The sequence below is a fragment of the Streptomyces sp. NBC_01017 genome (assembly GCF_045162795.1).
Lineage (GTDB): Bacteria > Actinomycetota > Actinomycetes > Streptomycetales > Streptomycetaceae > Streptomyces > Streptomyces machairae.
In genome coordinates this window covers 3,906,320-4,137,005 of the sequence record NZ_CP108683.1, presented here as the reverse complement: position 1 = coordinate 4,137,005, position 230,686 = coordinate 3,906,320, and the positions used below count along the sequence as shown (strand labels likewise).

Genomic DNA, 230,686 nt, shown 5'->3' with positions numbered 1-230,686 from the left:
GAGGACCCGGACGAGGGCACCAACGGGGTCGGCAAGCTGCCGGCCGCCGAGATCCAGCGCAAGACCCGTACGGCCGCCGACTCCGCCGACGCGGTCCGCCTGTCCGGGAGCGTGGTGACCAGCGGGCGCACCTACAGGCTCGACATGCAGCTCAAGGCCGACGGCGGGACGGGGTCGGTCACCGCGCAGGGGGCCACCTTTCAGCTGCTGCGGATCGGTGAGCAGCTGTACCTGAAGGCCGACGCCGGATTCTGGAGCGATGCGGACGGCGCGAAGACCGACGCGGCGGCGGACAAGCTGAACGGCAAGTACGTGAGGGTGCCGGAGGGTGATCCGTCGTACAAGAAGTTCAGCGGTTTCACGGACAAGGGTGTCCTGCTCGACGGTCTGTTGACGCTCCACGGCGCTCTCGCCGCCGACGGGCACCACGAGCAGGAGGGCACCCGCACCATCCGCATCACCGGCGACAAGGGCGCCGGCGGCACCCTGGACGTCTCCCTGGAGGGGACCCCGTACCCGCTCCGCCTCACCCGCGCGGGCGGCGGGGGCACGTTGACCTTCTCGGCCTGGGGCAAGGACTTCCCGCTGGAGAAGCCGGACAAGGGCGAGACGGTGGACTACGGCAAGCAGCTGCCGACGTCGTGACGGGCCGGCGAGGTGACCGGCCCGCGCTCCGACCGGCTAGCGGCGCCGCTTCTTCTTCAGCAGCAGCCGCGGCAGCCCCGCGGGGATCGGCTCACGTGTCGTCGCCGGGGACGGCAGGGGCGCCTCGGCCAGTGAGCCGTCCGGCAGCGGGGCGGTGGTGCCCGTCGGCTCCAGGCGCAGTACCCGGCACTCGCGGGCCCAGCGGGACGGCATGGCCTCGCCGTCGGGTGCGTTGAGGCGCTTGCCCTTCAGCTCGGCGACCGTCGCCTCCCACTGCTCGGAGCCCGGCGCCAGTTCCACGACCTTCGCCGACCAGGAGACCAGCCGGCCGCCCTTGTCCTTGCTGCGGACCGTCACCTCGGCCGTGGCCCCGTCGACCAGCCCCGGCAGCGGCTGCTCGCCCGGCCCGTCGCCGACGACGCACGCCGCCCCCTCGTGCCACGCGTGCCACAGCGCCCGGGCCGGGACGCCGGGTCCGCTGACCCAGACGAGGCCGGACTTCTTCGTGGCCTCCTCGACGAGGGCCTGGTCGAGCAGCTCGCTTGTCATGGCCCAAGCCTATCCAGCCGCCCGCGGCCCGGTCGGAGCCGCCGGACGGGCCGCTGAGGCTCAGAGCCAGCCGTTCCGCTTCAGCGTGCGGTGGATGCCCAGGCAGATGGCCACCGTGACGCTCATGATCACGGGGTAGCCGTACTTCCAGTGCGTCTCCGGCATGTAGTCGAAGTTCATGCCGTACACCCCGCACACCATCGTCGGTACGGCGATGATCGCGGCCCACGACGTGATCTTCCGCATGTCCTCGTTCTGCGCCACGGACGCCTGCGCGAGGTTGGCCTGGAGGATCGAGTTGAGGAGCTCGTCGAAGCCGATGACCTGCTCGTGCACGCGCGCGACGTGGTCGGCGACGTCCCGGAAGTACTTCTGGATGTCCGGGTCGATGAGCCGCATCGGCCGCTCGCTCAGCAGCTGCATGGGCCGCAGCAGCGGCGACACCGCGCGCTTGAACTCGAGGACCTCGCGCTTGAGTTGGTAGATCCGTCCCGCGTCCGTGCCGCGCGGGGAGCCCTTGCGCCCGGGCGAGAAGACCTCGGTCTCCACCTCGTCGATGTCGTCCTGCACGGCGTCGGCGACGGCGATGTACCCGTCGACGACATGGTCGGCGATCGCGTGCAGCACGGCCGACGGGCCCTTGGCGAGCAGCTCGGGGTCGTCCTGCAGCCGGTGCCGCAGCGCCCGCAGCGAGCCCTGCCCGCCGTGCCGGACGGTGATGAAGAAGTCCCGGCCGGTGAAGCACATGACCTCGCCGGTCTCGACGACCTCGCTGTTCGCGGTGAGTTCGTCGTGCTCGACGTAGTGGATGGTCTTGAAGACGGTGAACAGGGAGTCGTCGTAGCGCTCCAGCTTGGGCCGCTGGTGCGCCTGCACCGCGTCCTCGACGGCCAGCGGGTGCAGCCCGAACTCACTGGCGATACCGGCGAATTCGGCCTCGGTCGGCTCGTGCAGCCCGATCCACACGAACCCTCCGTCCCGCCGCACCCGGCGCATCGCCTCGTGCGGGGTCAGCGGCTGCGGGGTCTCGACGCGGGCGCCGTTGCGGTAGACGGCGCAGTCGACGACGGCGGAGGGCGTCGCCGGGTCGCGGGTGGTGTCGTACGCGCCACTGTCCTTGCGCAGCGAAACGCGGGACGGGCGGACCACGGCACGCAGGTCGCGGATCATCGACATGAGCAAGCTCCTTCGCAACGGGCAACGAAGCGTGGAGAACCGCGGCACGGTTGGAACTGCCCGGAATGGGGACGTCCTGACTTCAGGATGTTTGGCACGTCCACAAAGCGGGGAGCACCGCACCGTCGCGGTGATGGGCTTCGTTGCTGATTCAGATCAGACAGATCAGGCAAAGCGAAACGAAGTGCTCTTCCGCGTGAGGACGCGAGCATGAAAGGCGGCGGTCAGCCGGAGGCGGAACAGCCGAATCAGCTACATCAGCGGCGGGAAGAGCGAGTGGTACTGCACGGTCGACTTCGATCCATGACAGCCCCACCTCCTCCGGCCGGTCCCTCGTGAGGGACGATCCATACCCCGTTCGGGGTTCCCCGTAGGGGAGTCTCTATTCGGTGTCAGGACTCGATCGCGAAGCTTCTGCATGCCGTCCCGAACACCGGGCAAGAGTATCAGCCGACTGAAGTGTCAAGGCGCTCCTTTGCCCGGTACTGACGAGTTCTATGCTCGGCGCATGGCTGATGTTCTCCCTCTGGTCGAGGCCCGGTTGCGCTCCGCGCTGGGCGAACCGGACGCACGCGCGGCGGTCACCTTCCTCGGTACGGACCGCATGGAGGTGCTCCGTTTCCAGGAGGGAGACCTCGTGCGCTACGTCACCCTCGGCATGTCCGCGCACCCCATGAACGACCCCACCGCCACGGTCGCCGACCCGGTCAAGGGCCCCCGCGCCGAACTGGCGCTCTCGGTCCGCTCCGGGCTCGCCGACACCGACAAGGTGCTCCGCCCGCTGGCCGTGCTCGCCGCGTCCCCGCAGGTGGAGGGCGTGATCGTGGCCCCGGGTGCCTCGCTGGACGTCGGTGAACCGCTGTGGCCCGGAGCCCCGTTCACCTCGGTCCTGGTGGCCGAGCCCGGCGGCCTGATCGAGGACCTGGAACTCGACGAGCCGGCCGACCCCGTGCACTTCCTGCCGCTGCTCCCCATGACCCCGAACGAGGCCGCGTGGAAGCGCGTGCACGGCGCGCAGGCCCTCCAGGAGCGCTGGCTGACGAACGGGACGGACCTCCGGGATCCCGCCCGGACATCCGTCCCGCTGGACTGACGCCGCGTGAGCAACCTCACCAACCGGTGGCCGAAAAGCGTCAGTTGGCGAACACGGTCACGCTGTCCTCGGTGGCGTGCGCCGGCGCCTGCTCCTCGGCTTCGTGTGCCAGTGACTTGCGCCGTACGACGACCACGAGCGAGCCCAGTACGGCTGTGACGGCCGCCACCACGAACGGGATGCGGAGGCTGCCGGTCCACTCCTCGATCCTGGGCGCGAAGTAGGGCGCGGCAGCTGCCGCGAACCACCGCACGAAGTTGTAGCCCGCGCTCGCCACGGGGCGCGGGGCGTCGGAGACGCCGAGTGCCAGCTCCGTGTAGACGGTGTTGTTCACGCCGATGAACGCGCCGGACAGGATCGTGCAGACGACGGCGGTGGTGTGGTCGCCGTAGCCGAGGACGAGCACGTCCACGGCCAGCAGCACCAGTGAGCCGCCGAGGACCTTCAGCGAGCCGAACCGCTTCTGCAGGCGCGGTGCCACGATCACCGAGAACACGGCGAGCAGCAGACCCCAGGCGAAGAACACCGCGCCCGACCGGTAGGGGCTCATGTTCAGCACGAACGGTGTGAAGGCCAGCACGGTGAAGAACGTGTAGTTGTAGAAGAACGCCGAGACCGCCGCGGAGGCGAGGCCGCCGTGGCCGAGGGCCCTGATCGGGTCCAGCAGTGAGGTCTTGCGGGCCGGCTTCGGCTGCTCCTTCAGGAACGCCGCGATGCACAGGAAGCCCACCGCCATCAGCGCGGCCGTACCGAAGAACGGGTAGCGCCAGCTGGCGTCCCCGAGCAGCGCGCCCAGCAGCGGCCCGCACGCCATGCCGAGGCCGAGGGCGGACTCGTAGAGCAGGATCGCCGCAGCGCTGCCGCCGGCTGCCGCGCCCACGATGACGGCGAGGGCCGTGGAGACGAAGAGCGCGTTGCCGAGCCCCCAGCCCGCCCGGAATCCGACCAGCTCGCCGACCGATCCGGACGTGCCCGCGAGCCCGGCGAAGACGATCACTAGCGCGAGGCCGAGCAGCAGGGTCTTGCGTCCGCCGATGCGGCTGGAGACGAATCCGGTGACCAGCATCGCCATGGCGGTGATGAGGAAGTACGAGGTGAAGAGCAGGGAGACCTGGCCGGCCGTCGCGTGCAGCCCGCCGGCGATGGACGGCAGGATCGGGTCGACGAGCCCGATGCCCATGAAGGCCACGACGGAGGCGCCGGCGGTCGCCCACACGGCCCTCGGCTGCCGCAGGATGCTGCCCGCTCCCGCGTCGAAGGGGTCCATTGCGTTCTCCAATCCGGAACTGAGGTAGGTGGCCGATGCACAGAGTATGTTAGCTAAGCTAATTAATGCAAGTTACATCTATATTCGGCTCGTGCCGGTTCCGCCCGGACGGGTGATCGTCCTTGACGTGGCGCAGAAGGGGTAGGACCGTGGGGGCCTATGAGGGGCGAACCCAGTTGCCCGAAGTGTGGTGGCCGGGTCAGGGCTCCCGGACTCTTCGCCGACACCTGGCAGTGCGATGTGCACGGCACCGTGCACCCGGTGCAGCCCGTGATCCCGCCCAGCGTCGATGCCCTCGGCGTGGTCGTGCATCGCACCCATGTGCCGGTGTGGATGCCGTGGCCGCTGCCGATCGGCTGGCTGTTCACCGGCGTCGCCAGCGCGGGCGACGACCGCAGTGGCGGCCGCGCGACCGCCGTGGCCTGCTCCGGCCCCGGTCCGCTCGGCGGCATGGGTGAACTGATCCTGGTCGCCGAGGAGCTGAACGTCGGTCTCGGTGCGCGCTACGCGGGCATCGACGGCCCGGACCCGGGGCCGTACATCAATGTCGAGAAGCCACCCCAGGCCAAGGTCCTCGCCGCCGGCCGCCCGACCCCGCTGTGGCACGTCTCCGGCGCCCCCGAGGACCGTGCCGTCTTCGCCGGCGAGGCCCTCGGGATGTGGCTGTGGGCCGTCGTGTGGCCCGAGCAGTCGGGGTTGCTGATGTACGACGAGCTGGTGCTCACGGATCTGCGGGATGCCGGGGCCGAGTTGGACCTGGTGCCTTGCGGGGCGTTGTCGCCGCGCTTGCTTGAGCCGTAGCGGCCTGCCGGGGGGTGTGCGTGTAGGGGGTGCTTGCGGCGGGCGGGTGTGACAGGGGTCGTTGAAAGTGCGGTTATCCTTGAGCGTCCCCTTCCGTGCCGTCAGTGACTGGAGTTCGCGTCGTGCGCATCGATCTGCACACCCACTCCACCGCTTCCGACGGCACCGACACCCCCGCCGAGCTGGTGCTGGGCGCCGCCGCGGCCGGACTGGACGTCGTAGCGCTCACCGACCACGACACCACCCGCGGATACGCCGAGGCCATCGCCGCGCTGCCGGAGGGGCTCACCCTCGTCACCGGCGCCGAGCTGTCCTGCCGTATCGACGGGATCAGCATGCACATGCTGGCCTACCTCTTCGACCCCGAGGAGCCCGCGCTGCTCGCCGAGCGCGAGCTGGTGCGCGACGACCGGGTGCCCCGGGCCCAGGGCATGGTCGCCAAGCTCAACGAGCTCGGCGTGCCCGTCACCTGGGAGCAGGTGCTGCGGATCGCCGGTGAGGGCTCGGTCGGGCGGCCGCACGTCGCCTCCGCGCTGGTCGAGCTCGGAGTCGTACCGACCGTCGGCGACGCCTTCACCGAGGACTGGCTGGCCGACGGCGGCCGGGCCTTCGTGGAGAAGCACGAGACCGACCCGTTCGAGGCGATCCGGCTGATCAAGGCCGCCGGCGGCGTCGCCGTCTTCGCGCACCCCGCCGCGAGCAAGCGGGGCCGTACGGTCCCGGAGTCCGCCATCGCGGACCTGGCCGCGGCCGGGCTCGACGGCATCGAGGTCGACCACATGGACCACGACCCCGACACGCGTGCGCGGCTGCGCGGGCTCGCCAAGGAGCTCGGGCTGCTGACGACCGGGTCCAGCGACTACCACGGCAGCCGCAAGACGTGCGTGCTCGGCGAGTACACGACGGACCCCGAGGTGTACGGCGAGATCACGCGGCGGGCCACCGGGGCGTTTCCCGTGCCGGGGACCGGCGGGGTCTGAGCTTCTCACCCACAGGTCCGTTTCTCTTCACCCGGCGCTGCAGGCTGTGCCCACCCGTTCCGCCCTGCGGAACGACTGCCCACAGCGGTAGCCCCCCTTCGCAAGGCTCACGCATGTTCGATCTCGCCGTCTTCGGCTCCCTCTTCCTGACCCTCTTCGTCATCATGGATCCCCCAGGGATCACCCCGATCTTCCTCGCGCTCACCGCCGGCCGGCCGGCCAAGGTGCAGAAGCGGATGGCCTTCCAGGCCGTCTGTGTGGCGGGCGGTGTGATCACGGTCTTCGGTCTCCTCGGCCACCAGATCCTCAACTACCTGCACGTCTCCGTCCCCGCGCTGATGATCGCGGGCGGGCTGCTGCTCCTGCTGATCGCGCTCGACCTGCTCACCGGCAAGACGGACGAGCCCAAGCAGACCAAGGACGTGAACGTCGCCCTCGTCCCCCTGGGCATGCCGCTGCTCGCCGGGCCGGGTGCCATCGTCTCGGTCATCCTCGCCGTGCAGAAGGCCGACAGCGTCGCCATGCAGGCGTCGGTGTGGGCCGCAATCCTCGCCATCCACGTCGTGCTGTGGCTGGTGATGCGGTACTCGCTGCTGATCATCCGGGTCATCAAGGACGGCGGCGTGGTCCTCGTGACGCGGCTCGCGGGCATGATGCTGTCGGCGATCGCGGTGCAGCAGATCATCAACGGCGTCACCCAGGTGATCCAGGGCGCCTGAGCCCTGGGAGGCGCCCCTCGAAGCCTCCCCGGATGCGCGAAGCCCCCGCACGGCGTCAGTGCCGTGCGGGGGCTTCGAAGCTGCTGCGGTGATCCGCGTCTGTTATGAGGCCGTGGTGTCGGCCGGTCGGATCCACAGCCGCTGTCCGGTGGCGGCAGCCTGCTGAACGATCCGGTTGACGGAGGCGGCGTCCACGACGGTGCTGTCCACGGGCGTACCGTCGAACTCGTCGAGTCGCATGATTTCGAAGCGCAAGGGCTTCTCCCTTCGTCTGGTCATCCTCCTGCGGAGAACTGAGGAGAACTACTTGGTTACACACGTATGCAACGTGCTTCGTGTTACAAACATTCCCTACGCTAAAGAAATTTTTCGAACGTCTAACTACTGACCGGTAAGGGATCGTCCGGAGATCAAGGCGGGACTGACCGGGACCGGTTGTGTTCGCAGCGTGACCGCCGGGACAATGATGGCGATGAACGACGACCTCGCGGCGCTAGGCGCCCGCATCGACCACACCAACGAGCTGCTGCAACGCATGCTCGCCGAGGTGGCGAAGACGCCCTCTACCCATGCGATCTTCGTCGACGCGGGCTATCTCTACGCGGCCGCGGGACGGCTGGTCGCCGGGACGGAGGACCGCAGGGCCTTCGATCTGGACGCCGAGGGGCTGATCGAGGCGCTCATCGACCGGGCGCGCACGATCTTCGCGGACAGCAGGCTGCTGCGGGTCTACTGGTACGACGGCGCCCGGCGCCGCATCCATACGGCGGAACAGCAGTCGATCGCCGAGCTCCCCGACGTGAAGGTCCGCCTGGGAAACCTCAACGCCAACAACCAGCAGAAGGGCGTCGACTCACTGATCAGGACCGACCTGGAGTCCCTCGCCAGGCACCGCGCCATCAGCGATGCGGCCCTGCTCGGCGGTGACGAGGACCTGGTGTCGGCGGTCGAGGCCGCGCAGGGGTACGGGGCGCGGGTGCACCTGTGGGGCATCGAGGCGCCGGAAGGCCGTAATCAGGCCGAGCCCCTGCTCTGGGAGGTCGACAGCCAGCGCACCCTCGACCTCGACTTCTTCAAGCCCTACGTCTCCCGGCGCACGGCCGCCGCGTACGAGGCCGCGGGGGCCCGGCCGACGCGGGAGGACGTCCGCTTCGTCGGCGCCCAGATCGCGGCGAAGTGGCTCGCGGCGCGGGGGCGGGAGTCACTCGTGGAGTTGCTGCCGGGGCATCCGTATCTGCCCGGGTCCGTCGACCAGGACCTGCTGGTGGAGGCCGAGGGGCTGCTGCAGTACTCCCTGCGCGGTCAGGCGGATCTGCGGCGGGCGCTGCGGGACGGGTTCTGGGAACACCTGCAGGCGCAGTACTAGGTCAGGCGCAGTACTAGGTCAGGCGCAGTACTAGGTAAGGCGCAGTACTAGGCCAGGCCCAGGACTAGACCTCGGTGGCGGTCCCGTCGACGGTGTCCCAGAAGTCGGCGACGGCCTCGGCGGTGCGCAGGGGCTGGTCGGCGTTGGGCGAGTGCTCGGCGCCGGGGATGACGGTGCGGCGGGCGTTCAGCCGCGCGGCCATGTCGTCGAGGAGCGGGACCGGCCAGGTGTCGTCGCTCGCGCCCGACAGGACGTGGAACGGGAGCGGGAGGGCCGCGAGTTCGTCGACGCGGTCCGGCTCCGTGGTCAACTGGCGCCCCGTGGCGAGGAGTTGAGCGGGCTTCGTGCCGAGCCAACGGCGGCGCAGCAGGTCCGGGCCGCCGATCCCGCGCGCCGGCCCGCCGACCTCCTCGGGCGGCCCCATCGCGCGGATCGCCTCCCAGGTCTCGGCCATGGTCATCACCGCGAGCGCGTCCCGCAGCAGCTTCACGCGCTGCTGCTGGGAGTCGGAGATCTGGGCCGGGCCCGACGCCATGAGGGTGAGCGAGCTGAACGGGGCGTGGTCGAGGAGGACGGCCGCGCGGGCGATCTGGCCGCCGAGGGAGTGGCCGAAGAGGTGGAGCGGGGCGTCCAGAGTGCCGAGGGCTGCCACCTGGGCGAGGACGTCCCGGGCCAACTCGCCTCGCTCGTACGGCGCTTCGTCGCGCTCCGGACCGTCCGACTCGTGCTGTCCCCGCCCGTCGACGGCGATCGTACGGTAGCCGCGCGCCGCGAGCGGCTCGTGCATCAGCGTGAAGTCCTCCTTGCTGCCCGTGAACCCGGGAAGCAGCAGGGCGACACCTCGGACCTCGACGCCGGGAGCGGCGGGGGAGTCGACGACGGCGAAGGTGCCGCGGGAGGTGTGGAGGGGGTAGGCGCGGACGTTCGGGGGCGGCGTGAAGGCGGGTTGGGTGGTCACGGGGGGAGGGTAGCGGGTGGGCCGTAGGACCCCCATCGGTCGGTCCGGGAAAGCCGACGGCCCGGCCCCGCGCAATGCGGGACCGGGCCCTCGTACGGGAGATCAGCTCTCCGCGGGCTCCGTGGCGACCGTGGCCTTACGGGCACGGCGCACCTTGGGCTTGGCCTCGGCCGCGCCGTCGGCGGCCTCCACGGTCGCCGCCGCCTTGCGGGTACGGCGACGCGGCGCGGGCGCCTCGGTGGCCTTCGGCTCCGCAGTGGCCGTCGGCTCCTGCGTGGCCTGGGCCGGGATCTCGGCGGCCGGGGCGGCCGACGCCGCGGTCTTGCGGGTGCGGCGTGCCTTGGGCTTGGCCTCGGCGGCCTCGGCCGTGTCGACGGCGGCTTCCGCGGCGACCGCTGCCTTGCGGGTCCGACGGGGCTTGGCCTCGGCGGCTTCCGGCTCGGTGACGGTCGCGGCAGCCTTGCGCGTACGGCGCGGCTTCGCCTCCGTGCCCTCGGCCGTGTCAACGGCGGCCTCGGCGGTGGCGGTGGCCTTGCGCGTACGGCGGGCCTTGGGCTTGGCCTCGACGGCCTCCGCCGTGTCGACGGCGGCCTCGGCCGCGGCGGCCGTCTTGCGGGTACGGCGCGGCTTGGCCTCGGCGGCCTCCGGCTCCTGGGCGGTCTGGGCCGGGATCTCGGCGGCCGGGGCGGCCGACGCCGCGGTCTTGCGGGTGCGGCGCGCCTTCGGCTTGGCCTCGGCGGCCTCGGCCGTGTCGACGACGGCTTCGGCCGCAGCCGTGGCCTTACGGGTCCGGCGGCGCGGCTTGGTCTCCGTCGCCTCCGGGGTCTGAGGCGCGGCCTCGACGGTGCCCTCGGCCGTGTCCACGGCGGTCTCTGCCGTCGTCGCCTTGCGGGTGCGGCGGCGCGGCTTGGTGGCGGGGGCGGCCTCGTCGGCCACCACGACCTGGTCGGCCGCGGGAGCCGCAGCGGGCTCGGACGCCTGCACGGCCTCCGCGACCTGCGTGCCCGTCGCCTCCGGCGTCGTCACGGCCTGAGCCGAAGTCGCCTGCGGCTCCGCCGACTTGCGGGAACGGCGGCGGCGCGGCTTCGCCGGGGTCTCCTCGGCGGTGCCCAGGGACGGGCCCTCCGCCGTCGTGACGGCCGCCTCTGCGGCGTCCGCGGGCTCGAGGGCCGAGGACGTGGCCGTCACGGCCTGCTCCGTCGACGCACCGTTGCGGGTGCGGCGACGGCGGCGCGGGGTGCGGGGCTCGGTGACGGACTCCGCCGTGGTGGCCCCGGCGGTCTGCTCCGGAGCTCCGGAACCGACGGCGGGCGCCGACGTCTCGTCCAGCGTGGCTCCGCCGCGCGTACGGCGGCGGCGACGCGGCGTGCGCGCCGGGCGCTCACGGTCCGGCGAGGACGAGCGGGACTCGTCCCGGCCGCCTCGGCCACCGCGGCCGCGCGCACCGCGGCCGCCGGTCTCGCCGAGGTCCTCCAGCTCCTCCGCCTCCAGCCCGGCGCGCGTGCGCTCCGAGCGGGGCAGGACGCCCTTGGTGCCCGCGGGGATGCTCAGTTCCTCGAAGAGGTGCGGGGACGTGGAGTACGTCTCCGGCGGGTCGTTGAACTTCAGCTCCAGCGCCTTGTTGATCAGCTGCCAGCGCGGGATGTCGTCCCAGTCGACGAGGGTGATCGCGATGCCCTTGGCGCCCGCGCGGCCGGTGCGGCCGATGCGGTGCAGGTACGTCTTCTCCTCTTCCGGCGACTGGTAGTTGATGACGTGCGTCACGCCCTCGACGTCGATACCGCGCGCGGCGACGTCGGTGCAGACGAGGACGTCCACCTTGCCGTTGCGGAAGGCGCGCAGGGCCTGCTCACGGGCGCCCTGGCCGAGGTCGCCGTGGACCGCGCCGGCCGCGAAGCCGCGCTGCTTGAGCTGGTCGGCGAGGTCGGCCGCGGTGCGCTTCGTACGGCAGAAGACCATGGCCAGTCCCCGGCCGTCGGCCTGCAGTATGCGCGCGACCATCTCGGGCTTGTCCATGTTGTGCGCGCGGTACACGTGCTGCGAGGTGTTCGCGACGGTGGCGCCCGCGTCGTCCGGCGCGGTGGCGCGGATGTGGGTGGGCTGCGACATGTAGCGGCGCGCGAGGCCGATGACCGCGCCCGGCATGGTCGCCGAGAACAGCATGGTCTGGCGCCTGGCCGGCAGCATGTTGATGATCTTCTCGACGTCGGGCAGGAAGCCCAGGTCGAGCATCTCGTCGGCCTCGTCGAGGACGAGCGCCTTGATGTGCTTGAGGTTGAGCTTCTTCTGGCCCGCGAGGTCCAGCAGTCGGCCCGGGGTGCCGACGATCACGTCGACGCCCTTCTTCAGGGCCTCGACCTGGGGCTCGTAGGCCCGGCCGCCGTAGATCGCGAGGACGCGGACGTTACGCACCTTGCCCGCGGTGAGCAGGTCGTTGGTGACCTGGGTGCACAGCTCGCGGGTGGGGACGACCACGAGCGCCTGCGGGGCGTCGGTGAGGGCGTCGGGCTCCGCGCGCCCGGCCTCCACGTCGGCGGGAACGGTGACGCGCTCGAGGAGCGGGAGGCCGAAGCCGAGCGTCTTGCCGGTGCCGGTCTTGGCCTGGCCGATGACGTCCGTGCCGGAGAGGGCGACGGGGAGGGTCATCTCCTGGATGGGGAAGGGGTTGATGATGCCGACGGCCTCAAGGGCCTCGGCGGTCTCGGGAAGGATTCCGAGCTCTCGGAAAGTCGTAGTCAGGGTGCTGCCTCTTCTGTGTACGCGGTGCGAGGCGAGCGCGGGGGTCTTGACGGACCGTGCCGGGGACGTCGGCTGCCATACGGTCGGGCCGTAGGACACGGGACCACTGCCGACGCTCTAGCGCTCGTACCGCTGAGGGTGTCCCTCCGGTCGTCGTACGCATCTGTGCCGTACGGCCAGGGAGGGCTGTCGGGTCGGAGCCGATCGGGCCACCGACCGGGCATCCTCATAACGTGCGGCCCGTCGAATACATCAGGGTACTCAGCGGGCGCATTACCACCATACCCCGGAATCGCGCACATGCGATGGCCGAATTGGTCACGTAGTCGGCGTCACACTGATTGACCAGGGACTTCCGTGACGTGGAGAGCGGGCTATTGTGCGCTTCATGACGACGCCTGACAACACGCCCGACGCCTCCGACACCGCTGACTCCGCCGTCGAGACCGGCGGCACCGTCGCACACACCGGGGTGGCCGCCCAGGACTGGGCGCAGGCCTCCGCCGATCCGCAGTACCGGGCCGCCGTCGTGGACCTGCTCGGCGCGCTGGCCTACGGGGAACTGGCGGCGTTCGAGCGGCTGGCGGAGGACGCCAAGCTGGCGCCGACGCTGGGGGACAAGGCGGAGCTGGCGAAGATGGCGTCGGCCGAGTTCCACCACTACGAGAAGCTGCGGGACCGGCTCACCGAGATCGGTGCCGAGCCCACGCAGGCGATGGAGCCGTTCGTCGCCGCGCTGGACGGCTTCCACAAGCAGACGGCGCCCTCGGACTGGCTGGAGGGGCTGGTCAAGGCGTACGTCGGTGACTCGATCGCCAGTGACTTCTACCGGGAGGTCGCCGCGCGGCTCGACTCGGACTCGCGGGGGCTGGTGCTGGCCGTGCTCGACGACACCGGGCACGCGTCGTTCGCCGTGGAGAAGGTGCGGGCCGCCATCGACGCCGACCCGCGTGTGGGCGGGCGGCTCGCGCTGTGGGCCCGGCGCTTGATGGGGGAGGCGCTGTCGCAGTCCCAGCGGGTCGTTGCCGACCGGGATGCGCTGTCCACGATGCTCGTGGGCGGGGTCGCGGACGGGTTCGATCTTGCCGAGGTCGGGAAGATGTTCTCGCGGATCACCGAGGCGCACACCAAGCGGATGGCTGCGCTGGGGCTGGCGGCTTAAACGCCGCCCCGCTTTCTGGGGGCCGGCCGGCCCCCCGGACCCCCGCTTCGGCCCTGGACGGGCCTCGTCCTCAAACGCCGGACGGGCTGATATGCCCGGACCCGCCCACGAGAAGCGGCCGTCGGCCTTCGGGCGGCGTCAGGAAGTCGGCGGCCGGTCGTCCTCGGAATCTACGCGGTCGCCGAGTGGCGGCTCAGTCTTCCCGCGGGGCGTACCAGCAGGGAGAGAGAGGCGGCGGAGACGACTGCCGCGCCGATGAGGATCACGAAGAGGTTGCCGAAGTCCAGCGCGGTGTGCGTGATGAACGCGCCGAAGAGGGCGCCGGCGACGCCCGTCGGCAGGACCAGGGAACTCGTCGGCAGACGGTGCGGCAGGCGGCGGGTGGCAGCCCACGCCAGGGCCAGGCCTAGGATCGCGGAGCTGAGCGCTTCCAAGAGCATGCTGGGGTCCCTCCCACATGGCCGACCTGCTCGAACCCGGTCGTAGCCCGTCATACCCCTGACCTGCGGAATGCAATCCTCCTGTGTGATCGACCCGTGCTCCGAACGTGGAGAGACGGGAGAGGCCCGGCGACCGTGGTCGCCGGGCCCCTCCCATTACGCCTGTTCGGTCGGCGCCTTCCCGCTTACAGCGCGCCGAAGCCCACCTTGCGCGGGGCCGGCTCGCCGAGCTCCACGTACGCAAGACGCTCTGCCGGGACCAGGACCTTGCGGCCGTGCTCGTCCACGAGGGTCAGCAGCTGTGACTTTCCGGCCAGCGCCTCGGACACCGCCCGCTCGACCTCCTCGGCACTCTGACCGCTCTCCAGAACGATCTCGCGGGGCGCGTGCTGCACGCCGATCTTGACCTCCACGGCTATGTCCCTCCGACGGTCAGTGAAGTGCGCGACCTTGCGCGCCGTACCCAGCACACATTAGCCCGGTGAGGGGACCTGCATGCTCCGCCCAAGAACGCCAGGAGCGAACAGGGGGCGGGAACAAACGCCCGATACGCTCAGTGGTGCTCGGTGCCGTGCAGCGGGAAGCCGGCGATGCCACGCCAGGCCAGGGACGTCAGCAGTTGCACCGCCTGGTCGCGCGGCACGCTGCGGTCGCTGTGCAGCCAGGAGCGGGCCACGACCTGGGCCAGACCGCCGAGGCCTGAGGCGAGCAGCATCGACTCCGCGCGCGAGAGGCCGGTGTCCTCGGCGATGACCTCGCAGATCGCCTCGGCGCACTCGTTCGTGACCTTGTCGACGCGCTCGCGCACGGCCGGCTCGTTGGTCAGGTCCGACTCGAAGACCAGGCGGAACGCGCCGCCGTCGTCCTCGACGTACGCGAAGTACGCGTCCATCGTCGCCCGTACACGCTGCTTGTTGTCGGTCGTCGACGCGAGCGCGTGCCGTACGGACTGGATCAGGGACTCACAGTGCTGGTCCAGCAGCGCGAGGTACAGGTCGAGCTTGCCCGGGAAGTGCTGGTAGAGCACCGGCTTGCTGACGCCGGCGCGCTCGGCGATGTCGTCCATCGCTGCAGCGTGGTAGCCCTGCGCGACGAACACCTCCTGGGCGGCGCCCAGCAGCTGGTTCCGTCGGGCACGGCGCGGCAGGCGAGTGCCCCGCGGGCGTGCCGCCTCTGTCTGCTCGATGGCTGTCACGCCGCCTCCCAATGTCGTCCACATGCGGTGTGCGCCGCGCCGCCATCGTACTTTTCGGTAACCCTGGTGTGCGCGGTGCGAGCGCAGAATTTCACGGACCGGACGGTGGCGAAAGTCGCACAGAAGGTTTGAAACCCGGCCGGAACGGGCAGCAAATGGTCTCTTTGCTGTTCAACGGCACTCTCTTCCGTGCCCACCTGTACCTTCATTCACCTTCGTTTCGTGCAGCCGATGACAGGCGTCACCGATAGTCGTCCTCGTCGATGGAGACGACGCGCGCCTGTTCGATGAGATCGGCCTCGTTGGCCCGGTCCTGGTCGGCGTCGGTCGGCCGGTCGTCGCGGTCGCGCCGGACCTCGGCGTGCTGCTCGGCCGCGTCGGCGGCGGGTGCCTCGACGTCGTACTCCTCGTCCTGCTCGGTGTCGTCGTCCGCGAAGGTCTCGGGGTCGGTGGGATCGACGGCCATGGCGGGCTCCCTTTCTAGAACGTCCCCGTGGGGCACAACGTCCCTGGGTGAAGCAGGGGTCCACTTCCGGGTGCCCTGCGTACGAGCCTAGGAGACACAGGTTCCGGACGCTATGCGATCTGCGGGGGATCTGCGGGCAATTCGGGCGTGCTCCGGGTGGCTTCCGTGAGCGGGATGCGTCTGGCGGGTTTCCCGGCCGGGAAACTGCCATGTACGTGTCGACTTGTGACGGCGAACACATGAACCACTGCGTGATCGTCTCGTAACATTGCCGCATGTCTTCGACCGAGCTCCCGTCAGCGCCGGCCGCCAATGTGCTCCCCAAGGTGGCGACCGTCAGGGTCGCCGAGGGGGAGCGGCTGCGGTCGGTCGGGCTGCCCGGGATCACGCTGACGGTGCGGTCGAGGCCGCCCGCGCGCGAGGGGCTGCCGCCCGCGCTGTACGTCCATGGACTCGGCGGTTCCTCGCAGAACTGGTCGGCGCTGATGGAACTGCTCGAAGGCGAGGTCGACTGTGAGGCCGTCGACCTGCCGGGCTTCGGCGACTCGCCACCGCCGGACGACGGCGACTACTCGATCACCGCGCACGCACGCGCGGTGATTCGCTATCTCGACGCCTCCGGCCGCGGACCCGTACACCTCTTCGGCAACTCGCTCGGCGGCGCGGTCACCACGCGCGTCGCCGCCGTACGCCCGGACCTGGTCCGTACGCTCACGCTCGTGTCGCCCGCCCTGCCGGAGATCCGCGTCCAGCGCAGCGCCGTGCCCACCGCACTGCTCTCGGTGCCCGGAGTGACCTCGCTGTTCACCCGGCTCACCAAGCAGTGGACGGCGGAGCAGCGGGTCCGTGGCGTGCTGCACCTCTGCTACGGCGACCCCGGCCGGGTGACACCGGAAGGCTTCAGCAATGCCGTCCAGGAGATGAACCGGCGGCTGCAACTGCCGTACTTCTGGGACGCGATGACGCGTTCCGCGCGCGGGCTGGTCAACGCCTACACGCTGAGCGGCCAGCACGCGCTGTGGCGCCAGGCCGAGCGGGTACTGGCTCCGACGCTGCTCATCTACGGCGGCCGGGACCAGCTCGTCGGCTACCGCATGCGCAGCAAGGCCGCGCGTGCCTTCCGCGACTCCCGCCTGCTGAGCCTGCCGGATGCCGGGCACGTGGCGATGATGGAATACCCGGAGGTGGTCGCCCGCGCGTTCGGTGAACTGCTTGCGGAGACGGCGGAGACGGGGGAGTCGGAGGCCGCTCGGGGCGCCGGGGCCGCGAGACGGAGTGCGGGTGGAGCCGGGGCCGCCGCGAACGGCGAGGGCACCATGACCGAGATCTCGGGGAGCTGAGGCGCGACGTGGGACGCCACAGCAGGCGCGGGTCCGCCGCCAAGCCCAACCGCGACACCGCGGACACAACCGCACGACAGGACTCCCGGGGGGCACAGCCGGAGCCGGGCACGGCCCAGCGGGGGACGTCCGTGCCGGGTCCGGGGCCCGGTCGGGCTCCGGGTGCCCGACCGCCGGGTCCGGCACCGGGCGCGGGCCCGAGCGGCCCGCCACAGTCCGGCGGACCCGGCGGCGGTCGTCGGGTGCCTGGGCCGCCGCCCGGCCGGCAGGGGATGCCCGCGGGTGGAGGTCCGGCCTACGGAGGCCGCGGCTTCCCCGACGGCACGCCCGCGCAGGGGGTCCCGAGGCTGCCCGACGGCACGCCTGCTCACGGCTCTCCGAGGTTCCCCGACGGCACGCCCGCACATGGTTTCCCGAGGTTCCCCGACGGCACCCCGGCCCACGGCGTGCCCCGTTTCGCCGACGGTACGCCCGCCCATGGCACCCCCCAGGCCCGTGCCGGCCACCCCGAGCAGCGTGAATCCGGCGGTGGCTGGGGCGAGTTGAGGGGGCGTGCCGGCGTTGCGTACGGCGCTCCCGCGGCGGCCGGCGCCCCGCCCGTGACCGGTGTTCCCGTGCCGCGGCCCCGGCGGGCAGCGCCGTCCGAAGGGCCCCGGCAGGACTACCTGGAGGCCTTCGAGGGTGACGGGGACGTCGACGTCTTCGCGCCGCATACGACCGGGACCGCGCACGCCTCCGACCCGTACGCCTCCGACCCGTACGCCTCCGTCACCGAATGGGACACCAGGACCGGCGCCGGTGCCGCCGACGACACCGGGACACAGGCCGGCACCGACGTCGACGACGATGCCCCGCCGACCGGTGAGCCCGTGGCGGCGAAGGGCTCCAAGGGCCGGGCCTTCTCCGGCATCGCCGCTGCGGCCGTCGTCACCGTGCTGGCCGTTGTCGTCGCCGGTCAGGTCGCGAAGGGGCGGGAGGACGGCGACGTACAGTCTCAGTCCGCCACCGATCAGGAGCGGGACGCCCGCGACTCGGCCTCGCGCGGCGACGGGCGGCCGACGCCGGACGGTCCGCCGAATGTGCCGGCGCCGCTGACGTACGAGCAGAAGATGGGCGAGACGTACGCGCTCAGCGCCAAGCTCAAGGGCGCGGGCAGGTTCGACGCGGTCCCGGGGATCGCCAAGGCGCCCGGCAAGGGGCAGAAGTACACCTACCGCGTGGACGTGGAGCAGGGGCTCGGGCTCGACGGCGAACTCTTCGCCGAGGCCGTGCAGAAGACGCTCAACGACGACCGGAGCTGGGCGCACGACGGCGCCCGTACCTTCGAGCGCATCTACTCCGGCAAGCCGGATTTCGTGATCACGCTGGCCAGCCCCGGTACGACGGCCGACTGGTGTGCCAAGTCCGGTCTGGACACCACCGTCGACAATGTGTCGTGCGACTCCGCCTCCACCGAGCGCGTCATGATCAATGCGTACAGATGGGCGCAAGGGTCGGAGACATACGGTGATCGCATCCACGAGTACCGGCAGATGCTGATCAACCACGAGGTCGGTCACCGGCTCGGCTACTCCCATGTGACCTGCGACAAGGACGGCGAGCTCGCCCCGGTCATGCAGCAGCAGACCAAGTTCCTCGACCACGACGGGATCCGCTGCCGGGCCAACGCCTGGATGTATCCCGGGAGTTGACGGGTGACTCATACGTCACATTGACATGTGCAGCGAGTTCGTACATATTTCTGCACATGTCGACCCGTCACACCCCCACTCGCGCCGCCATCGAGCTGGCGCTGATCGGTGTGACCGCCCTGTGCGTGGCCGACATCGACTGTCGCTGACGCCCGCCCCCTGGCGTTCGCGTCGCGATCTTCTTCTCTTCACTCCTGTGAGCCGCTGACGGGTTTCGGACCCGTGGCGCGTTCCTGGGCTGCCGACGACCCGACGCCGGGGCAGACGTCTGTGCACTCCCGTCTCACTCCGCGTCATTTCGTCTCGATATCCGAGACTCATCATTCCGAGAGGTCGTCTCCGATGCGTCAATCGTCCGCCATAGCGCGCCGCGTGGCCGCGGCATCCGTCAGCCTGGTCGTGGCAGCGGGCGCCGCCGCCTGCGGGCCTGAGGACAACGATGCCAAGAGTGCCGGCGGCGACTCCACGCCCCACAAGGGCGGCACGCTCACGGTCCTGAACTCCAATCCCCAGCAGGACTTCGACCCGGCCCGTCTGTACACCTCCGGCGGCGGAAACGTCCCCTCTCTCGTCTTCCGTACGCTCACCACCCGCAACCGCGAGAACGGTGAGGCCGGCGCCGAGGTCGTCCCCGACCTCGCCACCGACACCGGGCGCCCGAACAAGGATGCGACCGTGTGGACGTACACCCTCAAGGAGGGCCTCAAGTACGAGGACGGCACCCCGATCGCCTCGGCCGACATCAAGTACGGCATCGAGCGCTCCTTCGCTCCCGAACTGTCCGGCGGTGCCCCGTACTTGAGGGACTGGCTGGTCGGCGCGGCCGACTACCAGGGGCCGTACAAGGACAAGAAGGGTCTCTCGGCGATCGAGACGCCGGACGAGCGGACCATCGTCTTCCGTCTCAACAAGCCCGAGGGCGAGTTCCCGTACCTGGCGACGCAGACGCAGTTCACGCCGGTGCCGAAGGACAAGGACACCGGAACGAAGTACGAGGAGCACCCGGTCTCGTCCGGCCCGTACAAGGTCGTGAAGAACGAGAACGACGGTGAGCGGCTCACCCTGGAGCGCAACACCCACTGGTCCGCCTCGACGGACGCCGAGCGCAAGGCCTACCCCGACAAGATCGACGTACGGTCCGGGCTCGACTCGTCGGTGATCAACCAGCGGCTGTCCGCGTCCCAGGGTGCGGACGCCGCCGCGGTCACCACGGACACCAACCTCGGCCCGGCCGAGCTGGCCAAGGTGACCGGCGACAAGGAACTGGCCGCGCGCGTCGGTACCGGGCACTTCGGCTACACCAACTACATCGCGTTCAACCCGAAGACCAAGCCGTTCGACAACGCCAAGGTGCGGCAGGCGATCTCGTACGCCCTCGACCGGTCGTCCGTGGTGAACGCGGCGGGCGGGTCCGCGCTCGCCGAGCCCGCGACCACCTTCCTGCCCAACCAGAAGTCCTTCGGCTACACACCGTACGACCACTTCCCGGCGGGTGCGGCCGGTGACCCGGCGAAGGCCAAGGAGCTGCTGAAGGAGGCCGGTTACGCGAACGGGCTGACCGTCACCCTGACCCACTCCAACGCCAAGGACTTCGAGACCAGCCCCGAGATCGCGACCGCGATCCAGGACGCGCTCAAGAAGGCGGGCATCACGGTCAAGCTTCAGGGTCTGGAGGAGAACGACTACTCCGACAAGATCCACAACGTGAAGACCGAGCCCGGCTTCTTCCTCGCCCACTGGGGTGCCGACTGGCCCTCCGGCGGGCCCTTCCTCGCCCCGATCTTCGACGGCCGGCAGATCGTCAAGGACGGCGCGAACTTCAACACCGGCCTGCTCGACGACACGTCCGTCAACACCGAGATCGACGCGATCAACAAGCTGACCGACCTTGACGCCGCCGCCGAGCGGTGGGGTGCGCTGGACAAGAAGATCGGCGAACAGGCGCTGACGGTGCCGCTGTTCCACCCCGTCTACAAGCGGCTGTACGGCGAGGCCGTCAAGAACGTCGTGATCAGCGACTGGACCGGCGTGCTGGACATCTCCCAGGTCGCGGTGAAGTAGCGCCGTGAGCGAGGCAGTCATTGCCGTCGAGGCTCCCGGGGTGCCTGCTCCGGGGGCCTCGGGGGCCCGTCAGTTCTGGCGGCGGCTACGTACGCAGCGCGCCGCCCTGGTCGCGGCGGCCGTCGTCGCGCTGCTCGTCCTGGTCGCGCTCGCCGCGCCGCTGCTCACCGCGGTCGAGGGCCAGGACCCGACCACCTACCACCCGTCCCTCGTGGACTCCGCGCGCGGGGGCGTGCCCATCGGGTCGTTCGGCGGAGTGAGCGCCGACCACTGGCTCGGAGTCGAACCGCAGACCGGGCGGGACCTGTTCGCGCGGCTCGTCCACGGCGCCCGGGTCTCCCTCGGAGTCGCGCTGGCCGCGACCGTCGTCCAGGTGACCATCGGCGTCGTGGTGGGCGTCGCCGCCGCGCTCGGCAGCCGCTGGGTCGACCAGCTGCTGAGCCGCTTCACCGACGTCATCGTGGCGATGCCGCTGATGATCATGGCGTTGGCGCTGCTCGCGATCGTGCCGTCGAGCTTCCCGCGGCCCGTGCTGGTCGCCCTCGTCATCGGCCTGATCGCCTGGGGCAACATCGCGAAGATCGTGCGCGCCCAGACGCTCACCCTGAAGGGGCTCGACTACGTCGCAGCCGCCCGGCTCAGCGGTTGGGGCACGTGGCGGATCGCCCGCCGGGAACTGCTGCCCGGCATCGCCGCCCCGGTCATCACGTACGCGGCCCTGCTGGTCCCGGTCAACATCTCCGTGGAGGCGGCCCTGTCCTTCCTCGGCGTCGGGGTGAAGCCGCCGACGCCGTCCTGGGGACAGATGCTCACCGCCGCCGACGTCTGGTACCAGGCCGCCCCGCAGTACCTGCTGCTGCCCGCCGGCGCGCTCTTCGTGACCGTCCTCGCCCTCACCGTCCTCGGCGACGGCGTGCGTACGGCGCTCGACCCGCGCGCGGCGTCCCGGCTGCGGGTCGGCACGGGCCGCAAGAGGGAGGCCAAGGCATGAGCGGCCTCACCGGTCTCACCAGTCTCATGAATCTCACCAGTCTCAGGAGCCTCGGAGGCTTCGTCCTGCGCCGGACCGTCGGCGTCGTCATCACCCTGTTCGCCATCTCGGTGATCGTCTACGTCGTCTTCTACGTCACCCCCGGCAACGTCGCCCAGATCACCTGCGGCCCGCGATGCTCGCCCGCCCAGGTGCAGCAGGTCGCCGAGCAACTGCACCTGAACGACCCGCTGTACACGCGCTACTGGCATTTCCTGGAGGGTCTCGTCGCCGGCCAGGACTACTCGACGGGCGCGTCCGTGCAGCACTGCTCGGCGCCCTGCCTCGGATTGTCGTACCAGAGCCACCAGCAGGTCACCCAGCTGATCCTGGCGAAGCTGCCGGTCAGCCTGTCGCTCGTGTTCGGTGCGATGGTGCTGTGGCTGATCCTGGGCGTCGGCACGGGCGTCCTGTCCGCATGGCGACGCGGCCGTCTCACCGAGCGGCTGCTGACCGGCGTCACGCTCGCCGGCGTGGCCACGCCGGTCTTCGTGATCGGTCTGGTCCTGATGATCGTCGTCTGCGGGCAGCTCCAACTGCTGCCGTTCCCGCAGTACGTCGCCTTCACCGACGATCCCGAACAGTGGGCGTGGAACCTGCTGCTGCCTTGGCTTTCCCTGGCCCTCATCGAGGCCGCCGCGTTCGCCCGTCTCACGCGCGCGGCCATGCTGGAGACGCTGGCCGAGGACCACATCCGCACCTTCCGGGCGTACGGCGTCGGCGAGCGGTCGGTCATCGGACGGCACGCGCTGCGCGGGGCCCTCGCGCCGGTCATCGCGCTGAACGCCAACAACTTCGGCGGTGCGGTCGGCGGCGCGGTGCTCACCGAGACGCTCTTCGGACTGCCCGGCATCGGACAGGAACTGGTCCACGCGGTCAACGTCGTCGACCTTCCGGTCGTCGTCGGCATGGTCCTGGTCATCGGCTTCTTCGTGGTCGTCGCCAACGCCGTCGCGGACGTGCTGTACGCGGTGGCCGACCGACGGGTGGTGCTGGCATGAGCCTCGTGGACGTCATCGACCTGACGGTCGAGTTCGGGTCCCTGCGGGCCGTCGACGGCCTGTCCTTCCGGCTGGAGCAGGGTGCCGCCCTCGCCCTCGTCGGCGAATCAGGCTCCGGGAAGTCCACGGTCGCCTCGGCGTTGCTGGGGCTGCACCGCGGCACGGGCGCACGGGTCGGCGGGTCGGTCGAGGTCGCCGGCGTCGACGTACGGCAGGCCTCGGACGAGGAACTGCGGCGACTGCGCGGCGGGAAGGCGGCCATGGTCTTCCAGGACCCGCTGTCCTCGCTCGACCCGTACTACGCGATCGGCGACCAGATCGCCGAGGTGTACCGCACACACACGCGTGTCTCGCGACGAGCGGCACGCGCGCGTGCGGTCGAGGTGCTGGACCGGGTTGGAATTCCGGACGCACTACGGCGATCCCGTTCCCGCCCGCACGAGTTCAGCGGCGGCATGCGCCAGCGTGCCCTCATCGCCATGGCACTGGCCTGCGCGCCCGACCTGCTGATCGCCGACGAGCCGACGACCGCGCTCGACGTGACCGTCCAGGCCCAGATCCTCGACCTGCTGCACAGGCTGCGCGAGGAGACCGGGATGGGTCTCCTGCTCGTCACCCACGACGTCGGCGTCGCCGCCGAGAGCGTCGACGAGGTGCTGGTGATGCGGCACGGACGGGCGGTGGAACGCGGCCCGGTCGCCGACGTCCTGGGAGCTCCGGAGCAGCCGTACACGCGCGAACTGCTGCACGCGGTCCCGCGCGTGGACACGCCGCGCGTCATCCGTGAGGGCGCCAAGGAGCCGGAGGGGGCGACGACCGCCTCGGCGGACGGCGCCTCGGCAGACGTTGCGTCGGTGGACCTGGCCTCGGCGGACGTCGTCCTGGAGGCGACCGGCCTGCGGCGTGAATTCGGCCGCGGAAAGCGGGCGTTCACGGCGGTGGACGACGTGTCGTTGACGATCCGCCGCGGTGAGACCCTGGGCGTCGTGGGGGAGAGCGGCAGCGGCAAGACGACCCTCGGGCGCATGCTGGTCGGCCTCCTGGAGCCGACGGCGGGCGAGGTCCGTTACGACGGCCACACGCGCGCGGGCGTGAATCCCGCGGTGCAGATGGTCTTCCAGGACCCTGTCTCCTCCCTCAACCCCCGCCGCACCGTGGGCGAGTCGATCGCCGACCCGCTCCGCGCGCGGGGCGAGGACGACGAGGGGCGTATCCGGGGGCGCGTACGGGAACTGCTGGAGCGCGTAGGGCTCGAAGCGGCGCACTACGACCGCTACCCCCACGAGTTCAGCGGCGGTCAGCGCCAGCGCGTGGGCATCGCGCGGGCGCTCGCCGCCGACCCGCGCGTCATCGTCTGCGACGAGCCCGTCTCCGCGCTCGACGTCACCACGCAGGCCCAGGTCGTGGCCCTGCTGGGCGAGTTGCAGCGTGAGCTGGGACTCGCGCTCGTCTTCGTCGCGCACGACCTCGCCGTCGTACGCCAGGTCAGCGACCGGGTCGCGGTGATGCGGGGCGGGCGGATCGTCGAGGAGGGCCTCGCCGACGAGGTGTACGACAACCCGCAGGACCCGTACACCAAGCAGCTCCTGGCCGCGGTACCCGCGCTCGACCCGCGGATCGCGGCCCAGCGGCGGGCGGCGCGACGGGAGTTGGCCGCGGTGTGACCGTCCGAGCCGTTCAGGTGTGACGATGCGTGCGCGTTTACTCTCTTAGCGCGACGGAACGCGACCCGCACGGGAAAGTTACGACCGTTCACCCCTTTTGGTGGCGCGATGGACAACCGTCCGTCGCGCCACCGCCTTGTCCGCATACGTTCGTCCCGCTGTGAGCCGCCGGGGGAACGGCGGCTCTCCTAAGGGAGATCGGGGGTGTGCTCGTGCGCATCGGACTGATTGCGGAGGGTGGCTATCCGTATGTGAGCGGTGACGCCAGGCTCTGGTGCGACCGGCTCGTGCGCGGGCTCGGACAGCACGAGTTCGACATCTACGCGCTCAGCCGCAGTGAGTGCCAGGAGGACGAGGGCTGGATCCCGCTGCCACCCCAGGTCACCCGCGTGCGCACGGCGCCGCTGTGGGCGGCCGAGGACGACGGGGTGGTGTACGGGCGCCGCGCGCGCCGGCGGTTCGCCGACTGCTACGGCGAGTTGGTGACCGTGCTCTGCGCAGGTGCCACCACAGACGCGTCCGGCACCCCCGAAGACGCGTCGGCCACCGAGGCGGACCGTTTCGGCAACGCGCTGTACGGCCTCGCCGAACTCGCCTGCGAAGCAGGCGGGTTGGTGGGAGCGCTCCGCTCCGAGTCCGCCGTACGCATCCTCGAGCGCGCCTGCCGAGCGCGGGGCGCCCTGCGCACGGCGCGCGAGGCGCGCGTCCCTGATCTGCTGGCCGTCGCCGCGCATCTCGAACGCACCCTGCGCCCCCTCTCGCTCGACTGGTACGAGGACGACGGCCTGGGCTCGGTCGACCTGTGCCACGCCACGTCCGGCGGCGCCGCGGCCCTGCCTGCCCTGCTCGCCCGCCACTTCCACGGCGTACCGCTGCTGCTGACCGAGTACGGCGTCCGGCTGCGCACTCACTATCTGGCCGAGACCGACGCCTCGCCCGCCGTGCGCTCCCTGCTCGCCGCCCTGCACGGCAGGCTCGCCGCCGAGTCCTACGCCCGTGCCGCGCTCATCACGCCGGGCAACGGTCACGCCCGCCGCTGGCAGGAGCGCTGCGGCGCCGAGCGCGCGAAGCTCCGCACGGTCTACCCCGGCATGGACGCCGACCGCTTCGCCGAGGTCGGCGAGGGCCCGGACCGCGCGGACCCGGACACCCTTGTCTGGGTCGGCCGCGTCGAACCGGCCAAGGACCTGGTGTCGTTGCTGCACGCCTTCGCCGAGGTCCGCAAGGAGGAACCGAAGACCCGCCTGCGGATCGTCGGCACCGCCTCGGGCGCCGAGGGTGCCGCCTATCTCGGCCACTGCAAGGTGCTGGCCGCGCAGCTCTTCCCCGACGAGGCCGAGGGTCCGCACACAGTCGGCCACAACCCGGTCTCCTTCGAGGAGATCGGCGGCCCTGAGGTCCCGGCCCTCGCCTACGCCTACGCCTCGGGCGCCGTGGCCGTCCTGTCCAGCGTCGTGGAGGGCTTCCCGATCGGCCTGGTCGAGGCCATGTTCTGCGGCCGCGCGACGGTGTCCACCGACGTCGGCGCGGTGGTGGAGGTCATCGGCGGCACCGGTCTCGTCGTACCGCCGCGCAATCCCCGCGCGCTCGCGGAGGCCTGCGTGGCGCTGTTGCGCGACCCCGAGCGCCGCGAGCGCCTGGGCGCGGCGGGACGCACGCGTGCGCTCGAACTGTTCACCGTCGAGCAGAACGTCGCAGCATTTCACGGCATTTACCTGGAGATCGTCTCGCGCACACCGGTCCGCCGAGTCGTCCTCGACGATTCCGGCGCCCCCCTGCCCTTCGCCGTCCCCGCCGAGGCCCACGTCCCCGGCCGCTGGCCCGACCGCACCACACGCCTGGTCGCCCGCGGCGGCCCACCCCGGCCGCCGGGAGCCCCCGTACGCGCCACCGCCCTGCCCGCGACGGAGGGAGCGCGATGAACGGCCTGGGAGGACTGGACCGCCCCGGGGCCCCCACCAGCCCCGGTGCATGGGACGAACGCTCGGAGGAGTGGCTCACGCCGGACGCCTACGCGGGGGAGGACGCGGCGGCAGGGGCGGACGTAGGGGTGGACGCGGTGGCAGGGATGGACGTACGGGCAGGCGGGGCCGCCGGGGTTGACGTACGGACACGCGCGGCCGCTGGGACGGACGTACGGACACGCGCGGCCGCTGGGACGGAGGCAAGGGAAGGTGCGGCCGCTAGGACGGACGTAAGGGAAGGCACGGCCGACGGACCGCCCCTCACCGCCGCCGACGCACGAACCGCCACCGCCACCCCCACGCGCACCACCGGCACCCCCACGCGCACCACCGGCACCCGATCAACCCCCACGGACCCCCGCACCACCTCCGCCGGCCGCATGGGCGCCGACCCCGTGAAGGCGCTGATGTACCGTCACCGAGGCCTGTGCGAACGCGCGGTGGACCCCTTGGACATCGCGGCCGGCCTGGAAGCCCACGGCATCACCGACCGCACCGCCTCCCGCTTCCTGCACCGGGACGTCTTCTCGCTCGCGGAGGAGATGTACGCCCGAGTGCCCCGCGACGCCGAGTCACGCCCAGGCGCCACGGCCCTCACCACCCCCCGCGCCCGAGCGGACTGGATTCTCCTCGCCCTCCTCCCCGGAGCCATCTGCGCGGCGTCTGTGACCGCCCTGCACCTCACCCACGGCCAGTCCCGCCTGATCGCGGCCGTCGCAGGAACCCTCGCCGTGGCCCTCGCCGTGCGCGCCGCCCTGGCCCGGGGCCCCCTCGCCGGCAAGGACCGTGCACACCCCACCATCACGCGGATCACCTGGCTCCTCGCCTACGCCCTCCTCGGCGACGGCCTCCTCCAGGCAGCCGCCACCGGGGGCCCGGACGCCCTCCCCACCGGCACCGCCGAAGGCCCTTGGCCCCTCACCACAGCCCCCGTACTGGCCCTCACCCTCTCCTGCGCCCCGGCGGCGTGGTGCGCCCACCTCTTCGCCGTACGGGCCCGTCGCAAACTCTCGGCCAGCCGAGCCCTGGAGGAGTTCGCCACCTCGGCAAAGCCCTTGCTCCTGGGCACGTTCGCTCTCTACCTCTGCGCCCTGACGGCTCTGCTGACCCTCACGACGACCACCCTGAACGAGCCCCCCGCCTACCTCCAGACCCTCACCCTGGGCGCCCTCCTGCTCCTCGCCCGCCTCCTCACCACCCACGGCTTCACCCACGCCCCCGCACTCGTCCTCACCGCCGCAGCCTCAGCCGAGGCAACGGCCCTGGCCGCCCTCTTCGCCGCCCGCCTCCCCGGCTGCGCCTTGCTGGCGACCCCCGTGCAGACCCTCATCGACACATGGGGCCCGGCCGCCATCCCCACCATCGCCTGCGGCGCAGGCGCCCTGACCCTCCTTCTGCACACATTGCGCACCGTGACGAGGGCATCGGCACACGCGAGGGCGGACGACACATGCTGACGGATCAGCAACCACGTCGTGCCCGCACCCGCGTACGGCGGCAAGGGGCCGTGCCGGGGGGTGTCCGCCCGCAGCGGCGGGCGTCAAGAGACAGCCCCTCTGGCCCGACAGCAACCGCCCGACCGAGGACGGACACCCCCCGGCGCGGCCCCGACCCACAACGCACTCGCAGGCGCGACGCGAACCCCCACCCAGCGGCACAGGCCGCCGCAGGCATACGCCCCCACAGCCCCGCCGAACGCCCCCTGCCCGAAACTTCCCTCCCGCCCGAAACCCCTCCCTCGCCCGAAACCCCTGTCTCGCCCGAAAGCCCCTCCGCCTGAAGTCCTCGAAGGAGAACCCCAAATGATCACCTCCCGACCCGACCACACCTCGGCCCCGGGAGCCGCCCGATGAGAGTCCTGCTGATCGGAGCCAACGGCTACCTCGGCCGCTTCGTAGCCGACCGCCTCCTCGCCGACCCCGCCGTCCAACTCACCGCGCTGGGCCGCGGCGACGACGCCGACGTCCGCTTCGACCTCGCATCAGGCAGCCCCGGCGCCCTCACCCGCTTCCTCGACGCGGTCCACCCCGGCGTAGTCATCAACTGCGCGGGCGCCACCAGAGGCGGCGCCCGCGAACTCACCCGCCACAACACCGTCGCCGTCGCCACCGTCTGCGAGGCCCTGCGCCGCAGCGGCTGCGGCGCCCGCCTCGTCCAGATCGGCTGCGGCGCCGAGTACGGCCCGAGCCAGCCCGGCTCCTCCACGGCCGAGGACGCCGTCCCCCGCCCCGGCGGCCCGTACGGCGTCAGCAAACTCGCCGCCACCGAACTGGTCCTGGGCTCCGGTCTGGACGCCGTGGTCCTCCGGGTCTTCTCGCCCGCAGGCCCGGGCACCCCCGCCGGCTCCCCCCTCGGCCGCCTCGCCGAGGCCATGCGCCGCGCCATGCAGTCGGGCGACGGAGAGCTCAAACTCACCGGCCTCGGCGCCCAACGCGACTTCATCGACGTCCGCGACGTGGCCCGCGCAGTCCACGCCGCCTCGCTGTCCGCCGCGCAGGGCGTCATCAACATCGGCTCGGGCCGCGCAGTCCGCCTCCGCGACGCCGCAGCCGTGCTCGCCCGCGTGGCGGGGTATGGCGGCGCCCTCCACGAACTCGACGGCCCGCCCGGCCCGTTGCGGGCATCCATCGGCCACCCGCGCCCCGATTCGGACCACTTGTCCCACGCCGGCCACACCGCCCACGCCGCCCACACCGCTCACGCGACCCACGTGGCGCACGCGGCCCACGCCGCCCAGGCGGGCCAGGTCTCCCCGGCCGCCTACCCGTACCCGGACGGCTGCGGCAGCTGGCAGCAGGCCGACGTACGCACCGCCCGCGACCGGCTCGGCTGGCGCCCCCGTATCAACCTCGAAGAGTCCCTGGGCGATATCTGGATGGAGGCGGCATGCCGTATCTGACCGGCGCCACGCCGCCCACAGCGAGCACCGACCTCCGTACCGGCCTCGGCATCCCCGGCTATGCGCATCCCCTGCTCGCCCCGACCGAGTGGGGCGAACTCACCCGCCCCGGAACCCCCCTGGACTGGGTCGTCCTCAACGTCGCCGACGGCCCCGGCGCCCGACCCGACCCCCACTGCCTGGAGGCCGCCGGCAGACTCCGCAACGCCGGAGTCCGCGTCCTCGGCCACCTCGACGCGGCCCACCTCGACCCGGCCCACGCCGGCACGACCCGCCTCAACCGGGCCCACGCCGGCACGGCCCGCTACGACAGGGCTCACCGCGGCACGACCCACCTCGCCGGGAACCACTGCGGTGCGTCCCACGGCGGCGCGTCCCACGGCGCCCGCCCCTTCGACGAGGTGATCTCCGAGGCCCAGCGCTACCTCGACTGGTACCTCGTCGACGGCTTCTTCCTCGATCGCTGCCCGACCGAACGCGCCGCCCTGCCCGAGGTCCGCCGCACGGTCAGCACGCTCCGCGCCCTGCGTGACGAGGCCCACATCGTCCTCGGCCACGGCACCCACCCGCACCCGGGCTACGCCGAGTGTGCCGACCAACTGGTCACCTTCCGCGGCTCGTGGAGCGACTACCGCTGGTCGCAGGTTGCCGAGTGGACGGCCGACTATCCGCCCGACCGCTTCTGCCACTTCGTCCACGGGGTGCCCCTCGGGCACCTCGACGAGGCACTGCGCATAGCCCGCTGGCAGGGCGCCGCCACGATCTGGTTCACCGACCGCACGGACCGCGGCGGGCGCACCGACCCCTGGGAGACCATGCCCGGCTACTGGGACGAAATCGTCTCGCGGATCGGAACAGGTGTCTCGGAATGAAAAAGGCCATGGCACTGTTACGGGGAGAACAACCGTAGTGATAGACCGACCAACGGAGTCCCCGTGTCGCTGCCACCCCTGGTCGAGCCGGCCGCCGAGCTCACCGTAGACGAGGTTCGCAGGTACTCCCGCCACCTGATCATCCCCGATGTCGGGATGGACGGGCAGAAGCGGCTGAAGAACGCCAAGGTGCTGTGTGTGGGCGCCGGCGGCCTGGGCTCGCCGGCGCTGATGTACCTGGCCGCCGCAGGCGTCGGCACGCTCGGCATCGTGGAGTTCGACGAGGTCGACGAGTCGAACCTGCAGCGCCAGATCATCCACAGCCAGGCCGACATCGGCCGCTCCAAGGCCGAGTCCGCGCGCGACTCCGTCCTCGGCATCAACCCGTACGTGAACGTGATCCTTCACGAGGAGCGGCTCGAGGCCGACAACGTGATGGACATCTTCAGCCAGTACGACCTGATCGTCGACGGCACGGACAACTTCGCGACCCGCTACCTGGTCAACGACGCCTGCGTGCTGCTGAACAAGCCGTACGTCTGGGGCTCGATCTACCGCTTCGACGGCCAGGCCTCCGTCTTCTGGTCCGAGCACGGTCCCTGCTACCGCTGCCTCTACCCGGAGCCCCCGCCCCCCGGCATGGTCCCCTCCTGCGCCGAGGGCGGCGTGCTCGGCGTGCTGTGCGCGTCCATCGGCTCCATCCAGGTCAACGAGGCCATCAAGCTGCTCGCGGGCATCGGTGAGCCGCTGGTCGGCCGCCTGATGATCTACGACGCCCTGGAGATGCAGTACCGCCAGGTCAAGGTCCGCAAGGACCCGGGCTGCGCGGTCTGCGGCGAGAACCCGACCGTCACCGAGCTCATCGACTACGAGGCCTTCTGCGGCGTCGTCTCCGAGGAGGCCCAGGAGGCCGCCGCGGGCTCGACGATCACTCCGAAGCAGCTCAAGGAGTGGATCGACGACGGCGAGAACATCGACATCATCGATGTCCGTGAGATCAACGAGTACGAGATCGTCTCGATCCCCGGCGCCCGTCTGATCCCGAAGAACGAGTTCCTCATGGGCACCGCCCTGGAGAGCCTCCCGCAGGACAAGAAGATCGTCTTGCACTGCAAGACGGGTGTCCGCAGTGCGGAAGTCCTCGCGGTCCTGAAGTCCGCGGGCTTCTCCGACGCCGTACACGTCGGCGGCGGTGTGATCGGCTGGGTCAACCAGATCGAACCGGACAAGCCGGTCTACTGAGCGAACGGCTCCGCCCTCAGGGCGGGACCGGCTCCGGTGGCGGAGGCTTCGAGCACCACGCGTGGTCGAAGCCCCCGCCACCGTCATGAGCAGACCTTGCCGTCCTTGGGCACCGTCCCCTGAAGCAGGTACGCGTTGATCGCCGAGTCGACGCAGTCGCTGCCCTTCCCGTACGCGGCGTGGCCCTCGCCCTTCCACGTCAGCGTCACACCGACGCCCTTGCCGAGCTCGTCGGCCATCTTCCGGGTGCCCTCGTAGGGCGTCGCCGGATCGCCGGTGTTGCCGACCAGCAGGATCGGCGCCGCACCCGGCGCGCTCACCTCGGGGGTGTCGTACTGCCCGGCCACCGGCCAGTCGTGACACCAGCCGGCCGTGTCCCAGCCCAGCATGGGTCCGAACACGGGTGAGACCTTCTCGAACCGCGGCAGCAGCTTCCTCGCCTCCTCGGCGGTGGGGCGCTGCTTGTCGTCCAGGCACGATATGACCCGTTGCGAGTGGCCCCCCGTGACGTAGTGCCCCGACGGGTCGCGATCGTTGTACTCGTCGGCGAGGGCCAGGAGTTCCGAGCCGTCTCCCTGCTCGGCCGCATCGAGCGCGCTGGTGAGGGTCGGCCAACTCGCCTCGCTGTACAGCGGCCTGAGGAGACCGGTGAGCGCGAGTGCCTCCGTGAGCTTTCGCTCGGATCCGGTCGGGAGCGGGCTCTCATCGATCCGCTTCAGCAGGTCCACGATCTTCTGCGAGCCCTCCTCGGCGTCCTGCCCGGTGGACTTGAGGTAGTTGTTCAACGCGCGCTGGAAGCCCCTGGCCTGGTTCTCGACATGCCCCGCCGCGTCGGCACTCGGGTCGGCGACCGCGTCCAGGATCAGTCGCCCGACGTTTTTCGGGAACAAGTGGGCGTAGACACCGCCGAGTTCGGTGCCGTACGAGATGCCGAAGTAGTGCATCTTCGGATCGCCGAGGACCTGGCGCATCAGGTCCATGTCTCGGGCAGTGTCCGTGGTCGACACATGTGCCATCAGCTTCCCCGTGGACTTCTGGCAGCCCTTGCCGAAGGAGGCGGCGTCCCGGAAGTACGCCGTCGCCTCGGCCGGGGTGTCCGGCGTGATGTCCACCGACTCGGCGGCCTGGATCTCCTTGTCGCTGCGGCAGCGGACGCCCTCGCTGGCGCCCACCCCGCGCGGATCCCAGCTCACCAGGTCGTACCGCTCGCCCAGTTCGGACGCATTGGAGGCGTACCACGGCAGTGTGGACACCCCTGAGCTGCCGGGGCCGCCGAAGTTGAACAGGAGCGAGCCGATGCGGTCGCCGCCGCCCGCCTTGGCGCGGATCAGGGCGAGGTCGATCGTCCTGCCGTCCGGTTTCGTCCAGTCCAACGGTGCCTTGAGCGTCGCGCACTGCCACTCGTCGCCCGGCGCGGGGGCGTCCCCGGTGGCCTTGCAGCGCCCCCAGTCGAGTTTCTGCGAGGTGAGCGAGGCCGGCAGCGTGGTCGCCGAGCCCGTGGAAGCGCCTGATGAACTCGCGCCGCTCGTCTCCCCACCGGCCTCCGCGCCGTCCGAGGACGAGCCGCCGCTGCAGCCCGTCACCAACAGCGCGGCGGCGGCCGTCAGAGCCGTCCACCGTACGAAACGCGCCATGCCCATCCCCCCTCGCAGGCCGTCCGCACCGTGCCGCGGATGGCGGTCAGGCCATAGTAGGCGGATCACGAAAATGCCGCCGGGGCCTGTGGATAACTCTCTGACCTGCTGTTTTCTGGACTCTCGGTGAGGTCTCAGGAGCAGACGGTCCCGGCCGCCGGCACCTTCCCGTCCAGCAGATATCCGTTCACCGAGTCCTGCACGCACTTGCTCTTGCTGTTGTACGCCCCATGGCCCTGCCCCTTGTACGTCAGCTCGACGCCCACCCCGTCGCCCAGCGCCTCCACCATCCGCCGCGCGCCTTCATACGGCGTGGCCGGGTCGCCCGTGTTGCCCACGACCAGGATCGGCGCGGAGCCGGGCGCGCTCACGTCCGGATGGTCGGCGGCGCCCGCCACGGCCCAGTCGGTGCAGCTGAGCATCGACCAGGCGAAGGCGTCACCGAACAAAGGCGAGGCGGCCCGGAATTCGGGCAGTTTCCGCTCCACGTCAGCCGGCGTGTACCGCGGCTTGTCGTCGGCGCAGTTGATCGAGATGTTGGCGGCGGTGATGTTGCTGTACTCGCCGTTCTCGCTGCGCCCGTTCAACGAGTCGGACAGCAGCATCAGAATCCGGCCGTCACCGTCGTACGCCTGCTCCAGCCCCTCGGTGAGGTACTGCCAGAGGTCCTGCGAGTACAGCGCCTGCGCGATGCCGTTGGTCGCAGCGCTCTGGGTCAGCTCGCGCGGGAACACGCCCTGGATCGGCTTGCTGTCGAGGTCCTTCAGCAGCTTCGCCATGCGGTTCTTGACGTCCTGTGCGGTGTCGCCGATCGGGCAGTCCTCGGTCTTCGAGGTGCAGTCCTCCGCGAAGTTGTCGAGCGCCAGCTGAAAGCCCTTGACCTGCCCGAGTGAGCCCTCCTCGGAGTTCTGTGTCGGGTCGACCACCGCGTCGAAGACCGCGCGTCCCACGTTCTTGGGGAACAAGTGGGCGTAGACACCGCCGAGTTCGGTGCCGTAAGAGATGCCGAAGTAGTGCAGTTTGTCGTCGCCGAGCACCTGGCGCATCAGGTCCATGTCGCGGGCCGCGTCGGTGGTGCGCACATGCGGCAGCATCTCGTCGGAGTTCTCCTCGCAGGCGTCGTTGAACTCCGTGGTGCTGTCCACCAGTTCGGTCCGCTCTGCGGCGTCGTCCGGCGTCGTGTCCTGCTGGAAGTAGGCGTCGAGCTGCTGGTCGTCCTCGCACAGTACGGGCGCGCTGCGGCCGACCCCGCGCGGGTCGAAGCTCACCAGGTCGTAGCGGGTGCGCAGCTTCTCGTACCCGTCGCCGAAGGCGGGCAGCGTGGTGACGCCCGACGCACCCGGCCCGCCGAAGTTGAAGATCAGCGAGCCGATGCGCCGGTTCGGGTCGCCGCTGGACTGCGCCCGGATCAGGTCGATGTCGATCGTGTCGCCCTTGGGGTCGTCCCAGTCACGGGGTGCCTTCATGGTGGCGCACTGCCATGAGTCGCCGTCCGGCAGCGGTGACGGGCTGCCCGCGCCGCCCTGTGCCTGGGAGGGGGTCGGGCAGTCCTTCCAGCTCAGCTTCTGGGCCGTGAGGTCCTCGTCCCCGGAGTCGCCGTCGCTGCAGCCGGCCAGCAAGGAGGACAGCAGCAGGGCGGCGGCGGTCAGGGCAGCGGCGCGCTTCCGGGGAGGGTTCGGCATGGTCCCATCCTGCGGTCGTACGTGGTGGGGCGCTCGGGGCGCGGTCCGTACGAGGTACGGCTACGCCCCACCCGCTTACGTGCCCTTACAACGTACGACGCCCTGCTCCTCGTAGGACAAGTCCGCGGTCCTCGCAGGACGAGTCCGCGCGTGTTACAGCGCGCCCTTGCGGGTCAGGTGGTTGAAGGCCAGCCAGCCCGGCAGCACCGGCAGCCACAGTGTCAGCAGCCGGAAAAGCAGCACCGACGGCGCGGCGACCTCGCTGGGCAGGCCCACGGCGATCAGACCGACGGTCAGGGTCGCCTCCACAGCGCCGACGCCGCCCGGGGTCGGGGCCGCGGAGCCGAGGGCGTTGCCCGCGAGGAAGACGACAGCCACGCTGGCGATGCTGATCGAGGTCCCCTCGCTGCCGAACGCCCTGATCGACGCGTCCAGGCACATCACGAAGCAGGCGGTCAGCAGCAGCATGCCGCCGATGCCGGTGACCAGCTTCTTGGGCCGCTGCAGCACGTCGAGCATGCGCGGCACGACACCCGCGAACAACGACCTCACGCGCGTGACGACGAATTTCCGCAGGAACGGCACCGACGTCACCACGAGGACCAGTACGGCCACCGTCAGCAGACCCGCGATGACGGTCCGGGACGGCGACAGCGACGGCGTCTTCTCGGTGCCGGTCAGGTAGCCGAAGGACAGCAGCATCAGGATGTGGCAGCCGAGCCCGAACAACTGCGAGGCGCCGACGCTCGCCACCGCGAGTCCCGGCCGCACTCCCGCGCGCTGCAGGAACCGCGTGTTGAGGGCGACGCCGCCGACCGCGGCCGGTGCGACGATCTTCACGAAGGAACCGGCGACCTGCGCCGACACGGTCCGCCGGAACGGCACCCGCTCGGGCACGAACCCCAGCAGCGCCATCGCCGCCGCGAAGTAACTGGCCGCCGAGAACAGCACGGCCGCGGCCACCCAGCCCCACTGGGCGTTGGCGATGAGCGGGCCGAACTCGATGTGCGTGAGCTGCGTGAGCAGGAAGTACGCGCCGATGGCACCGGCGATGAAGCTGATCAGCGTGCGCGGCCGCACCCGCTCCAGTCGGGCGGGTTCGACGGGTGCCTGCGGCCTGATGAGCAGCACCTCGTGGCGGATCTGCGTGAGCAGATCCTCCTCGCGAGCCTCGTCCAGGGCCTCGTCGATGGCCCGCTTCTCGGCCCGCGCCTGCGCCCGTACGGTCTTCTTGTCTTGCTTCTCCGGCTTGTCGAGCTTCTTTTCGAGCTCCTGGTCCGGCTTGTCGAGTACCGGCCCGGCGTCCTCGCTGCGCGCGGCCTTGGCGTGCCGGGAGGCCTCCAGCACCGCCTCACGCTCGCGCTCGGCCCGCTCGCGGGCGAGTCGGCGAAGCGTCGCGCGCGTGGAGCGGCTCAGGGCGATGGGCTGCAGCATCGGCAGACAATCGGCCACGGCGTCGGGGCCGAGTACGCCCACCGCCGAGGCCACCGCGCGCTCGGCGCCGACGCGCAGGCCGAGCGTCACCAGCAGCTGGGAGATGTCCATGCGCAGCAGCAGATTGTTCGCCGCGATCTCGCCGATCCGCAGATCGGTGATGATCACCTTGCCGGAACGATCCACCAGGATCGCGTCCCCCACGAGCCTGCGGTGGGCGATGCGGCGGGACTGCAGCGCCTTCACCTGGAGCCAGGTGTCGCGCAGCAGGTCGTCGGTGATCTCTTCGTCCGGCAGCGAGTCCAGGGTGTGCCCGCCGGTGTGCTCGTAGACCAGCATCACGGCGTCCGGGCCGAGCTCCGAGGTGGCGATCAGCTTGGGCGCGTTGGCGCCGGCCGCGATCGCCGCGTAGGCGAGCAGCGCCTCCTGCTCCAGGGCCTGGCGCAGTGACTGGAGGCTGCTGCGGGTGGCAAAGCCGCGCAGCGTCAGATTGCGCCACGCGCGGTAGAAGAAGCCCTGGGCCTGCTGCTCCCGGTCCACCACCGTGACGTCGAGCGGGGGACCATCCTCAAGGGTGACGAAGTACCGCCGGCCACGGTCGCCGGACTCCTCCGACACCTCCTCGCGGGCCGCGCTCACCGGGCGGAAGCCGACGTGCCTGAGGCCCGCCATCAGGGTCCGCCCCGTGGGCCGGACGTTGGGCGAGCCGACCGCGTACAGCGTGCCGTAGGCGACGGTCCAGCCGATCAGAAGCGTCAGGAGGATCGAGAACGGCGTGGTGTAGCCGGTGACCAGCATCGAGAAGGCGTACAGGACCAGGACCGCCCACAGGACCGCACGCCAGCGGGGTCTGCGGGACATGCCCACGGCCGTCATGTACGCGATGACCGGGGCGAGGTAGCCGTGCACCGGGTCGGTGAGGGAGCCGATGTCGCCGGGGGAGGGCTGGGTGAGCGCGTCCCGGATGGAGTCCGGGGCGGCCCGTGCGACCCACAGGTCTGTGGCGAGCGTCACGCCGTGCGCGAGGACCGCGGCGAGGACGCCGTCGGCGATCCGTAGCCCGTCCCGCTTGATCAGGCGCTCGATCGCGAAGGCGACGGGCACCAGGAGGATCGCGATGCTGGACACGAGCCCGGCGATCTTGCTGAACAAGTCGGGCGCCTGCCCGGTGCCCTTGTTGATGTCCTGCTCGAGACCCGAGGTGGTGCCGTGCGCGAACGCGGCGATCGCGAGCAGCAGGGCGATGCCCAGCACGCCCACGAGGAGCCGCATGAGGTCGGACGGGCGGTGCACGCGCGCGGGGAGCAGCGGTTCGTCGCCCTCGACCTCGTCGGCGTGCACCTCTTCGAGGTCGTACGCGGCCTTCCCCTCGACGGCCTTGCGGCCGGCGTCGCTCGTGCCGCCACCCTTGCCGGGCGCGTCCTTCTTGCCGCCGCTGTCGCCGGTGTCCTTCTTGTCGGCGTTCACGGTGTCCGGGCGCGACGAAGCGTCAGAGGTGCTTTCCGCGCCCTCCGGGTGCACACCCTGCTGCTTCATCGTCTCTTCTTGATCTCGTATCACCAGTCACCGCCCGCACGATGGTGGCATGCCCCACCGACACACGGGGGCATCAGGGTGCAAATGCGGGGGCGCACAGTCTGCCCGAAGCTGCGCCTCGGGGCGAGGCATACGCACAGTGGCGAGCGCGTCACATTGTCGGTGGGGTGCGGCAGGATGGGCCGGATGAGCGAGGAGAGCCTTCCGGACGCCACCCGCCCGGAGTACGACCGGGGCCACCCGGAGCACGCTGACGCGCTGCCGGAGTACGCCGAGCGCGTGCTGGAGGTCGCCGACGTGATTCCGCCGGGGCGCGTCATGACGTACGGGGACGTCGCGGAGTGGCTTGAGGAGGGCGGTCCCCGGCAGGTCGGTCGTGTGATGGCCCTGTACGGGGGCGCCGTTCCGTGGTGGCGGGTGGTCCGCGCGGACGGGGTCCTGCTGCCGGGCCACGAGCTGCGGGCGCTGGAGCACTACCGCGCGGAAGGCACACCGCTGAAGGAGGCGAGCAGGGCCGCCGAGGGCCACCTGCCGCGCCTCGACATGAGACGGGCGCGCTGGGACGGCGGCGGACGCGCACAGGGTCACACCTGACAGCTTCCGCCATCGGACGGCCCGCTGTGTGACCTGTGATCCGTACGGGGGAAAGAGGGCACGTCCGTGGCATGACGTACGTTCGTGAGTCGAGGGACGCACGTGACACGAGTGCCCAGAGGGATGAATCGGAAGCCCTGCTTCCGCACTACCCCTCGGCGTAGCGTCGGCTGCACGCGTCGCCCTCACCTCCCAGCCACCGCCCTCCACGCGCGAGGGGCGACCCACCAGCACACCCACCAGGACCGGCGAACCACGTGAGCTCCTCTTTCTCCACCAGGCGCCTGTCGCACCCCCAGGTGCGACAGGGGGCCAGTGGCGCTTACCGGCTGGTGCGTACCCCTCCGGTCCGAGTGGCTCCCCCTCGTCTTGACGCCGCACAGCGCGCCGTGGTTGACCATGCCGCCGGTCCCCTTCTTGTTCTCGCAGGTCCGGGCACCGGTAAGACCACCACGCTCGTCGAGTCGGTGGCTGAGCGCATCGCCCGCGGCTCGGACCCCGAGCGCATCCTGGTGCTGACTTTCAGCCGCAAGGCCGCCGTGGCGCTGCGCGACCGCATGGCGCTGCGCATAGGGGCGGCGCGTGCGCCCCAGGCGACCACGTTCCACTCGTTCTGCTACGCACTGGTCCGCGCCCACCAGGACAGCGATCTGTTCGTGGAGCCGCTGCGGCTGCTGTCCGGCCCGGAGCAGGACGTGGCCGTGCGGGAGCTGCTCGCGGGCCAGCCGGACCTGGAGCGGCTCGGCCTCGCACATGTGCGCTGGCCGGACGAGCTGCGCGCCTGCCTGACCACCCGCGGCTTCGCCGACGAGGTCCGCGCGGTCCTCGCCCGCAGCCGCGAACTGGGCCTCGGCCCGGACGCCCTGGACGCCTTCGCCCACCGCATCGGCCGCCCCGACTGGCGCGCCGCGGCGTCCTTCCTCGCCGAGTACCTCGACGTGCTCGACATGCAGGGCGTGCTCGACTACGCCGAACTCGTCCACCGCGCGGTGCTCCTCGCCCACCGCCCCGAGGCCGCCGAGCGGTTCGCCGCGCAGTACGACGCCGTCTTCGTCGACGAGTACCAGGACACCGATCCGGCCCAGGTGCGGCTGCTGCACGCCCTGGCCGGCGGCGGGCGGACCCTCGTGGCCTTCGGCGACCCGGATCAGTCGATCTACGCCTTCAGGGGCGCCGACGTGAACGGCATCCTGGAGTTCCCGCACGCCTTCCCGCGCGCGGACGGCCGGCCCGCGCGCGTGGAGGTCCTGCGCACCTCCCGCCGTTCCGGCGCCGGCCTGCTGGCCGCGACTCGGCTCCTGACCCAGCGGATGCCGCTGACCCGCCTTCCGGCGGAGAAGGTACGCGCCCACCGCGAGCCGGCGCCGGTCCGCGACGGCGGCCGCGTGGAGGTCTTCACGTACCCGACACCCGGCACCGAGCTGGACAACGTCGCCGACATCCTGCGCAGGGCGCATCTGGAGGACGGCGTCCCGTGGGGCGAGATGGCCGTACTGGTGCGTGCCGGATCGCGCACGATCCCGACCGTGCGCCGAGCGCTCACGGCGGCCGGGGTGCCCCTGGACATCGACGGTGACGACCTGCCCCTGAGGCATGAGCCGGCGGTGGCGCCCCTGCTGACCGCACTGCGGGCGGTGGCCACGGCCGAGGCGGCCCCGGCGGCCGAGCCGACCGACGGGGGCGTGCAGCGTGAACCCGAGGGGCACGACGTACGGCCGCAGGACGGCGACCCCGTCGGCGACGACTCCGCGGACGAGCCCGCCACCTCCTGGCTCGACACCGAGACCGCCCTGAGCCTGCTCGCTTCGCCCCTCGCCGGCATGGACGCCGCCGACCTGCGCCGCCTCGGGCGCGCCCTGCGCGACGAGGAGCGGGCCGCGGGAAACCCCCTGCCGCCGCCCTCGGACGACCTGCTCGCGCGGGCGCTCGCCGAGCCGGAGCGCCTGGCCGTGCACGACCCCACGTACGCGCGTGGCGCCCAGCGCCTCGGCGCACTGCTGCGCAAGGCCCGTGAGCGCCTCGCGGGCGGCGGTACGGCCGAGGAGGCGCTGTGGGACCTGTGGGAGGGCACGCCGTGGCCCACTCGCCTGGAGCGGACCGCCCGCCGCGGCGGCGCGGCCGGCCGCAACGCCGACCGTGACCTCGACGCCGTATGCGCGCTGTTCGCGACAGCGACCCGCGCGGAGGAGCGCACCGGCGGCCGGGGCGCCCTGAACTTCCTGGAGGAGGTCGAGGCCGAGGACATCGCCGCCGACACCCTCACGCGGCGTGCCGTAGGCCCCGACGCCGTGCGCCTGATGACCGCGCACCGCTCCAAGGGCCTCGAGTGGCGCCTGGTCGTCGTCGCGGGCGTCCAGGAGGGCCTGTGGCCGGACCTGCGCCGTCGCGGCTCCCTCCTGGAGGCCGACCGCATCGGGCGCGACGGACTCGCCGAACCGCTCACCCCGGGCGCGCTGTTGGCGGAGGAGCGCCGCCTGTTCTACGTCGCCGCCACCCGCGCGCGTGAACGCCTCGTCGTCACCGCGGTGAAGGCCCCCGCGGACGACGGCGACCAGCCCTCCCGCTTCCTGACCGAACTCGGTGTGGAACCCAGGGACGTGACGGGCCGCCCGCGCCGCCCGCTGTCCGTCGCCGCGCTCGTGGCCGAACTCCGGGCGACGACGGTCGACCCGCGCGCGTCGGACACCCTCAGGGAGGCCGCCGCCCGCCGCCTGGCCCGGCTCGCCGCGCTCGCCGACGAGGACGGCCGCCCGCTGGTCCCGGCCGCGCACCCCTACCGCTGGTGGGGCATGTTCGAGCCGACCGAGTCCAAGGTGCCGCTGCGCAACCGCGACCAGCCCGTGGTGCTCTCCGGGAGCGCCCTCGACCAACTTGCCAACACCTGCGCCCTGCAGTGGTTCCTGGGCCGTGAGGTGAAGGCCGACGCGCCCGCGACGGTCGCCCAGGGCTTCGGCAACGTCGTGCACGTCCTCGCCGACGAGGTCGCTTCCGGGCACACCCCGGCCGACCTCGCCGTCCTCATGGAGCGCCTCGACTCTGTGTGGAACGCGCTGGCCTTCGACGCGCCGTGGAAGTCGGCGCAGGAGAAGGACAACGCGCGCGTGGCGCTCGAACGCTTCCTCAAGTGGCACGTGATGGACCGCGCGGGGCGAACTCCGGTGGCGAGCGAGCACGACTTCGACGTCACCCTCGGGGCGGGCGACTTCGAGGTGCGCATCCGTGGCCAGATGGACCGCGTCGAGGCAGACGGCGAAGGGCGTGCCTACGTCGTCGACTTCAAGACCGGCAAGCAGGCGCCCAGCGCGGCCGAGGTGGCCCGCCACCCGCAGCTCGCCGTCTATCAGCTCGCCGTCAACGAGGGCGCCGTCGACGAGGCCTTCGACGGCGTACGCCCCGAGCCGGGCGGCGCCGAACTCGTCCAGCTGCGCCAGGGCGCCGCCAAGCGCGACGGCGGCGAGACGCTTCCCAAGGTGCAGGGTCAGGAGCCCCTGGAGGGCGCCGAGGGCGAGTGGGTCGGCGACCTGCTGGCCACGGCGGCCGGCAAGGTCCTGGACGAGCGGTTCGCGCCCACAGCGGGCCAGCACTGCACCCACTGCGCGTTCCGGGCGTCGTGCAGCGCGCGGCCCGAAGGACGGCACGTGATCGAGTAACGCATCGTCAGTAACCGGAGTGACCGATCGCACCACCCGTGCTGACCTGCGGCTCTTCCGGCCCGAAGGGTGATCCGGCATCGACTGTCAGTGCCCGCCGCTAGCCTCTCTGAAGTGTCCGCCCATATCTCCGATCCCGAGCAGCTCAAGGAGCTCCTCGGCATCCCGTTCACTCCGGAGCAGACGGCCTGCATCACCGCGCCGCCCGCCCCGCAGGTCATCGTGGCCGGAGCCGGATCGGGCAAGACGACGGTGATGGCGGCACGCGTGGTGTGGCTGGTCGGCACCGGCCAGGTCGCCCCCGAACAGGTCCTCGGCCTGACCTTCACCAACAAGGCCGCCGGAGAACTCGCCGAACGTGTCCGCAAGGCGCTCATCAGGGCCGGCGTCACCGACCCCGACGTCATCGACCCGGACAACCCGCCGGGCGAGCCGGTGATCTCGACGTACCACGCCTTCGCCGGCCGCCTGCTGACCGACCACGGCCTGCGCATCGGCCTCGAACCGACGTCCCGCCTGCTCGCCGACGCCACCCGCTACCAACTCGCCGCGCGCGTGCTGCGCGAAGCCCCGGGCCCCTACCCAGCATTGACCCGCTCCTTCGCCGACCTGGTCAGCGACCTCCTCACCCTCGACGCCGAACTCGCCGAGCACCTCGTACAACCCGAGGCCCTGCGCGCATACGACGCCGGGCTGCTGCTCACCCTGCAAGGCGCCAAGCTCACCAACGCCGAACTGCGCAAGGTCCCCGAGGCGGCTGCGGCCCGCAGGGAACTCGCCGACCTCGTGCGCCGCTACCGCGCGGCCAAGCGGGAGCGGGACCTGCTCGACTTCGGCGACCAGATCGCCCTGTCGGCACAGCTCGCCGGGATCCCCGAGGTGGGCCCCATCCTGCGCGACGAGTTCCGTGTGGTCCTCCTGGACGAGTACCAGGACACGTCCGTCGCCCAACGCGTCCTCCTGGCAGGCCTGTTCGGAGGCGGTACCGGCCACCCGGTGACCGCTGTCGGAGACCCCTGCCAGGCGATCTACGGCTGGCGCGGCGCCTCCGTAGCCAACCTCGACGACTTTCCCGAGCACTTCGCGCAGGCCGACGGACGCCCCGCCGCCCGCCAGGCGCTCAGCGAGAACCGCCGCAGCGGGGGCCGCCTCCTGGACCTCGCCAACGGCCTCGCCGATCCCCTGCGCGCCATGCACGCGGGCGTGGAGGCCCTCCGCCCGGCCCCGGGTGCCGAGCACGACGGCACGGTCCGCTGTGCCCTCCTGCCCACCCATGCCGAGGAGATCGACTGGATCGCCGACTCCGTGGCGCATCTCGTCCGCACCGGCAAGGAACCCGGCGAGATCGCCGTCCTGTGCCGCACGGCGACCGACTTCGCCGCGATCCAGGCCGCGCTCGTCGCCCAGGACATCCCCGTCGAGGTGGTCGGCCTGTCCGGGCTGCTCCATCTGCCCGAGATCGCCGACCTGGTCGCCGTCTGCGAGGTCCTCCAGGACCCCGGAGCCAACGCCGCCCTGGTCCGCCTCCTCACCGGCCCGCGCTGGCGCATCGGCCCGCGCGACCTCGCCCTCCTGGGGCGCCGCGCACGGCGGCTGGTGTCGTACGCGCGCGTGGACGGCGACGACGACCCGGACCGCCGCCTCGCCGAGGCCGTCGAAGGGGTCGACCCCGCCGAGGTCATCTCGCTCGCGGACGCCCTCGACACCTTCCTCGAGACACCGATCGACGGCGACGGTGACGACGACGGGCTGCCCTTCTCGCCGGACGCGCGCGTGCGGTTCGCGCGCCTGGCCACCGAACTGCGCGACCTGCGCCGCTCCCTGTCCGACCCGCTGATGGACGTCCTCCACCGCGTCCTCGCCGTCACCGGCCTGGAAGTGGAGCTGTCGGCGTCCCCGCACGCGCTGGCCGCCCGCCGCCGCGAGACCCTGTCCAACTTCCTCGACGTCGCCGCGTCCTTCGCGGCCGGCGACAACGAGGCGTCCCTGCTCGCCTTCCTGGGCTTCCTGCGCACCGCCGCCCAGTACGAGAAGGGGCTCGACAACGCCCTTCCGGGCGGCGAGAACACCGTCAAGGTGCTCACCGCGCACAAGTCCAAGGGCCTGGAGTGGGACGTCGTCGTCGTCCCCGGCCTGGTCACGGGCACTTTCCCCAGCACCCAGGGCCGCGAGAAGTGGACCGCGCAGGGCAAGGTCCTCCCGCACGAGCTGCGCGGCGACACCGACACGCTCCCGGACGTCGCCTCCTGGGACTCCCGCGGCCTGAAGGCCTTCCACGAGGCCATGAAGGATCACCAGCACACCGAGGAACTCCGCCTCGGCTACGTCACCTTCACCCGCCCCCGCTCCCTGCTCCTCGGCTCCGGCCACTGGTGGGGCCCCACCCAGAAGAAACCCCGCGGACCCTCCGACTTCCTGCAGGCCCTGTACGACCACTGCGCGGCCGGGTACGGCGAGATCGAGGCGTGGGCCGACGAGCCGGCCGAGGACGAGGAGAACCCGGCCCTGCACCGGGAGAACGCCGACCAGCTGTGGCCCCTGCCCCTCGACGGGGCGGCCCTGGCCCGACGCCGGGCCGCCGCCGAGACGGTCCTGGCCCACCTGGAGACCCTCACCTCCCACGAGGACGGTCGGCCCGCCGCCGCACACGACCCGGACACGTACGACGATCCGGACTGGCCTCCGCCGCCGGACGACGACGAAGCGTTCGTGGACGATCTGCCTGACGAGGATGATCCCTTCGCCGACGAATCCTTCGGCGACGAATCCTTTGCCGACGATTCCTTTGCCGACGCAGGGATCGCCGAGGAGTCCTTCGGGGACGGCCCCCGCCGAGACGGCCCCTTCGCGGACGGCTCCCCTCGGGACAGGCCCTTCGTGTCCGACCCCGACGAGTCCTTCGCCGGCGACCGGTCGTCCCAGGCGGACCCCGGCGACCGGGATGTCCGGCCCACCGGCCGCCTGGCCATCCCGCACCAGGCGACGGCCCCGGAGCCCCCCACCGGACCAAGCGCACGCCCTCATCCCACGGAACCGGAACCCCTCACCCCCGAGGAGACCCGCACCCTCGCCTCCTGGGACCGCGACCTCGATGCCCTCACCGGAGAGCTCCTGCGCGCCCGCGCGAGCGTCACCGACGTGACCCTGCCCGCGTCGCTGACCGCGTCCCAGCTGATGCGGCTGGCCGCCGACCCGGACGGGTTCGCGCAGGAGCTCGCGCGCCCCATGCCGCGCCCTCCACAACCTGCCGCGCGCCGCGGCACCCGATTCCACGCCTGGGTCGAGGCCCGCTTCGAAGAGCTCACGCTTCCCATGCTGGAGCCGGACGACCTGCCCGGCAGCGAGGCCGAGATCGCCGACGAGCGCGACCTGGAGGCCCTCAAGGACGCCTTCGAGCGCACCGAGTACGCGCACCGCACGCCTTACCGGGTCGAGGCCCCCTTCCAGCTCGCGATCGCGGGCCGCGTCGTGAGGGGCCGTATCGACGCCGTCTACAAGGAGGGCGACGGCGACGGGGCGACGTACGAGATCGTCGACTGGAAGACCAACCGGACCCGCACCGCCGACCCGCTCCAGCTCGCCCTGTACCGGCTCGCCTGGGCCGAGCAGGAGGGCGTGCCGCTGGGATCGGTCAACGCCTCGTTCCTTTACGTCCGCAGCGGTGAGGTCGTACGACCGGACGACCTGCCGGACCGGACGGCACTGGAGCGGCTGCTGACCGAGGACCCGGTCGCGGAGGCGGAGTGTGAGGAACCGCCCACCGAGGATGTCGGTGCGGGCCGATAGGCTCGTGACCATGAGCCAGACCCCGGACAGCGCTGTCCGTACGTACATCGAGCAGCACCGCGCCGCCTTCCTCGACGACCTCGTCGAGTGGCTGCGCATCCCGTCCGTGTCGGCCCAGCCCGACCACGCGCCCGACGTACGCCGCAGCGCCGACTGGCTCGCCGCCAAGCTCAAGGAGACCGGCTTCCCGACCGCCGAGGTCTGGCCGACCGCGGGCGCGCCCGCCGTCTTCGCCGAGTGGCCCTCCGACGACCCGAAGGCGCCCACGGTCCTCGTCTACGGCCACCATGACGTGCAGCCCGCCGCCCGTGAGGACGGCTGGGACAGCGAGCCCTTCGAGCCTGTCATCCGCGAAGGGCGTCTCCACGCGCGCGGGGCGGCCGACGACAAGGGCCAGGTGTTCTTCCACACACTCGGCGTCCGCGCCCACCTCGCGACCACCGGCCGCAGCACGCCGGCCGTGCACCTCAAGCTGCTGATCGAGGGCGAGGAGGAGTCCGGCTCCCCGCACTTCCGCGCTCTCGTCGAGGAGCACGCCGAGCGGCTCGAGGCCGACGCCGTGATCGTGTCCGACACCGGCATGTGGTCCGAGGACACCCCCACCGTGTGCACCGGGATGCGTGGCCTGGCCGAGTGCGAGATCCGGCTGTACGGCCCCGACCAGGACATCCACTCCGGCTCCTTCGGCGGCGCCGTCCCCAACCCGGCGACCGCGGCCGCCCGCCTGGTCGCCGCCCTGCACGACGAGCACGCGCGCGTGGCGATCCCCGGCTTCTACGACGGCATCGTCGAACTGACCGACAGCGAGCGCGAGCTCTTCGCCGAATTGCCCTTCGACGAGCAGCAGTGGCTGCGCACCGCCAAGTCGTACGCCACCCAGGGCGAGGCCGGGCACACGACCCTGGAGCGTGTCTGGGCCCGCCCCACCGCCGAGGTCAACGGCATCGGCGGCGGCTACCAGGGCCCCGGCAGTAAGACGATCATCCCGTCCTCCGCCATGGTGAAGCTCTCCTTCCGGCTGGTCGCGGGACAGGAGCCCGACCACATCGAGAAGGCCGTCCGCGCGTGGGCCGACGCTCAGGTGCCCGCCGGGATCCGCTGCGAGATCACGTTCAGCGGGGCCACGCGCCCGTGCCTGACGCCGCTGGATCACCCCGCCCTGCAGTCCGTCGTACGCGCCATGGGCCGCGCCTTCGAGGGCCCGGTCCGCTTCACCCGCGAAGGCGGCTCGGGCCCCGCCGCCGACCTCCAGGACGTCCTCGGCGCACCCGTGCTCTTCCTGGGCATCTCCGTCCCCTCCGACGGCTGGCACGCCCCGAACGAGAAGGTCGAGCTCGACCTGCTGCTCAAAGGCGTCGAGACCACCGCCTACCTGTGGGGCGACCTGGCCGCGAGCTGGCGTCATGCGCCCTGACCCACCTGGGCCGTCCGGACGGGCAGCGCGCGCGGGGCACACTGAAACGGCCGTCCCGCACCGCCGAGCCCCGATGGACCCGGTCGCCTCCCGTCGCACGTCCCGCCGATCCACCCGCCGAAGCACACCGTTCCACTGGGGGAGTTGGAAGCACCCGTGACCACTTCGACCGACCACACCGCCGACCGCCCCATCTCGCTCACCGCACCGAGCGGCATCGACCGCGCCGCCCACCACCGGCTCGACGAGGCCTGGCTCGCGGCGGCATGGAGCCACCCCACGACCCGCTGCTTCGTGGTCTCCGGCGCTCAGGTCCTCGTCGACGAGACGGCGGACGGGCGCACCGAACTCGTCATGACCCCCTCCTTCGAGGCCCCTCTCACCGAGGCGCACCGCTACTTCCTCGGCATCGACGAGGACGGCGTCAGCTACTTCGCCCTCCAGAAGGACGCGCTGCCCGGCCGCATCGACCAGTCCGCGCGCCCGGCCGGCCTGCGCGAGGCCGGCCTGCTGCTGTCGCCGCGCGACGCCGGCCTGATGGTGCACGCCGTGGGCCTGGAGAACTGGCAGCGCACCCACCGCTTCTGCTCCCGCTGCGGCGAGCGCACCGTGATCGCCGCGGCCGGCCACATCCGCCGCTGCCAGGCCTGCGGCGCCGAGCATTACCCGCGCACCGACCCCGCCGTGATCATGGCTGTCACCGACGAGGACGACCGCATCCTGCTCGGCCGCCAGGTCCACTGGCCCGAGGGCCGCTTCTCGACGCTCGCCGGTTTCGTCGAGCCCGGCGAGTCCATCGAGCAGGCAGTGCGCCGGGAGGTCTACGAGGAGGCCGGTGTCAGCGTCGGCCAGGTCGAGTACGTCGCCAGCCAGCCCTGGCCCTTCCCGTCCAGCCTCATGCTGGGCTTCATGGCCCGCGCCACCTCCACCGAGGTCAACGTCGACGGCGACGAGATCCACGAGGCCCGCTGGTTCTCCCGCGAGGAACTGCGCGCCGCCTTCGACTCCGGCGAGGTCATGCCCCCGTACGGCATCTCGATCGCGGCCCGTCTGATCGAGCTCTGGTACGGCAAGCCGCTGCCGACCCGCAGCGTCTGAGCGCAAAGAGAGGGTGGCCGCCCCGGCTCGGGGCGGCCACCCTCTCTTTGCGCTTGGATGCGCTTCGGTCACACGCCGATCTTCTGCTTCACCTGAGCCAGCGACGGGTTCGTCAGCGTCGAACCATCCCCGAACAGCACGGTAGGTACCGTCTGATTCCCGCCATTCGCCTTCTCGACGAACACCGCGGACTCGGGGTCCTGCTCGATGTTGATCTCGGTGTACGCGATGCCCTCGCGGTCCAGCTGCTTCTTCAGCCGCTGGCAGTAGCCGCACCACGTGGTGCTGTACATCGTCACAGTGCCCTGCATGTCTCGCGCGCTCCTCTGATGGCTCGGGGAAACAGGTCGTCCGGTGAGGGAACGTACGCGACCGCGGAGCCATTCCCACCCGGGGTATGCCCGGGTACGTGACGCCTGCCGCATTAGTACGACTAACAATGTCCGCCTGTGGACAACCGGCACAGCCGTCTCCGGCGACCTGGCAGCATGGCCGTGTGACAGCAGCAACGCACTCCACCCTCTTCCCACAGGTACCGGACTCTGCCGACGCGGTGCTCGAAGGGCTCGACCCCGAGCAGCGCGAGGTGGCCACCGCCCTGCAAGGCCCGGTGTGCGTGCTCGCGGGCGCCGGTACGGGCAAGACCCGGGCGATCACCCACCGCATCGCCTACGGGGTGCGCGCCGGCATCCTCCAGCCCTCCAGCGTGCTCGCCGTCACCTTCACCAACCGGGCTGCCGGGGAGATGCGTGGCCGGCTCCGCCAGCTCGGCGCCGCCGGGGTCCAGGCACGTACGTTCCACTCGGCCGCTCTGCGTCAGCTCCAGTACTTCTGGCCGAAAGCGGTCGGCGGCTCCATGCCCCGGCTCGTCGACCGCAAGATCCAGCTCGTCGCCGACGCGGCCGCCGCCTGCCGCATCCGCCTCGACCGGAACGAGCTGCGGGACGTCACCGCCGAGATCGAGTGGTCCAAGGTCACCCGGACCGTCCCCGCCGACTATCCGCCCGCCGTCGCCAAGGCGGGCCGCGACGCCCCCCGCGACCCGGCCGAGATCGCCCAGATCTACAACGTCTACGAGGACCTCAAGCGGGACCGCGCGGTCATCGACTTCGAGGACGTCCTGCTGCTCACCGTCGGCATCCTCCAGGACCGGCACGACATCGCCGATCAGGTCCGCTCCCAGTACCAGCACTTCGTGGTCGACGAGTACCAGGACGTCAGCCCGCTCCAGCAGCGCCTGCTGGAGCTGTGGCTCGGCGACCGGGACAACCTGTGCGTGGTCGGCGATGCCAGCCAGACGATCTACTCGTTCACGGGAGCAACTCCCGACCATCTGCTCGACTTTCGCACCCGTCACCCAGGCGCGACCGTCGTCAAGCTGGTCCGCGACTACCGCTCCACCCCCCAGGTCGTCCGCCTCGCCAACGGCGTGCTCGCCCAGGCCCGGGGCCGCGCCGCCGACCACCGCCTGGAACTGGTCTCCCAGCGCGACCCGGGTCCCGACCCCGTGTACACGGAGTACACCGACGAGCCCGCCGAGGCCGAGGGCGCCGCTCGCCGGATCCGGGAACTCATGGCCTCCGGAGTTGCGGCCGGCGAGATCGCCATCCTGTTCCGCACGAACTCCCAGTCCGAGACCTACGAACAGGCCCTCGCCGACGCGGGCGTCCCCTACCAGCTGCGGGGTGCCGAGCGGTTCTTCGACCGTCCCGAGGTGCGCAAGGCGGGCATCGCGCTGCGCGGCGCGGCCCGCTTCGGGGGCAACGACTCACTCCTCGACGACGCCGTCGACCTGCCCTCGCAGGTGCGGGCCGTGCTGTCGGGCGAGGGCTGGACGACCGAGCCCCCGGCCGGCTCCGGCGCCGTCAGAGAACGCTGGGAGTCGCTGGCCGCCCTGGTGAACCTCGCCCAGGACTTCGCCGCCGCCAAACCGGGCGCCTCCCTCGCCGACCTCGTCGCGGAGCTCGACGAGCGGGCGAACGCCCAGCACGCCCCGACCGTCCAGGGCGTCACCCTCGCCTCTCTTCATTCGGCCAAGGGCCTGGAGTGGGACGTCGTCTTCCTGGTCGGCGTCGCCGAGGGCATGATGCCGATCACCTACGCAAAGACGGACGAGCAGATCGAGGAGGAACGCCGGCTCCTCTATGTAGGTGTCACCCGCGCCAGGCTGCACCTCCATGTCTCCTGGGCGCTCACCCGAGCACCCGGCGGCCGCCCGAATCGCCGCCCGAGCCGCTTCCTCGACGGACTGCGCCCCGGCTCGGCCGCCACCGCAGGGCGCGCCGCCGCTGTCGGTTCCGGCGGTGTCGAGCGCGGCTTCACGAGCAGGCCGGACGCAGCCCCGAGACGCACCCAGCGCGCCCCGGCCCGCTGCCGTGTCTGCGGGCGCACCCTCACCGACGCGGGCGAGATGAAGCTGATGCGCTGCGAGGGCTGCCCCTCCGACATGGACGAGGGCCTCTACGAACGACTCCGCGAGTGGCGTGCGGTTCAGGCCCGGCTCAGCGGGCAGCCGGACTTCTGCGTCTTCACGGACCGGACCCTGATGGCCATCGCAGAGGCGGAGCCGACCAGTCCGGTTGAGCTGTCCCGCATCTCCGGCGTCCTCAAGCGGAAGCTGGAGCGCTACGGAGCCGATGTGCTGGCCATCTGTGCAGGCCAGGAGGTTGGGGAGGGCTCCAACGGGGAATGACACGAACTCGTCGAAAAAATAGTTTGCGCATGCCCCAGCAATCCCCATAGGTTCTTAGCCACGGGAACGGAGGCCTTCTCGGAGGCCCCAATTCCGTGTTCTACTTGCATACCCGACGGACTGGTTCACCCCAGTCCCCTTAGACGCCGAGAGGAGGCGAGTCCAGTGATCAGCATCAACACCAGCTCCATCAGCACCGTGAAAATGACCGATCGCTCGGTCGTCGCCTCCCTGTGCATGCTCGGCGCCTCGAACCAGGGCACCGGTCTGTCCGGCATCCGTGCCGCGCGTCCGGCGTCCGCCCTGTCTCTCGCGGGTCTTCCTGTCCGCGAGGGCAATGAGCGACCGACCAAGGCACTGGAAGCGGCAGTAGTGGCACGGGCCAAGGCCTATGCCTCTACGGCGACCGGTGCCGGATTCCGGAAGCAGACGAAGCAGCACCACCTGATGTGGGCCTTCCGTGGGCCAGAACCCTGGAGTGATCCAGCCTGATCGTCGATCAGGCCGGCGCCTTCAGGGCCGCGGAACCCCATCCGGGATCCGCGGCCCTTCTGTTTGTCCCCGAACAGGGATGACGGAGCGAAGGGGCCTCGGGACAAGAAAGACCCGGTACCAGCCGCCACCCGGCCCAACAGGGCCGGAACGACCAGACGAGGAAGACGAACCGTGCAACTCGAAGCGCACGCCCCGTCCGTACCGCCCGCAGACGTGATCCCCAAGCCCGGCCTCACGGAGGACTCCACCTTGACCCCGCTCACTGCGCTCACCGCGCTCGACGACGCCATCGAGAACCTCGGCGTGCCCGTCCCCTGCCGTTCCTACGACCCGGAAGTCTTCTTCGCCGAGTCGCCGGCGGACGTCGAGTACGCCAAGTCCCTCTGCCGCACCTGCCCGCTGATCGAGGCCTGCCTCGCCGGCGCCAAGGAGCGGCGTGAGCCCTGGGGCGTCTGGGGTGGCGAGCTGTTCGTCCAGGGTGTCGTCGTCGCCCGGAAGCGGCCGCGTGGTCGCCCGCGCAAGAACCCGGTCACGGCATGAACACCACCGGAACGATCGACCGTCCCTTCACGCACGACCCCCAGAAGCAGGCCCCGATGAAGCCGTCCACCCACGAGCTCGCAGGCTCCGCGCCTGAAGACTTCACCACCAGTGGCGCGAACGACTCGCGTCAGAACAGGAACCGAGAGATGCAACTCATCCAAGAAGCCCTGGCACGTGCGCATATGCACGAGCGCCGGTACGTGGCCGAGCAGGAACGCCGGGCCGTGCGCCTGGCGACCGCTCGCCGCATGCAGCGTCGGGCCGAGCGGGCCTCGCTGCGTGCCCGCCGCGCGCTCGCCATGGCGGTCATGCAGTAATCGAGCTCGCCGCCGGACGGCGGCGGTGGCCTCTCGACCCGGGAGGCAGTAGCTCCCCGCGGGGGCCGGTTCCGTACGAACGGGACTGGCCCCCGCAGTGCGTTGTGACCGCCGATCAGGTAGCGGCGGCGTTATCGTCGCTGAGTGACGAGTCTTCCCGGAGGCAGTGACAACAGTGGTTCCGACACGGAGCCCCAGTCCCTCGTGTGCGCTCGCTGCGGCACCAGGGCCAAGGCCCCGCAGCCCACCTGGACCTGCTCAGTGGAGAACGGCACCCGCCACTACGTCTGCGACACCTGCTCCAGGGAGAACCTCAGAGCGATCGAGGGACGGCTGGACTCGGCCTGGTGGTAGGGCCGCTCACGCCTCCGCCGCCGACTCCTCCTCGTCAGTCAGCTCCTCCGGCCCGAAGCCGGGCAGCCAGTCCTCCAACTCCTCGCGCAGTCGCACCGTCGCGCCCAGCTGGCACAGCACACCGATGGTGCTCAACGTCACCCGGTGGATGAGGAGATAAGCCGGGGGCAGGTTGAGCTGCTTGGCCAGCTGGTAGGCGGGCGAGCGGGGGTCGGCCACACGCCCGGCCTGACTGCGCATCCAGCCGCGGGTGAAGGTGAACTCCTCCACCTGAGCCGGTTCGATGATCGGCAGCAGATAGTCGAGGACGGCGTTCGGGTCCAGGTCGATCGACTCCTTGACGAAGCCCTCGGCGCAGAGCAGTTCGTAGACCGCCTCCGCCTCGCCGTCCAGCGTCATGCGCAGGGAGTCGCCGATGGGGGTCGGCAGACCACCCGGGAGCCGGTCGACCGTGCCGAAGTCCAGGACACCCAGCCGCCAGTCGTCCTCTCCCTCCGGGCCGCCCGGCAGGAGACGGAAGTTCCCCGGGTGGGGGTCTGCGTGCAGCAGCCCGGTGCGGGCCGGGCCGGAGAAGAGGAAGCGGGCCAGAAGCTGGCCGGCACGGTTGCGCTGCTCCTCGGTGCCGGCGGAGATCACCTCCGAGAGCGGGACGCCGTCGATCCACTCCGTGACCAGGACCTGCTCGCACTGGTGGACCACCGCAGGGACAACGACGTCCGGATCGTCGGCGAACTCCTCCGCGTGGGCCTGCTGGGCCTGCGCCTCCAGGCCGTAGTCCAGTTCCTCGGAGACCCGGTCCTTCAGCTCCGCGATCAGCGGCTTGATGTCCATGCCCGGAATCAGCGGACCCAAGAGCCGGGCAAAGCGACTCAGTTGGTTCAGATCGGACAGCAGGGCCTCGCCGGCTCCCGGGTACTGCACCTTGACGGCCACCTCACGGCCGTCATGCCACACCCCCCGGTGCACCTGCCCGATCGAGGCGGCAGCGGCGGGCTTGTCCTCGAACTCCAGGAACAGCCCCTGCCAGTCCTCGCCGAGCCGCTCCGCCAGCACCGAGTGCACGGTGCGCGTCGGCATCGGGGGTGCGGCCTCCTGCAGCTTGGTGAGCGCGGCGCGGTAGGGGCCGGCGATCTCCTCGGGCAGGGCCGACTCGAAGACGGACAGGGCCTGTCCGAACTTCATCGCACCGCCCTTGAGCTCGCCGAGCACCTTGAACATCTGCTCGGCGGTGCGCTGCTGCAGCTCGCGGCCGACGATCTCCGCGGACTCGCCGACGATCCGCTTGCCCAGTCCCCAGGTCGCCCGTCCGGCGAAGCCGAGCGGGAGCGCGGCGAGCTTGGCGGTACGGGTGACCGCCTTGCGGGGAAGATCAGACATGCGCCCTCCAGGTACCAGCCGACCGCTCCGAGTCTGCCGCACGGCGTGACTCCTTCGGCGGCCGTTGCTCCGCCATTGTCTCGCGCTACTGCTCGTCCTCGGAGGGGTGTTCTCCCTCACCTTTCTCCGTGGCGCCGCACGCGCATGCGTGGTGCGCCCACACCGGCCGCGCGTGCCAGCTCAGACCGGGTAAGGACACCTCCCAGCGTGCACCGGCGCTCGACGGGATCCGTCCATCCAGAAAGGCTAGGGCGTGTGCGGCCGTCAGACCTGCGACCGTGGTGGCCAGTGCGAGATCACAGGGGCGTACGTCGCGTGTCCGTCCGGTGCCGGAGCGCCACTGCGCGACCAGGCGGGGCCAGGCCGGGTCCCGGTCGGTGCGTCCCTCGTGGAGGCAGCCCGCACAGGCCGTCTCACCGGGCAGGACCAGCGGGCCGACCACGCCGGTGCCCTCCACGACGCCGGCGTACAGATGCGGCGTACCCGAAGCGATCAGGGGTTCGGCGGCGGACGGGGAGGGTGCGTGCACCGCGACGTCGTCCCGGGGCGCGAGGATCACCAGGGAGTGGCCGCCGCCGTCCTGCCCGGGAGGTGACTGGGCGCTCCGGCGTGGTGGGCGGTCCGGTGCGCAGCGGCGTGCGGCCCGCCGGGCGGCCTCGTCCCTGCGGTCACCGACCGCCTCCGCGGGCAGCCCGCCGGGTGCCACGTCCCACGGCTCGACACGGCCGACGTCGCGCACGTCGACCTCCCCCACCCCCGCGCCCGACAGCAGCGAGGCCACCATCGCGCCCACCCGGCCGGCGCCCCTCACTTGTACGCGCAGTGAACGGCGGGCGGCCAGGCGGCCCATCGCCTCGCCCGGTTCGGACGTGGTCAGGGACAGCGAGGCCAGGTCGGGGCGCAGCCGGTCCAGAACATCCTTCTTGCGCCGCATGGCGTCGCCGGCCGGGCCGCCTCCCTTCGCGTCGTCGAGGAGCCCCGCCCGTGCCAGCCGTCGCACCAACCCGTCGACATGACCGTCCGGCAGGTCCACCCGGCGGCCCTCTGCACGCAGCAGCTCCAGTCCGCGAGTGCCGTTGAGCAGATCGAGGAAACTGCCCGTCGCCGTGTCCATCGGACCCAGCGTCAGAGCGTGTGCCGGAGTCATCCCGAACTGCACCGTGTTGAGATCCCGCCAGCCACGCCTGAGCGCGGGCTTCAGTAAGGGAGTCAGCGGAGCCAATGGAGTCGGCGGAGCCGGTGAAGTCGGCGTGGTCGATGTAGCCGATGGAGTCGACGGAACCGTCGAATCTCCTGAAGCAGTCGAAACCGTCGCTTGCATGAACAGGCCCCCGTAGCCGTCGTGGAACGTCCCCGTGTGCCGGTGGAGCTCGGTCGCAGCCCCGCCGGTGACAGCCAGCATGCCCCGACAGGGAACCCGGCGCCGAAAGTTGTCCACAGGCGGTGGATATTCGTCGTACAAATCAAACGCACGGTGGGGGATCGGCATGGAACCGTCCCGGAGTCGGGACTTCCCCCATGCGCAGCGGGTAACGTCGGGGCGTGTCCGCCGACCCACTGCACCGCGCCGGAACGCCACAGCGCAGTACGACGAGCCCGCCGTCGAGCGGCTCGGGGGCGAGCGCGATCGAGGTCCGCAGAAGCGCCCGGCGCCGCCGGACGGTCTCGGCGTACCGCGAGGGCGATCGCACCGTCGTGCTCATCCCCGCCCGGATGTCCGAGGCCGAGGAGCAGCGCTGGGTGAGCGTCATGCTCGACAAGCTGGCCGCCCAGGAGAGCAAGCGGGTCCTCGGTGACACCGAACTGGCCGAGCGTGCGGAGCGGCTGTCGGCGCAGTACTTCGACGGCCGCGCGCGGCCGAACTCGGTCCGCTGGGTCACCAACCAGAACACACGCTGGGGTTCGTGCACCCCGGCCGAGGGCAGCATCCGGCTCTCGCACCGCCTGCAGGGCATGCCCGAGTACGTCGTCGACTACGTCCTCCTTCACGAACTCGCACATCTCCTGGTGCCCGGACACGGGCCCCGCTTCTGGCGGCTGCTGGAGGACTATCCCCGCACCGAGCGGGCGAAGGGCTATCTGGAAGGCGTGGTCGCCGCCGAACGGTTGCCCCATCTGCCCGGCGCCCGCGGCGAATGACCGCTCCCTGAGGACTCCCGGAGGCGGGACTTCCGGTTCGGTCGGGCGAGGGTTGTGTACCGGGTCTGTACCGGCTTCGCTCGATGTCCGAGTTTGCCGTTAGCCTGGCGCGACGCAATCACATTCGGGATGGGGGACGGTCGTTACGCATGGCCAGGGAATTCCAACGCGGCCACAAGGCCAGGATCAGTGACCTCACCTCGGGCACCGATCTGTACGTAGGGGTACAGATCGCCGCTCCGGGGCTGTCGTTCGACATCAGCTGCTTCGGTCTCGACGCCGACGAACAGCTCTCGGACGACCGCTACTTCGTCTTCTTCAACCAGCCGAAGTCACCCGAGGAGTCCATCCAGCTCCTCGGCGCCCAGGCGGGCGACACGGAGTCCTTCCGCGTCACGCTCGACAAGATCCCCCCGCAGATCCAGAAGCTGTCCTTCACGGCGACGATCGACGGCGACGGACAGATGTCGCAGGTCGGCCCCGGGTACGTCCGCATCGTCGCCGGCGGCGAGGAGGTGGCCCGGTATGCCTTCAGCGGTTCGGAGTTCACCACCGAACGCGCCGTGATGCTGGGCGACTTCTACCTCAAGGACGTCTGGCGGTTCGCCGCCGTCGGACAGGGCTTCGACGGTGGCCTCGATGCGCTGCTGAGGAACTTCGGCGGCGAGGTCGCCGAGGAGGAGACGCCGGAAGCCCCGCAGCAGGCCCAGCAGCCGCAGGCCGGTGCGGCCCCTGGCTTCGCGCCGCCCGCCTTCGGTGCCCCGGCCCCCGCGCCCGCTCCGGCCCCGGCTCCCGCGCCGCAGCCCGCCGCGCAGGGCTTCGCGCCCCCGCAGGGGTCCACGCCGCCGCCTCCGGCCCCGGCGCCCTCGGTGCATGCCCAGCCCACGATCGTCGCGCCGATCACGCCGCCGGGTGGCGCCCCGCCGCCCCCTGCTCCGGCCCCCGCGCCCTACGGCCAGCCGGGTCAGCAGCAGCCGTACGGCCAGCCCGGACAGCAGCCGCCGTACGGCCAGGCGCCCGCCCCGAGCGCCCCGCCGCCGCCCGGTTACGCCCAGCCCCAGGCGCCGCAGGCACCGGCCCCGCCCCCCGGTTACGGTCAGCCGACCCCGCCGCCTGGCTACGGTCAGCCGACCCCGCCTCCGGGCTATGGCCAGCAGCCCCCCTACGGGCAGGTCCCGGGCCAGCAGGCGCCTTATGGAGCCCCGCAGGGTGCACCTCAGGGCCCCGGTGTGGCCGCGGCGCTCCAGCAGTTCAAGGAGACGCCCACCGGTCAGCGCTGGACGCAGCAGAACAAGAAGATGGTCCGGGTCGACCTCGGCATCGGCGGGCAGCCCGTGCTGGCCCGGCAGGGCAGCATGGTGCTCTACCAGGGCAAGGTCGACTTCAGCTACAAGGGCGCCGGATTCTCCGGCCGGATCGTGGGCAACGCGACCGGCCAGGAGATGCAGCTGATGCGCTGTACCGGCCAGGGCCAGGTGTTCCTCGCCGAGAACTCCACGATGCTGCACCCCATCGAGCTCCAGGGCGACGGCATCTGCGTTTCCGCCGAGAACGTCCTCGCCTTCGACGAGACCCTCCAGTACGAGGTCCGCCGTATCGAGGGCCACGGCATCCCCGGCGGCGCGCTGTTCACGATGCAGTTCACGGGCACCGGCACGATCGTCGTCAAGACGCACGGCACGCCCGTGGTGCTGCCGGTCACGCCCACGACGTTCGCCGACGCCAACGCCGTGGTCGCCTGGTCGTCCGCAGCCCAGGTGATCGTCTCCAGCCAGGTACGGATGCGTCGCAACGCCTACCCCGGCGACACCGGAGAGAGCGTCAACCTCCAGTTCCGGGCCGCTCCCGGCAACTTCATCGTCGTCCAGCCGTACGAGATCTGAGGGAGCCCGTCATGAACCAGCCACTCGCGGGCTTCGCCCCCGCACCCGTCTCCGCTCGCATGGAGAACCACGGCAACCACATGGCGAAGATCGCCATGCAGACCGGGAACGACCTCTTCGCGCGCGTGGGGTCGATGGTCGCCTACGAAGGCTTCGTCCAGTACGAGCCCAATCCGCCGGCCGTGCGCCAGATCGCCAAGGACTGGATGACCGGCGAGGGCGCACCCCTGATGAAGTGCTCCGGCGACGGACTGCTCTACCTCGCCGACTACGGCGCCAACGTCGTCATCATCAACCTCAACGGCGACGGCATCTCCGTCAACGCCACCAACCTGCTCGCCTTCGACGCGCATCTGACGTGGGGCGTCGAGCGGGTGAAGGGCCTGGCGAAGTTCGCCGGACAGGGCCTGTGGAACACCAAGATCTCCGGGCAGGGCTGGGTCGCGCTGACCTCCCGGGGCAAGCCGATCGTCGTCGACTGCGGCGGCGGCGAGGACGAGACGTACGTCGACCCGGACGCGCTCGTCGCCTGGTCCCCGAACCTCAAGGTGAAGGGCAAGCGCAGCTTCAAGGCGCAGTCGCTCATCGGCCGGGGCAGCGGTGAGGCCTACCAGATGGCCTTCTCCGGCCAGGGCATCGTCGTCGTCCAGCCCAGCGAGGACAGCACCGACCGTCTCCGGGTCCGGGGCTGAGGGGGAGCAAGAACGCCATGCAGAGTCCGCTTTTCGCCTACAACGACCAGCAGACCCAGGAGCGCTGGAGCCTGCAGAACAAGCAGATGCTCCGCGTCGGCCTGGAGGGCCACGACGACATCCTCGCCCGCAAGGGGACCATGGTCGCCTATCAGGGCCTGGTCGAGTTCGACGCCGAATTCCAGAGCAACCAGCAGGGACGCGCGCGTGCGCACACCGGCGAGGGCCTCGACCTGATGCGCTGCCACGGGCAGGGCACGGTCTACCTCGCCAACCTCAAGCAGCACGTGCACATGGTGGACGTGGAGCAGGACGGCCTGACCGTCGACAGCAGCTACGTGCTGGCGATGGACTCGTCGCTGCACCACGAGGTCATCGCCGTCGACAGCCTCTACGGCATCTCCGGCTCCGGGAAGTACCAGCTCAACATCACCGGCCGCGGCAAGGTCGCTCTGATGACCTCGGGCATGCCGCTGATGATGCAGGTGACGCCCGACAAGTACGTCAACTGCGACGCCGACGCGATCGTCGCCTGGTCGACCGGGCTGCGCGTCCAGATGCAGGCCCAGACGCACTCCTCCGGAGTGTGGCGGCGCCGCGGCAGCACCGGTGAGGGCTGGGAGCTCAGCTTCATGGGCAGCGGTTACGCGATCGTCCAGCCCAGCGAGCTGCTGCCGCCGCAGAACGCCCAGGTCGGATCGGGCCTTGCCGCGCAGTACGGCATGGGCCAGCAGGGAGCGCGAGGCCAGAACCAGGGCAACGTCTGGAGCTGATCGCTCCGCCGATTGGGCCGAGCGAGGGGCTTCGGGGGCCGTGGGCTGCTTCCGGCCGCTGGCCGTATGTGGCCGCGGGCCGTATGCGGCTGGTCGCGCAGTTCCCCGCGCCCCTTACTGGGGCGCGGCCCACCGCCCGGAAGCAGACGTGAGGGGCGACCGCCAGCGCGGTCGCCCCTCACCCAAATCTCAGGCCGCGAGCCTCGCCCGTGTCGCCTCCAGCAGGCGTACGACCGAGTCGTCGGCCACCTCCGCCACCTCGTCGTAGGCGAACCAGCGCAGGTCGAGGGACTCGTCACTGATGGCCTCCACGGCTCCGGCCGGAGCCAGTGCCGCGTACTGGACGTCGAGGTGCCACGTGCACGGGGTGTGGTGCCGGTCCAGGCGGACGGGGCCGCCGGGCAGCAGGGTCAGCCCCGCGATGCCCGACTCCTCGGTCGCTTCGCGCAGGGCGGCCGCGGCCAGCGTGCCGTCGGCCGACTCGCAGTGGCCGCCCATCTGCAACCACATGCGCAATTTCTTGTGCAGGGTGAGCAGCACACGCCCGTGCGACGGGTCGATCACCAGCGCGCTCGCGGTGATGTGCCCGTCACCGCAGGCTTTCCACATGCCGTCCGGGTGTGCCTCCAGATGCTCCAGGTAGGTCTGGCGCAGCTCCGGCTGGTCCTCGTAGCCCTTCAGCACGAGGACCGCGTCGTCGTACAGGCTCACTCGGTGTCGTCGCCCTTGGAGTCGCCCGGGGCGTCGCCCTTGCTGTCGTCGTCCTTGGCGTCGTCGTCCTTCTTCAGGTTCGGCTTCCCGGTGGATCCGCCCGCGGCCTCGCCGAGCATCTTGTCCAGCTCGGAGAAGTCGATCTGCTCGCGGTGCACGAAGCCGTCCGGGTCGTCCAGGTCGGAGGCCGTCGGCAGCATGTCCGGGTGGGCCCACAGGGCGTCACGGCCGTCGACACCGTGTGCGTCCGTGAGAGAGGCCCACAGACGGGAGGCATCACGCAGACGGCGCGGGCGCAGTTCCAGGCCGATCAGCGTGGCGAAGGTCTGCTCCGCCGGGCCGCCCGAGGCGCGCCGGCGCCGCAGCGTCTCACGCAGGGCGTCAGCGGACGACAGACGGGGCTTCGCGGCCGCATGGACCACCGCGTCGACCCAGCCCTCGACGAGCGCCAGAGCCGTCTCCAGACGGGCCAGAGCCGCCTTCTGCTCCGGCGTGTCCTCCGGCTGGAACATGCCCTGCTGGAGGGCGTCCTGCAGCTGCTCCGGGTTCTGTGGATCGAACTGCCCGACCACGTCCTCAAGCTTGGCCGTGTCGACCTTGATCCCGCGCGCGTAGCCGTCGACTGCGCCGAACAGGTGCGAGCGCAGCCACGGCACGTGCGCGAACAGGCGCTGGTGGGCCGCCTCGCGCAGGGCGATGTACAGCCGCACCTCCTCCTTGGGCACGCCCAGGTCCTTGCCGAACGTCTCGATGTTGATCGGCAGCAGCGCGGCCTTGCCCACGGGGCCGAGCGGCAGACCGATGTCGGTGGAGCCGACGACCTCGCCCGCGAGCACGCCGACGGCCTGCCCGATCTGCGTGCCGAACATGGCGCCGCCCATCGAACGCATCATGCCGATGAGCGGGCCGGCCATGGCCTGCATCTCCTCCGGCAGGACGTCACCCATGGCGGTGCCGACGCGCTCGGCCACCGGGTCGACGAGCTCCTGCCACGCGGGCAGGGTCGCCTCGACCCACTCCGCGCGGGACCACGCCACCGCGGAGCCCGCGCCGGACGGCAGCGCCGTCGCGTCGTCGAGCCACAGGTCGGCCAGGCGGACGGCTTCCTGAACCGCGTTGCGCTCGGCGGGGCCGACGCTCGCGTCCTTCGTGCCGTCCGCGGTGCCCTGGGAGACCGTCTGGCGGGCGATCTGCTTGGCCATGTCCCAGTTCACCGGGCCGCCCTCGTAGGAGAGCATCTGGCCCAGCTGCTGGAACGCGGCGCCCAGGTCGGTGGGGTTCAGGGAACCGAACATGGCAGCGAACGGATTGTCGGCACCGGTGCCACCGAAGCCACCGGCTCCGGGCAGCCCGCCGAAACCGAACGGGTTGGCCGGGCCCTGACCACCACCGCTCTGCTGGTCCTTCTTCTTGCCCTCGTCGCCGTCGTCCGGCTCCTCCGGCGGAAGGCCGAATCCGAATGGGGTGTCACTCACGGGATTCCTCGGCTGGTAAGGCCACCGGTTTGGCACCGGCGGCGCGACTGCCCGATAACACCACCCAGCGTAGACACCGCGAGCCGTTCGGGCCTCGGTGCTTCGCCGACTCTTGGCCTGCGGCAGGATGGATGCCACCTGGTACGTACGCGTCACTCGCGTCCGTACTGAAGACAACCGCTGGAGACGCCCGGTGAGTTCCCCTGATCCGCAGGTTCGCGCAGCGCGAAACCAGTCAACCCCTCCCGCGCGCGGCGTGCGCGGCCCCGTCGTCGCGGTGACCGGTGCCGCGTCCGGCATCGGCGCCCTGCTCACGGAGCGGCTGGTCGCGTCGGACGAGGTCAAGCAGGTCATCGCCATCGACGAGCGGCGCGGCGAGTGCGCGGCGGCGCAGTGGCACATCCTGGACGTGCGGGACCCGGCCATCGCGGACAAGCTGCGGGGCGCCGACGTGGTCGTACACCTGGCGCTCGACCTGGATCTGGAGACGGATTCCGCCGCCCGGACGGCATACAACGTTCGGGGGACGCAGACCGTTCTGACCGCCGCGGCGGCGGCCGGGATCCATCGGGTCGTGCTGTGCACGTCCGCGATGGTCTACGGGGCGCTGCCGGAGAACGAGCTGCCGCTGTCCGAGGACGCGGAGCTGCGGGCGACGGCGGAGGCCACCGGGGTCGGGGATCTGCTGGAGATCGAGCGCCTCGCGCGAAGGGCGCCCCGGGCCCACCCGGGACTTAATGTCACCGTTGTCCGGCCCGCAGTGCTCGTGGGCGGCACGGACACCGCGCTGACCAGGTACTTCGAGTCACCCCGGCTGCTCGTCGTCGCCGGTTCCCGGCCGGCCTGGCAGTTCTGTCATGTCGAGGATCTGTGCAGCGCCCTGGAGTACGCCGTCCTGGAGAAGGTCGACGGGGAACTCGCGGTCGGCTGCGACGGCTGGCTGGAGCAGGAGGAGGTCGAGGAGCTCAGCGGGATCCGCCGTATGGAGCTTCCGTCGGCGGTCGCGCTGGGCGCGGCGGCCCGGCTGCACCGGATCGGACTGACGCCCTCCCCGGCCGGTGACCTGGCGTACACGATGTATCCCTGGGTCGTGAGCGGGAGCCGGCTCCATGACGCCGGGTGGCGGCCGCAGTGGACCAACGAGGAAGTGCTTGCGGAGCTTCTGGCAGAGGTCTCCGGCAGGCACACGGTCGCCGGGCGGCGGCTCGGACGCAAGGACGCCACGGCGGCCGGCGCCGCGGGAGCGACGGTGGCCCTGCTGGGCGCGGCGGCCGTGGTGCGCAGGGCACGGAAGGCCCGGCGGCGGATCTGAGGTCCGTACGACCCTCCAAACCTCCACACACGTGTGCCGGGCGAATCGGCAATTCCCCGGTGCCGGTGACCTGGTGCACGATGGGGGCATGGCACCCACCCATGACCACCCCGGTGAGCAGGCCGCGCAGGACCCCATCAAGCTGCTCGCGATCCGCGATGCGCCGCTCTCCGTGGACGAGGTCTTCCGGCTCGTCGGGGACGACGCCGCCGGCGGTATCGCGCTCTTCGCCGGGACCGTGCGCAACCACGACGGGGGTGCCGACGTGGATGAGCTCGGGTACTCCTGCCACCCGAGCGCCGAGGCCGAGATGCGGCGCGTCGCCGAGAAGGTCGTCGCCGAGTATCCGGTGCGGGCGCTCGCGGCCGTGCACCGGGTCGGAGACCTCAGGGTCGGGGACCTCGCAGTCGTCGTCGCCGTCTCCTGTCCGCATCGCGGGGAAGCCTTCGAGGCGTGCCGGAAGCTGATCGACGACCTCAAGCACGAGGTGCCGATCTGGAAGCACCAGAAGTTCTCCGACGGCACCGAGGAATGGGTCGGCGCCTGCTGAACCGTCCCGGAACCGGCCCGACGGAACCCGTCCACCCCACTCCGGTTGCGTAACCGCACCCCTGACGTGAGCGTTGTCAGTGCCAGTGGTTAATCTGCTGATCAGTCAGTTGCGGTCGCTCATTGGGGATGGGAGGACGGCATGGCGGCACTCGCCTGGTTGCTCATTCCGCTCGCGGCTGCGATCGGCGCCGGCCTGTGGGGCAGTTGGGCCAACCGGACCCGCAAGGCACGGGGCGACGGGCCCGAGCTCGACGGGTATGCCCGGTTCCGCGAGGCCATGGAGAAGAGGTCCTCCTCCCACACGTGATCGTGGGGGCGGGTATGCGGCCCTGACGGGGCACTGACAGACGTGTCACGTACTGTCGTGGCATGCCACGCCGCACCGCGACGATGCTCGCCTCCACCCTGATGCTGATCGCGCTCCTGTGCGCGGGAGTCTTCATCCCCGTGCCGTACGCGGAGATGTCGCCCGGGCCGACGGTGAACACCCTCGGCGATCATGATGGCGAGCCGGTGCTGCAGGTCGACGGTCGCAAGACCTACCCGACGACCGGGCATCTCAACATGACCACCGTCCGGGTCACCAGCGCCGACTACAGGATGAACCTGGTGGAGGCCGTCTACGGGTGGCTGGCGCATGACAACAAGGTCGTGCCGCACGACACCCTCTACCCGGACGGCAAGACCGAGGAGCAGTCCACCCAGGAGAACGCCGAGGAGTTCAGCCAGTCCCAGGAGAGCGCCAAGGTCGCCGCCCTGAAGGCACTGGACATCCCGGTGCAGAGCTGGGTGATCGTCTCGACCGTGGTCAAGGGGACGCCCGCCGAGGGCAAGCTGCACGCCGGTGACGTGATCAAGTCCGTCGACGGTACGACGGTGAAGGAGCCCGCCGACGTCGCCGAGCTGGTGACCAAGCACAAGCCGGGCCAGGACGTCGTCTTCACGATCGTGCCGGCCAAGGAACAGGTCGCCGCCGAGAAGGAGCGCCGGACGCCGACGAAGACCGAGAAGGTCACGATCAGGACCGCCGAGTCCGACGACAGCGGCGAGAAGCGCGCCGTCGTCGGGATCTCCGCCGGGACCGACCACACCTTCCCGTTCACCATCGACATCAAGCTCGCCGACGTCGGCGGCCCCAGCGCGGGTCTGATGTTCGCGCTCGGGCTCTACGACAAGCTCACCCCGGGCAGCCTGACCGGCGGCAAGTTCGTCGCCGGCACCGGCACCATCGACGACGCCGGCAAGATCGGCCCCATCGGCGGTATCGAGATGAAGACCGTCGGCGCACGTGAAAAGGGCGCCCAGTACTTCCTCACGCCGGCCGACAACTGCGCGACGGCCGCCCGTGACGTCCCCAGCGGCCTCACCCTGGTCAAGGTCGGCACCATCGACGACGCCCTCGGCGCCCTGAAGGACATCCGCTCCGGCGACACGGCCGACCTGCCGAAGTGCACGACCAAGGACTGAACGACGAACCTCGAGTACGTCAGTGGCGACGAACCTCGAATACGGCAGTGGGGGCGCCCTTCCCTTCCGGGCGCCCCCACTGCCGTTCGAGATCCCGCCGCCGTACCGGACCGTCGTGCCGCAGGACCTCAGTCGGCGAACGTCGCCGCCAGGGCCTCCGCGAGTCCCGGGATCAGGTCCGGGCCGGTGAGGACCTCCGTCGGGGTGTCCTTCTCGCGCAGGCGCAGGGCCGATTCGCGGGCGCCGTCGCGCAGGACCGCGACCGTCATGCGGACCTCCTGGCGCTCGGGGTGGTCCGCCACCCACTTCGCGAGCTTGGCGTCGCTCAGGCCCTGCGGGACCTGGGTCTCGGCGGACGGGGGCAACATGAGACGCTCGACCGTGAGCGCGCAGCCGGCCACCGCGTCGGGCCAGGCGATCGTGGCGAGGAACTCATCGAGCGCCTTGCCCGTTTCAATTTCGTCCTGCTCGATCGGGGTCAGGCCGGAGGACTCCTGCTCGTCCCCCAGGCCGAGCTGGGCGGCGAGGCCGGGTTCCTGGGCCCGCAGCCGTGCGGTGTCTACGAGGGCGAAGAGGCGGGCGGGCTGGTCCCAGCCGAGGCCGGAGGCGTACTCGTCGATCTCGAGAACGGCCCGGGTCAGCGGGCTCGCCGCCATGGGAGTGTTGGACATGGTCACAATCCTGCCTCGTTCCCGGCCGGAATCGGGAACTGAGTAAAGCGTGAGTAAGTTGCATAGGTGTGGGCCCGCGATCACGGGGGGCCACGTAGGGCCCACGAAGACGCGGGTCTGACGGATCAACAGCGAACCTCGGGGTGCGAACCTTGGCTTTCCAGATGCCGGACCGCGGTGGAGGCCCGACCGGGCCACGGATCAGAGTGGGCCGCCCGTCCCGGCGTGTCCGGACGCTGCTCATGACACTGGGCGTCCTCGCCGTCCTCGGCATGGCCTTCACCATGTTCGCGGGCTTCTGGACGGACTGGCTCTGGTACCGGTCGGTGAACTACTCCTCGGTGTTCACGACCACGCTGTGGACGAAGATCGGACTCTTCTTCGTCTTCGGTCTGTTGATGGCCCTCGCGGTCGGGTTCAACATCTGGCTGGCGCACCGGCTGCGCCCGCCGCTGAGCGCCATGTCGATGGAGCAGCAGAGCCTCGACCGCTACCGCATGGGCATCGCGCCCTACAAGAAGTGGCTGCTGCTGGCGATCACCGCGCTGGTCGGCCTGATCGCCGGTGCCTCCGCCTCCAGCCAGTGGCGGACCTGGCTGATGTGGGTCAACGGCGTTCCGTTCGGCGAGAAGGACCCGCAGTTCCACCTCGACGTCGGCTTCTACGCCTTCGACCTGCCCTGGTACCGGTTCCTGCTCGGCTTCGGCTTCGCCGCCGCGATCCTCTCCGTGATCGCCGCCGCGCTCACCCACTACCTGTACGGCGGGCTGCGCATCACCAGCCCGGGCGCGCGTGCCACGGCCGCGGCGACCGGCCATCTGTCGGTCCTCATCGGCATCTTCGTCGCCCTGAAGGCCGTCGCGTACTGGCTCGACCGGTACGGGCTCGCGGTGAAGTCCAGTGACTTCAAGGCGACCGACAACTGGACCGGTCTGAGGTACGTCGACGCCAACGCGTATCTGCCGGCCAAGACGATCCTGTTCTGCATCGCCGTCATCTGCGCGCTGCTGTTCTTCGCCACGCTGTGGCGGCGCACCTGGCAGCTGCCCGTCATCGGCTTCGGCCTGATGGTGCTCTCGGCGATCCTCATCGGCGGCCTGTACCCGGCGATCGTGCAGAAGTTCCAGGTCCAGCCCAACGAGCAGGCCAAGGAAGCGCCGTACGTCGAGAAGAACCTCAAGGCGACGCGCGACGCGTACGGCATCGACGGCACCAAGGTCACCGAGTACCCCGGCACGAGCAAGACCGAGGACAAGACCAAGCTGCGCGACGACGTGGACGCCACGGCGAGCATCCGGATCTTGGACCCGAACATCGTGTCGCCGACCTTCCAGCAGCTCCAGCAGATCAGGAACTACTACGCGTTCCCGACCAACCTGGACGTCGACCGGTACGCCAAGGACGGCAAGGACCAGGACACGGTCATCGGTCTGCGCGAGATCAACCTCAACGGCATCCCGAAGCGCAACTGGATCAACGACCACTTCCGTTACACCCACGGCTACGGCGTGGTCGCCGCCGAGGGCACCAACGCCGACGCCCAGGGCCGACCGGACTTCACCGAGTCCGACCTGCCGTCCAAGGGCGACCTCGGGACGTACGAGCAGCGGGTCTACTACGGCGAGAAGACCACCATGTACTCGATCGTCGGCGGTCCCCAGAAGGAGATCGACTACTCCGACGACAGCGGTGAGAAGACCTACAGCTACAAGGCCGACAGCGGGGTCAGTCTCTCCAACCCGGTCAACCGGGCCGCGTACGCGGTGGCGTTCGGCGAGCCGCAGATCCTGTACTCGGGTGCGATCGGCGACGGTTCGCGCATCCTGTACAACCGCACGCCCAAGGAGCGCGTCGAGGCGGTGGCCCCGTGGCTGACCATCGACGGTGACGCCTATCCGGCGGTCGTGGACGGCCGTATCCAGTGGATCGTCGACGCCTACACGACGACGAACGGCTATCCGTACTCCTCCCGTACCACCCTCGGTGATACGACGGCCGACTCGCTGACCGCCACCAACGACCAGCGCGCGGTGGTGGCCCAGCAGAACCAGGTCAACTACATCCGTAACTCGGTGAAGGCGACGGTCGACGCCTACAGCGGTGAGGTCAAGCTCTTCCAGTGGGACACCAAGGACCCGGTCCTGAAGACCTGGATGAAGGCGTTCCCGGACACGGTGAAGCCGAAGAGCGAGATCTCGAAGCCGCTGATGGACCATCTGCGCTACCCGCAGGACCTGTTCAAGGTCCAGCGCGAGCTGCTCACCCGCTACCACGTGAAGGACGCCACGACGTTCCTCAGCGGCAGCGAGGTCTGGCAGGTGCCGGACGACCCGACCAACAAGTCGGGCAGCGCAGTGCCGCCGTACTACCTGAGCATGAAGATGCCCGACCAGAAGGCACAGGCGTTCTCGCTGACGACGACGTTGACGCCGAACGGCAGGGACAACCTCAGTGCCTTCATGGCGGTCGACGCCGAGGCGGGCACCAGTGACTACGGCAAGATCAGAATTCTGAAACTGCCGACCAACACCACGGTCAACGGCCCAAGTCAGGTCCAGAGCCAGTTCAACTCCGAGCAGAACATCGCCGAGACGATCAGGCTGCTGAGAGGTGGCGACTCGGAGGTCGAGTACGGCAACCTGCTGGCGGTCCCGCTCGACGGCGGACTGCTCTATGTCGAGCCGGTCTATGTGCGCGGTGGCGGACTCAAGTACCCGCTGCTGCGGAAGGTGTTGGTGTCCTACGGCGGCACCACTGCCTTCGAGGACACGCTCGGCGAGGCCCTCAACAAGGTCTTCGGAGCGGAGGGCCCGACCACCGAGCCACCGGACGAGGGTGAGCAGGAGGGCGGTACGACACCTCCGCCGACGTCCACCAACCCGACGGTCCAAGAGGCGTTGAACGACGCCCAGGACGCCTTCGAGGCCGGCCAGGAAGCTCTCAAGAAGAACGACTGGGAGGCCTACGGCACGGCGCAGAAGGATCTTGAGGACGCGCTGAAGCGGGCCGAGGACGCACAGGCGCAGGCCGACAGGACCGGCGGTTCCGGCGGTGGCGGCGGTGGCGACAGTGCGGGCCCGACTTCCAGTCCGAAGCCGAGCAGCAGTCCCAGCGGCAGTTAGGGACGACGGCTGATCGAATAGCCCACCTCGCGCCGTGATACGGTTGCAGAACAACGGCGCGGGGTGGAGCAGCTCGGTAGCTCGCTGGGCTCATAACCCAGAGGTCGCAGGTTCAAATCCTGTCCCCGCTACTGAAGTCGGCGAATAATTCGTACGACAGCGAAGGCCCGGATCCTCAAGAGGATCCGGGCCTTCGTCGTGTGCGAACGCATGTGCCGCACGGCGGGACGGCCGCGCCGCCTCGGGGAGTTGGGGGAACTGTGTTTGACTTGTCTCTCTGTGGGCATGTCGACAAAACGCTGAAGTGACCTCACTGGCTGCGGTATACCAGGTGTACCCAGGTTGCAGGTGGTGCGACGATGGACGTTATGGGGGACAAGGCAACTCTGTTGGAGACAGGGCGGTTTGTGCAGCCTGCCGACTTTGTGCAGCCGACGGGCGATTTCGTGCGGTCCACGGACGGTGCCTCGCAGCCGATGGGTGACCTCCCGCGGCAGGTGAGCGACCTCACACAGTCGGACGGCGAGTTCGCGCTCGACCGGCCGACGGACCAGGACGAGACCGGGGACGCCGCCGAGGAGGCGCGGCAGCGGCTCGCCGCCGAGGGCGGGGACGTCGAGGCGATGAGCGTCCTCGGGGCCATGCTGCTGCGCCGCGGGGATCTAGACGGAGCCGAGGCTCATCTGCGTGCCGCCACCGCAGCCGGTGACCGGGCCGCAGCCAACAACCTGGGAGTTCTTCTTCACCAGCGCGGGTACGCCGACGAGGCCGCCGGCTGGTGGCGGATCGCCGCCGTCGCCGGGTCGGCCGCGGCCGCGCACGCGCTGGGACGCCATCACCGCGAGCGGGGCGACGAGCCTGCCGCCGAGTACTGGCTGCGGCAGTCCGCCGAACAGGGACACGCGCTGGGCGCCTACGCGCTCGCCGATCTGCTGGAGCACCGCAGCGACGGCGCGGCCGAGCAGTGGATGCGGGCCGCGGCGGAGCGCGGGCACCGGGAGGCGGCGTACCGACTGGCGCGCGCGCTCGACCGGCAGGCGGTGCGGGCGGGGGAGGACGAACTCGACAACGGTGTCGCGCCGGACGAGTCGCTGGTGGCGGAGGCCGAGCAGTGGTACCGGCAGGCCGCCGCGCGCGGGCACCGCCGGGCCGCGCTGCACCTCGGGGCGATCCTGGAGAAGCGCGGGGAGCTCAAGGAGGCCGGGCGCTGGTATCTGACGTCCGCCAAGGACGGGGAGGCGCGGGCCGCCTGCGCGCTCGGGTTCCTGCTGCGGGACGCGGGAGACACCGAGAGCGCCGCCGTGTGGTGGCTGCGGGCCGCCCAGGACGGCGACGGCAACGCGGCGAACGCGCTGGGCGCGCTGCACGCCGAGCGTGGCCAGACGCAGACCGCCGAGCGGTGGTACCGGGCCGCGATGGACGCGGGCGATGTCAACGGCGCGTACAACCTCGGGCTGCTCTGCGCCGAGCAGGGGCGGACCTCGCAGGCCGAGCAGTGGTACCGGCGGGCGGCATACGCCGGGCACCGCGAGGCGGCGAACGCGCTGGCGATCCTGCTGCTCCAGGGCGGGGACGCGACGGGCGCCGAGCCGTGGTTCTCCAAGGCCGCGGAGGCGGGCAGCGTGGACGCCGCGTTCAACCTGGGGATCCTGCACGCCGGGCGGGGCGAGGAGCGGGCCGCGCTGCGGTGGTACGAGCGTGCCGCTGCTGCCGGTCACACGGAGGCGGCGCTGCAGGTCGGGATCGCGCGGCTGCGGGACGGGGACGAGTTCGCGGCCGAGCGCCATCTGCGCTGTGCGGCCGGGGGCGGCAGTGCGGAGGCCGCGTACCGGCTGGCGACCGTGCTGGATGCTCGGCGTCCGCCGGAGCCCGAGCATGAGCTGGGGGAGCCGGCGCACGAGAAGACCGAGTGCGAGGAGTGGTACGAGCGGGCGGCCTCCCAGGGGCATCGGCGGGCGCAGGTGCGGGTGGGGATGCTCGCCGCGGCCCGGGGCGATGTGGTGGAGGCGGCTCGGTGGTACCGCTCTGCCGCGGAGGCCGGTTCTCGGAACGGGGCCTTCAATCTGGGGCTGCTGCTGGCCCGGGAGGGGAGTGAGCCGGAGGCGGCCGTGTGGTGGACGCGAGCGGCTGACGCCGGGCACGGGCGGTCGGCTTTGCGGCTCGCTCTGGTCTACGCGCGTCGTGGGGAGCTGGCGGAGGGGAAGCGGTGGGCTGATCGAGCCGTGACGCTTGGGCCTCGGGAGGTTGCGGAGCGGGCGGCTCGGTTGCGGGACGCTCTGCGGGAGGAGCTCTCGGCGTGACGCTGCGCTGAGCTTGGTTGGCCGGGCTGGGCCGGCCTGGAGCGGGGTGGGTTTCTGGGTGGCCGGCGTCGGGGTTGCCCCCGGGGAGTTGTCGCCCCCGCCGCCCCTACCCTTCCCGTACCCGGGGGCTGCCGCCCCCGGACCCCCGCTTCGGCCCTGAACGGGCCTCGTCCTCAAACGCCGGACGGGCTGGAATGCCTGGGCCGAGGCAGGCTGATCGACAAGCGATTTGCCTCTGTCTGCATGCTTGACGTAATGTTCAGTTCACCGACGCGGGGTGGAGCAGCTCGGTAGCTCGCTGGGCTCATAACCCAGAGGTCGCAGGTTCAAATCCTGTCCCCGCTACTGAAGGCCTAGGGCCGGGATCCGAAAGGGTCCCGGCCCTAGGTGTTTCCCGGGGTGTGTCAGGGCCTGTGGCCCACCGCCTCCTCGTACAGGGTGCGGTTCACCGTTCGTGACTCCGGGAGGGCGTCTCCCTCGGCCACTTCCTGGGCCTTGTATGCCGACTGCAGGCGGGTCGTCGTACGGGCGCGGATTTCCCAGTCCATGCGGAGTGGCGGGGTGGAGCGCAGGATGGACTCGTCCGACTTCAGGAGCTCGGCGAGGTAGGTGACGAAGGTCGCATCCTGCTTGTAGTCCGACGCGAAGTACGTGTTCACCGTGCGGATGTAGGCCCGGACCAGGGCGACTCCCGCGTCCACGTCGTCCTGGAGCAGCGTGGGGCCGTACAGCATGCCGCCCAGTGGTTCGCCCGGTGGCTGACCGCCGAGGAAGGCGTAGCCCTGCCGGCCGTCCACCTTGCGCCAGACCGGGTCCAGGAGCCAGGCCGAGTCGACGCCGCCGTTCTGCAGGGCCGTGAGGACGTCGGCCGAGCCCAACTGCTGGTACTGGATGTCGGCGAGGCCGCCGCCGTGCTGCTCCAGGGCCTTCTCCATGGGGTACGCGATGACCGATCCCTTGCCGATCATCGTGCCCAGCTTGCGGCCGGCCATGGCGACGCGGCTCGCGCTCTCGCCCTCCTTCAGGCGCACCCACAGGCCGCTCTTCGACTTCGGGTCGGGTGAGAAGTTCCCCGCGACCCACTTGATGTCGAAGCCGCCCTTGATGCCGTTCATGACCGCCGCCTCCGGGGCCGCCCACAGGGCATCGATGTCGCCCTTGGCCAGGAGCGGGAGCGCATCCGGAGTCGGCAGGACCTTCAGCGTGACGTCCAGGCCCTCCTTCTCGAACTCGCCCTTGTCGAGCGCGACTTGCAGGGGAGCCACGTACTCGGCGCTCAGCGTGCCCGTCGCGATCGTCAGCTTGCGGGGCTCGCGCACGGGCTGTGGGGGAGGGGCGCCGGGGAGACAGCGGGCCGGGGTTCGGGTCGGGGAGAGGTCCTTCGGGTCCGTCCAGGCTTTGTCGCCGCAGCCTTCCACCGGGCGGATGGTGCGTTGCCCGCCGCCCGAGTCCGAGGCGGAGTCCGACTCGTACGGGGACGAGCAGGCCGCCGACGCCAGCAGTGCCGCGGCGGCCATGACAGCGCCGTATCGTTGCGTGGTCCTCCGCTTCATGACTGGCCCCTTCCTCGGTCCCTCGGTGCCCAGGGGGTGAGCAGGCGGCCGGCGAAGCGGATCAGTTCGGAGAAGAGGACCCCGAGGATCGCGACGCAGACGATGCCGACGAACATCACGTCGTTCTGGAACAGCGCGCGTGAATCGAAGATCAGATGGCCCAGGCCGTTCGTCGCGGCGATCTGCTCCGACGCGACGATGACCAGGACCGCCACACCCGCCGCGATACGCGCGCCCACCAGGACGGCGGGGAGGGATGCGGGCAGCAGGACGTGGCGGAACATCTGCCATCGCGAGGCGCCGAAGACCTGGCCCGCGTCGCGGTGGCCGGTGGGGATGGACATCACCGCGGACATCGTGGAGATCCAGACGAAGAAGAACACCGTGGCCGCCACCAGGGCCACCTGTGGGCCCTCGCCCAGGCCGAACATGTTCAGGAAGATGGGGAGCAGGGCCAGCTTCGGTACGACATACAGGGCGTCCAGGAGCGGTTCCAGGGCCGCTCGTATCAGAGACAGGGAACCCATCAGCAGGCCCAGGGCGTAGCCCGCCGCCGTGCCGGCCGTGTACCCCGCGAGGACGCGCTTCAGCGTGGCCCACACGTCCGGCCACAGGTCGCCGGCCGCTGCCCGGTCCCAGCCGTCGGCGAGGATCGTGGAGGGGGCCGGGTAGACGCGGTCGTCGATCCAGGCCTGGGCCGCGGCCAGTTGCCACAGCAGGAGGAGGAAGAGGGGGACGGCGAGCGCCAGCGACAGCTCCAGTGCGCGCCTGCGGCGGTGGGTGCGTGCGGGGTGCAGTTCCTGCGGGCCGGGGCGGCGGACCAGGACCGACTCGGCGGGCGGCTTCGCGAGTGTCGTCATGCCGGTACCGCCTCCTTGCGCAGCAGGTCCCACAGCTCGCTCTTCAGTGCCGTGAACTCGGGGGTGGCGCGGATGTCGCCGGTGCGTGGGCGCGCGAACGGCGGGCGGTGCTCGGCGATGATCCGGCCCGGGCGGGCGGACATGACCAGGACCCGGTCGCCGAGGACGATCGCCTCCTCCAGGCTGTGGGTGATGAAGAGCGTGGTGGTCCGCAGCGACTGGGTGATGTCCAGGAGTTCGTCCTGGAGGATCGTGCGCAGCTGGGCGTCGAGCGCCGCGAACGGCTCGTCCATCAGCAGCAGTTCGGGCTCCACGGCCAGCGCCCGGGCGATCGCCACGCGCTGGCGCATCCCGCCGGAGAGGGTGGCCGGGTAGGCGGCCGCGAAGTCCGACAGGCCCATGCGGGCCAGCCAGTCGTCGGCGCGGGCGTTCGCCTCGCGCCGCGGGACGCGTTGGATGTCCAGGCCGAAGCGGACGTTCGCGCGGACCGACTTCCAGTCGTAGATGCCGTAGTCCTGGAAGATCATGGCGGCCGGGCGGCTGCTGGATGTACGGATCTCCAGGGTGCCGGTGCTCGGGCGGAGCAGGCCGGCGGCGATGCGCAGCAGCGTGGATTTGCCGCAGCCGGAGGGGCCGACGACACAGACGAACTCGCCGGGGGTGACGGTCAGATCGAGGGGGCCGAGGGCGTGGACGGTGTGGGGGGTTCGGCCGAAGGCGCGGGTCAGGTCGTTCGCTCTGAGTTTGGGATACGGCTCTCCCACTTCTGTCTCCTTGCGGAGTGCGGTACGGACGTGTGGGTGTCGTTGACCATATGACGGTCCGTCAGATTCTGGAACCCCGCCCGCCCGCACCCGGGCAGCACAAAGCCCCGGCACTCACGGGTGCCGGGGCTCAGGGAAGGTGGCCGGCTAGGCCTTCGCGCAGTTCGGGCAGACGCCGCGGTACGTCATCTCGACGTCCGACACCGTGAAGCCGAAGCGCTCGGAGTCGGGGAGGTCGGCCATCGGGTTGCCCGTCGGGTGGACGTCCCGGATGGAACCGCACTGGGCGCAGACCAGGTGGTGGTGGGGCCGGTGGGCGTTCGGGTCGTACCGCTTCGCGCGCTTGTCGGTGGAGACCTCGAGCACCTCGCCGAGGGTGACCAGCTCGCCCAGCGTGTTGTAGACGGTCGCCCGGGAGATCTCGGGCAGCTTGGCGACGGCCCGGGCGTGCACCTCGTCGGCCGTCAGGTGGACGTGATCGCCGGCGAGCACCTCGGCCACGACGCGCCGCTGCGCGGTCATCCGCCATCCGCGTCCGCGCAGCCGTTCCAGAAGGTCACTCATGCAGAACACCTTAACAGCAGGAGGACCAGCTTCCGAATGGATGTGACTTTGGAGCCTGACTTGACTTAGACAAAGTCCAAGATAGGATCGAGATCGACTTTGGCCCATGGGACAGGAGCGGCCGGAGTCGCTCGTACCAACGCAGGAGGCGCACGTGACCCAGGGACCGCTCACGACGGAGGCCGGTGCTCCGGTAGCCGACAACCAGAACAGCGAGACCGCGGGTGTCGGCGGCCCGGTCCTTGTCCAGGACCAGCTCCTGTTGGAGAAGCTCGCCCACTTCAACCGGGAGCGCATCCCGGAGCGGGTGGTGCACGCCCGCGGCGCCGGCGCCTACGGCACCTTCACGGTGACCGCCGATGTCACCGCGTACACGCGCGCCTCCTTCCTCTCCGAGGTCGGCAAGCAGACGGAGACGTTCCTGCGCTTCTCGACGGTGGCGGGCAGCCTGGGCGCGGCGGACGCCGTGCGCGACCCGCGCGGCTGGGCGCTGAAGTTCTACACCGAGGAGGGCAACTACGACCTCGTCGGCAACAACACCCCGGTGTTCTTCATCAAGGACGCCATCAAGTTCCCGGACTTCATCCACACCCAGAAGCGCGACCCGTACACGGGGAGCCAGAAGGCGGACAACGTCTGGGACTTCTGGAGCCTGTCACCCGAGTCCACGCACCAGGTGACCTGGCTGTTCGGCGACCGCGGCATCCCGGCGTCGTACCGCCACATGAACGGCTACGGCTCGCACACCTACCAGTGGAACAACGAGGCCGGCGAGGTCTTCTGGGTCAAGTACCACTTCAAGACCGACCAGGGGATCAGGAACCTCACCCAGGCCGAGGCCAACAGGCTCGCCGGCGAGGACCCCGACTCCCACCAGCGTGACCTGCGCCGGGCCATCGAGCGCGGCGAGTTCCCGAGCTGGACCGTGCAGGTGCAGATCATGCCGGCGGCGGACGCGGCGACGTACCGCTTCAACCCGTTCGACCTCACCAAGGTGTGGCCGCACGAGGACTACCCGCCGATCGAGATCGGCAGGCTGGAGCTCAACCGGAACCCGCGGAACGTCTTCGCCGAGGTCGAGCAGTCGATCTTCAGCCCCGCCCACTTCGTGCCGGGCATCGGCCCGTCCCCGGACAAGATGCTCCAGGGCCGCCTCTTCGCGTACGGCGACGCCCACCGCTACCGCGTCGGCATCAACGCCGACCACCTGCCGGTGAACCGCCCGCATGCCGCCGAGGCGCGCACCAACTCCCGCGACGGCTTCCTGTACGACGGCCGCCACGGCGGCGCGAAGAACTACGAGCCGAACAGCTTCGGCGGCCCGGCACAGACGGGCCGTCCGCTGTGGCAGCCGTTCGCCGGTTTCACGGCCGGCACGGGCAACCACGAGGCGCCCGTGCATGCCGAGGACGACGACTTCGTGCAGGCGGGCAACCTCTACCGCCTGATGTCGGACGACGAGAAGGAGCGCCTGATCGCCAACCTGGCGGGTGCCGTCGCGCAGGTCTCGCGCGAGGACATCGCCGAGCGGGCGATCGGCAACTTCCGTCGGGCCGACGAGGACTTCGGCAAGCGGCTGGAGGCCGCGGTCCAGGCCCTGCGCGGCTGAAACACCGACCAGCACTGGATCGCTTGCCGTCGCCGGCGGGCCGGGTTCCTCCGTGGGCCCGGCCCGTCCGGCGTTCTAGGCGGGCACGTGCTGCCGTACGGGTGCCCAGCAGCGGATGATGTCGCGGACCGAGACGATGCCCACGGGCTCCTCGTGATCGAGGACGATCAGATGCCGGAAGCCGCCGTGCGCCATGGCGCGGGCCGCCTCCTCCAGGGTCCATGACGGGGCGGCGAACACGACGTTGTTGGTGGTGTGGTCGTGGGCGCGCTCGGCGTCCGGGTTCTGTCCTAGGCCGACGGAGTTGAGGATGTCGCGTTCGGTGAGGATGCCGATACCGCCGGCATCGGGGTCGTGGACCACGGCCGCGCCGATCCGACGAGCGGACATCAGCGCGGCAGCCTGGCGAAGGGTGTGGGTGGGGCCGATGGTGAGGACCACGGTGCTCATGGCGTCACGTACGAGCATGGATGGAGCCACCTCCTGAAGTGCCCCCGCACCGTTTGTTCATTGTTTCACAAATTCACAAGTGGGGGGACTCTCAGAGTGACAGGTAAAGAGGGGGTCAACAAGGGGGCGCTCAGTAGCGCTCGTTGAGGTACCCGAGGAGCTCGTCGTGCATCAGGCCGTTCGAGGCGGCCGCGTTGCCGCTGTGGGGGCCGGGGCGGCCGTCGAGGCCGGTGAAGGTGCCGCCCGCCTCCGTCACGACGATCGCGGTGGCGGCCATGTCCCACAGGGACAGCTCGGGCTCTGCGCACAGGTCCACCGAGCCCTCGGCGACCATCATGTACGGCCAGAAGTCGCCGTACGCGCGCGTGCGCCACACCTCGCGCGTGAGGTCGAGGAAGCCGTCGAGGCGCCCCTGCTCCTCCCAGCCGCTGAGCGAGGAGTACGCGAACGAGGCGTCCGACAGCTTCGAGACGCTGGAGACGCGCAGGCGGGACGCGGAGGAGAGGCTGCGGCCGGTGAATGCGCCGTGCCCCTTGGCGGCCCACCAGCGGCGGCCGAGGGCGGGGGCGGAGACGAGGCCCACGACCGGCTGGTAGCCGCCCTCCGAGGCCTCCGTCAGGGAGATGAGGGTGGCCCAGACCGGGACGCCGCGTACGTAGTTCTTGGTGCCGTCGATCGGGTCGATCACCCAGCGGCGGGGGCCGGTGCCCTCGACGCCGTACTCCTCTCCGAGAATCGCGTCTCTCGGGCGGGCTCGCTGGAGCTGCCCGCGGATGAGGTCCTCGGCGGCCTTGTCGGCTTCGCTCACCGGGGTCATGTCCGGCTTGGTCTCGACCTTGAGGTCGAGTGCCTTGAAGCGGTCCATGGTGGACGCGTCGGCGGCGTCCGCGAGGACGTGGGCGAGGCGGAGATCGTCGAGGTAGTCCGGCATGGAACGAACGCTATCTGTCGTGGTCGGGGTGGGGCTACAGGGCCGTGGATCAAGTTCCCCGGCACCCGGGACCTGACGGGCGCCCGCGCGCCCCGGCCGACTGGCGCCCCCGCGTGCCCTCGCGAACCCTTGACAGTGCCGCCGTGCGCGTCAAATCTGGGCGCAGAGTCGCTCGTCCCAGGGAGGCGATGATGCCTGCAGCGCGGGAATCCCTGCTGGACGCCGCTTACACGGCGCTGGCGCGCAGGCCGTGGTCCACCGTGCGGATGGTGGACGTGGCCGCCGCGGCCGGCGTGTCCCGGCAGACGCTGTACAACGAGTTCGGGAGCAAGGAAGGCCTGGCCCGCGCACTCGTGAGGAGAGAGGCCGACGGGTACCTCGCCGGCATCGAACGCGCCCTCGCCACCCACAGCGACGCCCGCGACCGCCTCACCGCCACCGCGGAGTGGACCGCCGGCCTCGCCCGCGACAACGCCCTCGTCCGCGCCATGCTCACCGGCTGCTGGAGCGAGCGGCTGCCCTCGCCGACACTGTCCGCCGTCCCGTCCTCCTCCGCCGTGCCGGCCCAGCGGCGGGCCGACGGGCCGCTCCCGTCACCCGGCGACTTCGTGGGCATGGTGCGCGACCGGGCCGTTGCGGTCCTCACCGGACCCGGCGTCAACAAGTCCGAGACCGCCGACCTCACCCGCTCCTGCGAACTCGTCGTCAGGCTGGCCCTGTCCTGCGTCGCCGCCCCGCCCGGCGAGGGTGGGGTCGCCGACCTCGTACGCAGCGCGCTGCACCGGCAGTTGGCGAGCTGACCGCAGCAGGAGACCGGGCTTACTGCGCCGAACCCGACAGCTGCAGGCCGACCACGCCCACGATCACCAGGCTGATCGACACGATCTTCAGCGTCGACACGATGTCACCGAGGAAGATCATCCCGTAGATCGCCGTACCCGCCGCCCCGATTCCCGTCCACACCGCGTACGCCGGCCCCACGTCCAGCTTCCTCAGTGCCAGCGTCAGCAGTCCGAAACTGCCGAGGGCGAAGATGCAGAACGCGACCGTCGGCCACAGGCGGCTGAAGCCGTGCGACAGCTTCAGGCAGACGGCGAACCCGGTTTCGAGCAGCCCCGCCACGATGACCAGCAGCCACGCCATGTGCTGTCCTCCCGTATCCCCACGTTCTGTGACCGCTTCGTCAGGTTCGTCAGGCTTTGGTCAGGCTTGGTTCCGGCTCGGTGCGATTATGCCCTTACCAGCCCTACAGGGGGACAAACAACGCGGAGGTCAGTCGCCTTCCTCCGTCGATCCCCCGTCGACCTCTCAGTCGTCTTCCGTGGATTCGCGCGTCGCCAGCAGCCGCCGCAGCGAGTACAGCCGTGCCGGATCGGCGTGCCCCTGAGCCACCCAGTCGTCCAACGCGCAGTCCGGTTCGTCATGACTGCACGCACGCGGGCAGCCCTCGGTTCCCGGTTCCAGGTCGGGGAACGCGTTGATCACCCGGGACGGGTCGACATGAGCCAGGCCGAAGGAGCGGACGCCGGGGGTGTCGATCACCCAGCCGTCCACCTCCGCCAGCGGCAGCGCCAGCGCGGACGTCGTCGTGTGCCGGCCCCGGCCCGTCACCGCGTTCACATGACCTGTCGAGCGCCGGCGTTCCTCCGGTACCAGCGCGTTCACCAGCGTCGTCTTGCCGACGCCCGAGTGACCGACGAACGCCGTGACCCTGCCGCCCAGTTGCTCCCGTACGCGGTCCGCCGCGCCGCCGTTCTCCAGCTCGTCGCGGCTGGTGACGACGTACGGGATGTCCAGGTCGCCGTACAGCTCAAGGAGTTTGGCCGGTGGGGCCAGGTCCGACTTCGTCATCACCAGCAGCGGCTCCAGGCCGCCGTCGAACGCCGCCACCAGACAGCGGTCGATCAGCCGCGGCCGCGGCTCGGGGTCGGCGAGGGCTGTGACGATGGCGAGTTGGTCGGCGTTGGCCACGACCACGCGCTCGAAGGGATCGTCGTCGTCGGCCGTCCGCCGCAGCACGGAGGTCCGCTTCTCGATGCGTACGATCCGCGCGAGGGTGTCCTTCTTGCCGGTCAGATCGCCGACCAGCGCCACCCGGTCACCGACCACCGCGGCCTTGCGGCCCAGTTCGCGGGCCTTCATGGCCATCACGATCCGGTCGTCCACGAGGACGGTCAGACGGCCCCGGTCGACGGTGAGGATCATGCCCTCCGCGGCGTCCTCGTGCTTGGGGCGGATGTTCGTACGGGGCCGGGTGTTGCGACGGCCGGGACGGGTGCGGATGTCGTCCTCGTCGGTGTGCTTGCCGTAGCGGCGCATAGCGTTGTCCCTACGCCCCGAGCATCCCGGTCCACAGTTCGGTGAAGTCCGGCAGGGTCTTCGCCGTCGTCGCCACGTTCTCGATCCGTACGCCCTCGACCGCGAGGCCGATGATCGCGCCGGCCGTCGCCATGCGGTGGTCCTCGTAGGTGTGGAAGACCCCGCCGTGCAGACGGCGCGGACGGATGTGCAGACCGTCGGCGGTCTCGGTGACGTCGCCGCCGAGTTCGTTGATCTCCTTGGTCAGCGCGGCCAGGCGGTCCGTCTCGTGCAGCCGCAGGTGCGCGACGCCGCGCAGCGTCGACGGTGAGTCCGCGAGGGCCGCGACCGCGGCGATGCCCGGGGTGAGCTCGCCGACCTCGCTCAGGTCCACGTCGATGCCGTGGACGGCACCCGAACCGGTGAACACGAGCCCGTACTCGTTGAGTTCGCAGGAACCGCCCATCTCGGTGAAGATCTCGCGCAGCCGGTCACCGGGCTGGGTGGTGCGGGTCGGCCAGTCCGGGACGAGGACCTTGCCGCCGGTCACCAGCGCCGCCGCCAGGAACGGCTGGGCGTTGGACAGATCCGGCTCGATGGTCAGGTCACGGCCGAGCAGGGCGCCCGGCGTGACCCGCCAGACGTTCGGCTCGCCGCCCGACTCCGGGGTGTCGACCTGGGCGCCGACCGCGCGCAGCATGTCGACGGTCATGCGGATGTGCGGCATGGAGGGGAGGGAGGAGCCGGTGTGCCGGACCTCCACGCCCTGGTTGAAGCGCGGGCCGGAGAGCAGCAGCGCCGAGACGAACTGGGAGGACGACGAGGCGTCGATCTCCACCGGGCCGCCCTCCAGCGCACCCCCGCCGTGCACCGTGAGGGGCAGCGCGCCCCGCCCGTCGTCGTCGATCCGGGCACCGAGGACGCGCAGGGCGTCGATCACGCCGTGCAGGGGACGCTCGTACGACCTGGGGTCGCCGTCGAAGCGGATGGGGCCGTCGGCCAGCGCGGCGACCGGCGGCAGGAAGCGCATCACCGTGCCGGCGTTGCCCACGTCGACCGTGGCCGGGCCCCGCAGGCCCGCCGGGAGCACCCGCCAGGCCTCGCCGGTGCCCTCGGGGCCCACGCCCTCCTCGATACCGACGCCCATCGCCCGCAGCGCGCCGGCCATCAGCAGGGTGTCGCGGGAACGCAGGGGGCGGCGCAGCCAGCCGGGCTCGCTCGCCAGGGCGGCGAGGACGAGGGCGCGGTTGGTGACCGACTTGGACCCCGGCACGTGGACCGTCGCGTCGACGGCTCCGCTCGCGTGCGGGGCGGGCCATAGGGCGGTGGGGGCGGCGGGGTTTTGGGCCATGGGTTCACTTTATAAGGAGGGGGTTGTACAGGCCGTTGTTCGGGTGCGGCGCCGTTGGGGCTGGTCGCGCCCACGTGGGGGAGCGCACATCGGCACAGGCCCGCGCCCCTGAAGGCCGGCTGTCAGACCCCCAGCAGCCAGCGACCGCCACCTATCAGCGAGCACAACGACACCGCGTGGAACAGGAAGAACCACAGCCCCGCCGGCGCATGCGTCAACCGCGACAGCTGATCCGCATCCGAGTCGCCCGCCCCGCCCCGCGCCCTCTTCGCCTGCAGCTCGAACGCCGGGCGCACCCCGCCCACCAGCAGGAACCACACCACCACGTACGCGAACGCCGCCTGTACCTGAGGCCCCGTGAGCCACGAGACCAGCACGAAGGTGCCGCCCGTCACGAACACCGTCAGCGCCCCGTACGCGTTCCGGATCATCACCAGCATCGCCACCAGCAGGGCCGTCGCCAGCCACAGCAGGAGCGTGATCCGGCCCGCGCCCAGCAGGGCGGCGCCGCCCAGGCCCAGCAGCGGGGGAGCGGTGTAGCCCGCGGCCGCGGTGAGGATCATGCCGAGGCCGTGCGGCTTGCCGCGGCTGACGGTGAGGCCGCTGGTGTCGGAGTGCAGGCGTATGCCGGTCAGTGTCCGGCCGGTCAGCAGCGCGATCAGGCCGTGGCCGCCCTCGTGGGCGATGGTGATGGCGTTGCGTGAGAGACGCCACAGCGGGTGCGGGACGACGACGGCCAGCGCGACGACCAGGGCGGCGGTCACCACCCACAGATCGGGGTCGGGCTGAGTACCGGAGACCTCGTCCCAGAGGGAGGCGAGCGAGGCGGATGCGGTGCTGTCCATGTAAGGCGGTGGCTCCCTGTGGGCGAGTCAAAGGGGTCGGTGCGTATCGCCGTCGTTGAGGGGTGGTGGTCGGGTGACGGGCGGGCCTGGCAGTGTTGCACGTATGTGCGGACGGTATGCGGCCAGTCGTGGGCCCGAGGATCTCGCAGGAATCTTTGAGATCGAGAAGTGGGAGCCCGAAGAGACCCTCGATGCGGACTACAACGTGGCTCCGACCAAAGAAGTTCACGTCGTCCTCGACCGTCCCTTGAAAGACGCGGGCGACCCCCGGCCGGTTCGGCAGCTGCGCAAGCTGAAGTGGGGCCTGGTGCCCAGCTGGTCCAAGACCCCCGAGAGCGCGTTCAAGATGATCAACGCGCGTGCGGAGACCGTGCACGAGAAGCCGTCGTACCGGCGGGCCTTCAGCTCCCGGCGCTGCATCATCCCCGCCGACGGCTACTACGAGTGGGTCACCGGCACGCAGGAGCGGGACCTCGAGGTCGAGGGAAAGCGGAAACGGCCGCGCAAGCAGCCGTACTTCGTGCTGCCCGCCGACGGCTCGGTGTTCGCGATGGCCGGGCTGTACGAGTTCTGGCGGGACCGGACGCTGCCCGACGAGCACCCGCAGGCCTGGTGGGTGACCTGCTCCGTGATCACGACGGAGGCGGAGACGGCCCCGCTGGCGGTGGCGCCCGCGGAGGGACCGTCCGCGCTGGCCGACATCCACCCCCGGATGCCGCTGATGCTGACGCCGGACCGCTGGGACGCCTGGCTCGACCCGGCCCGGACGAACCCGGAGGAGCTGCGGTCGCTGCTCGACCCGCCGCCCGCCGGGATGATGCGCGCCTACCCCGTCTCCACGATGGTCAGCAACGTCCGCAACAACGGCCCGGAGCTGCTCAAGGAGCTGGAGGGGCCCGAAGAGGGCACACTCTTCTGATGTGACGACCGATGATGTGACGACCGAGTCCGATGTGACGACCGAGTCCGACGTGACGACCGAGTCCGACGTGACGACCGAGTCCGACGTGACGACCAAGATCATTGGTACGGACGCCGGGGACGCCCGCATCACCTGGCACCCCGCGAAGAAGGCCCGGCTGGTGCTGGCGGTGAGCCACGGCGCCGGCGGCGGCATCGGGGCGCGCGACCTCGTGGCGCTCGCCCAGGTCCTCCCGGCCCATGGCGTGACCGTCGCTCTCGTGGAGCAGCCCTGGCGGGTGGCCGGCAAGAAGGTGGCGCCGGCGCCCAAGACCCTCGACATCGGCTGGCGGGGCCTGTGGCCCGCGCTCGCCGCACCCGGGCTGCCCGTGGTCTCCGGTGGGCGCAGCGCCGGAGCACGCGTCGCCTGCCGTACCGCCACGGAGCTGGGCGCCCACGCCGTACTCGCGCTGAGCTTCCCCCTGCACCCGCCGGGCAAGCCCGAGAAGTCCCGCGCCGACGAGCTGCTCGGGGCCGGGGTGCCGACCCTGGTCGTCCAGGGCGGGAACGATCCGTTCGGGAAGCCGGAGGAGTTCCCCGACGGCGACTTCGAGCTGGCCGAGGTGCCGTACGGCGATCACGGGTTCGCCGTGCCCAAGCGCGCGCCCCTCGATCAGGACGAGGCCGTGGCGATCGTCACGGACGCGGTTGTGAAGTGGGCCGGGTCACTCGGGTAAAGACTCGGGAATGTCGGGGCCCCGGCCTCTGTTGTGGCGGACAGCGGTGCTGAACCAGCAGCGCTCACGTCGTAGGAGAGGAAGTCCGCCGCATGGGTTCGACCTTCTGCCCGACCGCCGGCAGCCGCGCTGACCTGGAGTGGACGGTGCTGCATGCGGCCAGGACCGCTCCTATTCGAGGGGCGGCAGGTACGGCAGGTCGTCTATCCTCCGATTCAGGTGGGTCCGGATTCGGCCCTGCCCGGAATCTTGAGGAGGTGGGTCCGGTTCCCGGTACCGACGCAGGGACCGACAACGGCCAGGCGGAGCAGCCCGAGGGCCAGGGCATGAGCGGGGACACGGCCGCGGAGTCGACCGCCGAGCGCAGCGCGCGCTTCGAGCGGGACGCGCTGGAATTCCTCGACCAGATGTACTCGGCCGCGCTGCGCATGACACGCAACCCTGCCGACGCCGAGGACCTGGTGCAGGAGACCTACGCGAAGGCGTACGCGTCCTTCCACCAGTTCCGCGAGGGCACCAACCTGAAGGCGTGGCTGTACCGGATCCTCACCAACACCTTCATCAACTCGTACCGCAAGAAGCAGCGCGAACCCCAGCGCTCCGCGGCCGAGGAGATCGAGGACTGGCAGCTCGCCCGCGCCGAGTCGCACATGTCGACGGGCTTGCGCTCCGCGGAGTCGCAGGCGCTCGACCATCTGCCCGACTCGGACGTGAAGGAAGCGCTCCAGGCGATCCCCGAGGAATTCCGCATCGCCGTGTACCTCGCCGACGTTGAGGGCTTTGCGTACAAGGAGATCGCGGACATCATGGGGACACCCATCGGTACGGTGATGTCCCGGCTGCACCGGGGCCGCCGCCAACTGCGCGGCATGCTCGAGGACTACGCCCGTGAGCGCGGGCTCGTCCCGGCCGGTGCCGGAGAGTCGAACGAAGCGAAAGGCTCGGGCTCATGAGCTGCGGAGAGCCGCACGAGACGGACTGCAGTGAGGTACTCGATCATCTCTACGAGTTCCTCGACAGTGAGATGCCGGACGTCGATCGCGACAAGTTCAAGCAGCACTTCCGGGAGTGCTCGCCGTGCCTCGAGAAGTACGGCCTCGAAGAGGCCGTGAAGAAGCTCGTCAAGCGCTGCTGCGGCCATGACGACGTGCCGACGGATCTGCGCGCCAAGGTCATGGGGCGGATCGACCTGATCCGCTCGGGTCAGGCCGTGCCCGACCACGACGTGACGGCGACGCCGCAGGAATCCTGAACGCACGGCCGTCACTCGAACGTGCTAATCCCGCTGTCATAAGACTGCGGACCTCCCCTGCCCGCCCTAGGGTCCCGTGCTTGAAGCGCGTTGCCGGGGAGGGGCGTTATGGAGGCGACACCCACACGGGTTCGTGGCTACGTCGTCTGCGTCGCCCTCGGCGCCCTGTTCTGTCTGCACACGCTGCCGTCGACGCGCACCCCCTGGTGGGCGCCGGTGCTGCTCGCCGCGCTCTATGCCGGGGGCGCGCGGCTGTCCGGTTCGTTCTATCCCGTGCTTCTCGCCGGGGCCTTCCTGCTGCCGCCCTCCGCCGCCGCACTGGTCGCGGTGCCGGGGGCGCTGATCGCCTCGGTCGCCGGCCGGCCGCACCTGCTGCGACGGGTGTGGCGGGCGGCGCAGCTCGTGATCGCGGTGTGGGTGGCCGCCCGGGTGCACTGGGCGCTCGGTGAGCACGACGCCGTACAGGCGTCCGACTTCCCGTACGCGCTCGCGCCCGCCGGAGCCGCGGTGCTGGCGTTCTGCCTGGTCCTGACCGCGCTCGACGGCGGGATCCTGACGCTCGCCGACCGCGTGCACGCGCGGCGGGCCTGGCGCGGGCTGTTCCTGCGGTCGCTCGCGCCGATCACCGTGCACGGTCTGGCCGGGCTGATGATGGCCGTGCTGTGGCGCAGTCCGTACGGCCCCGTCGCCGCCCTGCTCGTGCTGCTGCCGATGTGCGTGTCGTGGTGGATGTTCGCCCAGTACCACCGGGAACGCGCGGCCCACCAGGCGACCATCCGGGCGCTCGTGCAGGCCGTCGACATCAAGGACGGCTACACCCGCGGCCACAGCGAGCGCGTCGGACAGGCCTCGATGATGATCGCGCGCGAGCTGGGCATGGCCGACGAACGCGTCGAGGTGCTCCGCTTCGCCGGGATCCTGCACGACGTCGGGAAGCTCGGAGTGCCCACGCGGCTGCTGCGCAAGGACGGGCCGCTCACGCCCGAGGAGCGGCGGGTCATCGAACTGCACCCCGAGTACGGACACGAGATGGTCCGCGGGATCTCCTTCCTCGGCGAGGCCCGGGCCGCCGTACTGCATCACCATGAGCGGCTGGACGGCAGCGGGTACCCCTACGGGCTGATGGGGAGCCAGATCCCGGAGCCGGCACGGGTGGTGGCGGTCGCGGACGCCTTCGACGCGATGACGTCCAACCGGTCGTACTCGCGGGCCCGGCCGGTGCCCGTCGCGCTGCGGGAGCTGGAGAAGTGCGCCGGTTCGCAGTTCGACCCCCGCATGGTCACCGCCCTCGTCAGGGCCGTGGACCGGCACGGATGGCATCCCGCCGTGACCGCCGACGAAGCCTCCGGGCGTCCTCCGCGCCCGCCGGTCGCCAGTGCGCCGGGGGCACACCGATGAGCGCCCCGAGACCGCCCCTCCTGCTCGGCATCGTCCATGCCTGCGCCGCCCTCCTCGCCACCGTGTGCCTGCTCACCACCCTGTGGAGCGGCCTCGACGAACGTGGCACGGCGCTCGCCTTCGGGGTTCTCGTCGCCCTGGGCGAGCTCACCCGGTGGACGGCGGCGGAGGGCCGGGAGGCCGCACCGCTCGGGGCCGCCGCCGCGCTGTCGTACGCCCTGCTGGGGGCGAACGGCGGTCGGCCCACCGAGCACGGCGTCGCGCAGGTCCTCAGCGTCGTCCTGGCCGCCTCGCTCCTCGGCAGCGTGCCGCACATCGCGCGCGGCCGGCCCGTGCTCGACCACCTGGCCCGGCGCGTGCTCACCGTCGGCTTCGCCGCCGTCTGCTTCCAACCCCTGTACAACCAGGGCACGTTCCACGGCTGGGGCACCGCCTACGCCCTCGTCCTGCTCGCGATCCTCACCCTCACCGCCCTGTGCGACGCCCTGCTCGCCGCAGCGCTGGCCCGCTGCCGCACCCGGTGGCCGTTCGGGCCGCTCCTGCGGGACGAGCTGCGGGCGACCCTCGGGATCGGTTCGGCCGTCTGCGCGACGGGCGCCGTGATGGCGCTCGCGGTCGCCGTCGCCGGGCTGTGGGCGCTGCCCGTCTTCTCGCTCCCGCTGCTGCTCACCCAGATGTCCCTGCGCCGGTACGCCGCCGTCCGGGCCACCTACCGGCAGACCATCGCCTCCCTGGCCAGGGCCACCGAGATCGCCGGGTACACACCGGCCGGACATGCCCGCCGCGTCGCCGCGCTCAGCCGGGAGGTGGGGCGGGACCTCGGCCTGTCCGAGGCCGAGCTCACCGTGCTGGAGTACGCCGCCCTCATGCACGACATCGGGCAGCTCAGCCTGGTCGACCCGGTGCCGGCCGGGGCCACCGCGGGGCTGCCCGCCGCGGAACAGCGGCGGATCGCGCTGCTCGGCGGGGCCGTCGTACGGCAGACGGGGGTGAACCCGCAGGTGGCGATGGTCGTGGAGCGGATCGCCGACCCCTGCCCGGAGCAGCCGGTCGCCGCGCGGATCGTGCGGGCGGTCAACGCCTACGAGGAGAAGGCGCGGGAGGCAGGGCCCGGCGGGCCGCTGAAGGCGCTGGAGGAACTGCGGCTGGGCACCGCCGATGACTATGCGCCGGAGGTGGTGGGGTCGCTCGCACGGGTGCTGTCGAGAGACTGTCTTACACCCCCTGTGGCTGGGTAACCCATGGGTAATGAGCGCCCTTCCAGCCGTACGTGGTTGGATGCGAATGAGAGTGTGTCCGGGGGCGAGCACTAGCCAGCCCACTCCACGGAACTGGCAGGCGGGAATCGTGAGGATCTTCGGCAAGGGACGGCACCGGCCCTCCGCCTCCTGGCGGCAGGCCACCGACCGGGCGTTCACGCTCATCGGCGACGGCCGGTACGAGGATGCGGGCGCGCTGTTGACACGTGCCGCCGATCTGGAGCCCTGGCTTTCGGAGTCCTGGTTCAACCTCGCGCTGCTGCACAAGTTCCGGCACGACTGGGAGCAGGCCCGGGCGGCCGGGCTGCGGGCCGTGGCGCTGCTCGACCGGGAGACCGGGGCGCCCGACTGGTGGAACGTCGGCATCGCGGCCACCGCCCTGCAGGACTGGCCGCTGGCCCGGCGGGCCTGGCAGGCCTACGGGCTGCGGGTGCCCGGCAGTGCGACCGACTCCGGCGAGCCGGTCGGGATGGACCTGGGCAGCGCGGCCGTACGGCTGTCCCCGGAAGGGGAGGCCGAGGTCGTGTGGGGGCGGCGACTGGACCCCGCCCGGATCGAGGTGCTGTCGATCCCGCTGCCGTCCTCGGGGCGGCGCTGGGGCGAGGTCGTGCTGCACGACGGGGTGCCGCACGGCGAGCGGACCACGTCCGCCGGGCACGCCTACCCCGTCTTCGACGAGATCGAGCTGTGGGCGCCCTCGCCGGTGCCCACCTGGGTGGTCCTCCTGGAGGCCGCCACCGAGGCCGACCGGGACGCGCTGGAGCAGCTCGCCGCGGACGCCGGGTTCGCCGCGGAGGACTGGTCCTCCTCGGTGCGGCTGCTGTGCCGGATGTGCTCCGAGTCGCGGATGCCGTCGGACGAGGGCGACGGGGAGCATCTCGATCCGCACGACCACAGTGAGCCGGGTCACCCCGGTCCGCTGGGGCACCGGACCGACGGGCAGCTGTGGGTGCCGGAGCGCGAGTGCGGGGTGGCTGCGCCGGCTGCGCTGGTCCGGGGGTTGCTGGACGGGTGGGTTGCCGACAGTCCGGATTCGCGGGATTGGCGGGATCTCGAAGAGGTCTGCTAGCGATCGCGGCCGGCTGCGGGCTCGTCGTGGCTGGTCGCGCAGTTCCTCGCGCCCCTGTCGGGGCGCGTTCGCCGTACCCTGTATCAGCGATACACCCCCCCGTTTTTCTGAGGAAGGCATACGTCGGTCATGGCCCAGCAGGACACCGAGCAGCAGCACGCGGGCGTGCTCCCCGTGGATGACGAGGGTTTCGTCGTCGACACCGAGGACACGGAGGAGCGCGAGAACGCCTGGCATGAGCGGGGCACGTCGCGGCCGATCACCGTCGTGGGGAACCCGGTGCTGCACAAGGAGTGCAAGGACGTCACCGAGTTCGGCGCCGAGCTGGACCAGCTGGTCGCGGACATGTTCGCCTCGCAGCGCACCGCCGAGGGTGTCGGGCTCGCCGCCAACCAGATCGGCGTCGACGCGAAGGTCTTCGTCTACGACTGCATGGACGACGAGGGCAAGCGGCACGTCGGTGTCGTGTGCAACCCGAAGCTCGTCGACCTCCCCGCCGAGCAGCGCCGCCTGGACGACAGCAACGAGGGCTGCCTGTCCGTGCCGACCGCGTACGCGCCGCTCGCCCGGCCCGACTACGCCGAGGTCACCGGCCAGGACGAGAAGGGCAACCCGATCAAGGTGCGCGGCACCGGCTACTTCGCTCGGTGTTTGCAGCACGAGACCGACCACCTGTACGGGTACCTCTACATCGACCGTCTCTCCAAGCGCGAGCGCAAGGACGCGCTGCGGCAGATGGCCGAGAACGAGCCCCGCTACCCTGTGGTCGCGAACGACTGAGGCCTGCCCGTAGGCCCCACAAGTCCCTTGCGCACGGCGCCTGTTCAGCTTCACCTTCCTGACCAGGCGCCGTTCGCATGTCCGTCGCACGTTCGATCCCATACATGCGATTCAGTGATCCAAATTCAGTCACATAGGGGGAGATTCTCGGCACCCTGGGGTAGTGAATGAAGCAAATCCGTTCCCAGATCGGTCAGTTGTGGTGCTGAATGGAAGTGCGGGGATACGCAACGGCGCACGCCCGGTACAGCGGGAGGGGGCGTGCACAACTACACAACTGGCGGCTGAGAGGGGTTTGTTCGTGCATGCTTTCTCACACAGCACCACATCGACACCGACGGCGGTCCCGGTTCCACCAGCACTCTCCCTTCCGGTGATCGAATCAGCGTTTCCCAGGCAACTCCATCCGTATTGGCCCAGGCTCCAGGAGAAGACCCGCACCTGGCTGCTCGAAAAGCGGCTGATGCCGGCCGACAAGGTCGAGGAATATGCCGACGGACTGTGCTACACGGACCTCATGGCGGGGTACTACATTGGCGCCCCCGAGGGCGTACTCCAGGCGATAGCCGACTACAGCGCGTGGTTCTTCGTCTGGGACGACCGGCACGACCGTGACATCGTCCACCGCCGCCCGGCGGCCTGGCGACGGCTGCGGTTCCGTCTGCACGCGGCACTCGACTCACCCGAGGACCATCTGCACCACGAGGACCCGCTGGTCGCGGGGTTCGCGGACAGCATGGTGCGGCTGTACTCGTTCCTGCCCGGCACCTGGAACGCCCGGTTCGCCCGGCACTTCCACACGGTGATCGAGGCGTACGACCGGGAATTCCGTAACCGCACCCAAGGAATTATCCCCTCGGTCGAGGAATACCTGGCGTTGCGTCGGCTCACCTTCGCGCACTGGATCTGGACCGACCTGCTGGAGCCGGCCGCGGGGCTGGAACTGCCGGATGCCGTTCGGAAACACCAGGCATATCGGCGGGCGGCGTTACTCAGCCAGGAATTTGCCGCCTGGTACAACGACCTCTGCTCGCTTCCCAAAGAAATCGCGGGCGACGAGGTGCACAACCTCGGAATCAGCCTCGTCAAACACGACGGACTGACTCTGGAAGAAGCGGTGACGGAAGTCAGGCGACGGGTCGAGGGGTCCATATCCGATTTCCAGGTGGCCGAGCGTGAGGCTCTGGAATTCGCCGACTCCCTGGCCGACGGCACGGTGTCGGGAAAGGAAATAAGCGCCGCCGTGCGTGCCTGCGTCTGCAATATGCGCAACTGGTTCAGCTCGGTCTACTGGTTCCACCACGAGTCCGGCCGGTACATGGTCGACAGCTGGGACGACCGGTCCACGCCCCCGTACGTCAACAACGAAGCGGCAGGTGAGAAATGACCGTCGAGTCCGTCCGTCCCGAAGCCCAGCCCCGTGAGGCTTCGGAACTGCGTGAGCCGCCCCTTGCGGGCGGCGGAATTCCGCTTCTCGGCCATGGCTGGAAGCTGGCCCGAGATCCGCTGGCGTTCATGGCAGCGCTCAGGAGGCACGGCGACGTCGTCCGCCTCAGGCTCGGCCCGAAGACGGTGTACGCCGTCACCACGCCGGACCTCACCGGCGCCCTGGCACTGAGCACCGACTTCAAGATCGACGGGCCGCTGTGGGAGTCCCTGGAAGGACTGCTCGGCAAGGAGGGCGTGGCCACCGCGAACGGCCCCCGGCACCGGCGTCAGCGGCGCACCATCCAACCCGCCTTCCGGCTCGACGCGATCCCCGCGTACGGGCCGATCATGGAGGAGGAGGCGCATGGACTGGCCGAGCGCTGGAAGCCCGGCGAGACCGTCGACTGCACCTCCGAGTCGTTCCGGATCGCCGTGCGCATCGCCGCCCGCTGTCTGCTGCGCGGCGACTACATGGACGAGCGGGCCGAGCGGCTGTGCAACGCGCTCGCCACGGTCTTCCGGGGCATGTACCGGCGGATGGTGATCCCGCTCGGGCCGCTGTACAAGCTGCCTCTCCCGCCCAACCGCGAATTCAACCGCGCGCTGGCCGATTTGCATCTCCTCGTCGACGAGATCGTCGCCGAACGCCGGGCATCCGGTCAAAAGCCGGACGATTTGCTGACGGCATTGCTGGAGGCGAAGGACGAGAATGGCGACCCCATCGGGGAACAGGAGATCCACGACCAGGTCGTCGCGATTGTCACGCCCGGCAGCGAAACCGTGGCCTCCACGATCATGTGGCTCCTGCATGTGCTCGCGGAACATCCGGAACAGGCGGACAAGGTGTGCGCGGAGGTCGAATCCGTCACCGGCGGGCGGCCCGTGGCATTCGAGGACGTCCGCAGCCTCCGGCACACGAACAATGTCGTCGTGGAGGCGATGCGTTTGCGCCCCGCGGTCTGGATTCTGACGCGACGGGCGGTGACCGATACGTCACTTGGTGGCTATCGCATTCCGGCCGGGGCCGACATCATCTACAGCCCCTACGCGATACAGCGCGACGCGAAGTCGTACGCGGACAACCTTGAGTTCGACCCGGACCGCTGGCTTCCGGACCGCGTCAAGGATGTGCCCAAGTACGCCATGAGCCCGTTCAGCGTGGGCAACCGCAAGTGCCCGAGCGACCACTTCTCGATGGCACAGCTGACGCTGATCACGGCGGCGCTGGCCACGAAGTACCGCTTCGAGCAGGTGTCCGGTTCGAACGACGCGACCCGTGTGGGCATCACGCTCCGCCCGCACAAGCTGCTCCTGAGGCCGGTGCCGAGGGACTAGTGCCGCCGGGGCACCGGTGCCGCCGGGGACGGCTCACGCGGCGCTCGGCCCCTGGAACGTCCTTCGGTAGGCGTTCGGGGTCGTCCCCAGGGCACGTACGAACTGGTGGCGCAGCGCGGCCGCGGTTCCGAACCCTGTTCGACTCGCGATCGCGTCCACCGTCTCGTCCGTCGCCTCCAGCAACTCCTGCGCCAGCAGCACGCGTTGGCGCAGGATCCAGCGGTAGGGAGTCGTGCCGGTCTCCTGCTGGAAGCGGCGGGCGAAGGTGCGCGGGGACATCAGCGCACGCTCGGCGAGCTGCTCGACGGTGACGTCCTCGTCGAGGTGCCGTTCCATCCACGCCAGCACCTCGCCGACCGTGTCGCAGTGGGAGCGGGGCAGCGGGCGCTCGATGTACTGGGCCTGCCCGCCGTCCCGGTGCGGCGGCACGACCATGCGCCGGGCGATCTTGTTGGCGACCTCGGGCCCCTGCTCCTGCCGCACGATGTGCAGACAGGCGTCGATACCGGCGGCGGTGCCGGCGCTGGTGATCACCGGACCCTCGTCGACGTACAGCACGTCGGGCTCGACGATCGCCCGCGGATGCCGTAGGGACAGCTCCCCGGCGTGCCGCCAGTGCACACTGCAGCGGCGCCCGTCGAGCAGTCCCGCGGCGCCCAGCGCGAAGACGCCGGAGCACACGCTGAGCACCCGCGCACCCCGGTCGACCGCCCTGACCAGGGCGTCCAGCAGCTCGGGCGGATAGTCACGGGTGACGTACTCGCGGCCGGCCGGTACCGCGATCAGGTCGGCCTCCTCCAGCCGCTCCAGACCGTACGGCGTGGAGACGGTGAGTCCGCCGACATGGGTGCCCAGCGTCGGTCCCTCCGCCGAGACGACCGCGAAATCGTAGGTGGGCAGCCCCTCGTCGCTGCGATCGATGCCGAACACCTCGCAGACGACGCCCATTTCAAAGAGATGTACACCGTCGAGGAGGACGGCGGCGACGTTTTTCAGCATGCTGCCAGTGTGCCTCGAAGGTGGCAGTAAATCGAGGGCGTGCGGCAGTCCTGCCACTGTTCGTAAGGAGTGTCCGGCGCGACAGTGGTGTCATGAATGCAGACCAGACACAGACACTGCTCGCCATGATCGTCGTCCTCGGGATGTTCGTCGTCCTGGCCCTCCCGTCACTGATCGGCGCGGCGCGCGACCGGCGCATCGACCGTCAGATCAGGGAGGCCCAGGAACGCGACAGGACCGAGGCTCAGAAGTCCTCGTCCAGGTCGACGGTGCCCTCCACCGCCACCTGGTACGCCGACGGACGCCGCTCGAAGAAGTTGGTCAACTCCTGAACGCCCTGCAGCTCCATGAAGGAGAAGGGGTTCTCGGAGCCGTACACCGGAGCGAAGCCGAGACGCGTCAGACGCTGATCGGCGACACACTCCAGGTACTGCCGCATCGACTCGGTGTTCATGCCCGGGAGGCCGTCACCGCACAGGTCGCGCCCGAACTGGAGCTCGGCCTCGACGGCCTCCCTCAGCATGTCGGTGACCTGCTCCTGGAGCTGGTCGTCGAACAGCTCCGGCTCCTCCTTGCGGACGGTGTCGACGACGTCGAAGGCGAAGCTCATGTGCATCGTCTCGTCGCGGAACACCCAGTTGGTGCCGGTGGCGAGGCCGTGCAGCAGGCCCCGGCTGCGGAACCAGTAGACGTACGCGAAGGCGCCGTAGAAGAACAGGCCCTCGATGCACGCCGCGAAGCAGATCAGGTTGAGCAGGAAGCGACGCCGGTCGGCCTTGGTCTCCAGGCGGTCCAGCTTCTCGACCTCGTTGATCCACTTGAAGCAGAACTCGGCCTTCTCGCGGATGGACGGGATGTTCTCGACGGCGTCGAAGGCCGCCGTCCGGTCCTGCGGGTCGGGGAGATAGGTGTCGAGCAGCGTCAAGTAGAACTGGACGTGCACGGCCTCCTCGAAGAGCTGCCTGCTCAGGTACAGGCGGGCCTCGGGGGAGTTGATGTGCTTGTACAGCGTCAGCACCAGGTTGTTCGCCACGATCGAGTCGCCCGTCGCGAAGAACGCGACCAGCCGGCCGATCATGTGCTGCTCGCCCTCGGAGAGCTTCGCCAGGTCGGCGACGTCCGAGTGGAGGTCGACCTCCTCGACGGTCCAGGTGTTCTTGATGGCGTCCCGGTAGCGCTCGTAGAAGTCCGGGTAGCGCATGGGGCGCAGGGTCAGCTCGAAGCCCGGGTCGAGAAGGTTGCTGTTACGGGTGGTCATTACTGGCAGGCCTCGCAGGACTCGGGGTTTTCCAGGGAGCAGGCGACGGCGTCGGGCTCGGCGACCTGCTGGACGGGGATGGTCTTCTCGGGCTGGGCGGCCTGACCCTGGGCGGCGCGGGCGATGCGGGTCGCCGGGCGCGAGCGCAGGTAGTACGTCGTCTTCAGACCCGACTTCCAGGCGTACGCGTACATCGAGGAGAGCTTGCCGATGGTCGGCGTCTCCAGGAACAGATTCAGGGACTGGGCCTGGTCGAGGAACGGGGTCCGCTGCGCCGCCATGTCGATCAGGCCGCGCTGCGGGATCTCCCACGCCGTGCGGTAGAGCCGCCGTACGTCCTCGGGGATCCAGGCGAACTCCTGCACCGAGCCGTTCGCTTCGCGCAGCGCCTCACGGGTGCGGGCGTCCCAGACGCCGAGCTCCTTGAGCTCGTTGACCAGGTAGGAGTTGACCTGGAGGAACTCGCCGGAGAGCGTCTCGCGCTTGAACAGGTTGGAGACCTGCGGCTCGATGCACTCGTAGACACCGGCGATCGACGCGATGGTCGCGGTGGGCGCGATGGCGAGGAGGAGGGAGTTGCGCATGCCGGTCGTGGCGATACGGCTGCGCAGGGCCGCCCAGCGCTCCGGCCAGGTCAGCTCGACGCCGTAGTGGTCGGGGTGCAGCACACCCCTGGCGGTACGGGTCTTCTCCCAGGCCGGCAGCGGGCCGTTGCGCTCGGCCAGGTCGACGGAGGCCTCGTAGGCGGCGAGCATGATGCGCTCGGCGATCCGGGTGGACAGGGCTTTCGCCTCGGCCGAGTCGAAGGGCAGGCGCAGTTTGAAGAAGACGTCCTGCAGCCCCATCGCGCCGAGTCCGACCGGCCGCCACTTGGCGTTCGACCGGCCCGCCTGCTCGGTCGGGTAGAAGTTGATGTCGACGACACGGTCGAGGAACGTGACGGCCGTGCGGACGGTGGAGTCGAGCCGCTCCCAGTCGATGTCGCCGGTCATCGTGTTCACGAAGGCGCCGAGGTTGACCGACCCCAGGTTGCAGACCGCCGTCTCCCCGTCGTCCGTGACCTCCAGGATCTCCGTGCAGAGGTTGGAGGAGTGGACGACATGGCCCGGCAGGGCCGTCTGGTTGGCGGTGCGGTTGGCGGCGTCCTTGAAGGTCATCCAGCCGTTGCCGGTCTGCGCGAGGGTGCTCATCATGCGGCCGTACAGGTCACGTGCCGGGATGGTCTTCTTCGCGAGCCCGGCCGCCTCCGCCTTGCGGTACGCCGCGTCGAACTCCTCGCCCCACAGGTCGACGAGATCCGGCACGTCCGACGGCGAGAACAGCGACCACGGCTCGTCGGCGTTGACCCGGCGCATGAACTCGTCCGGGATCCAGTGCGCGAGGTTCAGGTTGTGCGTACGGCGGGCGTCCTCACCGGTGTTGTCGCGCAGCTCCAGGAACTCCTCGATGTCGGAGTGCCAGGTCTCCAGGTAGACCGCGGCGGCCCCCTTGCGCCGGCCGCCCTGGTTCACCGCGGCGACCGAGGCGTCGAGGGTCTTCAGGAACGGGACGATGCCGTTGGAGTGCCCGTTGGTGCCGCGGATCAGCGAACCCCGGGACCGGATACGGGAGTACGAAAGACCGATGCCGCCGGCGTGCTTGGAGAGGCGGGCGACCTGGTGGTAGCGGTCGTAGATGGAGTCCAGCTCGTCCTTGGGGGAGTCGAGGAGGTAGCAGGACGACATCTGGGGGTGCCGGGTGCCGGAGTTGAAGAGGGTGGGGGAGGAGGGGAGGTAGTCGAGGCGGCTCATGAGCCGGTAGAGCGCGGCGACTTCGTCCACCGACCGGGCGGTGTCGTCCTCGGCGAGACCGGCGGCGACGCGCAGCATGAAGTGCTGGGGCGTCTCGACGACCTTGCGGGTGATGGGGTGCCGCAGGAGATAGCGGCTGTGCAGGGTGCGCAGCCCGAAGTAGCCGAAGCGGTCGTCGGCGTCCGTGTCGACCAGGGCGTCGAGGCGGGCCGCGTGCAGGCGCACGAACTCGGCGGTCCGGTCGGCGATGAGGCCCTCGCGGTGCCCGACCGCGACCGACCCGGTGAAGGACGTGACGCCCTGCGAGGCGGCCTCGGCGGCGATGGCGAGGGTCAGCAGCCGGGCGGCGAGCCTGCTGTAGGCGGGGTCCTCGGAGATCAGGCCGGCCGCCGCCTCGGTGGCCAGCTCGCGCAGCTCCGCCTCGTCCGCGAACGCGGACCGGCCGCGCAGCGCGGCGGCGGCGACCCGGCCGGGGTCGGCGTCGGGGAGGTCGGCGGTCAGCTCGGTCAGGGTCCGCAGCAAGGCGGTTCCCGGAGCGTCCTCGTCCGTGGGGACGGTAGGAACGGCTGAGGCCGGGTCTGCTGGCGCGATGGTCACGTGGGGGCTCTCCCTCGCTCGGCACGGGGGCCTCGGCGAGGGCAGGGGGCAGCACACGAGCGCACACGGCGTCGCGTCCACCGGCCCATTCCACGAGGCCCGGACATCGGGCGCACCGGCCGGGTGGCCGGGCGCGCTGTCGGCAGGTCCTCGGACTGACTCCTGCGCACGCCGCTCCTGGGAACAGACATGCACAAGTACACCGTTGCGGGACAGTTCCGGATTCGCACCGGATTCCCCTGCGACGACAGCGAGCATGAGCATACATCTTGTGCTCACCCGCCACGCCACCCCCAGATGTTGTGTCGTGCTGGTTTCAGAGCGTCAACTTGTGGGTGAGGAGCGTGATGTCGGCGAGGGGCGGGATCGGGCTCCGGCCCGCCCGGGTGCGGACGAAGCCCGGACGTTCGTGGATCGCCGTCCTGGAGGCAGGCCCGGGCGGTGATCTCGCCGAGGGCCGCCGGGTTGCGGGGGGTTCCGGGAGTGCTTCCATGGAGATAGGTGTCGGTGCCCCGCGGTCGCTCCGTTTCGAGAACGCTTCTCGGAAGGACACGCGCCATGACGAGGGTCGTCCGTCACCCGCCCGGCAAGGACCGGCCGCGCAACGCGCCGATGGCGACGCTGGCTCCGAGACGGGCGGGCGCCTGGCTCAGGCAGGGGTTCACGGGCCACTGGCACCGGCTGGCGATCCGCCTGGAGGCCCGCGGCGGCACCACCCGCCCCAGGAAGTGGCGCCGGTGGTTCACCTACACCAACGTCACCCGGGCCATCTGGACGGTGGCCGCGCTCGCCGTGCTCGCGTGGGTCGTGGAGGGCCTGTACATCCTGATCTGGGGCAGGACGACCGGCTTCGAGAAGTGGCGGGAGGGCAATGAGGGATTCGACACCGTGCTGCGCTTCCTCGGTCCGGTGCTGGCCGCGTCGCTCGCCGCCGCGCTCTTTCTGTTCTGGTGGTACCGGTGGACCAAACGGCGCTATCTCGCCAAGGCGCGGGACGACCCCCACCGACTGGTCCTCACCGCCGGTCCGGACGCCACGGAGATCGTGGGCCGGGAGGAGATCGCCCGGGTCATCGCCGAACGGCTGCGCGAGCGCAACACGCGCCGGCCCTATCTGCTGGTCGGCGGCGTCGGCGTGGGCAAGACCGCCGTCCTGGTACGGCTCACCGAACTGCTGGCGGAGCAGAACGCCGTACCTGTGCCGATCCGGCTGCGGGACGCGAACGGCGACAGCGACCTGAACTTCGAACGCATGGCCAAGGAGCGCTTCATCGAGGAGGCACCCCGGGGCATCCTCGCGCGCACCAAGACCGAGCGGGTCTGGCAGCAACTGCTCGCCGACGACAAACCGGTCGTCATCGCGGACGGACTGGAGGAGGCTCTCCTCGGCGACGGCCTCGAACAGAACCGGGACAACATCATCCGGCGGGCCATCGAGCGTGCCTACGAGGAGAAGCTGCCCCTCGTCATCGCCTCCCGTCCGCACAGCCCGCTGGAGAGCACCCCGGCCGCGATCGTGGAGCTGGAACCGCTCAGCGAGGAGGATGCCCTGCGGTTCGTCCAGGCACGCGTCCCGGAGACGGACGAACGCCGCGTGGACTGGATCGTGGAGACGGCGGAGGTGACCGAGTCGCCCGTCTACCTCCAGATCGCCCGCGAACTGCACCGCCACGGCGCCCTGGAGCACGACCGGCCGGACAACGAACCGCAGCACATGAACACCCGCAGCCGCGACCGCGGCATGCTGCGGCTGTGGCTGCTGGAGACCTGGGACGAGGCGCTGTGCCAGGGCCGGCTGCGCCGGGACGTCGCGCTGAGCCGGCAGGAACGCCGCGACACCCTCGAAGTGGTCTCCGCCCTGGCCTGCGTGGGACTGCTCCAGGACAAGCTGGAGGTCGGCCTCGGGGAGCTGCTCGACTCGGACGCCCACCCCGGTCCGATGCGGCGCGCGCAGGCCCGCGCCGAGCATCTGTGGGCCGGCGGACGCGCCTTCGACCGGTACGGCAGGCGCGGGAACGTTTTCTCCGAGTGGCACCGGCAGCAGATCTGGGACGTGCTGTGCCGGCGGATCGGCCCGGAGGAGAGGAGGCGGTTGCGCGGGGGGAACCTGGACCAGTGCCGCGCCGCCCTCGCCCGGATCGCGCGCAACGCGGACAAGCTGGGCCTGGTGGAGGGCTTCGAGCGCAAGGTCCGTTTCCCGCACAGCATCATCCAGGCCTACTTCGGCTACCGCGTGCTGTGGCAGCTGGGCGAGCGGGGAGCCGGCGAGCTCGTCGAGCACGTGCTCCAGCCGCCCGGACCCAGCCGCGAACTGCTCATGGCCCTGGTGCTGTTGTCGCGCCGCCGGGCGGCGAGGGTCAGGGCCCGCCGGGAGGGCGTACGGGCCGAGGTGACGAAGGAGGTCGAGGAACGGCTTCGCCGGTCACGGGTGCGCGGGCACACCCTGGCCCACCGGCTCTGCAGGGCCGCGGAACGCCGCACGGACGATCCGAAGGCGCTCGATCTCTACGCGGCCGCCGTGGAGATCGAGAGCGTGGAGGACACTCCGCGGCTGCTGGGCGACATCCTGGACGAAGTGCGCAGGACCTGGGCCGGTTTCAAGGGCGACCGGCGCAGCCTCGACGACGCCAAACTGAGGCTGCTCAAGCAACTCGGAGCCGCCCTGCGCAGCGTCTCCGACCGGATCGACACCACCCCGCTCTACGAACAGCTCGTCCAGATCGGTGTGAAGGAACCCTCCTACTCGATACGCCTGGCCGTCGCCCAGGAGTTCGGCAGCGGCGGCAACCCGGCCTTCGCCGTGATCCGCGGGCGGATCGGGCTGAACACCGACCCCGTGCAGGAGTACAACGACCGGCTCGGCGAGCTGAAGGCCTGGAAACGCGGTGAGTACGAGCAGTGGGCCGAGCGCATGGCGCGGGCGCGGGCCGCGGGCGCGGCCTCACGGGCCGGCACCGAGCGCATCGGGCGGCTGCAGCAGGACCGGCGCAAGCTCAACGAGGAGTACCGCGGGAAACGGGTCGTTCTGTTCCGGGAGTTCGTGATGCGGGCCTGGATGATCCCCATGCTGCTGGGCTCCGTCGACGAGGCACACCGTGACGAGGCCCGCGAACGCCTCACCAAGTGGCTGCGCCATCTGGACCCGAAGGCCACCGGCGGCGCCCCCGATCTGCCGCTCGCCCTGGAGGCCGCGCTGGCCCAGGGCTTCAAGTACGCGGCCAACCGCCGGATCCGGCACCCGCGGGCCCACCAGGGCGGTCGCGCGGACCTGATCCGGCAGGCGGAGACCGTGCTCCAGCAGTCCCGGTGCTGGTACGCGCAGGTCATGCTGCTCCAGGCGCTGTGCCTGTGGAGGCTTCCCGACACCGTAGGCGTCCACGAGCGGGAGCGGCACGCGACGCCGGGGAGGGACGGGCACGACGGCGGGCGCGAGCCACCCCGGGCGCTGGGCGGGGCGACCGCCGTACAGACCGCGGAGCGCTGGCTGTCGATGGCCGGCACGGCGCACCGGGCACCCGGGCATCCCGAGGCGAACGGTGCCTCGCCCCGGCGGCCCCTGCACCCCTTCGTCGCCGAGGCGGGGGACCTGGTGGCCCTCACGCTGGAGACCGGGCAACCCGAGCGGTTCCTCTGGATCGACGAGAAGGGCGTCGCCGACAACATCGGCGCGCGCACCGGCGCCCCCCTGGAGTACCGCAAGCACAACCTGTGGATCCCGCCCTCGGTCGGCTGGAGCACCCTCGACGCGCGCGCCCAGTGCCTGGTCGCCGACGTGCTGGTGATGCTGAACCTCATCGAACGGGACGGGCATCCGGACGAGGTCGAGGAGCGGATGATCCGCGCGGAGCAGCCGGGGACGTCGTCACTCCCGCCGTGCATCCGCAGCGATCGCCGCCCGCTGCGGCCCGACCTGCGGGCCGGCATGGCGGACCCGCCCGAGCCGGGGACGACCTGTCCGCCCGACTGCAAGTTCCGGCTCTGCCCCTACCCGCCCCGGGGCTGTGTGCCACGCGGGGAGATCCGGGAGCCGTTCTGCCGCCAGCAGCAAGCCCTGTTGCCGGGACGAGTACGCCGACGTCTTCCCAGGGTCCTGCGCAGGAAGACACCGCACTGGGTCAGTATGCGGGTGCGCGAGCTCGACGGTTTCTGGCAGCAAATGGCCGGGCGCACGCGCAGCTAGTGCGGTACGCCCGGCCATTTGCCGCCTACCGGGTCAGTGGCTCGTCCCCGCCGTGGCCGGCGGCAGTTCGACCTGGACGCCCGGGTCGCCCGCGTCCGCCGTGTAGTCCTCCGGCTTCGTCTCGTCGATGCCCTCCGGGGCCTTCGCGGCCTTCAGGACGAAGGTCAGGACCACCGTCACCACCACGTTCAGCACGAACGCCGTGAGGCCGATGTAGCCGATCTCGCCGATGCCCGGGATCTCCTTCGCCGAACCGCCGAAGTGCTTCTGGGTCGGGGAAGCGACCCCGTACGCGGCAACCGTGCCGTAGATCATGCCGACGGCCCAGCCGGCCAGCAGGGCCCAGCGGTGGAACCAGCGCGTGAACAGGCCGCCGACCAGGGCCGGGAAGGTCTGCAGGATCCAGATGCCGCCCAGCAGCTGGAAGTTGATGGCGACCGTCTTGTCCATGGTGAGGACGAAGACCAGCGCGCCCACCTTCACCAGCAGGGACACGATCTTGGAGACCTTGGTCTCCTGCGCGGGCGTCGCGTCCGGCTTGATGAAGTCCTTGTAGATGTTGCGGGTGAAGAGGTTCGCAGCCGCGATCGACATGATCGCCGCCGGCACCAGCGCACCGATACCGATCGCCGCGAAGGCCACGCCCGCGAACCAGTCGGGGAACATCGTCTCGAACAGCTGCGGGATCGCCAGCTGGCCGTTCTGCACCTTGATGCCGGCCGCGATCGCCATGAAGCCCAGCAGTGCCAGCAGGCCCAGCATCAGGGAGTACAGCGGCAGGATCGTGGTGTTGCGGCGGATCACCTCACGGCTGCGCGAGGACAGCGTCGCGGTGATCGAGTGCGGGTACATGAACAGCGCGAGCGCGGAGCCCAGCGCCAGCGTGGCGTACGTCCACTGCCCCGCCTCGCCCGGGACCAGCGCCCCGCGGGGCGCGCCCGTGGCCGGGTTGGTCTGGCTGTACGCCTCGCCCGCCTTGGCGAAGATCTCGTCGAAGCCGCCGAGCTTGATCGGGATGTAGATGATCGCCACCGCGATGACGATGTAGATCAGCGTGTCCTTCACGAACGCGATCAGCGCGGGCGCGCGCAGGCCCGAGGAATAGGTGTACGCGGCCAGCACACCGAACGCGATGAGCAGCGGCAGGTCCTTGATGAACCAGTTGGTGTTCTCGCCGCCGCCGACGCCCATCACGTCCAGCACGGCCTGGATGCCGACGAGCTGGAGCGCGATGTACGGCATGGTCGCCAGGATGCCGGTGACGGCCACTGCCAGCGACAGGCTCTTCGAGCCGAAGCGGCCGCGCACGAAGTCCGAGGTCGTCACATAGCCGTGCTTGTGGGAGACCGACCACAGGCGGGGCAGGAACGTGAAGATCAGGGGGTAGACGAGGATCGTGTACGGCACGGCGAAGAAGCCGGCCGCGCCCGCCGCGTAGATCGCCGCGGGTACGGCGACGAAGGTGTACGCCGTGTACAGGTCGCCGCCGAGCAGGAACCAGGTGACCCAGGTGCCGAACGACCGGCCGCCCAGGCCCCATTCGTCGAGGCTGTTCTCGTTCTCGGCCTTGCGCCAGCGCGCGGCCAGGAAGCCCATGACCGTGACGGCCAGGAAGAAGAAGATGAAGACGCCGAGCGCGACGCCGTTCACGCCGTCGTTCACTGCGACGCACCGCCCTTCCGGGAGCCGCGGGCGCGCTGGTCACGCTGCCACAGCTTGTACGCGACCATCGTCAGCACCGTGGAGAGCAGGACCCACAGCATCTGGTACCAGTAGAAGAACGGGATGCCGGCGACTTCCGGATCGGCCTTGGCGTACGAACCGACCCACAGCATCGCCACGAAGGGCGCGACGAGACAGAGGCCGATGACGACCCGTATGGGCGTCACCACCGGCTCTCTGTTCACTTCTGGGGCATCTGACATCTGACGGCTCCGTCCCCTCACTGATCACCTGAAACGCCCGGGCAATGTAGGTGACGGTGCAACGACAGCGGAAGCCCCTGTCCGCATATCGGATGTGGAGGATTGGTGTGCACGCCGACCGGGCGCTCAGCAGCAGCGGAACCCCTGGCGTGGATCTGCTTCCTGACGGTCCGTCCGCATCCGCTCGAAGTCGCGCCGGGAGGGCACTTCCGCGTCCGGACGCTCATGCCGTACGTGGGTGACATAGCGGTCGTATGCTGACTCGTCGGTCAACTCCCGCACGTACCAGCGCACGCTACTGAACACCCGCCGAAGACTGACTGCTCGCCTCAGCGACCGCACGGCGTTCCTCCTCCCTCTCCTCCTTGGTCGGGAACAGCCCTGCCGGAGCTGTGATCTTCGACTCGACGTACGGCGCCTCGCTGAGCGTGGACAGCGCCGGGCGGCGGACGTGCCGGACGCAGACGCGGGTGGCGTCGACGATCACGACGACGATCAGGAGCGCGAGGACCGCGGTGAGGACGCCGTCCACCGTGGAGTTGGTGACCACGGTGTGCATGTCGTCCATGCTCTTGGCCGGCGGCAGGACCTCGCCGCGGTCGATGGCGTCCTGGAACACCTGGCGCTGCTTGAAGAAGCCGACCTTCGGGTCGCTGGAGAAGACCTTCTGCCAGCTGGCGGTCAGCGTCACCGTCGCGTCCCAGGCGAGCGGAACCCCGGTGATCCAGGCCCACTTGAGGCGCCCCGACTTCACCAGCAGGGTCGTGCAGACGGCGAGGGCGACCGCCGCGAGCAGTTGGTTCGAGATGCCGAAGATCGGGAAGAGCTGGTTGATGCCGCCGAGGGGCTCGTGGACGCCCACCCACAGGAAGTAGCCCCACAGGCCGCACACCACGGCGCTGGTGATGAGCACGCCGGGCTTCCAGCTGATGTTCCTGAAGGGCCGGTGGACGTTGCCCAGCATGTCCTGGAGCATGAAGCGGCCCACGCGGGTGCCGGCGTCCAGGGCGGTCAGGATGAACAGCGCCTCGAACATGATCGCGAAGTGATACCAGAAGGCGCGCAGGCCACCGCCCGTGACCTCGGAGAAGATCTCGGAGACGCCGATGGCCAGGGTGGGCGCGCCGCCCGTACGGGAGAGCAGGGTCGATTCCTCGACGTTCTCCGCCGCCCGCGCGAGCGCCTCCGGGGAGATCTGGTAGCCCCAACTGCCCACGACCTGCGAGGCGTTCTGCACCGTGTCGCCGATGACACCGGCGGGCGCGTTCATCGCGAAGTACAGGCCCGGGTCGATGATGCTCGCCGCCACCAGCGCCATCACGGCGACCGACGACTCCATCAGCATGGAGCCGTACCCGATCATCCGGACCTGGGTCTCCTTCTGGATCATCTTCGGCGTCGTACCGGAGGAGATCAGCGCGTGGAAGCCGGACAGCGCGCCGCAGGCGATGGTGATGAAGACGAAGGGGAAGAGCGACCCCGCGAAGACCGGGCCGTCCCCGCGGGAGGCGAAGTCCGTCACCGGGTCCATCTTCAGCGTCGGCAGGGCGATGACGACGCCGAGGGCGAGCAGGAAGATCGTGCCGATCTTCATGAAGGTCGACAGGTAGTCGCGCGGCGCCAGCAGCATCCACACCGGCAGGATCGAGGCGATGAAGCCGTACGCCACCATCCAGACGACCAGCGTCGAGGGCGCGAGCGTGAAGGTGTCGGCCCACGACGACTCGGCCACCCAGCGGCCCGCGATCAGGGCGAACAGCAGCAGCGCGACGCCGATCAACGAGACCTCGGCGACCCGGCCGGGGCGCAGCACCCGCAGGTAGAAGCCCATCAGCAGGGCGATCGGGATCGTCATCGCGATGGAGAAGGTGCCCCACGGGGACTGCGCGAGGGCGTTGACGATCACCAGGGCCAGCACGCCGAGCAGGATGATCATGATGACGAAGGTGGCCAGCAGCGCGGCCGCGCCGCCGAACGGGCCGATCTCCTCGCGCGCCATCTGGCCGAGCGAGCGGCCGTTGCGGCGAGTGGAGAAGAAGAGCACCACCATGTCCTGGACCGCGCCCGCGAAGATGACGCCGACGATGATCCAGATCGTGCCGGGGAGATACCCCATCTGCGCGGCCAGGACCGGGCCGACGAGGGGGCCGGCGCCCGCGATCGCCGCGAAGTGGTGGCCGAGCAGGACCCGGCGGTCGGTGGGGTGGAAGTCGATGCCGTTGTTGAGGCGTTCGGCCGGGGTGGCCCTGGTCCGGTCGACCTTGAGGACCTTGTGCGCGATGAACTTGGCGTAGAAGCGGTAGGCGATGGCGTACGAGCCGAGGGCGGCGGCGACCATCCAGGCGGCGGAGACCTCCTCGCCGCGGGACAGCGCCAGCACGGTCCAGCCGGCGGCACCTACCAGCGCGACCAGGGTCCAGATGACGACGGTTCGGGGATTCGCGGTACGCACCGGGTGGTCCTCCCGTCCATGCGGCGACGGGAGGAACGTAGAGCAGGCTGGGGAGACGCGCTACACCGCGTGCGGGAGTTGTTGTCCCTTCACGTGTTGTCCCTTCACCTGTTGTCGCTTCACCTTCCCGGGCGGGCTCAGTCCTGAGGCCGCTTGAGCCTCGCCACGAACTTGTAGCGGTCCCCGCGATAGACGGACCGGACCCACTCCACCGGCTGTCCGTCCCGGTCCAGCGAGTGCCGGGACAGCATCAGCATCGGCAGGCCCACGTCCGTGCCGAGCAGGCCGGCCTCGCGCGGGGTGGCCAGGGAGGTCTCGATGGTCTCCTCGGCCTCGGCGAGATGGACGTCGTAGACCTCGGCGAGCGCGGTGTAGAGGGAGGTGTACTTGACCAGTGACCTGCGCAGGGCCGGGAAGCGCTTGGCGCTCAGGTGGGTCGTCTCGATGGCCATCGGCTCGCCGTTCGCCATGCGCAGCCGCTCGATGCGCAGCACCCGGCCGCCGGCCGTGATGTCGAGCAGGTCGGCGAGGCGGTCGTCGGCGGTGATGTAGCCGATGTCCAGCAGCTGGGAGGTCGGTTCCAGGCCCTGGGCGCGCATGTCCTCGGTGTACGAGGTGAGTTGCAGGGCCTGCGAGACCTTCGGCTTGGCGACGAACGTGCCCTTGCCCTGGATGCGCTCCAGGCGTCCCTCGACGACCAGCTCCTGCAGGGCCTGGCGCACGGTCGTGCGGGAGGTGTCGAACTCGGCGGCCAGCGTGCGCTCGGGCGGAACCGGGGTGCCGGGCGCCTGGGTCTCCGTCATGTCGAGAAGGTGCTTCTTCAGGCGGTAGTACTTGGGCACGCGGGCGGTACGGACTGTCGCGCCGTTCTCGTTCTCCGCACTGCTGACGTCGGTGCTCATGCTTCGCCTTCCCGGCTCCGGATGCGGGTCACATCGTGATCCCTTCTATATACCGTCGCCGCCTCATTTGGTCTAGTCCACAGTGCCAAGTGGTCTAGCGGACGAGCGTACTCCGGTGTCGGTGTTTTCGCTGGCTTCTTACTTAAAGGTTCCTGCATATGTAGGTCGCATAACGGCTGGTCGGAGCCTATTCGAGCACCCTTGACACGCTTTCTGGTCTGGTCCAAGCTCCCCCTACTGGTCTACACCATTGGTCCAGGTCCCGGCCCAACGCTCGTGCGGGGAGGCAGGGGGGTTTGTGGCATCCCTGAGGAGGGTGGCGTGAAGCGCAAGCTGATATCCGCGATCGGTGTCGCGGGCATGATGATCTCCCTGGCGGCGTGCGGGGGCGACAACGGCGACGGCGGGGACAAGGCAGGGGCCGACGGCTACGCGGGTGAGACGCTCACGGTGTGGGTGATGGACGGCTCTTCCCCGGACCAGTGGCAGAAGGACGTCCAGGCCGCCTTCGAGAAGAAGACCAAGGCCAAGGTCAAGTTCGAGATCCAGCAGTGGAACGGCATCCAGCAGAAGCTGACCACCGCCCTGTCGGAGGAGAACCCGCCGGACGTCTTCGAGATCGGCAACACCCAGACCCCGGCCTACGCCAAGACCGGCGGCCTCGCCGACCTCGCCGACCTCAAGACCGAGATCGGCACCGACTGGGCCGAGTCCCTCAACGAGTCCTCCATCTACGACGGCAAGCAGTACGCCGCCCCGTGGTACTTCGCCAACCGCGTCGTCCTCTACAACAAGAAGGTCTGGGCCGAGGCGGGCATCAAGGACACCCCGAAGACCCGCGACGAGTTCTACGCCGACCTCAAGCAGATCGGCGAGAAGACCGACGCCGAGCCCATCTACCTGCCGGGCCAGAACTGGTACCACTTCGTCGGCCTGACCATCGGTGAGGGCGCCGAGCTGGTGAAGAAGGACGGCGACAAGTACGTCTCCAACCTCGACGACCCGAAGGTCGCCGCCGCCATGGAGACGTACAAGAAGTTCCAGGCGCTGTCCAAGGCGCCCAAGGACAAGGACGAGGCGACCCCGCAGCAGGCCGAGGTGTTCGCCAAGGGCAACGTCGGCGCCTTCATCGGCATGGGCTGGGAGGCCGGTACGGCGATCGCGGCCAACAAGAAGATCGAGCAGGACATCGGCTACTTCACCATCCCCGGTGCCACGGCCGACAAGCCCGAGGGTGTCTTCCTCGGTGGCTCCAACCTCGCGGTCGCCACGGGCAGCAAGAAGCAGGAGCTCGCCAAGGAGTTCCTGAAGATCGCCCTGTCCGACCAGTACGAGGGCGAGCTCGCCAAGCAGAACGGCGTCATCCCGAACAAGGAGGCCCTGCAGGCCAACCTGAAGGGCAACGCCGTCGCCGAGGCCGCCGCGCCGGCCGCCGCGGGCGGTGGCACCACGCCGCTGATCCCGGAGTGGGCGGCCGTGGAGAACGCGCCCAACCCGGTCAAGACCTACATGACCGCCGTGCTGAACGGTAAGTCGCCGGCCGAGGCGGCCAAGCAGGTCGAGGACGAGCTCAACAAGCGTCTGGCTCAGCAGCAGTAGGGGCACCGGGTCGCGCCGGGGTGGGGGATGCGCATGACGCCCCCCGCCCCGGCGACCGTACGCGGGTCCACGTGCGCAGGCCCAGATACGCAGGCCGAGTGACGCAGGCCGAAACATGCAGGCCGAGAAGAGAGATCGCGAGCATGACCGTGCAGACCGAACGGCCGCCTTCCGGTCCGGTGGACGCAGTCGGGAAAGCCGAGAGCGGCTCCGCGGGGCCGCGGCCCCGAGCCGTGTCCCGCCTCGGTGCGTTCACCCCGTACCTCCTGCTGCTGCCGGCTTGTGCGGCCACCGTGCTGCTGCTCGGCTGGCCGCTGGTGAAGGACGTCCTGCTGTCGTTCCAGAACCTCAACATGGCGCAGCTGATCCAGCACGTCACCGAGTGGAACGGCATCGACAACTACAAGGAGGTCCTCACCGGCGAGGACTTCTGGCGCGTCGCCCTGCGCTCGATCCTGTTCACGGCGGTCAACGTCGCCCTGATCATGGTCGTGGGCACCCTGGTCGGCCTGCTGCTCGCCCGCCTCGGCAAGCGGATGCGGGTCGTGCTGCTGCTCGGGCTCGTGCTGGCCTGGGCGATGCCCGTGGTCGCCGCGAGCACCGTCTACCAGTGGCTGTTCGCGCAGCGCTTCGGCGTCGTCAACTGGGTGCTGGACAAGCTGGGTTGGCACTCCATGGCCGACTACAGCTGGACCAGCAGCCAGATGTCGACGTTCTTCGTGGTCACCCTGCTGATCGTCTGGATGTCGATCCCGTTCGTCGCGATCAACCTGTACGCGGCCACGACCACCATCCCGGGCGAGCTGTACGAGGCCGCGGCGCTGGACGGCGCGGGCGCCTGGAAGAGCTTCACCACGGTGACCATGCCCTTCCTGCGGCCGTTCCTCTACGCCACGACCTTCCTGGAGATCATCTGGGTCTTCAAGGCGTTCGTGCAGGTCTTCACCATCAACGGCGGCGGCCCCGACCGGCTCACCGAGATCCTGCCCGTCTACGCCTACATCGAGGGCGTCGGCAACCAGCACTACGGCATGGGCGCCGCGATCGCCGTCCTGACCATCCTGATCCTGCTCGGCCTGACCGCGTACTACCTCAGGATCGTGCTCAAGCAAGAGGAGGACGAGCTGTGAAGCGCTCACTCTTCGGCCGCCTGTGGCCCAACGTCACGGCCGTCGTCCTGTTCATCGGCTTCGTCTTCCCCGTGTACTGGATGTTCTCCACGGCCTTCAAGCCGACCGGCGACATCATCTCGGAGAACCCGGTGTGGTTCCCGACCGACATCACCTTCGACCACTTCAAGCGGGCGACCGGCGTCGACCACTTCTGGACGTACGTCACCAACTCGCTGATCGTCACGCTGTGCGCGGTCGGCTTCGCCCTGGTCATCGCGCTGGCGGGCTCCTTCGCCCTGGCCCGGATGCGGTTCAAGGGGCGGCGCGGGTTCGTCATCGGCTTCATGATGGCCCAGATGGCGCCCTGGGAGGTCATGATCATCGCGATGTACATGATCGTGCGGGACGCGTCGCTGCTGAACAGCCTCCTGCCGCTCACGGTCTTCTACATGATGATGATCCTGCCCTTCACCATCCTGACCCTGCGTGGCTTCGTCGCTGCCGTCCCCAGGGAGCTGGAGGAGGCCGCGATGGTCGACGGCTGCAGCCGCGCCCAGGCCTTCCGCAAGGTCATCCTGCCGCTGCTGGCGCCGGGGCTGATGTCCACGTCCCTGTTCGGCTTCATCACCGCATGGAATGAATTCCCGCTGGTCCTGGTGCTGAACAAGGAGGCGGAGGCGCAGACCCTGCCACTGTGGCTGTCCAGCTTCCAGACCGCCTTCGGCAACGACTGGGGCGCGACGATGGCGGCGTCCTCCCTCTTCGCCATCCCGATCCTGATCCTCTTCGTCTTCCTGCAGCGCAAGGCTGTCAGCGGCCTGACGGCCGGCGCCGTGAAGGGATAACGCCACCCGATGACGACATTCGCCAGCGGCACCGACACTCTGACGCGCGATGCCCTGACCGTTCTCCAGCCCGGTTTCACCGGCACCACCGCCCCCGACTGGCTGCTGCGCCGCCTCGGCGAGGGCCTCGCCTCCGTCGGCCTGTTCGGCCGCAACATCGCCTCGCCCGAGCAACTGGCGGCCCTGACGGCCCAGTTGCGTACCGAGCGCGACGACGTGCTGGTCGCGATCGACGAGGAAGGAGGTGATGTGACGCGGCTGGAGGTGCGCACCGGTTCCAGCTTCCCCGGCAACCACGCCCTGGGCGCGGTGGACGACGTGGAGCTGACGCGGGAGGTGGCCTTCGAGATGGGCCGCCGCCTGGCAGCCTGCGGAGTGAACCTCAACTGGGCCCCGTCGGCCGACGTGAACTCCAACCCCTCGAACCCGGTCATCGGCGTACGTTCCTTCGGCGCCGACACCGCCCTGGTCGCCCGGCACACCGCGGCCTACGTCACCGGCCTGCAGTCCGCGGGCGTGGCGGCCTGCGCCAAGCACTTCCCCGGCCACGGCGACACGGCGGTCGACTCCCACCACTCGATGCCCCGCATCGACGCCCAGGCCTCGGTCCTGGCCGACCGGGAACTCTCCCCGTTCCGAGCGGCGATCGCCGCCGGCACGAGGGCGATGATGAGCGCGCACATCCTGGTTCCGGCCCTGGACCCCGACCACCCGGCAACCCTGTCCCGGCCCGTCCTGACCGACCTGCTGCGCGGCGAACTCGGCTACACCGGCCTGATCGTCACCGACGGCATGGAGATGCAGGCCATCGCCGCCACCTACGGCATCGAACGCGGCAGCGTCCTCGCCATCGCGGCCGGCGCCGACGCGATCTGCGTGGGCGGCGGCCTCGCCGACGACGAGACGGTACGACGCCTGCGCGACGCCCTGGTCGCGGCGGTCCGCGCCGGTGAACTCCCCGAGGAACGGCTGTCGGAGGCGGCGGAACGGGTCCGCGAGCTGGCCGGCTGGACGGCGGGCGTCCCCGGTACCGAGGGCGAGGCGCGTCCGGACGTGGGGCTCGTCGCCGCCCGGCGCGCACTGAAGGTGACCGGCTCGGAGGGCTTCATCCCGCTCACCGAGGCGCCGTACGTCGCCGCCTTCACCCCGGTCGCTAACATCGCCGTAGGCGACGAGACCCCCTGGGGCGTCGCCGCCGAACTGGCCCGACTGCTCCCCGGCACCGAGACGGGCGGCTACACGGGGGAGGAGGCGGGGCTGGAGGCGCTGCAGGCTGCGGCCGGCCGTCGCATGGTGGCCGTCGTCCGCGACGAGCACCGCCACCCCTGGATGGCAACGGCCCTCGACACCCTGCTGCGCTCCCGCCCGGACACGGTCGTCGTCGAAATGGGCGTCCCCCAGGCCGAAGCCCGCGGCGCCCTGCACATCGCCACGCACGGTGCGGCCCGTGTGTGCGGGCGTGCGGCGGCGGAGGTCATCGCCGGGGTCTGAGGCCCCCGAGCCCGACTCGTCCCGTGACCCGCTCGATGCCTGTGGTTGCAGCTCCACTCCCGAATGTAGTACTTCTTATACATGAGCGAGCAGGTGCACAACAGGTTGGCGATGGTGCGTGCCGAACGTAAGGTGTCGCGCCAGAGCCTGGCCGAGGCAGTGGGAGCCCACTACCAGACCATCGGCTACATCGAGCGGGGGCAGTACAACCCGAGCCTCGACCTGGCACTGAAGATCGCGAAGTTCTTCGGACTGCCGGTCGAGGCACTGTTCTCCCTCGATCCGTTCCGGCCGCTCACGGACGAGGTCTACGGGAGGAAACAGTCATGACGACGACGCGGCTGACGCGCTACGACCGGAGCATGCTGCGGTTGATGAACGACCCCCGAGGGCGCCCGATGTACGCCACGACCACGCGTCGCCGGCTGGTCGTCGCCGCGCACGTCGTACTCACCGTGGCCATCGGAGCACTGACCACGTACTTCTCCCTCTCGTCGACGGAGCCGATGTGGGCCGTCATCGCCGCGGCAGTGCTGATGCTGCCGTGGATGGTGGCGACAGGCGTGATCAACGGCGCCACCCGGGGCCTGCTCGAACTGCGCGAACGCGCCCTCGACGAGCGGCAGTCGGCCGAACGCAGGCGGGTGCTCGCCCGCGCCCACCGCACGATGACCAGCCTGCTGCTCGCGGCCGTGGTCGGCCTGCTGGCAGCGGGCGCGGCAGACGGCGACGCCCTGCGCGTCTACGCGGCACCCGTCCTCGCCGCGGTCCTCGCGGCCCACTGGCTGATGCCGCTGTGGGTGGCCGGCCTGACCGCTCAGGACGAGCCGGCCGAGGACGAGACGGCCACTCTCTAGCCCTGACGCATGTCCGGCGAGCGCACGGCGGGTCCCCTGTCCACGGGTGCCCGCCGCACGCATGCCCGGCGCGTGCGGCGCCCTAAATCCCCTGCCACTCCGGCTTGTTGGCGTAGGTGTGCCGGAAGTAGTCGGCCAGCTTCAGCTTGGACGCGGCAGCGTCGTCGACGACGACCGTGGCGTGCGGGTGCAGTTGCAGTGCCGACGCCGGGCAGACGGCCGCGATCGGCCCCTCGACGGTCGCGGCGACCGCGTCCGCCTTGCCCTCACCGGTGGCGAGCAGCACCAGGTGCCGCGCCTCCAGGATCGTCCCGATCCCCTGGGTGATGACGTGGTGCGGCACCTGCTCGATGTCCCCGTCGAAGAACCGCGCGTTGTCGACCCGGGTCTGCTCCGTCAGCGTCTTGATCCGGGTCCTCGACGCCAGCGAGGAGCACGGCTCGTTGAACCCGATGTGCCCGTCGGTCCCGATCCCGAGCAACTGCAGGTCCACACCCCCGGCTTCGGCCAGCGCCGCGTCATACGCCTCGCACGCCCCGGGTACGTCCTCGGCCGTACCGTCCGGCCCCATGAACGCGTCCATCCCGACCCCGAGCGGTTCCAGCACCTCACGGCGCAGCACCGACCGGTACGACTCCGGGTGCTCGGCCGGCAGCCCCACATACTCGTCGAGCTGCGCGATCCGCGCCCGCGAGGCATCGACGGCGCCGGAGCGCACCTTGGCCGCGAGTGCCGCGTAGATGGGCAGTGGCGTCGACCCGGTGGCCACGCCGAGCAGGGCGTCGGGCTTGCGCCGCAGGAGCTGGGCCATGGCCTCGGCTATCAGCTCGCCACCCGCCTTGGCGTCCGGAACGATGACAACTTCCACGCTGGGCCTGCCGATCTGAAGTAGGACTCGAAGGGCACCCTGAAGGGGCATGTGGTTTAGACCAATCTAACAGAGCGAGGCTACGGGGCCCAGGTGAACGCAAGCCCCGCGGACATGTCGGCGGACCGTCGGGCAGGCGTCATTGCCCGTGGGGGAGTGGAATGGAGACTGTCCGCCGGAAGCGACAGGCGCCATGCCCGGCAGTGGGAGCGAGAGCAGGGAGGTCCCATGACCACCACGACCCCGTACCCTCCCGACCCGCACGCCCCTCACAACGACTTCCCCGGCCGGATCATGGCCCGCGAGATGGCCGAACAGCCCGCCGCGCTGCGCCGGATCCTGTCCCAGGGCGCCCCCGCCATCCGTCGCGTCGCCCAGGAGATCGCCGCCCGCGCGCCCCGCTTCGTCCTGCTCACCGCCCGCGGCACCTCCGACCACGCCGCGCTCTACGCCAAGTACCTCCTGGAGATCCGCCTCGGCCTGCCCTGCGGCCTGACCTCCATGTCGACCACCACCGCCTACGGCGCCCGTCCCGACCTCACCGACGTCCTGGTCATCACCGTGAGCCAGTCCGGCGGCTCCCCGGACCTCGTCGCCTCGACCCGGGCCGCCCGCGAGGCCGGCGCGATCACGCTCGCGGTGACCAACAACCCCGACTCCCCGCTGGCCGCCGTCTCCGAGTACCACCTCGATATCATGGCCGGACCGGAGAGGGCCCTGCCCGCGACCAAGACCTATACGGCCTCCCTTCTCGCCCTGTACCTCTTCGTCGAAGGACTGCGCGGTGGCGACGGCACCCCCGCCATGGCGCTCCCGGATCTCGCCGAGCAACTGCTCGCCCGGCAGGACGAGGTGCGCACCCTCGCCGCCCGCTACCGCTTCGCCGAACGCATGGTGATCACCTCCCGCGGCTACGGCTACCCCACGGCCAAAGAAGCCGCCCTGAAGCTGATGGAGACCAGCTACATCCCGGCCCTCGCCTACTCCGGCGCCGACCTGCTGCACGGCCCGCTCGCCATGGTCGACAACGTCTCCCCGGTCATCGCGGTCGTCACCGACGGCAAGGGCGGCGAGGTGCTCCAGCCCGTCCTCGACCGGCTCCGCGGCCGTGGCGCCGACCTGGTCGTCATCGGCGCCCGGCACCAGGTCGAGCAGGCCTCGGCCGGTTTCGTCCTGCCCACCGAAGGCGTCGCCGAGGAGCTCCAGCCGATCCTTGAGATCCTCCCGCTCCAGCTCCTGGCCTACGAGGTCACCATCGCCCGAGGCCAGGACCCGGACGCGCCGCGGGCGCTGGCGAAGGTGACGGAGACGCGCTGACTAGTGCAGGCTCAGCAGCGAGCCCCCGGTCGCGTCGATGTGCTGCCCCGTGACCCAGCGGGAGTCGGGCGATGCCAGGAAGGCCACCACGTCGGCCACGTCGGACGACGTACCGACGCGTTTGAAGACCGAGACGGCCTCGGCGTGTCCGCGTATGCCGGGGTCGGCGAGTGCGGCGCTCGTCAGGTCCGTGTCGATGAAGCCGGGCCCGACGGAGTTGGCGGTGATACCGCGCGGTGCCAACTCGGCAGCGAGTGAGCGGGTCAGGGTGGTGACCGCGCCCTTGGCCATGTGGGTGGCGGCTATGGGGGCGATGGCGTAGTCCGTGGCGGCCGTGACATTGATGATCCGTCCGTGGTCGCGCAGGCGTCCGAGGCCGTGCTTGACGATGAAGAACGGTGCCTTCGCGTTGACCGCCTGCGTCCGGTCGTACGCCTCCTCGTCCGTCTCGCCGATGGTCGCGAAAATCGCCATGCCCGCGTTGTTCACCAGGATGTCGACGCCCTGCGTATGCCGGTCGAAGGCATCCCAGAGAGTCTCGGCGTCACCGGGCACGCCCAGTTCGGCGCGGACGGCGAACGCGCTGCCGCCCGCCGTCTCGATCGCGGTGACCGTCTCCTTCGCCGCCGCCTCGTTACTGCCGTAGTGCACGGCGACCCGCGCCCCGTCGTGTGCCAGCCGCTCGGCGATCGCCCGTCCGATCCCCCTGCTCGCCCCCGTGACCAGTGCCGTCCTGCCCGCAAGCACGCCCATGCCGACGCCCCCCTCGCATTTCCCTAGCGGTCGCTACAGAAAGAACGTACAACAGCCAACCGTCGTTTCTCTAGTGCTCGCTATAAAATGCACTCCATGGTGAGCAGCGAGATGACGACGGAGACCGGGGCGGGGGCGCGGCCTGCGGCGAAGACGCGCGGACGGCCCCGCTCCTTCGACCGCGAAACCGCCCTGGAGAAGGCGATCCTGGCCTTCTGGGAGCGTGGTTACGAGGCGACGTCCGTCTCGGACCTCACCCGCGCCATGGACATCGGCGCCCCGAGTCTGTACGCGGCCTTCGGTGACAAGCGCTCGCTCTTCGATGAGGTCGTCCGCGTCTACACCTCGCGCTACGCCTCGTTCGCGGACCGCGCCCTCGCCGAGGAGCCCACCGCCCGGGCGGCCGTCGAGCGGACCCTGCGAGAGGCCTCCGGCGTCTACACGGATCCCCGCCATCCGCAGGGCTGCCTCATCGCCCACGCGGCCATCAACTGCACCACCCCGGAGGTCGCCGACTCGCTGCGCGACCGGCGCAACGCCACCATCGGCGCCATCCGCAGCCGTATCGAAGCAGACATCGCCACCGGCACCCTCCCCGCCGGCGTCAACGCCCCCGCCCTCGCCCGGCACGCCGGCGCAATGATCCAGGGCATGTCACAACAGGCGCGCGACGGGGCGAGCCGGGAGGAACTGGAGGCACTTGCGGAAATTGCCATGGCCAACTGGCCTCGCACATGAACCCACACGGGTTAGGCTGCGTGGTGGATGGTAGGGCGTCCCGCTGGTCCTCCAGTTGGTTCGGAGCCCGCGAAGAAGCGTCAACAGCAAACACGCTCCAACGCATGGACACACCAGAGTGGTCTAGTCCACAATGCGAAGGAGTGCGTAGTACAAGAACGCACCGACTTCCGTCTTCCCCGCACAGGAAGGCGGACCGAGGAACCGGAGCTCTCTGCCCTGACTGCCCCGGCTCCTCATCCTTCGGCCGACCGGGACCGCACACCCCACGGCCGATGTTGCTCCGGGCTGCGGTGCCGGGAGGGCTGAGGGTCCCTCTCAGGCGCCGCGGCCCGCGGGTGTTTTCAGGACCGTATCGCCTCCCGTAGTGGCTGGTTTCCAGCCATGTCCGTACCGCCAGGTACGCTCGGCCACGTGCCCTCCATGAACGAACTCGTACGCCAGCACACGGCCCTCGACGACTCCGACCTCGAGTGGCTCCACCTGCTGGTCTCGGAGTGGCAGCTGCTCTCCGACCTCTCCTTCGCCGACCTCGTCCTGTGGGTCCCCACCCACGACGGCACCCGCTATGTCTCCGTGGCGCAGATGCGGCCCAACACCGGCCCGACCTCGTACCAGGACGACATGGTCGGCCACCTCGTCCCGCGCGGCCGCCGCCCGATGCTGGACGCCGCGCTCGACGAGGGCCGGATCGTGCGGGAGGGCGACCCCGAGTGGCGCGAGGAGGTCCCGGTCCGCGTCGAGTCGATTCCCGTACGACGTGACGGGCGCGTCCTCGGCGTCATCGCGCGCAACACCAACCTGCTGACCGTGCGCACCCCGAGCCGCCTCGAGCTGACGTACCTCCAAAGCGCCTCGGATCTCGCGCAGATGATCGCGGCCGGATCGTTCCCGTTCGCCAACCAGCAGGTCGACATGGACGCCTCGCCCCGCGTCGGCGACGGCCTGATCCGCGTCGACGCCGACGGCATCGTCCAGTACGCCTCCCCGAACGCGCTGTCGGCTTACCACCGCCTCGGCCTCGCCGCCGACCTCGTCGGCCATCACCTCGGCAAGACCACCGCCGAACTCGCCCCGACGCAGGGACCGGTGGACGAGGCGCTCGCCAAGGTCGCCAGCGGCTGGGCACCGCGCGAGTTCGAGATCGAGTCCGGTGACGGTGTGATCCAGTTCCGTTCGATTCCGCTCAAGCCCAAGGGCACGCGCATCGGTTCGCTGGTGCTGCTCCGGGACGTCACCGAACTGCGCCGCCGAGAGCGCGAGTTGATCACCAAGGACGCGACCATCCGGGAGATCCACCACCGCGTCAAGAACAACCTCCAGACGGTGGCGGCCCTGCTGCGCCTCCAGGCCCGCCGAATCGAGTCCGACCGCGGCCGCGAGGCCCTCGAAGAGGCGGTACGGCGGGTCGGGTCGATCGCGATCGTGCACGAGACGCTCTCCCAGAACCTCGACGAGCGCGTGGAGTTCGACGACATCGCCGACCGGGTGCTGGCGATGGTCGCCGAGATCTCGCCCGGCAAGGTCACCGGCCGGCGCACCGGCCGCTTCGGCATCCTGGACGCGGAGGTCGCCACCCCGCTGTCGATGGTCCTGACCGAGATCCTCCAGAACGCGCTGGAGCACGGCTTCCGCGAGGGCGACACCGGCACGGTCGAGGTCTCGGCCGTCCGCGGCGGTACGACGAAGCAGGTCCGCCTTCTGGTCACGGTCCAGGACGACGGCGTGGGCCTCCCCGAGGGCTTCGACCCGCACACCGCGGGCAACCTCGGCCTGCAGATCGTACGGACGCTGGTGGAGGGCGAGTTGGGCGGCACGTTCGACATGGTCCCGGCACCGGAGCGGGGGACCAGGGTGATCCTGGACATCCCGGTTCGGGCGCACAAGTAGGGGCGGACAGCAAAGAGCCCTGGACCATCCGGTCCAGGGCCAGTGCTCGTTGCTGCTCTGTATTGCTAAGCGCATCGGGGGTACTGCGCGCTGCGGCTCGGGGGCGGGAGATGCGTACTCGCTGTACGCGCCGCCAAGCTCAGGCTGTTTGCGGGGCGGGTGTTGTCAGGCGGAGGCCTGACGGGCCCGGTTGCGGGCGGCACGGCGCTTCATGGCGCGACGCTCGTCCTCGCTGAGACCACCCCAGACGCCGGAGTCCTGGCCGGACTCGAGCGCCCACTGCAGACACTGATCCATAACGGGGCAGCGACGGCAGACGGCCTTGGCTTCCTCGATCTGCAGCAGCGCAGGACCGGTGTTGCCGATGGGGAAGAAGAGCTCGGGGTCTTCCTCGCGGCAAACGGCGTTGTGACGCCAGTCCATGGCTGCTACCTCTCCTTGGTATTACGTGCTGATTGCTTGTGAATGTGAACGCTTTCACGAATCCCTCAACAAGTGAAGGGCCGACCGCCAGGTTCCCTGGCGAGGTCCTGTGATTTGAAGAGGGGTTCCGGTGATCAGTGGAGGCCGGTCTTGCGGGCCGTCCCGATCGCCACGTAGAGACTCGCAAACCTCAGCGACGGATACAACCCCTTCCGGAAAGTTTTTTTTGATTCCTCGGTGTCGACTAGGTCACAGCCGTACTTCCATGGGGTGGATCCTGGCCTAAACGTTCGAGTGAAAGGACTTTAGCCCGTTCCGCTCACACAATCACACGCAGTGCACGGCGTACGCCTGTGAACGTCACGCTCGTGCGCAGCCCCAGGTGGTCGCCGTCCATCTGAAGGGGCAACGGGACCTTCGAATGCAAGGTGAACTGGTCCAGGTCGTGGAGCGTGACCGCATGCCTGCCATGGGCTCCGCGCGCGGGGGACGAAGTGAGCAACTGGGTTGCATACCGGGCAACCGCGACCGTGGACATACGGCTGAGACCGAGCACGTCGAGGCCGCTATCGAACGAGGCCTTAGGCGCCGCGTACACCGGGCGATTGCCCAGATACGTCCACGGAGCGGTGTTGCAGATTATGGACAGCACCAAATCGGTCACCGGCTCCTGCCCCGGCCGCTCCAGCGTGATAGTGCCGTGCCGGCGGTTGGGCTCCTGCAAGAACTGGCGTACCACCTGGCGCAGATAAAGGGCGTGCGTGGACCTCTTGCCGCGCTCGCGCTGCTGCTCGACCCGGCCGACGACGCCGGCGTCGAAGCCGAGGCCCGCACAGAAGGTGAACCATCTGGCGGGTACGGCTTCGTCCTCCGTGCCCGGGGTGCCGGCCGCTATGCCCATTCCGACCGTACGTTCGCTGCCTTCGCGCAGGGCGTCGAGCAGGGCGCCGGTCGCCTCCACGGCGTCATTGGGCAGGCCGAGGGCGCGGGCGAAGACGTTGGTGGAGCCGCCGGGGACCACGGCGAGGCGGGGGAGGCGGTCCGGGTCGGGGCCGTTGTGCAACAGTCCGTTGACGACCTCGTTCACGGTGCCGTCGCCGCCGAGGGCGACCACCAGGTCGACGTCGTCGCTGTCCGCCGCCTGCCGGCCCAGGTCACGCGCGTGGCCGCGGTACTCGGTGGTGACCGCCTCCAGCTTCATCTCGCTGGCGAGCGCGTGGATCAGGACATCGCGCGTACGTGCGCTTGTGGTGGTTGCTGCCGGATTGACCACGAGAAGTGCACGCATGACTGGCAGCGTACCTACTGGGGGGTACTGGGCACAGGTCGAGGTTGGGATCTAGTAAGAGATGAGGCGTGAGTCTCGACACGGGGGGACTGCCGTCGGCTTGGCCGTGGGTTCGTGTGCCGTCGGTTCCTTGGCGGCGCCGTTGCTGTGGGGCCTGGGGGCTGCCGCCCCCAGGCCCCCGCTTCGGCCCTTGAGGGGCCTTGTCCTCAAACGCCGGACGGGCTGGTTGATGCCGGCCGGCGTCGGGCGGGAGCCTCCCTCTCCGAACGCGATATCGCGGAGGGCTACCCTTCAAGGGTGACCAAGGAGCAGACCCCCACCACCCCGGAAACCGCCGGTCCGCGTCCGCGGCGGCTGACGTATGCGGCGGCACTGACCGCGCTGGAAGGGCTGGCGCTGGCCGTCGGGGGTGTCTGGGTGCTGGTGCTGGGGTTCGCCGGGGATCCGGACGATCGGCAGCAGGCCGTCACCCTGGGCGTGACGCTGGTCGTCCTCGCCCTGCTGCCGCTGCTCGCCGCGCGAGGGCTGTTCGCTCAGCGCAGCTGGAGCCGGGGGCCGTCCGTCATCACGCAGATCATGGCGCTGCCGGTGGCCTACAGCCTGCTGCAGGCCGACAGCATTGCGATCCCGGCGGGCATTGCGATCGCTGCGGTCGCGATCGCCACGCTCGTGCTCCTGATCAACCCGGCTACCACCCAGGCCCTCGGCATCCGGGGGCCCGGCAGCGCACCGGATCAGAAGTAACCGGCGGCTCTCAGGGAGCCGTCACTCCTCCACCAGCAGCTTCTCCCGCAGCTGCGCCAGCGTGCGGGCCAGCAGGCGGGACACGTGCATCTGGGAGATGCCGACCTCCTGCGCGATCTGCGACTGGGTCATGTTGCCGAAGAAGCGCAGCAGCAGGATCCGCTTCTCGCGCGGCGGGAGATCTTCGAGCAGCGGCTTCAGCGACTCGCGGTACTCGACGCCCTCCAGCGCCTCGTCCTCCGCGCCGAGGGTGTCCGCGACCGCAGGGGACTCGTCGTCCGTGTCGGGGACGTCCAGGGACAGCGTGGAGTACGCGTTGGCGGACTCCAGGCCCTCCAGGACCTCCTCCTCCGAGATCGCCAGCTTTTCGGCGAGTTCGTGGACGGTGGGGGAGCGCCCGTGCTGCTGGGACAGCTCCGCCGTGGCCGTCGTCAGGGAGAGGCGCAGCTCCTGGAGACGCCGCGGCACCCGCACCGCCCAGCCCTTGTCGCGGAAGTGCCGCTTGATCTCGCCGACGACCGTCGGGGTCGCGTACGTCGAGAACTCGACGCCACGCTCCGGGTCGAAGCGGTCCACCGACTTGATCAGACCGATGGTGGCGACCTGGGTGAGGTCGTCGAGCGGCTCGCCGCGGTTGCGGAAGCGGCGCGCCAGGTGCTCGACGAGCGGCAGGTGCATACGGACCAGCTTGTTGCGCAGGTCCGCGTACTCCGGGCTGCCGTCCTGCAGCTTGCGCAGCTCGACGAACATGGCGCGTGCCCCGCTGCGGTCCTGAGGGTGGTGCTGCGTGGCCTGCACGCTGTGCGCGCTCATTGCCTCGTCCTCGGCGTTTCGCTGGTGCTCGCTCATCGTCCCGCCCGTTGCCCTCTCCCGAGCCCTCGCCCCCGTGCGGACCGGGGAGACCCCCGTCCGCCCGCCCGGAGGCGCGCCCTGCACGGCGCCTTCGTCATCCCGTCCGTCGGCCAGGAAGCCGGCCTCCGCGGAGTTGTCCTCCGGGTGCGGCCGGGCCTGCTCGGGGATGGCGTCGATGCCGTCAGCCATGCGTCGGGAACCGCTCGGACCGCTCGGGCCCACTCCCAGGCTCTCGGCTCCGTCCGAGCAGGGGGCAGCGCCGTCCGGCAGCTCCCGTGTGCCGCGCTCTTCGTCCCGCACCGGCCCGTCCCCGTTCCTCACGCCGGCCCGGGTCCCGCGCCGCGCTGTTTGTAGAGGCTGATCGAAACGGTTTTGTCCTCGTCCACGGCGGAGGAGACCTTGCCCGCGAGGGCCGAGAGCACGGTCCAGGCGAAGGTGTCCCTGGAGGGGGCGTGGCCGTCCGTGGTCGGGGCCGAGACGGTGACCTCGAGCGAGTCGTCGACGAGTCGGAAGACACAGCTGAGCACCGAGCCGGGCACGGCCTGCTGGAGCAGGATCGCGCAGGCCTCGTCCACCGCGATGCGCAGGTCCTCGATCTCGTCGAGGGTGAAGTCCAAACGGGCCGCGAGGCCGGCAGTCGCCGTACGCAGCACCGACAGGTAGGCACCCGCAGCCGGCAGCCGGACTTCCACGAAGTCCTGGGTCGCGGGCTCGCCTGCGATCTGGGACACCCTCACCTCCAAGGTGGTACAAGCTTTTCGGGGCCGAGGGTCGCCCCCCGGGGTAACGCGATGTGTGGTTCAGCGGTGACGCTATCGCGCTCTGAACTTTCCTGTCCCCAGGACCCCAACCCCTTGCTGTCACTCATAGTAAACACACGGATACGCTCCGTGGCTAGGGGGTCTGCGGGCCCAATTGGGAAGAGCGCGCGCCGGTTTGACGTACCCAGGCGTCAGACGGTCGAACCGTCCGGATCCTCGGTTGTCCAGCGTACGTCCCCGTCACACGAGTACGTGGTCGACAAAGCACCAGCGCCAGAGTTCGCCGGGCTCGAACGTCCGCATGATCGGGTGGCCGGACTCCTTGTGGTGCTCCGTGGCGTGTCGTCCCGGCGAGGAGTCGCAGCAGCCGACGTGACCGCAGGTGAGGCAGAGCCGCAGCTGAACCGGGTGCCAGCCCTCTGCCAGGCACTCGGGACATGTCTCGTTGAGCGGACCGGGTTCCGGGTGCGGCAGCGCGTCGGCGTGCGTGCACTGTTTCATGATTGCCAGGTTACGACGGCCACGCGCACGACGGCGCGGAAAATCGACGGCGGGCCGCGACGACGATGCACGAGGGCGAGGGTGGGCGAGGCGTATGGATGTGATGCCACTGCTGTTGCTGGTGGCCGGGAGTGCCGCTGTTGCCGCGGCCGCTCGGCGGTCGCCCGTGCCGGCGCCGCTGCTGCTGGTCACCGTCGGCCTCCTCGTGTCGTACCTGCCGGGCGTGCCCGAGTACACCCTCGACCCGCACATCGTCCTGCCGCTGGTGCTGCCCCCGCTGCTGCACAGCGCGGCGACGGACAGTTCGTATCTCGATCTGCGGGCTCAGATGCGTCCCGTGATGCTGCTGTCGGTCGGGTACGTGCTGTTCGCGACCTTCGCCGTCGGCTGGATCGCGTATCTCGTCGTGCCCGGGCTGCCGCTGACCGCGGCGCTGGTGCTGGGCGCGGTGGTGGCGCCGCCGGACGCGGTCGCCGCGACGGCGGTCGCGCGCCAGGTGGGGCTGCCGTCCCGGATCACCACGATCCTCCAGGGCGAGTCCCTGGTGAACGACGCCACCGCGATCACCGCCTATCGCGTGGCGCTCGCGGCCGCCGTCGGTGAGGGTGCCACCTGGGCCGGCGGCGTGGGCGAGTTCCTGCTCGCGGCGTTCGGCGGCATCGGCATGGGCCTGGTGCTGATGGTGCCGATCCACTGGCTGCGCACGCACGTGAAGGAGGCGCTGCTGCAGAACACCCTCTCGCTCCTGATCCCGTTCGTCGCGTACGCGGCCGCCGAGCAGGTGCACGCCTCCGGAGTGCTGGCGGTCGTGGTCGTGGCGCTGTACCTGGGACACCGCGCGTGGGAGGTCGACTTCGCCACCCGGCTCCAGGAGGAGGCCGTGTGGAAGATGGTCGCGTTCGTACTGGAGTCGGCGGTGTTCGCCCTGATCGGACTGCAACTGCCGGTGGTGCTCAAGGGCCTTGGCGAGTACGAGGGCAGCCGCGCCGCCTGGTACGCGTTCGCCGTCTTCGCGGTGGTCGTCGCCTCGCGCTTCGTGTGGGTCTACCCGGCGACCTTCCTGCCGCGCATGCTGTCGGCGCGGATCCGCAAACGCGAGGCGAATCCGACCTGGAAGGGCGCGTTCGTCATCTCCTGGGCCGGCATGCGAGGCGTGGTGTCGCTGGCCATCGCCTTCTCGATCCCGCTCACGATGCACGGCGGCGAGCCGTTCCCCGAGCGCAACCTCATCCTCTTCCTGACCTTCACGACGGTCATCGGCACGCTGGTCGTCCAGGGCGTGACCCTGCCGTCGCTGATCCGCCTGCTGAAACTCCCCGGCCGTGACGTCCAGGCCGAGACCCTCGCGGAGGCCAACGCCCAGGCGCAGGCCTCCCGCGCCGCCGAACGACGTCTGGAGGAACTCCTCTCCGACGACCGCAACGCCCTCCCCGAGGCCCTCGCAGACCGTCTGCGGGCCGTCCTGGAACGCCGCCGCAACTCCGTCTGGGAACGCCTCGGCCAGGCCAACCCCATCACCGGCGAGTCCGTCGACGACACCTACCGCCGCCTGTCCCGCGAGGTGATCGGCACCGAACGAGAGGTGTTCGTGAAACTACGGGACGGCCGCTTCATCGACGACGAGATGCTGCGGACCATGCTGCGCAGGCTGGATCTGGAGGAGGCGACGGCCTATCGCGAGGCAGGCTGAGCGCCGAACGGAGCCCCGGTGACGACGGCGGCGACCGTCGCCCCACGGACAAAGGCCCCCTCCTCCACCAACACCACAAGCCCATACAGCAACTTGGCGACATAGAGACGCTCGACAGCCACCCCATGCCGCTCCTCGAAATCGTCGGCAAAGGCGTCGAGCTCAGCAGTCGTACGGGCAAACCCCCCGAAGTGGAACCGCTCGTCAAGCCACCAATCGCCCCGCGGCCCTCCGAACGCCTCCGCCTGCAGCCCCCGTACCTCATCACCCAGAAAGCCACCCTTGAGTACGGGCACACCCAAGGCGCGCTGCCCGGGCCCCAGCCCGGCGGCCAGCCCCGCCAGCGTCCCGCCCGTCCCACAGGCGACGGCGACCACGTCGGCCTGCCCCCGCAACTCCTCCCCGAGCGCTCGGCACCCCCGTACGGCAAGGGCATTACTCCCGCCCTCCGGCACGACGTACGCCCCCTCCGCACCCGCCGCACGCAGAATGCCCGCCAACGTCTCCGGCTCGGCCTTGCGGCGATAAGTCGCTCTGTCGATGAAATGCAGCCGCATGCCGTCGGCCACACACCGCTCCAATGACGGATTGAGGCGCCGCTCACCGAGCTCCTGGCCCCGCACCACACCAACCGTGCTCAGCCCGAGCAGCCGCCCCGCGGCAGCGGTGGCGCGCAAATGGTTGGAGTAGGCGCCACCGAAGGTCACCACCGCGCGCCCGCCCGCCGCCACCAGATTCGGCACAAGCTTGCGCCACTTGTTGCCGACCAATTCCGGATGGATCAGATCGTCCCGCTTGAGAACCAGCCGAACACCGCCCCGCCCGAACCGCGCGTCCACAACCTCCTGCACCGGCGAGGGAAGCCGGGGCCGCAGATCGGTCACGAAGTCGAGGTGGTTCACCAGGCCATTGTCGCCCGGCCGGCAGCAGGGGGCAGCGACGGGCCGCCGCAGGCATCCCGCCCTAGGACAACCGCTCCCGGATCCGCGCCCGCATCGACGCCATGGTGAACCCCCGAGGATCCACCTTCCCGGGCTGCCACTCCAGATGCCCGATCACCGACCGCTCCGTCCACCCGTGATGACGGCACACAGCCGCCGACACCCGCTCGATCGCCTCCAGCTGAGCCGCCGGCCAGGGATCCTGTCCGTCGCCCAGGTTCTCGCACTCGAAGCCGTAGAAGTGCCGGTTGCCGTCGGTGTTGGCCTCGTTGTCGGCAGGCAGCGCGCTCTCGGCGATGACCGCGCGGAGGACGTCGTCGTCACCGAGCCCGGCATGGTTGGCGCGGCCGTAACCGACCAGATGGACCCGTCCGTCCTTCGTGATGACGCCGTGGCACAGCGGCCCGGGCAGTCCCTCGTAGCCCTTGCGGCAGAGCTCCACGGTGTGCGCGCTGCCCTTGGTCACCGTGTGGTGGATCATCACGCCGTGGACGGGACCCCACGGCCCCACGTGGTTGCGGTTGTGGTGCTCCCAGTCGCCGACCTCGACGACGGTCGCGCCCTCCGCCCGAAGTCTCTCCAGGAATCTGCTCGCGGACATGGGTGAGGCCATGACCGCCCCCTTCGCGCCGTGCGCCGACCGCCCACCGCGGCCGTCTCGTATCGGTGCTTTACCGAAAACAGCCCCAAGCGACTCCTCGAATCGCACGGCGTACGAGTCGTTTTGGCCAACCACAGCGACGACACTCGTGGACAAGGTTCCTCTATTTGCCCAACGGACCGTGATCCATTCCCGCTCTTTCGGGTAATAGCACCAGCACCCTCAGTGATGGAAGGCTCGGTCGCGGAGATCGCGATGCGTGGCGCCAGACAGGCGCCGGTGCACGACCGGGAGGGCAATTCCTTATGTCGGTAGGCGAAGAGGTCCGCACTGAGCAGGGCAAGCCGCAGCAGAGTCTCGGCACGGCGGCCGCGCGGAACCTGGCCACCACGACCAAGTCCGCACCCCAGATGCAGGAGATCAGCTCCCGCTGGCTGCTGCGCATGCTGCCATGGGTGAACGTGCAGGGCGGCACGTACCGGGTGAACCGCCGTCTGACCTACGCCGTCGGCGACGGCCGTGTCACGTTCGTGAAGACCGGGGACCGCGTCGAGGTCATCCCCGCCGAACTGCGCGAACTGCCGGCCCTGCGGTCGTACGAGGACGAGGACGTGCTCGGCGAGCTCGCCCAGCGCTGCCAGCAGCGGGAGTTCACGGCGGGGTCCGTGATCGCCTCGTTCGGCAGCCAGACCGACGAGGTCTTCCTGCTGGCGCACGGCAGGGTGGAGAAGCTCGGCACCGGTCCCTACGGGGAGGACGAGTCCCTCGGCGTCCTCGCCGACGGCGCCTACCTCGGCGACCAGGCGCTGCTCGACTCCGACGCCATCTGGGAGTACACGGTCCGTGCCGCCACCGCGTGCACGGTGCTCGTCCTGCCCCGCCAGGACGTCGAGCAGGTCGCGGAGCGCGCGGAATCCCTCAGCCGGCACCTCGAGCAGCTGCGGGCGATCCCCGCGCAGCGCACCAACAAGTACGGCGAGAAGGAGGTCGACCTCGCGGCCGGCCACAGCGGTGAGCCGGACATCCCGCACACCTTCGTCGACTACGAGGCCCGGCCCCGTGAGTACGAACTGAGCATCGCCCAGACCGTGCTGCGCATCCACTCACGCGTGGCCGACCTCTACAACCAGCCGATGAACCAGACGGAGCAGCAGCTGCGCCTGACCGTGGAGGCCCTGAAGGAGCGGCAGGAGCACGAGCTCATCAACAACCGCGAGTTCGGGCTGCTCAACAACTGCGAGTACGACCAGCGGCTCCAGCCGCACGACGGCGTGCCCAGCCCCGACGACATGGACGAGCTGCTGTGCCGGCGGCGCGGCACCAAGCTGTTCCTCGCCCACCCGCGCGCGATCTCCGCGTTCGGTCGTGAGCTGAACAAGCGCGGCCTGGTCCCCGAGACCATCGAGATGGCCGGCAACCGCATCCCCACCTGGCGCGGCGTGCCGATCTTCCCGTGCAACAAGATCCCGGTCAGCGACGCCCGTACGACCTCGATCATCGCCATGCGTACGGGGGAGGGGGAGCAGGGCGTCATCGGGCTGCAGCAGGCGGGCATCCCGGACGAGATCGAGCCGAGCCTGTCCTGCCGGTTCATGGGCATCAACGAACAGGCCATCATCAAGTACCTGGTGACGGCCTACTACTCGGCAGCGGTCCTGGTGCCGGACGCCCTCGGTGTGCTGGAGAACGTCGAGATCGGGCGCTGGCGGTGACCTTTGCCGCCACGACGCCGTGTCCCGCGCTCTCCGTGTGGGTAGACCCTCGGCGTAGGCGCCCAGCCGTAGCGGAAGGGCCACCGTCCGCCGACTCTCCGAGGCGATGCCATGGGTGAGTTCATGACGGAGACGCAGCAACGCCCCGCCGGGGCGGGGCCGTCCACCGAGACGCTCGAAAGGCAAGGGCCCATCGCGACCGAGACGGACGCCGGGGCGGGCCCGCTCGACGGGCCCGAGGCGGGGGTGATCCTGGAGCGCGCCCGGGCGTCGGTCGACCCCGAACTGCGCGCCGCCATCGAGTCGTTGCCGCCTTCCCTCCGCCGGATCGCGCTGTACCACTTCGGCTGGCAGCACCCGGACGGCACCCCGGCAGCGGGCAACGCCGGCAAGGCGATCCGGCCCGCGCTCGTCCTCACCGCGGCCGCCGCAGTCGGCGGACCGAGGGCGCGGGCGGCCGCCGTACGGGCGGCGGTGGCGGTGGAGCTGGTCCACAACTTCACGTTGTTGCACGACGACGTGATGGACCGGGACACCACCCGTCGGCACCGGCCCACCGCCTGGACCGTGTTCGGCGACGCCGACGCGATCCTCGCGGGGGACGCCCTCCAGGCGCTGGCCCTGCGGCTGCTCGCCGAGGATCCGCATCCGGCGTCCGCCGCCGCGGCGGCCCGGCTCGCGGACTGCGTCGTCGAACTGTGCGCCGGCCAGCAGGCGGACACGGCGATGGAGAAGCGGGACCCCGGCGAGGTCGGCCTGGACGAGGTGCTCGCCATGGCCGAGGCCAAGACCGGCGCGCTGCTGGGATGTGCCTGTGCCCTGGGCGCGCTGTACGCGAGCGCGGCGGAGGAGGACGTGGCGGCGCTGGACGCGTTCGGCCGTGAGGCCGGGCTCGCCTTCCAGCTCATCGACGACGTGATCGGTATATGGGGCGACCCGAGCCACACCGGCAAGCCGGCCGGTGCGGACCTCGCCGCCCGCAAGAAGTCCCTGCCGGTCGTCGCCGCGCTGACCTCGGGCGGTCCGGCGGCGGCGGAGCTGGCCGCGCTGTACGAAGTGCCGTACGACAAGGAGGACCTGCAGCTGACTGCGCTCGCCGTCGAGCGGGCCGGTGGCCGCGACTGGGCGCAGACCCAGGCCGCGGAGCGGATGGCACGCGCCATGCAGGAGCTGGCCCGTGCGGTGCCCGACCCGGAGGAGGCGGGCGGACTGCTGGCGCTGGCCGAGTTCGTGACCCGGCGCAGCAATTGAGGACCGCGGCAGCCGGCGGCCGTACTGGTCGAGGTCGCGGCGGCCGACGGTGGTGATGACCCCGGAGCTCTCGGGGCCGTACGGTTCCTGACCCCGTACGGCCGCCGAGCGGCTCCGGACCGGTGGGTCCCGCACATCCCCACGGTGTGCGGGGCCCGCCTCTGCGTACCGGGTCCGGGTCCCCTTCAATCGCGTCACCGGTCAACCGGGTTGCTGTGCAGCGGCCGTATCTCGACAAACTCGGCCCGCGGACCGCACGCCGGCTCACATCGCCCTACGATCAAGGCCGGTTGACGCGAAGGGGCGGGTGGAGATGGGCGTGGCGATCCGGACGGCGGGCGAGGCGGACCGGGAGTCGGTGGTCCGGCTGCTGGACGCGGCCTTCCAGGACGATCCGGTCAGCGGCTGGGTGTTCCCGGGCGAGGAATACCGCCGTACGACCCACCAAAGGCTCATGGCCGCGTTCACCGACATCGTGCTGGCCCACGGCCGAATAGACCTCACCGAGGACGGCACGGCGTGCGCGCTGTGGATGTCCGTACCGGCCGTCGAGCACGACGAGGACGACGACGGGCCCGCCCTGCTGCGCCAGGACGTCGACCCGGACAACGAGCGTGTCGAGATGATCGGCCGTCTGACGGCCCGGATCCATCCCGCGGGCCGTGCCCACGAATACCTGTGGATGATCGCCGCGGCACCCGGGCGCCAGGGCGAGGGGCTCGGCACCGCGCTCATCAACGCCGTGCTCGACCGCTGCGACCAGGAGGGCCTGCCCGCGTATCTGGAGGCGAGCAGTGACCGCAGCAGGCAGCTGTACGAGCGTCTCGGCTTCGAGCTCAAGGGCCGTCCCCTCGACCTCCCGGACGGTCCGCGGATGTGGCCGATGTGGCGCGAGCCGCGCGGCTGAGCCGCCGGCAGCCCCGACCTACCCCTCGGGACCCTCGGGCACGATCGTCGCCACGATCCGCTCGACCAGCCCGTCCGGCACGCCGACCCCGGGCAGAACCCCGTCCAGCACGTCGGGCAGGGTCAGGTGCTCCAGGAGCAGCCCGAGGACCGCGAGATAGAGCACGGTGACGACCTCGTCGCCGCCGGGCAGTCCGGCGTTGCGGTGGAACTCCAGGGCCTCGTCCAGGTCGCCGCGCACCGACTTGGTGAAGGAGGAGCGCAGTCCGGGGCGCCGCTGGGCCTCCAGGCGCATCTCCAGCAGGGCCAGATAGCCCGTTCTGTCGCCGGTCGCGCGGGCCATCAGGTCGTGCATGAAGGCGGCGACCAGGGAACGGTCCTTCGGCCGGGTCATCAGCCCGGCGATCACCTGAGGGTCGGGCGCGAGCCGCACGTGCAGCCGGGCGTCGATCTGGCGGAGCAGGTCGTCGCGCCCGGTGAAGTAGTTGGAGGCGGTGCCGACCGGCACCCCGGCCTCGGTGTCCACCGCGCGGAACGTCAGCCCGCGTGCCCCCTCGCGGGCGAGCACCTCGACGCCCGCGTCGACGAGTGCGGCCCGGCGCTCCGGATTGCCCGCCATTCGGAATCCCCTCTCCCACTTTCCCCCGGTCACGGAAATGGCCTTGCAACCACTACAACCGAAGTACTACAACTGAAGCACTACAACCGGAGTGGTTGTCCGACACCTTACGAAAAGAGACCGGCTTGCGAAAGCTCACGTACTTCATCGCCTGTTCGATCGACGGGTTCATCGGAGACCCGAGCGGCGATGCGACCTCGATGTACACCTTCGTCGACGAGGAGTTCCTGGAGTTCCTCAAGACGGAGCACCCGGAGACCGTGTCGACCCCCGCCCGTCGCGCCCTCGGGTTCGACGACCTGCCCAACCGACGGTTCGACACGGTGATCCAGGGCCGCAGCAGCTACGACCTGGCACTGAAGGAGGGCATCACCAGCCCCTACGCCCAGATGCGCCAGTACGTCGCCTCGCGCACGCTGACCGAGTCACCCGACCCGCAGGTCGAGATCGTCTCGGACGACGTGGTCGGCAAGGTCCGCGAACTGAAGGCCGAGGACGGCGAGTTCGGCATCTACCTGTGCGGCGGAGCGCAGCTGGCCGGCGCGCTGCTCGACGAGATCGACGAGCTCGTCATCAAGACGTACCCCATCGTGTACGGCACGGGTATGCCGATGTTCGGATCGGACTTCGCCGTCACGGAGTTCACCCTCGGCGAGACGCGCACGTTCGGCAACGGCGCCGTGGTTCGTACGTACAGCAGGAAGCGCTGAGCCCTCTCCCGCCCTACTCTGAGGACATGGGCAGCCAAGAGCACCACTGTCCCGACTGCGGACAGCCCGTTGAGACGGTCGTCCGGCGCCACAAGACGCTGGGCGCCTGGGTCCCCACCTGGGTGGCGGGCCCGTGCCACAACCCCGAGTGCGGGGCGTACGCCGAGGCAGGCGCCGAGCACGAGGAGAAGCACGAGCAGCCGGACACTCCCGGCACACCCACCGTGGACACCACCGTGAAACCCACCGCGAAAAATTCCTGAGCCCCCTGTCGAGAATCCCGGCCCGGCTCCGACGTCCCCTGTGAGAGCCGCCCGCCAAGGGCGGCCCGAGCCGACGGAAGCAGAAGGAGCGGACTGATGAAGTACCTGGTCATGGTGCAGGGCACGCAGGCGGACTACGAGGCGATGCAGGGCAAGGGGTCCGCGGGCTCCGTGGCCTGGACCCAGGAGGACGTCCAGGCGATGTACGCCTTCATGGGGGCCCTCAACAACGACCTCGCCGAGAGCGGCGAGATGGTCGACGGACAGGGACTGACCGCGCCTGCCAAGGGCCGGCACGTCACCCTGGGCGACGACGGCAAGGCAGTGATCACCGACGGCCCGTACAGCGAGACCAAGGAGCTGCTGGCCGGCTACTGGGTGCTGGACTGCCCGAGCCTGGAGCGGGTCACGGAGATCGCCGAGCGCGTCCTGCAGTGCCCCCAGCCCGCCGGGGCCCCCGTGTACCCGGTGGTGATCCGGCCCATCGACGACGGGTCCGGGGACGTCGGCTGAGACATCGGCCGAGCCGTAGGTGAGCGCCACATCCGAGACCGAGGACCTGCTGCGCCGACACGCGCCGCAGGTCCTCGGCGCGCTGGTACGGCGCTACGGCCACTTCGACAGCGCCGAGGAAGCCGTGCAGGAGGCCCTGCTCGCGGCGGCCGAGCAGTGGCCGCGGGCCGGCGTCCCGGACAACCCGCGCGGCTGGCTGATCAAGGTCGGGGCGCGGCGGCTCACCGACGCGCTGCGTGCGGAGCAGTCGCGCCGGGCCCGGGAGGACAAGGCCGCGGCGCTGATGCCGAGGGATGCCTTCACGGCCCCGCCGCCGGGAGCGGACCGGGCGCCCCGCGAGGACGACACCCTCACCCTGCTCTTCCTGTGCTGCCACCCGGACCTGACCCCGCCCGCCCAGATCGCCCTCACCCTGCGTGCCGTCGGCGGTCTGACCACGGCGGAGATCGCCCGCGCGTACCTGGTCCCCGAGGCGACCATGGCCCAGCGCATCAGCCGGGCCAAGCAGAAGGTCCGCGGGGTGCGCTTCGGCCGGCCCGACAACTGGGAGAACCGCCTGCCCGCGGTCCTGCAGACCCTGTACCTGATCTTCAACGAGGGCTACACGGCGACCTCGGGCACGAGCCTGCTGCGGCGCGAACTCGCCGGTGAGGCGATCCGGCTGACCCGCGCGGTCCACCGCCTCCTCCCCGACCACGGCGAGGTGGCCGGCCTGCTCGCGCTGATGCTGCTCACCGACGCCCGCCGCGACGCGCGAACCGGCCCGCACGGCGAGCTCGTCCCCCTCGACGAACAGGACCGCAGCCGCTGGGACAAGGCCGCGATCGACGAGGGGGTCGCCCTGGTCACCCGCGCCCTGTCCCGGGGCCCCGCCGGCCCGTACCAGCTGCGTGCCGCCATCGCCGCCGTCCACGACGAGGCGCCCTCCGCCCCGGAGACCGACTGGCAGGAGATCCTCGGCCTCTACGACGTCCTGGTGCGCCTCGTCCCCGGGCCCGTCGAGCGTCTCAACCGCGCGGTCGCCGTCGCCATGGCCCAGGGCCCGCGCGCCGGGCTGGCCGAACTGGCCGCGCTGGAGGACGAGCTGGGTGCCGGGCACCGCCTGGACGCGGTCCGCGGCCACCTCCTGGAGCGGGCCGGCGCCCACGACGAGGCCCGCGCCGCCTACGAGGCCGCGGCAGCCAAGACGCTGAGCCTGCCGGAACAGCGCTATTTGCACGCGCGGGCGGCACGGCTGAAGCCGTAACCTCGCCGCATGCCCGAACACACGTACATCCTCCACATCACCGAACGCCCCCTCTGGGACGAGGCCCGCGCGCGGGGCACGTACGAGATGTCGACACGTGGTCGCACGCTTCGGGACGAGGGCTTCATCCACTGCTCGACCCGCGCCCAGCTCCCCGGCGTGGCCGGCTTCCTGTACGGCTCCTACGACGGCCCCGACGAACTGGTGGTCCTGGTCGTGGACCCGGCCCGGCTCGACGTGCCGCTCAAGTACGAGGCGCCGGAGCCGGGCGGCGAGGAGTTCCCGCATGTGTACGGGCCCATTCCGGTGAACGCGGTGGTGGATGTGGAGCCGTGGGGGTGACGGGCCGCCGCACATTATGGCGATGGGTCGTGGCGGCGTGGGTGGTCCTCGTGGCCGTCGCGGGAGGGCTGACGCTGTGGCTGCAGGACTCGGCCGAGCCACCGGGGCCGTACGGCCGGGAGGAGGCCGGTCCCACGCCGACGCTCCCGGAAGGCCGGGAGACGCCCTGCCCGACCCCCGAGCCCTACCAGGGCGGCTGGATTCAACACCTCTGCGTCTTCACGACGCGCTAGAGCCGCTCAGTCCGCCCGTCTCCGGGTCCCGCCCCGTCAGGCAGTACGTGCCGCCCGCCGGATCGCGCATCACCGTCCAGTGGGCGCCCTCGGCGACGAAGCCCGCGCCCAGTTCCTCGTGCCGGGCGCGGACCGCCGCGATGTCCGCGCAGGCGAGGTCCAGGTGGGCGGAGGCCCGGGGTTCCTCACCGAGCCGCCCTTCGCCGCCCCGCTCCTCGCCGAGACGCTGGAGCAGGATGCGGACGGGCAGCCCGGACGGTGGCTTGAGCACATGGAACTCGGAGCGGGAGCCGGGCGCCGACTCCCAGCCGTCCAACAGGGCGCTCCAGAAGGCGACTTCGGATGCGTACCGCGACGGCGGTACGTCGACGCAGACCTGGTCGAGCCGGCTGCCGTGCACCACGGGCGGCCGCACCGACTCCCCGTGCCAGGGCACGGCACAGAACAACTGCCCGGCGGGCGACCGCAGTACGGCCCACCCGTCGTGCTCGGCGGCGACACCCGCCCCCACCGCGAGCGCCGACGCCACGAATCCGGGTACGTCGTCCACGGCAAAGTCGAGATGCGCGCCGCCGGAGCCCGAGTCGACCCCCTGGACCTTCACGCAGGGGTCGGCCCCGCCGCCCGGCACCAGGGTCACGAACTCGCCCTGCTCGCCTCGGAATTCGGACAGCCGGGTGTCCGTCACCGCAGTCCAGAAGGTGTGCGCCCGGGTGAAGGACGCGACGGGGCGGTCGACGAAGGCGTAGGTCCAGCGGATGCTCATGGGGCGATCGTAGATCCGCAGGGGTGGCCGCGGCCCGCGGCGGCCGTACGGCGCACTCGAGCGCGCTCAAGCTTCACCACGCGGGCTTTGCAGGACCCTTGCCAACCGCGCGCCGGCTCCTGGGACACGCTTTGCCGTCGGTTCTCCGTGAATTGGTCCGGGCTTGTTTGCATTGGGGAATGGACCACATCACGTTCCTGGTGGTGGTCGTCATCGTGACGGCCCTCGCTTTCGACTTCACCAATGGATTCCACGACACGGCGAACGCGATGGCCACGTCCATCGCCACGGGGGCGCTCAAACCAAGGATGGCCGTGCTCATCAGCGGCGTCCTGAACGTCGTCGGTGCCTTCCTGTCCACCGAGGTCGCCAAGACGATTTCCGACGGCATCGTGGACGACGCACTCGTCAGCCCCGGCATGATCTTCGCGGGTCTGGTCGGGGCGATCCTGTGGAATCTCCTCACCTGGCTGGTCGGGCTGCCGTCCAGTTCGTCGCATGCACTGTTCGGTGGACTGATCGGGGCCGTCTGGGTGGGTGCGGGGTCGCACGGCGTGCACTTCGACAAGGTTGTCGAGAAGGTACTGATCCCCGCCGTCGCCTCGCCGCTCGTGGCGGGGATCGCGGCGCTGCTGGCCACGTACCTGGCGTACAGGCTCACTGCTCGAGCCCGCAAGCAGACCGTCACCAAGGGCTTCCGGGTCGGCCAGATCGCCTCGGCCTCGCTCGTCTCCCTCGCCCACGGCACCAACGACGCGCAGAAGACGATGGGCGTCATCACGCTGACCCTGATCTCGGCGGGCGCCCTGGGGCATGACGCGGGCCCGCCGGTGTGGGTGATCGCCTCGGCCGGTCTGGCCATCGGCCTCGGCACCTACCTCGGCGGCTGGCGGATCATCCGCACGATGGGCAAGGGCCTGACCGAGATCCAGTCCCCGCAGGGATTCGCCGCCGAGACGGCCTCCACGACGGTGATCCTCACCTCGGCCCACCTGGGCTTTGCCCTGTCCACCACGCAGGTCGCCTCGGGCAGCATCCTCGGCGCGGGCCTGGGCCGCCGGCTGGCGGAGGTCCGCTGGGGCGTGGCCGGGCGCATGGTCGTGGCCTGGCTGGTCACCCTGCCCGCCGCCGCGCTGGTCGGCGGCGTCTCGGCGGGCGTGGTCAAGCACGGCGGCAACCTCGGTACGGCCGTGGTCGCGCTGGTCGGCGCGGCCGTCGCCGCCGGGATCGTGTTCATCTCCCGCCGCAACCCGGTGTCCGCGCACAACGTCAACGACACCCACGAGGTCACCGTCCGCGGCACGGAGCCGACCAAGGTCGGCGCGGCCGCCTGAGACAGCGACCCGACTGAGACAAGGGAGTTCACATCATGAGCCTCGACTGGACCGCACTCGGCCAGGTCGCCGCGGTGAGCCTCGCCGTCACCGTGGCCGTGGTCGCCGTCTTCGCCCTCGGCGTGCTGGGCCTGGCCCGCTCCGAAGGGGCACGCGAGGAAGGCGGCGGCACGTCCACGCCGGGCCTCACGCAGGCCGGGCTGTGCTTCGTCGCGTGCGCCGCGGTGGTGGCGTACGGGATCTTTCTGATCGTGCCCCAGTTCCACTGACCAGGCGCGGACGGACGGTTGAAGGGGCCCGGCCCGACGTTGCGCCGGCCGGGCCCCTCAGAGTCGCTCGTACACCGTCACCCGTCGCCCGCGGACCTGTACGTCCGCCACCACCTTGAAGTGCTTCTTCAGCACGGCGGTCTTGGCCTGGTCACGCTTCCCCGTCAGTGGCCGCGCCACCTCGGACGCGTCGGTGAGCAGAAGTATCCGCCGCTGGGCCAGCATCGCGGCCCGTATCCGGTCCGGACCGGCCTCCTCGCCCTTCAACGTCCCCGACGCCACAGGGCCTTCCGCCAGCGCGACGTCCCGCAGCCCGGCGAAGTCGTCGGGGGAGACCAGCGCGGCGTCGCGTCGGGCGGCCGGTATGTAGACCACGGCGTCCCCGGCGTGCTTCAGCCGGTGTACGTCCGCCGCCACCGCCAGGACGTCGTCCACACGGCTCTCCGGGGACCGCTTGGCCAGCGACTGCGGCAGCAGCGCGACGACGGCCGCCGTGACCGCGACCGGTACGAGCCACGGCGCCGCTCTCGGGAACCGCGGCCGGGCCGCCCGTACGGCCGTGCCGAGTGCCGAGCCGATCAGCAGGGCCAGTCCCAGCATGCTGAACAGCACGTAGCGGTCCAGGAAGAGGGGCTTGGCCAGGGAGAGCCCGATGAGGGCGAGTTGCGGTACGGCCAGCAGGGGCAGCCCGACGGGCGCCACCGACAGCCGTCCCGCGCGCGGCCGGTCCAGCAGGGCCCCGAGCCCGCCGATCGCCAGCAGGACGGCGGGCCCGATCAGCATGTGCCAGGTCAGCGGCGGTATCCAGGAGACCTGAGCGGACTGGCGCCGGCTGAACAGGATCAACGGCAGCACCGCGGCCACGGCCACGGTCGCGGCCGTCGCCCAGCGCATCCAGGTCCCGCGCCGGGCGCGCGTCCACAGCAGGGTCGCCAGGTGCGCCGGCAGGATCAGCAACGACAGCCAGTTCAGCAGCCCGCACACCGCGACCGTGCCGCCGTACGCGACCCAGTGCACCGCTCGGCCGCGCCTTTCGAGGACGGTCACCAGCAGCAGGGTCGAGATGCCGGCACCGGCCGCGACCAGCGCGTACGGACGGCCCTCCTGGAGATAGAACTGCACGGCCGGAAGAAGCCCGAACGCCAGCCCTCCCGCCAGGCCCGCCCAGGCCCCGGCGAGCCGATGGCCGATGGCCGTCACACAGGCCGCCGCCACCGCCAGGGCCAGCACGGAGGGCAGCCGCAGGGTCGTGGTGCCCGCCCCGAACCCTTGGAAGAGGCCGTGCATCAGCAGGTAGTAGAGGCCGTGCACGGAGTCGACGTTGCCCAGCATGTGCCAGATGTCGCCGACGGGCCGGCGGGCCACCTGCCAGGTCGCGGCCTCGTCCCGCCACAGACTGTCCTGCCGGGACAGCCCCCACAGCCCGAGGGCAAGGGTCCACAGCAGTGGGATCGGCCAGAGATGCGGGCGGCGGGGCAGGGGGTATCTCCCAGGGGATCGACATTCCGTCCGGCGGGAGACGGACCGCCGGATGATGTGATCTCCACTCGCCCGCTGTCGCAGAGCACCCCGGACAACGCCTCGGCCACGCGGGCCGAGACGGGAGCCGAGTGCTGCTGACCTTCCCCCGTGGGCCCACCCGCCAGGGTGTTCGACCTCCGGGTGGACGTTCCAGAACCTACGGGACGTCGACGATGCCCGGCCACCGTTTACCGCGTGAACACAATCACCGCGAATTCAGGGAACCCTGGGCCCGGGTCGAGCAGGGGCGTCCGCGCATCTGCGAGAAGGCGCAGTGCCCTGACAGACCAGGCGGGCGGCGGTGCCAGACGTTGCGGGGCGGGCCACCAGTTGACCGGAAGTCCACGGAGACCAAAGTCTGCCGAGAAGGCCGGAATTGGATGGACACGGTCGGTACGGTGACCGATGATCTCCGGCATGATCCGTGCCGCCACCGTGAACGACGTCGCGACGATCCGCGCGATGATCCGTGAACTCGCCGCATACGAACGGGCCGTTGAGCAGGTTCGGGCGACCGAGGAGCAGCTTCGCGAGGCGCTGTTCGGAGAGCATCCCGCCGCCTTCGTACTGATCGCCGAGGACGACGAGACGGGTGAGGCCGTCGGGTTTGCCCTGTGGTTCCCGCTTTTCTCGACGTGGACCGGCACGCGCGGCATGCACCTGGAGGATCTCTACGTATGTCCGTCCGCCCGTGGCGGTGGACACGGCAAGGCTCTGCTCGCATCACTGGCAGCGATCTGTGAACGCAGAGGCTACGAGCGCTTCGAATGGTGGGTCCTTGCCTGGAACGAGCCGACGATCGACTTCTACAAGTCCCTAGACGTGGAGTTCCTGGACGAGTGGAGGATTTGCCGGCTGAGCGGTGAGCCCCTGAGGGACCTCGCTGCCCGGGTCCCGGCCGTTCTCCACCGGACCTCGGCCTCGTAGGACGGCTTCATGCGGCCTCCTGTCACAGCAGTGATCGAAGCCCACGGCGCCCTGCAACGGCTCGCGGCCGGACTCACCGACGAGCAGGTCACCGAGGCATCCGGACTTCCAGGCTGGTCACGCGGCCACGTCCTGGCGCATCTCACCGACAACGCGAGAATGTTCGCCCGTCTCGCGGAGCACGCGCTGCGTGGTGAGCTCGTGGCGGGCTACGACGGCGGGATGGCCGAGCGGAACGCGATCATCGAGGCCACAGCGGGGCGCAGTGCCGCCGAGCACCGCGCGGCACTCGTCGCACACATGGCCGCGCTTGAAGCAGCCTGGGCGCGCGCCGACGACATGGACTGGAGCCGTCCGGTCACGTTCCGCAACGCGAACCTGGCCGCCACCGTATTCGCGCGCTGGCGCGAGGCATGGATCCACATGGTCGACCTCGACGTCGACGTACTGCCGGACGACTGGCCCGAGGACCTGGCCGCGCACGCAATCGGCTTCCTCCTCGGCCGCCTTCCGGCAGGCACACACCTCCACGCCGAGGACGCGCGACGCCAGTGGTCCGTCGGCGGCGGGCCGCCGGGCACGGTGGTCACCGGACGCGTACGCGACCTGGCGGCCTGGCTGGCCGGACGCACGCCCACCGTCTCACCGGTGGCCGCCGAGGGGCTGCCCGCTCTCGGACCCTGGCCGCCGCACCCGCCGCAGCGACCGGACCGTGCGTGACGTCCTCCCGGAGAGGGAGTTCACTCATGCCGAAGGGGCCCGCCCGGCGAACCGGTCGGACCCCTTCAGGTCGGAAGAACGACGAAAGAGCCTTGAGTCAGGCCTTCTTCGTCTCCCAGAAGATCTTGTCGATCTGGGCGATGTAGTCCAGAGCCTTCTGACCCGTCGCCGGGTCGGTCGAGCCCTTGGCGGCCGAGAGGGCCTTCAGGGCGTCGTTGACCAGCTGGTGCAGCTCCGGGTACTTCTCGAAGTGCGGCGGCTTGAAGTAGTCGCTCCAGAGCACCGAGACGTGGTGCTTGGCGAGCTCGGCACGCTGCTCCTTGATGACGGTGGCGCGCGCCTGGAAGTGCGGGTCGTCGTTGGCGGCCATCTTCTCCTGCACGGCCTTCACCGACTCCGCCTCGATGCGGGCCTGGGCCGGGTCGTACACGCCACAGGGCAGGTCGCAGTGCGCACTGACCTTGACCTTGGGGGCAAACAGGCGGGAAAGCATGGAGCATTCCTTCCTCGTGATCGTCTTCTCAGGTGGGACATTACTCCCTGCAAGACAGGTTTTCGCGAGTGCCCCCATGGGCTTAGGACAAAAGTCCAGGGTCAGACTGAGACTGGTGGAGGACCGTACCGGGGAGGTGCCGGGGATGCCGGAGTTGTCGCAGGAGACCGAGCGCGGGCAGGCTGCGCAGCCCTTCGGATGGGCCGAGGTGACCGGGCCGTCGATGGTGCCCACGCTGCACAACGGCGATCTGCTCGTCGTGTCGCACCGGGGCCGGATCAGGCCCGGTGACGTCGTCGTCCTGCGTCATCCCTTCCAGCAGGACCTGCTGGTCGTCAAGCGCGCCGCGGAACGCCGCGAGGGCGGCTGGTGGGTCCTCGGGGACAACGCGTACGCCGGTGGCGACAGCACCGACTACGGAGTCGTGCCGGACGAGCTGATTCTGGGCAAGGTGCGGCTGCGGTACCGGCCGCGCAAGGCGGATCAGCGCTCGCCGTTCGCGCTGGCACGCTGGGCGCTGTCGGCCGTACGGCCCGTATTCGCCGACCGGTCGGCCTCCAGGCGCTTGCGGGCGCGGTAGGCGGCCACGTTGGCGCGGGTCGCGCAGCGGTCCGAGCAGTAGCGCCGGGAGCGGTTGGTGGAGGTGTCCAGGTAGGCGTTGCGGCACGGGGCCGCCTCGCACAGGCCCAGACGGTCCACGCCGTACTCGGTCAGGTGGAAGGCCAGGCCCATCGACGCAATGGCCGCGAAGCCCGCGGTCGCGTTCGACGGGTGGTCCGCGAGGTGCATGTGCCACAGGGGGCGGCCGTCGTCGTCGCGGAAGTCGTGGCCGGAGATCTGCGGGCTCACCGGGAACTCCAGCAGGAGGGAGTTCAGCAGGTCGACGGCCAGGGTCTCGTCGCCGGTGTCCGCCGCCGCGAAGACCGAGCGCAGCCGGGCCCGGACCGCGCGGAACCGCGTGACGTCGGCGTCGGTGGCGCGGCGGGCCGCCGACTGGTTGCCGCCGAACAGGTCGCGGACGGCCTCGACCGAGGTCAGTGAGTCCTTCCCCCGGGCCGGGTCCTCGCTGTTGACGAGTCGTACGGCGTAGTCCGAGTAATAGGCCAGTTCCACTTGTAGTCCTTACGGAGGCGTTCTATCGTCGTGGTGCGGTCGGGTAATAACTGATCGTGCTTCCAGGGTATTACGTGACATGCGCGATGGAGGGTTCGATGACGGACACGGACATCACCACGACCGGTGCCGACTGGGCCGCCTGGCAGGAGAGCTGGGACCGGCAGCAGGAGTGGTACATGCCCGACCGCGAGGAACGCTTCCGGATCATGCTCGACATGATCGAGGCCCTCGTCGGCCCCGCCCCACGCGTGCTCGACCTCGCGTGCGGCACGGGAAGTATCACGGCCCGGCTGCTCAAGCGGTTCCCGGAGGCCACCAGCACCGGCGTCGACCTCGACCCGGCGCTCCTCGCCATCGCCGAGGGCACCTTCGCGGCCGACGAGCGGGTCTCCCTGGTGACGGCCGACCTCAAGGACCCGGAGTGGCCGGCGAGGCTGCCGTACGACTCGTACGACGCCGTCCTGACCGCTACGGCCCTGCACTGGCTGCACCGTGAACCCCTCGCGGCCCTCTACGGTCAGGTCGCGGAGCTCGTCCGCGACGGCGGTGTCTTCATGAACGCGGACCACATGATCGACGACTCGACGCCCCGCATCAATGCCGCCGAGCGGGCCCTGCGTCACGCCCGCATGGATCAGGCCAAGGCGGACGGCGCCCTCGACTGGGCCGAGTGGTGGCAGCTGGCGGCGAAGGACCCGGTCCTCGCCGAACCGACGGCCCGCCGCTTCGAGATCTACGGCGAGCACGCCGAGGGCGACATGCCGTCCGTCGAGTGGCACGCGCGCGTACTGCGCGAGAAGGGCTTCGGGGAGGCCCGGCCGGTGTGGTGCTCGCCCTCGGACACGCTGCTGCTGGCTCTCAAGCAGCGCGGCCCCGCAGCATGACGGAGGGGCGGTACGGGAATCCCGTACCGCCCCTCCACCTGCGACCGACCGTCAGAGCACCTTGGACAGGAACGCCTGGGTCCGCTCGTGCTGCGGGTTCGTCAGGACCTCGCGCGGGTCGCCCGACTCGACGACCACGCCGCCGTCCATGAAGACCAGGCTGTCGCCGACCTCGCGGGCGAAGCCCATCTCGTGGGTGACGACGACCATCGTCATGCCGGACTCGGCGAGGTCGCGCATGACGTCGAGGACGTCGCCGACCAGCTCCGGGTCGAGGGCCGAGGTCGGCTCGTCGAACAGCATCAGCTTCGGGTCCATCGCGAGCGCCCGGGCGATGGCGACGCGCTGCTGCTGGCCGCCGGAGAGCTGCGCGGGGTAGCTGCCGGCCTTGTCGGCCAGGCCGACGCGGTCGAGCAGCTCCCGGGCGCGCTCCTTGGCCTGGTTCCTGCTCGTGCCCTTGACCTGGATCGGCGCCTCCATGACGTTCTCGGCGGCCGTCATGTGCGGGAACAGGTTGAACCGCTGGAACACCATGCCGATGTCCCGCCGCTGCTGCGCGACCTCGCTGTCCTTGAGCTCGTACAGCTTGTCGCCCTTCTGGCGGTAGCCGACCAGCTCACCCTCGACGTACAGCCGACCGGCGTTGATCTTCTCCAGGTGGTTGATGCACCGCAGGAACGTCGACTTGCCGGAGCCGGAGGGGCCGATGAGGCAGAACACCTCGCCGGTCTTCACCTCCAGGTCGATGCCCTTGAGGACCTGTACGGGACCGAAGGACTTGTGGACGCCCTCGGCCTTCACCATGGCGGTCATACCGAACCCCTCTCGCGGCTGAAGGCCATCATGTTGACCTTGATCTTCTGCCACGGGGTCTGCGGCAGGTTCCGCAGCGAGCCACGGGCGTAACGGCGCTCCAGGTAGTACTGGAAGACGCTGAACACGCTGGTCATGACCAGGTACCAGATGCACGCCACGAACAGCATCTCCATCACGGCGTACGAGGTGGAGCCGATGGTGGAGGTGGCGCGCAGGAGTTCGTTGTACGTCACCGCGTACACCAGCGACGAGGTCTTCAACATGTTGATGAACTCGTTGCCGGTCGGCGGCACGATCACCCGCATCGCCTGCGGGATCACGATGCGGCGCAGCGTCTTCGCGTGGCTCATGCCGAGCGCGTGCGAGGCCTCGGTCTGGCCCTCGTCCACGGCCATCAGACCGGCGCGGCAGATCTCCGCCATGTACGCCGCCTCGTTCAGGCCCAGACCCAGCAGGGCGGCCATGAACGGGGTCATGACGTCGACCATCTCGTCCTTGTAGATCGGACCGAGATCCAGCATGGGGAAGATCAGCGCCAGGTTGAACCACAGCAGCAGCTGGACGTAGACCGGCGTGCCGCGGAAGAACCAGATGTAGACCCAGGCCACCCAGCTCGTCACCGGGTTCTTGGACAGGCGCATGACGGCCAGGATCACGCCCAGGACCACGCCCATGATCATCGCGAGGACGCTGATCAGCAGGGTGCGGCCGGCGCCCGCGAGGACCGTGGGGTCGAAGACGTAGTCGCCGACGGCGCTCCACTGGATCTTCTCGGCGGTCGCGAAGGCGTTGACCAGCAGGGCCACCAGGGCCAGCACGACGACAGCGCTGACCCAGCGGCCGTAGTGCCGGACCGGGATGGCCTTGATCGCCTCGGGCGGGATTGCCCCGCCATCCTTGGAGACGGCGGCCGACGGCTTCGCGTCGGCCGGCTCCTTGTCGAACTTGTCAGTCACAGTGACTGCCCTTCAGTGTTTCTGGCCGTCACTTGCCGCCGTTGATCTCGGCCTTGTCGATCGCGCCGGACTCGGCGCCCCACTTCTCGAGGATCTTCTTGTACGTGCCGTCCTCGATGATCGCGTTGACAGCCTCTTCGAGGGCCGCGGAGAGCTCCTTGTTGTCCTTGTTCACCGCGATGCCGAACGGACCGGCGTCGATCTGCTCTCCGACGACCTCGAAGTCGTTGCCGCCGCCGGACTTGCGGGCCAGGTCCACGGCCACCGGGTAGTCGTTGACGCCGGCGACGGCGCCGCCCGACTTCACGCGGGTCTGGGCCTCGGTGTCGTTCTCGAACGACTCGATGTTGATCTTCTTCTTGCCGTCGTCCGTGCAGGCCTTGGACTGGGTCTGCAGGGCCTTCTCGTACGTCGTACCGCGCTGTACGGCAGCCGTCTGGCCGCAGAGGTCCTCGATCGAGTTGATCTTCTTCGGGTTGCCCTTCTCGACGTACACGGCGGTGCCGGCCACGAAGTAGTCGACGAAGTCGACACCCGGACCGAGCTTCTTGCCCTTGTCGTCCAGGCCCTCCTGGCGCTGCGGGTTGTCCGTGATGGAGGACATGGCAACGTCGTAGCGGCCGGAGTTCAGGGCGGTGATCAGGCCGTCGAAGGAGCCGGAGGTGAACTGGAACTCCACACCCAGCTTCTCGCCCAGGGCCGCGGCGATGTCGGGGTCGACGCCGACGATCTTGCCGCCCTCCTGGAACTCCATCGGGGCGTACTCGGCGTTCGTGCCCGCCTTGATGACGCCGGCGTCCTGGATCTTCTTGGGCAGCTTGGAGAAGAGCGGGGCGCTGTTGGCGTTCCCCGTCTCGTTGGTGCCCTCGCTGCCGCCGTCATTCGTCTGGTCACCGCAACCGGTGAGAATCAGGGCGCCTGCGACCGCGATCGAGGCGACCGCTGCCAACCGGGAGCGCGTGGCGGTCGTACGACGGGTGGAGCTTGCGGTCATGGTGGGTTCCTCCGGCGGATGGGTGGAGTTGCCGATGGGGCGGGCGCCCGCCGCGACTCGGCAGGTGCCTTGGTTTCTTAGGCCGACGAGAGCACACACCTTCGAGTGTCGCGACCTCGTGCGATTACGGCATCTTGCCATTCGGACTGGGGCATTCAGGCGGCTCGCGATGTCAAAATCGGATAACGGGTTACCCCCGAACCGCCTCAGGTCGGTACATCCTGGCCGCACCTTCTGCGGGAATCGGCCCTTCCGGCCGGAAGATCTTCGGCCTGTCTCCGGGTGCGGGCCGGTCGTGGGCCTGGTGTGCGGGCCGTTGGCTGCCTTTCATGGTTTCCAGTGTGGATTGTCTGCTTATTGTCGGGTTATTTAGCCATGAATCGCAGTGATTCCGTCGTCGGGTCGTGTCCGATTCGTGTTGTCGCTGTGGGTGTTTCCCTTCCCGCCATGTGATCTTGCACGTATTGGACTCGTCGACGGCGCGGTCCGTCCGGTAAGAAGGTTCTTTACACCCCTCATCCGGGGCTCGTGGCGCGTGTGCGGCGCGCCGTCGCGTATGGGTCCGTACGTCGTACGTCGTACGTATCAACGAGCAGGGCCATACGCGGTCCCGCCCACTTCTCACCAGGAGTGGTTCCACCCTCAAACCATGAACACTTAAGGGGTCAGACAAAGTGGCAGCGGAGATCGTCAATCCTCGAGGCGGAGGCAATACCGATCAGGACGGCGGGGTCGAACCCCTCGATTCCTTCGATCCGGCCTTCGCGCTGCATCGTGGCGGCAAGATGGCTGTGCAGGCCACCGTGCCGGTCCGCGACAAGGACGACCTGTCCCTGGCGTACACGCCCGGCGTCGCGAAGGTGTGCAGCGCGATTGCCGAGCAGCCGGAACTCGTGCACGACTACACGTGGAAGTCGTCCGTGGTGGCCGTCGTGACCGACGGTACGGCTGTGCTGGGGCTCGGGGACATCGGGCCTGAGGCCTCCCTTCCGGTGATGGAGGGGAAGGCGATTCTTTTCAAGCAGTTCGGTGGTGTCGACGCGGTGCCGATCGCGCTCGCCTGCACGGGCGTCGACGAGATCGTCGAGACCGTGGTCCGGCTCGCGCCGTCCTTCGGTGGTGTGAACCTGGAGGACATCTCGGCGCCCCGGTGCTTCGAGATCGAGCGGAAGCTGCAGGAGCGGCTGGACATTCCGATCTTCCATGACGACCAGCACGGTACGGCTGTCGTGACGCTGGCCGCGCTGCGGAACGCCGCGCGGCTGACCGGGAAGGGGCTCGGGGATCTGCGGGCCGTCATCTCGGGGGCGGGCGCGGCTGGTGTCGCCATCGCGAAGATGCTGGTCGAGGCCGGTATCGGGGACGTCGCCGTGGCGGACCGCAAGGGTGTGGTGTCCGCCGACCGTGACGACCTGACGTCGGTCAAGCGGGAGCTGGCCGGGTTCACGAACAAGGCCGGGATCACCGGGCCGCTGGAGGCGGCGCTGGAGGGCGCCGACGTGTTCATCGGGGTTTCCGGTGGGACGGTGCCGGAGGAGGCTGTCGCCTCCATGGCCGAGGGCGCGTTCGTCTTCGCCATGGCCAACCCGAATCCCGAGGTGCACCCCGATGTCGCGCACAAGTACGCGGCGGTTGTCGCCACCGGGCGGTCGGACTTCCCGAACCAGATCAACAACGTGCTGGCGTTCCCGGGGATCTTCGCGGGTGCTCTGCAGGTTCGGGCGTCCCGGATCACCGAGGGCATGAAGATCGCTGCGGCTGAGGCGCTGGCGGCTGTGGTGGGGGACGACCTCGCCGCGGACTACGTCATTCCGTCGCCGTTCGACGAGCGGGTGGCGCCGGCGGTTACGGCTGCTGTGGCTGCTGCGGCTCGGGCCGAAGGGGTTGCTCGGCGCTGACGAGGTGCTGCCGCAGGCGCTGATGTGGGATGGCCTCGCCCGGGATGGGCGGGGTCATTTCTTTGTCTGGGCGGGCCTCCGGCGGTTGGGCGCCGGGTGCCTGCGGCCGGCCTGTGCGGGTTCGGTGGGGGTTCGCGTGGCGCCTGCGGGTTCGTTGTGGGTCGGGGCCGTGCCGGGGGGTGTCCGTCCTCGGTCGGGCGGGGGACCTACCTCTAGAGGTGCTGTTTCTTGACGCCCGCCGCTGCGGGCGGACACCCCCCCCGGCACGTCCCCTTGCCGCCGTACGCGGGTGCTGCGCCGCGGGGGTGCGCGATGCGCCATGGCTTTCGTCCGTACGGTTGGTCGTCAAGCGGGCGTGTGTCACAGAGGTGTGTTGTTCCGTCGGGTGGCTCGGGAGCCTATCGTCAAGGTCATGTTCGCTGTCTACGCCGCCCGAATCGACCGCGACCAGCCGCTCTCCGGATTGGAGTTGGGGGAGCGGCCGGCCCCCGAGGTCCGTCCCGGCTGGAGTGCCGTCAACGTCAAGGCCGCTTCCCTCAACCATCACGACCTCTGGTCACTGCGGGGCGTGGGCCTGCCCGAGGACCGGTTGCCGATGATCCTCGGCTGTGATGCCGCCGGGATCGATGAGGACGGCAACGAGGTCGTCCTGCACTCGGTGATCGGACAGAGCGGGCACGGGGTGGGCCCCAAGGAGCCTCGTTCCATTCTCACCGAGCGGTATCAGGGGACGTTTGCGGAGCAGGTCGCCGTGCCGACCTGGAACGTCCTGCCGAAGCCCAAGGAACTCTCCTTCGCCGAGGCCGCCTGTCTGCCGACTGCCTGGCTGACCGCGTATCGGATGCTGTTCACCAATGCGGGGGTACGGCCCGGGGACTCCGTGCTGGTGCAGGGAGCCGGGGGCGGCGTCGCCACCGCTGCCATCGTGCTCGGGAAGGCCGCGGGGCTGCGTGTCTTCGCCACCAGCCGGGATGAGGCCAAGCGGAAGCGGGCCCTGGAGCTGGGGGCCGTGGAGGCGGTGGAATCGGGAGCTCGGCTGCCGCAGCGGGTCGATGCCGTGATCGAGACTGTGGGTGCCGCCACGTGGTCGCACTCCGTCAAGTCGCTGAAGCCCGGGGGCACGCTCGTCATCTCGGGTGCAACGAGTGGTGATCGGCCCTCGCATGCCGAGCTCACCAGGATCTTCTTCCTGGAGTTGAAGATCGTCGGGTCCACGATGGGGACCAAGGACGAGCTCGAAGATCTGCTTTCCTTCTGTGCCGCCACGGGTGTGCGGCCTGTGATCGATGAAGTGCTTCCGATGGATCGGGCCCGTGAGGGCTTCGAGCGGATGGAGTCGGGGGAGCAGTTCGGGAAGATCGTGCTCACCAACGGATAGTTCGCAGGACGGCACCTGCGGCTTGCGGCGGGTTCGGGGCTTTGCCTCGGGCTCGCCGTTTTTGTTCGGCCACTTTGTCAACTGGGGTTGACGGGAGAGGGTGTGTCAACTTAGGTTGACGGTATGACCGAAGCAACAGATCTTGCCGCGCGTGCGGGTGATCGTGATCCTCGGGTCGGGCTGCGGGCCGTTGCGGCGCTGCGCCGGCTGCTGGAGCAGTTGGAGGCCGTGCAGGTGCGCAGTGCGCGCAATCAGGGGTGGTCGTGGCAGGAGATCGCCGCGGAACTCGGGGTCAGCAGGCAGGCCGTGCACAAGAAGTACGGGAGGCGTTGATGTTCGAGCGGTTCACGAAGGATGCCCGTGCCGTGGTCACGGGGGCCGTTGAGCACGCCGAGAGGGCAGGGGCGCAGACCGTCGACGCCGAGCACATGCTGCTCGCCCTGCTCGACCGGGAGGGGAGCCGGGTCTCGTTCGTGCTTGCGGCGCTCGGCGGTGGGGAGTGGCTGGAGTCCGTGCGGTCGGCACTGGGGGAGGCTCGGCGGCGGGGTGGGTTGTCGCAGGCCGAAGCAGATGCGCTCGCCGGGTTGGGGATCGATGTCGGGGAGATCGTCGCCCGGGTCGAGGAGGTCCATGGTGTCGGGGCGATGTCCGGGGACCGGAAGGACAAGGGGTGGTGGTCGGGGCGCCGCTCCTTCAGCCGCGAGGCCAAGGACGTGCTGGAGCGGTCGCTGCGAATCGCCGTCGCGCGCCGGGACCGGCACATCGGCGACGAGCACATCCTCCTGGCCCTGACCACCCGCCCCGGCGTGCCCTCCGAGATCCTCGCCGATCACGGGGTGACGCATGAGGCTGTGAACCGGGTGTTGGGGGGAGGGGGAGTGGGGGAGGCCAAGGCCGGGTGAGGAGGGGGAGCGGGAAGGGGGGAGGGGGAGGGGCAGGTGGGGGTGCCTGTCCTTCGGGTGAGTCGGGTGCGTTGTCGCCAGCTGCGGCCCCGCGCCGGCTTGCGGGCCGGACCGGTCGGACCGGGTGCGGTCCCCCCGGGGGTGTGCCGCTGGGTGAAGGTGCGGAACCTTCGGGTCCAGCCTGACTGGGCAGTGCAGTGCCACTGACGTGGGCGCCGTGCTGCCCAGGGGCGTGATGTCAGGGCTTCGGTGTGCGCAGCAGGGCTCCGATGTGTGCCGCCGCTGTCGACAAGTGGCGTCGGGCGTCGCGGAGTTGGTCCGGGGTCACGCCGTGGTCCCTTGCTGCGTCTCGGATGTCGTCGCGGAAGCGGTCGAGCAGGCGGTCGAGGTCGCGGGCCGGGTCGTCGGTGGCGGGCTCGTGGGCCCAGGCGGGCTCGTAGTCGGCGGGGAAGTCCTCAGGGGTGTCGGTGTAGTCGGGGGGCTGCTGTGCCGACTTGGGGGCGCCCGGGCGGCCGAAGCCGAAGTCCCGGCCCAATCCCTTGCCGTAGTCCTTGCCGAAGTCGCCGAACTCCTTGGCCAGTTCCGTCAGGCCCTCCCTTACGCCCGTGGGCCAGTCGCCGCGGGCGAAGTGGTCCTGTACGTGTTCCTGGACCCGGCGGGCGATGCGCTGGACCTCCTCCTGGGCCTGGGCGCGGGCGTGGTCCTGGGCATCCTTGGCCTGGCGTCGGGCGCGCTGGGCCTCCTCGCGGGCCCGGCGGCTCTCGTCCTTGGCGCGTCGGGCCTGTTCCTTCCACTCCTGCTTGGCGCGGCGCATCTCCTCCTTGGCGGCGCGCCACGCCTCCTTGTCGGTGTAGTCGGAGAAGTCACCGAAGGGTGTGTCCGTCTTGGCGGACGTGCCCGTGCGGGCCTCGGTCGCGGCTGCCCGCATCTCGCGGCGCAGATCGCCCGCAGCGCCGCGCACATCGGCCCGGATCTCGGCGGCGAGTTCGGCGACCGACTCCCTGATCTCCAGCTCCAGGTCGGCCAACTCGCCGCTGCGGTCGGCCAGTTCGGCTCGGCCGGCGTCGGTGATGGCGTACACCTTGCGGCCGCCCTCGGTGGTGTGGGTGACCAGGCCCTCGGCCTCCAGCTTGGCGAGGCGGGGGTAGACGGTGCCGGCCGACGGTGCGTACAGCCCCTGGAAGCGCTCTTCGAGGAGGCGGATCACCTCGTAGCCGTGGCGCGGGGCCTCATCCAGCAGCTTCAGCAGGTACAGGCGGAGGCGGCCGTGGGCGAAGACGGGGGGCATGTCAGAGCACCTTCTTGTCGGTCGTGCCGTCGGCCGGGGCGTGGGGTGAGGCTTCCGTTGGTTCATCGCCCTGGCCGGAGACGGAATTGTCCCCCGGGCTGTGGTGTGTGTCGTTCAACGGGGCCGTGGTGGGGTTCGTGGCCGTCGTCGGATCGGTGTCCGTAGCTGAGGCCGTGCCCGTAGCTGAGGCCGTGTCTGTCGTCGGGGCCGCGTCCGTCGTGGGGGCCGTGTCCGTCGTGGGCTCGGGGTCCTCCCAGGCCTCCGCGTCCCACGGCTCCTCCTCCCTCGGCGGGCGGCGCAGCAGCGCGATCGAGCCGGAGACCGTCGTCGCACGGAGCTTGCCGGTGCCGGCGCCCAGGCGGCCGGTGATCTTGTGGGCGCCCCACTGGCCGTGTACCCGGAGGCCTTCGAAGGCGTTGGAGATCGTGCCGCTCGCGGTGTTGGCCTCCACGTCCGCGTCCGCCGGGGCCGGCAGGCGGATGGCGATCTCGCCGGAGACGCTGGTCAACCGGACGTCGGTCGGGCCCTCCGGGTCGAGGTCGACGATCATGGAGCCGCTGACCGAGTCGGCCTTCACGGAGGAGCCCGAGCCCTCTACGACCGTGAGGTCGCCGGAGACGGAGTTGAAACGGAGGTCGCCGGTGACGGCCTGGGCCTCCAGGTTCCCGGAGACCGTGTCGGCGCGGACCGGGCCCGACAGGGCGACGAGTGTGGTGTCCCCGGTGACGCCCTTGACCACCGACGGGCCCTGGATCCCGGAGACCACGGCCCCGGCGCCGACCACGCCCACCTCGACGCGCGTGTCGGCCGGCACCGCGAGGGAGACCACCGCGCTGCGGCGCCAGCCCTTGCGGTCGAGCCACTTGAGGAAGCCCTTCCAGGGCAGGTCCTCGTACGCCACCGACAGGGTGCCGCCCTCCTGGGTCACCACCAGGGGTGGGCCGTCGATCTCGGAGACCTCCAGCCGGGCGGAACCTTCGTCCGTGCCCACCACGTTCACCGTTCCGTTGACGATGCGCACGTGGAGCTCGCTCACCGGCTCGTCGAAGGTGAGCTTCCTGGGCTCTGCTACGGACCACTCGGACATGGTGCGGACCTCCTGGGCGACCGGACACGGCCGCGTGGGCCGGGGCGGACCGGAACGATGAGCAATGACACGCCATATCGCGTCTTCTGGTAAACACGATATATCGCGGGCCTTGAAAGTCAAGGCACTCGTTCTGGTGATCACAAGTCACGCGAGGTGGACAAATCGGCCTAGCGTGTTGGCATGCCGTCGGAAGAGTCCAGCGTCGCCCGCCAGGCCCGTCCCGCCCCGGGCGCCCTGCTGCTCTGCCGCGCGGACCCCGAGTCCGTCGCGCCCGTCGCCCGGCTGCTGCGCGAGGACATGCTGCTCGCACCGGCCGGCGGGGAGTGGAGCGTGCTCGTGCCCGAGGGGCGGCCCTGGCTGGAGGGCGACGAACCGATCGACCGCGTCCTCACCGGCTGGGCCACCGCCCTCGCCGTCGGCGCCCCCTGGCCCGTCCTCGCCCTGTGGTGGGACGCCGACCGCGCCGGATACACCCTCGCCTCCGGCTTCCGCCGCCCCGTCGGCTACGTCTGGCTCGCCAACGGCACCCCGGTCGGCGAGGACGAGGCCATGCGCTCCTTCGCCGGCCGGCTCGGCCTCGATCCGGTCCTGGACATGCAGTCCCTCGACGAGCTGACGCGCCCCGACGCCGAGGCCGACGGGCGGGCACGCATGCGTGGCCTGGTCGCGGTCCTCACACGCGCGGGCGTATCACTGCCCGACGGCCTCGCTCCCGGCGACAGCGCCGACAGCCTCGACGCTGCCGCCCGCGCCCAGCCGCACATCCGCCTGATCGAGTGGTGGGGCTGGCGCGAAGCCTTCCGCGCGGAACTCGACGCCGTCGAGGGCGGCCGCCTCGGCCCCTGGCTCCCCTGGGCCGCCGGCCCCAAGGCCCGCGCCCTGGCCCTGGCCCAGATCGCGACCGGCCTGCCCCTCGCGGCCTGGGGCCTACGGCACCACAGCGGCGGCTGGCTCGCGGCGGGCACGGTGCTCCTGGCCCACGGTGTGCTGGGACTGGCGTACGAGACGGTACGGCCGCTGGACTGAACGGGGCTGGGAGGTTGTGGGGCGGCTCGGTTGAGGGGCAGGCATGGGGCGGCTGGGTCGAGGGGTGAGCGGGGTGGTGTGGCGCCTGGAGTGGGGTTTGGGGCCGTGATGCCGGGTCTGCGCAGGGGGTTCGGCTCGGCCTTGTCGGCGGGTGGATCGAGGAGGGGGACGGTGTCCGGCCGGCGCCGTAGGGGCTGTGGCGGCTCTGGGAGGTCCCCGGGAGGGGGTGGTTCGGCTCGGCGTTGTCGGCTGCTCGATCGGGGAGGCTGACGGTTGGTCCGGTCGCGGCGAGGAGGCGTCCACGGCGGTCGTACGACGTCCGGGAGGCGGTGGTTCGGCTCGGCGCCGGTGGCTGGATCTAGCAGGGCGACGCTGGTCCGGCCGTTGGGAGGCGGCATCCACGGCGGTGGTGCGAGCAGCGCGCGGCGGCGTCGGTTCGGCGGGAGCGGGAGAAGAAAGGCGGCGGTGTTGGGCACCGCCGGGAGGAGGGCCCACGGCAGTGGTGCGGCCACTCGACTGAGGGCTATCCGAAGCCGTCGGCAGCCGCTGTCCGGCAGCCGTACTGCGGGGTGCGGGCGCCCCGCGACCGGCCCCGCTCGGGCGGCCGCAAGACGCGAAAGGCGCCCCGCATCAGAGCGCCCGAGCAGGAGGGCATCCGCCGGGGGGCCCGCAAAACGGCCCGCTCACGTCCAGACGGCCGACCGACCCCCTGCTCGGCGTCTAGACGTCGTCGTCCTCGTCGTCGAGCCGGGCCAGCCAAGTCGCCAGCCGCTCCACCGGTACCTCGAAGTCGGGGTTCAGGTCGACGAAGGTGCGCAGCTGCTCGGCCAGCCACTCGAAGGTGATCTCCTCCTCGCCGCGCCGCTTCTCCAGTTCTTCGATGCCTCGGTCGGTGAAGTACATGCAGTGAGGATATGTCGTGCCCGGCACGCGCGTGTGTGTGGGAGTACGGACCGGCCGGCGGCTGCGCGACTCATGCGCCGGAGTCGTTCTTCTCCCAGCCCAGCTTGACGACGATGTGCCCCTCGACCCCCGCCTTCGTCAGCACGGCCCCCGCGCTGGCGTTCAGCTTCACGCCGAACTCCAGCTCCACCGTGGTGGGCTGGGCCGCCTGGAAGGTGCGCAGGGTTGCTTCCGCGGCGCGTCGGATGGGAGCGAGGGCCTCCTCCAGGGAGACGGAGGCCTCGCGCATACGGTCGCCGACGCGTGAGGCGCGGACCATGCCGGGCTCGTCGTCCTCGACCTCCACGACCAGTTGTGCGGAGCCGTCCTCGTCGTCCATGGCGATCCGCAGCAGCTCGGCCATTCGTCCCCCCGTGTGTCATGACCGGCCAGGCGGCCGGGTGGTTCGGTGTGTCCGTGCTTCTCCGTCCACGGCTCAATCCACGGCTCAACTTAGTGGCTCGGCGTGTCAGTTGGCCGCAAACGCCCAAAGGCCCGGCTCCGAGTCACGCGGACTCGGAGCCGGGCCTTGCGAACAGACCGTTCAGCGGGTCGGGCCTCCGGGGCTCAGGCCTCGAACACCTCACGCACCAGCTGCTCCTGCTCGGCCTGGTGCCGCTTGGCGGAACCGACAGCCGGGGACGAGCCGTGCGGACGCGAGATGCGACGCAGGCGCTCGCCGTGCGGGACATCGGCGCCGACCGCCAGGTCCAGGTGGTCGATCAGGTTGAGCGCGATGAACGGCCAGGCACCCTGGTTCGCCGGCTCCTCCTGGGCCCACAGGTACTTCTCGGCGTTCGGGTACTTGGCGATCTCGGCCTGGAGCTCGGCACCCGGCAGCGGGTACAGGCGCTCGATGCGGATGATCGCCGTGTCCGTGACGCCGCGCTTCTTCCGCTCGGCCTCGATGTCGTAGTAGACCTTGCCGGCGCAGAAGACGACCTTCTTGACCGCGGCAGGGTCGACCGACGCGTCGCCGATGACCGGCTGGAACTGCCCGGTCGTGAACTCCTCCGCCTTGGAGGCGGCGGCCTTCAGACGCAGCATCGACTTCGGGGTGAAGACGACCAGCGGCTTGTGGTGCGGGTTGTGCGACTGCCACCGCAGGAGGTGGAAGTAGTTCGACGGGGACGTCGGCATCGCGACCGTCATGTTGTTCTGCGCGCACATCTGCAGGAACCGCTCCGGGCGGGCGGACGAGTGGTCCGGGCCCTGGCCCTCGTAGCCGTGCGGCAGGAGCAGGACGACGCCGGACGTCTGGGCCCACTTCTGCTCGGCCGACGAGATGAACTCGTCCACGACCGTCTGGGCGCCGTTGACGAAGTCGCCGAACTGCGCCTCCCACAGCACGAGCGCGTCGGGGCGGGCGAGCGAGTAGCCGTACTCGAAGCCCATGGCCGCGTACTCGGACAGCAGCGAGTTGTAGACGTTCAGCCGTGACTGCTCCTCGGAGAGGTACTGCAGCGGCGTGTACTCCTCGCCCGTCTCGCGGTCGATGATGACCGCGTGGCGCTGGCCGAACGTACCGCGCTGCGAGTCCTGGCCGGCGAGGCGGACCGGGACGCCCTCCAGCAGGAGGGAGCCGATCGCGAGGGTCTCGCCCATGCCCCAGTCGATGGTGCCGTCCTCGACCATCGACGCCCGGCGCTGCAGCTGCGGCAGCAGACGCGGGTGGACGGTGATGTGGTCGGGGATGTTGACCTGGGACTCGGCGATCCGCTTGACGACCTCCGCGGTGACCGCCGTGGTGACGGCGACCGGGAACTCGGCCTGCGGGTCCGAGGGCTCCACGGCGGCTGGCTGCGAGGTGGCCTCGCGGACCTCCGTGAAGACCTTCTCCAGCTGGCCCTGGTAGTCCTGCAGGGCCTGCTCGGCCTCTTCCAGGGTGATGTCGCCGCGACCGATGAGGGACTCGGTGTAGAGCTTGCGCACCGAGCGCTTCTTGTCGATCAGGTCGTACATCAGCGGCTGGGTGAAGGCCGGGTTGTCCGACTCGTTGTGACCGCGGCGGCGGTAGCAGATGAGGTCGATCACGACGTCCTTGTTGAACGCCTGGCGGAACTCGAAGGCCAGGCGGGCAACGCGGACGACCGCCTCGGGGTCGTCGCCGTTGACGTGGAAGATCGGGGCCTCGATCATCCGGGCCACGTCGGTCGAGTACATGGAGGAGCGCGAGGACTCGGGCGCCGCCGTGAAGCCGACCTGGTTGTTGATGACGATGTGGACCGTGCCGCCGGTGCGGTAGCCGCGCAGCTGAGACATGTTGAGCGTCTCGGCCACGACACCCTGGCCCGCGAAGGCCGCGTCACCGTGCAGGGCGACGGGCAGGACCGTGAAGTCCGTGCCGCCCTTGTTGATGATGTCCTGCTTGGCGCGCGCGACGCCCTCCAGGACCGGGTCGACCGCCTCCAGGTGGGAGGGGTTCGCGGTGAGCGAGACCTTGATCTGCTCGCCGTCCAGGCCCGTGAAGGTGCCCTCGGCGCCCAGGTGGTACTTCACGTCGCCGGAGCCGTGCATCGACTTCGGGTCGAGGTTGCCCTCGAACTCGCGGAAGATCTGCGCGTACGACTTGCCGACGATGTTCGCGAGCACGTTCAGCCGGCCTCGGTGGGCCATGCCGATGACGACCTCGTCCAGGCGCGACTCGGCGGCCGAGTCGAGGACCGCGTCCAGCAGCGGGATGACGGACTCGCCGCCCTCCAGGCTGAAGCGCTTCTGGCCGACGTACTTCGTCTGCAGGAAGGTCTCGAAGGCCTCCGCCGCGTTCAGTCGGCGCAGGATGCGCAGCTGCTCCTCGCGCTCCGGCTTGGTGTGCGGGCGCTCGATGCGGTCCTGGATCCACTTGCGCTGCTTGGGGTCCTGGATGTGCATGAACTCGATGCCGGTGGTGCGGCAGTACGAGTCGCGCAGCACGCCGAGGATGTCGCGCAGCTTCATCAGGGACTTGCCGGAGAAGCCGCCGACCGCGAACTCGCGCTCCAGGTCCCAGAGCGTGAGGCCGTGCTCGGTGATGTCCAGGTCGGGGTGCTTGCGCTGCTGGTACTCCAGCGGGTCGGTGTCGGCCATGACGTGGCCGCGGACCCGGTAGGAGTGGATCAGCTCGAAGACACGGGCGGCCTTCGTGACGTCGTCGTCGTGGGACGCGTCGATGTCCTTGAGCCAGCGGACCGGCTCGTAGGGGATGCGCAGCGACTCGAAGATCTCGTCGTAGAAGTTGTTCTCGCCGAGAAGGAGGTTCGCGACCTGGCGGAGGAACTCGCCGGAGGCGGCGCCCTGGATGACCCGGTGGTCGTAGGTCGACGTGAGCGTCATGACCTTCGAGATGCCGAGCTTGTTCAGGGTGTCCTGGGAGGTGCCCTGGAACTCCGCCGGGTAGTCCATGGAGCCGACGCCCATGATGACCGACTGGCCGGGCATCAGACGCGGCACGGAGTGGACCGTGCCGAGGCCGCCCGGGTTGGTCAGGGAGACCGTGACGCCGGAGAAGTCGTCCATCGTCAGCTTGCCGTCGCGGGCGCGGCGGACGATGTCCTCGTAGGCCTGCCAGAACTCGAAGAAGTTCAGCGTCTCGGCCTTCTTGATCGCCGCGACGACGAGCTGGCGGTCGCCGTTCGGCTTGACCAGGTCGATGGCGAGACCGAGGTTGACGTGCGCCGGCTTGATCAGCGTCGGCTTGCCGTCCTTTTCGCCGAACGCGTAGTTCATCGACGGCATGGCCTTGATGGCCTGCACCATCGCGTAGCCGATCAGGTGCGTGAAGGAGATCTTCCCGCCCCGGGCGCGCTTGAGGTGGTTGTTGATGACGATGCGGTTGTCGAAGAGCAGCTTCACCGGGACCGCGCGGACCGAGGTGGCGGTCGGCAGCTCCAGCGAGGCGTTCATGTTCTTCGCGACCGCGGCGGACGGGCCGCGCAGCGTCACGAACTCCGGACCGTCGGCGGCAGCGGCGGCGGGCTCGGCCTTCTTCGGCTGAGCGGGCTTCGCGGCCGGGGCGGGCGCGGCGGGCTTCGCGGCAGCCGGAGCCGGGGCCGCGGCGGCGGGCGCTGCGGCAGCGGGCTTCGGGGCGGCCGCGGGGGCCGGCGCGGGGACCGACGGGGCGGCCGGAGCAGCCGGGGCGGCGGGAGCCGGGCTGGTGGTTCCCGCGGCCCCCGCGGCCGCGGTACCCGCCGGAGCCGAGGCGGCAGGCGCTCCCGGCTTGTAGTCGGCGAAGAAGTCCCACCAGGCACGGTCTACCGAATTCGGGTCCTGGAGGTACTGCTGATAGATCTCGTCGACGAGCCACTCGTTCGGCCCGAACGCGGCCGCGGGGTTCTTGCCCGCTTGGTCGGTGTCGGTCGAGATGCTCGAGTTACTGGGGGACTGTGGCGACACGGCGGCAACCGCCCTCTTCCGCTTCACAAGGTGATGGACAGCGGGAATAAAGGCTACGCCTCCATGGCCGAGAAGGTCAGGCTGAGCAAGGTCATCGTCGTGTAAGTCACATCGGAAAGCGTGTTTCGGGCCTGGAAATGGCGGGAAACAAGCGTGGTTCCGCTTCGGATGACCGCAGATGGGACGACAGGATCTCGACCTGGCGCGTACAAAGCGCAGGTCCGTACCTGATCACACGTGTCCGTCAGCCAGGACGCACGTGGATCTTGGTGCTCCGCTTCGAACTTTACGTCAACTTGGTTCGGAAGGCTGCCCGGGAAGTGTGACAAGAATCCGGCAACCCCGCTCGGATTCGGCCACCCCGATCCGGCCGCCGTGCAGATCGACGGCCCAGCGCGCGATCGCCAGCCCCAGACCCGTACCGCCGTCGCTGCCCGGCCCGTGCGGCCGGCGGACGGCGCCGCGGTTGAAACGCTCGAAGACCCTGTGCCAGTCCGACTTCGGAATCCCCGGCCCCTCGTCCAGGACCTCCAGCACCAGCGACTCCGGCTGCGCCCCGCGCCGCGCCTTGACCGTCACGCGGCCGTGCGGCGGGCTGTGCTTGATCGCGTTGTCGATGAGGTTGGCGACGACCTGGTGGATGCGCTCGGGGTCGGCGTGCGCCGTCAGCTCCGGCGGGGAGACGTCGAGGTGCAGATGGACGTCCGTACGGGTGTGGCTGCCGGAGCCCGACGCCATGCCCCCGCGCGCGGAGGACACCATGTTGGCCTCCTTCAGCACACCGGACAGGTACGGCCACACCTCGAAGCGCCGCATGCGCAGCGGTACGACGCCGTTGTCCAGGCGGGACAGGTCCAGGAGCGTCTCCACGAGCCGGCCGAGCCGCTCGGTCTGCTTCAGCGCGGTGCGCATGGTCTCGGGGTCGGCCTCGGCGATGCCGTCGACCACGTTCTCCAGGACGGCCCGCAGGCCCGCGATCGGGGTGCGCAGCTCGTGCGAGACGTTCGCCACCAGCTCCTTGCGCTGCTGGTCCTGGGCCTCCAGCTCGTCGGCCATGAGGTTGATCGTCCCGGCCAGGTCGCCCAGCTCGTCGCGGCGGTTCTCACGCACCCGGCGGGTGTAGTCGCCGTGCGAGATGGACCGGGCCACCGCGTTCATCTCGTCCAGCGGCGCGGTGAGCGAATGGGCCACGAACTGCGTAATGAGCAGTGTGGCGATCATCGAGAAGACCGTGATGAAGCGCAGCTCCGTCTGCGTGCGCACCGCGATCATCGACAGGCCCGTGGTGATCAGCACCGCGATGATGACCAGCGCGCCCAGCTTGGTCTTGATCGAGAACGGACGTACGCCGCCCCAGGGCTCGCCGGGGCTTCTCCGTGCGGCCGGTCCGTCGCTCATGGCGTGGGTGTCTCCAGGGCGTAGCCCACGCCGTGCACCGTACGGATCCGCTCGGCGCCGATCTTCCGGCGCAGCGCCTTGATGTGGCTGTCGACCGTGCGGGTGCCGGACGCGTCCGCCCAGTCCCACACCTCGGCGAGCAGCTGCTCACGGGAGAGCACCGCGCGCGGGGTGTTCGCCAGGCACACCAGGAGGTCGAACTCGGTGGGCGTGAGATGAACGTCCTCACTGCGCACCCGCACCCGCCGCTGCGCGTGGTCGATCTCCAGCTCGCCGAGCCGCAGGATGCCCGACCGCGGGGTCGTGGCGGCCAGCGCGGCGCGCTCGACGCGGCGCAGCAGCACGTGCACGCGTGCCGCCAGCTCCCGCATCGAGAACGGCTTGGTCATGTAGTCGTCGGCGCCGACGCCGAGCCCGACCAGCATGTCGGTCTCGTCGTCCCGCGCGGTCAGCATCAGCACCGGCACCGGCCGCTGGGCCTGCACTCGGCGGCATACCTCCAGGCCGTCGAAGCCCGGCAGCATGATGTCGAGGATCAGCAGGTCGGGCTGCCAGGCCTCGGCCGTGTCGACCGCCGCCGGACCGTCGCCCGCGGTCTGCACGAGGAAACCCTCGGCGCGCAGGCGGGCCGCGATGGCGTCCACGATGGTCGGATCGTCCTCGACCACGAGGACCCGGCGCTGAGCGCCCGGGGTTGCCGCCGTGCCGTTGTGGGAGGTGTGTGTCTGCTCCATCGCCCGCCCCAAAGTTGCTTTCCGGAATCCGTGGGGTGATCCCGCTAACTGGCTATGCCTGCTCATGCTTGCGATTGACGCTTGAATGATCCGCGTCAGGTGAGCAGAGTACGGGGAGTCACCGCGCCACGGCTATCCAGGTCGTACGGCGAGGTGTACGACGTCCGGAACGCCCCGGGCAACGGGGATCTCTTCGGTACGCACCTGTTGGAATCCGGCATTACACAAGGTTTCTTCGAATTCCGGTGATGGCTGTGCGGACCATACGGCAAGCACCCCACCGGGCCTCAACGCCCCTGCGCAGCCTGCCAGTCCGGCCGGTGAGTAGAGGCTGTCGTTGCCCTCGGTGACAGTCCAGCCGGGGCCGTTGTCGATGTCGAGACACAGTGCGTCATACGTGGCGGAAGTCTCATGTACGTGTGACACGAGATCCGTTTCCAGAATCTCCGTGCGCGGGTCCGCGAGGGCCGGGGCGGAGAAGTCGGACAACGGGCCGTCGAGATGCCAGTCGATAATCGCGCGCTCGCGCTCGACGACGGTGATCCTTCCCGGGCGCGGATCGGCCGCGGCATGTGCGAGCGAGAACCCGACGCCGAGCCCGCCGATCAGCACGTCGGGCCGCGGGCGCCCGTGCAGCGCGCCGAGCGCCGCGTCGACGAGCAGCCGTTCCGAGCGGCCGTCGGAGGTGTCCATCAGGAAGCAGCCGTTCGCGATGATCTGGAGCAGGTCACCGTGCCGCCGCAGCACGACCTCACCGTGCGGGCCCTCGCGACGGTCCAGGACTTCGGGGATGTCGTACGAAGTGGGCATCGGGCCATCCTGGCAGGCCCCCTGGAGGGCTGAAAGTTCTTTCCAGGGGCGAGTGGCGAGAGGGTCCCTCGATGGGGGGAACGGGCCTGGGGGCTTGTTGAGAGGTTGCTGAGAATCGGCCTTCTTGTGGCGCCGGTCACAGACGTGGGTGGGTCGCGGGCGAAGGGTGGGGGAAACGGAAGGAGCGCCTCACCTTGGAACGGACCGCGGCCGGGGGCGTGCCGGGCCCGGCACCCGTGCCCGGTGAGGCGGACCTGCCCGAGGCGGCCGAGCTGCTGGACGGGATGCCGCGGCAGCGCGGGCCACTGGGCGCGACGGCGCCGAGCGCCGCTACGGCGCAGCCCTCCGCGCCCCTGCCCCGCCCCGGCCCACCCTGGCGGCTACTCCCCACGCCCGCCGGCACGCCGTTCACCTTCGCCTACGCCGCCGTACTGGCCGTCACCTCGCTCGTCGCCACGTACGCGGGCCCCGCCCTCGTCCACGTCCTGCACCAGGGCTCCAGCACCGACGTGGCGCACCTCGTGGGGACGCCCGTGACAGTGCTGCTCGCCAGCGCGCTGTGGGTCGCGGGCGGGTTCGTGGCGCCGTACACGCTCGCCTTCCTGCTGGTGCTCACCGCGCTGGAGCGACGGATCGGCGGCATGCGGACGGCCGTCGTCTTCCTGACCGGGCACGTCCTGGCCACCCTCGCGACCGAGGTCCCGGTGGGGCTCGCCGTGCTGGCCGGCCACCTGCCCGGCAGCTCGCTGCACCGCCTCGACTACGGCATCAGCTTCGGCGTCGCCACGGGCGTCGGCGCGCTGAGCGGGCTGCTGCGGCCGTGGCTGCGGTGGCCGGTGCTGGTGCTGTTCGGCGGGATGCTGCTCCAGGGCCTCGTCCATCTGACGGACCCGCTGACCGATTGGGGGCACCTGATCGCCCTGGCCATCGGGATCGCGATGTGGCCGGTCGTGCGCGGCGCGGGCCGCTGACGAGGCCGGGGACGGGGACGGGGGCGGTGCGGGAAGGATCAGACCCCGGCCACCGTTATTGATGAAAGTCGAGGTCACAGCCTGTGGCGTAAGTGATCGCTCACAGCGAACGGAGGCGGGGGAACATTCGAAGCGCCCCGTGCATTGAGTCGGCATAACTCAACTTGACTGCCGAAGGGGAGATCATGGCTTCGACGTCCACACCGCTCACCCTGCCCGTGCTGCCGCTCGACGACGAGGTGGTGCTGCCCGGAATGGTGGTCCCGCTGGACCTGAACGACGCCGACGTACGCGCCGCGGTCGAGGCCGCACAGGCCGCCGCGAGGTCACAGCCAGGAAAGCCACGGGTGCTGCTGGTGCCACGCATCGACGGGACGTACGCGGGCACCGGTGTGCTCGGCACCGTCGAGCAGGTCGGCCGGCTGGCCGACGGCGACCCGGGCGCCCTGATCCGCGGTCGCGGCCGTGTGAAGATCGGCGCCGGGACGACCGGACCTGGTGCGGCCCTGTGGGTCGAGGGGACCCGCCTCGACGAGAGCGTGCCCGACCCGCTGCCCGGACAGGTCGCCGACCTGGTGAAGGAGTACAAGGCCCTCGCCACCGCCTGGCTGCGCAAGCGCGGCGCCTGGCAGGTCGTCGACCGCGTCCAGGCCATCGACGACGTCTCCGCCCTCGCCGACAACTCCGGTTACTCGCCCTTCCTGAGCACCGAGCAGAAGGTGGAGCTCCTGGAGACCGCCGACCCGGTCGCCCGCCTCAAGCTCGCCACCCAGCAGCTGCGCGACCACCTCGCCGAGCAGGACGTCGCCGAGACCATCGCCAAGGACGTCCAGGAGGGCGTCGACAAGCAGCAGCGCGAGTTCCTGCTGCGCCGTCAGCTGGAGGCCGTACGCAAGGAACTGCGTGAGATCAACGGCGAGCAGGACGGCGAGGAGTCCGACGACTACCGCGCCCGCGTCGAGGCCGCCGACCTCCCCGAGAACGTCCGCGAGGCCGCCCTCAAGGAGGTCGACAAGCTGGAGCGGTCCTCCGACCAGTCGCCCGAGGGCTCGTGGATCCGGACCTGGCTCGACACCGTGCTCGAACTGCCGTGGAACGAGCGGACCGAGGACGCGTACGACATCCTCGGCGCCAAGGAGATCCTCGACGCCGAGCACGCCGGCCTGGAGGACGTGAAGGAGCGGATCACCGAGTACCTCGCGGTGCGCAAGCGCCGTACCGACCGCGGCCTGGGTGTCGTCGGCGGCCGGCGTGGCGGTGCCGTGCTGGCGCTGGTCGGCCCGCCCGGCGTCGGCAAGACCTCGCTCGGCGAATCCGTCGCGCACGCCATGGGCCGCAAGTTCGTCCGCGTCGCCCTGGGCGGCGTACGGGACGAGGCGGAGATCCGCGGCCACCGGCGTACGTACGTCGGCGCGCTGCCCGGCCGGATCGTGCGGGCCATCAAGGAGGCCGGGTCGATGAACCCGGTGGTGCTGCTCGACGAGATCGACAAGGTGGGGTCCGACTTCCGGGGCGACCCGGCGGCCGCCCTGCTGGAGGTCCTGGACCCGGCCCAGAACCACACCTTCCGCGACCACTACCTGGAAGTGGAACTGGACCTGTCGGACGTGGTCTTCCTCGCCACCGCCAACGTCCTGGAGGCCATCCCGGAGGCCCTGCTCGACCGTATGGAGCTGGTCCGCCTCGACGGCTACACCGAGGACGAGAAGATCGTCATCGCCCGTGACCACCTGCTTCCGCGTCAGCTGGAGCGGGCCGGCCTGAACAAGGACGAGGTGGCCCTCGACGAGGGCGCCCTGCGCAAGCTCGCCGGCGAGTACACGCGCGAGGCGGGCGTCCGCAACCTGGAGCGGTCCATCGCGAGGCTGCTGCGCAAGGTGGCGGCACAGCACGAACTGGGCGAGCGGGAGCTGCCGTTCACCGTCCTCGACGGCGACCTGCGCGGCCTGATCGGGCGGCCGCACCACGTGCCCGAGTCCGCCCAGGACCCGGCGGAGCGCCGTACGGCCGTGCCGGGCGTGGCGACCGGGCTGGCGGTGACGGGCGCCGGCGGTGACGTGCTGTTCGTCGAGGCGTCGCTGGCCGACCCGGAGACGGGCGCGGCGGGGCTGACCCTGACCGGCCAGCTGGGTGACGTGATGAAGGAGAGCGCACAGATCGCCCTGTCCTTCCTCCGCTCACGCGGCGCGGAACTGGAGCTCCCGGTCGCCGACCTCAAGGACCGGGGCGTGCACATCCACTTCCCGGCGGGCGCGGTCCCCAAGGACGGCCCGAGCGCCGGCATCACGATGACGACGGCGCTGGCGTCGCTCCTGTCCGGCCGGCTGGTCCGCACGGACGTGGCGATGACGGGCGAGGTCTCGCTGACGGGCCGGGTACTGCCGATCGGTGGCGTGAAGCAGAAGCTGCTGGCGGCGCACCGCGCCGGGGTCACCACGGTGATCATCCCCAAGCGCAACGAGGCCGACCTGGACGACGTCCCGGCCGAGGTGCTGGACAAGCTCGACGTCCACGCCGTGACCGACGTCCGCCAGGTCCTGGAACTGGCGCTGTCGCCGGCCACCAACGGCGCGGCGCCGGAGGTTCCGGTCGCGGCGTGACGGGCGCGACCGGATGGGCAAGGCCCGGGTTCCCGTGAGGGAGGCCCGGGCCTTCGCCGTAGGTGGATGCCGATGCCGATGCCGATGCCGATGCGGATACGGATTCAGGTGTGGGTGCGGGTCAGCCGTCGGCCAGGGCCTGGAGGCGGTCCAGCGCCCCGTTGAACCTGTTGTGGTCGCCGACGGTCGGCCCGGAGGACGTGTACTGCCACATGGTGTAGTAGCTCCAGCCGGCCGGGAGTTCGCCCACGGCGGCGGCGTACCGCGCGATCCACAGGGGATTGGCGGAGGCGAAGCCGCTGTGGTTGCCGGTGCACTGCTTCCACCAGCTGGTGGCCGTGTAGATGACGGGGGCGCGGCCGGTGCGGGCCTTGTACTGGGTCACGAAGTCGCGGATCCAGGTGACCATCGCGGCCGGGGTCTTGCCGTAGCAGGCGTCGCCGTAGGGGTTCCACTCGATGTCGAGGGCGCCCGGCAGGGTCCTGCCGTCGCGGGACCAACCGCCGCCGTGATCGACGAAGTAGTTGGCCTGGGTTGCTCCATTGGTGGTGTCCGGGGTGGCGAAGTGATAGGCGCCGCGGATCATGCCGACGTCGTAGGAGCCGTTGTACTGCTGGGCGAAGTAGGGGTTGGTGTAGTAGGTCCCCTCGGTGGCCTTCACGTAGGCCCACTTGACCCCGCTGTTCCACAGGGTCGGCCAGGCGACGTCGCCCTGGTGACTGGAGACGTCCACGCCTTCCGTCTGGGTGGCCAGGACATCGGCGGGGACGCTCTCCTCGCCGTCGTGGGCCACGACGCCCATGCCCATGTGGGCGGAGCCGCGGGGCGGGGTGTCGTCGGCGGTGGCGGGAGAGGGGTGGGCGGCGAGGAGTAGGGAGAGGACGGCGGCGAGCAGGTGCCCGGCGAGGTGCGGGCGCCGGCGGCGGAGCGGTTCAGGTCTGTGCACGGGCATTAGCGTGCCTCCGAAGGCTCGGTGACGCTCGGTGGGAAAACGCGCATGTCTATGGCGTGCGCATGCCGGTCCGGGCCCGGTGCGCGGCCCCGGCATGGACGCTAGGCGCGCAGAAGAGCAGGTGGAAGGGGGTCCGGAGGCTGCCGTTGGTCCACGCCTGCGAAATACTGGTGGAGCTGCGGCAAATCAGGGCGGTCGGCGGAAATTTTCAGGACCGGAAAAATTGAGGCAGGGGCTGACGTGCACGAAGACGGAAACGGCGACGGGCCGCGAGTCGAACCCGGGGGCGCCTCCGCCGAAGGAGTGTCCGGTGGTGGTCCCGGCCGTCCCGAGTTCCTCGATCTGGAACGCGAGTTGACGGTCCTGTTCCGGCGGGCCCGGGCCAAGCAGGGTGAGATGGCCCGCGAGGTCCATCCGGACCTGGAATCGGCGGCGTACGGCCTGTTGGTCCGTCTGGATGAGTCCGGGCGGCTGCGGGCCACCGAACTCGCCGCATACATCGGCGTCGGCAAGGCCACCATGTCCCGCCAGCTGCGCGCCCTGGAGGACCTGGGGCTGGTCGCCCGCGAACCCGACCCCGCCGACGGGCGGGCGTGGCTGGTGCACCTCACCGAGGAGGGGCGGGGCCGGGTCGCCAAGGTGCGCGAGGCACGGCGGGAGCGTTATGTCGCGCAGCTCTCCCACTGGGACCGGCTTGAGGTCGCGGAGCTGGCGCGGCTGCTGAACCAGTTGAACCGGGGGATGGAGAAGTAGACCCCGCGGAGCGTCCGGCCCCGCCGCTCAGCCTCCGCGGCCCCGCCGCTCACGCCTCCGCGGCTCCGCTGCTCTCGCCTCCGCCGCTCACGCCCCCGCGTGTCCGACGCTCAGTCCTCCGCGTGTCCGCCGCTCACGCCTCGACGTGTTCGCCGCTCACCACTGCACGTACACGACGGTCGCGTCGTCGTGCGTCTTGCTGCGCCCCAGGAACGTCCGCCCCTCCGCGTCGGCCCGCTCCAGCGCCCGTACCCGGTCCACCAGCCCCTGCGCCCCCTCCTTCCGTACGAAGGTGAAGCAGTCCCCCCAGTCGCCTTCGCGGAACTTCTCCACCCACCGGGTCGCCCCGTCCGTCAGCGCGGCCAGCGCCCGCACCTCGCCGCGCGGCAGGACCCCCGTCACCGCCCGCGCCGCCACCGACGGATCCGCGGCGGCCGTGAAGAAGCCGCCCTCCTTGTTGCGGACGTGCGCGTCGATCAGGGCGTCCGTGGCCAGGGAGGCGCGGGGGAGGAGGGTCAGGCGGTCGTCCAGGTACGGGGTGACCGCGCCGTCGGACGACTCCACCAGGAGGGCCGAGTCGGACAGGATCAGGTACTCCAGCGCCTCGGCCGACCAGCGGGCCAGAACCACTGTGGCCTGTGGGGTGCGTGGGTGAGAAAGGTCACAGGTTTGCGCGTGAGCCTCAGCGGTACGCGCGATTGCACGGGCCAGGGCGTCGGCGAGCGGCACATCAGGGAGTGAAACGGTCAGTTCGGTCAGGGCTCCGCCGAGCCGTGCGGTGAACCAGGGAACGGAATGCAGACAGCCCGTCTCGCCTCTCGGCGGAGTCACGCCGTCCAGGATCACCAGTACGCCGCCCTGTCCCGAGGCGGGAAGGCCGACGCTCGCGAAGTCCTCGTTGGGGCGGACCGGATCGCCGGGCTCCGAAACAAGCTCTGTTCGCATTCAGCCAGTCTGCACGAGCCCTTCACAAGGGTCACGAAGGGGTCGCAGGAGATGCCGAATAGGTGCAGCCGCGCAGGTCAGGCGTCTGATTTGGGATGGAATGGAGCGCTCCGGGAAGGCGTGGCGGCGAATACTGCCATCGCCTGCCCCGGACGTCCAACCGGCCCGCCCTGCAAGGCGTGTGCACACGCCGGAGGAACTTGCCCGCCAACTCCCCTCCGGGGTTCACTCCTTCGGGTGGCGGGTCAGGTGATGCGCGGCCGTTGCCCACCGGCACTGGGAGGGTCGGGGACCGGTGAGGACACCCCCAGCTCGAGCAATGCCGCGAGCTTGGGGAAGGGGTGCACGCGAGGTCGGCGGTAGTTGACGGAGCGTCATCCGGACCCATGGGTATCACGAGTCAGGAATGCGAGCACCGGTGCAGAAGATGCGGCCACGTCGCTCAGGCAAGAAGACGGCCTCCACGGGGGGCACGCAGCCCACTCCCGGCACCACCACCGACGCCACACCCGCCGGCAAGGGGCGCCCCACCCACGTACGGAACCGGCTGATCGTCGCCGTCGCCGTCGTGGCCGCCGCCATCGCCGGGGCCGGCGTCCCCTCGGTCGTCGCCGCCTCCGGGCAACTGCACGACTCCCAGGAGCTGGTGATCCTCGCCGAGCAGACCGAGGACGCGCTCACCCTGGCGCACTCCCTGGCCGACGAGCGCGACGAGGTCACGACGTACGTCGCCGCCGGCCGTCCCAAGTCCAAGGCGCCCAGCGAGCAGCGCAGCGCCCGCGTCGACCGGCAGGTCGAGGAACTGCGCGCCGACCCCGACGCGCCCGCCTCCCTGCACGACGACCTCGACGGCATCGCCGCCTTGCGCAGGGGCGCGCTCACCGGCAAGAGCACCGCGCTGGAAGCGCACAACGCCTACTCGGCCACCATCACCGAACTGCACCGGCTGGCCGAGCGGCTGGCGGAGCAGATGCCGCCCCGCGCGGGCTCCGGCGCCTACGCGCTGGCCGAGCTGGACTCCGCCGTGCAGCAGGCCGCCGCAACCCGGGGGCTGCTGCTCGCCGCCCTGAGCGTGCCGACCACCACCGAGACCGTCATCGACCCGGTCACCGGGGTCCCGGCCACCCGCGAGACCTCCTCGGACGCCGACGCCGAGCAGCGCGCCGCCCTCAGTGCCGCCGCCCAGCAGGCGCGCCTGCGTTCCGACGCCGCCGTCGCCGACTTCCGCGACTCCGCCCCGAAGACCGCGCGCACCTCGTACGACTCCACGGTCACCGGCCCCGAGATCGGCACCGCCGAGCGGTATCTCGCCGCCCTCACCGACCAGGCCACGCTCTCCGACCGCGACCTGGCCACCGACGCCGGGCGCGTCGAGGCCGCCCTCTCCGCCCGTGTCGACATGATGCGCGGTGTGGAGTCCGCCCTCTACGACCGCCGCACCAAGGCCCTGGAGGAGCTGCGCGACGACGACGTCACCGCGCTGGAGATCCGGATCGCGATCCTCGGCGCCCTGATGCTGCTCGCCGTGGGCGTAGCCACGGGCATGGCCCGCAGCCTCACCCGGCCCCTCGCCGTACTGCGCCTCGGCTCCGCCCGGCTCGCGACGGCCGAGGACCCGGCGGCTCAGGAGCCGGTCAAGTTCACCGGCCGCAAGGACGAGTTCGCCCAGGTCGTCGACTCCGTCAACGTCCTGCACGCACAGGCCCTCGCCCTCCACGAGCGCATCGGCACCCTGGAGTCCGACCGCAAACACCTCGTCGGGCAGCGCCAGAAGATGGCCGACGCCCGTGAGGAACTGCGCACCGAACTCGCCGAGTCCGCCGCCCAGCTGGAACGTCTGCGCGACAGCATCGGCAGCACCTTCGTCAACCTGGCCCTGCGCACCCTCGGCCTCGTCGAGCGTCAGCTCGGCGTCATCGAGGGCCTTGAGGAGCGCGAGCAGGACCCCGAGCGCCTCGCCACCCTGTTCAAGCTGGACCACTTCGCCACGGTCATGCGCCGGCACAGCGAGAACCTCCTCGTCCTGGCCGGGACCGAGCACGTCCAGCAGCACGCCGGACCGGTTCCGCTGGTCGACGTCGTGCGCGCGGCGGTCAGCGAGATCGAGCGGTACGAGCGGGTCCGTATCGCCGCGTTGCCGCCGCACGCGCACGTGGCGGGCTTCGCGGCCGACGACCTCTCCCACCTGCTGGCCGAGCTGATGGAGAACGCCACCTCGTTCTCCCCGCCCGACCTGCCCGTCGAGATCTCCGGCTGGCTGCTGGAGAGCGGCGAGGTGATGCTCTCCGTCCAGGACGAGGGCATCGGCATGACGGACGAGCGCATGTCCCGCCTCAACTCCCGCCTCGCCGGCTTCGACCCCGAGAACCCCTACGACCAGGAGGGCGACGAAGGCCTGGGCCTCGGCCTGTACGTCGTCGCCCGCCTCGCCCACCGCCATGGCGTCCGCGTCCAGCTGCGCGAGCAGAAGCAGGGCGGCATCGCGGCGGTCGCGGTCCTGCCGGGGGGCCTGCTGGCGGCGGCCCCACCGGCCGCGGTCCCCTCGGACACGCCGCACCGCACCGGCGCCCACACGTTCTCCCTCCCGGGCGCCGACGCGGAGGCCAACTCCAACGTCCTGCCCGGCCGCGCCAAGGGCGAGGACCCGCTGGTTGCGCTGGCGGAGCGGGCGGTACGCGAGACCCGCGACGCCGACCCGGCCGTACGCGAGACCGGCGACGCCGAGGAGGCCGTACGCCGGCCGGCGGCACCCGAGGCCGAGCAGGAGCGGGAGCATCCCGCCGAGACGACGATGGAGCTGCTGATCCCGGCGCAGGCGACGGGGGAGGAACCGACAGCAGCCGCCGAACCGGTAGCCGCCGAACCCCCGGTCGCCGAAGGCGAAGCCGAGGCGGTGCACGAACGCGTCCCCGACGAGGCGGATGAACTCGTCACCGACAAGGGCCTGCCCAAGCGCACCCCGAAGATCACCGCCCCCACCCAGGCCCCGCGCCAGCGGACCGGCAGCGTCGACGCCGACGCCCTCCGCCGGAGGCTGGGAGGCTTCCGCCAGGGAGCGGCGGCCGGCTACCGCGACGTACAGGCGGAGATCGCCGAACACACGGGCCAGAACCCGGCACCGAGCACGGAAACCGAAGCAGCCACGGGGGGCACAGCCGAGGAGGCAAGCAGTTGACCGCGCCCAGTACCTTCGGACTGAGCAGTGAAGCCCGCAACCTGCACTGGTTGTTGACGAATCTGGTCGAGGAGGTGCCGGGCATCCAGTCAGTCGCGGTGGTCTCCTCCGACGGATTGCTCCTGCTCTCCTCGGACCACGCCCGCAACGAGGCTGCCCGGGAAGCCAGGACCGACCGGCCCACCGGCCCCCGGGGTTCCTCCGCCGACCTCGCCACCATCGTCTCCGGCATCGGCAGCCTCACCATCGGCGCCGCCAAGCTGATGCAGTTCGGCGGCGTGAAGCACACGATGGTCGCGATGGACGAGGGCAGCCTGTTCGTGATGTCCATCAGCGACGGCTCGCTGCTCGGCGTGCACGGCTCCGCGGACTGCGACATGAGCGTGGTGGCCTACCACATGGCGCTCTTCGTCGGCCGGGCCGGCCACGTCCTCACCCCCGAACTCCGCAGCGAGCTACGGAAATCCCTAGAGGCCGCGTCGGCAGGGAGTACCCGATGAGCAACGCCCCGAAGAACAGGCCCCACCTCCCCGTACGCGGCGGCGACCGCAAAGCCGCCCGCGTACGCCCCTACTCGCTCACCGGCGGCCGTACCCGCTTCGGCCACGTCCTCCTCGTGGAGACGTTCGTGGCGGCCCTGGAGGCCCCGCAGGAGCGCAAGGAACTGACGAATGGCTCCCTCAACAGCCGGGTGATGCCGGAGTTGCGGGCCATCGTCGAACTGTGCCGCCGGATGCGTACGGTGGCCGAGATCGCCGCGCTGCTGAAGATGCCGCTCGGTGTGGTCCGGGTGCTCCTCAGCGATCTCGCGGACCAGGGAAAGATCCGGGTGTACGGCACGGGAACCGGCCACGGCACGGGCCGGCCGGACCGTGCTCTGCTGGAAAGGGTGCTGAGTGGACTCCGTCGTCTCTGACGCCGCTCGCGGTGTCTCCCCGCTCCTCGGCCAAGAGGGGCCCGAACAGCCCTGGCAGACCGATCGCACCCGGGCCCCCGTAGCCACGAAGATAGTCGTGGCCGGTGGCTTCGGTGTCGGCAAGACCACGCTGGTCACCGCCGTCTCGGAGATCACGCCCCTGCAGACCGAGGCGCTGATGACCGAGGCGAGCGAGGAGACCGACGACCTCACCTCGACGCCCGGCAAGCTGACCACCACCGTGGCCATGGACTTCGGCCGCATCACGCTCGACGACGACCTGGTGCTCTACCTGTTCGGCACGCCGGGCCAGCAGCGGTTCTGGTTCATGTGGGACGACCTGGTGCGCGGCGCGATCGGCGCGGTCGTACTCGCCGACACCCGGCGGCTGAAGGACTGCTTCCCGGCGCTGGACTACTTCGAGAGCTGCGGCCTGCCGTACGTCGTCGCGGTGAACCACTTCGACGGCAGCGAGCTGTTCGAGCCGCAGGACGTGCGTGACGCGTTGACGATCCCGGCGCACATACCTGTAATGATCATGGATGCGCGCCGCCGGATCTCGGTGATCGAGACTCTCCTGAGCCTCGTAGGTCACGCGCTCGACGAAACCCCCGAGTAGGAGAACAACCCCGGATGCGGAAGATACTCGTCGTCGGAGCCGGCCAGTCCGGACTCCAGATCGCCCTCGGACTCCAGTCGAACGGGTACGAGGTCACCCTGATGTCCAACCGGACGGCGGACGAGATCCGCTCCGGCCGGGTCATGTCCACGCAGTGCATGTTCCACACGGCACTCCAGCACGAGCGCGATCTCCAGCTGAACTTCTGGGAGTCCCAGGCCCCGAAGATCGAGGGACTCGGCGTCTCGGTGGCGGCCCCCGGCTCCTGGGGCGAAGGCCCCGCGGCGCGGGCGATCGACTGGCTGGGGCGCCTCGACGGCTTCGCGCAGTCGGTCGACCAGCGGGTGAAGATGGCCGGCTGGATGGAGACGTTCGCACAGCGCGGCGGCCAGCTCGTCATCCACGGCGCGGCGGTCGGCGACCTCGACTACTTCTCCCGTACGTACGACCTGGTGCTGGTGTCGGCCGGCAAGGGCGAGCTCGTCCAGATGTTCGGGCGGGACGCCGAGCGGTCGCCGTACAGCGAGCCGCAGCGCGCGCTTGCCGTGGCGTACGTCCACGGCCTGGGCCCGCGTCCGGAGCACCCGGACACCGAAGGCGTCCGCTGCAACCTCGTCCCCGGCGTCGGCGAACTGTTCGTCATGCCCACCCTGACGACCTCCGGGCGCGCGGACATCCTGTTCTGGGAGGGCATACCCGGCGGGCCGCTCGACGTCTTCCACGACGTGAAGGACCCGGCGGAGCACCTCTCCCTGACCCTGGAACTCATGGAGAGGTACGTGCCCTGGGAGTACGCCCGGGCGACCAAGGTCGAGCTCACCGACGCGGGCGGCACGCTGAGCGGGCGGTACGCGCCGACCGTGCGGAACCCCGTCGGGCAGCTTCCCGGCGGCGGGCTCGTGCTGGGTGTGGCCGATGTCGTGGTGGCCAACGACCCGATCACCGGACAGGGCTCCAACTCCGCGTCCAAGTGCGCCGCCGCCTATCTCTCCTCGATCCTGGAGCACGGGGACAAGGAGTTCGACGAGGCGTGGATGCGCGCCACCTTCGACCGGTACTGGGCCACCGCCCAGCACGTCACCAAGTGGACGAACGCGATGCTGGCGCCGCCGCCGGAGCACATCCTCAACCTCATCGGGGCGGCCGGGCAGTTGCCGCCGGTGGCCGATCGGTTCGCCAACGGGTTCAATGATCCGGCCGACTTTGAGAACTTCTTTTATGAGCCGGAGAAGACCGGGGCTTATCTCGCGGAGGTTTCCGGGGGCTGACCTCGGGACGCACCGCCCCCAGGAGCGGGTTCGACGCGATCGGGGAGACCTTGATCTTCTCGCCGGGGCGCGGGGCCTGAATCACCTTCCCGTTGCCGACGTACATGGCCACGTGCGTGGCGCCCGGGAAGTAGATGACCAGGTCGCCCGGTCGCAGTTCGGTCAGGGGGATGCGGTCGAGCCGCGCCCACTGGTCCTGGCTGGTGCGGGGGATCCGGGTGCCGGCGTGGGCCCAGGCCTCGGACGTCAGGCCCGAGCAGTCGTATGACTTCGGGCCTTCCGCGCCCCACTTGTACGGCTTGCCGAGCTGCTTCCTGGCGTAGCGGATCGCACGGCTGGCCTCGGAGGACGGCTTGTGGTCCTCCTTGGCCAGGTCGCCGGATGCCATGAGGTCTTTCTGGGCTTCGCTGATGCTCTTCTTCTCGAACTCGGCCAGGGCGGTGAGCTGGCCGGCGGTCAGGGACGCCAGGAGCTCCTCGACCTTCCTGAGCCGCTTGTGTACGGCGTCCCTGTTCTTCCTCTGGCGTTCGGCCAGCACGAGTTGGTGGTCCAGAGCCTTGCGGGCCTTGCGGGCCAGTTCGTCGGCCTTGTGTTCCGTGCCGGTCAGCCGGCCGACCGTGTCGGCGCGCTCGCGTGCCAGCAGGCCGATGACGTGGCCCTGGTCCAGGGCGTGCTGGGGGTCACGGGCCAGGAGCAGGCGCACGTACGGGGAGATGTCGGTGGTGTTCTGGTACTGCTGGCGGGCCAGGCGGCCGGCGGCGCCCCTGCTGTCGTGCAGCGAGAGGCGGGCGCGGGACAGGGCGGTGTCCAGGCGGGTGACCTCGGTGCGCTGCTTCTTGAGCTTCTCCTCGGTCGCGTTGTAGGTCTCCGTCGCCTTCTCGGTCTCGAGGTAGAGGCGCTGAAGGTCTGTCAGGAGACGTGCCGTGGATTGCTCTTGCGGGTCGGCGGCGGGCTCGGGCGCCGCCGTCGCGGGTGCGGACGCGGCCGCCGACGCGAGGATCGTCGCGGTCGCCGTTGCCGCCGACACCGCCGTCGTGCGTGCCCGATGCAGCAGCCTTCGCCTTCCTGACACGTCATCACCTCCGGTGCGGAGAAGGTTTCTGCTCCGTACCGTGAGCATCAGGCGGGGGAGGCCGGTTCGCGCGGTAGGTGTGCGCGGCTCGGCTCAGTCACTTCACTCGTTCGAGTCGTGTGGCTTGCTCTGCGGCGTGGTGTCTGGCTTGGACCAGGGCCAGTTCAGGCGGCGGCTGTGCTTGCCCTCGGGGTCGTACTCGTACTTCCAGCGCTGGGAGAGACCCACGCGGGTGCCCGGGGTGCGGGGTACGCGGCGGTAGACGAGGACCGTGGGCTCGCCGCCGTGCGGGTCCGGGACGGGGATGCGGTACGTCTTGGGCGGGTGGCCGGTGATGCCCAGCAGTACGGGCAGGACCCGGCCGTCCATGGGGCCGCCCTCGAAGGGGGTGTCTTCGCTCTTCACGGCACCAGTCTCAGCTATCCGCGGTCGGCTGCCCGGCGGAGGGCTCGGTGTGCTGCTCGGCCTCCTGCTCTGCCAGGTTCTCGGCCAGCGCGGCGGTCTGGGGGTCTCGGCCCGCGGTGACGGAGAGCGCGGCCACGAACTGCTCCACCAGCCAGTCCCGTAGTTCCTCCACGGGGGGCTGTTTGCCCTCGTCCAGCCAGATGAGCGAGGCCGCCTCGACCGCAGTTATCCACATCCGTACGGTCATGCGGAGGAGGCGGCTCGGGTCGGAGACGCCCAGGTGACGGAGGATGTGCTCCGCCGCGGCGCGGCGTACACCGTCGACGATGGCGGTCGTTCGGGACGTCTCCACCACGCTGCCGCCCTGGAGCAGGGCGCTGAAGCCGGCGTCGTGCTGGTCGACGAAGGTCAGGTAGCGGTCGAGGGCGCGGGACAGGCGGGGGACGAGGTGGCCTTCGCGGGGTTCGTCGAAGCAGTGCTGCAGTTCTTCGGCGGCGGAGCGCAGGGCTGCCTCGTAGAGCTGTTGCTTGCCGCCGGGGAAGTAGCGGTACACCAGGGGGCGGGAGACGCCGGCCGCCTCTGCCACGTCGTCCAGGGAGACGTCCTCGGGGGCTCGGTGCGCGAAGAGCGTGAGGGCGGCGTTGAGGAGTTGGGTGCGGCGTTCCTCGACGCTCAGGCGGCGGTAGGCGGGGGTGGGGGCCGAGGGCGTCATGACCAGCAGGGTAGTCGCTGCCTCCGGCGGTGGGGCGGGGGTGCCCGCGGCGGCCCGCCCGGCTGAGTGGGGGTGCGCGTAGCGCCTGCGGCCGGGGGGTGGGTCGGGGCCGCGCCGGGGGGTGTCCGTCCTCGGTCGGGCGGTTGCCGAGCCTCAAGAGGCGCTGTTTCTTGACGCCTGCCGCTGCGGGCGGACACCCCCGGCACGTCCCCTTGCCGCCGTACGCGGGTGCTGCGGCGTGGGGGTGCGCTTACGCCAGGAGGCCGGATGACCTCCACAGGCGGCGGCCCGCTCCGCGCAGTACTCCTATGTCGTCCAGGAAGTCCGTCAGGCGTTTCGCTCCGGTCTGCATGACCTCGCGGCGGTGGGCGCTGGCCTTGACCTGGGCCATGGCCTCTCGCTTGTCCAGGCCCACGTTCGTGTAGACCTCGGGGTTGACGAAGGCCACGGAGAACACGCGGGCGAACTCGCCGGAGGTTATTCGGGTGAACTCCTGGGACCACCTCGGGGCCGTCACCATCTGGCGCCGCAGTTCCTCACGGGCGTAGCGGACGTGGCGGGCCTCCTCGACCACGTGTATGCGGGTCACGCCTCGGACCAGGGGCTGGACGCGCTCGTCCGGGAAGGTCAGGCGCTGCATCCAGTCGAGGACCTCCTCGCCGAGGAGGGTGGCCGTGAAGGAGCCGGGGGTGGTGGAGATCGTCTTGAAGAGGCGGCCCAGGTGCTGGTGTGCGCGGCTGACGGGGTACCAGGGTGTGTCGCCGTGGGAGATCAGGCGGGCGAACATCTTGGAGTGGCGGCACTCGTCCTCGATCTCGGTGAGTGCGTAGCGGACGTGTGCGCTCGTCGCCGCCTTGTCGTAGATGTGGCGGACCAGGAGCTGCATGAGGATGATCTCGAACCAGATGCCCAGGGAGGCGAGGGCCGCCGCCTCGTGCTGGGAGAGGAGGACGCGCTGCTCCTCGCTCATGCGCTTCCACAGCGGGGTGTCGTAGAGCGAGACCAGCTCGGGGGGCCAGAACCACTTGCCCTCCTCGTAGGGCGCGTCCCAGTCCAGTTCCTTGTCGGGGTCGAAGGAGTGCTTGGCGGAAGAGGCGAGCAGCCGCTCGGCCACCTGCTCGCGGTCCTTGAGCAGGCCGAGTGCGTCGCGCAGTCCGTCGACCGCGTCGGCTTCCGTCAGGGTCGTCATCGGTCTCTCACCTCTGTTACCCGGGGGTACGTCGTCCGACTGTTATGAGACTGCCTGTCAGCAAGCTCGTCAATCCCTTGCGCAGGACTTGTTGACCCCGCGTCTATCGCGTGTGAGCCTGCGAGACATGCCGACTTTCGACCTGTACGCCAAGGATCCGGGGGATTCGATCTGGCAGGTGCCGGCGTCCGGCGCGGCCCGTTTCAGCTGGGAGTACGACGGCGGGCGCGACCGGCTTCTGGCCCTGTACCAGAAGGGCAAGGACAAGCAGTGGGACGGGCAGCTGCGGATCGACTGGGAGTTGGAGGTCGACCCGTACGACGCGCTCGGTACGCCGGACGAGTCGATGGCGCTGTACGGGACGCCGTACTGGGCCAGAATGAGCGAGCGGGAGAAGGGCGAACTGCGCAAGCACTACGCCTCCTGGCAGTTCAGTCAGTTTCTCCACGGTGAGCAGGGCGCGATGATCTGCGCCGCGCGGATCGTGGAGTCGGTGCCGGACATGGACGCGAAGTTCTACTCGGCCACGCAGACCATGGACGAGGCGCGGCACGCCGAGATCTACGGGCGCTTTCTGCACGAGAAGATCGGCATGCTCTATCCGATCAACGACAATCTGCAGTCGCTGCTGGGTGACACGCTGCGGGACAGCCGCTGGGACATGCCCTACCTCGGGATGCAGGTGCTGATCGAGGGGCTCGCGCTGGCCGCCTTCGGGATGATCCGGGACACCACCGACAAGCCCCTGCCCAAGCAGATCCTGGCCTATGTGATGCAGGACGAGGCGCGGCACGTGGCCTTCGGGCGCATGGCGCTTCGGGACTACTACAAGCAGTTGAGCGAGGCCGAACTCCGGGAACGTGAGGAGTTCGTCATCGAGGGCTGCTATCTGATGCGGGACCGGCTGCGCGGTGTCGAGGTCCTGGAGAACTTCGGCATTCCGAAGGCCGAGGCCGAGCAGATCAGTGAGCGGTCCGAGTTTCTGCAGTTGTTCCGGCGGCTGCTCTTCTCGCGCATCGTCCCCTGCGTCAAGGACATCGGGCTGTGGGGCGAGCGCCTTCAGCAGGCCTACGTGGACATGGGGGTGTTCGAGATGGGGGACTCGAATCTGGACCTGCTGATGGCTCAGGACGAGGAGATCGCCGAGAAGCTCGACGCCGAGCGGTTCGCGGCGGAGGAGCGGGAGCGGGTCGCGGAGGTCGAGGGCGCGATCGAGGCGGGGGCGGAGGCCGGTCCGTCCGAGGCTGGTCCGTCCGAGGCCGGTCTGTCCTAGACCGAGCAGCCCAGGCCGTCAGGCACCTCGCCGAGCAGCGGCTTCGCCCCCTGCGGCGGGAACGATGTGCGCAGGGTGAAGGCGTAGGGGGTCGGGCCGTTCGTGCGCAGGTGCAGAAGCCGGGACTCGGCCTCCGCGACCGTCGGGCGGTGGCCCGCGGGGACCCACCACAGGGTCACCATCGCCTCCTGCACCTTTTCGAACCACTCGCGGCGGCGGGCCAGCATCTCGCGGTGGCGGCCCTGGTACATGTACGCGGTCAGGGCGTTCGTGTCCCGCCACACCGACATGTTGATGATCAGCCACTCGTCGCCGAAGACGCTCACGTCCGTCGCGTCGCCCGCCTCGCCCTCCAGCCGCCACACGAAGCCGTCGGCGGAGTCCGCGTCGGCGTTCACCGGGTCGAGGCCGTCGACGAAGTCCTTCAACTGCGGGGAGTCCAGCGGGGCCTTGAGGCGGGCGATGTTGACCTGGGCGAGTTCGTAGGCGGCTTCCGGGGTCGCTGATGTCGTCATGGACCGAACGATAGGTCGGGTGGCGTGGAGGGCGCAGCGGGTGTCTCAGTGGGTGGGCACGGTCGCCTGCGTCAACTGTCGTCGGGCGAGGGCGACTTCAGTACCGCCTCCATCACCGCCCGCGCGATCGGCGCCGCGTCCCCGCCGCCGCTGATCTCGCCCCGGTCGGCGTCCGCGTCCTCCACCACCACGGCGACGGCGACCTTGGGCTCCAGGTCGGTGTCGCCCTGCGCCCAGGAGACGAACCAGGCGTACGGCGTGCCGGAGTTGCCGAGGCCGTGCTGGGCCGTGCCGGTCTTGCCGCCCACCGTGGCGCCGGGGATCCAGGCGTTCGTGCCGGTGCCCTCGCGGACCACGTCCACCATGAGCTGCTTGAGGAGGACGGCGGTCGACGGGCGAATGGCCTGCCGCATCGGGCGGGACCCGGCCGTCGAGACCGTGGAGCCGCCCGCCCTGGTCGTGCGTTCCACCAGGTACGGCGACCGCACCTGACCGCCGTTCGCCACGGCCGCCGCGACCATCGCCATCTGCAGGGGCGTGGCGCGGGTGTTGTACTGGCCGATCGACGACAGGGCGAGCTGGGCCTTGTCGACCTTGGTGTCGAAGGTGCTCTCGGCGACCGAGTAGGGGATCTTGAGGTTCGCGTCGTTGAAGCCGAAGGCTCCCGCGGTCGCCGCCATCCGGTCCACCCCGACCTTGACGCCCAGCTTGGCGAACACCGTGTTGCACGACCACTCGAACGCCTTGCGCAGCGGTGCGTTCCGGCAGCCCTTGGACTCGTTCGTGAGCGAGGTCCTGGTGCCCGGGAGGGTGTAGGGATCGGGGGAGTCGGTGCGGTCGTCCAGATCCTCGACCACGCCCGAGTCCAGCGCCGCGGCCGCCGTCATCACCTTGAAGGTCGAACCCGGCGGATACGTCTTGCGCACCGCCCGGTTCAGCATCGGCTTGTCGGCGTCGCGGTTCAGGGTCGACCAGGACCTGGCCACCGCCGAGCGGTTCCCGGACAGGACCGACGGGTCGTACGACGGGGCGGACACCAGGGCCAGGATCCGGCCCGTCGACGGCTCGATGGCCGCCACCGCGCCCTTGCGGCCGGCGAGGCCCTCGTACGCCGCCTCCTGCGCCGCCTTGCGGAGCGTGGTGACGACGTGGCCGCCGGGGTTGCGGTCGCGGACGGCGACGCCGTTCCACAGCGGGAACGGCGTCAGCAGCGGGTTCGTGCCCGACAGGACCCCGTCCTCGGTGTGCTCCAGCAGGGTCGTGCCGTACACCTGCGAGGCGAAGCCGGTGACGGGGGCGTACATCGGGCCGTTCGTGTACGTCCGTTCGTAGCGGAGGTGCTCGCCGGTGTCCCGGGATCCGGTGACCGGGGTGCCGTCGACCAGGATGTCGCCGCGCGGCTGCCCGTAACGGGAGATCGTGGTGCGGCGGTTGGCGATGTTGTCGTCGTAGGACGGCGCCTCGAAGACCTGGACGCGGGCGGCGTTCACGAGCAGCGCGATCAGCAGCAGCGCGCAGAAGAAGGCGGCGTGCCGGATGTGCCGGGTCATCGGGCGGCCTCCGCGGTGGCACCGGGTTCCGTCGGCACGGCGGCCTCCTCGCTCTTGGGGACGCCGAGGCGGCTGCGCGCCCGGTCGCTCAAACGGATCAGCAGCGCCACGATCGCCCAGTTGGTGACCACCGACGAGCCGCCCTGCGCAAGGAACGGCATCGCCATGCCGGTCAGCGGGATCAGGCCCGTCACCCCGCCGGCGATCACGAACACCTGGAGCGCCACGATCGAGGCGAGCCCCACCGCGAGCAGCCGCCCGAAGGGGTCGCGCAGGGCGAGGCCCGCCCGGTAGCCGCGCTCCACCAGCAGGCCGTACAGGAGGAAGATCGCGGACAGGCCCGCCAGGCCCAGTTCCTCCCCGGCCGTCGCCAGGATGAAGTCGGACTTGGCCGCGAAGCCGATCAGGATCGAGTGGCCGAGGCCCAGGCCGGTGCCGAGCATGCCGCCGGCCGCGAAGGCGAACAGTGACTGGGACAGCTGGTTCGGGCCCTCGCCCGCCTCGATCGACGCGAACGGATGCTGCCAGTCCTCGACCCTGCCGTGCACATGCGGCTCCAACTGCCCGACGGCCACCGCGCCGAGCGCCGCGAGCAGCAGGCCGAGCGCGATCCAGCCGGTGCGGCCGGTGGCGACGTAGAGAAGGACCACGAACAGGCCGAAGAACAACAGCGAGGTGCCCAGGTCGCGTTCGAGGACCAGGACGCCCACGCTCAGCAGCCAGATGGCGACGATCGGGCCGAGGACGCGCCCGGTGGGCAGTTGCAGCCGGTCGACGCCGAAGACACGGCGGCCCGTGTACGCCAGCGCACTGCGGTTGGCGGCCAGGTACGCCGCGAAGAACACCGCGAGCAGCACCTTCGCGAACTCGCCGGGCTGGATGGAGAATCCGGCGATCCGGATCCAGATGCGGGCGCCGTTCACGGACGGAAAGAAGATCGGGAGGGTGAGGAGAATGAGCGCGGCCACGACACACACGTAGGAGTAGCGCTGGAGCACGCGGTGGTCGCGCAGCAGGAGGACGACCACGATGAACAGGGCCACCCCCAGCGTGGACCACACGAGTTGGGCGGGCGCCGCCCGGTCGTCCGGTGTCTCCAGGTCGAGCCGGTAGATCAGGACCAGGCCGAGGCCGTTGAGCAACACGCCGATCGGCAGCAGCAGGGGGTCGGCGCAGGGGGCGCGCAGGCGCACCGCCAGATGTGCGACCAGGGCGAGTACGCCGAGCCCGGCGCCGTAGCCGGCGGCACCGGGCGGGACGGTGTCGTTCTTGGCGAGGCCGACCGCGCAGTAGCCGTACACGGAGAGCAGGACGGCCACGACGATGAGAGCCAGTTCGATGCCACGGCGCCGGGGGAGACGTGCGGCGGGAGCGGGCGCGTCCGCTGCCACCAGGGGGGTTCCGGCCTTGGTCATGTCCGGAACTTACCCAATTAGTCGGTCTTGTGTGCCTTACGGCTCAGCACCAGCGTGGCTTGGGTCCGATGGAGCGAGGAGGGGTGCCCTGTCCGCGATCGCTCCTAGCGGAGTGTCAGCGTCGCCACGGCCCCGCCGTCGGCCGAGTTGGTGAACGTCAGCCGCGCGCCGAGCACCTCCGCCTGCCCCAACGCGATGGTCAGGCCCAGCCCGTGCCCCTTGGAGCCGCCCTCCGTACGGAACCGCTGCGGCCCGTGCGCGACGAGGTACTCCGGATAGCCCACTCCGTGGTCCCGCACGGTCACCACGGGCCCGTCCACCGTCAGGACGACCGGCCCGCGCCCGTGCTTGTGCGCGTTCGCCACCAGATTCCCCAACACCCGCTCCAGCCGCCGCCGGTCGGTCTCCACCACGGCGTCCCGTACGACGACGACCTCGGTCCCGGTCCCGGACGCCCGCACCACCCGCTCGGCCAACGCGCCCAGCGGCTCGGAGTCCGGCTCCGACCGCTCGCGTCCGCTGTCCAGCCGCGAGATCTCCAGCAGATCCTCGGTCAGCGTGCGCAGCGCCGCCACCCGGTCCTGCACCAACTCCGTCGGGCGCCCCGTCGGCAGCAGCTCGGCCGCCGCGTGCAGCCCGGTCAAGGGCGTACGCAGTTCGTGCGCCACGTCCGCCGTGAACCGCTGCTCGGCGAGCAGCTTGCTCTGCAGCGAGGACGCCATGGAGTCGAGGGCGGCGGCGACGGAGGCCACCTCGTCCTGCGGCCGGGTCGGATCCTTCGTACGGGGATCGTCGACCCGCGCGTCCAGGTCGCCCCCGCTGATCCGCCGGGCCACCCGGGCCGTGGCGTGCAGCCGGCGCGTCACCCGCGTCACCGCGAACACGCCCACCAGCACCGTCGCCCCGATCGCCAGCGCCGACGACCACACGATCGCCCGGTCCAGCCCCTCGATGGTGCGGGCCTGCTGCGAGTAGTCGACCTCGACCGCGAGGGCACGCTCGCCGTCGGCGGGACCGGCCGCCCACATCGTCGGGCGCCCCCGGTGGTCGGCGACCGTCGTGCCGCGCTCCCCGGCCACCGCCAGCTCCCGCAGGGACTCGGGCAGCTCCGGCGGATCCAGGCCGACGCCGGTCGGGAGGGTGTCCCCGGCCTCGAACGCGGTCGTCGCGTCCTCCAGCCGGGACAGCGCCTGGTCGCGGGCCTGGCCGACGGTCTGGTTCGTCACCGAGACGTGCACGAGGATGCCGAGCAGCGCGGCGAGCGCGCAGCACATCACCGTGATGAAGAGGGCGGCCTTCACTGCGAGCGGACCGGCCCACTGGGGGAGCCCGAGTCTCATGGGGTGCTCGCCGACGGGGTGGCGGACGGGGAGAGGGAAGGTGACGCGGAGCGTGAGGGGGAGGGGCGGGGCGTCTTCTTGCCCGGCCCGGTGCGCAGCATCTCGTCGTGCGTGAGCAGCATCGCCTTCTGGTCCGCGTCCCAGGTCCACTGCAGCCGGTACTCGTACCCGGCGACCTCGGACGGCGAGCGTATGATCACCGACCGCCCGGCCAGCTCGACACCGCTGATGGCGTCGTCCCAGGCCATCACCTGCACGAGCCGGTGCTTCTCCATGGTGTAGACGCGCACCGCGGTGGTCTTGCCCGGCATCAGCCGGAAGCCCAGCGTCAGCTCGGGGCGCCCGTCGCCGGTCAGATCCCGGTAGTACGGCCGCAGCACTGGGCACTTGCCGCGCCCGGCGCCCTCGCCGCACTCGGCCATCAGGCTGCCGGTCGCGCGGTACATCGCGTCCTTGCCGCTGTACTCGTCCCGGTGGGCGGCGATCTCCTGACGTACGACCGCCACCGGCTGCACGTCGCGGATGTCGCCCTTGGGGAGGTCGACGCCCTTCACGACCTCCCTGTTCACCTCGCCGACGACGTAGGCGGGGCTGGACGCCGGCGTCAGCTTCGGCCACAGCTTGTCCGGGCTCACCGCGACCTCGGTCGGGCCCGCGCCCTGGAGCTCCCCGGCATCACCACAGGCGGTCGCGGCCGCCAGCAGCAGGGCGACGAGCACGACGAGGCGCGCGGGGCGGCTGCGGGGCACGGTTCTCCTGGGGATCGAGTGGTGGTCGGCCCATACACACTATTCGGACGGAAGTCCTTTTTGCGCACCCGGTGGGCGGACGGGCGAAACGATTACTCGGCGAGCTCCTCAAGGAGCCGGGCGGTCGACAGTCCGGCGCGGAGGTAGTCGACGAACAGCTCGTTGTGCAGGGCCCACGGAGAGCGGCGGGAGCGTATCAGCCGGATCGCCTGCTCGGCGGAGTGGCTCCGGCGCACCAAGGCGTGGGCGATGACGAGCCCCGAGCGGTTGTAGCCGTGGTAGCAGCGGACGAGGACCCTGCGGCCCCCGTCCAGCGCCTCGCACGCGGCCTCGGCCAGCCGTATCACCCCCGCGAGCTGGGTGCCGTCCAGCGGTCCGTCGGGGATGGGCCACACGTGGTGCTCCACGCCGGGATCGGGCCCGTGGCCGGGCAGGCGCAGCAGAGTCTGTACGAGATCGAACTCGTCCCGTACGACGGCGAACTCCACGCCCGACTGCCCCCGGAACTCGTGACCGCCCATCCACAGGCCGGGCACGATCTCGCTCCACGGGCTGTCCGGAGCCGGTACGTCGGGTTGCTTCCTGCGGGTACGCAACGGCGCCTCCCCAACACCCGTCGAGGGGGGTCTGCCCAACTCCTCTCAAAGGTAACCGGGTTCTTGCACGCGCAGCACCCCGCCTGTTCCCATGGTCAGTGGGGTGATGGTGCATGAGCGGACTGCGCGTCATACCGACCTGGCGACACGGCCAGGAGCGGCTCTACGTCTGCCTCACGGACGGGCGGAACATCGCCTGGTACGACCGCGAGGCGGCCCGGATCAACCTGCTCAGCGACGACCGCCGGGAGGATGTGCTGGAGGCGCTCGGGCCCTTCGTCACCGGCCCGGTGACGGTGGGGCCGCCCCCCGTCCCCACGCCCGCCGAGCTGGCCCGGCTGACCCTGCATCCGGACGACGACCTGGCGCCCAACCGTCCCGGCGAGGCGCTCCTGGTCTCCCTCGACCGGGATCCTGGGCCCGCCCACCGACTGAGCCGTCCCGACCCCCGCCGCCGGGCCCTGGCTGCGGAGCAGACGGTCGGGGAGGCGCTGGACCGGCTGGACGGCGCGGGCTGGCACACGCTGCACTCCGTGCCGCTGCCCGGCGGCGACCGCATCCATCACCTCGTGGTCGGCCCCGGCGGGCTGTTCGCGCTGCACACCCTGTACGCCCGCAAGCAGAAGGTGACCGTCGCCGACCCGATGGTCACCCTCGGCCGCCGTGACTCCCACCCCCTGCTCCGCCGCGTCCGAGCCGACGCCGACCGTGCGTCCTACGCCCTCACCGCCGAGGTCCACCCGGTCCTCGCCCTGGTCGCCCCGTCCGACGTGACCGTCACCGGGCCGCTCCGGGAGGTCCGCGTCGTCAAGGACACGGAGGTGGCGGGGCTGGCCCGGACGGGCGGGGTGCTGAAGCCGGCGGACGTGGAGGCGCTGCATGCGATGGCTCGGGACCGGGGGGTGTGGCGTGCCGCCGGCTGAGCCGTGGGGCCGGCCGCCGCGGGCCTTGCTGAGGGCTGCCGCCCCCAGACCCCCGCTTCGGCCTGAACGGTTTCGTCCTCAAACGCCGGACGGGCTGGATTGTCTGGGCCGGCGCTGGAATTTCAGCCCCTCCGGGGCGGAGCCCCTTCAAGGACGGGAAGGGTAGGGGCGGCGGGGGCGAGGACGGTCACGGCAACGACCCCGCACCGTCCCCGTCGAGAAGCGGAGCCAGCAAGTCGCCGTACTCCTCCAGACGCGCAGCCAGATCCGGCGCGAGGATCGTCAACCCGTCGGGAGAGCGGCAGCCCTCCACCTCCTCCCACGTGACCGGCGCAGACACGGCCGGCTCACGCCGAGCGCGCAGCGTGTACGGCGTGGCCGTCGTCTTGCGGGCAGCGTTCTGGCTCCAGTCCACGAACACCTTGCCGGGCCGCAGGCTCTTCGTCATCCGGTGAAGCGCCAGCCGGGGCATGGCCTTCTCGGCCTCCACGGCGAGCTCCTTGGCGTACTCGGTGGCCCGCTCGGACGGGGCGGGATGGATCGCCGCGGCGAGATGCAGGCCTTTCGAGCCGGACGTCTTGGCATACGCCTCGATGCCGTCCGCCGCCAGCCGTTCCCGCAGCCAGAGCGCCACCTCGCAGCACTCGACGACCCCGGCCGGCGAACCGGGGTCGAGGTCGAAGACCAGCCGGTCGGCTTCACCCGGCGCCCCGATCACCCACTGGGGCGTATGGAACTCGGTGACGAGGTTGGCCGCCCACATCAGGCTCGCGAGGTCCTGCACGAACACCATGCGGGCCGGCCCCTCGACACGGGGGACCTCGGCCGTGGTGACCCACTCGGGAGTGCCCGGCGGAACGTTCTTGGTGAAGAACACCTGGCCGTCCGGACCGTCGGGGTACCGCAGGAAGGACACCGGCCGATCCCGCAGATGCGGCAGCAGGGCGTCGGCCGTGGTGGCGTAGTAGTGCAGCAGCTCGCCCTTGGTGAAGCCGGTCGCCGGATACAGCACCTTCTCCAGATTGCTGAGCGCCAGCCGTCGCCCCTCCACCTCTGTGATCGGCGTCATACGATGAGAATTCCAGAAAATGCGAGGGATGTCCGGGTGATCCTGGCAAAACGATCGAAAGGGTGCTGCACGTGCGATCCATCTGGAACGGCGCCATCTCGTTCGGCCTGGTCAGCATCCCGATCAAGCTGGTGAACGCCACGGAGAACCGCTCGATCGCCTTCCGCCAGATCCACACCGAGGACGGCGGCCGTATCCGTTACCGCAAGGTCTGCGAACTGGAGGACCGCGAGGTCACCCAGGCCGAGATCGGCAAGGGCTACGAGGACGCGGACGGCACGATCATCCCGATCACGGACGAGGACCTGTCCCACCTGCCGCTCCCGACCGCGAAGACGATCGAGATCGTGGCGTTCGTGCCGGCCGACCGCATCGACCCGCTCCAGATGGACAGCGCGTACTACCTCGCGGCGGGCGGGGCGCCCGCGGCCAAGCCGTACACCCTGCTGCGGGAGGCGCTGAAGCGGAGCCAGAAGGTGGCGATCGCCAAGTACGCCCTCCGTGGCCGTGAACGCCTGGGCATGCTGCGCGTGGTCGAGGACGCCATCGCCATGCACGGACTGTTGTGGCCGGACGAGGTCCGGGCCCCGGAGGGCGTCGCGCCGGACGCGCACGTCACCGTGAACGACAAGGAGCTGGACCTCGCGGACGCCCTGATGGACACCCTCGGTGAGATCGAGCTCGACGAACTGCACGACGAGTACCGCGAGGCCCTGGAGGAGGTCGTCGCCGCGAAGGCGGCCGGCGAGGCCCCGCCGCAGACGCCCGAACCGGCGAAGTCCGGCAAGGTCCTCGACCTGATGGCGGCCCTGGAGAAGAGCGTGCGGGCGGCGAAGGAGTCGCGCGGCGAAGAGCCGGGGGAGGCGGAGGCGGAGGTCAGATCCCTGCCCCAGCGCAAGACGGCCCGGGCGGCGCCCAAGCAGGCGGCCGGCAAGAAGTCGACGGCCGCGACGAAGAAGGCGGCGGCCAAGAAGACCGCGTCGTCGGCGTCGGCCAAGAAGTCGACCGCGAAGACGGCCCAGGGCGCGAAGAAGACAGCGGCCAAGTCGACCACGGCGAAAAGCACCGCCAAGAGCGCCGCGAAGAAGACCGCTGCCAAGAAGACGGCGTCGCGCAAGCGCACAGCCTGAAGTCTGCGCGCCCCTATCTCCGCCGCAGTGCCAACACCGCGTTGTGCCCTCCGAACCCGAACGAATTGCTGAGCACCAGGTCCCCGTCCGCCGGCAACGCCCGCGGCACCCTCCTCACCACATCCAGCCCGATCGCGTCGTCGACCTCCTCGCACCCCACGGTCGGCGGCATCACCCCGTGATGCAGCGTCAGTACGGCGGCGACGGCCTCGACCCCGCCCGCCGCCCCCTGGAGATGTCCCAGGTGCCCCTTGAGTGCCGTGACCGGTACGGGCCGTTGCCCGAGTACCGCCCGCAGTGCGCCCGCCTCCGCGAGGTCGCCCTCGATCGTGGCCGTGGCATGGGCGTTCACGTGGACGACGTCCGCGACACGGCCCCCGGCATCCTTGAGGGCCCGGCGCAGGGCCAGGGCGACGCCGTTGCCGGAGGGGTCGGGAGCGGCCATGTGGTGGGCGTCGGCCGACAGGCCCCAGCCCGCGGCCTCGCAGTAGATCCGCGCGCCACGCGCCCGCGCATGCTCCTCGGCCTCCAGTACGAGGATCCCGGCGCCCTCGCCGTTGACGAACCCGCTCCGGTCCTTGGCGAAGGGACGCGAGGGCGAGCCGGTCGAGGGGTCACCGTCGGCGAGGGCCCGCATCGCCGCGAAGGACGCCATGATCGCCGGAGTGACGACGGCTTCGGCGCCGCCCGCGAGAGCCACGTCGAGCTGTCCGTACCGTATGCGGTCGATCGCCTGCCCTATGGCCTCGGTCCCCGACGCGCAGGCGCTCGTCACGGTCCTCGCCTCACCCGTGATGTGCAGGTCCAGGGAGACCTGGGAGGCGGCCTGTGAGGGCACCGTCATGGGGGTCGTGAGCGGCGAGACCGCGCGCGGCCCTTTCTCCCGCAACCTCCGGTCCCCGCCCACCAGTACGGACGCGTCCCCGAGAATGGCCCCCAGGCTCACCCCGACCCGCTCCGGCCCGACCCCGCTCTCCCGTGTGCCGCCCTCGGCGAACCCCGCGTCGGCCCACGCCTCCCGGGCGGCCAGCACCCCGAACTGCGCGGCCCGGTTCATCCGCCGCGCCACCGGCCGGGGCAGCAGCCGGGCGGGGTCCACGGACACGACCCCGGCGATCCGCACGGGCAGCCCGGCGAACTCCTCCCCCTCCAACTCCCGTATCCCGTGCCGCCCGTCGAGCAGTCCCCGCCACAGCTCGCCGACCCCGACGCCCAGTGGTGTGATCGCCCCGAGGCCGGTCACGACGACCCTCCGGGGTGCCGGCGCGGGTGCGGTGGCCTCGCGTGCGACGGCCTCGCTCATCCGGGCATGCCCCCTCAGGTCGTTGAAAGGGAAACATGCCCAGTTTTCTCACCTCTTGCACGTCACCTCGTGCACGTCCGTTCGACGCGCCGCCTCACAGCAGCGAGGCGATCAGCGCGATCAACTCCTCTCTGCGCGGGCTGAGATAGAAGTGGTTCCCCTCGAAGACCCGGACGTCCAGCCCCTCGGTCGTGACGTCGGCCCACGCCGAGAGGTCCTCGATCGCGCACGCGGGATCACGGTCGCCGCCGCAGGCCGTGACCGGAACTCCCAGCCGGTGCAGACGAGCCGGGCGGTACTTCGCCAGCAGGCCGAAGTCCGCGCGCAGGGCCGGCACGATCACCGGCCGCAGCGCGGCGTGTTCGAAGACGACGGCGCCCTCGGGATTCAGCCGCCGGACGTGGTCCAGGATCTCGGTGTCGGTCGGGAGCGGGCGCGGCGCCTGCTCCTGCGGGACACGGGGCCGGGTGCGGCCCGACACGATCAGGCGGGTGAGGGTGCGGCCGGGGACGTCCTCCAGTCGGCGCGCCACCTCGTACGCCACGGACGAACCCATGCTGTGGCCGAAGAAGGCCAACGGCAGGTCGTCGTCGACCTCGTGCAGCAGGGCCGTCGCGATCGCGTCCGCCAGCTCCTCCATCGTGGTCGCACACGGCTCGGACAACCGGTCCTGACGGCCCGGGTACTGCACCGACACGACCTCGATCTCCGGTGGCGTCAGCGCGGCCCAGTCGTGGAAGAATCCGGCCGCGCCGCCGGCATGGGGAAAGCACACCAGGCGGATCCTCGCGCCGGGCGCGCTCACGCCCCTGAGCCATCGGGTCCGGCTGTCCGGGAGCGGGACGGTCATGACTCCGCCTCGAACTCGGAGAGGAGAGCATCGAGGGCGCCGTCGGTGTCGCCGTTCTGCTTCATCTCGACGATGCGGTTCGTCATGTCCTTCAGCGTGATCGGTTCGAGGAACAGCTGGATCGGCACGTCGATGCCCAGCTCGTCGCGGAGCCGTCCGGCAAGGTGGACGGCCGTCAGCGAGTCACCGCCCGCCTCGAAGTACGTCTGCTCCAGATCGGCGGCGCCGTTGAGGTCCAGCGCCTCGATCACCAACTCGGCCACCGTGGCTTCGAGTTCGTTCTCCGGCGACGGCACCGGCGTCGGCGACGGTTGCGGAAGGGCAGGCGTCTCCGTCGCTCCTTCCGGCGCCGTGGGCCGCCTCAGCGTCAGCGCGCCATGGCTCTCACCCGCGAACGGATATGCCGGGAGCGACACCCGCCGTACGTCACCGTCGAGGGCCGGCCAGGTCACCTCCTCGCCGCTGAGCCATGCCTCGCCCCGGGGGTCGGTCGTGGAGTCCCGGCGGCCCGCGGCCAGCGCCGTGAGCTTGTCGGCGGCCTCCCGTGCCCCGGCGGCCACGACATAGCCGCGTACGGGCATCGCGACCCGGCCCGTGCGCAGGGTGTGGGCGGCATCGGCCAGGGACGGGGCGTCCGCCTCGCGCAGTCGCCTCGCCAACCGGTCTGCGAGGGCGGCGAGTTGGGTCTCGGTGCGGGCCGACAGCGGCAGGACCAGCGGGTGCGCGGGAGTATCCGGTCGGGCCGGCCGCTCCGGTGCCTCCTGCACCACCACGTGCACGTTCGTGCCGCCGATTCCCACCGACGTCACGCCCGCCAGCCGGGGCAGGCCCGCCCGGTCCGGCCACTCCTCCGCCTCGGTCACCAGCCGCAGCGGCGACTCCCGCAGGGCGGGGACCGGGCTGGTGACGTCCACCGTCGGGGCGAGCGTCGCGTTCTCCAGCATCAGGATCGTCTTGATCAGCGCCGCCGCCCCGGCCGCCGCGTCCGCGTGCCCGATGTTCGACTTCACCGAGCCGATTCCGATGCCGACACCCGTGCCGGTGCCCGTGCCGTCACCGCCCGCGAAGGCCGCGCTCGCCGCCTCCAGTTCGATCCGGTCTCCCAGCTCCGTCCCGGTCCCGTGCGTCTCCACGTACTGTGCCGCCGACGGCTCCAGCCCCGCCGCCGCCCACGCCTCCGTGATCGCGGCCGTCTGCTGGTCCACCCCAGGAGCGGTGAACCCGACCTTGCCGGAACCGTCGTTGGTGACGGCCGTACCCCGGATCACCGCACGCACCGGGTCACCGTCGGCCAGCGCGTCCTCCAGCCGGCGCAGCACCAACAGGCCCACCCCGCTGCCCGGCACCGTGCCGGCCGCCTTCTCGTCGAAGGGGCGGCAGCGGCCGTCGGGGGAGAAGATCCCGCCCTGGTAGTGGACGTAGCCCTGCTTGCGCACACTGCCGATGGCGACGCCGCCCGCGAGCGCGGTGTCGCACTCGCCGAGGAGGAGGGCCTGCACGGCGAGATGCACCGCCGTCAGCGAGGTCGAACAGGCCGTCTGGACGGTCATGCTCGGGCCGTCCAGACCCAGGCGGTACGAGATCCACGGCGCCAGGAACTCACGGTCGGTGAGGATACGGACCTGGAGGGCGCCGATCGACGCCGCGAGCGCCGGGTCCGTGCCGGCGGCCAGGGCGTGTTCGGTCGGGCTGCCGCCCACGTACACGCCGGTGCGGGACGGGGCGTTCAGCGGGGCGTGGCCCGCGTCCTCCAGGGCGGCCCAGGCGGTCTCCAGCAGCACCCGGTGCTGCGGGTCCAGGGCCGCCGCCTCGGTGCGGCTGAAGCCGAACAGGTCCGCCTCGAAGCGGTCCGCGTCCGGGAGCCGGCCCTGTGCGGCGACGTACGCGGGGTTGCGCAGCTCCGCCGCGTCCGCGCCGTCGGCGAGCAACTCCTTCTCGGTGAAGGTGGACAGGGAGCAGACGCCGTCGCGCAGGTTGGCCCAGTAGGACTCCAGGTCCGGCGCGCCGGGGAAGCGGCCGCTCATGCCGACGACGGCCACCGCGGATTCGAGATCCTGCATCGGGACTTCTTCGGTCGTCATCGTGTGGTGCCTTTCCTGGAACGGATCTTCTGCAGGGCCGCCCGGCGGTCGCTGCCGCGCCGGGCCGCCTCCTCGCGGGGTGCGGTGTTCTCGGCCGTACTGTCGAGGTGGGCCGCAACGGCTGCCACCGTCGGATGCCGGAAGAGGTCGACCAGGGCGAGGTCCCGGTGCTCAGGGTGTTCCCGGAGCGCCGCGAGCACCGCCAGCAGCCGTACGGAATTGCCGCCCAGGTCGAAGAAGTTGTCGTGCGAGCCGACCCGGTCCAGGGTCAGCACCTGCTGCCAGACCTCGGCCACACGCTGCTCGGTCGCGGTGCCCGGAGCGGTGTACGACTCGCTCAGCACCGGCCGCGACGACGGGGGGTCGGGGAGCCGGGACCGGTCGGTCTTGCCGGAGCGGTTCAGCGGCAGCTCCGGCAGGCGTACGAAGACGTCCGGGACCATGTATCCGGGCAACCGCCCGGCCAAGTGGGCCCGCAGCACCGCGTCCGGCAGCTCCGCGGTGGTGACGAGATACGCCACCAGCCGCTGCTCGGCACCCTCCCCGCGCACCGCGGCAGCGGCCACCGTGACATCGGCGTGGCCGGCCAGCAGGGCCTCGATCTCGCCCAGTTCGATCCGGTAGCCGCGCAGCTTCACCTGGGAGTCCCCGCGGCCGAGGTAGTGCAGCACGTCGTGCGCGTCGACCCGGCACAGGTCCCCGGTGCGGTACATCCGGCTGCCGGGCGGGCCGTACGGGTCGGCGACGAACCGTTCGGCCGTCATGCCGGGCTGGCCGATGTAGCCGCGGGCCAGGGTGGCGCCGGCGACGTAGAGCTCGCCGGTCACGCCGACCGGGACCGGGCGCAGCCGCCGGTCCAGGACGTAGGCGCGGGAGCCGGGGACGGCGTGGCCGATGACCACCGGCTCGCCCGGACGCAGGTCGGCCGTGGTGGAGTACACCGTGGCCTCACTCGGGCCGTACGCGTTGACGATCCGGCGGCCCTCCTCGCCGAGCCGCTCGACCAGCTCGGCCGGGCACGCCTCGCCGCCGACCGCGAGGGTCCGCAGCTCGGGCAGGGCGCCCGGGGCGCGGGGCAGGGTCATCGCGGCGGACGGCGGCAGGAAGACGTACGTGATGCGGGAGTCCCTGAGCCGTTTCTGGAGCGCCTCGCCGAGCCGCTCGTCCTCCTGCGCGATGTGCAGTTCCGCGCCCGCGACCCAGGGGAAGAACAGGTCGGACACGGCCACGTCGAAGCCGAACGACACGAACTGCAGGACGCGGTCCCGCGCGGTCACCGGGAACACGGGGCGTACGTTCGTCGCGAGGTTGAGCAGCGAGCGGTGCTCGACGGCGACGCCCTTGGGGACGCCGGTGGAGCCCGAGGTGTAGAGGACGTAGGCGAGGTCGCCGGGGGCGCACGACACCGGGGCCTGCGCGGGTGCGGTGTCCGTGTCCACGTCGACGTCGACCCGTAGTTCCGGTACGTCCGTGCCTGCCGGGCCTGTCGTCTCCGCCGCCGTCAGCAGCAGGGACGTGCCCGAGTCGGTGATCATGTAGGCGAGGCGGGCCGCCGGATGTGCCGGGTCCAGGGGAACGTATGCGGCGCCGGCGCGGAGCACCGCGAGGGCGGCAATACCCATGTCGGCGCCCCGCGGCAGCAGCAGGCCGACTCGGTCGCCGCGGCGTACGCCCTGCTCGCGCAGGCGGGCCGCGAGGGTGTCGGCGCGGTGCAGTAGTTCGCGGTACGTCAGGCGCTGGTCGCCGCAGACGAGGGCGGTGGCCTCCGGCTGCCTGGCGGCGCGGTCCGCTATGAGGGCGGGTACCAGCTGCGTCCCAGGGGGTGCCGCGCTGTGCCGTACGGCGACTGCGGGTTCGTCGTGGCTGGTCGCGCCCACGCGGCCGAGCCGCATATCGACACGGCCCGCGCCCCTGGAGGGGGTTGCTGTCCCCTGGGTCAGCAGGCGGGTGCGTTCGTCCGGCGGGAGCATGTCGATGGCCGACAGGGGCGCGTCCGGACTGTCCAGCAACCCCTCCAACAGCGTCTCGAAGCACCGCACCCACCGTCGTACCGTCTCCGCCTCGAACAGTGCGCTGCGGTGGATCAGGTACGCGGCGAGATCCTCGCCCCAGCGCTCCACCTGGAGGTGGAAGTCGAACTTCGCGGTGTCCAGAGCGACATGGACGCGCTCGACCTCGGCGCCGGCCAGACGCAGCGTCAGCTCGGTGTCGTCGTCGTAGCCGAAGACCACCTGGACGACCGGGTCGTGGCTGATCTCGCGGGCCGGGGCGACCGCGTTCACGACTGCCTCGAAGGGAGCGTCCTGGTACGGCTGCGAGTCCAGAAGGGCGGAGCGCAGGCGGTCGATCAGGGCGTGGTACGACGGGTCGCCGGACAGGTCGACCCGCAGGGCCAGGGTGTTGGTCAGCATGCCGACCAGGTCCTGGAGTTCCGGGCGGTCCCGGCCCGAGACGGGGAAGCCGATCACCAGGTCCTCGGAGCCCGACAGGCGGCTCACGAACGCGGCGTACGCGGCGAAGACCGCCATGAACGGCGTACCGCCGCGCGCCCGTGCCGTCTCGGCGATCCGCTCGCGGACCCCGGCCGGCAGCGTGAACCGTTCCGTGCCGCCCGCGGCCGAACGGACCGCACCGCGCGGCCGGTCCAGCGGCAGCGGGACCGTCTCGGCCGCGCCCCGCAACCGCTCGGCCCAGTACGCGACCGAGCCGGCGTACTCGCCGCCCGCCTGCCGCTCCCGCTGCCAGGACGCGAAGTCCGGGAACTGGAGGGCCAGTTCGGGCAAGGAGTGGCCCAGCCCCTTGGTCTCGTTCTCGTAGCCGGCCGACAGCTCCCGCAGCAGCACGCCCAGCGACCAGCCGTCGCAGACCAGATGGTGGGCGACGAGCAGGATGCGGTGGCTGCCGTCGCCCACCGCGTACAGCGTGCAGCGCAGCAGCGGGCCGGTCGTCACGTCGAAGGGGCGGGCGGCCTCCGCGCGCATCCGGGCGTCCACCTCGGCCACGGGGACATCGCGCTCCATGCGCGGCTCGGCCCTCCCGGCCGCCGACACGATCTGCACCGGCACCCCGTCGGTGCCGGTGCGGAACACCGTGCGCAGCGACTCGTGCCGGATGACCAGCGCGTCGAGCGCTCGGCCGAAGGCAGCCGTGTCGAAGGGCCCGTGCACGGCGAAGGCGGCCGGCACATGGTAGGTCGCGCTGCCCGGGTCCATGTGGTCCAGGACGAGCAGCCGGGCCTGCGCGTCCGAGGTCGGGAACTCGTACTCCTCCGAGATCCCGTTACTTATGTCGTCAGCATCCATCTGCCTGCGCTCCGTCCCCCGTGCAGTCCCTTGCCAGTACGTTCTCCACGACCGTGGCGATCTCGCCGACCGGTCCCGCCGTGAGCACATCGCTGTGCTCACACTCCAGTTCGTGCACGTCCACCCCGGCCGAGCAGGCCTGCCACGCCGCGTACTTCTCCTCGGTCGTGGCCTCCGCGGCGCGGGTGGCCGAGAAGAGGGTCACGCGGCCGTCGTACGGCGACGGCTGCCAGGCGCGGGCCAACTCGATGTACCGCTCCATGGCGGCGACCAGCGTGTCGAGGCGCCCTTCGTCCAGGTCGGCGAGCAGGGCGCTGTGCGCGTGGACACGGGCGACGACCTCGGCCCGCTCCAGCGGTCCGGGCCCGGCCGCAGCCCCGGGCAGCGCGTTGCGCAGCAGGCTGTCCAGCGCGGCCTGTTCCACGACCGCCGGGTCCAGCGGCACGCGGGCCACCTCGGGCGGCTTCGGCATCGCGTCCAGCACGGCGACGAGCTCGACCTCCTCGCCGGCCGCGCGCAGCCGCACCGCCAGCTCGTGGGCGACGGGCCCGCCGAAGGAGCGGCCGAGCAGCAGATACGGTCCGTGCGGCCGCACCGCGCGGATGCGCGACAGGTAGCTCTCGGCCAACTCCGAGACGGTTCCCGGCAGTTGCTCGCCGCGCAGCACCGGCGTCTGCAACGCGTACACCGGCCGCCCGGGCGCGAGGTGCGGCAGCAGCGCCGCGTACGCCCAGCCGAGTCCCAGCCCCGGGTGCAGACAGAACAGCGGGGGCAGGTCGCCCTCGCGGCGCAGGGTGAGCAGCGGGGCGTACGCGTCCTCGTCGTCCCGGTCCTCCGCCTGCCCTGTCGCCAGGCGGGTGGCGAGCGCGGCGGGTGTGGGTGCCTCGAACAGCGCCGCCGGTGACACCCGGGTCCCCAGCTCCGCGTGGATCCTCGCGGTCAGGCGCAGGGCGAGCAGCGAGTGCCCGCCGTGCGCGAAGAAGTCGGCGTCGGGGCCGAGCGCGTCGACGCCGAGCACCTGCGCGAACAGCGCGCACAACCGCTGTTCCCGCCCCGGCCGGGCGATCCGCCTGCCACGGCCCCGCGGGCCGCCGTCCGGTTCGGGCTCGGGCAACGCGGCCCGGTCGACCTTGCCGTGCGCGGTCAGGGGCACGGTGTCCAGGCGGGACCAGGCCGAAGGCAGCAGATGCGCGGGCAGCGTGCGCGCCGCGTGCTCCCGTACGAGGTCCGGGTCGCCGCCCACGACATACGCGACCAGCCTCTTGCCGCCGCCCGGCCCGGGGCGTGCGGCGACGACGGCCCGCTCCACGCCCGGGCAGCCGGCCAGGGCGGCCTCCACCTCGGCGGGCTCGATCCGGAAGCCGCGCACCTTGACCTGGTCGTCGCCGCGGCCCATGAACTCCAGGTCACCGCCCGGGAGGCGGCGCACCAGATCGCCCGTGCGGTACATCCGGGCGCCGGGCGGGCCGTACGGGTCGGCGACGAAGCGCTCGGCGGTCAGGCCGGGGCGGTTCAGGTATCCGTGGGCGAGCCCGGCGCCGGCGACGTAGAGCTCGCCGACCGTTCCCGTCGGGACCGGGCGCAGGAGCCGGTCGAGGACGTGGGCGCGGGTGTTGTCGAGGGGCCGGCCGATCGGCACGGACCCGCCGACGTCACCGCTCACACGGTGGGCCGTGGCGAACACGGTGGTCTCGGTGGGGCCGTAGCCGTTGACGACCCGGGTGCCGGGGCAGAGTTCGCGCACCCGGCGCACCGCCTCGGGCGCGAGGACGTCCCCGCCCGCCCACACCTCACGCACACTGCCGAGCACCTCGGGCGCGATCTCCGCGACGGTGCGCAGGAGTTCCGCGGTGAGCCACACAGCCGTGACGCGCGCTTCGGGCAGCAGCCTCTTGAGCACGTCAGGGGTGACCGGGCCGGGCTGGGCGACCACCACGGTGCCGCCGTTCAGCAGGGGCACCCACATCTCGTAGGTCGCGGCGTCGAAGGTGTGCGGGCTGTGCAGGAGGACGCGCTCGTGAGCGCCGCCCGTGAAGCGGGAGTCGGCGGCGAGTTCGGCGACGGCTCGGTGCGGGGTGACGATGCCCTTGGGTTCGCCCGTCGAGCCGGACGTGTACATCACGTAGGCGGGGGATTCGGGGGGCACGGGAGCCGTCGGCGGGTGTGCGGTGGAGTGGGATTCGCGGAGGTCCAACGCCCGTACACTGCCCGGCAGTTGTACCTCGGCGGCGATGAGCGCCACCCGTGCGTCAGCCGCCTCCACCAGCGCCGCCAACCGCCCCGCCGGAGCCCCCGCATCCAGCGGCAGACAGCACGCGCCCGCCTTCAGCACCGCCAGCTGTGCGACGACCATGGACACGGACCGGGCCAGCGGCAGCGCCACGGTGTCGCCGGGCCGTACCCCCGCCTCCCGGAGCCGGCCCGCCAGCGCGTCGGACGCCGTGCCGAGGCCGGCGTACGTCAGCACCTCACCGTCGGACTCGACGGCGGGCGCGTCGGGCGTACGGGTCACGTGCTCGGCGAAGCGCCCGGGGATGCTCAGCGCCTGGGGCGTCGTACGCATGGGACGCGCCGGCCCGTCGGAGAGGGCGAGCAGGTGTCGCCGCTCCTGCGGCGGGAGGACGTCGAGCCGGTCGGCCGGTGTCCCGTCGGCGGAGGTCAGTGCCTCCAGGGCGCGCGCCAGGCGGGCGCCGATCGTGGGTGCCGGGATGCCCCGGCGGCAGCTGACCCGCAGCAGCATCCGCTCGCCTGCGACGACGGCGATCGTCACCGGGTAGTGCGTCGCGTCCCGCGTCTCGACCAGCTCGACGGCCGGGGCGGGGCCTTCGGCGCGCGGGAAGTTCTCGAACGCCAGGACCGTGTCGAAGAGTTCACCCGCGCCCGCGGCCCGCTGCACCTCCGAGAGCCGTACGTGGTGATACGGCGCCAGCCGCAACTGCTCGTCCTGGACGCGGGCCAGCAGCTCGTCGACGCCCTCGCCGGAGCGCAGCCGGATCCGTACGGGCAGCGTGTTGATGAACAGCCCCACCATCCGCTCGACGCCCGGCAGATCGTGCGGCCGCCCGGAGACGACCGCGCCGAACACCAGGTCCTCGGCACCGGTCATCCGGGCCAGCACCAGGGCCCAAGCGGTCTGCGCGACGGTGTTGACGGTGACGCCGGCGTTCGCGGCACGGCGGGTGACGGCCGCCGTCAGCTCGGGCGTCAGCTCGATGTCGACCGTGTCCTCAGGGCCGTCGGGCCCCTCGGGCGACAGCAGGGCGGGCCGCGCAAGACCGCCCAGCGCCTCGCGCCAGGCGGCCTCGGCCCCGACCTGGTCCTGACCGTTCAGCCAGACCAGGTACTGCTTGAAGGGTGCGGCGGGTGACAGCTCCCCGGTACCCGCAGCCAGCGCCTCCAGCTCCTGCGCGAGCAGCGGCAACGACCAGCCGTCCAGCAGGATGTGGTGGAAGGCCAGCAGCAGATCCGCACCCTCGTCGTGCCGCACCAGCGTGGCCCGCACCAACGGCGGCCGGGCCAGATCGAAGCGGCGGTCCCGGTCCTCGGCCATGAGACGGGCAAGCTCCGCCTCCGTCGCGTCCGGCGTGCGCCCGGTGCGGTCGGCCTCCGTCCAGGGCAGCTTCACCGCGCGCGGGATCACCTGCACCGGCCGCTCGACGTGCTCGTGCCTGAAGCACGCCCGCAGATTGGGATGCCGCTCCAGCAGCCCGGCCACCCCGGCCCGCACCGCCTCGGCCGTGACGCCGGGGGCGATCCGGAACCGCGCCTGCACCAGATACGGGTCGGGTCCCTCCGGATCACGCAGGGCGTGGAAGAGCAGCCCCTCCTGGGCGGGGGACAGCGGCAGTACGTCCGCGATACGGCCGCCCATCAGTCGTCCCCCTCGCTGTCCTCGTCGGCCGGCTCGAAGTCCAAGTCGTCCTCCAGCAGGGCGAGTTGATCGGAGGACAGGTCGACGAGCGGGAAGTCGGAGCTGGTGTGGCCGCCCGTGCCGGCGCGGCGGGTGTGCTCGACCAGCACCTCGATCGCCCCGCACCACAGGCGGGCCAGCTCCTGGACCTCGTCCTCGCCGAGCTCGCCGCGCGCGTAGGAGAACCCGGCGTTCAGACACAGCCGTCCGCCGCCCCGCTCCAGGACCAGCGCGTCCACTTCCACCGCGTGCCCGAGCGGCAGCGCCTCCGCGGCCATGCCGAGCAGCTCGCCGTCGGCCGTGTCGCCGCCGGAGAACCGGCCCAGGTAGTTGAAACGCAGGTCGGGGACGGGCAGCGCGGCCAGCTTCGGGGCGGTGTCCGGGTTGAGGTGGCGCAGCAGACCCCAGCCGAGGCCGCCCGAGGGGACCGCCCGCAGCTGCTCCTTGACCTGCTTCAGCGCCTCACCGGCCGCGTCCTGCGCCGGCTGCCAGAAGTCCGGGCCGAGCGCGGCGCCCGCGTCCACCCGGACCGGGTACTGGGTGGTGAACCAGCCGACCGTACGGGAGATGTCGGCCGGCGTGGCGAGCGCCTCGCGGCCGTGGCCCTCCAGGTGGACCAGCAGACCGGAGCCCGCGTCCCGGCGCCGTACCGCAGCCGCGGCCAGTGCTGTCAGCAGTACGGCGTCCGGGCCGCAGTGGAAGGCCGTGGTCACCTCGGACAGGGCCGCCTCGGTGACCTCGGGCGTCAGCTCGACGGTGAGTACGGCACGGCGCCCGCCGACACCCCGGCCGCCGGCGATCCGCGCGTCCGGGCCGGTCAGCATCCGCTCCCACCAGGCCGACTCCACATCGGCGAGCTCGGGCCGCACCGCCTCCTGCGTCAGCAGCCGCGCCCAGCGCGCGAAGGACGTGCCCGTGCTCTCCGGCAGCCGCTCCCCGGCCAGCCCGGCGGCCAGTTCGGGACCCAACAGCCGCCAGGACACCCCGTCCACCGCCAGATGGTGCACCGTCAGCAGGAGCAACCCCGACTGCCCGGCAGAAACGTCGAGCCAGGTCGCCCGCACCATCTCGCCCTGCTCCGGGTCGAGCCGCACCGACGCCGCCAACTCCTCGGCCAGTACCCGCGGATCGGCACCGGCGGGTACCTCGACGCGGTCCACCGCCACGCCGGGGACCTCCTCGGGAACCTCCAACTCCCCGTCCACGAGCCGCATCCGCAGCACACCGTGCCGCTCGACCAGCCCGCGCACCGCCGCCTCGACCCGCTCCGGGGTCATGTCCCGCGGCACCGGGAACACCATCGACTGCGTGAACGCCGCCGCGTCCCCGCCGCCCTGCTCACGCCACCAGCGCATGACCGGCGTGAGCGGGAAGCGTCCGGTACCGGAATCCGGGCCCGCATCCGTGCCGCGGTCCGTCACCGCCCGCGCCGTCAGCGCGAGTGCGGCAGGCGTACGGGCCGTGAAGACGTCACGCGGGGTGATGCCGAGCCCCGCCCCCGAAGCGCGCCCCGCGAGCTGGATCGCCATGATGCTGTCGCCGCCGAGCCGGAAGAAGTCGTCGTCGGCACCGACCCGTTCGACGCCGAGCACCTCCTCGAACAGGGCGCACAGGGCGACTTCGCGGACCCCCTCCGGCGCCCGACCGGCACCGCCGGGACGAGTCCCCGGCGCGGGCAGCGCCGCCCGGTCCAGCTTGCCGTTGGGCGCCAGCGGCAACGCCTGAAGCACCACCACGTCGGCCGGCACCATGGCGGCGGGCAACCGCCCGGCGGCGTACGCCAGCAGTGCGTCCGGCGCGGGTTCGGTGCCGGACGCGCCGACGACGTACGCGACGAGCCGCGGCCTGCCCGGCCGGTCCTCGCGTACGACGGCCACGGCCTGTTCCACCGAGGGGTGCCCGGTGAGGACGGCCGCGATCTCGCCCGGCTCGATGCGCTGACCCCGGATCTTCACCTGGTCGTCGGACCGGCCCAGATACTCCAGCTGCCCGTCGTCGCGCCGCCGGGCCAGGTCCCCGGTGCGGTACATGCGTGCGCCGGGCGCCCCGTACGGGTCGGCGACGAACCGCTCGGCGGTCGCCCCCGGCCGGCCCAGATAGCCGTACGCCACCCCCGGGCCCGCCAGATACAGCTCGCCGCTCACCCCGGGCGGCACCGGCCGCAGCCGCCCGTCGAGCACGTACGCGCGCGTGCCCGGCAGCGGGGCGCCGATGGGCGGGGTCGTGCCGTCGCCGGTCAGCGGGCCGGCGACGGTGGCGGCGACGGTGAACTCGGTGGGCCCGTAGGCGTTGTGGAACCGGCGCCCGCCGACCGCCCAGCGGGCCACCAGCTCCGGCGGGCACGCCTCCGCGCCCACGGCCAGCGACCGCAGCTGCGGGTACTCCCCGGTGGGGACCGTCGCCAGCACCGAGGGCGGCAGCATCGCGGCGCTGATCTGGAGCCCGGTCAGCACATCGGCCAGCCCTTGCCCGGCGAGCGGCCCCTCGGGCGGCACGACCAGCGTCCCGCCCGAGCCGAATGCCATGCACATCTCGGCCACGGAGATGTCGAACGCGGGCGACCCGAGCTGCAGGACCCTGCTGCCGGGGCCCAACGCCATGGAGTCCACGAGCCCCTGAGCGAGCGCGGCCAGCCCGGTGTGCGGCACGAGAACACCCTTGGGGCGCCCGGTGGACCCGGAGGTGTGTATGACGTAGGCCGGTTCGAACGCCCCCCAGGGGCGCGGGGCTGTCATTGATTTGCGGCGTCCCGGCAATTCCAGCGATTCGCTCAACGCCAAGGTCGGCACTTCCGTATCGACCGGCACCCCCCGCTCACCCACGACCAACAACACCGGCCCCGCATCCGCCAGTGCCAGCGAAACCCGCTCCGCCGGATAATCGGGGTCGATCGGCAGATACGCCGCCCCGGCCCGCTGCACCGCCAGCAACGCAGGCACCATCGCCGAGGTGCGCCCCAGCGCGAGAGCCACGACCTCCCCCGGCCCCGCACCGCGCTCGGCGAACACCGCGGCCAACCGGTCGACATGGTCGACGAGTTCGGCGTAGGTCAGCGTCAGCGATGCGGCATCCAGCGCGGGCGCGTCGGGGGTGCGGGCCGCCTGCCGGGCCACCAGGTCGGGGAGGGCCAGCGGCTCGGGGGCCGGAGCGCCGGATGCCAGGTCCGCGAGCCTGCGCCGGTCGGCCTCCGGCACCAGCCCGACCTCCGCGAGCGGCACCTCGGGGTCGGCGGTGAAGCGCCGCAGCAGCTCCAGGTAGGCGTCCGTCCAGTGCCGTACGGTGTCGGCGCCGAAGAGGGCCGTACGGATCTCGAAGCTGCCGTCCATCGCGCCGTCGTCGGCGTCCCGGACGATGCCCACGAGGTCGTGCTCGCCGCCGGTGTGGATGCGCTCGGGCTCGCTGAACTCCCGCAGCGCGGCCACGCTCCGCTGCTGGGTGAGGTGCATGAACACCCACTGGAACAGCGGGGAGCGCCCGGCGCTGCGGTCGGGGGCGACCGTCGAGACGATCCGGCCCACGGGCACGTCGGCGTTGGTCATCAGCTCGGGGAAGTCCGTGGCGAACCGGGACAGCACGTCGGCGAAGGAGTCCCCGGGCCGGATCCGCCAGCGGGTCGGGATGGCGTTCATGACGTACCCGATGACCCGCTCCAGGCCCTTGGCCGCACGGTTGGCGGTCGGGGTGCCGAGCACCATGTCGTCGGCGCCCGTGAGGCGGTGCGCGAGGACCGCGAAGGCCGCCATCAGGACGACGTAGACCGAGGCGCCGCGTTCCCGGGCCAGGGCCCGAATCGCCTGGGCGGTCGGGGCGTCGACGCGGAACGGGATCTGCGCGATGTCGTCGCCGGTGTCGTTACGGCTGCCCGGCACGGTGAGCGGCCCCGGCGGCTCGGCCAGGTAGCGGCGCCAGAAGTCCAGCCGCGCCGCGAAGACGCCGGCCTCCTCCAGCTCGCCCTGCCAGGAGGCGAAGTCGGCGTACTGGACGAGGGGGCGGGACGTGGTGGTACCACTGCCGTCGCCGGTCGCGTGGTGGGCCTCGGCGAACTCGGCCTGGAGCACGTCGAAGGACCACCAGTCGGCGATGACGTGGTGCAGGCCCAGCATCAGCGTGGTCCGCCGCTCGTCGACGGTGACGAGGCGGGCCCGCATCAGGGGGCCGCCGGCCAGGTCGAAGGAGCGGCGCCGGAAGGTCTCGAAGGCCTCCGCGATGGTGGTGCCGGTGCCGCGCAGGTCCTCCCGCTCCAGCACGAAGCGGTCCTCGGGCGGGAAGGTGACGTGCAGAGAGCCCGGTTCGCCGCCGATGCGCGCCCGCAGGATGTCGTGCTGGGACCGGACCAGGGTGAGCGCGGTCTCCAGCCGGTCCGGGTCGACCGGCTCGACGGTCTCGTCGAAGTGGTAGGCGCTGCACAGGTTCAGCGCCGGAGTGCCGGGATACAGCGACTCGTACACCCACAGGTCCTCCTGCGCGGGACTCAGCCGCACCGGACCGTCCCCGTCCCGGCGCGGCACGACCGCCGGGATCAGGCCCAACTGCCCGGACTCCACGAGCCGGCGCATCAGCCGGACGCGCTGCTCACCGCTGAGCGCGCCGAACCGCTCGGCCATCGAGGCACTCGCCCTGGCCGCCCCCGTTGTCCCCGTCACGCCACGTCCTCCCGGTGCCTTGCGAAATCCCCTGTCACGCCACGTCCTCCCGCAGTTCGGCCAGCCGGTGCAGCCCGGCCAGCACCTCGTCGCGGCCGAGGCCGAAGTCCACGAAGCAGGCGACCTCGTCGCAGCCCAGCTCGCGCAGATCGGCGAGCATCTTCCGGCAGGTCGCGGCGGAGCCGAGCAGGCTGCCCCAGGTCAGATAGCGGTGGAAGGCGAACTCGGCCAGCAGCGCGGTCTGTTCCTCGGTGAGCTCCGCCGTCGACTTGTCGGCCGTCCGGTTGGCGGTCGTCTGCCGGACGTACGACTGCAGATACCGCTTCAGCGGTACGGCGGCCAGCCGCCGCGCCTCCTCGTCGTCCGCGCCGACGAACGTGTGCGCCATCAGCGTCACCCGGCCGTGCGCGTCGGTGCCGCCCTGGTCGGGGGCGGCTGCGCAGGCGGCGCGATAGCGGGCGATCTTCTCGGCCAGTTCGTCCCGGCTCTGCCCGACGGTCGCCCCGAGCACCCCGGTGCGCAGGCTTCCGGCGGCCTCCCAGGTCACCGGGTTGCCGGAGCTGGTCAGCCACAGGGGCAGGGTGTCCTGCACGGGCCGGGGCTGCGGCAGGACGGCCACCGAGGTGCCGGTGCCGTCGGTGAACTCGGCCGCCTCGCCCGCCCACAGCCGCCGCAGCAGCGGTATGTCCCGGAGGGTCTGCTCGCGCCGGCCCTCGTAGTGGTCCGGGGCCAGCACGAAGTCGGTCGAGTGCCAGCCCGTGGCCGCGGACAGCCCGATCCGGCCGTGCGAGAGGTTGTCGACGACCGCCCAGTCCTCCGCGATCCGCAGCGGATGGTGCAGCGGCAGGATCACGCTGCCCGCGCGGATGTTGATCCGCTCGGTGGCCACCGCGAGCGCCGCGCTGAGCACCGGCGGGCTCGGGAACACCTGGCCCACCTGCTGGAAGTGCCGCTCGGGCGTCCAGATCGCGTGGAAGCCGAGCCGGTCCGCGGTGCGGGCCACGGTGAGGATGTCGTCGTAGGCCTCGCTGTGCCGCGGCGCACCGCCGGCCGCGAGGTGGTCGGCGGGTGTGTCGGCGCCGAAGAACATCACGCTCAGGTCCATGGCACCTCCTTCTGACTCGGGTCGTCGGTACGGCCTGTACCGGGGACGTCGGTACGGCTGCCGCGGCCCGGCTGCCGGGGAATGCGCGGTCGGCGCGGGATGGGCGCCGGGGCGGCGGGCGCCTCGGCCGGTGCCCGCTCCAGCTCGGCGGCGAGGGCGGCGACCGTGGGCGAGGTGAACAGCTGGGCCGCCGTCACCGTGCGTCCGGCGCCCGTGAGGCGGGCCGCGACCCGTACCGCACGCAGGGAGTTGCCGCCGAGCCGGAAGAAGTCGTCATGCGGACCGATGTGCTCCACCCCGAGGACGTCGGACCAGACGGCCGTGATCTCCCGGTGCAGGACGGAGTCCGCCGGATTGCCGGCCGTCGGTGTGGGGGCGAGGACCGCGTCCCGCGCTGCGTCCGCCCGCCGGGGCGGCTCCGGCAGCGGCAGCCGGGACAGCGGTACGTCCGGCTCGGCGGCCGTCGCGCGCAGCGCCTCGACGACCGCGTCCGCCAGCCATTCGACGAACTCCGCTTCCAGACACGAGGTCCGGTACTCGAAGACCAGCGTCATACCGTCCGGCGCGCCCGACGGACCGTGGTCGTCGGTGACGTCGACCAGCAGCTCGAACCGTGCCGTGCCGGTGCGCAGCGGCTCCACGCCGGACTCGGCGCCGGGCAGGTCCACCTCGGCCCGGGCGTTGTTCTGCAACGCCAGCACGACCTCGGTGAACGGCTGCCGCCCCGGGGGCCGTACGGGGTTGAGCGCTCCCACGACCTCCTCGAACGGCACGTCCTGATGGGCGAAGGCGTCCAGCGCCGTCTCCCGGGTACGTGCGAGCAGCTGCCGGGCCGTGGGGTCGCCGGACGCGTCGTTGCGCAGCACCAGCATGTTGACGAAGAACCCGACGACGTCGTCGACCGTGCCGTCGAGCCCCCGCCCGGCGATGGGCGAGCCGACCGCCAGATCCTCGCCGGCCCCCGCACGCACCAGCACGGCCGCGAGGGCGGCGTGCAACGCCATGAAGAGCGTGGCACCCTCCGCCCGGGCCCCGTCGACGATCAGCGCGTGCGCCCGGGCGTCCAGCCGCCGTACGACCGTGGCGGCGTCCCGACCCGGCACGGCGGGCCTTCCGGAGCGCCGCGGGAGCAGGGGGCCACCGGTCGGGAGGCCGGCCAAGGCCTTGCGCCAGAAGCCGAGCTGGGCCGCGGCGAGCGATCCCGGATCATCCTCCGCGCCCAGCCGCTCCTGCTGCCGGCGGGCGAAGTCGGCGTACGGCACCGGCAGCGGCGCGAGCTCCGGCGCGGAGCCCGAGACCCGGGCGGCGTAGGCGCGCGACAGGTCCCGGAAGAGCGGGGGCAGGGACCAGCCGTCGCCCGCGACGTGGTGCAGCACGAGCAGCAGCGCGTGCTCTCCCGGCCGGTCCTGGATGCCGAACAGCACGGCGTGCAGGGGAAGTTCGGCGGCGAGGTCGAACCGGTGCCGGGCGGCTTCGGCGACGGCCTTGTCCAACTCGCCTGATGTCACCGCGGCCTGCCGAAGGCGGGGAAGGGCCTCGGCGCCGACCCGTATCCGCTGGCGCGGCTCACCGTCGCGCTCCTCGAAGACCGTACGCAGCGCCGCCTGCCGGGCGGCCACGTCCCCGAGGGCGGCCCGAAGAGCCTCCGGGTCGACCTCGCCGCGCAGCCGCACCAGCACCGGAAGCGTGTAGGCGTTACCCGCGTCGACCTGGTCGAGGAACCACAGGCGGCGCTGGGCGTACGACAGGCGCAGCGCATGCCCCTCCGGGGCAACTACGGCGTCCTCGTCCCGCCCTGCTTCCGCCGCCCGCCCTGCCTCCTCCTTGTCGGCCTTCTCCACATACGGCACCAGCGCCGCCGGCGTCCGGCACTCGAACAGGGTCCGTAGGCCGACCTGGGCGCCCAGCGTCCGATGGATCCGCCCCAGCAGCCGCGTCACCGTCAGCGAGGTGCCGCCGAGCGCGAAGAAGTCGTCCTCCGGACCGACCGACGCCACCCCCAGCACCTCGGAGAACAGCGCGCAGAGCGCCTCCTCGACGGGGCCGGACGGCTGCCGTGCCGACGCCGACGCGAGGGAGCCGGTGACCGGGCCGGGCTCCGGCAGAGCGGCGCGGTCCAGCTTGCCGTTGGGAGTGAGGGGCAGGGCGTCGAGGAGCACGAAGGCGGCCGGGACGAGGTAGTCGGCCAGTACGCGGGCCGCGTGGTCCCGCAGTTCCTCTTCCAGCAGCCGGTGTTGATGTCCCTCACGCGGGACGACGTACGCGATCAGCCGCTTGTCTCCGGTGGCGTCGGGACGGGCGAGCACGGCGGCCCGGACGACACCCGGATGGCGGGCCAGCACCGTCTCCACCTCGCCGGGCTCCACCCGGAACCCGCGGATCTTCACCTGCGCGTCGGCACGCCCCAGATACTCCAGCACCCCGTCCGCCCGGCGCCGCACCAGGTCACCGGTGCGGTACATCCGGCCGCCGGCGGGCCCGTACGGGTCGGCCACGAACCGCTCGGCGGTCAGCTCGGGACGGCCGCAGTAGCCGAGGGCGACGCCCGCCCCGGCGGCGTACAGCTCACCCGTCTCACCGTCCGCGACGGGCCGCAGCCGCTCGTCGAGCACCCGGAGCCGTTTCCCGGCCAGCGGACGCCCGATCGGCACCGGGCTGCCGTCCCTCACCTCCTCGGCGGTGACCGGATGAACGGTCAGGAAGACCATGCCCTCGACCGGGCCGTAGCCGTTGCTCAGCCGCAGCGCGGGGTAGCGCTCCAGGGCGCGGGCCGCGTGGGCGGGCGACAACGGCTCGCCCCCGACGATCAGTTCGCGTAGGCCGGCGAGCGCCCGCGGGTACTCGTCGACGATCACGTGGAAGAGGGAGGCGGAGAGATACAGGGAGGTGACGGCGTGCCGCTCGACCAGGCCGGCCGTCACCACCGGGTCGGGGCGCTGTCCGGGGTGCAGTACGCACAGTCCGCCGTTCAGCAGCGGACCCCACAGCTCCATCGCGAACGCGTCCCAGGACACCGGGGAGCACTGCAGCCATACCGCGCCGGGCCCGAACGACGCGAAGTCCTGCCCGGTCAGCGTCCCGGTGATCGCGGCATGCGAGGCGACGATGCCCTTCGGGCGGCCGGTGGAGCCGGAGGTGAACATTACGCAGGCCGGGTCCTGCGGCTGTACCTCCACGGTGCCGCGCCGCAGTGGCTCGGCCTGTTCCGCGTCCTCCACGGTCACCGACTCGACTGCGGGTAAAGGCTGTGGGGAACCGCGCCGGGATACGACCACCGCGACGCCCGCGTCTGCCGCCATCCCGCCCAGCCGTTCCGCCGGAAAGTCCGGGTCGAGCATCGCGTAGCCGGCACCGGCCTTGAGCGTGCCGAGCAGTGCCACCACCATCTCGGCGGACCGCTCCAGGTATACGCCCACCAGGGCCCCTGGCCGTACGCCGTGCCGCCGCAGCAGCCCGGCCAACCGGTCGGCCCGCGCGTCGAGTTCGCCGTAGCTCAGCCGCTCGTCGCCGGACACCAGCGCGGTCGCCGCCGGGGTCCGCCGGGCCCGTTCCTCGAAGAGTTCATGCACGCCGTGCAACGCCCCCGTTGCTTCCGTCTCAGGCATCGGAGGCCGTGCGAGCGGGACATATGTCCGTCCAGCGGTCTTCGACGTAGGCGAGGCAGTCCGCGCGGCTGCTCGCGGTCAGAGCCACGTCCCACCCGTCCGGCACGGTGATCCCGTCGGGCCAGAGCGAGAACTGGCCCTCGGCGTTGGTGAGTACGAGGTAGGTGCCGTTCTCGTCCTCGAACGGATTGGTGGTCATGGTCAGCCCTCCACGAATTCTTTGCGCCCCGGGTTCTCGGGGTGGTCGGGGTTCTCCGGGCCGTCGGGGTCGCCGGGGCGCCCGGAGCTGTCGGTGGCAACGATGCCGGTGGCATCGATGTCGGTGGCTTCGGGGGAGTCGTCGCTGACATCGGGCAGCAGCGTGTCGATCTCCCGCACCGTGCGCCGCGTCATGCTCAGCACCCCGACGGCGATGCCGCACAGGCCGGCGATGAGCAGCATCGCGGCCATACCGCTGCCCGGCCCGTCGCCCACGAGCGGCCCCAGCACCACGAAGATCCCGGTACCGGCCGCGGCCTGCGGTTCGAAGACCTCGTCGGCGAGCGGTCCGGAGACGGCGGTCGCCAGCGGGACGGAGAGCTGCGACAGGAACATCACGGCGCCGAAGACCCGGCCGTGCCACTCCTGAGGCACCTTGGTCTGCACGATCGCCTGCATCACGCCGTTGATCATCGGCATCAGCGCCGCGCCCACGAGAATGGCCGCGCACCAGCCGACCACGCCCCCGACGAGCGCCATCGCCACCTGGGCGGACAGGCACATGCCGATGATCCCGAGCAGCATGCCCCGGGCCCGGTTCCTCGGCCCGCTCCACGCCGCCATCAGCAGCCCGCCCGCGACCCCGCCGACACCGATCGCGGTGTTGACGCTCGCCAGCGCCGCGGTCTCACCGCCGGACCGCGCCAGAACCATGGGCTGTACGGCGGCGAAGCCGAAGACCATGACCAGGTTGACCACGCAGAAGGCCAGCATCAGATCGCGCAGGCTCGGATACCGGAAGAGGAACCGCATCCCCTCCATGGCCTCGGCGGTGAGCTTCTTGCGCGGCCCGCCCGCCGGCTTGCTCGCGGGACCGGTGTCCCCCCGCATCCGTACCACCCGGATGGCGACCAGCGCGAGAGCGAAGCTCACCAGGTCGGCGACGAGGATGAAACCGAGCCCGGAGAACGCCACCAGGAGCCCGCCGAGAGCGGGACCGCCGACGTCCGCCGTGCTCTTGGCGCTGGCCAGCAGACTGTTGGCCCGTTGCAGCTGGGCCTTGTCCACGAGCAGCGGCACCGAGGCGCCCAGCGCCGGGAACTGGAAGGCGGCGGCCGAGCCGAGCAGCATGACGGCGGCGTAGACCTCCCAGGTGTGCAGCCCGCCGGTGAAGTGCAGCACGCCGAGCAGCGCCACGATCAACAGCCCGCCGCCGTCGGCGACTTGCAGCGCCGTGCGTCGCTTGACCCGGTCGACGAAGGCTCCGGCGAGCGGGCTCAGCAGCACCTGGGGGAGGAGGGCACACAGCGACAGCGTGGTCAGGGCCGTCGCCCGGCCGGTGGCCGACCAGGTCTCGAAGACGAAGGCGAAACGCAGGACCGAGTTACCGACCAGGGATATCGCCTGCCCGCTCCAGACGAGCATGAAGGGGCCCATGCCGGCGAACCGGCCCGGCCTTCCCCCGTCCTGCGCGGTGTCGTCGAGCGAGCGCGCCGAATCGGCCACGTGAGTACCCCCGTCGAATGTGGCTTCCGACCAAGAACCCTAGTTCGAAGTGGAGCGCGGCACATCCCCGATCATGAAACGCGTCCGAGAAGCCCTCACGGATGCGCCTCGATGACTGTGAGAGTGCGCTCCGACTGGCTAGAACTGGTGCTCCTCGTATGCATCTACGAATCTTTGACGACACAACGACATCCGGGACCAGAGACGCACTCTCCGGACAATTCCGTTGTCTCCAGGTGGGGTTGCCCGGGTTGCGTCGCCCTTCCGGCCGCGGTTCACCGTGGGCGGCCGCTCGCCGCGGGGGTCTTTTCCCCAGCGGTTGACCGATGGACTGGCCCGACCAACTGCCCCCTCCCTAGGATGTGTTGTCGGCGAGGTGATCTCCTCGGCCGGCCCTGTGACTGGGGGAAACGATGGAGCCTGGAAAGCAGCTGTCCACGTCGATCGATGCCGCGATCCCGACAGCCGCGCGCATGTACGACTACTACCTCGGCGGCAAGGACAACTACGCCTCCGACCGAGCCGCCTGCGAGGAGCTGGACAAGGTCGTCCCCAGCACCCGCGCCCTCGCCCTGAACAACCGCCGCTTCCTGCAGCGCGCGGTCAGGACACTGGCCGAGGACTACGGCATCCGGCAGTTCCTCGACCACGGCTCAGGCCTGCCCACCCAGAACAACGTCCACCAGGTCGCGCAGTCCATCGACCCGTCCTCGCGCGTGGTCTATGTCGACAACGACCCGATGGTCCTGGTCCACGGCCGCGCCCTGCTGGACCAGAACGACAACACGGCCGTCATTCACGCCGACATGCGCGAGACCGGCGCGATCTTCTCCCACCCCGACACCGAGCGCCTGATCGACTTCTCGCAGCCGGTGGCGGTGCTGTTCAACTCGGTCTTCCACTGCATCCCCGACAGCGACACCGACGGCCCCCTCGCCGTGGCACGCCGGGTGCGCGAGCACCTCGCGCCCGGCAGCTTCATGCTGATGTGCCAGCTGGTCAGCGAGGACCCCAAGGTCCGCGAGTTCGTCACCGACTTCATGGACCAGGCGACCCAGGGGCACTGGGGCCGGGTGCGCGAGGAGAAGGACGTCGCGGCGTATTTCGAGGGTCTGGAGATCCTCGAACCCGGCCTGGTCGAGGTCTCCACCTGGCGCCCCGACACCGAGGTGGCGCCGCGCCAACTCACCCAGGAGTGGATCGAGTTCGGCGGCGTGGCCCGACTGCCGTAAACGAAGCCACGCCCCAAGGAGCGCAGCGCCTTACCGGGCGCAGCGCCCTTTCGGGTGCAGTGCCTCACGGGGCAGGGGAGTACCGGGCCTTCGTCTCGCGCAGCCGCTCCAGTGACTCGCGCGGGTTCAGAGCCTCGTCGCCCAGGCGGTCCAGGGCGATCCGGTACTCCTCCGTCTCGTCCTGGTCCTCCAGGAAGGCGGCGCTCTTGATGTGCTCCAGATAGACGATGTCGGCCAGATCGACACCGCCGAAGCGCAGATAGGTGACGGGAATGGCCGGCGCCGACGCGTTGGTCACGTCCAGGGGCACGATCTGCAGGGTCACATGGGGGAGCAGCGCCATCTCCTCCAGGTACTCGAGCTGCTCGCGCATTACCTCGCGGCTGCCCAGCATCCGCAGCAGCACCGACTCGTCGACGATCGCCCACAGCTGAGGCGGGTCCGCGCGGCGCACCAGCTCCCGCCGGCGCATCCGCAGCTCCACGCGCCGCTGCACCTCACGGCCGGGCGCCGACGGCAGCCCGCGCTCCACCACGGCACGCGCGTATGCCTCGGTCTGCAACAGGCCGGGCACGTACTGGATCTCGAAGGTACGGATGGCCGTCGCGGCCTCCTGCAGCCCCACCAGCCGGTCGAACCACTCGGGCATCAGCCGCTTGTCATAGCGCTGCCACCACCCCGGCTCACCGGCACGCTTCAGCAACTGCAGCAGCACCGAGGCCTCGTAGTCCTCGGACCGGTACTCCTTCAGCAGGAGACGGACATCGGCCTCCGTGGGTGGCCGACGCCCCTTGCCCGCCTCGATGCGCGACAACTTCGCCGGACTGAAACCCACGGCACGCGCCGCCTGGTCCTGGGACAGGCCCGCGTCCTCGCGGATACCCGCCAGCTGGACGCCGACCAGCATTTTCAGCAGGGTCGGCGCGGGTTCGGTCCGGCTCAGGTAGGGCTCGAGGCGGGAGATGCGAGGTGACTCGGCGGACATCCTGACTCCCCGTAGACCGGCATACGACAGACCGCATTATCGCATCCCGCCGCCTCGTGCCGCCGGATCCGCAGCAATTAGAAGGCTCAACTTCCGCTTCCCAGCGGTGTTCCGCCTCTCGCCCGGTCCTCCGTCCAGGTCATACGAGGTGGTCGAACTCTCCCTCCTTGGCGCCAGCCAGAAACGCGGTGATCTCGGCCGGCGTGTACACCAGGGCAGGTCCGTCGGGGTCGCGGGAGTTGCGCATGGCGATGCTGCCGTCGCCCAGGCCGGCCACCTCGACGCAGTTGCCCTCGGCATTGCTGTGCCGGCTCTTGATCCAGCGGACGCCCAACGAGCTGGCCCGTACGCCGTTCTGTGCTGTTGGCACTGCACTCTCCTTGCTCACGTTCGGCCACGCGCACGCCCCGGCGCCCCGCCGGGCCCGGACCGCACCACGTGCTCTGCGCAGACACCTTCCCGCAATTTCCCGTGAAATTGCACGGAGACGCCGTCGGCGTGGATAATAGTCCGCGGCGTCAACGGCAGTGCCGACGCCCTGTCCTGACCGTGTATCAGGGAGACGTCGTGTCCTTACCTGCGTACGAAGGGCTCCAACTGCGCGGCAACGCTGCGCCCCATGCGGGGCTGACGGTGACGCCGGAAGCACCCCGCGGCACCTCGGGCCCCCGTCGGCTCGCCGGTCCCGAAGCCCCGCGCACCTCGCCCCGTTCCGCCGCCCTGCGCCTGGTCGGTGCCGAACAGAGCTGCGGCCGAGCCCGCGACTTCGTCCGTCGCACGCTCGACGACTGGGCACTGGACCACTGCAGCGCCGACGCCCTCACGGTGGTCACCGAACTGCTGGCCAACGCCGTACTGCACGCCGTATCGCCCTCGTCGGCCGACGCGACCCCCTCGCGCCCCGAAGCCGAGATCTGGCTGAGGCTCAGCCTCCGGCGCCCGGCCCACCTCGTCTGCGCCGTCATCGACCCGAGCGACAACCCGCCTGTCTACCCGCACACCAGCGACCCCTTCGACGAGCACGGCCGGGGACTGCGCATCATCGACGCCCTCTCCGAACACTGGGGCTGGACGAGACGCCAGCCGACGGGCAAGACGGTCTGGGCGATGCTGCCGACGGCAAGGCAGGCCTGACCCTCCCCGGGCTCCCACTGCGGTGCATCCGCAAATATATGGTTGCAGGCGCCTATTGAGGCAAGTGCCCGAATAGACGGCGATAATTGCTGCCATGGTGCCGCCATGGTGCCGCCGTATTGCTGTGCTGCCGCCGCATCGGCACAATGCGGGCGGTCGATTGGCTCAGTTTTGGGGGCGACACGGGCGTTGGTGTAACACGGTCGCGTTCGCACGACGCAGAACCAGGCAGAAGCAGGTCATCCTCGACGTCCGATTTCTGATTTCGGCTCCGCGGGGGTGTCCTACTCCCTCCGCCCGGCAACTCGTCAGAACGGATTTCCCGTGAACACCGACCCGATCCCCGGCTACCAGCCCTACGACCAGCCGCCACCCCCCGAGCGCTCCCAGCGCAACCCGGACACCGCACGTAGAGCGGCCCTGACCATCTGCACGATCGCCGACATCGCGGCAGGTCTCCTCGGCCTGTGGATCGTGCTGTACCTGCTCGACGCGAACCAAGGGAACGCGTTCGTGGAATTCGTGCACGGATCAGCGGACTGGCTGTCCGGATGGGCACAGGACATTTTCACGATGGACACAGAGGGACTCCGAGTCCTCCTCAATTACGGCCTCCCGGCCGTCCTCTATCTGCTCCTCGGGCACGGAATTGCCGCCCGACTCAACAGGGCCTGACGGCATTACCCAGCGAAGGACCAGCTTTATGGCACCCACTCCCCGCACTCCCACCGGAAGCGATCACCTGCCGATCTATGAAGACCTGGTGCGCGAACGCGGAGACGCCGTGACGGAAGCGCAAATAGCAGCCGCACACACCCAGCACCAGGCAGCGGAACTGCTGACCACGGGGGAGGCCGGCCACGGGGGCCAGCCGACGGGGCATCACCAGCAGCCGCACTTCGGCTGAGCAGCATGCCCCGAGCCCGCTCAGCGCCGGAGCCGCCGGCGAGCCATTCGCCGGCGCCACCGGGCCACCGGACCTTCCTGCCGGGGCCAGCAAAATGACGAAGAGCGGAACCCATCAACACTGGGTCCCGCTCTCTCGTATCGGCATCCGCCCCGATCAGCGACTGATCTCCACTGACCTTCGACGAGTGCCCCCGGCAGGATTCGAACCTGCGCACACGGCTCCGGAGGCCGTTGCTCTATCCCCTGAGCTACGGGGGCGTGTCAGGCGCCTTGCTTGGCGGCGACGGGTAGAACCCTACCAGCTTCGGTGGGGTGTTCATGAACGGGTTTCGGGGTCGTGGCACCGGGTGTGACCTGGGATGGCTCACTCGCAGGGGGTGGAAGTGGGGAAAACCCGGACGCGGTGGCCGGTCCGGACCTACTCTCGAGTTGTGCCAGGCGCGTCGGGCCGGGTGCTTGTTGTGGACGACAACAAGGTCATCCGGCAGCTGATCAGGGTCAATCTCGAGCTGGAGGGGCTTGAGGTGGTGACCGCGGCCGATGGTGCCGAGTGTCTGGAAGTCGTTCATCAGGTACGGCCCGACGTGGTGACCCTGGATGTCGTCATGCCACGACTCGACGGGTTGCGGACCGCCGCTCGGCTGCGCGCAGATCCCCGTACGCGTGACCTTCCCCTCGCCATCATCAGCGCCTGTACGCAGTACGAGGTCGATACCGGCCTCGGTGTCGGCGTCGACGCCTTCCTCGCCAAGCCGTTTGAGCCGGCTGAACTCGTCAGCCTCGTAGGCAGGTTGATCGAGGTGAGGAGGAGCACAGAACGGACCCGGGAAGGGGTCGGGGAACGCGACGGCGACGGCACGGACAGCAGCGCCGACACCGCCGCGTTCGGAGGCGTCCTCGGGGCTGCCGGCGAGGCCGCCGGGCGCACCGGAAGCTGACCCGCCGCTGGGCGTTCCGGATTGGCACATCGGGCCCTTCGGAAGCTGACGCCCCGGGAGAGGAAGCCGACGGGCGGGTGCTACGAGCCCGTACCCCAAACACCCTGGGCGCACCGGAACCTGAGGCCCCGGATGGCCCGGGCAGACAGACACTCGAGCGCGCACCGGAGCCTGACGCCGCCGGCCGTTCCGGACGACACTCCGGCCGTTCCGGAAGCCGAAGCCGCCAGGCATTCCGACCCGGCACAACAGGGCGAACGCCCCGGCACCCCGGCACCCCGGCGGACCAGCCGCAGCCCCGGGGCGGACCCCACTCACCCCGGCCGACCAGACAACCCGGCCCTACCGGACCCGCCCCCAGGCCGACCGGACGCCCCGGGGCGCACCCACCCCACCCCCGGGCGCACCCACCCCGCCCCCGGCCAACCAGACGCACCCCCAGCCGAACCGCCGCGGGTAACCCCCCCCGGCACCCGCCCCCCACTCCACCGGGCACCCACCCCCACCCACCCCACCCCCGTCCACATCCCGGACCCTCCCCAAACCCGTTCGCATACCCACCCCCCTCCTCCCATACGCTTGTCCCGTGACCCCCGTCGAGCTCTCCCGTACCGTGCTGCGCGCGGTGCGTCGTGCTGTCGATGACGGGGTGCTGTGCGTTGCCGTGCCCGAGCGGGTCGTGGTGACCGTCCCTGGACCCGGGGGGTGTGGCGACTACGCCACCAACGTCGCGTTGCAGCTCGCGCGCCCGGCCGGGCGGCCGTCGATGGCTGTCGCCGAGATCCTCCAGGCACGCCTGCTCGGCACCGACGGCATCAGCGATGTCGTCGTCACCGGGCCCGGGTTCCTCAACATCAGCCTCGGCGACACCGCCTCCACCGCCCTCGTCGAGGCGATCCTGCGGCGCGGCTCCCGGTACGGGTACGCCAACGGCCCCTCCGCGGACTTCGTCCCGCTGTACTGCCCCCACGAGGTACGGGCCGTCGTCGTGATGGACGCCCTCGCTCGGATCCTGCAGTCGCAGGGGGTCGCCGTCCGCACCGGATGCGAGGCGGCCCTCGATCCGCGCTGGGTCGACATCCTCGGCGTACGGGTCCACGGGCGCCGCATGCAGGACTCGCCCGCCTTGCCTTATTACGCCGTGCGTCCCGTGCCGGCCCCCGTCGACCCCCTCCACCTCGGCCGCGACGCCGCCCGCTGGGCCCTGCTTCATCCCGCCGGTCACGACCGGCCTCGTATCACCGACGAGCACCTCGTCCAGCGTGAGAGCAACCCTCTCTTCCGCGTCCGGTACGCCCACGCCCGCACCCGGGCCCTCAGCCGTAACGCCGCCGACCTGGGGTTCGACGCCGAACCCGGGGACGTACGGCACGACGTCGCCGCCCTGCTCGCGGATCACCCCCGCGTCCTGGCCCAGGCGGCAGCCCACCGCGCCCCCGACCGTCTCGCCCGGCACCTCGTCACCGTCGCCGATGCCGTCCTGCCCCTGCTGCCCGCCGTCCTTCCCCGCGGTGCGGAGAAACCCTCGGCCACCCACCGTGCCCGGCTCGCGCTCGCCGAAGCCGCCGGGACGGTGCTGGCCGGTGGCCTGTCCCTGCTCGGCATCGACGCACCCGACCATCTCTGAGAGAGCCCACGAAAGTCATGAGCCGTTCCGCACACCCCGCCGGGCCCCGCCACGCCGACGTTTTTCCCGAGGGCCACTACTCCGCACCGCCCGCCGACCTCAACACCCTCGACCCGAAGGTGTGGGCCCAGACCGTCGGCCGCGACTCCGACGGCGTCGTCACCGTCGGCGGTATCGACGTGAAGACCCTCGCCGAACAGCACGGCACCCCGGCCTACTTCGTCGACGAGGCCGACTTCCGGTCCCGGGCCCGCGCCTGGCGCAGCGCCTTCGGGACCGACGCCGACGTCTTCTACGCCGGCAAGGCGTTCCTGTCCCGTGCCGTCGTGCGGTGGCTGCACGAGGAGGGGCTCAATCTGGATGTGTGCTCCGGCGGCGAGCTGGCCACCGCCCTCTCCGCCGGCATGCCCGCCGACCGCATCGCCTTCCACGGCAACAACAAGTCCACTGAGGAGATCCGCCGCGCGATCACCGCAGGCGTCGGACGTATCGTCCTCGACTCCTTCCAGGAGATCGTCCGCGTCGCGCACATCGCGCAGGAGCTCGGCAAGCGGCAGCGCGTCCAGATCCGTATCACCGTGGGCGTGGAAGCACACACCCACGAGTTCATCGCCACCGCCCACGAGGACCAGAAGTTCGGGATTCCGCTGGCCGGTGGGCAGGCCGCCGAGGCCGTGCGACGGGCGCTCCAGCTCGAGGGGCTGGAAGTCATCGGGATCCACTCGCACATCGGGTCGCAGATCTTCGACATGTCGGGCTTCGAGGTCGCCGCCCACCGGGTGGTCTCGCTGCTCAAGGACATCCGTGACGAGCACGGTGTCGAGCTGCCCGAGATCGACCTCGGGGGCGGGCTCGGGATCGCCTACACGAGTGACGACGACCCCCGCGAGCCGCACGAGATCGCCAAGGCGCTGACCGAGATCGTCACCCGTGAGTGCGAGGCCGCCCGCCTGCGGACCCCTCGCATCTCCGTCGAGCCGGGGCGCGCCATCGTCGGGCCGACCGCCTTCACGCTCTACGAGGTCGGCACCATCAAGCCGCTCGACGGGCTGCGGACGTACGTCTCCGTCGACGGCGGCATGTCGGACAACATCCGTACGGCTCTGTACGACGCCGAGTACAGCGTCGCCCTCGTGTCCCGGACGAGCGACGCCGAGCCGATGCTCGCCCGTGTCGTCGGCAAGCACTGCGAGAGCGGGGACATCGTGGTCAAGGACGCGTTCCTGCCGGCCGACCTGGCGCCGGGTGACCTCATCGCCGTACCGGCGACGGGTGCGTACTGCCGGTCCATGGCCAGCAACTACAACCATGTCCTCCGGCCGCCCGTCGTCGCCGTGCACGACGGCGAGTCCCGGGTGATCGTCCGCCGGGAGACGGAGGAGGACCTCCTCCGGCTCGACGTCGGCTGAGCCGGAAGACCGGAACAGCGGAACGCCGGAAGACCGGCCCAGAACGCGGGGTGGAAGATCTCCTGTCTTCCACCCCCGTAGAAATGAAATAGATGTCTCACGATCCGGACGAGGGGCAGAAAGTCCCGTCCGGTGAGTGAGACTGGTGCAACCGTAGACGGTAAGAGGAAACGAGGTCGGATGATGCGTACGCGTCCGCTGAAGGTGGCGCTGCTGGGCTGTGGAGTGGTCGGCTCAGAGGTGGCGCGCATCATGACGACGCACGCCGACGACCTCGCCGCCCGGATCGGGGCCCCCGTGGAGCTCGCGGGCGTGGCCGTACGGCGGCCCTCCAAGGTGCGTGAGGGCATCGACCCCGCGCTCATCACCACCGACGCCACCGCCCTCGTCAAACGCGGCGACATCGACGTCGTGGTCGAGGTCATCGGCGGCATCGAGCCCGCCCGCACCCTCATCACGACCGCCTTCGAGCACGGCGCGTCCGTCGTCTCCGCCAACAAGGCGCTGCTCGCCCAGGACGGGGCCGCCCTCCACGCGGCCGCGGAAGCCAACGGCAGGGACCTCTACTACGAGGCCGCCGTCGCCGGCGCCATCCCGCTGATCCGGCCGCTGCGCGAGTCCCTCGCCGGTGACAAGGTCAACCGGGTGCTCGGCATCGTCAACGGCACCACCAACTTCATCCTCGACAAGATGGACTCGACCGGCGCCGGGTATCAGGAGGCCCTCGACGAGGCCACCGCCCTGGGCTACGCGGAGGCCGACCCCACCGCCGACGTCGAAGGGTTCGACGCCGCCGCCAAGGCCGCCATCCTCGCCGGAATCGCCTTCCACACGCGCGTGCGCCTCGACGACGTCTACCGCGAGGGCATGACCGAGGTGACCGCGGCCGACTTCGCCTCCGCCAGGGAGATGGGCTGCACCATCAAGCTGCTCGCCATCTGCGAGCGGGCCGGGGACGGCGCGTCCGTCACCGCGCGCGTGCACCCCGCGATGATCCCGCTGAGCCACCCGCTGGCCTCCGTGCGCGGCGCGTACAACGCCGTGTTCGTCGAGTCCGACGCCTCCGGTCAGCTCATGTTCTACGGCCCCGGCGCGGGTGGTTCCCCGACCGCCTCGGCCGTGCTCGGCGACCTCGTCGCCGTCTGCCGCAACCGGCTCAGCGGGGCAACGGGGCCCGGCGAGTCGGCGTATGCCGCCCTGCCCGTGTCGGGGATGGGTGAGGTTGTCACCCGCTACCACATCAGCCTCGACGTGGCGGACAAACCGGGTGTTCTCGCCCAGGTGGCGACCGTGTTCGCAGAGCACGGTGTCTCGATCGATACGGTTCGCCAGCAGGGCAAGGACGGCGAGGCCTCCCTCGTCGTCGTCACCCACCGTGCGTCCGACGCGGCCCTCGTCGGGACCGTCGAGGCGTTGCGCAAGCTCGACACCGTGCGGGGTGTCGCCAGCATCATGCGGGTTGAAGGAGAGTAACCAGCAATGACCCACCAGTGGCGCGGAATCATCGAGGAGTACCGGGACCGGCTGCCCGTCTCCGACACCACGCCGGTCGTGACGCTCCGCGAGGGCGGCACGCCCCTCGTGCCCGCGCAGGTGCTCTCCGAGCGCACGGGCTGCGAGGTCCACCTCAAGGTGGAGGGTGCGAACCCGACCGGGTCCTTCAAGGACCGCGGCATGACCATGGCCATCACGCGGGCCAAGGAGGAGGGCGCGAAGGCCGTCATCTGCGCCTCCACCGGCAACACCTCCGCCTCCGCCGCGGCCTACGCCGTCCGCGCGGGCATGGTTTCGGCCGTCCTCGTCCCGCAGGGCAAGATCGCGCTCGGCAAGATGGGCCAGGCCCTCGTGCACGGCGCGAAGATCCTCCAGGTGGACGGCAACTTCGACGACTGCCTCGCGCTCGCCCGAGCCCTGAGCGACAACTACCCCGTGGCGCTGGTCAATTCGGTCAACCCGGTGCGTATCGAGGGGCAGAAGACGGCCGCCTTCGAGATCGTGGACATGCTGGGCGACGCCCCCGACATCCACGTCCTGCCGGTGGGCAACGCGGGCAACATCACCGCGTACTGGAAGGGGTACAAGGAGTACGCCGCCGACGGTGTCTCGAAGCGGACCCCGCGCATGTGGGGTTTCCAGGCCTCCGGCTCCGCGCCCATCGTGCGCGGCGAGATCGTCAAGGACCCGTCCACCATCGCCACCGCGATCCGCATCGGCAACCCGGCGTCCTGGCAGTACGCGCTCGCCGCGCGGGACGAGTCCGGCGGGTTCATCGACGAGGTGACGGACCGTGAAATCCTGCGCGCCTACCGGCTGTTGGCCGCGCAGGAGGGCGTCTTCGTCGAGCCCGCGTCCGCCGCGTCCGTCGCCGGTCTGCTGAAGGCCGCCGAGCAGGGCAAGGTCGACCCGGGCCAGCGCATCGTCTGCACCGTCACCGGCAACGGCCTCAAGGACCCCGACTGGGCCGTCGCCGGCGCCCCGCAGCCCGTCACCGTCCCGGTCGACGCGGCGACGGCGGCCGAGCGGCTCGGGCTGGCGTAAGCACAGGCGTAAGCGGGCCACACTCCGTCGTACGGGGCTCGCGTCCGCGAGTACGAGGGCGCTTACCTGGGGACCTTCCCTTACAGGGGGTGCACAGGGGGCATACGACACGCATCGTGCGCCTCCTGTGCGCCCTATGTCGCCACAGAACCTACCTTCGATAGGCTGTACCGAACCCGCCCGCCGCATATGCCTCCGCATGGGGTGCGGTGCCGCGCCGTCTCCGCGGCCCGGAAGCGGCCCCAGGGGTTCTCGTACGTCATCGAATGTCTTCGACAATCACGCAGCTCAAGGAGAGTCATCGAGCGATGGCCGGTCCAGCGTTCCGCGCCGCCGCCGTCCGGGTGCGCGTCCCCGCCACCAGCGCCAATCTCGGCCCGGGCTTCGACGCCCTCGGCCTGTCGCTGGGGCTCTACGACGACGTCGTCGTCCGGGTGGCCGACTCCGGGCTGCACATCGACATCGCGGGTGAGGGCAGCGAGACGCTGCCGCGTGATGAGAGCCACCTTCTCGTACGCTCCCTGCGCACCGCCTTCGATCTGCTCGGCGGCCAGCCGCGCGGGCTCGAGATCGTCTGCGCCAACCGCATTCCGCACGGCCGGGGCCTCGGTTCCTCCTCTGCCGCCATCTGCGCCGGCATCGTCGCCGCGCGCGCCGTGACCATAGGCGGCGAGGCCAAGCTCGACGACACGGCCCTGCTGGAGCTCGCCACCGAGATCGAGGGCCACCCCGACAACGTGGCGGCGTGTCTGCTCGGCGGGTTCACCCTCTCCTGGATGGAGGCGGGGGCTGCGCGGGCGATCAGGATGGAGCCCGCCGATTCCGTCGTTCCGGTGGTTTTCGTGCCCGGAAAGCCGGTGCTCACGGAGACCGCGCGCGGCCTGCTCCCGCGCACCGTGCCCCATGTCGACGCCGCCACCAACGCGGGCCGTGCGGCCCTGCTCGTAGAGGCCCTGACCAGGCGCCCGGAGCTGCTGCTGCCGGCCACCGAGGACCGTCTGCACCAGGAGTACCGCGCACCCGCCATGCCGGAGAGCACGGCGCTGGTGGAGCGGCTGCGGGCCGACGGAGTGCCGGCGGTCATCTCCGGCGCGGGTCCCACCGTTCTGGCACTGGCCGATCACGACAGTGCCGACAAGGTGGCCCATCTGGCAGGCGACGGCTGGGCCGCGAACCGGCTCGAGTTGGATGCCCAGGGAGCGAGCGTGCTGCCGCTTGCGACCTGACACTCGGTTGCCGGATTTCGAGAGGGGGAATGTTTGTTGGATCCGGTAGTGTTAACCTCAAGTCTGCACCCGACCCCACCATGGCGAGGTGCTTGTTGTCCCCGTCAGGGACAGACATTCTTCCGGGAGCCTCCCAAGCCGCACTGTGTTCCGTACGACGTACGCGAGCAGTACCTCGTACGCGGGCGCTGAGCGACTTGCCGGGCACGCTCCGGAACCGGCGCGACCGGGCCGAGTGACACAGACACTCCGTGCCACGGCTCTGGGAAGCGTCATCACCAGATATTTCCTCCGCCGCTTTGGCGGACCACCGCCCCGGCACGGTCCACACACCAGGGACCGAAGCCGGACAGCACAACCGGTCGCCGAGCCAGACAGGCCGACGTCCGCTCCAGGGAAGGACCCTTCGTGAGCGACACCACCGATCTGATGGGCGCACGTGTCGAGGAGACCGCTGCCGCGCCCGCCACGGACGCCTCCGCGCCTGCCACCGGTGCCGGCTCCCGGCGGCGCCGCGGTACCGGCCTTGAGGGCATGGTGCTGGCCGAGCTGCAGCAGGTCGCATCCGGCCTCGGCATCAGGGGCACCGCGCGTATGCGCAAGAGCCAGCTGATCGAGGTCATCAAGGAGGCGCAGGCCGGAGGAGGTGCCGCGGCTCCCAAGACGGAGGCCGCGACCGAGACCAAGCCCAAGCGCCGCGCCACCTCCAAGGCTCGTACCGGCGATGACGCCGACAAGAAGGCGGAGAAGGCGGCTGAGGCCCCCGCCGAGAAGGCCGTGGCCCAGCAGCAGATCGAGATTCCCGGCCAGCCGGCCAGCGACGACGCCCCGGCCGAGCGCCGCCGTCGTCGTGCCACGGCCGATGCCGGTGCCCCCGCGGCCGCCCCCGAGACGGTCGCCGCCGAGGCGAAGAGCGAGCCGAAGGCCGAGACGCCCGCGCAGTCGCAGGGCGACGCCAAGGGCGAGGCCGGTGAGGGCGGCGAGGGCCGTCGTCGTGACCGCCGTGAGCGTGGCCGCGACCGTGGCGAGCGCGGTGACCGCGGCGACCGCGGCGACCGCGGTGACCGCCGCAAGGGCGACGACCAGCAGGGTGGCGGTCGTCAGGACCGTGGCCAGCAGCAGAACCAGCAGCAGGGTGGCGGTCGTCAGGACCGTGGCCAGCAGCAGCAGGACGACGACGACTTCGAGGGTGGCCGCCGTGGCCGTCGCGGGCGTTACCGCGACCGTCGTGGCCGTCGCGGCCGCGACGACATCGCCTCGGAGCCGCAGATCAACGAGGACGACGTCCTGATCCCGGTCGCGGGCATCCTGGACATCCTCGACAACTACGCCTTCATCCGTACGTCGGGCTACCTGCCGGGCCCCAACGACGTGTACGTCTCCCTCGCCCAGGTCCGCAAGAACGGCCTGCGCAAGGGCGACCACATCACCGGTGCGGTCCGTCAGCCCAAGGAAGGCGAGCGGCGCGAGAAGTTCAACGCGCTGGTCCGCCTGGACTCCGTCAACGGCATGGCGCCCGAACACGGCCGCGGCCGCCCGGAGTTCAACAAGCTCACCCCGCTGTACCCGCAGGACCGGCTCCGTCTGGAGACCGACCCGGGCGTGCTGACCACCCGCATCATCGACCTCGTGTCGCCGATCGGTAAGGGCCAGCGCGGTCTGATCGTGGCCCCGCCGAAGACCGGTAAGACCATGATCATGCAGGCGATCGCCAACGCGATCACGCACAACAACCCCGAGTGCCACCTGATGGTCGTCCTCGTCGACGAGCGTCCGGAAGAGGTCACCGACATGCAGCGGTCGGTGAAGGGCGAGGTCATCTCCTCGACCTTCGACCGTCCGGCCGAGGACCACACGACGGTCGCCGAACTCGCCATCGAGCGTGCGAAGCGGCTGGTGGAGCTGGGTCACGACGTCGTCGTGCTGCTCGACTCCATCACGCGTCTGGGCCGTGCGTACAACCTCGCCGCGCCCGCCTCCGGCCGCATCCTGTCCGGTGGTGTCGACTCGACCGCGCTGTACCCGCCGAAGCGCTTCTTCGGTGCCGCGCGCAACATCGAGGACGGCGGCTCGCTGACGATCCTCGCCACCGCGCTGGTGGACACCGGGTCCCGCATGGACGAGGTCATCTTCGAGGAGTTCAAGGGCACCGGCAACGCCGAGCTCAAGCTCGACCGGAAGCTCGCCGACAAGCGCATCTTCCCGGCGGTGGACGTCGACGCGTCCGGTACCCGTAAGGAAGAGATCCTGCTGGCTCCCGACGAGCTTGCCATCGTCTGGAAGCTGCGCCGGGTGCTGCACGCCCTCGACCAGCAGCAGGCGGTCGAGCTGCTCCTCGACAAGATGAAGCAGACGAAGTCGAACGCCGAGTTCCTGATGCAGATTCAGAAGACGACGCCGGCCCCCGGCAACGGCGACTGAGCACAAGCGACCCCGAAAAGGCCGCTTCCCGTCAATCAGTGACGGGAAGCGGCCTTTTGGCGCTGAGAGGGACGGGCGTATCAGTACGCCTCTTCCTACTCTTGTGTCTCTGGGGGGACCTTCTTGAGCACCACCATGTCCGGCAGTGGTCGTCACAGACGCCGGATACGTTTCGGGCTGCCCGTTGCCGCCGCCGGTGTCGCCGCGGCCGTTGCCGCCGCGCTGCTGACCTCATCCGCCGGGGCCGCGACCGCGCTGCCCAGGCCCACCGTGAAGCCCGCCACCAGCTCCGCCTCGCTCGCCGAGCTGGAGCGGCGGGTCGTCGGTGCCGTCGCCGGTGACGACACCGCGGGGGAGACGACCGGGAAGTCGTCGTTCGGCGCGAGCAGCACCAGCTCCTCCGATGACTCCACCGTGAGCCCCATGGTCATCGGCGGCACCACGACCGGGATCACCTCGGCGCCCTGGATGGCGCAGCTCTGGTACTACGACGACCAGGGCACCGCCGACGAGGCCGACGACCTCGGGTTCTTCTGCGGGGGCGCCGTCGTCGCGCCGACGAAGATCCTCACCGCCGCGCACTGCGTCAAGGGCTACGACTGGCACAACTACGGCGCCGTCATCACCGGCACCGCCCAGCTGCCGACCACCGACGACGCCGGCAACAGCGACCTGCACGGCGGCACCGTCACGCTGCCGCACCGGCAGTGGTACCACCCGTCGTACAACTCGACGACGATCGACAACGACATGGCCGTCATCACGCTGGCGAACGCGGTCAAGGCGACGCCGATCCGTATGACGACGTCCGGTGACACGGCCTCGTACGCCGCCGGGACCAGCGCCAAGGTCTACGGCTGGGGCCGTACCAGCTCCACCAGCTCGGACATCTCCCAGACGCTGAAGACGGCCACGCTGCCCATTCAGTCCGACACCACCTGCGCCGGCTACTACGGCGGCGAGTTCGTCAAGGGCCACATGGTCTGCGCGGGCAAGCCGGCGAGCGGCGCCGACAGCGGCACCACCTCCGCGTGCAACGGGGACTCCGGCGGGCCGCTCGTCGTGAACGGCCGGATCGTCGGTGTCGTCTCCTGGGGTGTGCGGGACTGCGTCGCCAAGGGTGCGTACAGCGTCTTCGCCAAGGTGACGAGCTACGTCGGCGCCGCCTACCCGCGCGTGGACGACACCAACCTCAGCGGGGACCACCGGGCCGACCTGTGGCTGCGCAACGCCTCCACCCGGACGGGGTACTCGAAGGACTCGGCCGGCACCTCGTTCGGGGCGCGCGAGTCCTGGGGCAACTGGGACGGTGTCAACGTCGTCCTGCAGACCGATCTCGACCGGGACGGCTACCAGGACCTGGTGTACCGGCGCAGCTCCGACGGCGACCTGTTCTGGTCGCACTTCGTGCGCTCCAGCGGCAGTTGGACCACCAAACAGCTCGCCGACAACTGGAAGACCCGCACCCGCATCGTCACCCCGGGCGACGTCACCGGCGACTACCTGCCCGACCTGCTGTCGGTCGACTCCGGCGGCTATCTGTGGATCTACCCGGGCAAGGGCAATGGCACCTTCGGCGCCCGGGTGAAGGTCGGCTCCGGCTGGAACCAGTACAACTCGCTGCGCGGCCACGGCGACTTCACCGGCGACGGCAGGACCGACCTGATCGCGCGCAGCAAGACCGGCGGCCACGTCTATCTCTTCAAGGGCACCGGCAAGGCCGGCACGGGAGCCTTCGCCGGCCGCGTCAAGATGCGCACCTGGGAGAGCTACACGGCCTTCGACGCCGTCGGCGACGTGACCGGCGACGGCAAGGCGGACTTCCTGGCCCGCAACTCCACCGGCACGCTCTATCTGTACCCCGGTTCCGGTAAGGCCACGAGCGAGATCTTTACCACAGCAAGATCCGTGGGAACCGATTACAAGCAGTACGACATCTTCGGCTGAAATCGCAGGTGAGGCCGGTTTGCCAGGCCGCTGTGACTACGCACCGTGCCCATCGCCTGCGAGCGGTGGGCACGGTCCGTTGTGCAACCCTTCTCCGAGTTTCCCCGTCTGACCGGACGGGGTGACGATGGTGTGGTACGGGCCAAATGGCCACGCCTGACCCTGAAAGCAGGGGGTAACCGACCGGACGAGAACCGAGGAGCACAGTGTCTGCCGAGAGCACGCCGGAGCCTGCCATACCAGGCGAAAACGGCACCAAGGGTCCGCGTGGCCGCGCCAAGGGCCGCCGACGCAAGCCGCGCGACAAGCGCAAGGGCCTGCTGATCATGGCCTGGACGGCCGCCGGGATCGTGGTCCTGGGCGGCACCGGCGCGGGTTACCTGTACTTCAAGCTCAACGGCAACCTCAAGAGCGTCGACATCGACCAGGCCCTCGGCACCGACCGGCCCGAGAAGGTCGACAACGGCTCGGAGAACATCCTCGTCCTCGGCTCGGACACCCGCTCCGGCAACAACAAGGAGCTCGGCGGCGGCGCCGACGACGGCAGCGCCCGCTCGGACACGGCGATGATCCTGCACGTCTACAAGGGCCACAAGAAGGCGAGCGTCGTCTCCATCCCGCGGGACACGCTCATCGACCGGCCCGACTGCACCGACACCAACGGCAAGACGTACCCGGCCGACTCCGACGTGATGTTCAACTCCGCGTACACGACGGGCGGAGCGGCCTGTGCGGTGAAGACGGTCGAGTCCGTCTCCGGCATTCGCATGGACCACTACCTGGAGGTCGACTTCTCCGGCTTCCAGAAGCTGGTCGACAAGCTCGGCGGCGTCGAGGTCACCACCACCAAGGCCATCAACGACCCCGACAGCCACCTCAACCTCGCGGCCGGCACGCACCAGCTCACCGGCAAGCAGGCCCTCGGCCTGGTCCGCACCCGGCACGGCGTCGGCGACGGCTCCGACCTCGGCCGCATCCAGCTCCAGCAGGCCTTCATCAAGGCACTGATCAACCAGATCAAGGACATCAACCTCTTCGGCAACCCGAAGAAGCTCTACGACCTGGCCAACACCGCCACCAAGACGGTGACCACCGACTCCGACCTGGGCTCGGTCAACTCGCTCATGTCGTTCGCCAATGGCCTCAAGAGCATCGATTCCAAGAACATGACCATGGTCACGATGCCGGTCCAGTACGACCCGGCGGACCCGAACCGGGTGATCGTGGCCGAGTCACAGGCCAAGCAGGTGTGGACGGCCCTGAAGAACGACAAGCCGATCCCGAAGTCCGCCACCAAGGGCACGGCGAAGGGCGACGCCAACAGCGTGGTGACGCCCTGAGGGGCGCGCCACCGAAGTACTCGGCCTCCACGATCGTGCGCAGCAGCTCCTCGCCGGCGATCACCGCCCGCAACGCGTAACTCATCCCCGCACCCCTCGCTCCAGGCCCCCGGGAATAGATCACACCGCCCCCCGGTTTTGGGGGATGGCACCAGTCCTGGCAGACTGGTACGTCGGCTCCGGTTCACGCTCTCGTATCCCGCGGCAGCGACCCGGCGCCCTCCCGAAACTAGGAGACACCCTTGAAGCGCGACATCCACCCCGAGTACGTCGAGACGCAGGTCAGCTGCACCTGTGGCGCGTCGTTCACCACCCGCAGCACGATCTCCAGCGGCGCCATCCGCGCCGAGGTCTGCTCCGAGTGCCACCCGTTCTACACGGGTAAGCAGAAGATCCTCGACACCGGTGGCCGTGTGGCCCGCTTCGAGGCCCGCTTCGGCAAGGCTTCCGGCTCCAAGAAGTAGCGAGCTCCAATTCGCCGGTCCACGGCCGCGCCCTACTCAGGCGCGCCGGGACCGGCGTTTTTGGTCGCCCGCCCTTCACAGACGTACCTACACAGGAGCCAAAGATGTTCGAGGCCGTCGAGGAGCTCGTCGCAGAGCACGCCGACCTGGAGACGAAGCTCGCCGACCCGTCGGTCCACGCGGACCAGGCGAACGCGCGCAAGCTGAACAAGCGCTACGCCGAGCTCACCCCGATCGTCGCCACGTACCGCTCCTGGAAGCAGACCGGCGACGACGTCGAGACGGCGAAGGAATTCGCCGCCGACGACCCGGACTTCGCGGCCGAGGTCAAGGAGCTGGACAAGCAGCGCGAGGTACTGACCGAGAAGCTGCGTCTGCTGCTCGTCCCGCGTGACCCGAGTGACGACAAGGACGTCATTCTGGAGATCAAGGCGGGTGCGGGCGGCGACGAGTCCGCGCTGTTCGCCGGTGACCTGCTGCGCATGTATCTGCGGTACGCCGAGCGCGTCGGCTGGAAGACCGAGATCATCGACTCGACCGAGTCCGAGCTCGGCGGCTACAAGGACGTCCAGGTCGCTGTGAAGACCAAGGGCGGGAACGGCGCCACCGAGCCCGGCCAGGGTGTCTGGGCCCGGATGAAGTACGAGGGCGGCGTGCACCGCGTGCAGCGTGTGCCGGCGACCGAGTCGCAGGGCCGTATCCACACGTCCGCGGCCGGCGTGCTCGTGACGCCCGAGGCCGAGGAGGTCGACGTCGAGGTCAACCCCAACGACCTCCGCATCGACGTCTACCGGTCCTCCGGACCCGGTGGCCAGTCCGTCAACACCACCGACTCCGCCGTGCGCATCACGCACATTCCCACCGGAGTCGTCGCCTCCTGCCAGAACGAGAAGAGCCAGCTGCAGAACAAGGAGCAGGCACTGCGTATCCTGCGCTCCAGGCTGCTCGCAGCGGCGCAGGAGGAAGCGGAGAAGGAAGCAGCCGACGCCCGCCGCAGCCAGGTCCGCACCGTCGACCGCTCCGAGAAGATCCGCACCTACAACTTCCCGGAGAATCGCATCTCGGACCACCGCGTCGGCTTCAAGGCCTACAACCTGGACCAGGTCCTGGACGGCGACCTCGACGCGGTGATCCAGGCCTGCGTCGACGCGGACTCGGCAGCGAAGCTGGCGGCTGCGTAAGGACGTAAGGGACGTACGCACGTACGAGTACGACACGGAGGACTTGCGTGCAGCAATTCATTGGGGGGCGACCCTCAAGCCCCCGCAGCGTGCTGCTCGCGGAGGTGGCACAGGCCACCCAGCGGCTGGCCGACGCCGGCGTGCCCTCGCCGCGCAACGACGCGGAGGAGCTCGCCGCGTTCGTGCACGGTGTGAAGCGGGGCGAGCTGCATTCCGTGAAGGACTCGGACTTCGACGCCCGCTACTGGGAGGTCATCGCCCGCCGTGAGCAGCGCGAGCCGCTGCAGCACATCACCGGGCGGGCCTACTTCCGCTATCTCGAACTCCAAGTCGGGCCCGGGGTGTTCGTGCCCCGCCCCGAGACCGAGTCGGTGGTCGGCTGGGCCATAGACGCGGTGCGCGCGATGGATGTCGTCGAGCCCTGCATCGTCGACCTGTGCACCGGCACCGGCGCCATCGCGCTCGCCCTCGCCCAGGAGGTCCCTCGCTCGCGCGTGCACGCCGTGGAGCTGTCCGAGGACGCCCTGCACTGGACGCGCAAGAACGTCGAGGGGTCCAGGGTCGACCTGCGTCAGGGCAACGCCCTGGACGCCTTCCCCGACCTCGACGGCCAGGTCGACCTGGTCATCTCCAACCCGCCCTACATCCCGCTCACCGAATGGGAGTACGTCGCTCCCGAGGCGCGGGACTACGATCCCGAACTCGCCCTGTTCTCGGGCGAGGACGGCCTCGACCTCATTCGCGGTCTGGAACGGACCGCACACCGTCTCCTCCGTCCCGGCGGCGTCGTTGTCATCGAACACGCCGACACCCAGGGCGGCCAGGTGCCGTGGATCTTCACCGAGGAGCGGGGCTGGGCCGACGCGGCCGACCACCCCGACCTCAACAACCGCCCGAGGTTCGCGACCGCCCGCAAGGCGCTGCCGTGACCGCCCCCGAGACTCTTACCCCGCAGTACGTGTACTTCGTGTACGAGGAGGCCCGCTAGATATGGCACGGCGATACGACACCAACGACGCGACCGACCGCACGACCGGTCTGCGTGAAGCCGCGTCCGCCGTCCGCCGTGGCGAGCTCGTGGTCCTCCCGACCGACACGGTGTACGGCATCGGCGCCGACGCGTTCGCCAAGGAGGCCGTCGGCGACCTGCTGGAGGCCAAGGGCCGGGGCCGCAACATGCCCACCCCTGTGCTGATCGGCTCCCCGAACACGCTCCACGGTCTCGTCACGGACTTCTCCGAGCTGGCCTGGGAGCTGGTCGATGCCTTCTGGCCGGGCGCGCTGACGCTGGTCGCCAAGCACCAGCCGTCGCTGCAGTGGGACCTGGGCGACACCCGGGGCACGGTTGCCGTGCGCATGCCACTGCACCCGATCGCCATCGAGCTGCTGACGGAGGTCGGTCCGATGGCGGTCTCGTCGGCCAACCTGACGGGTCACCCGGCCCCGGAGGACTGCGACGCCGCGCAGGAGATGCTCGGCGACTCGGTGTCCGTGTACCTGGACGGCGGCCCGACCCCCGGCAACGTCCCGTCGTCGATCGTGGACGTGACGCGCGAAGTGCCCCTCCTCCTGCGCGCGGGCGCGATCTCCGCGGAAGAGCTGCGGAAGGTCGTACCCGACCTCGAGGTGGCCAATTGACAGCCCCTGAAGCGGGGCGTGGCATAGGCAACGGGGAAAGCGCGGCGGAGATCACGACGACGTTCGTCGGTCTCCCGCGTGACAGCTTCCGCATCCTCCACGTCAGCACCGGCAATGTGTGCCGCTCGCCGATCACCGAGCGGCTGACCCGTCATTTCGTGGCGCAGCGGCTCGGTGTGCTCGGCGGCGGGCTGATCGTGGAGAGCGCGGGCACCTGGGGCCACGAGGGCGCGCCCATGGAATCCAACGCGGAGACCGTCCTCGCCGACTTCGGCGCGGACGCCTCCGGCTTCGTCGGCCGCGAGCTCCTCGACGAGCACGTCATCCGCGCCGACCTGGTCCTGACGGCCACCCGTGACCACCGCGCCCAGGTCATCTCGATGGGCCATTCGGCGGGCTTGCGCACCTTCACCCTCAAGGAGTTCACCCGCCTGGTGAAGGCCATAGACCCGGCGACGCTCCCTCCGCTGGAGGAAGGCGTGGTCTTCCGTGCCCGCGCCCTGGTCCGTGCGGCGGCGGCTCTGCGCGGGTGGCTCCTGGCGCCGACGGCGGAGGCGGACGAGGTGTACGACCCGTACGGGGCGCCGCTCACGTTCTTCCGGTCGGTGGGGGACGAGATACACGAGGCGCTGGATCCGGTGGTGACCGCGTTGACGGGGGTTCGTGCGCGGGCGTGACGCGGGCCGGGGTTCGGCGGGCGGAGTCCGCCGCAGCGGTCCCGATGCCTGGGAGGCCCGCCAGGGCCGAGCAGTGCGAGGGGCGCGCCCGCGCCTCGGTCCGTGCGGCGGCGGCTCTGCGCCGGTGGCTCCTCGCGCCGTGGTGACCGCGTAGACGGGCATTCGTGCAAGCG

The 230,686-nt window shown here is 70.7% G+C and carries 198 protein-coding genes, 3 tRNA genes, 2 pseudogenes and 1 riboswitch (1 of these 204 only partly in view); of the genes and pseudogenes, 115 read left to right on the top strand and 88 right to left on the bottom strand.

Annotated features, from left to right (window positions below; genetic code table 11):
- Positions 1-645 carry the 3' portion of a hypothetical protein gene (locus OG331_RS18645; RefSeq protein WP_406197591.1) on the top strand. 57 nt of this gene lie to the left of the window's left edge, so the window shows 645 of its 702 coding nt (coding positions 58-702); its start codon lies off the left edge, out of view; the stop codon is at positions 643-645.
- A gap of 36 nt (positions 646-681) precedes the next feature.
- Here OG331_RS18645 and OG331_RS18640 read toward each other — a convergent pair whose 3' ends face one another.
- Together OG331_RS18640 and OG331_RS18635 are read right to left on the bottom strand one after the other, a co-directional pair.
- Complete coding sequence (locus OG331_RS18640) at positions 682-1,194, bottom strand: hypothetical protein (RefSeq protein WP_406197589.1); 513 nt, start codon at positions 1,192-1,194, stop codon at positions 682-684.
- A 60-nt stretch (positions 1,195-1,254) separates the two neighbouring features.
- A complete protein-coding gene (locus OG331_RS18635; protein WP_328879474.1) occupies positions 1,255-2,370 on the bottom strand; it encodes a magnesium and cobalt transport protein CorA in 1,116 nt (371 codons plus the stop codon).
- Positions 2,371-2,878: 508 nt separating this feature from the next.
- Here OG331_RS18635 and OG331_RS18630 point away from each other — a divergent pair.
- Positions 2,879-3,463 (top strand): suppressor of fused domain protein, encoded by a 585-nt coding sequence (locus OG331_RS18630; protein ID WP_406197587.1) that lies wholly within the window; start codon positions 2,879-2,881, stop codon positions 3,461-3,463.
- A gap of 40 nt (positions 3,464-3,503) precedes the next feature.
- Here the strand turns inward: OG331_RS18630 and OG331_RS18625 are convergent, their stop codons facing one another.
- Positions 3,504-4,730, bottom strand: coding sequence for an MFS transporter (locus OG331_RS18625; protein ID WP_406197585.1), 1,227 nt, complete (start codon positions 4,728-4,730; stop codon positions 3,504-3,506).
- Positions 4,731-4,889: 159 nt separating this feature from the next.
- Between OG331_RS18625 and OG331_RS18620 the strand changes: the two genes are divergently transcribed.
- From OG331_RS18620 to OG331_RS18610, 3 genes are all read left to right on the top strand, one after another.
- Positions 4,890-5,531, top strand: a complete 642-nt coding sequence (locus OG331_RS18620) for a DUF6758 family protein (protein ID WP_406197582.1) — start codon at positions 4,890-4,892, stop codon at positions 5,529-5,531.
- A 122-nt stretch (positions 5,532-5,653) separates the two neighbouring features.
- Positions 5,654-6,511 (top strand): PHP domain-containing protein, encoded by an 858-nt coding sequence (locus OG331_RS18615; RefSeq protein WP_406197580.1) that lies wholly within the window; start codon positions 5,654-5,656, stop codon positions 6,509-6,511.
- Positions 6,512-6,624: 113 nt separating this feature from the next.
- Positions 6,625-7,230, top strand: coding sequence for a MarC family protein (locus OG331_RS18610; protein WP_406197577.1), 606 nt, complete (start codon positions 6,625-6,627; stop codon positions 7,228-7,230).
- Positions 7,231-7,332: 102 nt separating this feature from the next.
- Here the strand turns inward: OG331_RS18610 and OG331_RS18605 are convergent, their stop codons facing one another.
- Positions 7,333-7,485: a hypothetical protein gene (locus OG331_RS18605; RefSeq protein WP_389452910.1), complete on the bottom strand. Its 153-nt coding sequence runs from the start codon at positions 7,483-7,485 to the stop codon at positions 7,333-7,335.
- 217 nt (positions 7,486-7,702) lie between these two features.
- Between OG331_RS18605 and OG331_RS18600 the strand changes: the two genes are divergently transcribed.
- A complete protein-coding gene (locus OG331_RS18600; protein WP_328423732.1) occupies positions 7,703-8,596 on the top strand; it encodes an NYN domain-containing protein in 894 nt (297 codons plus the stop codon).
- A gap of 64 nt (positions 8,597-8,660) precedes the next feature.
- Here the strand turns inward: OG331_RS18600 and OG331_RS18595 are convergent, their stop codons facing one another.
- Entirely contained in the window at positions 8,661-9,590 is a 930-nt protein-coding gene (locus OG331_RS18595; protein ID WP_406197574.1) for an alpha/beta fold hydrolase, read from the bottom strand.
- A gap of 66 nt (positions 9,591-9,656) precedes the next feature.
- Positions 9,657-12,200: a DEAD/DEAH box helicase gene (locus OG331_RS18590; protein ID WP_406210106.1), complete on the bottom strand. Its 2,544-nt coding sequence runs from the start codon at positions 12,198-12,200 to the stop codon at positions 9,657-9,659.
- Between the two features lie 472 nt (positions 12,201-12,672).
- On the opposite strand from OG331_RS18590, the gene OG331_RS18585 reads away from it, so the two are divergent.
- The gene (locus OG331_RS18585; protein WP_328423728.1) at positions 12,673-13,455 is read left to right on the top strand and encodes a ferritin-like fold-containing protein; all 783 of its coding nucleotides are present in this window, start codon (positions 12,673-12,675) and stop codon (positions 13,453-13,455) included.
- 170 nt (positions 13,456-13,625) lie between these two features.
- Here OG331_RS18585 and OG331_RS18580 read toward each other — a convergent pair whose 3' ends face one another.
- The 4 genes from OG331_RS18580 to OG331_RS18565 all read right to left on the bottom strand — a co-directional run bounded on the left by OG331_RS18580 (position 13,626) and on the right by OG331_RS18565 (position 15,556).
- Positions 13,626-13,895: a hypothetical protein gene (locus OG331_RS18580; protein ID WP_383603124.1), complete on the bottom strand. Its 270-nt coding sequence runs from the start codon at positions 13,893-13,895 to the stop codon at positions 13,626-13,628.
- 185 nt (positions 13,896-14,080) lie between these two features.
- On the bottom strand, positions 14,081-14,308 hold the full coding sequence (locus OG331_RS18575; protein WP_003998121.1) for a DUF3107 domain-containing protein: 228 nt from the start codon (positions 14,306-14,308) through the stop codon (positions 14,081-14,083).
- A 140-nt stretch (positions 14,309-14,448) separates the two neighbouring features.
- Positions 14,449-15,090, bottom strand: coding sequence for a TetR/AcrR family transcriptional regulator (locus OG331_RS18570; RefSeq protein WP_328879464.1), 642 nt, complete (start codon positions 15,088-15,090; stop codon positions 14,449-14,451).
- A 241-nt stretch (positions 15,091-15,331) separates the two neighbouring features.
- A complete protein-coding gene (locus OG331_RS18565; protein ID WP_406197571.1) occupies positions 15,332-15,556 on the bottom strand; it encodes a hypothetical protein in 225 nt (74 codons plus the stop codon).
- A 275-nt stretch (positions 15,557-15,831) separates the two neighbouring features.
- Between OG331_RS18565 and OG331_RS18560 the strand changes: the two genes are divergently transcribed.
- The 12 genes from OG331_RS18560 to moeZ all read left to right on the top strand — a co-directional run bounded on the left by OG331_RS18560 (position 15,832) and on the right by moeZ (position 31,320).
- Positions 15,832-16,896 (top strand): alpha/beta fold hydrolase, encoded by a 1,065-nt coding sequence (locus OG331_RS18560; protein ID WP_406197568.1) that lies wholly within the window; start codon positions 15,832-15,834, stop codon positions 16,894-16,896.
- An 8-nt stretch (positions 16,897-16,904) separates the two neighbouring features.
- The gene (locus OG331_RS18555; protein WP_406197566.1) at positions 16,905-18,587 is read left to right on the top strand and encodes a DUF3152 domain-containing protein; all 1,683 of its coding nucleotides are present in this window, start codon (positions 16,905-16,907) and stop codon (positions 18,585-18,587) included.
- A 56-nt stretch (positions 18,588-18,643) separates the two neighbouring features.
- A complete protein-coding gene (locus tag OG331_RS18550) occupies positions 18,644-18,736 on the top strand; it encodes an Ms4533A family Cys-rich leader peptide (RefSeq protein ID WP_362380665.1) in 93 nt (30 codons plus the stop codon).
- Positions 18,737-18,929: 193 nt separating this feature from the next.
- Positions 18,930-20,648 (top strand): ABC transporter substrate-binding protein, encoded by a 1,719-nt coding sequence (locus OG331_RS18545; protein ID WP_406197564.1) that lies wholly within the window; start codon positions 18,930-18,932, stop codon positions 20,646-20,648.
- A gap of 4 nt (positions 20,649-20,652) precedes the next feature.
- Positions 20,653-21,639, top strand: a complete 987-nt coding sequence (locus OG331_RS18540) for an ABC transporter permease (protein ID WP_365059966.1) — start codon at positions 20,653-20,655, stop codon at positions 21,637-21,639.
- Complete coding sequence (locus tag OG331_RS18535) at positions 21,636-22,679, top strand: ABC transporter permease (protein ID WP_406197561.1); 1,044 nt, start codon at positions 21,636-21,638, stop codon at positions 22,677-22,679. Before OG331_RS18540 ends, OG331_RS18535 begins: the two co-directional genes overlap by 4 nt.
- Positions 22,676-24,343, top strand: a complete 1,668-nt coding sequence (locus OG331_RS18530; protein WP_406197558.1) for a dipeptide ABC transporter ATP-binding protein — start codon at positions 22,676-22,678, stop codon at positions 24,341-24,343. Before OG331_RS18535 ends, OG331_RS18530 begins: the two co-directional genes overlap by 4 nt.
- Positions 24,344-24,555: 212 nt before the next feature.
- The gene (locus OG331_RS18525) at positions 24,556-26,265 is read left to right on the top strand and encodes a DUF3492 domain-containing protein (protein ID WP_406210102.1); all 1,710 of its coding nucleotides are present in this window, start codon (positions 24,556-24,558) and stop codon (positions 26,263-26,265) included.
- Positions 26,262-27,764 (top strand): hypothetical protein, encoded by a 1,503-nt coding sequence (locus OG331_RS18520; RefSeq protein ID WP_406197556.1) that lies wholly within the window; start codon positions 26,262-26,264, stop codon positions 27,762-27,764. Before OG331_RS18525 ends, OG331_RS18520 begins: the two co-directional genes overlap by 4 nt.
- 392 nt (positions 27,765-28,156) lie before the next feature.
- On the top strand, positions 28,157-29,206 hold the full coding sequence (locus tag OG331_RS18515; RefSeq protein ID WP_406197554.1) for an NAD-dependent epimerase/dehydratase family protein: 1,050 nt from the start codon (positions 28,157-28,159) through the stop codon (positions 29,204-29,206).
- A complete protein-coding gene (locus tag OG331_RS18510) occupies positions 29,194-30,078 on the top strand; it encodes a spherulation-specific family 4 protein (protein ID WP_406197551.1) in 885 nt (294 codons plus the stop codon). The genes OG331_RS18515 and OG331_RS18510 overlap by 13 nt, the downstream gene beginning before the upstream one ends.
- Positions 30,079-30,141: 63 nt before the next feature.
- Positions 30,142-31,320 carry an adenylyltransferase/sulfurtransferase MoeZ gene (moeZ, locus tag OG331_RS18505; RefSeq protein WP_406197548.1) on the top strand — a complete coding sequence of 393 codons (1,179 nt, stop codon included), beginning with the start codon at positions 30,142-30,144 and terminating at the stop codon, positions 31,318-31,320.
- 83 nt (positions 31,321-31,403) lie between these two features.
- Here moeZ and OG331_RS18500 read toward each other — a convergent pair whose 3' ends face one another.
- The 3 genes from OG331_RS18500 to OG331_RS18490 all read right to left on the bottom strand — a co-directional run bounded on the left by OG331_RS18500 (position 31,404) and on the right by OG331_RS18490 (position 37,606).
- A complete protein-coding gene (locus tag OG331_RS18500; RefSeq protein WP_406197545.1) occupies positions 31,404-32,954 on the bottom strand; it encodes an alpha/beta hydrolase in 1,551 nt (516 codons plus the stop codon).
- A 134-nt stretch (positions 32,955-33,088) separates the two neighbouring features.
- Positions 33,089-34,636: an alpha/beta hydrolase gene (locus OG331_RS18495; RefSeq protein WP_406197543.1), complete on the bottom strand. Its 1,548-nt coding sequence runs from the start codon at positions 34,634-34,636 to the stop codon at positions 33,089-33,091.
- 153 nt (positions 34,637-34,789) lie between these two features.
- Positions 34,790-37,606 carry a lysylphosphatidylglycerol synthase domain-containing protein gene (locus tag OG331_RS18490; RefSeq protein ID WP_406197540.1) on the bottom strand — a complete coding sequence of 939 codons (2,817 nt, stop codon included), beginning with the start codon at positions 37,604-37,606 and terminating at the stop codon, positions 34,790-34,792.
- Positions 37,607-37,792: 186 nt separating this feature from the next.
- On the opposite strand from OG331_RS18490, the gene OG331_RS18485 reads away from it, so the two are divergent.
- From OG331_RS18485 to nudC, 5 genes are all read left to right on the top strand, one after another.
- Complete coding sequence (locus OG331_RS18485; RefSeq protein WP_406197538.1) at positions 37,793-38,200, top strand: MGMT family protein; 408 nt, start codon at positions 37,793-37,795, stop codon at positions 38,198-38,200.
- A 257-nt stretch (positions 38,201-38,457) separates the two neighbouring features.
- The gene (locus OG331_RS18480; protein WP_406197536.1) at positions 38,458-41,850 is read left to right on the top strand and encodes an ATP-dependent helicase; all 3,393 of its coding nucleotides are present in this window, start codon (positions 38,458-38,460) and stop codon (positions 41,848-41,850) included.
- A gap of 114 nt (positions 41,851-41,964) precedes the next feature.
- Positions 41,965-45,636, top strand: coding sequence for a UvrD-helicase domain-containing protein (locus OG331_RS18475; protein WP_406197534.1), 3,672 nt, complete (start codon positions 41,965-41,967; stop codon positions 45,634-45,636).
- Positions 45,637-45,646: 10 nt separating this feature from the next.
- Positions 45,647-47,050 (top strand): dipeptidase, encoded by a 1,404-nt coding sequence (locus OG331_RS18470; RefSeq protein WP_406197532.1) that lies wholly within the window; start codon positions 45,647-45,649, stop codon positions 47,048-47,050.
- Positions 47,051-47,206: 156 nt separating this feature from the next.
- Positions 47,207-48,148, top strand: a complete 942-nt coding sequence (gene nudC / locus OG331_RS18465; protein ID WP_406197530.1) for an NAD(+) diphosphatase — start codon at positions 47,207-47,209, stop codon at positions 48,146-48,148.
- A 68-nt stretch (positions 48,149-48,216) separates the two neighbouring features.
- Here nudC and OG331_RS18460 read toward each other — a convergent pair whose 3' ends face one another.
- On the bottom strand, positions 48,217-48,459 hold the full coding sequence (locus OG331_RS18460) for a mycoredoxin (protein WP_406197528.1): 243 nt from the start codon (positions 48,457-48,459) through the stop codon (positions 48,217-48,219).
- A gap of 128 nt (positions 48,460-48,587) precedes the next feature.
- Here OG331_RS18460 and OG331_RS18455 point away from each other — a divergent pair, with 128 nt between their 5' ends.
- The 5 genes from OG331_RS18455 (at position 48,588) to OG331_RS18435 (ending at position 52,549) form a co-directional block, all read left to right on the top strand.
- Entirely contained in the window at positions 48,588-50,840 is a 2,253-nt protein-coding gene (locus OG331_RS18455) for an ATP-dependent DNA helicase UvrD2 (protein ID WP_406197525.1), read from the top strand.
- Positions 50,841-51,005: 165 nt separating this feature from the next.
- Positions 51,006-51,332 (top strand): hypothetical protein, encoded by a 327-nt coding sequence (locus OG331_RS18450; RefSeq protein ID WP_406197522.1) that lies wholly within the window; start codon positions 51,006-51,008, stop codon positions 51,330-51,332.
- A 174-nt stretch (positions 51,333-51,506) separates the two neighbouring features.
- Positions 51,507-51,875 (top strand): WhiB family transcriptional regulator, encoded by a 369-nt coding sequence (locus tag OG331_RS18445; protein ID WP_406197520.1) that lies wholly within the window; start codon positions 51,507-51,509, stop codon positions 51,873-51,875.
- Entirely contained in the window at positions 51,872-52,195 is a 324-nt protein-coding gene (locus OG331_RS18440) for a hypothetical protein (protein WP_362380647.1), read from the top strand. Before OG331_RS18445 ends, OG331_RS18440 begins: the two co-directional genes overlap by 4 nt.
- Positions 52,196-52,339: 144 nt before the next feature.
- Positions 52,340-52,549, top strand: a complete 210-nt coding sequence (locus OG331_RS18435) for a hypothetical protein (protein ID WP_406197516.1) — start codon at positions 52,340-52,342, stop codon at positions 52,547-52,549.
- Positions 52,550-52,555: 6 nt separating this feature from the next.
- Here the strand turns inward: OG331_RS18435 and OG331_RS18430 are convergent, their stop codons facing one another.
- Both OG331_RS18430 and OG331_RS18425 read right to left on the bottom strand, forming a co-directional pair.
- Positions 52,556-53,926: an ABC1 kinase family protein gene (locus OG331_RS18430; RefSeq protein ID WP_406197513.1), complete on the bottom strand. Its 1,371-nt coding sequence runs from the start codon at positions 53,924-53,926 to the stop codon at positions 52,556-52,558.
- A pseudogene (locus tag OG331_RS18425) lies at positions 53,919-55,139 on the bottom strand (ThiF family adenylyltransferase). Before OG331_RS18425 ends, OG331_RS18430 begins: the two are co-directional and overlap by 8 nt.
- A 329-nt stretch (positions 55,140-55,468) precedes the next feature.
- Here OG331_RS18425 and OG331_RS18420 point away from each other — a divergent pair.
- The 4 genes from OG331_RS18420 (at position 55,469) to OG331_RS18405 (ending at position 59,413) form a co-directional block, all read left to right on the top strand.
- Complete coding sequence (locus OG331_RS18420; RefSeq protein ID WP_406197510.1) at positions 55,469-56,065, top strand: M48 family metallopeptidase; 597 nt, start codon at positions 55,469-55,471, stop codon at positions 56,063-56,065.
- A gap of 149 nt (positions 56,066-56,214) precedes the next feature.
- On the top strand, positions 56,215-57,948 hold the full coding sequence (locus tag OG331_RS18415; protein ID WP_406197507.1) for a TerD family protein: 1,734 nt from the start codon (positions 56,215-56,217) through the stop codon (positions 57,946-57,948).
- Between the two features lie 11 nt (positions 57,949-57,959).
- Positions 57,960-58,640, top strand: coding sequence for an AIM24 family protein (locus OG331_RS18410; protein ID WP_362380642.1), 681 nt, complete (start codon positions 57,960-57,962; stop codon positions 58,638-58,640).
- A 17-nt stretch (positions 58,641-58,657) separates the two neighbouring features.
- A complete protein-coding gene (locus OG331_RS18405; RefSeq protein ID WP_406197504.1) occupies positions 58,658-59,413 on the top strand; it encodes an AIM24 family protein in 756 nt (251 codons plus the stop codon).
- 189 nt (positions 59,414-59,602) lie between these two features.
- On the opposite strand, the gene OG331_RS18400 is transcribed toward OG331_RS18405, so the two are convergent.
- Complete coding sequence (locus tag OG331_RS18400) at positions 59,603-60,124, bottom strand: NUDIX hydrolase (protein ID WP_406197501.1); 522 nt, start codon at positions 60,122-60,124, stop codon at positions 59,603-59,605.
- A complete protein-coding gene (locus OG331_RS18395) occupies positions 60,121-61,599 on the bottom strand; it encodes a zinc-dependent metalloprotease (RefSeq protein WP_406197498.1) in 1,479 nt (492 codons plus the stop codon). Before OG331_RS18395 ends, OG331_RS18400 begins: the two co-directional genes overlap by 4 nt.
- A 193-nt stretch (positions 61,600-61,792) precedes the next feature.
- Here OG331_RS18395 and OG331_RS18390 point away from each other — a divergent pair, with 193 nt between their 5' ends.
- The 4 genes from OG331_RS18390 (at position 61,793) to OG331_RS18375 (ending at position 64,930) form a co-directional block, all read left to right on the top strand.
- Positions 61,793-62,911 (top strand): SDR family oxidoreductase, encoded by a 1,119-nt coding sequence (locus OG331_RS18390; protein WP_406197495.1) that lies wholly within the window; start codon positions 61,793-61,795, stop codon positions 62,909-62,911.
- A gap of 88 nt (positions 62,912-62,999) precedes the next feature.
- On the top strand, positions 63,000-63,461 hold the full coding sequence (locus OG331_RS18385; RefSeq protein WP_328879432.1) for a molybdenum cofactor biosynthesis protein MoaE: 462 nt from the start codon (positions 63,000-63,002) through the stop codon (positions 63,459-63,461).
- 141 nt (positions 63,462-63,602) lie between these two features.
- On the top strand, positions 63,603-63,770 hold the full coding sequence (locus tag OG331_RS18380; RefSeq protein ID WP_328879431.1) for a hypothetical protein: 168 nt from the start codon (positions 63,603-63,605) through the stop codon (positions 63,768-63,770).
- A 62-nt stretch (positions 63,771-63,832) separates the two neighbouring features.
- Entirely contained in the window at positions 63,833-64,930 is a 1,098-nt protein-coding gene (locus OG331_RS18375) for a PDZ domain-containing protein (protein ID WP_406197491.1), read from the top strand.
- Positions 64,931-65,058: 128 nt separating this feature from the next.
- Here the strand turns inward: OG331_RS18375 and OG331_RS18370 are convergent, their stop codons facing one another.
- Complete coding sequence (locus tag OG331_RS18370) at positions 65,059-65,601, bottom strand: PPA1309 family protein (RefSeq protein WP_391393378.1); 543 nt, start codon at positions 65,599-65,601, stop codon at positions 65,059-65,061.
- 164 nt (positions 65,602-65,765) lie between these two features.
- Here OG331_RS18370 and OG331_RS18365 point away from each other — a divergent pair, with 164 nt between their 5' ends.
- The 4 genes from OG331_RS18365 (at position 65,766) to OG331_RS18350 (ending at position 71,368) form a co-directional block, all read left to right on the top strand.
- Positions 65,766-68,723 (top strand): UPF0182 family protein, encoded by a 2,958-nt coding sequence (locus tag OG331_RS18365; RefSeq protein ID WP_406210099.1) that lies wholly within the window; start codon positions 65,766-65,768, stop codon positions 68,721-68,723.
- A gap of 57 nt (positions 68,724-68,780) precedes the next feature.
- Positions 68,781-68,854: transfer RNA gene (locus OG331_RS18360), tRNA-Met, on the top strand.
- Between the two features lie 237 nt (positions 68,855-69,091).
- A complete protein-coding gene (locus OG331_RS18355) occupies positions 69,092-71,023 on the top strand; it encodes a tetratricopeptide repeat protein (protein ID WP_406197487.1) in 1,932 nt (643 codons plus the stop codon).
- A gap of 271 nt (positions 71,024-71,294) precedes the next feature.
- Positions 71,295-71,368: transfer RNA gene (locus OG331_RS18350), tRNA-Met, on the top strand.
- 59 nt (positions 71,369-71,427) lie between these two features.
- Here OG331_RS18350 and OG331_RS18345 read toward each other — a convergent pair.
- The 4 genes from OG331_RS18345 to OG331_RS18330 all read right to left on the bottom strand — a co-directional run bounded on the left by OG331_RS18345 (position 71,428) and on the right by OG331_RS18330 (position 74,764).
- Positions 71,428-72,576 carry an ABC transporter substrate-binding protein gene (locus OG331_RS18345; RefSeq protein ID WP_406197484.1) on the bottom strand — a complete coding sequence of 383 codons (1,149 nt, stop codon included), beginning with the start codon at positions 72,574-72,576 and terminating at the stop codon, positions 71,428-71,430.
- Positions 72,573-73,436 (bottom strand): ABC transporter permease, encoded by an 864-nt coding sequence (locus OG331_RS18340; RefSeq protein WP_406197482.1) that lies wholly within the window; start codon positions 73,434-73,436, stop codon positions 72,573-72,575. The genes OG331_RS18345 and OG331_RS18340 overlap by 4 nt, the downstream gene beginning before the upstream one ends.
- Positions 73,433-74,200: an ABC transporter ATP-binding protein gene (locus tag OG331_RS18335; protein ID WP_406197480.1), complete on the bottom strand. Its 768-nt coding sequence runs from the start codon at positions 74,198-74,200 to the stop codon at positions 73,433-73,435. The genes OG331_RS18340 and OG331_RS18335 overlap by 4 nt, the downstream gene beginning before the upstream one ends.
- A gap of 147 nt (positions 74,201-74,347) precedes the next feature.
- Positions 74,348-74,764 (bottom strand): Fur family transcriptional regulator, encoded by a 417-nt coding sequence (locus tag OG331_RS18330; protein WP_406197477.1) that lies wholly within the window; start codon positions 74,762-74,764, stop codon positions 74,348-74,350.
- Between the two features lie 106 nt (positions 74,765-74,870).
- Here OG331_RS18330 and OG331_RS18325 point away from each other — a divergent pair, with 106 nt between their 5' ends.
- Entirely contained in the window at positions 74,871-76,373 is a 1,503-nt protein-coding gene (locus OG331_RS18325; RefSeq protein ID WP_406197475.1) for a catalase, read from the top strand.
- A gap of 75 nt (positions 76,374-76,448) precedes the next feature.
- Here OG331_RS18325 and OG331_RS18320 read toward each other — a convergent pair whose 3' ends face one another.
- Complete coding sequence (locus OG331_RS18320) at positions 76,449-76,841, bottom strand: CBS domain-containing protein (protein WP_328423640.1); 393 nt, start codon at positions 76,839-76,841, stop codon at positions 76,449-76,451.
- 112 nt (positions 76,842-76,953) lie between these two features.
- Positions 76,954-77,754 carry a histidinol-phosphatase gene (gene hisN, locus OG331_RS18315; RefSeq protein WP_406197472.1) on the bottom strand — a complete coding sequence of 267 codons (801 nt, stop codon included), beginning with the start codon at positions 77,752-77,754 and terminating at the stop codon, positions 76,954-76,956.
- A gap of 188 nt (positions 77,755-77,942) precedes the next feature.
- Between hisN and OG331_RS18310 the strand changes: the two genes are divergently transcribed.
- The gene (locus OG331_RS18310) at positions 77,943-78,554 is read left to right on the top strand and encodes a TetR/AcrR family transcriptional regulator (RefSeq protein WP_406197470.1); all 612 of its coding nucleotides are present in this window, start codon (positions 77,943-77,945) and stop codon (positions 78,552-78,554) included.
- Positions 78,555-78,573: 19 nt separating this feature from the next.
- On the opposite strand, the gene OG331_RS18305 is transcribed toward OG331_RS18310, so the two are convergent.
- From OG331_RS18305 to OG331_RS18290, 4 genes are all read right to left on the bottom strand, one after another.
- Positions 78,574-78,897, bottom strand: a complete 324-nt coding sequence (locus OG331_RS18305; protein WP_328423636.1) for a multidrug efflux SMR transporter — start codon at positions 78,895-78,897, stop codon at positions 78,574-78,576.
- A 165-nt stretch (positions 78,898-79,062) separates the two neighbouring features.
- The gene (gene rsgA, locus OG331_RS18300) at positions 79,063-80,073 is read right to left on the bottom strand and encodes a ribosome small subunit-dependent GTPase A (protein ID WP_406197467.1); all 1,011 of its coding nucleotides are present in this window, start codon (positions 80,071-80,073) and stop codon (positions 79,063-79,065) included.
- Positions 80,074-80,083: 10 nt separating this feature from the next.
- A complete protein-coding gene (gene aroA, locus OG331_RS18295; protein WP_406197465.1) occupies positions 80,084-81,403 on the bottom strand; it encodes a 3-phosphoshikimate 1-carboxyvinyltransferase in 1,320 nt (439 codons plus the stop codon).
- A 122-nt stretch (positions 81,404-81,525) separates the two neighbouring features.
- The gene (locus OG331_RS18290) at positions 81,526-82,248 is read right to left on the bottom strand and encodes a M50 family metallopeptidase (RefSeq protein ID WP_406197463.1); all 723 of its coding nucleotides are present in this window, start codon (positions 82,246-82,248) and stop codon (positions 81,526-81,528) included.
- A gap of 103 nt (positions 82,249-82,351) precedes the next feature.
- On the opposite strand from OG331_RS18290, the gene OG331_RS18285 reads away from it, so the two are divergent.
- The 10 genes from OG331_RS18285 to OG331_RS18240 all read left to right on the top strand — a co-directional run bounded on the left by OG331_RS18285 (position 82,352) and on the right by OG331_RS18240 (position 92,406).
- Positions 82,352-83,167, top strand: a complete 816-nt coding sequence (locus OG331_RS18285; RefSeq protein ID WP_406197461.1) for an SOS response-associated peptidase — start codon at positions 82,352-82,354, stop codon at positions 83,165-83,167.
- Between the two features lie 88 nt (positions 83,168-83,255).
- Entirely contained in the window at positions 83,256-83,885 is a 630-nt protein-coding gene (locus OG331_RS18280) for an alpha/beta family hydrolase (protein WP_406210096.1), read from the top strand.
- Positions 83,886-84,142: 257 nt separating this feature from the next.
- Positions 84,143-84,838, top strand: coding sequence for an RNA polymerase sigma factor SigR (sigR, locus tag OG331_RS18275; protein WP_406197458.1), 696 nt, complete (start codon positions 84,143-84,145; stop codon positions 84,836-84,838).
- Positions 84,835-85,137, top strand: coding sequence for a mycothiol system anti-sigma-R factor (rsrA, locus tag OG331_RS18270; protein WP_328879414.1), 303 nt, complete (start codon positions 84,835-84,837; stop codon positions 85,135-85,137). The genes sigR and rsrA overlap by 4 nt, the downstream gene beginning before the upstream one ends.
- Positions 85,138-85,245: 108 nt before the next feature.
- Positions 85,246-86,535 carry an HD-GYP domain-containing protein gene (locus OG331_RS18265; RefSeq protein WP_406197456.1) on the top strand — a complete coding sequence of 430 codons (1,290 nt, stop codon included), beginning with the start codon at positions 85,246-85,248 and terminating at the stop codon, positions 86,533-86,535.
- Positions 86,532-87,773: an HD-GYP domain-containing protein gene (locus tag OG331_RS18260; RefSeq protein WP_406197454.1), complete on the top strand. Its 1,242-nt coding sequence runs from the start codon at positions 86,532-86,534 to the stop codon at positions 87,771-87,773. The genes OG331_RS18265 and OG331_RS18260 overlap by 4 nt, the downstream gene beginning before the upstream one ends.
- A 109-nt stretch (positions 87,774-87,882) precedes the next feature.
- Positions 87,883-88,863, top strand: a complete 981-nt coding sequence (locus OG331_RS18255) for a tetratricopeptide repeat protein (protein ID WP_406197451.1) — start codon at positions 87,883-87,885, stop codon at positions 88,861-88,863.
- 129 nt (positions 88,864-88,992) lie between these two features.
- The gene (gene def, locus OG331_RS18250) at positions 88,993-89,643 is read left to right on the top strand and encodes a peptide deformylase (protein WP_406197448.1); all 651 of its coding nucleotides are present in this window, start codon (positions 88,993-88,995) and stop codon (positions 89,641-89,643) included.
- Between the two features lie 301 nt (positions 89,644-89,944).
- Positions 89,945-91,030 (top strand): epi-isozizaene synthase, encoded by a 1,086-nt coding sequence (gene cyc1, locus OG331_RS18245; RefSeq protein WP_406210092.1) that lies wholly within the window; start codon positions 89,945-89,947, stop codon positions 91,028-91,030.
- On the top strand, positions 91,027-92,406 hold the full coding sequence (locus OG331_RS18240; protein WP_406197445.1) for a cytochrome P450: 1,380 nt from the start codon (positions 91,027-91,029) through the stop codon (positions 92,404-92,406). The genes cyc1 and OG331_RS18240 overlap by 4 nt, the downstream gene beginning before the upstream one ends.
- A gap of 33 nt (positions 92,407-92,439) precedes the next feature.
- Here OG331_RS18240 and OG331_RS18235 read toward each other — a convergent pair whose 3' ends face one another.
- Positions 92,440-93,405, bottom strand: a complete 966-nt coding sequence (locus tag OG331_RS18235) for a helix-turn-helix domain-containing protein (protein ID WP_362380619.1) — start codon at positions 93,403-93,405, stop codon at positions 92,440-92,442.
- A 92-nt stretch (positions 93,406-93,497) separates the two neighbouring features.
- Here OG331_RS18235 and OG331_RS18230 point away from each other — a divergent pair, with 92 nt between their 5' ends.
- The gene (locus OG331_RS18230; RefSeq protein WP_406197443.1) at positions 93,498-93,737 is read left to right on the top strand and encodes a hypothetical protein; all 240 of its coding nucleotides are present in this window, start codon (positions 93,498-93,500) and stop codon (positions 93,735-93,737) included.
- On the opposite strand, the gene OG331_RS18225 is transcribed toward OG331_RS18230, so the two are convergent.
- On the bottom strand, positions 93,650-94,663 hold the full coding sequence (locus tag OG331_RS18225) for a ribonucleotide-diphosphate reductase subunit beta (protein ID WP_406197441.1): 1,014 nt from the start codon (positions 94,661-94,663) through the stop codon (positions 93,650-93,652). The two genes, OG331_RS18230 and OG331_RS18225, sit on opposite strands and share 88 nt — an antisense overlap.
- Positions 94,663-97,050, bottom strand: a complete 2,388-nt coding sequence (locus tag OG331_RS18220) for a ribonucleoside-diphosphate reductase subunit alpha (RefSeq protein WP_406197439.1) — start codon at positions 97,048-97,050, stop codon at positions 94,663-94,665. The genes OG331_RS18225 and OG331_RS18220 overlap by 1 nt, the downstream gene beginning before the upstream one ends.
- 123 nt (positions 97,051-97,173) lie before the next feature.
- A riboswitch (cobalamin riboswitch) is annotated at positions 97,174-97,348 on the bottom strand.
- 260 nt (positions 97,349-97,608) lie between these two features.
- On the opposite strand from OG331_RS18220, the gene OG331_RS18215 reads away from it, so the two are divergent.
- Complete coding sequence (locus tag OG331_RS18215) at positions 97,609-101,229, top strand: ATP-binding protein (protein WP_406197437.1); 3,621 nt, start codon at positions 97,609-97,611, stop codon at positions 101,227-101,229.
- Between the two features lie 33 nt (positions 101,230-101,262).
- On the opposite strand, the gene mctP is transcribed toward OG331_RS18215, so the two are convergent.
- The 5 genes from mctP to OG331_RS18190 form a co-directional block, all read right to left on the bottom strand.
- A complete protein-coding gene (gene mctP, locus OG331_RS18210) occupies positions 101,263-102,891 on the bottom strand; it encodes a monocarboxylate uptake permease MctP (protein ID WP_406197435.1) in 1,629 nt (542 codons plus the stop codon).
- Complete coding sequence (locus tag OG331_RS18205) at positions 102,888-103,154, bottom strand: DUF3311 domain-containing protein (RefSeq protein WP_406197433.1); 267 nt, start codon at positions 103,152-103,154, stop codon at positions 102,888-102,890. The genes mctP and OG331_RS18205 overlap by 4 nt, the downstream gene beginning before the upstream one ends.
- A gap of 126 nt (positions 103,155-103,280) precedes the next feature.
- Positions 103,281-103,460 (bottom strand): YbdD/YjiX family protein, encoded by a 180-nt coding sequence (locus OG331_RS18200; RefSeq protein WP_383245525.1) that lies wholly within the window; start codon positions 103,458-103,460, stop codon positions 103,281-103,283.
- Complete coding sequence (locus OG331_RS18195; RefSeq protein WP_406197430.1) at positions 103,450-105,606, bottom strand: carbon starvation CstA family protein; 2,157 nt, start codon at positions 105,604-105,606, stop codon at positions 103,450-103,452. The genes OG331_RS18200 and OG331_RS18195 overlap by 11 nt, the downstream gene beginning before the upstream one ends.
- Positions 105,607-105,743: 137 nt before the next feature.
- Positions 105,744-106,508 (bottom strand): GntR family transcriptional regulator, encoded by a 765-nt coding sequence (locus OG331_RS18190; protein WP_030947772.1) that lies wholly within the window; start codon positions 106,506-106,508, stop codon positions 105,744-105,746.
- 321 nt (positions 106,509-106,829) lie between these two features.
- Here OG331_RS18190 and OG331_RS18185 point away from each other — a divergent pair, with 321 nt between their 5' ends.
- From OG331_RS18185 to OG331_RS18160, 6 genes are all read left to right on the top strand, one after another.
- Positions 106,830-108,107, top strand: coding sequence for an extracellular solute-binding protein (locus OG331_RS18185; protein ID WP_406197427.1), 1,278 nt, complete (start codon positions 106,830-106,832; stop codon positions 108,105-108,107).
- 143 nt (positions 108,108-108,250) lie between these two features.
- The gene (locus OG331_RS18180; protein WP_406197424.1) at positions 108,251-109,237 is read left to right on the top strand and encodes a carbohydrate ABC transporter permease; all 987 of its coding nucleotides are present in this window, start codon (positions 108,251-108,253) and stop codon (positions 109,235-109,237) included.
- A complete protein-coding gene (locus OG331_RS18175; RefSeq protein ID WP_406197422.1) occupies positions 109,234-110,064 on the top strand; it encodes a carbohydrate ABC transporter permease in 831 nt (276 codons plus the stop codon). Before OG331_RS18180 ends, OG331_RS18175 begins: the two co-directional genes overlap by 4 nt.
- 9 nt (positions 110,065-110,073) lie before the next feature.
- Positions 110,074-111,555 (top strand): glycoside hydrolase family 3 protein, encoded by a 1,482-nt coding sequence (locus tag OG331_RS18170; protein ID WP_406197420.1) that lies wholly within the window; start codon positions 110,074-110,076, stop codon positions 111,553-111,555.
- Positions 111,556-111,636: 81 nt separating this feature from the next.
- Positions 111,637-111,885, top strand: a complete 249-nt coding sequence (locus tag OG331_RS18165; RefSeq protein ID WP_328423586.1) for a helix-turn-helix transcriptional regulator — start codon at positions 111,637-111,639, stop codon at positions 111,883-111,885.
- Positions 111,882-112,412: a hypothetical protein gene (locus OG331_RS18160; RefSeq protein ID WP_406197418.1), complete on the top strand. Its 531-nt coding sequence runs from the start codon at positions 111,882-111,884 to the stop codon at positions 112,410-112,412. The genes OG331_RS18165 and OG331_RS18160 overlap by 4 nt, the downstream gene beginning before the upstream one ends.
- A gap of 82 nt (positions 112,413-112,494) precedes the next feature.
- Here the strand turns inward: OG331_RS18160 and nagB are convergent, their stop codons facing one another.
- Positions 112,495-113,280, bottom strand: a complete 786-nt coding sequence (gene nagB, locus OG331_RS18155) for a glucosamine-6-phosphate deaminase (protein WP_328879393.1) — start codon at positions 113,278-113,280, stop codon at positions 112,495-112,497.
- A 228-nt stretch (positions 113,281-113,508) separates the two neighbouring features.
- Between nagB and OG331_RS18150 the strand changes: the two genes are divergently transcribed.
- Complete coding sequence (locus tag OG331_RS18150) at positions 113,509-114,597, top strand: SIS domain-containing protein (RefSeq protein ID WP_406197416.1); 1,089 nt, start codon at positions 113,509-113,511, stop codon at positions 114,595-114,597.
- On the opposite strand, the gene OG331_RS18145 is transcribed toward OG331_RS18150, so the two are convergent.
- Positions 114,598-115,350 carry an SDR family oxidoreductase gene (locus OG331_RS18145; RefSeq protein ID WP_406197414.1) on the bottom strand — a complete coding sequence of 251 codons (753 nt, stop codon included), beginning with the start codon at positions 115,348-115,350 and terminating at the stop codon, positions 114,598-114,600. It abuts the gene before it with no gap.
- Positions 115,351-115,446: 96 nt separating this feature from the next.
- Between OG331_RS18145 and OG331_RS18140 the strand changes: the two genes are divergently transcribed.
- Positions 115,447-116,088: a TetR/AcrR family transcriptional regulator gene (locus OG331_RS18140; RefSeq protein WP_406197411.1), complete on the top strand. Its 642-nt coding sequence runs from the start codon at positions 115,447-115,449 to the stop codon at positions 116,086-116,088.
- 414 nt (positions 116,089-116,502) lie between these two features.
- Entirely contained in the window at positions 116,503-117,978 is a 1,476-nt protein-coding gene (locus tag OG331_RS18135) for a sensor histidine kinase (RefSeq protein WP_406197409.1), read from the top strand.
- Positions 117,979-118,143: 165 nt separating this feature from the next.
- On the opposite strand, the gene OG331_RS18130 is transcribed toward OG331_RS18135, so the two are convergent.
- Together OG331_RS18130 and OG331_RS18125 are read right to left on the bottom strand one after the other, a co-directional pair.
- Positions 118,144-118,401 carry a WhiB family transcriptional regulator gene (locus OG331_RS18130; protein ID WP_006142322.1) on the bottom strand — a complete coding sequence of 86 codons (258 nt, stop codon included), beginning with the start codon at positions 118,399-118,401 and terminating at the stop codon, positions 118,144-118,146.
- Positions 118,402-118,720: 319 nt separating this feature from the next.
- Positions 118,721-119,689, bottom strand: a complete 969-nt coding sequence (locus OG331_RS18125; RefSeq protein WP_406197406.1) for a diacylglycerol/lipid kinase family protein — start codon at positions 119,687-119,689, stop codon at positions 118,721-118,723.
- A gap of 297 nt (positions 119,690-119,986) precedes the next feature.
- Between OG331_RS18125 and OG331_RS18120 the strand changes: the two genes are divergently transcribed.
- On the top strand, positions 119,987-120,433 hold the full coding sequence (locus OG331_RS18120; RefSeq protein WP_406197403.1) for a hypothetical protein: 447 nt from the start codon (positions 119,987-119,989) through the stop codon (positions 120,431-120,433).
- Between the two features lie 21 nt (positions 120,434-120,454).
- On the opposite strand, the gene OG331_RS18115 is transcribed toward OG331_RS18120, so the two are convergent.
- The 3 genes from OG331_RS18115 to OG331_RS18105 all read right to left on the bottom strand — a co-directional run bounded on the left by OG331_RS18115 (position 120,455) and on the right by OG331_RS18105 (position 122,547).
- Positions 120,455-121,585 carry an RNA polymerase sigma factor SigF gene (locus OG331_RS18115; protein WP_406197401.1) on the bottom strand — a complete coding sequence of 377 codons (1,131 nt, stop codon included), beginning with the start codon at positions 121,583-121,585 and terminating at the stop codon, positions 120,455-120,457.
- 17 nt (positions 121,586-121,602) lie between these two features.
- Positions 121,603-122,016 (bottom strand): anti-sigma regulatory factor, encoded by a 414-nt coding sequence (locus tag OG331_RS18110; protein WP_004925829.1) that lies wholly within the window; start codon positions 122,014-122,016, stop codon positions 121,603-121,605.
- Between the two features lie 270 nt (positions 122,017-122,286).
- Positions 122,287-122,547 (bottom strand): UBP-type zinc finger domain-containing protein, encoded by a 261-nt coding sequence (locus OG331_RS18105; RefSeq protein ID WP_328879385.1) that lies wholly within the window; start codon positions 122,545-122,547, stop codon positions 122,287-122,289.
- Positions 122,548-122,641: 94 nt separating this feature from the next.
- On the opposite strand from OG331_RS18105, the gene OG331_RS18100 reads away from it, so the two are divergent.
- Complete coding sequence (locus OG331_RS18100; RefSeq protein ID WP_406197397.1) at positions 122,642-124,237, top strand: Na+/H+ antiporter; 1,596 nt, start codon at positions 122,642-122,644, stop codon at positions 124,235-124,237.
- Here the strand turns inward: OG331_RS18100 and OG331_RS18095 are convergent.
- Both OG331_RS18095 and OG331_RS18090 read right to left on the bottom strand, forming a co-directional pair.
- On the bottom strand, positions 124,219-125,139 hold the full coding sequence (locus OG331_RS18095) for a 1-aminocyclopropane-1-carboxylate deaminase/D-cysteine desulfhydrase (protein ID WP_406197394.1): 921 nt from the start codon (positions 125,137-125,139) through the stop codon (positions 124,219-124,221). The two genes, OG331_RS18100 and OG331_RS18095, sit on opposite strands and share 19 nt — an antisense overlap.
- 61 nt (positions 125,140-125,200) lie before the next feature.
- Positions 125,201-125,791 carry an N-acetylmuramoyl-L-alanine amidase gene (locus OG331_RS18090; RefSeq protein ID WP_328879382.1) on the bottom strand — a complete coding sequence of 197 codons (591 nt, stop codon included), beginning with the start codon at positions 125,789-125,791 and terminating at the stop codon, positions 125,201-125,203.
- A gap of 293 nt (positions 125,792-126,084) precedes the next feature.
- Here OG331_RS18090 and OG331_RS18085 point away from each other — a divergent pair, with 293 nt between their 5' ends.
- From OG331_RS18085 to OG331_RS18075, 3 genes are all read left to right on the top strand, one after another.
- A complete protein-coding gene (locus OG331_RS18085; protein WP_406197392.1) occupies positions 126,085-127,491 on the top strand; it encodes a family 2B encapsulin nanocompartment shell protein in 1,407 nt (468 codons plus the stop codon).
- 123 nt (positions 127,492-127,614) lie between these two features.
- Entirely contained in the window at positions 127,615-128,742 is a 1,128-nt protein-coding gene (locus OG331_RS18080; RefSeq protein WP_406197389.1) for a family 2 encapsulin nanocompartment cargo protein polyprenyl transferase, read from the top strand.
- A 313-nt stretch (positions 128,743-129,055) separates the two neighbouring features.
- Positions 129,056-129,649, top strand: coding sequence for a GNAT family N-acetyltransferase (locus OG331_RS18075; RefSeq protein ID WP_363035354.1), 594 nt, complete (start codon positions 129,056-129,058; stop codon positions 129,647-129,649).
- A gap of 18 nt (positions 129,650-129,667) precedes the next feature.
- Here OG331_RS18075 and OG331_RS18070 read toward each other — a convergent pair whose 3' ends face one another.
- On the bottom strand, positions 129,668-130,267 hold the full coding sequence (locus OG331_RS18070; RefSeq protein WP_406197387.1) for a TetR/AcrR family transcriptional regulator: 600 nt from the start codon (positions 130,265-130,267) through the stop codon (positions 129,668-129,670).
- 125 nt (positions 130,268-130,392) lie between these two features.
- Here OG331_RS18070 and OG331_RS18065 point away from each other — a divergent pair, with 125 nt between their 5' ends.
- The 6 genes from OG331_RS18065 (at position 130,393) to OG331_RS18040 (ending at position 133,574) form a co-directional block, all read left to right on the top strand.
- Positions 130,393-130,977, top strand: a complete 585-nt coding sequence (locus tag OG331_RS18065) for a dihydrofolate reductase family protein (RefSeq protein ID WP_406197384.1) — start codon at positions 130,393-130,395, stop codon at positions 130,975-130,977.
- A 26-nt stretch (positions 130,978-131,003) separates the two neighbouring features.
- Positions 131,004-131,240 carry a hypothetical protein gene (locus OG331_RS18060; RefSeq protein ID WP_406197382.1) on the top strand — a complete coding sequence of 79 codons (237 nt, stop codon included), beginning with the start codon at positions 131,004-131,006 and terminating at the stop codon, positions 131,238-131,240.
- Positions 131,241-131,336: 96 nt separating this feature from the next.
- Positions 131,337-131,753, top strand: a complete 417-nt coding sequence (locus tag OG331_RS18055; RefSeq protein WP_406197380.1) for a YciI family protein — start codon at positions 131,337-131,339, stop codon at positions 131,751-131,753.
- A 19-nt stretch (positions 131,754-131,772) separates the two neighbouring features.
- Complete coding sequence (locus OG331_RS18050; RefSeq protein WP_406197378.1) at positions 131,773-132,999, top strand: RNA polymerase sigma factor; 1,227 nt, start codon at positions 131,773-131,775, stop codon at positions 132,997-132,999.
- Between the two features lie 9 nt (positions 133,000-133,008).
- A complete protein-coding gene (locus OG331_RS18045; RefSeq protein WP_406197376.1) occupies positions 133,009-133,341 on the top strand; it encodes a DUF952 domain-containing protein in 333 nt (110 codons plus the stop codon).
- A 29-nt stretch (positions 133,342-133,370) separates the two neighbouring features.
- Positions 133,371-133,574, top strand: a complete 204-nt coding sequence (locus OG331_RS18040; protein WP_406197374.1) for a hypothetical protein — start codon at positions 133,371-133,373, stop codon at positions 133,572-133,574.
- On the opposite strand, the gene OG331_RS18035 is transcribed toward OG331_RS18040, so the two are convergent.
- Positions 133,561-134,340, bottom strand: a complete 780-nt coding sequence (locus tag OG331_RS18035; protein WP_406197372.1) for a VOC family protein — start codon at positions 134,338-134,340, stop codon at positions 133,561-133,563. The two genes, OG331_RS18040 and OG331_RS18035, sit on opposite strands and share 14 nt — an antisense overlap.
- A gap of 179 nt (positions 134,341-134,519) precedes the next feature.
- Between OG331_RS18035 and OG331_RS18030 the strand changes: the two genes are divergently transcribed.
- Together OG331_RS18030 and OG331_RS18025 are read left to right on the top strand one after the other, a co-directional pair.
- Complete coding sequence (locus OG331_RS18030; RefSeq protein ID WP_406197370.1) at positions 134,520-135,674, top strand: anion permease; 1,155 nt, start codon at positions 134,520-134,522, stop codon at positions 135,672-135,674.
- Positions 135,675-135,709: 35 nt separating this feature from the next.
- On the top strand, positions 135,710-135,943 hold the full coding sequence (locus OG331_RS18025) for a hypothetical protein (protein WP_406197368.1): 234 nt from the start codon (positions 135,710-135,712) through the stop codon (positions 135,941-135,943).
- 57 nt (positions 135,944-136,000) lie between these two features.
- Here the strand turns inward: OG331_RS18025 and OG331_RS18020 are convergent, their stop codons facing one another.
- Positions 136,001-137,308 carry a hypothetical protein gene (locus tag OG331_RS18020; protein WP_406197366.1) on the bottom strand — a complete coding sequence of 436 codons (1,308 nt, stop codon included), beginning with the start codon at positions 137,306-137,308 and terminating at the stop codon, positions 136,001-136,003.
- Positions 137,309-137,881: 573 nt separating this feature from the next.
- Here OG331_RS18020 and OG331_RS18015 point away from each other — a divergent pair.
- Together OG331_RS18015 and OG331_RS18010 are read left to right on the top strand one after the other, a co-directional pair.
- The gene (locus OG331_RS18015) at positions 137,882-138,391 is read left to right on the top strand and encodes a GNAT family N-acetyltransferase (RefSeq protein ID WP_406197363.1); all 510 of its coding nucleotides are present in this window, start codon (positions 137,882-137,884) and stop codon (positions 138,389-138,391) included.
- Positions 138,392-138,400: 9 nt separating this feature from the next.
- On the top strand, positions 138,401-139,111 hold the full coding sequence (locus tag OG331_RS18010) for a maleylpyruvate isomerase family mycothiol-dependent enzyme (protein ID WP_406197360.1): 711 nt from the start codon (positions 138,401-138,403) through the stop codon (positions 139,109-139,111).
- A gap of 97 nt (positions 139,112-139,208) precedes the next feature.
- On the opposite strand, the gene sodN is transcribed toward OG331_RS18010, so the two are convergent.
- The gene (gene sodN / locus OG331_RS18005; protein WP_007491258.1) at positions 139,209-139,604 is read right to left on the bottom strand and encodes a superoxide dismutase, Ni; all 396 of its coding nucleotides are present in this window, start codon (positions 139,602-139,604) and stop codon (positions 139,209-139,211) included.
- Between the two features lie 145 nt (positions 139,605-139,749).
- Here sodN and sodX point away from each other — a divergent pair, with 145 nt between their 5' ends.
- Complete coding sequence (gene sodX / locus OG331_RS18000; protein WP_406210089.1) at positions 139,750-140,184, top strand: nickel-type superoxide dismutase maturation protease; 435 nt, start codon at positions 139,750-139,752, stop codon at positions 140,182-140,184.
- Here sodX and OG331_RS17995 read toward each other — a convergent pair.
- On the bottom strand, positions 140,088-140,717 hold the full coding sequence (locus OG331_RS17995; protein WP_328423533.1) for a CGNR zinc finger domain-containing protein: 630 nt from the start codon (positions 140,715-140,717) through the stop codon (positions 140,088-140,090). The genes sodX and OG331_RS17995 overlap by 97 nt on opposite strands.
- Positions 140,718-140,815: 98 nt before the next feature.
- On the opposite strand from OG331_RS17995, the gene OG331_RS17990 reads away from it, so the two are divergent.
- A complete protein-coding gene (locus OG331_RS17990; RefSeq protein WP_406197356.1) occupies positions 140,816-141,604 on the top strand; it encodes a class I SAM-dependent methyltransferase in 789 nt (262 codons plus the stop codon).
- A 51-nt stretch (positions 141,605-141,655) separates the two neighbouring features.
- Here the strand turns inward: OG331_RS17990 and OG331_RS17985 are convergent, their stop codons facing one another.
- The 3 genes from OG331_RS17985 to OG331_RS17975 are packed head-to-tail and all read right to left on the bottom strand — an operon-like array spanning position 141,656 to position 144,370.
- Positions 141,656-142,417 (bottom strand): amino acid ABC transporter ATP-binding protein, encoded by a 762-nt coding sequence (locus OG331_RS17985; RefSeq protein WP_406197353.1) that lies wholly within the window; start codon positions 142,415-142,417, stop codon positions 141,656-141,658.
- The gene (locus OG331_RS17980) at positions 142,414-143,376 is read right to left on the bottom strand and encodes an amino acid ABC transporter permease (RefSeq protein WP_406197350.1); all 963 of its coding nucleotides are present in this window, start codon (positions 143,374-143,376) and stop codon (positions 142,414-142,416) included. Before OG331_RS17980 ends, OG331_RS17985 begins: the two co-directional genes overlap by 4 nt.
- Before the next feature lie 28 nt (positions 143,377-143,404).
- Positions 143,405-144,370, bottom strand: a complete 966-nt coding sequence (locus OG331_RS17975; protein WP_406197347.1) for an ABC transporter substrate-binding protein — start codon at positions 144,368-144,370, stop codon at positions 143,405-143,407.
- A gap of 674 nt (positions 144,371-145,044) precedes the next feature.
- On the opposite strand from OG331_RS17975, the gene OG331_RS17970 reads away from it, so the two are divergent.
- From OG331_RS17970 to OG331_RS17955, 4 genes are all read left to right on the top strand, one after another.
- Positions 145,045-146,268 (top strand): NADP-dependent malic enzyme, encoded by a 1,224-nt coding sequence (locus OG331_RS17970; protein ID WP_406197344.1) that lies wholly within the window; start codon positions 145,045-145,047, stop codon positions 146,266-146,268.
- A gap of 412 nt (positions 146,269-146,680) precedes the next feature.
- Positions 146,681-147,646, top strand: a complete 966-nt coding sequence (locus OG331_RS17965) for a zinc-binding dehydrogenase (RefSeq protein WP_406197341.1) — start codon at positions 146,681-146,683, stop codon at positions 147,644-147,646.
- A 123-nt stretch (positions 147,647-147,769) separates the two neighbouring features.
- A complete protein-coding gene (locus OG331_RS17960; RefSeq protein ID WP_039651429.1) occupies positions 147,770-147,979 on the top strand; it encodes a helix-turn-helix domain-containing protein in 210 nt (69 codons plus the stop codon).
- Positions 147,979-148,548, top strand: a complete 570-nt coding sequence (locus OG331_RS17955) for a Clp protease N-terminal domain-containing protein (protein WP_406197339.1) — start codon at positions 147,979-147,981, stop codon at positions 148,546-148,548. The genes OG331_RS17960 and OG331_RS17955 overlap by 1 nt, the downstream gene beginning before the upstream one ends.
- Positions 148,549-148,786: 238 nt before the next feature.
- Here OG331_RS17955 and OG331_RS17950 read toward each other — a convergent pair whose 3' ends face one another.
- On the bottom strand, positions 148,787-149,836 hold the full coding sequence (locus OG331_RS17950) for a helix-turn-helix transcriptional regulator (RefSeq protein ID WP_406197337.1): 1,050 nt from the start codon (positions 149,834-149,836) through the stop codon (positions 148,787-148,789).
- A gap of 1 nt (position 149,837) precedes the next feature.
- Positions 149,838-150,923 (bottom strand): DUF4097 family beta strand repeat-containing protein, encoded by a 1,086-nt coding sequence (locus OG331_RS17945; protein ID WP_406197335.1) that lies wholly within the window; start codon positions 150,921-150,923, stop codon positions 149,838-149,840.
- A gap of 183 nt (positions 150,924-151,106) precedes the next feature.
- On the opposite strand from OG331_RS17945, the gene OG331_RS17940 reads away from it, so the two are divergent.
- Entirely contained in the window at positions 151,107-151,952 is an 846-nt protein-coding gene (locus OG331_RS17940; RefSeq protein ID WP_406197333.1) for a hypothetical protein, read from the top strand.
- Between the two features lie 720 nt (positions 151,953-152,672).
- On the opposite strand, the gene OG331_RS17935 is transcribed toward OG331_RS17940, so the two are convergent.
- The 6 genes from OG331_RS17935 to OG331_RS17910 form a co-directional block, all read right to left on the bottom strand.
- On the bottom strand, positions 152,673-152,855 hold the full coding sequence (locus tag OG331_RS17935) for a DUF6104 family protein (RefSeq protein ID WP_003997970.1): 183 nt from the start codon (positions 152,853-152,855) through the stop codon (positions 152,673-152,675).
- 70 nt (positions 152,856-152,925) lie between these two features.
- Complete coding sequence (locus OG331_RS17930) at positions 152,926-153,258, bottom strand: CU044_2847 family protein (RefSeq protein WP_363035398.1); 333 nt, start codon at positions 153,256-153,258, stop codon at positions 152,926-152,928.
- A gap of 203 nt (positions 153,259-153,461) precedes the next feature.
- Entirely contained in the window at positions 153,462-157,265 is a 3,804-nt protein-coding gene (locus tag OG331_RS17925) for a multifunctional oxoglutarate decarboxylase/oxoglutarate dehydrogenase thiamine pyrophosphate-binding subunit/dihydrolipoyllysine-residue succinyltransferase subunit (RefSeq protein WP_406197331.1), read from the bottom strand.
- 291 nt (positions 157,266-157,556) lie between these two features.
- The gene (locus OG331_RS17920) at positions 157,557-158,663 is read right to left on the bottom strand and encodes an ATP-binding protein (RefSeq protein WP_328879352.1); all 1,107 of its coding nucleotides are present in this window, start codon (positions 158,661-158,663) and stop codon (positions 157,557-157,559) included.
- Positions 158,660-159,397, bottom strand: coding sequence for a response regulator transcription factor (locus OG331_RS17915; protein ID WP_003997964.1), 738 nt, complete (start codon positions 159,395-159,397; stop codon positions 158,660-158,662). Before OG331_RS17915 ends, OG331_RS17920 begins: the two co-directional genes overlap by 4 nt.
- A gap of 132 nt (positions 159,398-159,529) precedes the next feature.
- The gene (locus OG331_RS17910; RefSeq protein ID WP_406197328.1) at positions 159,530-160,207 is read right to left on the bottom strand and encodes a spermidine synthase; all 678 of its coding nucleotides are present in this window, start codon (positions 160,205-160,207) and stop codon (positions 159,530-159,532) included.
- A gap of 194 nt (positions 160,208-160,401) precedes the next feature.
- Here OG331_RS17910 and OG331_RS17905 point away from each other — a divergent pair, with 194 nt between their 5' ends.
- Together OG331_RS17905 and lon are read left to right on the top strand one after the other, a co-directional pair.
- Entirely contained in the window at positions 160,402-161,178 is a 777-nt protein-coding gene (locus OG331_RS17905) for a rhomboid-like protein (RefSeq protein WP_406197325.1), read from the top strand.
- A gap of 185 nt (positions 161,179-161,363) precedes the next feature.
- Entirely contained in the window at positions 161,364-163,778 is a 2,415-nt protein-coding gene (gene lon / locus OG331_RS17900; protein ID WP_406197323.1) for an endopeptidase La, read from the top strand.
- Between the two features lie 121 nt (positions 163,779-163,899).
- Here lon and OG331_RS17895 read toward each other — a convergent pair whose 3' ends face one another.
- Positions 163,900-164,730, bottom strand: coding sequence for a lysozyme (locus OG331_RS17895; protein ID WP_406197321.1), 831 nt, complete (start codon positions 164,728-164,730; stop codon positions 163,900-163,902).
- A 240-nt stretch (positions 164,731-164,970) separates the two neighbouring features.
- Between OG331_RS17895 and OG331_RS17890 the strand changes: the two genes are divergently transcribed.
- Entirely contained in the window at positions 164,971-165,483 is a 513-nt protein-coding gene (locus tag OG331_RS17890) for a MarR family transcriptional regulator (RefSeq protein WP_328879347.1), read from the top strand.
- 156 nt (positions 165,484-165,639) lie between these two features.
- Here the strand turns inward: OG331_RS17890 and OG331_RS17885 are convergent, their stop codons facing one another.
- Positions 165,640-166,428 carry a protein phosphatase 2C domain-containing protein gene (locus OG331_RS17885; protein WP_406197318.1) on the bottom strand — a complete coding sequence of 263 codons (789 nt, stop codon included), beginning with the start codon at positions 166,426-166,428 and terminating at the stop codon, positions 165,640-165,642.
- A 406-nt stretch (positions 166,429-166,834) separates the two neighbouring features.
- Here OG331_RS17885 and OG331_RS17880 point away from each other — a divergent pair, with 406 nt between their 5' ends.
- Genes OG331_RS17880 through OG331_RS17860 form a run of 5 tightly spaced genes read left to right on the top strand, consistent with a single transcriptional unit; the run spans position 166,835 to position 172,406 of the window.
- Positions 166,835-169,603: a nitrate- and nitrite sensing domain-containing protein gene (locus tag OG331_RS17880; RefSeq protein ID WP_406197316.1), complete on the top strand. Its 2,769-nt coding sequence runs from the start codon at positions 166,835-166,837 to the stop codon at positions 169,601-169,603.
- Complete coding sequence (locus OG331_RS17875) at positions 169,600-170,103, top strand: roadblock/LC7 domain-containing protein (protein ID WP_328879344.1); 504 nt, start codon at positions 169,600-169,602, stop codon at positions 170,101-170,103. Before OG331_RS17880 ends, OG331_RS17875 begins: the two co-directional genes overlap by 4 nt.
- The gene (locus OG331_RS17870) at positions 170,100-170,519 is read left to right on the top strand and encodes a DUF742 domain-containing protein (protein ID WP_406197313.1); all 420 of its coding nucleotides are present in this window, start codon (positions 170,100-170,102) and stop codon (positions 170,517-170,519) included. The genes OG331_RS17875 and OG331_RS17870 overlap by 4 nt, the downstream gene beginning before the upstream one ends.
- Positions 170,500-171,138 (top strand): GTP-binding protein, encoded by a 639-nt coding sequence (locus OG331_RS17865; protein WP_406197311.1) that lies wholly within the window; start codon positions 170,500-170,502, stop codon positions 171,136-171,138. The genes OG331_RS17870 and OG331_RS17865 overlap by 20 nt, the downstream gene beginning before the upstream one ends.
- 14 nt (positions 171,139-171,152) lie before the next feature.
- The gene (locus OG331_RS17860; RefSeq protein WP_406197309.1) at positions 171,153-172,406 is read left to right on the top strand and encodes a styrene monooxygenase/indole monooxygenase family protein; all 1,254 of its coding nucleotides are present in this window, start codon (positions 171,153-171,155) and stop codon (positions 172,404-172,406) included.
- Here the strand turns inward: OG331_RS17860 and OG331_RS17855 are convergent.
- From OG331_RS17855 to OG331_RS17840, 4 genes are all read right to left on the bottom strand, one after another.
- Positions 172,324-173,478, bottom strand: coding sequence for a C40 family peptidase (locus OG331_RS17855; protein WP_406197306.1), 1,155 nt, complete (start codon positions 173,476-173,478; stop codon positions 172,324-172,326). The two genes, OG331_RS17860 and OG331_RS17855, sit on opposite strands and share 83 nt — an antisense overlap.
- A 102-nt stretch (positions 173,479-173,580) precedes the next feature.
- Positions 173,581-173,883, bottom strand: coding sequence for a hypothetical protein (locus OG331_RS17850; protein WP_406197304.1), 303 nt, complete (start codon positions 173,881-173,883; stop codon positions 173,581-173,583).
- Positions 173,884-173,893: 10 nt separating this feature from the next.
- On the bottom strand, positions 173,894-174,595 hold the full coding sequence (locus OG331_RS17845) for a TetR/AcrR family transcriptional regulator (protein WP_406197302.1): 702 nt from the start codon (positions 174,593-174,595) through the stop codon (positions 173,894-173,896).
- Positions 174,596-174,845: 250 nt separating this feature from the next.
- Positions 174,846-175,784: a diiron oxygenase gene (locus OG331_RS17840; protein ID WP_406197299.1), complete on the bottom strand. Its 939-nt coding sequence runs from the start codon at positions 175,782-175,784 to the stop codon at positions 174,846-174,848.
- 127 nt (positions 175,785-175,911) lie between these two features.
- Here OG331_RS17840 and OG331_RS17835 point away from each other — a divergent pair, with 127 nt between their 5' ends.
- Positions 175,912-177,057 carry a ferritin-like domain-containing protein gene (locus OG331_RS17835; protein ID WP_406197296.1) on the top strand — a complete coding sequence of 382 codons (1,146 nt, stop codon included), beginning with the start codon at positions 175,912-175,914 and terminating at the stop codon, positions 177,055-177,057.
- On the opposite strand, the gene OG331_RS17830 is transcribed toward OG331_RS17835, so the two are convergent.
- From OG331_RS17830 to OG331_RS17805, 6 genes are all read right to left on the bottom strand, one after another.
- On the bottom strand, positions 177,054-177,572 hold the full coding sequence (locus tag OG331_RS17830) for a DUF3291 domain-containing protein (RefSeq protein ID WP_406197294.1): 519 nt from the start codon (positions 177,570-177,572) through the stop codon (positions 177,054-177,056). The genes OG331_RS17835 and OG331_RS17830 overlap by 4 nt on opposite strands.
- 71 nt (positions 177,573-177,643) lie before the next feature.
- Positions 177,644-179,122 carry a penicillin-binding transpeptidase domain-containing protein gene (locus OG331_RS17825; protein WP_406197292.1) on the bottom strand — a complete coding sequence of 493 codons (1,479 nt, stop codon included), beginning with the start codon at positions 179,120-179,122 and terminating at the stop codon, positions 177,644-177,646.
- Positions 179,119-180,537 (bottom strand): FtsW/RodA/SpoVE family cell cycle protein, encoded by a 1,419-nt coding sequence (locus OG331_RS17820; protein ID WP_406197290.1) that lies wholly within the window; start codon positions 180,535-180,537, stop codon positions 179,119-179,121. Before OG331_RS17820 ends, OG331_RS17825 begins: the two co-directional genes overlap by 4 nt.
- Positions 180,538-180,641: 104 nt before the next feature.
- A complete protein-coding gene (locus OG331_RS17815) occupies positions 180,642-181,877 on the bottom strand; it encodes an ATP-binding protein (RefSeq protein ID WP_406197288.1) in 1,236 nt (411 codons plus the stop codon).
- Positions 181,874-182,626: a hypothetical protein gene (locus OG331_RS17810; protein ID WP_406197286.1), complete on the bottom strand. Its 753-nt coding sequence runs from the start codon at positions 182,624-182,626 to the stop codon at positions 181,874-181,876. Before OG331_RS17810 ends, OG331_RS17815 begins: the two co-directional genes overlap by 4 nt.
- A gap of 92 nt (positions 182,627-182,718) precedes the next feature.
- Positions 182,719-183,222 carry a protein phosphatase gene (locus tag OG331_RS17805; protein WP_406197283.1) on the bottom strand — a complete coding sequence of 168 codons (504 nt, stop codon included), beginning with the start codon at positions 183,220-183,222 and terminating at the stop codon, positions 182,719-182,721.
- 113 nt (positions 183,223-183,335) lie between these two features.
- On the opposite strand from OG331_RS17805, the gene OG331_RS17800 reads away from it, so the two are divergent.
- A complete protein-coding gene (locus tag OG331_RS17800; RefSeq protein WP_406197280.1) occupies positions 183,336-184,145 on the top strand; it encodes a nuclease-related domain-containing protein in 810 nt (269 codons plus the stop codon).
- Positions 184,146-184,332: 187 nt separating this feature from the next.
- On the opposite strand, the gene ligD is transcribed toward OG331_RS17800, so the two are convergent.
- Positions 184,333-185,214, bottom strand: coding sequence for a non-homologous end-joining DNA ligase (gene ligD / locus OG331_RS17795; protein ID WP_406197277.1), 882 nt, complete (start codon positions 185,212-185,214; stop codon positions 184,333-184,335).
- Positions 185,215-185,276: 62 nt separating this feature from the next.
- Between ligD and OG331_RS17790 the strand changes: the two genes are divergently transcribed.
- Positions 185,277-186,344: a Ku protein gene (locus tag OG331_RS17790; protein WP_406197274.1), complete on the top strand. Its 1,068-nt coding sequence runs from the start codon at positions 185,277-185,279 to the stop codon at positions 186,342-186,344.
- Positions 186,345-186,357: 13 nt separating this feature from the next.
- On the opposite strand, the pseudogene OG331_RS17785 reads toward OG331_RS17790, so the two are convergent.
- From OG331_RS17785 to OG331_RS17740, 10 genes and pseudogenes are all read right to left on the bottom strand, one after another.
- A pseudogene (locus OG331_RS17785) lies at positions 186,358-187,608 on the bottom strand (beta-ketoacyl-[acyl-carrier-protein] synthase family protein); the annotation flags it as partial.
- A 133-nt stretch (positions 187,609-187,741) separates the two neighbouring features.
- Complete coding sequence (locus OG331_RS17780) at positions 187,742-188,497, bottom strand: thioesterase II family protein (RefSeq protein ID WP_406197271.1); 756 nt, start codon at positions 188,495-188,497, stop codon at positions 187,742-187,744.
- Entirely contained in the window at positions 188,494-190,578 is a 2,085-nt protein-coding gene (locus OG331_RS17775) for a beta-ketoacyl synthase N-terminal-like domain-containing protein (RefSeq protein ID WP_406197268.1), read from the bottom strand. Before OG331_RS17775 ends, OG331_RS17780 begins: the two co-directional genes overlap by 4 nt.
- Positions 190,575-193,880 (bottom strand): non-ribosomal peptide synthetase, encoded by a 3,306-nt coding sequence (locus tag OG331_RS17770; protein WP_406197266.1) that lies wholly within the window; start codon positions 193,878-193,880, stop codon positions 190,575-190,577. The genes OG331_RS17775 and OG331_RS17770 overlap by 4 nt, the downstream gene beginning before the upstream one ends.
- On the bottom strand, positions 193,870-197,751 hold the full coding sequence (locus OG331_RS17765) for a non-ribosomal peptide synthetase (RefSeq protein ID WP_406197263.1): 3,882 nt from the start codon (positions 197,749-197,751) through the stop codon (positions 193,870-193,872). The genes OG331_RS17770 and OG331_RS17765 overlap by 11 nt, the downstream gene beginning before the upstream one ends.
- Complete coding sequence (locus OG331_RS17760) at positions 197,751-202,433, bottom strand: amino acid adenylation domain-containing protein (RefSeq protein ID WP_406197260.1); 4,683 nt, start codon at positions 202,431-202,433, stop codon at positions 197,751-197,753. Before OG331_RS17760 ends, OG331_RS17765 begins: the two co-directional genes overlap by 1 nt.
- Before the next feature lie 34 nt (positions 202,434-202,467).
- Positions 202,468-203,538 (bottom strand): MupA/Atu3671 family FMN-dependent luciferase-like monooxygenase, encoded by a 1,071-nt coding sequence (locus OG331_RS17755; protein ID WP_406197257.1) that lies wholly within the window; start codon positions 203,536-203,538, stop codon positions 202,468-202,470.
- The gene (locus OG331_RS17750; RefSeq protein WP_406197254.1) at positions 203,529-207,143 is read right to left on the bottom strand and encodes an amino acid adenylation domain-containing protein; all 3,615 of its coding nucleotides are present in this window, start codon (positions 207,141-207,143) and stop codon (positions 203,529-203,531) included. Before OG331_RS17750 ends, OG331_RS17755 begins: the two co-directional genes overlap by 10 nt.
- On the bottom strand, positions 207,136-207,342 hold the full coding sequence (locus OG331_RS17745; protein WP_406197251.1) for an MbtH family protein: 207 nt from the start codon (positions 207,340-207,342) through the stop codon (positions 207,136-207,138). Before OG331_RS17745 ends, OG331_RS17750 begins: the two co-directional genes overlap by 8 nt.
- A gap of 2 nt (positions 207,343-207,344) precedes the next feature.
- Positions 207,345-208,847 (bottom strand): MFS transporter, encoded by a 1,503-nt coding sequence (locus OG331_RS17740; protein WP_406197249.1) that lies wholly within the window; start codon positions 208,845-208,847, stop codon positions 207,345-207,347.
- Between the two features lie 413 nt (positions 208,848-209,260).
- Between OG331_RS17740 and OG331_RS17735 the strand changes: the two genes are divergently transcribed.
- Positions 209,261-210,079, top strand: coding sequence for an SAM-dependent methyltransferase (locus OG331_RS17735; protein ID WP_406197247.1), 819 nt, complete (start codon positions 209,261-209,263; stop codon positions 210,077-210,079).
- A 64-nt stretch (positions 210,080-210,143) separates the two neighbouring features.
- On the opposite strand, the gene OG331_RS17730 is transcribed toward OG331_RS17735, so the two are convergent.
- Together OG331_RS17730 and OG331_RS17725 are read right to left on the bottom strand one after the other, a co-directional pair.
- Positions 210,144-211,064 carry a helix-turn-helix domain-containing protein gene (locus OG331_RS17730; protein ID WP_406197245.1) on the bottom strand — a complete coding sequence of 307 codons (921 nt, stop codon included), beginning with the start codon at positions 211,062-211,064 and terminating at the stop codon, positions 210,144-210,146.
- A 139-nt stretch (positions 211,065-211,203) separates the two neighbouring features.
- Complete coding sequence (locus tag OG331_RS17725) at positions 211,204-211,434, bottom strand: DUF397 domain-containing protein (RefSeq protein ID WP_328879317.1); 231 nt, start codon at positions 211,432-211,434, stop codon at positions 211,204-211,206.
- A gap of 197 nt (positions 211,435-211,631) precedes the next feature.
- Here OG331_RS17725 and OG331_RS17720 point away from each other — a divergent pair, with 197 nt between their 5' ends.
- The 3 genes from OG331_RS17720 (at position 211,632) to OG331_RS17710 (ending at position 213,105) form a co-directional block, all read left to right on the top strand.
- Positions 211,632-212,198 carry an ATP-binding protein gene (locus OG331_RS17720; RefSeq protein ID WP_406197243.1) on the top strand — a complete coding sequence of 189 codons (567 nt, stop codon included), beginning with the start codon at positions 211,632-211,634 and terminating at the stop codon, positions 212,196-212,198.
- Between the two features lie 324 nt (positions 212,199-212,522).
- Complete coding sequence (locus tag OG331_RS17715) at positions 212,523-212,873, top strand: hypothetical protein (protein ID WP_406197241.1); 351 nt, start codon at positions 212,523-212,525, stop codon at positions 212,871-212,873.
- A 28-nt stretch (positions 212,874-212,901) separates the two neighbouring features.
- Positions 212,902-213,105, top strand: a complete 204-nt coding sequence (locus OG331_RS17710; protein WP_406197238.1) for a hypothetical protein — start codon at positions 212,902-212,904, stop codon at positions 213,103-213,105.
- 188 nt (positions 213,106-213,293) lie between these two features.
- On the opposite strand, the gene OG331_RS17705 is transcribed toward OG331_RS17710, so the two are convergent.
- Positions 213,294-213,365, bottom strand: a tRNA-Arg gene (locus OG331_RS17705).
- Positions 213,366-213,466: 101 nt separating this feature from the next.
- On the opposite strand from OG331_RS17705, the gene OG331_RS17700 reads away from it, so the two are divergent.
- The 14 genes from OG331_RS17700 to OG331_RS17635 all read left to right on the top strand — a co-directional run bounded on the left by OG331_RS17700 (position 213,467) and on the right by OG331_RS17635 (position 230,513).
- Positions 213,467-214,045, top strand: a complete 579-nt coding sequence (locus OG331_RS17700; protein WP_406197236.1) for a response regulator — start codon at positions 213,467-213,469, stop codon at positions 214,043-214,045.
- Positions 214,046-214,631: 586 nt separating this feature from the next.
- Positions 214,632-215,672, top strand: coding sequence for an ArgS-related anticodon-binding protein NrtL (gene nrtL / locus OG331_RS17695; RefSeq protein ID WP_406197234.1), 1,041 nt, complete (start codon positions 214,632-214,634; stop codon positions 215,670-215,672).
- 17 nt (positions 215,673-215,689) lie between these two features.
- Positions 215,690-217,081 carry a diaminopimelate decarboxylase gene (lysA, locus tag OG331_RS17690; protein WP_406197232.1) on the top strand — a complete coding sequence of 464 codons (1,392 nt, stop codon included), beginning with the start codon at positions 215,690-215,692 and terminating at the stop codon, positions 217,079-217,081.
- 183 nt (positions 217,082-217,264) lie between these two features.
- Entirely contained in the window at positions 217,265-218,554 is a 1,290-nt protein-coding gene (locus tag OG331_RS17685; protein ID WP_406210086.1) for a homoserine dehydrogenase, read from the top strand.
- A gap of 6 nt (positions 218,555-218,560) precedes the next feature.
- Positions 218,561-219,619: a threonine synthase gene (gene thrC, locus OG331_RS17680; protein ID WP_328879309.1), complete on the top strand. Its 1,059-nt coding sequence runs from the start codon at positions 218,561-218,563 to the stop codon at positions 219,617-219,619.
- Positions 219,620-219,927: 308 nt separating this feature from the next.
- Positions 219,928-220,845, top strand: a complete 918-nt coding sequence (gene thrB / locus OG331_RS17675) for a homoserine kinase (protein WP_406197228.1) — start codon at positions 219,928-219,930, stop codon at positions 220,843-220,845.
- A gap of 408 nt (positions 220,846-221,253) precedes the next feature.
- Entirely contained in the window at positions 221,254-223,266 is a 2,013-nt protein-coding gene (rho, locus tag OG331_RS17670) for a transcription termination factor Rho (RefSeq protein ID WP_406197226.1), read from the top strand.
- Positions 223,267-223,401: 135 nt separating this feature from the next.
- Positions 223,402-225,213 (top strand): trypsin-like serine protease, encoded by a 1,812-nt coding sequence (locus OG331_RS17665; RefSeq protein ID WP_406210083.1) that lies wholly within the window; start codon positions 223,402-223,404, stop codon positions 225,211-225,213.
- A 206-nt stretch (positions 225,214-225,419) separates the two neighbouring features.
- On the top strand, positions 225,420-226,553 hold the full coding sequence (locus OG331_RS17660) for an LCP family protein (RefSeq protein ID WP_406197223.1): 1,134 nt from the start codon (positions 225,420-225,422) through the stop codon (positions 226,551-226,553).
- A 242-nt stretch (positions 226,554-226,795) separates the two neighbouring features.
- Positions 226,796-227,017: a 50S ribosomal protein L31 gene (gene rpmE, locus OG331_RS17655; RefSeq protein WP_406197221.1), complete on the top strand. Its 222-nt coding sequence runs from the start codon at positions 226,796-226,798 to the stop codon at positions 227,015-227,017.
- Positions 227,018-227,121: 104 nt separating this feature from the next.
- A complete protein-coding gene (gene prfA, locus OG331_RS17650) occupies positions 227,122-228,198 on the top strand; it encodes a peptide chain release factor 1 (RefSeq protein ID WP_406197219.1) in 1,077 nt (358 codons plus the stop codon).
- Positions 228,199-228,287: 89 nt separating this feature from the next.
- On the top strand, positions 228,288-229,127 hold the full coding sequence (gene prmC, locus OG331_RS17645; RefSeq protein ID WP_328884322.1) for a peptide chain release factor N(5)-glutamine methyltransferase: 840 nt from the start codon (positions 228,288-228,290) through the stop codon (positions 229,125-229,127).
- Positions 229,128-229,188: 61 nt separating this feature from the next.
- Positions 229,189-229,836 carry an L-threonylcarbamoyladenylate synthase gene (locus tag OG331_RS17640; protein ID WP_328879303.1) on the top strand — a complete coding sequence of 216 codons (648 nt, stop codon included), beginning with the start codon at positions 229,189-229,191 and terminating at the stop codon, positions 229,834-229,836.
- The gene (locus OG331_RS17635) at positions 229,833-230,513 is read left to right on the top strand and encodes a protein-tyrosine-phosphatase (protein WP_328879302.1); all 681 of its coding nucleotides are present in this window, start codon (positions 229,833-229,835) and stop codon (positions 230,511-230,513) included. The genes OG331_RS17640 and OG331_RS17635 overlap by 4 nt, the downstream gene beginning before the upstream one ends.
- Positions 230,514-230,686: the final 173 nt, after the last annotated feature.

What these genes read in the sequence shown, in the direction of transcription:
- OG331_RS18455 (WP_406197525.1), top strand. Translation starts at nt 48,588, where the DNA reads ATGTCCGCCTGTGGACAACCGGCACAGCCGTCTCCGGCGACCTGGCAG.
- OG331_RS17750 (WP_406197254.1), bottom strand. Translation starts at nt 207,143, where the DNA reads ATGCCTGAGACGGAAGCAACGGGGGCGTTGCACGGCGTGCATGAACTC.
- OG331_RS18240 (WP_406197445.1), top strand. Translation starts at nt 91,027, where the DNA reads ATGACCGTCGAGTCCGTCCGTCCCGAAGCCCAGCCCCGTGAGGCTTCG.
- OG331_RS18150 (WP_406197416.1), top strand. Translation starts at nt 113,509, where the DNA reads ATGACCACCACGACCCCGTACCCTCCCGACCCGCACGCCCCTCACAAC.
- OG331_RS18635 (WP_328879474.1), bottom strand. Translation starts at nt 2,370, where the DNA reads ATGTCGATGATCCGCGACCTGCGTGCCGTGGTCCGCCCGTCCCGCGTT.
- OG331_RS18125 (WP_406197406.1), bottom strand. Translation starts at nt 119,689, where the DNA reads ATGCGTGCACTTCTCGTGGTCAATCCGGCAGCAACCACCACAAGCGCA.
- OG331_RS17915 (WP_003997964.1), bottom strand. Translation starts at nt 159,397, where the DNA reads ATGGAGCAGACACACACCTCCCACAACGGCACGGCGGCAACCCCGGGC.
- OG331_RS17765 (WP_406197263.1), bottom strand. Translation starts at nt 197,751, where the DNA reads ATGGGCGGCCGTATCGCGGACGTACTGCCGCTGTCCCCCGCCCAGGAG.
- OG331_RS17755 (WP_406197257.1), bottom strand. Translation starts at nt 203,538, where the DNA reads ATGGACCTGAGCGTGATGTTCTTCGGCGCCGACACACCCGCCGACCAC.
- OG331_RS18325 (WP_406197475.1), top strand. Translation starts at nt 74,871, where the DNA reads ATGGGACAGGAGCGGCCGGAGTCGCTCGTACCAACGCAGGAGGCGCAC.
- OG331_RS18030 (WP_406197370.1), top strand. Translation starts at nt 134,520, where the DNA reads ATGGACCACATCACGTTCCTGGTGGTGGTCGTCATCGTGACGGCCCTC.
- OG331_RS17910 (WP_406197328.1), bottom strand. Translation starts at nt 160,207, where the DNA reads ATGCCCACTTCGTACGACATCCCCGAAGTCCTGGACCGTCGCGAGGGC.
- OG331_RS18145 (WP_406197414.1), bottom strand. Translation starts at nt 115,350, where the DNA reads ATGGGCGTGCTTGCGGGCAGGACGGCACTGGTCACGGGGGCGAGCAGG.
- OG331_RS18470 (WP_406197532.1), top strand. Translation starts at nt 45,647, where the DNA reads ATGAGCCAGACCCCGGACAGCGCTGTCCGTACGTACATCGAGCAGCAC.
- OG331_RS17815 (WP_406197288.1), bottom strand. Translation starts at nt 181,877, where the DNA reads ATGAGACTCGGGCTCCCCCAGTGGGCCGGTCCGCTCGCAGTGAAGGCC.
- OG331_RS17745 (WP_406197251.1), bottom strand. Translation starts at nt 207,342, where the DNA reads ATGACCACCAATCCGTTCGAGGACGAGAACGGCACCTACCTCGTACTC.
- OG331_RS18630 (WP_406197587.1), top strand. Translation starts at nt 2,879, where the DNA reads ATGGCTGATGTTCTCCCTCTGGTCGAGGCCCGGTTGCGCTCCGCGCTG.
- OG331_RS18410 (WP_362380642.1), top strand. Translation starts at nt 57,960, where the DNA reads ATGAACCAGCCACTCGCGGGCTTCGCCCCCGCACCCGTCTCCGCTCGC.
- OG331_RS18620 (WP_406197582.1), top strand. Translation starts at nt 4,890, where the DNA reads ATGAGGGGCGAACCCAGTTGCCCGAAGTGTGGTGGCCGGGTCAGGGCT.
- aroA (WP_406197465.1), bottom strand. Translation starts at nt 81,403, where the DNA reads ATGGCCCAAAACCCCGCCGCCCCCACCGCCCTATGGCCCGCCCCGCAC.
- OG331_RS18190 (WP_030947772.1), bottom strand. Translation starts at nt 106,508, where the DNA reads ATGAGCACCGACGTCAGCAGTGCGGAGAACGAGAACGGCGCGACAGTC.
- OG331_RS18070 (WP_406197387.1), bottom strand. Translation starts at nt 130,267, where the DNA reads ATGGCGGGCAATCCGGAGCGCCGGGCCGCACTCGTCGACGCGGGCGTC.
- OG331_RS17640 (WP_328879303.1), top strand. Translation starts at nt 229,189, where the DNA reads ATGGCACGGCGATACGACACCAACGACGCGACCGACCGCACGACCGGT.
- rsrA (WP_328879414.1), top strand. Translation starts at nt 84,835, where the DNA reads ATGAGCTGCGGAGAGCCGCACGAGACGGACTGCAGTGAGGTACTCGAT.
- OG331_RS17945 (WP_406197335.1), bottom strand. Translation starts at nt 150,923, where the DNA reads ATGTCCGAGTGGTCCGTAGCAGAGCCCAGGAAGCTCACCTTCGACGAG.
- OG331_RS18495 (WP_406197543.1), bottom strand. Translation starts at nt 34,636, where the DNA reads ATGCCGAACCCTCCCCGGAAGCGCGCCGCTGCCCTGACCGCCGCCGCC.
- lysA (WP_406197232.1), top strand. Translation starts at nt 215,690, where the DNA reads ATGAGCCGTTCCGCACACCCCGCCGGGCCCCGCCACGCCGACGTTTTT.
- OG331_RS18160 (WP_406197418.1), top strand. Translation starts at nt 111,882, where the DNA reads ATGACGACGACGCGGCTGACGCGCTACGACCGGAGCATGCTGCGGTTG.
- OG331_RS17700 (WP_406197236.1), top strand. Translation starts at nt 213,467, where the DNA reads ATGGCTCACTCGCAGGGGGTGGAAGTGGGGAAAACCCGGACGCGGTGG.
- OG331_RS17920 (WP_328879352.1), bottom strand. Translation starts at nt 158,663, where the DNA reads ATGAGCGACGGACCGGCCGCACGGAGAAGCCCCGGCGAGCCCTGGGGC.
- ligD (WP_406197277.1), bottom strand. Translation starts at nt 185,214, where the DNA reads ATGACGCCGATCACAGAGGTGGAGGGGCGACGGCTGGCGCTCAGCAAT.
- sodN (WP_007491258.1), bottom strand. Translation starts at nt 139,604, where the DNA reads ATGCTTTCCCGCCTGTTTGCCCCCAAGGTCAAGGTCAGTGCGCACTGC.
- OG331_RS18490 (WP_406197540.1), bottom strand. Translation starts at nt 37,606, where the DNA reads ATGAAGCAGCAGGGTGTGCACCCGGAGGGCGCGGAAAGCACCTCTGAC.
- OG331_RS18025 (WP_406197368.1), top strand. Translation starts at nt 135,710, where the DNA reads ATGAGCCTCGACTGGACCGCACTCGGCCAGGTCGCCGCGGTGAGCCTC.
- OG331_RS18015 (WP_406197363.1), top strand. Translation starts at nt 137,882, where the DNA reads ATGATCCGTGCCGCCACCGTGAACGACGTCGCGACGATCCGCGCGATG.
- OG331_RS18215 (WP_406197437.1), top strand. Translation starts at nt 97,609, where the DNA reads ATGACGAGGGTCGTCCGTCACCCGCCCGGCAAGGACCGGCCGCGCAAC.
- OG331_RS18355 (WP_406197487.1), top strand. Translation starts at nt 69,092, where the DNA reads ATGGGGGACAAGGCAACTCTGTTGGAGACAGGGCGGTTTGTGCAGCCT.
- OG331_RS18415 (WP_406197507.1), top strand. Translation starts at nt 56,215, where the DNA reads ATGGCCAGGGAATTCCAACGCGGCCACAAGGCCAGGATCAGTGACCTC.
- OG331_RS18035 (WP_406197372.1), bottom strand. Translation starts at nt 134,340, where the DNA reads ATGAGCATCCGCTGGACCTACGCCTTCGTCGACCGCCCCGTCGCGTCC.
- OG331_RS18170 (WP_406197420.1), top strand. Translation starts at nt 110,074, where the DNA reads ATGACGACATTCGCCAGCGGCACCGACACTCTGACGCGCGATGCCCTG.
- OG331_RS18140 (WP_406197411.1), top strand. Translation starts at nt 115,447, where the DNA reads ATGGTGAGCAGCGAGATGACGACGGAGACCGGGGCGGGGGCGCGGCCT.
- OG331_RS18365 (WP_406210099.1), top strand. Translation starts at nt 65,766, where the DNA reads ATGCCGGACCGCGGTGGAGGCCCGACCGGGCCACGGATCAGAGTGGGC.
- OG331_RS18440 (WP_362380647.1), top strand. Translation starts at nt 51,872, where the DNA reads ATGAACACCACCGGAACGATCGACCGTCCCTTCACGCACGACCCCCAG.
- OG331_RS18500 (WP_406197545.1), bottom strand. Translation starts at nt 32,954, where the DNA reads ATGGCGCGTTTCGTACGGTGGACGGCTCTGACGGCCGCCGCCGCGCTG.
- OG331_RS18560 (WP_406197568.1), top strand. Translation starts at nt 15,832, where the DNA reads ATGTCTTCGACCGAGCTCCCGTCAGCGCCGGCCGCCAATGTGCTCCCC.
- OG331_RS17665 (WP_406210083.1), top strand. Translation starts at nt 223,402, where the DNA reads ATGTCCGGCAGTGGTCGTCACAGACGCCGGATACGTTTCGGGCTGCCC.
- OG331_RS18565 (WP_406197571.1), bottom strand. Translation starts at nt 15,556, where the DNA reads ATGGCCGTCGATCCCACCGACCCCGAGACCTTCGCGGACGACGACACC.
- OG331_RS18060 (WP_406197382.1), top strand. Translation starts at nt 131,004, where the DNA reads ATGGGCAGCCAAGAGCACCACTGTCCCGACTGCGGACAGCCCGTTGAG.
- OG331_RS18520 (WP_406197556.1), top strand. Translation starts at nt 26,262, where the DNA reads ATGAACGGCCTGGGAGGACTGGACCGCCCCGGGGCCCCCACCAGCCCC.
- OG331_RS17940 (WP_406197333.1), top strand. Translation starts at nt 151,107, where the DNA reads ATGCCGTCGGAAGAGTCCAGCGTCGCCCGCCAGGCCCGTCCCGCCCCG.
- OG331_RS18535 (WP_406197561.1), top strand. Translation starts at nt 21,636, where the DNA reads ATGAGCGGCCTCACCGGTCTCACCAGTCTCATGAATCTCACCAGTCTC.
- OG331_RS17685 (WP_406210086.1), top strand. Translation starts at nt 217,265, where the DNA reads ATGCGTACGCGTCCGCTGAAGGTGGCGCTGCTGGGCTGTGGAGTGGTC.
- OG331_RS17830 (WP_406197294.1), bottom strand. Translation starts at nt 177,572, where the DNA reads ATGACGACATCAGCGACCCCGGAAGCCGCCTACGAACTCGCCCAGGTC.
- OG331_RS18485 (WP_406197538.1), top strand. Translation starts at nt 37,793, where the DNA reads ATGAGCGAGGAGAGCCTTCCGGACGCCACCCGCCCGGAGTACGACCGG.
- OG331_RS18345 (WP_406197484.1), bottom strand. Translation starts at nt 72,576, where the DNA reads ATGAAGCGGAGGACCACGCAACGATACGGCGCTGTCATGGCCGCCGCG.
- hisN (WP_406197472.1), bottom strand. Translation starts at nt 77,754, where the DNA reads ATGCCGGACTACCTCGACGATCTCCGCCTCGCCCACGTCCTCGCGGAC.
- def (WP_406197448.1), top strand. Translation starts at nt 88,993, where the DNA reads ATGGCCCAGCAGGACACCGAGCAGCAGCACGCGGGCGTGCTCCCCGTG.
- OG331_RS18045 (WP_406197376.1), top strand. Translation starts at nt 133,009, where the DNA reads ATGCCCGAACACACGTACATCCTCCACATCACCGAACGCCCCCTCTGG.
- OG331_RS18310 (WP_406197470.1), top strand. Translation starts at nt 77,943, where the DNA reads ATGATGCCTGCAGCGCGGGAATCCCTGCTGGACGCCGCTTACACGGCG.
- OG331_RS18595 (WP_406197574.1), bottom strand. Translation starts at nt 9,590, where the DNA reads ATGGGGGTCCTACGGCCCACCCGCTACCCTCCCCCCGTGACCACCCAA.
- OG331_RS17950 (WP_406197337.1), bottom strand. Translation starts at nt 149,836, where the DNA reads ATGCCCCCCGTCTTCGCCCACGGCCGCCTCCGCCTGTACCTGCTGAAG.
- OG331_RS18235 (WP_362380619.1), bottom strand. Translation starts at nt 93,405, where the DNA reads ATGCTGAAAAACGTCGCCGCCGTCCTCCTCGACGGTGTACATCTCTTT.
- OG331_RS18260 (WP_406197454.1), top strand. Translation starts at nt 86,532, where the DNA reads ATGAGCGCCCCGAGACCGCCCCTCCTGCTCGGCATCGTCCATGCCTGC.
- OG331_RS18105 (WP_328879385.1), bottom strand. Translation starts at nt 122,547, where the DNA reads ATGAAACAGTGCACGCACGCCGACGCGCTGCCGCACCCGGAACCCGGT.
- OG331_RS18600 (WP_328423732.1), top strand. Translation starts at nt 7,703, where the DNA reads ATGAACGACGACCTCGCGGCGCTAGGCGCCCGCATCGACCACACCAAC.
- OG331_RS18340 (WP_406197482.1), bottom strand. Translation starts at nt 73,436, where the DNA reads ATGACGACACTCGCGAAGCCGCCCGCCGAGTCGGTCCTGGTCCGCCGC.
- prfA (WP_406197219.1), top strand. Translation starts at nt 227,122, where the DNA reads ATGTTCGAGGCCGTCGAGGAGCTCGTCGCAGAGCACGCCGACCTGGAG.
- OG331_RS18590 (WP_406210106.1), bottom strand. Translation starts at nt 12,200, where the DNA reads ATGACCCTCCCCGTCGCCCTCTCCGGCACGGACGTCATCGGCCAGGCC.
- OG331_RS17770 (WP_406197266.1), bottom strand. Translation starts at nt 193,880, where the DNA reads ATGGATGCTGACGACATAAGTAACGGGATCTCGGAGGAGTACGAGTTC.
- OG331_RS17825 (WP_406197292.1), bottom strand. Translation starts at nt 179,122, where the DNA reads ATGACCCGGCACATCCGGCACGCCGCCTTCTTCTGCGCGCTGCTGCTG.
- OG331_RS18640 (WP_406197589.1), bottom strand. Translation starts at nt 1,194, where the DNA reads ATGACAAGCGAGCTGCTCGACCAGGCCCTCGTCGAGGAGGCCACGAAG.
- OG331_RS18225 (WP_406197441.1), bottom strand. Translation starts at nt 94,663, where the DNA reads ATGACCACCCGTAACAGCAACCTTCTCGACCCGGGCTTCGAGCTGACC.
- OG331_RS17930 (WP_363035398.1), bottom strand. Translation starts at nt 153,258, where the DNA reads ATGGCCGAGCTGCTGCGGATCGCCATGGACGACGAGGACGGCTCCGCA.
- OG331_RS18055 (WP_406197380.1), top strand. Translation starts at nt 131,337, where the DNA reads ATGAAGTACCTGGTCATGGTGCAGGGCACGCAGGCGGACTACGAGGCG.
- OG331_RS18460 (WP_406197528.1), bottom strand. Translation starts at nt 48,459, where the DNA reads ATGCAGGGCACTGTGACGATGTACAGCACCACGTGGTGCGGCTACTGC.
- OG331_RS17710 (WP_406197238.1), top strand. Translation starts at nt 212,902, where the DNA reads ATGGCACCCACTCCCCGCACTCCCACCGGAAGCGATCACCTGCCGATC.
- OG331_RS17775 (WP_406197268.1), bottom strand. Translation starts at nt 190,578, where the DNA reads ATGACGACCGAAGAAGTCCCGATGCAGGATCTCGAATCCGCGGTGGCC.
- OG331_RS18515 (WP_406197554.1), top strand. Translation starts at nt 28,157, where the DNA reads ATGAGAGTCCTGCTGATCGGAGCCAACGGCTACCTCGGCCGCTTCGTA.
- OG331_RS18370 (WP_391393378.1), bottom strand. Translation starts at nt 65,601, where the DNA reads ATGTCCAACACTCCCATGGCGGCGAGCCCGCTGACCCGGGCCGTTCTC.
- OG331_RS18165 (WP_328423586.1), top strand. Translation starts at nt 111,637, where the DNA reads ATGAGCGAGCAGGTGCACAACAGGTTGGCGATGGTGCGTGCCGAACGT.
- OG331_RS17985 (WP_406197353.1), bottom strand. Translation starts at nt 142,417, where the DNA reads ATGACCGCCATGGTGAAGGCCGAGGGCGTCCACAAGTCCTTCGGTCCC.
- OG331_RS18530 (WP_406197558.1), top strand. Translation starts at nt 22,676, where the DNA reads ATGAGCCTCGTGGACGTCATCGACCTGACGGTCGAGTTCGGGTCCCTG.
- OG331_RS17840 (WP_406197299.1), bottom strand. Translation starts at nt 175,784, where the DNA reads ATGACGACCCTGACGGAAGCCGACGCGGTCGACGGACTGCGCGACGCA.
- OG331_RS18375 (WP_406197491.1), top strand. Translation starts at nt 63,833, where the DNA reads ATGCCACGCCGCACCGCGACGATGCTCGCCTCCACCCTGATGCTGATC.
- OG331_RS18625 (WP_406197585.1), bottom strand. Translation starts at nt 4,730, where the DNA reads ATGGACCCCTTCGACGCGGGAGCGGGCAGCATCCTGCGGCAGCCGAGG.
- OG331_RS17975 (WP_406197347.1), bottom strand. Translation starts at nt 144,370, where the DNA reads ATGACCGCAAGCTCCACCCGTCGTACGACCGCCACGCGCTCCCGGTTG.
- OG331_RS17820 (WP_406197290.1), bottom strand. Translation starts at nt 180,537, where the DNA reads ATGACCAAGGCCGGAACCCCCCTGGTGGCAGCGGACGCGCCCGCTCCC.
- OG331_RS17845 (WP_406197302.1), bottom strand. Translation starts at nt 174,595, where the DNA reads ATGACGCCCTCGGCCCCCACCCCCGCCTACCGCCGCCTGAGCGTCGAG.
- OG331_RS18580 (WP_383603124.1), bottom strand. Translation starts at nt 13,895, where the DNA reads ATGCTCTTGGAAGCGCTCAGCTCCGCGATCCTAGGCCTGGCCCTGGCG.
- OG331_RS17870 (WP_406197313.1), top strand. Translation starts at nt 170,100, where the DNA reads ATGAGCAACGCCCCGAAGAACAGGCCCCACCTCCCCGTACGCGGCGGC.
- OG331_RS18330 (WP_406197477.1), bottom strand. Translation starts at nt 74,764, where the DNA reads ATGAGTGACCTTCTGGAACGGCTGCGCGGACGCGGATGGCGGATGACC.
- OG331_RS18545 (WP_406197564.1), top strand. Translation starts at nt 18,930, where the DNA reads ATGCGTCAATCGTCCGCCATAGCGCGCCGCGTGGCCGCGGCATCCGTC.
- OG331_RS17960 (WP_039651429.1), top strand. Translation starts at nt 147,770, where the DNA reads ATGACCGAAGCAACAGATCTTGCCGCGCGTGCGGGTGATCGTGATCCT.
- OG331_RS18430 (WP_406197513.1), bottom strand. Translation starts at nt 53,926, where the DNA reads ATGTCTGATCTTCCCCGCAAGGCGGTCACCCGTACCGCCAAGCTCGCC.
- OG331_RS18305 (WP_328423636.1), bottom strand. Translation starts at nt 78,897, where the DNA reads ATGGCGTGGCTGCTGGTCATCGTGGCGGGGCTGCTCGAAACCGGGTTC.
- OG331_RS18510 (WP_406197551.1), top strand. Translation starts at nt 29,194, where the DNA reads ATGCCGTATCTGACCGGCGCCACGCCGCCCACAGCGAGCACCGACCTC.
- OG331_RS17735 (WP_406197247.1), top strand. Translation starts at nt 209,261, where the DNA reads ATGGAGCCTGGAAAGCAGCTGTCCACGTCGATCGATGCCGCGATCCCG.
- OG331_RS17935 (WP_003997970.1), bottom strand. Translation starts at nt 152,855, where the DNA reads ATGTACTTCACCGACCGAGGCATCGAAGAACTGGAGAAGCGGCGCGGC.
- OG331_RS18205 (WP_406197433.1), bottom strand. Translation starts at nt 103,154, where the DNA reads ATGTCAGATGCCCCAGAAGTGAACAGAGAGCCGGTGGTGACGCCCATA.
- OG331_RS18230 (WP_406197443.1), top strand. Translation starts at nt 93,498, where the DNA reads ATGAATGCAGACCAGACACAGACACTGCTCGCCATGATCGTCGTCCTC.
- OG331_RS18080 (WP_406197389.1), top strand. Translation starts at nt 127,615, where the DNA reads ATGACGGAGACGCAGCAACGCCCCGCCGGGGCGGGGCCGTCCACCGAG.
- OG331_RS17955 (WP_406197339.1), top strand. Translation starts at nt 147,979, where the DNA reads ATGTTCGAGCGGTTCACGAAGGATGCCCGTGCCGTGGTCACGGGGGCC.
- OG331_RS18075 (WP_363035354.1), top strand. Translation starts at nt 129,056, where the DNA reads ATGGGCGTGGCGATCCGGACGGCGGGCGAGGCGGACCGGGAGTCGGTG.
- OG331_RS17965 (WP_406197341.1), top strand. Translation starts at nt 146,681, where the DNA reads ATGTTCGCTGTCTACGCCGCCCGAATCGACCGCGACCAGCCGCTCTCC.
- OG331_RS18085 (WP_406197392.1), top strand. Translation starts at nt 126,085, where the DNA reads ATGTCGGTAGGCGAAGAGGTCCGCACTGAGCAGGGCAAGCCGCAGCAG.
- OG331_RS18180 (WP_406197424.1), top strand. Translation starts at nt 108,251, where the DNA reads ATGACCGTGCAGACCGAACGGCCGCCTTCCGGTCCGGTGGACGCAGTC.
- sodX (WP_406210089.1), top strand. Translation starts at nt 139,750, where the DNA reads ATGCCGGAGTTGTCGCAGGAGACCGAGCGCGGGCAGGCTGCGCAGCCC.
- rsgA (WP_406197467.1), bottom strand. Translation starts at nt 80,073, where the DNA reads ATGCGCCGCTACGGCAAGCACACCGACGAGGACGACATCCGCACCCGT.
- OG331_RS18610 (WP_406197577.1), top strand. Translation starts at nt 6,625, where the DNA reads ATGTTCGATCTCGCCGTCTTCGGCTCCCTCTTCCTGACCCTCTTCGTC.
- OG331_RS17780 (WP_406197271.1), bottom strand. Translation starts at nt 188,497, where the DNA reads ATGACCGTCCCGCTCCCGGACAGCCGGACCCGATGGCTCAGGGGCGTG.
- OG331_RS18100 (WP_406197397.1), top strand. Translation starts at nt 122,642, where the DNA reads ATGGATGTGATGCCACTGCTGTTGCTGGTGGCCGGGAGTGCCGCTGTT.
- thrC (WP_328879309.1), top strand. Translation starts at nt 218,561, where the DNA reads ATGACCCACCAGTGGCGCGGAATCATCGAGGAGTACCGGGACCGGCTG.
- OG331_RS18265 (WP_406197456.1), top strand. Translation starts at nt 85,246, where the DNA reads ATGGAGGCGACACCCACACGGGTTCGTGGCTACGTCGTCTGCGTCGCC.
- OG331_RS18320 (WP_328423640.1), bottom strand. Translation starts at nt 76,841, where the DNA reads ATGCTCGTACGTGACGCCATGAGCACCGTGGTCCTCACCATCGGCCCC.
- OG331_RS17835 (WP_406197296.1), top strand. Translation starts at nt 175,912, where the DNA reads ATGCCGACTTTCGACCTGTACGCCAAGGATCCGGGGGATTCGATCTGG.
- OG331_RS18550 (WP_362380665.1), top strand. Translation starts at nt 18,644, where the DNA reads ATGTCGACCCGTCACACCCCCACTCGCGCCGCCATCGAGCTGGCGCTG.
- OG331_RS18380 (WP_328879431.1), top strand. Translation starts at nt 63,603, where the DNA reads ATGGCGGCACTCGCCTGGTTGCTCATTCCGCTCGCGGCTGCGATCGGC.
- OG331_RS17990 (WP_406197356.1), top strand. Translation starts at nt 140,816, where the DNA reads ATGACGGACACGGACATCACCACGACCGGTGCCGACTGGGCCGCCTGG.
- OG331_RS18290 (WP_406197463.1), bottom strand. Translation starts at nt 82,248, where the DNA reads ATGGACAGCACCGCATCCGCCTCGCTCGCCTCCCTCTGGGACGAGGTC.
- thrB (WP_406197228.1), top strand. Translation starts at nt 219,928, where the DNA reads ATGGCCGGTCCAGCGTTCCGCGCCGCCGCCGTCCGGGTGCGCGTCCCC.
- OG331_RS17880 (WP_406197316.1), top strand. Translation starts at nt 166,835, where the DNA reads ATGCGAGCACCGGTGCAGAAGATGCGGCCACGTCGCTCAGGCAAGAAG.
- OG331_RS18010 (WP_406197360.1), top strand. Translation starts at nt 138,401, where the DNA reads ATGCGGCCTCCTGTCACAGCAGTGATCGAAGCCCACGGCGCCCTGCAA.
- lon (WP_406197323.1), top strand. Translation starts at nt 161,364, where the DNA reads ATGGCTTCGACGTCCACACCGCTCACCCTGCCCGTGCTGCCGCTCGAC.
- OG331_RS17885 (WP_406197318.1), bottom strand. Translation starts at nt 166,428, where the DNA reads ATGCGAACAGAGCTTGTTTCGGAGCCCGGCGATCCGGTCCGCCCCAAC.
- OG331_RS18090 (WP_328879382.1), bottom strand. Translation starts at nt 125,791, where the DNA reads ATGGCCTCACCCATGTCCGCGAGCAGATTCCTGGAGAGACTTCGGGCG.
- OG331_RS18285 (WP_406197461.1), top strand. Translation starts at nt 82,352, where the DNA reads ATGTGCGGACGGTATGCGGCCAGTCGTGGGCCCGAGGATCTCGCAGGA.
- OG331_RS18385 (WP_328879432.1), top strand. Translation starts at nt 63,000, where the DNA reads ATGGCACCCACCCATGACCACCCCGGTGAGCAGGCCGCGCAGGACCCC.
- OG331_RS18405 (WP_406197504.1), top strand. Translation starts at nt 58,658, where the DNA reads ATGCAGAGTCCGCTTTTCGCCTACAACGACCAGCAGACCCAGGAGCGC.
- OG331_RS17895 (WP_406197321.1), bottom strand. Translation starts at nt 164,730, where the DNA reads ATGCCCGTGCACAGACCTGAACCGCTCCGCCGCCGGCGCCCGCACCTC.
- OG331_RS18130 (WP_006142322.1), bottom strand. Translation starts at nt 118,401, where the DNA reads ATGGACTGGCGTCACAACGCCGTTTGCCGCGAGGAAGACCCCGAGCTC.
- OG331_RS17730 (WP_406197245.1), bottom strand. Translation starts at nt 211,064, where the DNA reads ATGTCCGCCGAGTCACCTCGCATCTCCCGCCTCGAGCCCTACCTGAGC.
- OG331_RS17800 (WP_406197280.1), top strand. Translation starts at nt 183,336, where the DNA reads ATGAGCGGACTGCGCGTCATACCGACCTGGCGACACGGCCAGGAGCGG.
- OG331_RS17860 (WP_406197309.1), top strand. Translation starts at nt 171,153, where the DNA reads ATGCGGAAGATACTCGTCGTCGGAGCCGGCCAGTCCGGACTCCAGATC.